The 230,686-nt window shown below is 52.6% G+C and carries 198 protein-coding genes, 4 tRNA genes and 1 other RNA gene (1 of these 203 cut by a window edge); 136 read left to right on the plus strand and 67 right to left on the minus strand.

Translation table 11 applies throughout. The features are described 5' to 3' along the window. Positions 1–288: 288 nt before the first annotated feature. The 3 genes from argO (at position 289) to FHD02_RS01875 (ending at position 2,783) form a co-directional block, all read left to right on the plus strand. On the plus strand, positions 289–924 hold the full coding sequence (argO, locus tag FHD02_RS01865; RefSeq protein WP_137361308.1) for an arginine exporter ArgO: 636 nt from the start codon (positions 289–291) through the stop codon (positions 922–924). Between the two features lie 93 nt (positions 925–1,017). After that, a complete protein-coding gene (locus FHD02_RS01870; protein WP_003027002.1) occupies positions 1,018–1,764 on the plus strand; it encodes an oxidative stress defense protein in 747 nt (248 codons plus the stop codon). A 122-nt stretch (positions 1,765–1,886) separates the two neighbouring features. Further along, complete coding sequence (locus tag FHD02_RS01875) at positions 1,887–2,783, plus strand: LysR family transcriptional regulator (RefSeq protein ID WP_137361307.1); 897 nt, start codon at positions 1,887–1,889, stop codon at positions 2,781–2,783. Here the strand turns inward: FHD02_RS01875 and FHD02_RS01880 are convergent. The 5 genes from FHD02_RS01880 to argP all read right to left on the minus strand — a co-directional run bounded on the left by FHD02_RS01880 (position 2,780) and on the right by argP (position 9,326). Beyond that, positions 2,780–4,246, minus strand: a complete 1,467-nt coding sequence (locus tag FHD02_RS01880; RefSeq protein WP_137361306.1) for an acetyl-CoA hydrolase/transferase family protein — start codon at positions 4,244–4,246, stop codon at positions 2,780–2,782. The genes FHD02_RS01875 and FHD02_RS01880 overlap by 4 nt on opposite strands. A gap of 24 nt (positions 4,247–4,270) precedes the next feature. After that, positions 4,271–5,056, minus strand: coding sequence for a methylmalonyl-CoA decarboxylase (gene scpB, locus FHD02_RS01885; protein WP_061382429.1), 786 nt, complete (start codon positions 5,054–5,056; stop codon positions 4,271–4,273). A gap of 10 nt (positions 5,057–5,066) precedes the next feature. Further along, positions 5,067–6,062, minus strand: a complete 996-nt coding sequence (gene meaB, locus FHD02_RS01890) for a methylmalonyl Co-A mutase-associated GTPase MeaB (RefSeq protein WP_137361305.1) — start codon at positions 6,060–6,062, stop codon at positions 5,067–5,069. Next, positions 6,055–8,199, minus strand: a complete 2,145-nt coding sequence (gene scpA / locus FHD02_RS01895; RefSeq protein ID WP_220393505.1) for a methylmalonyl-CoA mutase — start codon at positions 8,197–8,199, stop codon at positions 6,055–6,057. Before scpA ends, meaB begins: the two co-directional genes overlap by 8 nt. A 233-nt stretch (positions 8,200–8,432) precedes the next feature. Beyond that, entirely contained in the window at positions 8,433–9,326 is an 894-nt protein-coding gene (argP, locus tag FHD02_RS01900; RefSeq protein WP_032940465.1) for a DNA-binding transcriptional regulator ArgP, read from the minus strand. 170 nt (positions 9,327–9,496) lie between these two features. On the opposite strand from argP, the gene rpiA reads away from it, so the two are divergent. Both rpiA and serA read left to right on the plus strand, forming a co-directional pair. Further along, positions 9,497–10,156 (plus strand): ribose-5-phosphate isomerase RpiA, encoded by a 660-nt coding sequence (rpiA, locus tag FHD02_RS01905; protein WP_016154364.1) that lies wholly within the window; start codon positions 9,497–9,499, stop codon positions 10,154–10,156. A 270-nt stretch (positions 10,157–10,426) separates the two neighbouring features. After that, the gene (serA, locus tag FHD02_RS01910; RefSeq protein ID WP_137370427.1) at positions 10,427–11,659 is read left to right on the plus strand and encodes a phosphoglycerate dehydrogenase; all 1,233 of its coding nucleotides are present in this window, start codon (positions 10,427–10,429) and stop codon (positions 11,657–11,659) included. A gap of 380 nt (positions 11,660–12,039) precedes the next feature. Here the strand turns inward: serA and FHD02_RS01915 are convergent, their stop codons facing one another. The 3 genes from FHD02_RS01915 to zapA all read right to left on the minus strand — a co-directional run bounded on the left by FHD02_RS01915 (position 12,040) and on the right by zapA (position 13,210). Next, positions 12,040–12,636: a 5-formyltetrahydrofolate cyclo-ligase gene (locus FHD02_RS01915; RefSeq protein WP_137361303.1), complete on the minus strand. Its 597-nt coding sequence runs from the start codon at positions 12,634–12,636 to the stop codon at positions 12,040–12,042. A 19-nt stretch (positions 12,637–12,655) separates the two neighbouring features. Beyond that, a non-coding RNA gene (gene ssrS, locus FHD02_RS01920) (6S RNA) lies at positions 12,656–12,839 on the minus strand. A gap of 41 nt (positions 12,840–12,880) precedes the next feature. Continuing rightward, positions 12,881–13,210: a cell division protein ZapA gene (gene zapA / locus FHD02_RS01925; RefSeq protein WP_003026980.1), complete on the minus strand. Its 330-nt coding sequence runs from the start codon at positions 13,208–13,210 to the stop codon at positions 12,881–12,883. A 167-nt stretch (positions 13,211–13,377) separates the two neighbouring features. On the opposite strand from zapA, the gene FHD02_RS01930 reads away from it, so the two are divergent. The 8 genes from FHD02_RS01930 to FHD02_RS01965 all read left to right on the plus strand — a co-directional run bounded on the left by FHD02_RS01930 (position 13,378) and on the right by FHD02_RS01965 (position 23,584). After that, the gene (locus FHD02_RS01930) at positions 13,378–13,956 is read left to right on the plus strand and encodes a YecA family protein (protein ID WP_137349424.1); all 579 of its coding nucleotides are present in this window, start codon (positions 13,378–13,380) and stop codon (positions 13,954–13,956) included. Positions 13,957–13,981: 25 nt separating this feature from the next. Then, positions 13,982–15,307 carry a Xaa-Pro aminopeptidase gene (gene pepP / locus FHD02_RS01935; protein ID WP_137361302.1) on the plus strand — a complete coding sequence of 442 codons (1,326 nt, stop codon included), beginning with the start codon at positions 13,982–13,984 and terminating at the stop codon, positions 15,305–15,307. Beyond that, on the plus strand, positions 15,304–16,482 hold the full coding sequence (ubiH, locus tag FHD02_RS01940) for a 2-octaprenyl-6-methoxyphenyl hydroxylase (protein WP_220393506.1): 1,179 nt from the start codon (positions 15,304–15,306) through the stop codon (positions 16,480–16,482). Before pepP ends, ubiH begins: the two co-directional genes overlap by 4 nt. An 81-nt stretch (positions 16,483–16,563) precedes the next feature. Continuing rightward, positions 16,564–17,766, plus strand: coding sequence for an FAD-dependent 2-octaprenylphenol hydroxylase (gene ubiI / locus FHD02_RS01945; protein ID WP_137361300.1), 1,203 nt, complete (start codon positions 16,564–16,566; stop codon positions 17,764–17,766). A 452-nt stretch (positions 17,767–18,218) separates the two neighbouring features. After that, positions 18,219–19,313, plus strand: coding sequence for a glycine cleavage system aminomethyltransferase GcvT (gene gcvT, locus FHD02_RS01950; protein WP_220393507.1), 1,095 nt, complete (start codon positions 18,219–18,221; stop codon positions 19,311–19,313). A gap of 24 nt (positions 19,314–19,337) precedes the next feature. Further along, the gene (gene gcvH, locus FHD02_RS01955) at positions 19,338–19,727 is read left to right on the plus strand and encodes a glycine cleavage system protein GcvH (RefSeq protein ID WP_006686886.1); all 390 of its coding nucleotides are present in this window, start codon (positions 19,338–19,340) and stop codon (positions 19,725–19,727) included. Between the two features lie 161 nt (positions 19,728–19,888). Beyond that, positions 19,889–22,762 carry an aminomethyl-transferring glycine dehydrogenase gene (gene gcvP, locus FHD02_RS01960; RefSeq protein WP_220393508.1) on the plus strand — a complete coding sequence of 958 codons (2,874 nt, stop codon included), beginning with the start codon at positions 19,889–19,891 and terminating at the stop codon, positions 22,760–22,762. A gap of 78 nt (positions 22,763–22,840) precedes the next feature. Then, positions 22,841–23,584, plus strand: a complete 744-nt coding sequence (locus tag FHD02_RS01965) for an SDR family oxidoreductase (RefSeq protein ID WP_137370429.1) — start codon at positions 22,841–22,843, stop codon at positions 23,582–23,584. A 94-nt stretch (positions 23,585–23,678) separates the two neighbouring features. Here FHD02_RS01965 and bglA read toward each other — a convergent pair whose 3' ends face one another. Together bglA and FHD02_RS01975 are read right to left on the minus strand one after the other, a co-directional pair. Then, positions 23,679–25,112 carry a 6-phospho-beta-glucosidase BglA gene (bglA, locus tag FHD02_RS01970; protein WP_038633498.1) on the minus strand — a complete coding sequence of 478 codons (1,434 nt, stop codon included), beginning with the start codon at positions 25,110–25,112 and terminating at the stop codon, positions 23,679–23,681. 120 nt (positions 25,113–25,232) lie between these two features. Next, a complete protein-coding gene (locus FHD02_RS01975; RefSeq protein WP_042310878.1) occupies positions 25,233–25,961 on the minus strand; it encodes a MurR/RpiR family transcriptional regulator in 729 nt (242 codons plus the stop codon). A gap of 52 nt (positions 25,962–26,013) precedes the next feature. On the opposite strand from FHD02_RS01975, the gene yqfB reads away from it, so the two are divergent. Both yqfB and FHD02_RS01985 read left to right on the plus strand, forming a co-directional pair. After that, the gene (yqfB, locus tag FHD02_RS01980; RefSeq protein ID WP_042310876.1) at positions 26,014–26,325 is read left to right on the plus strand and encodes a N(4)-acetylcytidine aminohydrolase; all 312 of its coding nucleotides are present in this window, start codon (positions 26,014–26,016) and stop codon (positions 26,323–26,325) included. A 163-nt stretch (positions 26,326–26,488) separates the two neighbouring features. Continuing rightward, on the plus strand, positions 26,489–27,148 hold the full coding sequence (locus FHD02_RS01985; RefSeq protein ID WP_038633489.1) for a hemolysin III family protein: 660 nt from the start codon (positions 26,489–26,491) through the stop codon (positions 27,146–27,148). Positions 27,149–27,239: 91 nt separating this feature from the next. Here the strand turns inward: FHD02_RS01985 and ygfZ are convergent, their stop codons facing one another. Then, positions 27,240–28,220, minus strand: a complete 981-nt coding sequence (ygfZ, locus tag FHD02_RS01990; protein WP_220393509.1) for a tRNA-modifying protein YgfZ — start codon at positions 28,218–28,220, stop codon at positions 27,240–27,242. Between the two features lie 256 nt (positions 28,221–28,476). On the opposite strand from ygfZ, the gene sdhE reads away from it, so the two are divergent. Together sdhE and FHD02_RS02000 are read left to right on the plus strand one after the other, a co-directional pair. Continuing rightward, positions 28,477–28,743 (plus strand): FAD assembly factor SdhE, encoded by a 267-nt coding sequence (sdhE, locus tag FHD02_RS01995; protein ID WP_016154349.1) that lies wholly within the window; start codon positions 28,477–28,479, stop codon positions 28,741–28,743. Continuing rightward, positions 28,724–29,131, plus strand: a complete 408-nt coding sequence (locus tag FHD02_RS02000; protein ID WP_038633481.1) for a protein YgfX — start codon at positions 28,724–28,726, stop codon at positions 29,129–29,131. Before sdhE ends, FHD02_RS02000 begins: the two co-directional genes overlap by 20 nt. A gap of 99 nt (positions 29,132–29,230) precedes the next feature. On the opposite strand, the gene fldB is transcribed toward FHD02_RS02000, so the two are convergent. Continuing rightward, entirely contained in the window at positions 29,231–29,752 is a 522-nt protein-coding gene (gene fldB, locus FHD02_RS02005; protein ID WP_038633478.1) for a flavodoxin FldB, read from the minus strand. A 112-nt stretch (positions 29,753–29,864) separates the two neighbouring features. Between fldB and xerD the strand changes: the two genes are divergently transcribed. From xerD to lysS, 5 genes are all read left to right on the plus strand, one after another. Then, positions 29,865–30,761 carry a site-specific tyrosine recombinase XerD gene (gene xerD, locus FHD02_RS02010; protein ID WP_038633475.1) on the plus strand — a complete coding sequence of 299 codons (897 nt, stop codon included), beginning with the start codon at positions 29,865–29,867 and terminating at the stop codon, positions 30,759–30,761. Between the two features lie 23 nt (positions 30,762–30,784). Beyond that, on the plus strand, positions 30,785–31,498 hold the full coding sequence (gene dsbC / locus FHD02_RS02015; RefSeq protein ID WP_137370431.1) for a bifunctional protein-disulfide isomerase/oxidoreductase DsbC: 714 nt from the start codon (positions 30,785–30,787) through the stop codon (positions 31,496–31,498). A 5-nt stretch (positions 31,499–31,503) separates the two neighbouring features. Further along, positions 31,504–33,237, plus strand: coding sequence for a single-stranded-DNA-specific exonuclease RecJ (recJ, locus tag FHD02_RS02020; RefSeq protein WP_220393510.1), 1,734 nt, complete (start codon positions 31,504–31,506; stop codon positions 33,235–33,237). 91 nt (positions 33,238–33,328) lie between these two features. Then, positions 33,329–34,427 (plus strand): peptide chain release factor 2 gene (prfB, locus tag FHD02_RS02025; protein WP_100194817.1). Its coding sequence is split into 2 segments (ribosomal slippage): positions 33,329–33,403 and positions 33,405–34,427, totalling 1,098 coding nucleotides; the frame shifts between segments, so codons are not numbered across the junction. 9 nt (positions 34,428–34,436) lie between these two features. Next, entirely contained in the window at positions 34,437–35,954 is a 1,518-nt protein-coding gene (gene lysS, locus FHD02_RS02030; protein WP_006686909.1) for a lysine--tRNA ligase, read from the plus strand. An 85-nt stretch (positions 35,955–36,039) separates the two neighbouring features. Here lysS and idi read toward each other — a convergent pair whose 3' ends face one another. Further along, positions 36,040–36,588 carry an isopentenyl-diphosphate Delta-isomerase gene (gene idi / locus FHD02_RS02035; protein ID WP_220393511.1) on the minus strand — a complete coding sequence of 183 codons (549 nt, stop codon included), beginning with the start codon at positions 36,586–36,588 and terminating at the stop codon, positions 36,040–36,042. A 166-nt stretch (positions 36,589–36,754) separates the two neighbouring features. Between idi and actS the strand changes: the two genes are divergently transcribed. From actS to FHD02_RS02055, 4 genes are all read left to right on the plus strand, one after another. Further along, positions 36,755–37,513, plus strand: a complete 759-nt coding sequence (actS, locus tag FHD02_RS02040; RefSeq protein WP_137361291.1) for an amidase activator ActS — start codon at positions 36,755–36,757, stop codon at positions 37,511–37,513. 79 nt (positions 37,514–37,592) lie between these two features. Beyond that, a tRNA-Gly gene (locus FHD02_RS02045) sits at positions 37,593–37,666 on the plus strand. A gap of 582 nt (positions 37,667–38,248) precedes the next feature. After that, positions 38,249–38,869, plus strand: coding sequence for a DUF4145 domain-containing protein (locus FHD02_RS02050; RefSeq protein WP_220393512.1), 621 nt, complete (start codon positions 38,249–38,251; stop codon positions 38,867–38,869). Then, positions 38,869–39,300, plus strand: coding sequence for a hypothetical protein (locus FHD02_RS02055; RefSeq protein WP_220393513.1), 432 nt, complete (start codon positions 38,869–38,871; stop codon positions 39,298–39,300). The genes FHD02_RS02050 and FHD02_RS02055 overlap by 1 nt, the downstream gene beginning before the upstream one ends. A gap of 107 nt (positions 39,301–39,407) precedes the next feature. On the opposite strand, the gene FHD02_RS02060 is transcribed toward FHD02_RS02055, so the two are convergent. From FHD02_RS02060 to FHD02_RS02070, 3 genes are read right to left on the minus strand one after another with little or no spacing between them, the layout of a single operon-like run. Further along, positions 39,408–39,608, minus strand: a complete 201-nt coding sequence (locus FHD02_RS02060) for a hypothetical protein (RefSeq protein ID WP_053271397.1) — start codon at positions 39,606–39,608, stop codon at positions 39,408–39,410. A 60-nt stretch (positions 39,609–39,668) separates the two neighbouring features. Beyond that, a complete protein-coding gene (locus FHD02_RS02065; protein ID WP_220393514.1) occupies positions 39,669–40,694 on the minus strand; it encodes a major capsid protein in 1,026 nt (341 codons plus the stop codon). 3 nt (positions 40,695–40,697) lie between these two features. Next, positions 40,698–41,057 carry a hypothetical protein gene (locus FHD02_RS02070; protein WP_220393515.1) on the minus strand — a complete coding sequence of 120 codons (360 nt, stop codon included), beginning with the start codon at positions 41,055–41,057 and terminating at the stop codon, positions 40,698–40,700. A gap of 146 nt (positions 41,058–41,203) precedes the next feature. Between FHD02_RS02070 and FHD02_RS02075 the strand changes: the two genes are divergently transcribed. The 8 genes from FHD02_RS02075 (at position 41,204) to FHD02_RS02110 (ending at position 48,135) form a co-directional block, all read left to right on the plus strand. Beyond that, positions 41,204–41,428 carry a hypothetical protein gene (locus tag FHD02_RS02075; protein ID WP_220393516.1) on the plus strand — a complete coding sequence of 75 codons (225 nt, stop codon included), beginning with the start codon at positions 41,204–41,206 and terminating at the stop codon, positions 41,426–41,428. 1,347 nt (positions 41,429–42,775) lie between these two features. Then, positions 42,776–43,210, plus strand: coding sequence for a hypothetical protein (locus FHD02_RS02080; RefSeq protein WP_061075250.1), 435 nt, complete (start codon positions 42,776–42,778; stop codon positions 43,208–43,210). A gap of 22 nt (positions 43,211–43,232) precedes the next feature. Continuing rightward, positions 43,233–43,493 (plus strand): hypothetical protein, encoded by a 261-nt coding sequence (locus tag FHD02_RS02085; protein WP_220393517.1) that lies wholly within the window; start codon positions 43,233–43,235, stop codon positions 43,491–43,493. Next, complete coding sequence (locus FHD02_RS02090; RefSeq protein ID WP_220393518.1) at positions 43,493–43,666, plus strand: hypothetical protein; 174 nt, start codon at positions 43,493–43,495, stop codon at positions 43,664–43,666. The genes FHD02_RS02085 and FHD02_RS02090 overlap by 1 nt, the downstream gene beginning before the upstream one ends. After that, complete coding sequence (locus FHD02_RS02095; RefSeq protein ID WP_220393519.1) at positions 43,641–44,282, plus strand: helix-turn-helix domain-containing protein; 642 nt, start codon at positions 43,641–43,643, stop codon at positions 44,280–44,282. The genes FHD02_RS02090 and FHD02_RS02095 overlap by 26 nt, the downstream gene beginning before the upstream one ends. Before the next feature lie 86 nt (positions 44,283–44,368). Beyond that, complete coding sequence (locus FHD02_RS02100) at positions 44,369–44,941, plus strand: hypothetical protein (RefSeq protein WP_220393520.1); 573 nt, start codon at positions 44,369–44,371, stop codon at positions 44,939–44,941. Positions 44,942–45,167: 226 nt separating this feature from the next. Next, positions 45,168–47,276, plus strand: a complete 2,109-nt coding sequence (locus FHD02_RS02105) for a hypothetical protein (RefSeq protein ID WP_220393521.1) — start codon at positions 45,168–45,170, stop codon at positions 47,274–47,276. Between the two features lie 367 nt (positions 47,277–47,643). After that, positions 47,644–48,135 carry a hypothetical protein gene (locus FHD02_RS02110; protein ID WP_220393522.1) on the plus strand — a complete coding sequence of 164 codons (492 nt, stop codon included), beginning with the start codon at positions 47,644–47,646 and terminating at the stop codon, positions 48,133–48,135. Between the two features lie 1,157 nt (positions 48,136–49,292). On the opposite strand, the gene FHD02_RS02115 is transcribed toward FHD02_RS02110, so the two are convergent. Then, positions 49,293–49,541 (minus strand): hypothetical protein, encoded by a 249-nt coding sequence (locus FHD02_RS02115; RefSeq protein WP_071602994.1) that lies wholly within the window; start codon positions 49,539–49,541, stop codon positions 49,293–49,295. Between the two features lie 234 nt (positions 49,542–49,775). On the opposite strand from FHD02_RS02115, the gene FHD02_RS02120 reads away from it, so the two are divergent. Continuing rightward, positions 49,776–49,955: a DUF3606 domain-containing protein gene (locus FHD02_RS02120; protein ID WP_032968401.1), complete on the plus strand. Its 180-nt coding sequence runs from the start codon at positions 49,776–49,778 to the stop codon at positions 49,953–49,955. Positions 49,956–50,012: 57 nt separating this feature from the next. Further along, a complete protein-coding gene (locus FHD02_RS02125; protein ID WP_048957349.1) occupies positions 50,013–50,291 on the plus strand; it encodes a hypothetical protein in 279 nt (92 codons plus the stop codon). Positions 50,292–50,319: 28 nt separating this feature from the next. On the opposite strand, the gene FHD02_RS02130 is transcribed toward FHD02_RS02125, so the two are convergent. Continuing rightward, positions 50,320–51,516 carry a tyrosine-type recombinase/integrase gene (locus FHD02_RS02130; protein ID WP_220393523.1) on the minus strand — a complete coding sequence of 399 codons (1,197 nt, stop codon included), beginning with the start codon at positions 51,514–51,516 and terminating at the stop codon, positions 50,320–50,322. A 432-nt stretch (positions 51,517–51,948) separates the two neighbouring features. Here FHD02_RS02130 and FHD02_RS02135 point away from each other — a divergent pair, with 432 nt between their 5' ends. Further along, positions 51,949–52,272, plus strand: a complete 324-nt coding sequence (locus FHD02_RS02135; protein WP_137361290.1) for a hypothetical protein — start codon at positions 51,949–51,951, stop codon at positions 52,270–52,272. Positions 52,273–52,480: 208 nt separating this feature from the next. Here FHD02_RS02135 and FHD02_RS02140 read toward each other — a convergent pair whose 3' ends face one another. Beyond that, positions 52,481–53,017: a GNAT family N-acetyltransferase gene (locus tag FHD02_RS02140; protein WP_137361289.1), complete on the minus strand. Its 537-nt coding sequence runs from the start codon at positions 53,015–53,017 to the stop codon at positions 52,481–52,483. A gap of 804 nt (positions 53,018–53,821) precedes the next feature. On the opposite strand from FHD02_RS02140, the gene pgaA reads away from it, so the two are divergent. The 6 genes from pgaA (at position 53,822) to FHD02_RS02170 (ending at position 60,745) form a co-directional block, all read left to right on the plus strand. Next, positions 53,822–56,284: a poly-beta-1,6 N-acetyl-D-glucosamine export porin PgaA gene (gene pgaA, locus FHD02_RS02145; protein ID WP_220393524.1), complete on the plus strand. Its 2,463-nt coding sequence runs from the start codon at positions 53,822–53,824 to the stop codon at positions 56,282–56,284. Positions 56,285–56,293: 9 nt separating this feature from the next. Then, positions 56,294–58,315: a poly-beta-1,6-N-acetyl-D-glucosamine N-deacetylase PgaB gene (pgaB, locus tag FHD02_RS02150; protein ID WP_220393525.1), complete on the plus strand. Its 2,022-nt coding sequence runs from the start codon at positions 56,294–56,296 to the stop codon at positions 58,313–58,315. Further along, positions 58,312–59,646, plus strand: coding sequence for a poly-beta-1,6-N-acetyl-D-glucosamine synthase (pgaC, locus tag FHD02_RS02155; RefSeq protein WP_061382400.1), 1,335 nt, complete (start codon positions 58,312–58,314; stop codon positions 59,644–59,646). The genes pgaB and pgaC overlap by 4 nt, the downstream gene beginning before the upstream one ends. After that, a complete protein-coding gene (gene pgaD / locus FHD02_RS02160; RefSeq protein ID WP_042310833.1) occupies positions 59,643–60,149 on the plus strand; it encodes a poly-beta-1,6-N-acetyl-D-glucosamine biosynthesis protein PgaD in 507 nt (168 codons plus the stop codon). Before pgaC ends, pgaD begins: the two co-directional genes overlap by 4 nt. Positions 60,150–60,230: 81 nt before the next feature. Beyond that, positions 60,231–60,461, plus strand: coding sequence for a 4Fe-4S mono-cluster protein YjdI (gene yjdI / locus FHD02_RS02165; protein WP_032940569.1), 231 nt, complete (start codon positions 60,231–60,233; stop codon positions 60,459–60,461). Positions 60,462–60,472: 11 nt separating this feature from the next. Beyond that, entirely contained in the window at positions 60,473–60,745 is a 273-nt protein-coding gene (locus FHD02_RS02170) for a GNAT family N-acetyltransferase (RefSeq protein WP_220393526.1), read from the plus strand. A 35-nt stretch (positions 60,746–60,780) separates the two neighbouring features. Here FHD02_RS02170 and FHD02_RS02175 read toward each other — a convergent pair whose 3' ends face one another. Continuing rightward, a complete protein-coding gene (locus FHD02_RS02175; RefSeq protein WP_032940477.1) occupies positions 60,781–61,710 on the minus strand; it encodes a LysR substrate-binding domain-containing protein in 930 nt (309 codons plus the stop codon). A gap of 391 nt (positions 61,711–62,101) precedes the next feature. On the opposite strand from FHD02_RS02175, the gene FHD02_RS02180 reads away from it, so the two are divergent. From FHD02_RS02180 to FHD02_RS02210, 7 genes are all read left to right on the plus strand, one after another. Next, positions 62,102–62,707, plus strand: coding sequence for an ankyrin repeat domain-containing protein (locus FHD02_RS02180; protein WP_042310828.1), 606 nt, complete (start codon positions 62,102–62,104; stop codon positions 62,705–62,707). Between the two features lie 126 nt (positions 62,708–62,833). Then, complete coding sequence (locus FHD02_RS02185; RefSeq protein WP_220393576.1) at positions 62,834–63,622, plus strand: DUF2877 domain-containing protein; 789 nt, start codon at positions 62,834–62,836, stop codon at positions 63,620–63,622. Further along, positions 63,600–65,147 carry an acyl-CoA synthetase FdrA gene (fdrA, locus tag FHD02_RS02190; RefSeq protein ID WP_220393527.1) on the plus strand — a complete coding sequence of 516 codons (1,548 nt, stop codon included), beginning with the start codon at positions 63,600–63,602 and terminating at the stop codon, positions 65,145–65,147. Before FHD02_RS02185 ends, fdrA begins: the two co-directional genes overlap by 23 nt. Next, a complete protein-coding gene (locus tag FHD02_RS02195) occupies positions 65,147–66,562 on the plus strand; it encodes a DUF1116 domain-containing protein (protein ID WP_038633386.1) in 1,416 nt (471 codons plus the stop codon). The genes fdrA and FHD02_RS02195 overlap by 1 nt, the downstream gene beginning before the upstream one ends. 98 nt (positions 66,563–66,660) lie before the next feature. Continuing rightward, positions 66,661–68,211 (plus strand): hypothetical protein, encoded by a 1,551-nt coding sequence (locus FHD02_RS02200; protein ID WP_038633383.1) that lies wholly within the window; start codon positions 66,661–66,663, stop codon positions 68,209–68,211. Positions 68,212–68,237: 26 nt separating this feature from the next. Beyond that, positions 68,238–69,188, plus strand: coding sequence for a carbamate kinase family protein (locus FHD02_RS02205; protein ID WP_137361283.1), 951 nt, complete (start codon positions 68,238–68,240; stop codon positions 69,186–69,188). Positions 69,189–69,200: 12 nt separating this feature from the next. Further along, positions 69,201–70,583 carry an amidohydrolase family protein gene (locus tag FHD02_RS02210; RefSeq protein ID WP_137361282.1) on the plus strand — a complete coding sequence of 461 codons (1,383 nt, stop codon included), beginning with the start codon at positions 69,201–69,203 and terminating at the stop codon, positions 70,581–70,583. A gap of 45 nt (positions 70,584–70,628) precedes the next feature. Here FHD02_RS02210 and FHD02_RS02215 read toward each other — a convergent pair whose 3' ends face one another. Further along, positions 70,629–71,510, minus strand: a complete 882-nt coding sequence (locus FHD02_RS02215) for a nickel/cobalt efflux protein RcnA (RefSeq protein WP_137361281.1) — start codon at positions 71,508–71,510, stop codon at positions 70,629–70,631. 120 nt (positions 71,511–71,630) lie between these two features. On the opposite strand from FHD02_RS02215, the gene rcnR reads away from it, so the two are divergent. Continuing rightward, on the plus strand, positions 71,631–71,903 hold the full coding sequence (gene rcnR / locus FHD02_RS02220; protein WP_003825567.1) for a Ni(II)/Co(II)-binding transcriptional repressor RcnR: 273 nt from the start codon (positions 71,631–71,633) through the stop codon (positions 71,901–71,903). Between the two features lie 51 nt (positions 71,904–71,954). Here the strand turns inward: rcnR and FHD02_RS02225 are convergent, their stop codons facing one another. Together FHD02_RS02225 and FHD02_RS02230 are read right to left on the minus strand one after the other, a co-directional pair. Next, positions 71,955–73,184, minus strand: a complete 1,230-nt coding sequence (locus tag FHD02_RS02225) for an amino acid permease (RefSeq protein WP_061382393.1) — start codon at positions 73,182–73,184, stop codon at positions 71,955–71,957. Between the two features lie 142 nt (positions 73,185–73,326). Next, positions 73,327–73,782 (minus strand): multidrug/biocide efflux PACE transporter, encoded by a 456-nt coding sequence (locus FHD02_RS02230; protein ID WP_061382392.1) that lies wholly within the window; start codon positions 73,780–73,782, stop codon positions 73,327–73,329. 101 nt (positions 73,783–73,883) lie between these two features. Here FHD02_RS02230 and FHD02_RS02235 point away from each other — a divergent pair, with 101 nt between their 5' ends. The 5 genes from FHD02_RS02235 (at position 73,884) to araE (ending at position 79,923) form a co-directional block, all read left to right on the plus strand. Then, the gene (locus FHD02_RS02235) at positions 73,884–74,768 is read left to right on the plus strand and encodes a LysR family transcriptional regulator (RefSeq protein ID WP_137361280.1); all 885 of its coding nucleotides are present in this window, start codon (positions 73,884–73,886) and stop codon (positions 74,766–74,768) included. A 102-nt stretch (positions 74,769–74,870) separates the two neighbouring features. Continuing rightward, entirely contained in the window at positions 74,871–76,049 is a 1,179-nt protein-coding gene (locus FHD02_RS02240) for an acetyl-CoA C-acetyltransferase (RefSeq protein ID WP_032944867.1), read from the plus strand. A gap of 483 nt (positions 76,050–76,532) precedes the next feature. Beyond that, positions 76,533–77,369, plus strand: a complete 837-nt coding sequence (gene kduI, locus FHD02_RS02245) for a 5-dehydro-4-deoxy-D-glucuronate isomerase (RefSeq protein WP_042310807.1) — start codon at positions 76,533–76,535, stop codon at positions 77,367–77,369. A 58-nt stretch (positions 77,370–77,427) separates the two neighbouring features. After that, positions 77,428–78,189 (plus strand): 2-dehydro-3-deoxy-D-gluconate 5-dehydrogenase KduD, encoded by a 762-nt coding sequence (kduD, locus tag FHD02_RS02250; protein ID WP_220393528.1) that lies wholly within the window; start codon positions 77,428–77,430, stop codon positions 78,187–78,189. Between the two features lie 315 nt (positions 78,190–78,504). Continuing rightward, positions 78,505–79,923 carry an arabinose-proton symporter AraE gene (araE, locus tag FHD02_RS02255; protein ID WP_220393529.1) on the plus strand — a complete coding sequence of 473 codons (1,419 nt, stop codon included), beginning with the start codon at positions 78,505–78,507 and terminating at the stop codon, positions 79,921–79,923. A gap of 55 nt (positions 79,924–79,978) precedes the next feature. Here araE and FHD02_RS02260 read toward each other — a convergent pair whose 3' ends face one another. Together FHD02_RS02260 and FHD02_RS02265 are read right to left on the minus strand one after the other, a co-directional pair. Then, positions 79,979–80,866, minus strand: coding sequence for an Rpn family recombination-promoting nuclease/putative transposase (locus tag FHD02_RS02260; protein ID WP_220393530.1), 888 nt, complete (start codon positions 80,864–80,866; stop codon positions 79,979–79,981). A gap of 197 nt (positions 80,867–81,063) precedes the next feature. Continuing rightward, positions 81,064–81,390 carry a cupin domain-containing protein gene (locus FHD02_RS02265; protein ID WP_042310801.1) on the minus strand — a complete coding sequence of 109 codons (327 nt, stop codon included), beginning with the start codon at positions 81,388–81,390 and terminating at the stop codon, positions 81,064–81,066. A gap of 141 nt (positions 81,391–81,531) precedes the next feature. On the opposite strand from FHD02_RS02265, the gene FHD02_RS02270 reads away from it, so the two are divergent. Then, entirely contained in the window at positions 81,532–82,239 is a 708-nt protein-coding gene (locus FHD02_RS02270; protein ID WP_220393531.1) for an aspartate/glutamate racemase, read from the plus strand. Here FHD02_RS02270 and FHD02_RS02275 read toward each other — a convergent pair. Next, a complete protein-coding gene (locus FHD02_RS02275) occupies positions 82,211–83,146 on the minus strand; it encodes a LysR family transcriptional regulator (RefSeq protein ID WP_137361276.1) in 936 nt (311 codons plus the stop codon). The genes FHD02_RS02270 and FHD02_RS02275 overlap by 29 nt on opposite strands. A gap of 118 nt (positions 83,147–83,264) precedes the next feature. On the opposite strand from FHD02_RS02275, the gene lysA reads away from it, so the two are divergent. After that, positions 83,265–84,521, plus strand: a complete 1,257-nt coding sequence (gene lysA / locus FHD02_RS02280; protein WP_137361275.1) for a diaminopimelate decarboxylase — start codon at positions 83,265–83,267, stop codon at positions 84,519–84,521. Between the two features lie 44 nt (positions 84,522–84,565). Here the strand turns inward: lysA and FHD02_RS02285 are convergent, their stop codons facing one another. Both FHD02_RS02285 and galR read right to left on the minus strand, forming a co-directional pair. Next, the gene (locus FHD02_RS02285; protein ID WP_042310796.1) at positions 84,566–85,576 is read right to left on the minus strand and encodes a LacI family DNA-binding transcriptional regulator; all 1,011 of its coding nucleotides are present in this window, start codon (positions 85,574–85,576) and stop codon (positions 84,566–84,568) included. A gap of 13 nt (positions 85,577–85,589) precedes the next feature. Next, positions 85,590–86,618 (minus strand): HTH-type transcriptional regulator GalR, encoded by a 1,029-nt coding sequence (gene galR, locus FHD02_RS02290; protein WP_137370437.1) that lies wholly within the window; start codon positions 86,616–86,618, stop codon positions 85,590–85,592. Between the two features lie 596 nt (positions 86,619–87,214). Between galR and aas the strand changes: the two genes are divergently transcribed. Both aas and lplT read left to right on the plus strand, forming a co-directional pair. Further along, positions 87,215–89,374, plus strand: coding sequence for a bifunctional acyl-ACP--phospholipid O-acyltransferase/long-chain-fatty-acid--ACP ligase (gene aas, locus FHD02_RS02295; protein WP_137365309.1), 2,160 nt, complete (start codon positions 87,215–87,217; stop codon positions 89,372–89,374). Further along, positions 89,367–90,560, plus strand: a complete 1,194-nt coding sequence (lplT, locus tag FHD02_RS02300; protein ID WP_220393532.1) for a lysophospholipid transporter LplT — start codon at positions 89,367–89,369, stop codon at positions 90,558–90,560. The genes aas and lplT overlap by 8 nt, the downstream gene beginning before the upstream one ends. An 84-nt stretch (positions 90,561–90,644) precedes the next feature. Here lplT and FHD02_RS02305 read toward each other — a convergent pair whose 3' ends face one another. The 4 genes from FHD02_RS02305 to mutH form a co-directional block, all read right to left on the minus strand. Continuing rightward, positions 90,645–91,685 carry an NADP(H)-dependent aldo-keto reductase gene (locus tag FHD02_RS02305; protein WP_042310789.1) on the minus strand — a complete coding sequence of 347 codons (1,041 nt, stop codon included), beginning with the start codon at positions 91,683–91,685 and terminating at the stop codon, positions 90,645–90,647. Positions 91,686–91,791: 106 nt separating this feature from the next. Further along, positions 91,792–92,010, minus strand: a complete 219-nt coding sequence (ygdR, locus tag FHD02_RS02310; RefSeq protein ID WP_220393533.1) for a lipoprotein YgdR — start codon at positions 92,008–92,010, stop codon at positions 91,792–91,794. A gap of 145 nt (positions 92,011–92,155) precedes the next feature. After that, positions 92,156–92,869, minus strand: a complete 714-nt coding sequence (locus FHD02_RS02315; protein WP_038633330.1) for a TerC family protein — start codon at positions 92,867–92,869, stop codon at positions 92,156–92,158. Between the two features lie 75 nt (positions 92,870–92,944). Beyond that, positions 92,945–93,640, minus strand: coding sequence for a DNA mismatch repair endonuclease MutH (gene mutH, locus FHD02_RS02320; RefSeq protein ID WP_137361270.1), 696 nt, complete (start codon positions 93,638–93,640; stop codon positions 92,945–92,947). Between the two features lie 684 nt (positions 93,641–94,324). On the opposite strand from mutH, the gene rppH reads away from it, so the two are divergent. The 12 genes from rppH to recD all read left to right on the plus strand — a co-directional run bounded on the left by rppH (position 94,325) and on the right by recD (position 112,713). Continuing rightward, positions 94,325–94,855, plus strand: a complete 531-nt coding sequence (gene rppH / locus FHD02_RS02325) for an RNA pyrophosphohydrolase (RefSeq protein WP_042310785.1) — start codon at positions 94,325–94,327, stop codon at positions 94,853–94,855. 12 nt (positions 94,856–94,867) lie between these two features. Continuing rightward, positions 94,868–97,114 carry a phosphoenolpyruvate--protein phosphotransferase gene (ptsP, locus tag FHD02_RS02330; RefSeq protein WP_042310784.1) on the plus strand — a complete coding sequence of 749 codons (2,247 nt, stop codon included), beginning with the start codon at positions 94,868–94,870 and terminating at the stop codon, positions 97,112–97,114. A 189-nt stretch (positions 97,115–97,303) separates the two neighbouring features. After that, complete coding sequence (gene lgt / locus FHD02_RS02335; protein ID WP_137361269.1) at positions 97,304–98,179, plus strand: prolipoprotein diacylglyceryl transferase; 876 nt, start codon at positions 97,304–97,306, stop codon at positions 98,177–98,179. Positions 98,180–98,185: 6 nt separating this feature from the next. Next, complete coding sequence (thyA, locus tag FHD02_RS02340; RefSeq protein WP_003033990.1) at positions 98,186–98,980, plus strand: thymidylate synthase; 795 nt, start codon at positions 98,186–98,188, stop codon at positions 98,978–98,980. Between the two features lie 183 nt (positions 98,981–99,163). Continuing rightward, positions 99,164–99,634, plus strand: coding sequence for a prepilin peptidase-dependent protein (locus FHD02_RS02345; RefSeq protein ID WP_137361268.1), 471 nt, complete (start codon positions 99,164–99,166; stop codon positions 99,632–99,634). Further along, the gene (locus FHD02_RS02350) at positions 99,625–100,188 is read left to right on the plus strand and encodes a prepilin peptidase-dependent protein (protein ID WP_042310778.1); all 564 of its coding nucleotides are present in this window, start codon (positions 99,625–99,627) and stop codon (positions 100,186–100,188) included. Before FHD02_RS02345 ends, FHD02_RS02350 begins: the two co-directional genes overlap by 10 nt. After that, positions 100,185–100,592 (plus strand): DUF2509 family protein, encoded by a 408-nt coding sequence (locus FHD02_RS02355; protein ID WP_137361267.1) that lies wholly within the window; start codon positions 100,185–100,187, stop codon positions 100,590–100,592. Before FHD02_RS02350 ends, FHD02_RS02355 begins: the two co-directional genes overlap by 4 nt. Next, the gene (locus FHD02_RS02360) at positions 100,577–100,900 is read left to right on the plus strand and encodes a prepilin-type N-terminal cleavage/methylation domain-containing protein (RefSeq protein WP_137361266.1); all 324 of its coding nucleotides are present in this window, start codon (positions 100,577–100,579) and stop codon (positions 100,898–100,900) included. The genes FHD02_RS02355 and FHD02_RS02360 overlap by 16 nt, the downstream gene beginning before the upstream one ends. Positions 100,901–100,912: 12 nt before the next feature. Further along, positions 100,913–104,281: an exodeoxyribonuclease V subunit gamma gene (gene recC / locus FHD02_RS02365; protein WP_220393534.1), complete on the plus strand. Its 3,369-nt coding sequence runs from the start codon at positions 100,913–100,915 to the stop codon at positions 104,279–104,281. A 179-nt stretch (positions 104,282–104,460) separates the two neighbouring features. Next, positions 104,461–107,349 (plus strand): pitrilysin, encoded by a 2,889-nt coding sequence (ptrA, locus tag FHD02_RS02370; protein WP_137361264.1) that lies wholly within the window; start codon positions 104,461–104,463, stop codon positions 107,347–107,349. Beyond that, the gene (recB, locus tag FHD02_RS02375; protein WP_137370684.1) at positions 107,342–110,887 is read left to right on the plus strand and encodes an exodeoxyribonuclease V subunit beta; all 3,546 of its coding nucleotides are present in this window, start codon (positions 107,342–107,344) and stop codon (positions 110,885–110,887) included. The genes ptrA and recB overlap by 8 nt, the downstream gene beginning before the upstream one ends. Continuing rightward, the gene (recD, locus tag FHD02_RS02380) at positions 110,884–112,713 is read left to right on the plus strand and encodes an exodeoxyribonuclease V subunit alpha (RefSeq protein WP_137370683.1); all 1,830 of its coding nucleotides are present in this window, start codon (positions 110,884–110,886) and stop codon (positions 112,711–112,713) included. The genes recB and recD overlap by 4 nt, the downstream gene beginning before the upstream one ends. 44 nt (positions 112,714–112,757) lie before the next feature. Here the strand turns inward: recD and argA are convergent, their stop codons facing one another. Next, on the minus strand, positions 112,758–114,089 hold the full coding sequence (gene argA / locus FHD02_RS02385) for an amino-acid N-acetyltransferase (protein ID WP_061382378.1): 1,332 nt from the start codon (positions 114,087–114,089) through the stop codon (positions 112,758–112,760). Positions 114,090–114,323: 234 nt separating this feature from the next. On the opposite strand from argA, the gene amiC reads away from it, so the two are divergent. Beyond that, positions 114,324–115,577 carry an N-acetylmuramoyl-L-alanine amidase AmiC gene (gene amiC / locus FHD02_RS02390; RefSeq protein ID WP_042310761.1) on the plus strand — a complete coding sequence of 418 codons (1,254 nt, stop codon included), beginning with the start codon at positions 114,324–114,326 and terminating at the stop codon, positions 115,575–115,577. A gap of 75 nt (positions 115,578–115,652) precedes the next feature. Here the strand turns inward: amiC and FHD02_RS02395 are convergent. The 3 genes from FHD02_RS02395 to FHD02_RS02405 form a co-directional block, all read right to left on the minus strand. Beyond that, positions 115,653–115,729: transfer RNA gene (locus FHD02_RS02395), tRNA-Met, on the minus strand. A 151-nt stretch (positions 115,730–115,880) separates the two neighbouring features. After that, a tRNA-Met gene (locus tag FHD02_RS02400) sits at positions 115,881–115,957 on the minus strand. 48 nt (positions 115,958–116,005) lie between these two features. Next, positions 116,006–116,082 (minus strand) — tRNA-Met (locus FHD02_RS02405). A 205-nt stretch (positions 116,083–116,287) separates the two neighbouring features. On the opposite strand from FHD02_RS02405, the gene mltA reads away from it, so the two are divergent. Beyond that, positions 116,288–117,385: a murein transglycosylase A gene (gene mltA / locus FHD02_RS02410; protein ID WP_137349455.1), complete on the plus strand. Its 1,098-nt coding sequence runs from the start codon at positions 116,288–116,290 to the stop codon at positions 117,383–117,385. A 134-nt stretch (positions 117,386–117,519) separates the two neighbouring features. Next, on the plus strand, positions 117,520–118,326 hold the full coding sequence (gene tcdA / locus FHD02_RS02415; protein WP_042310757.1) for a tRNA cyclic N6-threonylcarbamoyladenosine(37) synthase TcdA: 807 nt from the start codon (positions 117,520–117,522) through the stop codon (positions 118,324–118,326). A gap of 78 nt (positions 118,327–118,404) precedes the next feature. Here the strand turns inward: tcdA and csdE are convergent, their stop codons facing one another. Further along, a complete protein-coding gene (csdE, locus tag FHD02_RS02420; RefSeq protein ID WP_220393535.1) occupies positions 118,405–118,851 on the minus strand; it encodes a cysteine desulfurase sulfur acceptor subunit CsdE in 447 nt (148 codons plus the stop codon). After that, a complete protein-coding gene (gene csdA / locus FHD02_RS02425; RefSeq protein WP_220393536.1) occupies positions 118,851–120,056 on the minus strand; it encodes a cysteine desulfurase CsdA in 1,206 nt (401 codons plus the stop codon). The genes csdE and csdA overlap by 1 nt, the downstream gene beginning before the upstream one ends. A gap of 192 nt (positions 120,057–120,248) precedes the next feature. Here csdA and FHD02_RS02430 point away from each other — a divergent pair, with 192 nt between their 5' ends. The 4 genes from FHD02_RS02430 (at position 120,249) to rlmM (ending at position 123,263) form a co-directional block, all read left to right on the plus strand. Continuing rightward, a complete protein-coding gene (locus tag FHD02_RS02430) occupies positions 120,249–120,476 on the plus strand; it encodes a YgdI/YgdR family lipoprotein (RefSeq protein ID WP_016154261.1) in 228 nt (75 codons plus the stop codon). A 362-nt stretch (positions 120,477–120,838) separates the two neighbouring features. Then, positions 120,839–121,756, plus strand: a complete 918-nt coding sequence (gene gcvA, locus FHD02_RS02435) for a glycine cleavage system transcriptional regulator GcvA (protein ID WP_038633269.1) — start codon at positions 120,839–120,841, stop codon at positions 121,754–121,756. A gap of 18 nt (positions 121,757–121,774) precedes the next feature. Further along, positions 121,775–122,170: a DUF423 domain-containing protein gene (locus FHD02_RS02440; protein ID WP_003034037.1), complete on the plus strand. Its 396-nt coding sequence runs from the start codon at positions 121,775–121,777 to the stop codon at positions 122,168–122,170. Continuing rightward, on the plus strand, positions 122,163–123,263 hold the full coding sequence (gene rlmM, locus FHD02_RS02445) for a 23S rRNA (cytidine(2498)-2'-O)-methyltransferase RlmM (protein WP_038633266.1): 1,101 nt from the start codon (positions 122,163–122,165) through the stop codon (positions 123,261–123,263). Before FHD02_RS02440 ends, rlmM begins: the two co-directional genes overlap by 8 nt. A gap of 43 nt (positions 123,264–123,306) precedes the next feature. On the opposite strand, the gene fucR is transcribed toward rlmM, so the two are convergent. The 4 genes from fucR to fucI all read right to left on the minus strand — a co-directional run bounded on the left by fucR (position 123,307) and on the right by fucI (position 127,806). After that, positions 123,307–124,026, minus strand: a complete 720-nt coding sequence (gene fucR, locus FHD02_RS02450; protein WP_137361259.1) for an L-fucose operon activator — start codon at positions 124,024–124,026, stop codon at positions 123,307–123,309. 57 nt (positions 124,027–124,083) lie between these two features. Then, a complete protein-coding gene (gene fucU / locus FHD02_RS02455; RefSeq protein ID WP_003840383.1) occupies positions 124,084–124,506 on the minus strand; it encodes an L-fucose mutarotase in 423 nt (140 codons plus the stop codon). Position 124,507: 1 nt separating this feature from the next. Next, complete coding sequence (gene fucK, locus FHD02_RS02460; protein ID WP_220393537.1) at positions 124,508–125,926, minus strand: L-fuculokinase; 1,419 nt, start codon at positions 125,924–125,926, stop codon at positions 124,508–124,510. A 104-nt stretch (positions 125,927–126,030) separates the two neighbouring features. Further along, positions 126,031–127,806, minus strand: coding sequence for an L-fucose isomerase (gene fucI / locus FHD02_RS02465; RefSeq protein WP_061382374.1), 1,776 nt, complete (start codon positions 127,804–127,806; stop codon positions 126,031–126,033). Between the two features lie 465 nt (positions 127,807–128,271). Between fucI and FHD02_RS02470 the strand changes: the two genes are divergently transcribed. The 7 genes from FHD02_RS02470 to fucO all read left to right on the plus strand — a co-directional run bounded on the left by FHD02_RS02470 (position 128,272) and on the right by fucO (position 136,447). Further along, complete coding sequence (locus FHD02_RS02470; RefSeq protein WP_165407044.1) at positions 128,272–129,771, plus strand: sugar ABC transporter ATP-binding protein; 1,500 nt, start codon at positions 128,272–128,274, stop codon at positions 129,769–129,771. Positions 129,772–129,774: 3 nt separating this feature from the next. Then, positions 129,775–130,758: an ABC transporter permease gene (locus tag FHD02_RS02475; RefSeq protein ID WP_042310741.1), complete on the plus strand. Its 984-nt coding sequence runs from the start codon at positions 129,775–129,777 to the stop codon at positions 130,756–130,758. 73 nt (positions 130,759–130,831) lie between these two features. Next, entirely contained in the window at positions 130,832–131,782 is a 951-nt protein-coding gene (locus FHD02_RS02480) for an ABC transporter substrate-binding protein (protein WP_061382372.1), read from the plus strand. 53 nt (positions 131,783–131,835) lie between these two features. After that, on the plus strand, positions 131,836–133,416 hold the full coding sequence (locus FHD02_RS02485; protein ID WP_220393538.1) for an FGGY-family carbohydrate kinase: 1,581 nt from the start codon (positions 131,836–131,838) through the stop codon (positions 133,414–133,416). Positions 133,417–133,482: 66 nt separating this feature from the next. Next, complete coding sequence (locus FHD02_RS02490; RefSeq protein WP_137370680.1) at positions 133,483–134,481, plus strand: LacI family DNA-binding transcriptional regulator; 999 nt, start codon at positions 133,483–133,485, stop codon at positions 134,479–134,481. 142 nt (positions 134,482–134,623) lie between these two features. Next, positions 134,624–135,271 (plus strand): L-fuculose-phosphate aldolase, encoded by a 648-nt coding sequence (gene fucA / locus FHD02_RS02495; protein ID WP_003034062.1) that lies wholly within the window; start codon positions 134,624–134,626, stop codon positions 135,269–135,271. Positions 135,272–135,298: 27 nt separating this feature from the next. Further along, on the plus strand, positions 135,299–136,447 hold the full coding sequence (gene fucO, locus FHD02_RS02500; RefSeq protein ID WP_042310736.1) for a lactaldehyde reductase: 1,149 nt from the start codon (positions 135,299–135,301) through the stop codon (positions 136,445–136,447). 81 nt (positions 136,448–136,528) lie between these two features. Here fucO and xni read toward each other — a convergent pair whose 3' ends face one another. The 5 genes from xni to queF form a co-directional block, all read right to left on the minus strand. Continuing rightward, positions 136,529–137,284, minus strand: coding sequence for a flap endonuclease Xni (xni, locus tag FHD02_RS02505; RefSeq protein ID WP_220393539.1), 756 nt, complete (start codon positions 137,282–137,284; stop codon positions 136,529–136,531). 146 nt (positions 137,285–137,430) lie between these two features. After that, the gene (locus FHD02_RS02510) at positions 137,431–138,798 is read right to left on the minus strand and encodes an L-serine ammonia-lyase (protein ID WP_042310732.1); all 1,368 of its coding nucleotides are present in this window, start codon (positions 138,796–138,798) and stop codon (positions 137,431–137,433) included. A gap of 53 nt (positions 138,799–138,851) precedes the next feature. Continuing rightward, entirely contained in the window at positions 138,852–140,141 is a 1,290-nt protein-coding gene (locus FHD02_RS02515) for an HAAAP family serine/threonine permease (protein ID WP_042310730.1), read from the minus strand. A gap of 562 nt (positions 140,142–140,703) precedes the next feature. Then, entirely contained in the window at positions 140,704–142,068 is a 1,365-nt protein-coding gene (gene ppnN / locus FHD02_RS02520) for a nucleotide 5'-monophosphate nucleosidase PpnN (RefSeq protein WP_042310728.1), read from the minus strand. Positions 142,069–142,181: 113 nt separating this feature from the next. Then, a complete protein-coding gene (queF, locus tag FHD02_RS02525; RefSeq protein WP_220393540.1) occupies positions 142,182–143,030 on the minus strand; it encodes an NADPH-dependent 7-cyano-7-deazaguanine reductase QueF in 849 nt (282 codons plus the stop codon). 68 nt (positions 143,031–143,098) lie between these two features. On the opposite strand from queF, the gene syd reads away from it, so the two are divergent. The 8 genes from syd to FHD02_RS02565 all read left to right on the plus strand — a co-directional run bounded on the left by syd (position 143,099) and on the right by FHD02_RS02565 (position 151,486). Continuing rightward, entirely contained in the window at positions 143,099–143,644 is a 546-nt protein-coding gene (syd, locus tag FHD02_RS02530) for a SecY-interacting protein (RefSeq protein ID WP_042310725.1), read from the plus strand. Positions 143,645–144,276: 632 nt separating this feature from the next. Continuing rightward, positions 144,277–144,606 carry a YqcC family protein gene (locus FHD02_RS02535; protein WP_042310722.1) on the plus strand — a complete coding sequence of 110 codons (330 nt, stop codon included), beginning with the start codon at positions 144,277–144,279 and terminating at the stop codon, positions 144,604–144,606. After that, positions 144,606–145,388, plus strand: coding sequence for a tRNA pseudouridine(65) synthase TruC (gene truC, locus FHD02_RS02540; RefSeq protein WP_137361251.1), 783 nt, complete (start codon positions 144,606–144,608; stop codon positions 145,386–145,388). Before FHD02_RS02535 ends, truC begins: the two co-directional genes overlap by 1 nt. A 19-nt stretch (positions 145,389–145,407) precedes the next feature. Next, the gene (locus FHD02_RS02545) at positions 145,408–145,857 is read left to right on the plus strand and encodes a flavodoxin (protein ID WP_137361250.1); all 450 of its coding nucleotides are present in this window, start codon (positions 145,408–145,410) and stop codon (positions 145,855–145,857) included. Between the two features lie 346 nt (positions 145,858–146,203). After that, positions 146,204–147,556, plus strand: a complete 1,353-nt coding sequence (gudP, locus tag FHD02_RS02550; protein WP_061382367.1) for a galactarate/glucarate/glycerate transporter GudP — start codon at positions 146,204–146,206, stop codon at positions 147,554–147,556. Positions 147,557–147,558: 2 nt separating this feature from the next. Beyond that, on the plus strand, positions 147,559–148,899 hold the full coding sequence (locus tag FHD02_RS02555) for an enolase C-terminal domain-like protein (RefSeq protein ID WP_137361249.1): 1,341 nt from the start codon (positions 147,559–147,561) through the stop codon (positions 148,897–148,899). Positions 148,900–148,919: 20 nt separating this feature from the next. After that, entirely contained in the window at positions 148,920–150,260 is a 1,341-nt protein-coding gene (gudD, locus tag FHD02_RS02560; RefSeq protein WP_042310713.1) for a glucarate dehydratase, read from the plus strand. Positions 150,261–150,343: 83 nt separating this feature from the next. Next, the gene (locus FHD02_RS02565; protein ID WP_079226056.1) at positions 150,344–151,486 is read left to right on the plus strand and encodes a glycerate kinase; all 1,143 of its coding nucleotides are present in this window, start codon (positions 150,344–150,346) and stop codon (positions 151,484–151,486) included. Positions 151,487–151,529: 43 nt separating this feature from the next. Here the strand turns inward: FHD02_RS02565 and barA are convergent, their stop codons facing one another. Continuing rightward, the gene (gene barA / locus FHD02_RS02570; protein WP_137349465.1) at positions 151,530–154,286 is read right to left on the minus strand and encodes a two-component sensor histidine kinase BarA; all 2,757 of its coding nucleotides are present in this window, start codon (positions 154,284–154,286) and stop codon (positions 151,530–151,532) included. A gap of 57 nt (positions 154,287–154,343) precedes the next feature. Here barA and rlmD point away from each other — a divergent pair, with 57 nt between their 5' ends. The 5 genes from rlmD (at position 154,344) to eno (ending at position 162,086) form a co-directional block, all read left to right on the plus strand. Continuing rightward, positions 154,344–155,642, plus strand: a complete 1,299-nt coding sequence (gene rlmD / locus FHD02_RS02575; RefSeq protein ID WP_042310710.1) for a 23S rRNA (uracil(1939)-C(5))-methyltransferase RlmD — start codon at positions 154,344–154,346, stop codon at positions 155,640–155,642. A 100-nt stretch (positions 155,643–155,742) separates the two neighbouring features. Beyond that, the gene (gene relA, locus FHD02_RS02580) at positions 155,743–157,977 is read left to right on the plus strand and encodes a GTP diphosphokinase (protein WP_042310708.1); all 2,235 of its coding nucleotides are present in this window, start codon (positions 155,743–155,745) and stop codon (positions 157,975–157,977) included. Positions 157,978–158,047: 70 nt separating this feature from the next. Next, the gene (gene mazG / locus FHD02_RS02585; RefSeq protein ID WP_220393541.1) at positions 158,048–158,839 is read left to right on the plus strand and encodes a nucleoside triphosphate pyrophosphohydrolase; all 792 of its coding nucleotides are present in this window, start codon (positions 158,048–158,050) and stop codon (positions 158,837–158,839) included. A 224-nt stretch (positions 158,840–159,063) separates the two neighbouring features. Continuing rightward, the gene (pyrG, locus tag FHD02_RS02590; protein WP_005130912.1) at positions 159,064–160,701 is read left to right on the plus strand and encodes a glutamine hydrolyzing CTP synthase; all 1,638 of its coding nucleotides are present in this window, start codon (positions 159,064–159,066) and stop codon (positions 160,699–160,701) included. 86 nt (positions 160,702–160,787) lie between these two features. Beyond that, entirely contained in the window at positions 160,788–162,086 is a 1,299-nt protein-coding gene (gene eno, locus FHD02_RS02595) for a phosphopyruvate hydratase (protein WP_200009316.1), read from the plus strand. A gap of 55 nt (positions 162,087–162,141) precedes the next feature. Here eno and FHD02_RS02600 read toward each other — a convergent pair whose 3' ends face one another. Further along, positions 162,142–162,966, minus strand: coding sequence for a MurR/RpiR family transcriptional regulator (locus FHD02_RS02600; protein ID WP_042310698.1), 825 nt, complete (start codon positions 162,964–162,966; stop codon positions 162,142–162,144). 165 nt (positions 162,967–163,131) lie between these two features. Between FHD02_RS02600 and FHD02_RS02605 the strand changes: the two genes are divergently transcribed. The 3 genes from FHD02_RS02605 (at position 163,132) to queE (ending at position 166,120) form a co-directional block, all read left to right on the plus strand. Continuing rightward, entirely contained in the window at positions 163,132–164,688 is a 1,557-nt protein-coding gene (locus FHD02_RS02605) for a maltose/glucose-specific PTS transporter subunit IIC (RefSeq protein ID WP_042311155.1), read from the plus strand. Next, positions 164,688–165,377 (plus strand): N-acetylmannosamine-6-phosphate 2-epimerase, encoded by a 690-nt coding sequence (locus FHD02_RS02610; RefSeq protein ID WP_061382359.1) that lies wholly within the window; start codon positions 164,688–164,690, stop codon positions 165,375–165,377. Before FHD02_RS02605 ends, FHD02_RS02610 begins: the two co-directional genes overlap by 1 nt. Before the next feature lie 71 nt (positions 165,378–165,448). Next, positions 165,449–166,120, plus strand: a complete 672-nt coding sequence (queE, locus tag FHD02_RS02615; protein ID WP_038633185.1) for a 7-carboxy-7-deazaguanine synthase QueE — start codon at positions 165,449–165,451, stop codon at positions 166,118–166,120. 44 nt (positions 166,121–166,164) lie between these two features. On the opposite strand, the gene queD is transcribed toward queE, so the two are convergent. Beyond that, positions 166,165–166,530, minus strand: coding sequence for a 6-carboxytetrahydropterin synthase QueD (gene queD, locus FHD02_RS02620; protein WP_220393542.1), 366 nt, complete (start codon positions 166,528–166,530; stop codon positions 166,165–166,167). A gap of 305 nt (positions 166,531–166,835) precedes the next feature. Between queD and cysJ the strand changes: the two genes are divergently transcribed. From cysJ to cysH, 3 genes are all read left to right on the plus strand, one after another. Continuing rightward, on the plus strand, positions 166,836–168,635 hold the full coding sequence (gene cysJ, locus FHD02_RS02625) for an NADPH-dependent assimilatory sulfite reductase flavoprotein subunit (protein WP_137361246.1): 1,800 nt from the start codon (positions 166,836–166,838) through the stop codon (positions 168,633–168,635). Then, entirely contained in the window at positions 168,635–170,347 is a 1,713-nt protein-coding gene (gene cysI / locus FHD02_RS02630; RefSeq protein ID WP_042310692.1) for an assimilatory sulfite reductase (NADPH) hemoprotein subunit, read from the plus strand. The genes cysJ and cysI overlap by 1 nt, the downstream gene beginning before the upstream one ends. Before the next feature lie 76 nt (positions 170,348–170,423). Further along, the gene (gene cysH / locus FHD02_RS02635; protein WP_220393543.1) at positions 170,424–171,158 is read left to right on the plus strand and encodes a phosphoadenosine phosphosulfate reductase; all 735 of its coding nucleotides are present in this window, start codon (positions 170,424–170,426) and stop codon (positions 171,156–171,158) included. A 50-nt stretch (positions 171,159–171,208) separates the two neighbouring features. Here cysH and FHD02_RS02640 read toward each other — a convergent pair whose 3' ends face one another. Then, positions 171,209–172,246: an aminopeptidase gene (locus FHD02_RS02640; protein ID WP_137361244.1), complete on the minus strand. Its 1,038-nt coding sequence runs from the start codon at positions 172,244–172,246 to the stop codon at positions 171,209–171,211. Between the two features lie 254 nt (positions 172,247–172,500). On the opposite strand from FHD02_RS02640, the gene cysD reads away from it, so the two are divergent. The 12 genes from cysD (at position 172,501) to rpoS (ending at position 182,267) form a co-directional block, all read left to right on the plus strand. Beyond that, positions 172,501–173,409: a sulfate adenylyltransferase subunit CysD gene (cysD, locus tag FHD02_RS02645; protein ID WP_003034152.1), complete on the plus strand. Its 909-nt coding sequence runs from the start codon at positions 172,501–172,503 to the stop codon at positions 173,407–173,409. 9 nt (positions 173,410–173,418) lie between these two features. Next, positions 173,419–174,846, plus strand: a complete 1,428-nt coding sequence (gene cysN / locus FHD02_RS02650) for a sulfate adenylyltransferase subunit CysN (RefSeq protein ID WP_042310687.1) — start codon at positions 173,419–173,421, stop codon at positions 174,844–174,846. Beyond that, positions 174,846–175,451: an adenylyl-sulfate kinase gene (gene cysC / locus FHD02_RS02655; RefSeq protein ID WP_220393544.1), complete on the plus strand. Its 606-nt coding sequence runs from the start codon at positions 174,846–174,848 to the stop codon at positions 175,449–175,451. Before cysN ends, cysC begins: the two co-directional genes overlap by 1 nt. Before the next feature lie 47 nt (positions 175,452–175,498). Further along, entirely contained in the window at positions 175,499–175,822 is a 324-nt protein-coding gene (locus FHD02_RS02660; RefSeq protein WP_137361243.1) for a DUF3561 family protein, read from the plus strand. A 215-nt stretch (positions 175,823–176,037) separates the two neighbouring features. After that, complete coding sequence (ftsB, locus tag FHD02_RS02665) at positions 176,038–176,349, plus strand: cell division protein FtsB (RefSeq protein ID WP_003034163.1); 312 nt, start codon at positions 176,038–176,040, stop codon at positions 176,347–176,349. An 18-nt stretch (positions 176,350–176,367) separates the two neighbouring features. Beyond that, positions 176,368–177,078, plus strand: coding sequence for a 2-C-methyl-D-erythritol 4-phosphate cytidylyltransferase (gene ispD, locus FHD02_RS02670; RefSeq protein WP_061382355.1), 711 nt, complete (start codon positions 176,368–176,370; stop codon positions 177,076–177,078). Then, complete coding sequence (gene ispF / locus FHD02_RS02675; protein WP_042310680.1) at positions 177,078–177,557, plus strand: 2-C-methyl-D-erythritol 2,4-cyclodiphosphate synthase; 480 nt, start codon at positions 177,078–177,080, stop codon at positions 177,555–177,557. The genes ispD and ispF overlap by 1 nt, the downstream gene beginning before the upstream one ends. Beyond that, a complete protein-coding gene (gene truD, locus FHD02_RS02680; RefSeq protein WP_042310679.1) occupies positions 177,554–178,603 on the plus strand; it encodes a tRNA pseudouridine(13) synthase TruD in 1,050 nt (349 codons plus the stop codon). The genes ispF and truD overlap by 4 nt, the downstream gene beginning before the upstream one ends. Continuing rightward, positions 178,584–179,345 carry a 5'/3'-nucleotidase SurE gene (gene surE, locus FHD02_RS02685; RefSeq protein ID WP_061382353.1) on the plus strand — a complete coding sequence of 254 codons (762 nt, stop codon included), beginning with the start codon at positions 178,584–178,586 and terminating at the stop codon, positions 179,343–179,345. Before truD ends, surE begins: the two co-directional genes overlap by 20 nt. Continuing rightward, positions 179,339–179,965 (plus strand): protein-L-isoaspartate O-methyltransferase, encoded by a 627-nt coding sequence (locus tag FHD02_RS02690; RefSeq protein WP_042310675.1) that lies wholly within the window; start codon positions 179,339–179,341, stop codon positions 179,963–179,965. Before surE ends, FHD02_RS02690 begins: the two co-directional genes overlap by 7 nt. A gap of 164 nt (positions 179,966–180,129) precedes the next feature. After that, entirely contained in the window at positions 180,130–181,212 is a 1,083-nt protein-coding gene (gene nlpD / locus FHD02_RS02695) for a murein hydrolase activator NlpD (protein WP_249935535.1), read from the plus strand. A gap of 62 nt (positions 181,213–181,274) precedes the next feature. Then, entirely contained in the window at positions 181,275–182,267 is a 993-nt protein-coding gene (gene rpoS, locus FHD02_RS02700; protein ID WP_000081498.1) for an RNA polymerase sigma factor RpoS, read from the plus strand. Positions 182,268–182,341: 74 nt separating this feature from the next. On the opposite strand, the gene FHD02_RS02705 is transcribed toward rpoS, so the two are convergent. Beyond that, positions 182,342–182,746, minus strand: a complete 405-nt coding sequence (locus tag FHD02_RS02705) for a MarR family winged helix-turn-helix transcriptional regulator (protein ID WP_137361239.1) — start codon at positions 182,744–182,746, stop codon at positions 182,342–182,344. Between the two features lie 159 nt (positions 182,747–182,905). On the opposite strand from FHD02_RS02705, the gene FHD02_RS02710 reads away from it, so the two are divergent. The 4 genes from FHD02_RS02710 to FHD02_RS02725 all read left to right on the plus strand — a co-directional run bounded on the left by FHD02_RS02710 (position 182,906) and on the right by FHD02_RS02725 (position 185,607). Further along, a complete protein-coding gene (locus FHD02_RS02710; RefSeq protein ID WP_137361238.1) occupies positions 182,906–183,499 on the plus strand; it encodes a non-oxidative hydroxyarylic acid decarboxylases subunit B in 594 nt (197 codons plus the stop codon). Beyond that, complete coding sequence (locus FHD02_RS02715) at positions 183,499–184,926, plus strand: non-oxidative hydroxyarylic acid decarboxylases subunit C (protein WP_038633134.1); 1,428 nt, start codon at positions 183,499–183,501, stop codon at positions 184,924–184,926. The genes FHD02_RS02710 and FHD02_RS02715 overlap by 1 nt, the downstream gene beginning before the upstream one ends. A gap of 10 nt (positions 184,927–184,936) precedes the next feature. Beyond that, on the plus strand, positions 184,937–185,173 hold the full coding sequence (locus FHD02_RS02720) for a non-oxidative hydroxyarylic acid decarboxylases subunit D (RefSeq protein WP_038633131.1): 237 nt from the start codon (positions 184,937–184,939) through the stop codon (positions 185,171–185,173). Between the two features lie 281 nt (positions 185,174–185,454). Further along, positions 185,455–185,607 (plus strand): Hok/Gef family protein, encoded by a 153-nt coding sequence (locus tag FHD02_RS02725; protein WP_137361237.1) that lies wholly within the window; start codon positions 185,455–185,457, stop codon positions 185,605–185,607. Positions 185,608–185,727: 120 nt separating this feature from the next. Here FHD02_RS02725 and mutS read toward each other — a convergent pair whose 3' ends face one another. The 3 genes from mutS to FHD02_RS02740 form a co-directional block, all read right to left on the minus strand. Next, the gene (mutS, locus tag FHD02_RS02730) at positions 185,728–188,289 is read right to left on the minus strand and encodes a DNA mismatch repair protein MutS (protein ID WP_042310663.1); all 2,562 of its coding nucleotides are present in this window, start codon (positions 188,287–188,289) and stop codon (positions 185,728–185,730) included. Between the two features lie 241 nt (positions 188,290–188,530). Then, the gene (locus FHD02_RS02735) at positions 188,531–189,043 is read right to left on the minus strand and encodes a hypothetical protein (RefSeq protein WP_042310661.1); all 513 of its coding nucleotides are present in this window, start codon (positions 189,041–189,043) and stop codon (positions 188,531–188,533) included. Then, the gene (locus FHD02_RS02740; protein WP_137361236.1) at positions 189,043–189,828 is read right to left on the minus strand and encodes a winged helix-turn-helix domain-containing protein; all 786 of its coding nucleotides are present in this window, start codon (positions 189,826–189,828) and stop codon (positions 189,043–189,045) included. The genes FHD02_RS02735 and FHD02_RS02740 overlap by 1 nt, the downstream gene beginning before the upstream one ends. A 444-nt stretch (positions 189,829–190,272) precedes the next feature. On the opposite strand from FHD02_RS02740, the gene FHD02_RS02745 reads away from it, so the two are divergent. After that, positions 190,273–190,878 carry a helix-turn-helix domain-containing protein gene (locus tag FHD02_RS02745; RefSeq protein WP_042310657.1) on the plus strand — a complete coding sequence of 202 codons (606 nt, stop codon included), beginning with the start codon at positions 190,273–190,275 and terminating at the stop codon, positions 190,876–190,878. A gap of 41 nt (positions 190,879–190,919) precedes the next feature. On the opposite strand, the gene FHD02_RS02750 is transcribed toward FHD02_RS02745, so the two are convergent. From FHD02_RS02750 to FHD02_RS02760, 3 genes are all read right to left on the minus strand, one after another. Next, the gene (locus FHD02_RS02750; protein ID WP_137361235.1) at positions 190,920–192,293 is read right to left on the minus strand and encodes an HlyD family type I secretion periplasmic adaptor subunit; all 1,374 of its coding nucleotides are present in this window, start codon (positions 192,291–192,293) and stop codon (positions 190,920–190,922) included. Next, positions 192,280–194,472 carry a type I secretion system permease/ATPase gene (locus FHD02_RS02755; protein WP_249935977.1) on the minus strand — a complete coding sequence of 731 codons (2,193 nt, stop codon included), beginning with the start codon at positions 194,470–194,472 and terminating at the stop codon, positions 192,280–192,282. Before FHD02_RS02755 ends, FHD02_RS02750 begins: the two co-directional genes overlap by 14 nt. 90 nt (positions 194,473–194,562) lie before the next feature. Further along, on the minus strand, positions 194,563–195,906 hold the full coding sequence (locus tag FHD02_RS02760; RefSeq protein WP_137361233.1) for a TolC family outer membrane protein: 1,344 nt from the start codon (positions 195,904–195,906) through the stop codon (positions 194,563–194,565). A 332-nt stretch (positions 195,907–196,238) separates the two neighbouring features. Between FHD02_RS02760 and FHD02_RS02765 the strand changes: the two genes are divergently transcribed. Both FHD02_RS02765 and FHD02_RS02770 read left to right on the plus strand, forming a co-directional pair. Next, complete coding sequence (locus FHD02_RS02765; RefSeq protein WP_220393545.1) at positions 196,239–205,355, plus strand: retention module-containing protein; 9,117 nt, start codon at positions 196,239–196,241, stop codon at positions 205,353–205,355. Positions 205,356–205,421: 66 nt separating this feature from the next. Beyond that, positions 205,422–205,688: a hypothetical protein gene (locus FHD02_RS02770; protein ID WP_042311152.1), complete on the plus strand. Its 267-nt coding sequence runs from the start codon at positions 205,422–205,424 to the stop codon at positions 205,686–205,688. 73 nt (positions 205,689–205,761) lie between these two features. Here FHD02_RS02770 and FHD02_RS02775 read toward each other — a convergent pair whose 3' ends face one another. From FHD02_RS02775 to FHD02_RS02795, 5 genes are read right to left on the minus strand one after another with little or no spacing between them, the layout of a single operon-like run. Next, the gene (locus FHD02_RS02775; protein ID WP_137361230.1) at positions 205,762–207,696 is read right to left on the minus strand and encodes an EAL domain-containing protein; all 1,935 of its coding nucleotides are present in this window, start codon (positions 207,694–207,696) and stop codon (positions 205,762–205,764) included. Between the two features lie 9 nt (positions 207,697–207,705). Next, the gene (gene lapG / locus FHD02_RS02780) at positions 207,706–208,395 is read right to left on the minus strand and encodes a cysteine protease LapG (RefSeq protein ID WP_371415442.1); all 690 of its coding nucleotides are present in this window, start codon (positions 208,393–208,395) and stop codon (positions 207,706–207,708) included. 5 nt (positions 208,396–208,400) lie between these two features. Next, complete coding sequence (locus FHD02_RS02785; RefSeq protein ID WP_220393546.1) at positions 208,401–209,294, minus strand: transporter substrate-binding domain-containing protein; 894 nt, start codon at positions 209,292–209,294, stop codon at positions 208,401–208,403. Continuing rightward, positions 209,278–210,201 (minus strand): amino acid ABC transporter substrate-binding protein, encoded by a 924-nt coding sequence (locus FHD02_RS02790; RefSeq protein ID WP_137361227.1) that lies wholly within the window; start codon positions 210,199–210,201, stop codon positions 209,278–209,280. The genes FHD02_RS02785 and FHD02_RS02790 overlap by 17 nt, the downstream gene beginning before the upstream one ends. Further along, on the minus strand, positions 210,194–212,386 hold the full coding sequence (locus FHD02_RS02795; protein ID WP_042310643.1) for a bifunctional diguanylate cyclase/phosphodiesterase: 2,193 nt from the start codon (positions 212,384–212,386) through the stop codon (positions 210,194–210,196). Before FHD02_RS02795 ends, FHD02_RS02790 begins: the two co-directional genes overlap by 8 nt. Before the next feature lie 609 nt (positions 212,387–212,995). Here FHD02_RS02795 and FHD02_RS02800 point away from each other — a divergent pair. The 12 genes from FHD02_RS02800 to FHD02_RS02855 all read left to right on the plus strand — a co-directional run bounded on the left by FHD02_RS02800 (position 212,996) and on the right by FHD02_RS02855 (position 227,511). Continuing rightward, positions 212,996–215,188 (plus strand): EAL domain-containing protein, encoded by a 2,193-nt coding sequence (locus FHD02_RS02800; RefSeq protein ID WP_220393547.1) that lies wholly within the window; start codon positions 212,996–212,998, stop codon positions 215,186–215,188. Between the two features lie 61 nt (positions 215,189–215,249). Beyond that, positions 215,250–217,340: a Cache 3/Cache 2 fusion domain-containing protein gene (locus FHD02_RS02805; protein WP_042310640.1), complete on the plus strand. Its 2,091-nt coding sequence runs from the start codon at positions 215,250–215,252 to the stop codon at positions 217,338–217,340. Then, complete coding sequence (locus tag FHD02_RS02810) at positions 217,337–218,404, plus strand: chemotaxis protein CheB (protein WP_079226074.1); 1,068 nt, start codon at positions 217,337–217,339, stop codon at positions 218,402–218,404. The genes FHD02_RS02805 and FHD02_RS02810 overlap by 4 nt, the downstream gene beginning before the upstream one ends. Beyond that, positions 218,401–219,813: a protein-glutamate O-methyltransferase CheR gene (locus tag FHD02_RS02815; protein ID WP_137361225.1), complete on the plus strand. Its 1,413-nt coding sequence runs from the start codon at positions 218,401–218,403 to the stop codon at positions 219,811–219,813. The genes FHD02_RS02810 and FHD02_RS02815 overlap by 4 nt, the downstream gene beginning before the upstream one ends. 11 nt (positions 219,814–219,824) lie before the next feature. Further along, positions 219,825–221,957 (plus strand): response regulator, encoded by a 2,133-nt coding sequence (locus FHD02_RS02820; RefSeq protein WP_220393548.1) that lies wholly within the window; start codon positions 219,825–219,827, stop codon positions 221,955–221,957. A gap of 22 nt (positions 221,958–221,979) precedes the next feature. Continuing rightward, entirely contained in the window at positions 221,980–222,342 is a 363-nt protein-coding gene (locus FHD02_RS02825) for a response regulator (RefSeq protein ID WP_137361223.1), read from the plus strand. A 13-nt stretch (positions 222,343–222,355) separates the two neighbouring features. Continuing rightward, positions 222,356–224,032: a diguanylate cyclase gene (locus tag FHD02_RS02830; protein ID WP_220393549.1), complete on the plus strand. Its 1,677-nt coding sequence runs from the start codon at positions 222,356–222,358 to the stop codon at positions 224,030–224,032. A gap of 12 nt (positions 224,033–224,044) precedes the next feature. Then, a complete protein-coding gene (locus FHD02_RS02835) occupies positions 224,045–224,569 on the plus strand; it encodes a chemotaxis protein CheW (protein ID WP_137349488.1) in 525 nt (174 codons plus the stop codon). Further along, positions 224,553–224,912, plus strand: coding sequence for a hypothetical protein (locus tag FHD02_RS02840; RefSeq protein WP_137361221.1), 360 nt, complete (start codon positions 224,553–224,555; stop codon positions 224,910–224,912). The genes FHD02_RS02835 and FHD02_RS02840 overlap by 17 nt, the downstream gene beginning before the upstream one ends. Before the next feature lie 290 nt (positions 224,913–225,202). Further along, positions 225,203–225,922, plus strand: a complete 720-nt coding sequence (locus FHD02_RS02845; RefSeq protein WP_137361220.1) for a nucleoside recognition domain-containing protein — start codon at positions 225,203–225,205, stop codon at positions 225,920–225,922. Further along, on the plus strand, positions 225,919–226,383 hold the full coding sequence (locus tag FHD02_RS02850) for a YjiG family protein (protein ID WP_061382340.1): 465 nt from the start codon (positions 225,919–225,921) through the stop codon (positions 226,381–226,383). The genes FHD02_RS02845 and FHD02_RS02850 overlap by 4 nt, the downstream gene beginning before the upstream one ends. 12 nt (positions 226,384–226,395) lie before the next feature. Continuing rightward, positions 226,396–227,511 (plus strand): M20 family metallopeptidase, encoded by a 1,116-nt coding sequence (locus FHD02_RS02855; protein WP_137361218.1) that lies wholly within the window; start codon positions 226,396–226,398, stop codon positions 227,509–227,511. A gap of 94 nt (positions 227,512–227,605) precedes the next feature. Here the strand turns inward: FHD02_RS02855 and sitD are convergent, their stop codons facing one another. The 4 genes in view from sitD to FHD02_RS02875 are tightly spaced (at most 2 nt apart) and all read right to left on the minus strand, a layout consistent with a single transcriptional unit that may run on beyond the window. Then, positions 227,606–228,457 (minus strand): iron/manganese ABC transporter permease subunit SitD, encoded by an 852-nt coding sequence (gene sitD / locus FHD02_RS02860; protein WP_042310618.1) that lies wholly within the window; start codon positions 228,455–228,457, stop codon positions 227,606–227,608. Beyond that, a complete protein-coding gene (gene sitC, locus FHD02_RS02865) occupies positions 228,454–229,311 on the minus strand; it encodes an iron/manganese ABC transporter permease subunit SitC (protein WP_137361217.1) in 858 nt (285 codons plus the stop codon). Before sitC ends, sitD begins: the two co-directional genes overlap by 4 nt. A 2-nt stretch (positions 229,312–229,313) precedes the next feature. Beyond that, positions 229,314–230,129: an iron/manganese ABC transporter ATP-binding protein SitB gene (gene sitB / locus FHD02_RS02870; RefSeq protein ID WP_137361216.1), complete on the minus strand. Its 816-nt coding sequence runs from the start codon at positions 230,127–230,129 to the stop codon at positions 229,314–229,316. After that, positions 230,126–230,686, minus strand: partial view of a metal ABC transporter substrate-binding protein gene (locus FHD02_RS02875; protein ID WP_042310613.1) — the 3' portion only. It continues 357 nt past the right edge of the window; 561 of the gene's 918 nt are visible here — the last part of the coding sequence; its start codon lies off the right edge, out of view — the gene reads right to left on this strand; it ends in the stop codon at positions 230,126–230,128. The genes sitB and FHD02_RS02875 overlap by 4 nt, the downstream gene beginning before the upstream one ends.

The raw sequence follows: 230,686 nt of genomic DNA on the forward strand, positions 1-230,686 counted from the left end.
ATGGAATAACACTTGCGTACTACGACCGAAAAACCGAGAGTGTGCTCCGGATAGACTGAAAAGTGTTACCTATGTTCCCGGTCTGATCTGTCACCTATGTATCCGGTCATACACTTCGCTTATCCGGCCTGGTCAGATTTCTATACTGTAAGCCGGAAAGGCGTTAGCTGACATCCGGCAAAGAACCTCTCATTAATTCCTCTAATCCGCGATTAATAATATCCATTTCCGCTAATGATTCTCCCGCGCTATAGTCTGCTCCTAAGAGAAACAGTACGGGATAAAAACGTGTTATCGTATTACTTTCAAGGGCTTGCACTTGGTGCGGCCATGATACTTCCGCTTGGTCCGCAAAACGCCTTCGTGATGAATCAGGGCATTCGTCGCCAGTATCACATTATGATTGCATTACTCTGCGCCATCAGCGATCTGGTGCTGATTTGCGCGGGGATCTTCGGCGGTAGCGCCTTGCTGATGCAGTCGCCGTGGCTGATGGCGCTGGTCACCTGGGGCGGGGTCACATTTTTACTCTGGTACGGTTTCGGCGCGTTAAAAACGGCGATGAGCAGTAATCTGGAACTGGCCAGTGCTGAAGTAATGAAGCAAGGACGCTGGAAAATCATCGCCACGATGTTGGCGGTGACCTGGCTCAACCCACACGTTTATCTGGACACCTTTGTGGTGTTGGGGAGTCTGGGTGGTCAACTGGACGTGGAGCCTAAGCGCTGGTTTGCGCTGGGTACCGTCAGCGCCTCGTTCCTGTGGTTCTTTGGCCTGGCATTGCTGGCGGCCTGGCTGGCGCCGCGTCTGCGTACGGCTAAAGCACAGCGCATCATCAATACGTTAGTCGGATTAGTGATGTGGTTTATCGCTTTTCAACTGGCAAAAGAAGGCGTTACGCATGTTCATGCGCTGTTCAACTAAGTGTTGTCTGATGGACAATGCAGCGAGATCGGCTAAGCTTGCCTGCATGTGCCCTGAGTTTCGGGGTAATTAATGAAACATGGAGGAACGACCGTGAAGTTCAAAATAATGGCCCTGGCGGCATTAGTCGGATTCAGCGCACTATCGGTACAGGCAAATGAGTTGCCAAACGGACCGCACATCGTGACTTCCGGAACGGCAAGCGTGGATGCGACGCCTGATATCGCCACCCTGGCGATTGAAGTCAATGTTGCTGCGAAGGATGCGGCTTCAGCGAAGAAGCAAGCCGATGAGCGCGTGGCGCAATATCTGTCCTTCCTTGAGCAGAATCAGATAGCGAAGAAAGACATTAGCGCTGCCAACCTGCGCACGCAGCCGGACTACGATTACCAGAACGGCAAAAGCATCCTCAAAGGCTATCGTGCGGTGCGTACCGTTGAAGTGACGCTGCGTCAGCTGGACAAACTCAACGCTCTGCTTGATGGCGCACTTAAGGCCGGTCTGAATGAGATCCGTTCGGTATCGCTTGGCGTCGCCCAACCGGATGCCTACAAAGATAAGGCGCGTAAAGCGGCAATTGATGATGCAATTCATCAGGCTGAACAGCTGGCGGCGGGCTTTAACAGCAAACTGGGACCCGTTTATAGTGTGCGCTACCACGTGTCCAATTATCAGCCGAGCCCGATGGTACGGATGATGAAAGCAGATGCAGCGCCTGCGGCATCCGCTCAGGAAACCTACGAACAGCCGGTTATTCAGTTTGACGATCAGGTTGATGTGGTCTTCCAGATTGAACCGACGGCGGGGCAGCCGGCAGCAACGCCTGCCAAAACCCAGTAATCTTTCAAACCCGGCTTTCCAGTCGGGTTTTTTCTGTGTGTAACTGTAAAAATGAGATCTTACATCCAGTCTTTTGTTTCGGCGTAATGAGGATAGGCCATAGCGATTTTTAAGGGGACGCTATGGATATTTTTATCTCGAAAAAGATGCGTAATTTCATTCTGCTGGCGCAAACCAATAACATCGCCAGAGCGGCAGAAAAAATCCATATGACCGCATCGCCTTTCGGTAAAAGCATTGCCGCACTGGAAGATCAAATCGGCTATACGCTGTTTACCCGCAAAGATAACAACATCAGTCTGAATAAAGCCGGGCAGGAGTTGTATCAGAAACTGTTCCCTGTTTATCAGCGTCTCTCCGCTATTGATAACGAAATTCATAACGCCTCTCGCCGCTCGCGAGAAATCGTCATCGGCATCGATAATACCTATCCAACGATTATTTTTGACCAGTTAATTAGCCTTGGCGACAAGTACGATGGCGTAACGGCCCAGGCCGTTGAATTCAGCGAGAATGGGGTGATCGATAACCTGTTCGACCGGAAACTGGATTTTATTATCTCACCGCAGCACGTTTCCTCTCGCGTGCAGGAACTGGAAAATCTGGCGATTAGCGAGCTGTCTCCGTTGCGTCTGGGGTTTCTCGTTTCCCGGCGCTACGAGGAAAAACAGCCGCAGGAGCTGCTGCGCGAGCTGCCCTGGCTACAAATGCGCTTCCAGAATCGCGCCAACTTTGAGGCAATGCTCGATGCTTACATGCGGCCATGCGGAATTCATCCGACGATTATCTACCGTCCGTACAGCTTTATGGCCAAGATTAGCGCGGTGGAGCGCGGACAGTTTTTGACGGTGATCCCTCATTTTGCCTGGCGACTGGTTAACCCCTCGACGTTGAAATATTTCGATGCGCCCGGCAGTCCTATGTATATGCAGGAGTTTCTCTATTCGCTGAAAAACCATCGTTATACCGCCACGATGCTTCAGCATATTGCTGAAGATCGTGAGGGTACGGCAAGTTAACCGAGCATCGATCCGGTTTCGATCAGGTTACGATGCAGATCGAACGCATGGCTGAGATCGTGATGGATATGCCCGCCGGGCGCTCGCTCCAGATAGCGGTGCAGGTAGTCCCGATACAGAGGATGCGCACAGTTATCGATAATCGTGTGCGCCCGCTGCATCGGAGATAACCCACGCAGATCGGCAATTCCCTGTTCGGTGACGATCACTTTGACGCTATGTTCGCTGTGATCGACATGGCTACACATCGGTACGATGGTGGAGATTTTCCCGCCTTTGGCAATCGACGGCGCCATAAAGATCGACAGGTAGGCGTTGCGCTCGAAATCGCCGCTGCCGCCAATGCCATTCATCAGGTTCACACCTGCTACGTGTGTGGAATTGGCATGACCGTAGATGTCAAACTCCAGACCGACATTGAGCGCAATGACGCCCAGCCGACGAATGATTTCCGGGTTATTGGAAATCTCCTGCGGGCGCAGCACAATCCGGCTGGCGAAGAAGTCCATGTTGTCGTAAATCTTCTGCAACGACGGGGCTGAAATAGTCAAACTGGAGGCACTGGCGCCGGTTATCTTGCCCGTTTCCAGCAGATGCACCACAGATTCTTGCAACACCTCGGAATACATCATAAAGGGTGGAATATCCGGGTTCTCGCCCAGTCGCGCCATTACCGCGTTGTTGATATTGCCCACGCCGCTTTGTAAGGGCAGGAATTCCGCTGGGATGCGTTTGTGCGCCATTTCCGCCAGCAGAAATGTCACCACGTTATCGGCAATTTGCTGGCTGACCGGGTTGCTTTTATCCGCGGCATTTCCGGCATCGGGTAGTTCGGTATCCACGACCGCGATAATTTTTTTCGGGTCTATCTGCACACACTGGCTGCCCACGCGATCCATGGTGTGAAAAATCGGTACGCTGTTTCGCCGCGGCGGTGCGCCGGGTATCACAATGTCGGCAAACTCCGCCACGCGCGGGTTATGGTAATGATTCAGCTCGATAATCACCTTTTTCGCCCGCAGCAGCCAGGTCGGCGCGTTGCCGATGCCGCTGGAAAGCCAAATCCGACCATCTGGCGCAATGGCGGAGGCTTCAATGACGGCAACATCGATATCGCCAAAAAAGCCATAATTGACCATTTGCGCCACTTCGCTCAAATGGAGATCGACAAACCTCACCTGACCCTGATTAATTTTCTCGCGCAGGCCCGATGATGTTTGATAGGGAGCCCGCCAGGAAACAGCATCCGCCGCGGATAACGCATCATCAGCGGCAGCGCCAATTGATGCCCCGGTCAGCAGGCGGATTTGAAAAGGCTGCCCGACCTGATGCCGCTCGCAAGCGAGTTGAGCAATTGCGTTAGGTAATGCTTTTGGCGAACCCGCAGGGGTAAAGCCGCTGAATGCCACCATATCGTCGTGCTGGATAATTTCTGCCGCTTCTTCGGCACTCATCCGTTTCATGGCCGTCTCCTTCCTCGAGCGTGATTAATGGCCGACAAAATTGGGTTTACGTTTTTCCATAAACGCGTTCATCCCTTCCTGATAATCCTCGCTGTCGTACACCGCGCGGCGCATGCCCTGAATACGCTCAAATTCGTCTGAGTTCATGGTGTGCGCTTCGCCCAGCACGCGCAGTTCTTCTTTAATGACGGCGATGGCCAGCGGCGCTTTCTCCGAGATGTGGTGCGCCATTTGCAGAGTGAAATCCTCCAGTTCGTCGACAGGAACCACATGGTTGAGGATCCCGACGGCCATCGCACGCTGAGCGGTAATCGGCGAGGCGGTAAAGATAAGCTCTTTCACGATGTGGAACCCAGCATCGCGGGTCAGGTTGTGGATGCCGACCAGGTTATACGGTACCCCGAGGTTGACCGGTGTCATCGAGAAGGTAGAGGTTTCAGCGGCGATGATCAGATCGGAACTCATGATCATCTCAAACGCGCCGCCCCAGACGCTGCCTTCGACCATGGAGATCACCGGTTTTGGATATTTTTGGATCATGCGGGTGATCTGGCGCAGCGGATCGTCATAGGAGAGCGGATCGCGACGTCCGGAGGGGAGTTCATGAATATCATGTCCGGCAGAGAACACTTTGGCCCCGCTCGGGGCGCGCAGAATGATACAGCGAATTTCCGGACGATTAAGATCGCTAAGCGCCCGCATCAGATCGTCGATAAACACTTTGCTCAGCGCATTGAGTTTGCGGGTGTAATTGAACTCAATAACCGCGACTTTCTGGATGATGACTACGTTGACGTATTGATAAGACATAATGTTCTCTTTATTCAAAGTAATGATGCTGGATAAATTCACTGATGTGACGCAGACCGGTACGCGGCGAAAGGTCGTTATTTTTGACGGCCTGCAGCGTCTGCTGGAAATAACGGTCGAAATCAGTCCGGGTAAACAGCAGATGCAAAGCTTCTTCTTCAGCCTGCTTGTGTAACCAGTCCACCGCTTGCTGCTGACGGACTTTTTCCAGTCGACCGCTGACGGTAAGGCACGTTTTAAAGTCGGTTATCGCCTGCCAAATCTCCTCAATGCCACGTTTTTCCAGGGCGCTACAGGCCAGAACCTGCGGCTGCCACTCGTCATATTTGCGGCGCAGAATATGCAGAGCGGATTCGTACATATGGCGGGCGATGGCAACCTGGTTACGGTTATCACCGTCGTCCTTGTTGATGACGACCAGATCCGCCATCTCCATCAGGCCCTTTTTGATGCCCTGCAGATCGTCACCGCCGCCGGCAATTTGCAGTGAGATAAAGCAATCCACCATGCTGGCGACTTCGGTTTCTGACTGCCCGACGCCGACGGTTTCTACAATCACCACGTCAAAGCCCGCCGCCTCGCACAACAGCATTAATTCACGGGCGCGCTGGCTGGCGCCGCCTAAATGACCGCTGGAAGGCACCGGGCGGATAAATGCCGATTCTGCACGGGCCAGTTCCGTCATTCGGGTTTTATCGCCAAGAATGCTGCCGCCGCTAACGGGGCTACTGGGATCGACCGCGATCACTGCCACCCGTAATCCCCGGCGGATCAACAGCATACCGAACGTCTCCAGAAAGGTGCTTTTGCCCGCGCCCGGCGTGCCGGTGATGCCCAGACGCAGCGCGTTACCGGTGAACGGCATAATCGCGTCCAGCAATTGCGTACTCAATGGCTGGTGGCGTGGGTGGCTGCTCTCAACCAGCGTCATCGCCTGAGCAAGCGTGGCCCGTTCACCGCGCCGCAAGCGTCGGACGGCATCGTCAAGCGTGGCGGCGTTAATCATGATGCTGACTGATACGGGTCAACACATCGCGGACGCTGTCGAGCATCGGTGTGCCGGGGCCATAAATGGCGGCCACGCCATGCTCGTACAGGAAGGCGTAGTCCTGGGGGGGAATCACACCGCCTGCCACCACGCAGATATCTTCGCGTCCCCAGCCTTTCAGCGCCGTGACCAGTTCAGGGATCAACGTTTTATGCCCGGCAGCCAGTGACGATGCGCCTATGACATGCACATCGTTTTCTACCGCCAGACGGGCGATCTCTTCTGGCGTGGAGAACATCGGACTGAGATCGACATCGAAGCCGAGATCGGAGTAGGCGCTGGCGATCACTTTCGCGCCGCGATCGTGACCATCCTGGCCCATCTTGGCGATCAGGATCCGAGGTCGGCGACCATTTTCCGCGAGGAACTGTTCGGTTTGCGCAACAATGGCGTCGAACTCATCGGCGGATTTGTCGGACTGGTGATAGCTTTGCGCAATCACGCCGGTGACGCACTGGCTGGGAACCAGATAGCGGTCAAAAGCGGCTTCCAGCGCGTCGGAGATCTCACCGAGCGTGGCGCGAACGCGGGCGGCGTTAACGGCGGCGGCCAGCAGATTTTCATTATGCTGCGCGGCGTGGGTCAGCGCCGTTAGCGCGGCGTTGACGGCATCATTGTCGCGAGTTGCGCGGATATGCTGCAACGAAGCGATTTGCTCGTTGCGTACCTTCACGTTGTCGATTTCCAGCACCGACGTTTCGTCTTCTTTTTCCAGCTTATACTTGTTCACGCCAACGATGACGCGTTTACCCTGGTCGATCAGCGACTGCTCGCGCGCCGAAGCCTCTTCAATCATTCGTTTGGGAAGCCCAGCTTCAATCGCCTTTGCCATTCCGCCCGCTTCATCAATCTGTTTAATGATCGTGCGCGCCTGCTTCACGATTTGATCGGTCAATGATTCGACGTAGTACGATCCGGCCAGCGGATCGACGGTGCGGCAGATCTCTGACTCTTCCTGGATGATGATCTGCGTATTACGCGCGATGCGAGCGGAGAAATCGGTGGGTAGCCCGAGCGCTTCATCGAAGGCGTTGGTGTGCAGCGACTGGGTGCCGCCGAGCGTGGCACCGAGCGCTTCAATGGTTGTACGGATCACGTTGTTATAGGGATCCTGCTCGGTCAGACTCCAGCCGGAGGTCTGGCAGTGGGTACGCAGCGCGAGAGATTTCGGGTTGGTTGCGCCAAAACTGCTGACCGCCTCACTCCACAAATAGCGAGCCGCGCGCAGCATGGCGACGTTCATAAACAGATCCATGCCGATACCGAAGAAGAATGACAGTCGCGGGGCGAAGTCATCAATTTCCAGCCCGGCAGACAGTGCGGCTTTGATGTACTCAATGCCGTCAGCCAGCGTAAACGCCACCTGCTGGACGCAGTTCGCCCCAGCTTCCCCCATGTGATAACCGCTGATGCTGATGGTGTTATAGCGCGGCATATTGGCGGAGCACCAGGCGATGATGTCGGCGATGATGCGCATTGAGGGTTTTGGCGGATAAATGTAGGTGTTGCGGCACAGGTACTCTTTCAGAATATCGTTCTGAATGGTCCCGGTGAGCTGTTCCGGCGTTACGCCTTGTTCCTCAGCCGCGACGATATAAAACGCCAGTACCGGCAGCACCGCGCCGTTCATCGTCATCGACACCGACATCTTATCCAGCGGGATCTGATCAAACAGCACCTTCATATCTTCGACGGTATCGATCGCCACGCCCGCTTTGCCGACATCGCCCGCCACGCGCGGGTTGTCAGAGTCATAGCCGCGGTGGGTGGCAAGGTCAAAGGCAACGGAAAGCCCTTTTTGTCCGGCGGCGAGGTTGCGGCGGTAAAAGGCGTTGGATTCTTTGGCGGTAGAGAAACCGGCATACTGGCGGATGGTCCACGGCTGCGCGGTATACATGGTGGCGCGTGGGCCGCGCACGTAAGGCGGCAGGCCGGGCAGGGTGCCCGTGACTTCCAGATTATCGAGGTCAGCCTCGGTGTACAGCGGCTTGATGACAATCCCTTCCGCCGTCTGTCTTTCCAGCGACTCAACGGTTTTTTCCCGTCGACTGAGTTCTTTATTGGCAAGTGTTTGCCACTCTTGCACGTTAGCCATTTTTTGCTCCGTATTACGCAATAAGTTGAATCTTTACGAGATACGGTGAGCTTTTTCATTTGGCTTGTCGCCAGCAAAAAATAGCCAACAGCGCGTCGTTTTTTGCCGCGTGGTATGTTTTATTTTGTGATGTATTTCAAAGACGTGGCGGGAATAACATGAAAAAGCGGTAAGATGGGGTAGGCCGGATAAGGCGTTACGCCGCCATCCGGCACTCAGAGGCTACAAACAGTTTAATCCTGACGCAGTACGTTGTGACCGTAAGCCAGCAGCGCGTCGGTAACGTTGCGCATCATGCGGCTTTCCGGCGCAAAACGGTGCCAGTACAACATCCGACGCTGGAACAGGCCCGGCGTCAAGTCTATAAGCTCACCGCTTTCCAGCTCTTTTTCTATCTGTAAGTGCGGGATCATGCAGCAGGTCGTGCCCTGACGGGCCAACTGGACGAAGGCTTCAGACGAGTTAACGATATGGCACGGTACGCTGCCTGGCGGCAGGTCGAAGTTTTGTTGCAGGAACGCCTGATGCATATCATCAAGATGGTCAAACGCTACCGCCGGGGCTTTCAGTAGGGCAGAGCGGGTGACGCCGTTCGGGAAATAGCGCTCGGCGAACGCTTTTGAACCCACAAACAGGTAATCCAGCGCGCCAAGTTTATCCACCAGACAGCTTGGCAGCGCCTGATGTTGAATACTCACCGCACCGACCACTTCACCACGGCGCAGACGTTCCTGGGTGCGCGTTTCATCCTCAACCTGCAGGTTCAGGCGAATCGGCGAATTAGCCAGTACCGGGGCCAGCGCCGGAAGCAACCAGGTTGCCAGACTGTCGGCGTTCACCGCCAGCGAAAGCAGCAGCGGCGTGGAGCCAGTTTGCTCATCACCCAGCCACTCATCTTCCAGCAGTTCAACCTGGCGTAAAAGCGCCAGCAGTTTCTGCCCTTGTTCAGTAGGGCGAGGCGGTACGGTACGCACCAGCAGCGGCTGTCCGAACATATTCTCAAGCTGTTTTATGCGCTGTGAAACGGCGGATTGCGTGATGCACAGCTTTTGCGCCGCGCGCTCAAATCCTCGTTCACGAATAACCGCATCCAGTGCTTGTAGTGTTCTGTAGTCCGGACGTTTCATTGCTTTGGCGCACTCCTGAAATTTTTGCTTGTTCTGCACTATGACACAAATTTGGGTTGGGTAAAGACGAAATCAGCCACCTGGTAGCGGGTGTGGGGACATTTTTCTGCACAATGTTCTATAATGCGCGTGAATTTTCCCACCATATTCACACCACAGGCGAAACGATCATGACGCAGGATGAACTGAAAAAAGCAGTAGGATGGGCGGCACTTCAGTATGTACAGCCCGGTACCATTGTGGGCGTAGGTACAGGTTCAACAGCCGCACACTTTATTGATGCGCTGGGCACAATGAAAGGTCAGATTGAAGGCGCGGTGTCCAGTTCTGACGCCTCGACCGAAAAACTCAAAAGCCTTGGCATCCACGTGTTCGATCTTAACGAAGTGGACAGCCTCGGCGTTTACGTTGACGGCGCAGATGAAATCAACGGCCATATGCAGATGATTAAAGGCGGCGGCGCAGCGTTGACCCGTGAAAAAATCATTGCTTCCGTGGCGAAAAAATTTATCTGCATCGCTGACGCGTCTAAAGAAGTCGATATTCTCGGTAACTTCCCGTTGCCGGTAGAAGTTATCCCAATGGCGCGTAGCGCAGTGGCTCGCCAGTTGGTGAAGCTGGGCGGTCGTCCTGAATACCGTCAGGGCGTGGTAACTGACAATGGTAACGTGATCCTTGATGTGCACGGTCTGGAAATCCTCGACGCCATCGCGCTGGAAAACGCCATTAATGCGATTCCGGGCGTGGTAACCGTAGGTTTGTTCGCTAACCGTGGTGCGGATGTCGCGCTGATCGGTACCCCAGACGGCGTGAAAACTATCGTAAAATGATCTGATGGGAGCGTCTTCTCCCGTTAAAAAAATTTTGGCAGGGCAAATTTGGTGACTTGTATCACGTTTACAATATTGCCCTGCCGATCTCTCCAAAGAAAAAGTTATCGCCAGTATTTTCCTCTGACATTTCCCGCTGAATGACATTTCCTCAGCATGTCGACGCAAACGTTCATATTGCCGCAATATTATTTTTTGATATGTTGAAGAGGCGGATGAAAATCCCACACACAACACATCAGATTGAACAAAAAAGACAGGGTCGGGGAAATGGCAAAGGTATCACTGGAGAAAGATAAGATTAAATTTCTGCTGGTAGAAGGCGTGCATCAAAAAGCACTCGAAAGCCTTCGTGCAGCAGGTTATACCAACATCGAGTTTCACAAAGGCGCTCTGGACACCGAACAACTGAAAGAGTCCATCCGTGATGCTCACTTCATTGGCCTGCGATCCCGTACCCATCTGACTGAAGATGTAATTGCCGCCGCAGAAAAACTGGTCGCGATTGGTTGCTTCTGCATCGGCACCAACCAGGTTGATCTTAGCGCTGCGGCAAAGCGCGGGATCCCAGTGTTTAACGCGCCATTCTCTAACACACGTTCCGTTGCTGAACTGGTGATTGGCGAACTGCTGCTACTGTTACGCGGCGTACCAGAAGCGAACGCCAAAGCGCACCGCGGCGTGTGGAATAAACTGGCTACCGGCTCTTTTGAAGCGCGTGGCAAAAAACTGGGGATCATCGGCTACGGGCACATTGGTACTCAGTTAGGCATTCTGGCTGAATCACTGGGGATGCATGTTTATTTCTATGATATTGAAAATAAACTTCCGCTGGGTAACGCCACGCAGGTTCAGCATCTTTCCGACCTGCTCAATATGAGCGACGTGGTGAGCCTGCACGTGCCGGAAAATGCCTCCACCAAAAACCTGATGGGCGCGCGTGAGATTTCGCTGATGAAACCAGGCGCGCTGCTGATTAACGCCGCGCGCGGTACGGTGGTTGATATTCCAGCCCTGTGCGACGCGTTAGCGACCAAGCACCTGGCAGGGGCGGCAATTGACGTTTTCCCAACCGAACCGGCAACGAACAGCGATCCGTTCACTTCGCCGCTGTGTGATTTCGACAACGTGATCCTGACGCCGCATATTGGTGGTTCCACGCTGGAAGCGCAGGAAAATATCGGTCTGGAAGTGGCGGGGAAACTGATCAAGTATTCCGACAACGGCTCCACGCTGTCTGCGGTTAACTTCCCGGAAGTTTCGCTGCCGCTGCACGGTGGTCGTCGTCTGATGCACATTCACGAAAACCGTCCTGGCGTTCTGACCGCGCTGAACCAGATTTTTGCCGAGCAGGGCGTCAACATTGCCGCACAGTATCTGCAGACTTCCGCACAGGTAGGTTACGTGGTTATCGATATTGAAGCGGATGAAGATGTGGCAGAGAAAGCGCTACAGGCGATGAAAGCCCTTCCGGGAACCATTCGCGCTCGTCTGCTGTACTAATTTCCTCTATATGGGCAGGCGATGACCTGCCCATCTTTCCTCTGATTTCCCTGCCTCAAAATTTCTTTCTGTAACGCATACATTCTGTTTTCGAGCCTTGCCGCAATTGGCAACTAAAGGCAGTGCTGCGTGTTGTACAGCACTAAAAGAAATTTACGATAGGGGCTCAGCATCGCGCTGAAACGGGAAAGCCCCTACCGAAGCAGGGGCTCTAAAAAGGAAAGGGACGATGATGAGATACGTCATCATGCTGCTGATCCTGTTAATCATCGCTTGCCCAGCATATTAACAGAGAGTACGCAGGAGGGAGGTTCGCCTCCCTCACCCTTCACCGAGGAATTTAGGTCAAAAAAACGGCGCTGTCAATCGGCAAAAAACGGCTACCACTCCCAAATTTTGGATGGTGTCACCACCGCAGGCAGTGGGATATCCCACTCTTCGACAGGCAGCTTTTCCACTCGCTGACAATCGTGCGCGTAGCCTACCGGCTGGACCTTATGCTGCTGCCAGTTTTGCAACGTACGGTCATAAAATCCGCCGCCCATGCCCAGACGCTGCCCGTCTTCATCAAACGCGACTAACGGCGTAACCAGTACATCCAGCTTTGCCAGTGGCAATACGTCGCGGACATCAAGTCGTGGCTCCTGGATCTTTAAGCGGTTGGTCACCAGCGCACTCTGTGGATGATAGTGCAGGAACAGCAGGTTGCCAGGGCTAAAGGGATGAAGAACCGGAAGGTAGACGCGCTTACCCGCTCGCCACAGCTGTTCAATCAGCGGTTGGGTGTCGAGTTCGCCATCGAAAGAGAGAAACACCGCTACGGTATGGGCAAGAACAACAGGGGGAAAACTGAGCATTCTGGTCGCGGCTTGCTGACCAAAGTGTTGTTGCTGATCGCTGGTAAGCGCACGGCGACGCTGACGAATCAGTGTGCGTATTTCTTGTCGGGATAAAGGGAGTTCAGAAAGTAGTGTCATGGCTGTTGCCAGGTAGAAGGGAATCTCCGAGATGCCGCCGCAGGCTGTAACCCTTGAACCCTTGGTTCAAGGTGAATGCGTCGTCACAGTTTTAAGGCTTCTCGGACGGGCCGAGCATGCTCACCAACCGTGGAGCGCCACATTCTTGTGGTATGAAATATCGGCTCAGGGGACTGGCCCGCTTGCAAACATCTCAGAGAAATTTTGTCTTCACGGTCACTCTACCACAGTAAACCGAAAAGTGTTATTCAAAGTTTTGGCCCGTTTTTTCGGTTATGCGACCCTGATCAAGCAACGCTTGTTCGATGGTCTGTTGCAGCATCCGAATACGTTGTTCCATGCTCGCCGCGTACTCACGCGTCTTCGCTTTTTCCTGAGTTAATTCATAGCTGATGTTCAACGCGGCGATGAAAACCAACTGCTCAGTATTTGTGACTCTAGTGCGAACTTTCAGATCTTGCAATCGCTGATTGAGATCGTCCGCAGCCTGATTCAACGCATCCCTTTGTTCAGGCGGGCAATTCACTCGCAGTGAACGGCCAAATATTTGGATATCGACGGGTTGTGCAGACATGCCACCTTCCTGCTGATTGACTGCGCTGCCTTCGTCTCCAGACCTTGGGTCCGCGAAGGGGCGACACTATAGCTACCCTGGTATCAAGATACAAGCCCTTTTCTGGTCCACCAGGGTCCAAAGTGGTAGCATATCATGAATATTCCTCCCTTTGATGACGAATGCTTATGTCTATACAGAACGAAATGCCTGGCTACAGCGAAGTTAGCCAGTTTTTGAACCAACAAGGGGCTGGATTAACCCCGGCCGAAATGCACGGCTTAATCAGCGGGATGATTTGTGGTGGCAACAACGACAGCTCATGGCAGCCGCTGTTGCACGACCTGACGAACGAAGGTCTGGCCTTTGGTCACGAGCTGGCTCAGGCACTGCTGAAAATGCACTCTGCTACCAGCGATGCCCTTGAGGACGACGGTTTCCTTTTTCAGCTTTTTCTGCCTGAAGGTGATGACGTCAGCGTGTTCGATCGCGCCGATGCGCTGGCTGGCTGGGTAAACCACTTTCTGCTGGGTCTCGGCGTTACGCAGCCTAAGCTCGACAAAGTGACCGGCGAAACCGGTGAAGCGATTGACGACCTGCGCAATATCGCTCAGTTGGGATATGACGAAGACGAAGATCAGGAAGAGCTGGAAATGTCGCTCGAAGAGATCATCGAATACGTGCGCGTAGCCGCCTTGCTGTGCCATGACACGTTTACGCGTCAGCAGCCGACGGCGCCGGAAGTCCGCAAACCGACTCTGCACTAAATACAACAACGCCAAGGAGAGTGTTATGAGTGAGATATCTCAGCAAGAATTCCAGCGTCGTCGTCAGGCTTTGCTGGCACAAATGCAGCCCGGCAGCGCCGCGCTGATTTTTGCCGCGCCGGAAGCGACGCGCAGCGCGGACAGTGAATACCCGTACCGCCAGAACAGTGATTTCTGGTATTTCACCGGCTTTAACGAGCCTGAAGCCGTGCTGGTGCTGATTAAAAGTGATGACACTCATAACCACAGTGTTTTGTTCAACCGGGTTCGCGACCTGACGGCGGAGATCTGGTTTGGCCGCCGTCTGGGCCAGGATGCCGCACCGGCAAAACTCGGCGTTGATCGGGCGCTGGCCTTCAGTGAAATCAATCAACAGTTGCATCTGCTGCTCAATGGTCTGGACGCGGTGTATCACGCTCAGGGCGAATATGGCTGGGCCGACGAAATTGTCTGCACGGCGCTGGATAAACTGCGCAAAGGCTCCAGACAAAATCTGCACGCGCCCGCTGCGATCATCGACTGGCGTCCGATGGTGCATGAGATGCGCCTGTTCAAATCACCGGAAGAGATTGCGATCATGCGCCGTGCCGGAGAGATCACCGCCCTGGCGCATACCCGCGCGATGGAAAAATGTCGTCCGGGGATGTTTGAATACCAACTGGAAGGGGAGATTCACCACGAATTTACCCGCCACGGCGCGCGTTATCCGTCCTATAACACCATTGTCGGAAGCGGTGAAAACGGCTGTATTCTGCATTACACCGAAAATGAAAGTGAAATGCGCGATGGCGAGCTGGTGCTGATTGACGCTGGCTGTGAATACAAAGGCTATGCGGGCGACATTACCCGTACCTTCCCGGTTAATGGCAAATTTACCCCCGCGCAGCGTGAAATCTACGATATCGTACTGGAATCCCTGGAGACCAGCCTACGTCTGTATCGCCCCGGAACCTCCATTCAGGACGTCACCGGTGAAGTTGTGCGCATCATGATTACCGGTCTGGTGAAGCTTGGCATTCTGCACGGCGACGTCGACCAGTTAATTACCGAGAATGCGCATCGCCCATACTTTATGCATGGTCTTAGCCACTGGCTGGGGCTGGATGTGCACGACGTTGGCGTTTATGGTCAGGATCGTTCGCGTATCCTTGAGCCAGGAATGGTGCTTACCGTCGAGCCAGGGTTATATATCGCACCGGATGCCGATGTACCGGCTGCTTATCGTGGCATTGGCATTCGTATAGAAGATGACATCCTCATCACCGAAGACGGTAACGAAAACCTGACCTCCAGCGTGGTGAAGAAAGCTGATGATATTGAAGCCTTAATGGCTGCGGCGCGACTGCAATGAGCGTAATTATCGTCGGTGGTGGCATGGTCGGTGCGACGCTGGCGCTGGCCATTTCCCAGCTCAGTCATGGGACGCTGCCAGTTCATCTGATAGAAGCGAGCGAACCTGAAACTGACCGTCATCCTGGGTTTGACGCCCGGGCGATTGCGCTGGCGGCAGGAACCTGTCAGCAGTTGGCGCGAATTGGCGTGTGGCAGGCGATTGCCGATTGCGCAACGGCAATCAAAACGGTCCACGTCAGCGATCGCGGCCATGCCGGATTTGTTACGCTGGATGCGCAGGAATATCGTCTCCCGGCGCTGGGTCAGGTGGTGGAACTCCACGATGTTGGGCTGCGTCTGTTTGCGCTACTGCGTAAAGCGCCGGGCGTCACGCTACATTGTCCCGATCGCGTAGCCAGCGTGGCGCGTACGCAGGAACATGTTGAGGTCACGCTGGAAAATGGCGAGGTTATTACCGGTCGCGTGGTGGTCGCCGCTGACGGTACGCGTTCCGCGCTGGCTACCGCCTGCGGCGTGGACTGGCTGCAGCAGCCTTATGAACAACTGGCGGTAATCGCCAATGTCACGACCTCCGTTCCTCACGATGGGCGAGCGTTTGAACGCTTCACGCAGCATGGCCCTCTGGCAATGCTGCCGATGTCTGATGGTCGCTGCTCGCTGGTATGGTGCCACCCGCTGGAGCTGCGTGATGAGATCATGGCCTGGTCCGACGAACGGTTTTGTCGTGAATTGCAAACTGCGTTTGGCTGGCGGCTGGGGCGTATTACCCAGGCCGGTAAACGCAGCGCTTATCCGTTGTCATTAACTACTGCGCTGAAGGCGATTACCCATCGTACCGTGCTGGTGGGGAATGCTGCCCAGACGCTGCATCCTATTGCCGGACAAGGTTTCAACCTTGGTCTGCGCGACGTAATGAGCCTGGCTGAGACGTTAACTCAGGCGCAAAACTGCGCGGAAGATATTGGTGATTACGCAGTGCTGGCACGCTATCAGCAACGCCGCGAGCGCGATCGCGAAACGACGATTGGTGTGACCAACAATTTAGTGTATTTGTTTGCCAATCGCTGGGCTCCGCTGGTTGTTGGCCGCAATGTCGGGCTGATGGCGATGGAATTATTCACACCCGCGCGCGATGCGCTGGCGGAGCGGACCCTGGGTTGGGTTGCGCGATAAATATGGCCTGTAGGCCGGATGGCGGCGTAAACGCCTTATCCGGTCTACGGTTTTGATTGTTCCGGTTTCCAGGAGTAAACAGTGCAAAGTGTTGATGTAGCAATTGTCGGTGGCGGCATGGTGGGACTGGCGGTTGCCTGCGGCTTGCAGGGCAGCGGGTTACGCGTTGCGGTGTTAGAACAACATGTTCCGCAGCCGTTGGCGGCGGATGCAGCTCCTCAGCTTCGCGTGTCGGCAATCAATGCCGCCAGTGAAAAACTGCTTACTCGTTTGGGCGTCTGGTCAGATATCGTTGCCCGTCGCGCGTGCTGCTATCACGGTATGGAAGTCTGGGACAAAGACAGCTTCGGGCGCATTGAATTTGACGACCAGAGCATGGGCTACAGCCATTTGGGCCACATTGTCGAAAACTCAGAGATCCATTACGCGCTGTGGCAAAAGGCGCAGCGTTCGCCGGATATTACGCTGCTGGCACCCGCTGAAATACAGCAGGTAGCCTGGGGTGAGAACGAGGCATTTCTGACCCTGAAAGAGGGCGCAATGCTGACGGCTCGCCTGGTGATCGGCGCGGATGGCGCTAACTCCTGGCTGCGTAATAAAGCAGACATTCCGCTCACCTTCTGGGATTACCGTCATCATGCGCTGGTGGCGACGATCCGTACGCAGGAAGCCCACGGCGCGGTTGCGCGCCAGGCGTTTCACGGCGAGGGTATCCTGGCATTCCTGCCGCTCAGTGACCCGCATCTGTGCTCTATCGTCTGGTCACTTTCTCCGCAGGAAGCCGAACGCATGCAGCAGGCAAGCGTTGAGGAGTTTAATCAGGCGCTGAATATCGCTTTTGATAACCGTCTGGGACTGTGCAGCGTTGAAAGCGAACGGCAGACGTTTCCGCTGACGGGACGCTATGCGCGTCAGTTCGCCGCCCATCGTCTGGCGCTGGTGGGGGATGCGGCGCATACTATCCATCCGCTGGCAGGTCAGGGGGTTAACCTCGGCTTTATGGATGCGGCAGAGCTTATCGATGAGCTTAAGCGGCTACAACGTCAGGGCAAAGATATTGGCCAGTATCTCTATTTGCGTCGCTATGAGCGCAGCCGTAAGCACAGCGCAGCAATGATGCTGGCCGGTATGCAGGGCTTCCGTGAACTGTTTGCTGGTGAGAATCCGGCGAAGAAACTGCTGCGTGATATTGGTCTGAAACTGGCCGATACCCTTCCGGGCGTAAAACCGCAGCTCATCCGTCAGGCGATGGGACTGAACGATCTTCCCGAGTGGCTACGTTAGCGTCCGTAAGGACAATCTTAAGAGTTTGAGACCCGTCACATTTTCCTCTCCCGGCCCTCGCGCCGGGATGCTTCTCTCATTTGAAATAATCTAATTCCACACCTTTTTTCGCATTAGTTTTTTTAATATCACGTTTTTTTCATAACGCCATTTTTGACATTTTTTCCACATTTAATGTTGTTTACTGCTGATTACTCTGCCTTGTTTATGCTTATTATTCTGATTTTTTCGTGTGGTTATGGGTTTTTATTCTGTCGTCGATCTGGCCATTTTTTGCCATAAGCTAATGTGATGGCTAATTTTGCCTTATGGTTTAGCGTCTGTTTCGGTGGTAAGTTCAGGACAAAGAGAACGTTTGCGTCGTAGCCCCTGGAGCGGCTGCGGTGCTGGGTTTCGTGGCGAAAATTTCACCGCGAAAGAGTTGGTAGCCCCGCTTATTCAACGAGGAAAAGATGGCTCAACAGACTCCTTTGTACGAACAACACACGCTATGTGGCGCGCGCATGGTAGATTTCCATGGCTGGATGATGCCACTGCATTACGGTTCTCAGCTCGATGAACACCATGCTGTTCGCACCGATGCCGGTATGTTTGATGTGTCGCATATGACCATCGTCGACCTGCGCGGCAGCCGCACCCGGGAGTTCTTGCGTTATCTGCTGGCAAACGACGTCGCGAAGCTAACGAAGACGGGTAAAGCCCTCTACTCCGGTATGCTTAACGCATCGGGCGGCGTGATAGATGACCTGATTGTCTATTACTTCACTGAAGATTTCTTCCGCCTCGTTGTAAACTCCGCCACCCGCGAAAAAGACCTCTCCTGGATTACCCAACACGCTGAACCTTACGCCATCGACATCACCGTTCGTGACGACCTGTCGCTGATTGCGGTGCAGGGGCCAAACGCGCAGGAAAAAGCAGCAACGTTGTTTACTGACGAACAGCGCCATGCGGTAGAAGGTATGAAGCCGTTCTTCGGCGTTCAGGCGGGTGATTTGTTTATCGCAACCACCGGTTATACCGGCGAAGCAGGCTATGAAATTGCCATGCCGAATGAAAAAGCGGCTGATTTCTGGCGTGCGCTGGTACAGGCAGGCGTCAAACCTTGCGGTCTGGGTGCGCGTGACACGCTACGCCTGGAAGCGGGCATGAACCTGTACGGTCAGGAGATGGACGAAGGGATTTCTCCACTGGAAGCCAACATGAGCTGGACCATTGCGTGGGAACCTGCCGACCGCGACTTTATTGGTCGTGAAGCGCTGGAAATGCAGCGTGAAAAAGGCCACGAACAGCTGGTCGGACTGGTGATGACCGAGAAGGGCGTGCTGCGTAATGAACTGCCAGTGCGTTTCACTGACGCTTCCGGTAACCAACATGAAGGCATTATCACCAGCGGAACATTCTCCCCAACCCTGGGTTACAGCATCGCGCTGGCGCGTGTCCCTGCGGGTATTGGTGAGACCGCGATCGTGCAGATCCGTAACCGCGAAATGCCAGTAAAAGTCACTAAACCTGTTTTTGTGCGTAACGGCAAAGCCGTCGCGTGATTCATCCTTTTTGGAGATTGATTGATGAGCAACGTACCTGCAGAACTGAAATACAGCAAAGAACACGAATGGCTGCGCAAAGAAGCTGACGGCTCTTACACCGTTGGTATCACCGAACATGCTCAGGAGCTGTTGGGTGACATGGTTTTCGTAGACCTGCCAGAAGTTGGTGCCACCGTCAGCGCGGGCGATGACTGCGCCGTTGCGGAATCCGTAAAAGCGGCTTCTGATATTTATGCGCCGGTAAGCGGTGAGATTGTTGCGGTTAACGACGCGCTGAGCGACTCCCCGGAACTGGTCAACAGCGAACCGTATGCCGGTGGCTGGATCTTCAAAATCAAAGCCAGCGATGAAAGCGAAATCGAATCGCTGCTGGATGCCACTGCGTACGAAGCATTGTTAGAAGACGAATAATGTTGTGCCGGATGGTGCTAATGCTTATCCGGCCTACTCACTGCAACGCGAATTATTTTGCGTATTCGTTTTCGCACGCGTAGGCCCGGTAAGCGCAGCGCCACCGGGCAATTGAGTTAGAGACAATCACGATTCACTGCACGTTTCAGGAACCATCGCCCATGACACAGACGTTAAGCCAGCTTGAAAACAGCGGCGCTTTCATTGAACGCCACATCGGACCGGACGCCGCGCAGCAGCAAGAGATGCTGAATGCGGTTGGCGCCGAGTCGTTAAACGCGCTGATCGGCCAGATTGTGCCGAAAGACATTCAGCTCGCAACCCCGCCACAGGTCGGCGAGGCGGCGACAGAATACGCTGCGCTGGCCGAATTAAAAGCCATCGCCGGGCGTAACAAGCGCTTCACGTCCTACATCGGCATGGGCTACACCGCCGTGCAGTTGCCACCGGTTATCCTGCGTAACATGCTGGAAAATCCGGGTTGGTACACCGCGTATACGCCGTATCAGCCGGAAGTCTCTCAGGGCCGTCTGGAAGCGCTGCTGAACTTCCAACAGGTCACGCTGGACCTGACGGGGCTGGACATGGCCTCCGCCTCTCTGCTGGATGAAGCCACCGCGGCGGCCGAAGCCATGGCGATGGCCAAACGCGTCAGTAAACTGAAAAACGCCAACCGTTTCTTTGTGGCGGCTGATGTTCATCCGCAAACGCTGGACGTCGTGCGTACTCGCGCCGAAACCTTTGGTTTTGACGTCATTGTGGATGACGCAGCGAAAGCACTGGATCACCAGGATGTGTTCGGCGTGCTGTTGCAGCAGGTTGGTACCACTGGTGAAGTGCACGACTACAGCAAACTAATTGCTGAGCTGAAATCCCGTAAAGTTGTGGTCAGCGTTGCTGCCGACTTTATGGCGCTGGTGCTGCTGACGGCTCCTGGCAAACAGGGTGCGGATATCGTTTTCGGCTCTGCGCAACGCTTCGGTGTTCCAATGGGTTACGGTGGCCCGCACGCGGCATTCTTTGCCGCCAAAGACGAATTCAAACGCTCCATGCCAGGCCGTATTATCGGCGTATCAAAAGATGCGGCGGGCAATACCGCACTGCGCATGGCGATGCAGACTCGCGAGCAGCATATCCGCCGTGAGAAAGCGAACTCCAACATTTGTACCTCACAGGTACTGCTGGCTAACATCGCCAGCCTGTATGCCGTTTATCATGGTCCGGTCGGTCTGAAGCGCATCGCTAATCGTATCCACCGCCTGACCGATATTCTGGCGGCAGGTGTGCAACAGAAAGGCTTAAAGCTGCGTCATGCGCACTACTTCGACACGCTGTGTGTTGAAGTGGCTGATAAAGCTGCGGTACTGGCGCGTGCGGAAGCGGCAGAGATCAACCTGCGCAGCGATATTCATAACGCGGTAGGTATTACCCTCGACGAAACCACCACCCGTGAAAACGTGGTGCAGTTGTTCACTGTTCTGCTGGGCGACAGCCACGGCCTGAACATCGACACGCTGGATAAAGACGTTGCGCTCGACAGCCGTTCCATTCAGAGCTGCATGCTGCGTGACGACGCGATCCTCAGCCACCCGGTGTTTAACCGCTACCACAGCGAAACCGAGATGATGCGCTACATGCACTCGCTGGAGCGTAAAGATCTGGCGCTGAACCAGGCGATGATCCCGCTGGGTTCCTGCACCATGAAGCTGAACGCCGCCGCCGAGATGATTCCTATCACCTGGCCGGAATTCGCTGAACTGCATCCGTTCTGCCCGCCAGAGCAGGCGGAAGGGTATCACCAGATGATCGGTCAGCTTTCCGAGTGGCTGGTAAAACTGACCGGCTATGACGCAGTCTGTATGCAGCCGAACTCCGGCGCACAGGGCGAATACGCTGGCCTGCTGGCGATTCGTCATTATCACGAAAGCCGTAACGAAGGCCATCGCGATATCTGCCTGATCCCGGCGTCCGCCCACGGTACTAACCCGGCTTCCGCACAAATGGCGGGGATGCAGGTGGTGGTAGTCGCCTGTGATAAGAACGGCAACATCGATCTGGACGATCTGCGGGCAAAAGCAGAACAACATGCTGCAAACCTTTCTTGCATCATGGTGACCTATCCGTCCACCCACGGCGTATATGAAGAAACGATCCGCGAAGTGTGTGAAGTTGTGCACCAGTTCGGCGGCCAGGTGTACCTCGACGGCGCGAACATGAACGCCCAGGTTGGAATCACCACGCCGGGCTTTATCGGCGCGGACGTTTCGCACCTCAACCTGCATAAAACCTTCTGCATTCCGCACGGCGGCGGTGGCCCAGGTATGGGACCGATTGGCGTTAAATCGCATCTGGCACCGTTCGTACCGGGCCACAGCGTCGTTCAGATTGAAGGGATGCTGACCCGTCAGGGCGCGGTGTCTGCCGCACCGTTCGGTAGCGCATCCATTCTGCCAATCAGCTGGATGTACATCCGTATGATGGGCGCAGAAGGTCTGAAGCAGGCAAGCCAGGTCGCGATTCTTAACGCTAACTACATTGCCAGCCGTCTGAAAGATGCCTATCCGGTGCTGTATACCGGTCGCGATGGCCGTGTAGCGCATGAATGTATTCTCGACATTCGCCCACTGAAAGAAGAGACCGGCATCAGCGAACTGGATATTGCCAAACGTCTGATCGACTATGGTTTCCATGCGCCAACCATGTCGTTCCCGGTAGCGGGTACGCTGATGGTGGAACCGACCGAATCTGAAAGCAAAGTGGAACTGGATCGCTTTATTAACGCGATGCTGGCAATCCGCGCTGAGATCGAGCGCGTGAAAGCCGGTGAGTGGTCACTGGAAGATAACCCGTTGGTAAACTCGCCGCACACCCAGAACGAGCTGGTGAGCGAGTGGAACCACGGTTATAGCCGCGAAATCGCAGTCTTCCCGGCAGGCGTGGCGAACAAATACTGGCCTACCGTGAAGCGTCTTGATGACGTTTACGGCGACCGTAACCTGTTCTGCTCCTGCGTGTCGATGAGCGAATATCAGTAACTTTTCCGCGTAGTTAAACAATTTCCAGGCCGGGTAAGGCGAAGCCGCCTCCCGGCTTTTTCATATCTGGAGGTCTCTATGGGAATCGCACTTGTTACTGGCGGCAGTCGCGGTATCGGGCGAGCAACCGCGCTGCAACTGGCACTGGAGGGTTACACGGTCGCGGTTAATTTTCATCACAATATTCGTGCGGCTACCGAGGTGGTGAATAACATCGTCGCTTCAGGCGGTAAAGCATTTGCTTTGCGAGCGGATATCAGTGATGAAAGTCAGGTGCTGGCGATGTTTGAATCGATCGACCGTGAAGGGGAATCGCTGACTGCGCTGGTGAATAATGCCGGGATTTTATTTGAACAGACCACAGTGGAAAACTTAACTGCAGAGCGAATTAACCGCGTGCTGGCGACCAATGTTACCGGCTATTTTCTGTGCTGTCGGGAAGCGGTTAAGCGCATGTCGTTTAAGCACGGCGGTCAGGGTGGGGCGATTGTGAATGTCTCTTCGGCGGCATCACGGCTCGGTGCGCCATTCGAATATGTCGATTACGCCGCTTCAAAAGGCGCGGTGGACACGCTCACCACCGGTCTGGCGCTGGAGGTGGCGGCGCAGGGGATCCGCGTAAACTGCGTACGTCCTGGCCTGATCTACACTGAAATGCACGCCAGCGGTGGTGAGCCGGGGCGTGTGGATCGCGTGAAGTCGATGCTGCCGATGCAGCGCGGCGGGCAGCCGGAAGAGGTCGCTCAGGCCATTGTCTGGTTGCTGAGCGAGAAGGCGTCGTATGTGACGGGAAGTTTTATTGAGCTGGCGGGTGGAAAATAGCGCTTTGATTGCCGGATGGCGGCGTAAACGCCTTATCCGGCCTACAGGTTAAGTTCCCGTAGGCCGGATAAGCGCAGCGCCATCCGGCGAAAAATCACAGATTCTCGCCGTTGCTGGCGATCACCGCTTTATACCACTCAAAACTCTTCTTGCGTGAACGCGACATATCGCCAGTGCCGTCATCGTGCTTATTCACGTAGATAAAGCCGTAGCGCTTGCTGTACTGACCGGTGGTGAACGAAACGCAGTCGATGCAGCCCCACGGCGTGTAGCCCATCAGATCTACGCCATCATAGGTGACCGCCTTCATCATCTCTTCGATGTGGGCGCGCAGATAATCGATGCGGTAATCATCATTGATACTGCCATCTGTTTCCACTTTATCGTAGGCGCCAAACCCGTTTTCAACGATAAACAGCGGCTTCTGATAGCGCTCGTACAGCTCACATAAAGCATAGCGCAGGCCAACCGGGTCAATCTGCCAGCCCCAGTCGGAGGCTTTGACGTGCGGGTTCGGTACGCTGCCCTCAAAACCGGAAATAGCATCACCGCTACCACCTTCCGCTTTCACTGCGTTGGTCATGTAGTAGCTGAATCCGAGATAGTCGCAGGTGCCTTCACGCAGGATTTGCTCGTCGCCGTCTTCCATCCTGATGTTAAATTCGCGACGTTCCCACTCGTTCAACACATAGCTTGGGTAGTAGCCGCGCAGCTGGACGTCAGTAAAGACGTAGCGTTCACGCATTGACTCCTGGGCGAACATGACATCTTCGGGCTTACAGGAGAACGGATAGAGCGGCACCATTGCCAGCATGCAGCCCACTTTCATTTCAGGATTGATGCGGCGTGCGGCTTTCACTGCGAGCGCACTGGCCACGAACTGGTGATGCAGCACCTGGTACATGGTCTCTTCCGGGTTTTCATGCTCGGTATACACCACGCCGGAGCAGCAATAGCCAAACAGCGGTGCGCGCCAGTTACGTTGGTTATTGATCTCGTTGAAGGTCATCCAGTATTTGACTTTGTGTTTGTAACGCTCAAAGACGACTTCGGCAAATCGAACAAAGAAATCAACAACTTTGCGATTGGTCCAACTCCCATACTGTTGAACCAAATGTAGCGGCATTTCGAAGTGGGAAAGGGTGATGACCGGTTCGATGTTGTATTTCAGTAATTCATCGAACATGTCGTCATAGAACTTCAGGCCTTCTTCGTTCGGCTGGGTTTCGTCCCCATTGGGGAAGATACGGGTCCATGCGATGGAGGTACGGAAACATTTGAAGCCCATTTCGGCAAACAGCTTAATGTCTTCTTTGTAATGACCGTAAAAATCGACGGCTTCGTGGTTGGGGTAGTATTTACCGGGCACGACTTCCTGAGTGATTTCTCGTGGAACGCCGTGTGCTCCGCCGGTCAGTACGTCGCAAATGCTGGGACCTTTGCCACCTTTGTTCCAGCCACCTTCGACCTGGTGCGCCGCAACCGCGCCGCCCCATAAAAAATCTTTTGCTAAGGTAAGTTTTTTCATCTGCGCTCAGTCTCAAATTAATACAATCTGATTTTGAGTCTAACAAAGGAAACCTAAATGTCACGATATAACAAAATAACGTTAATGTGATTTGTTACATCAAAAAAACAGATTGTTTTTTTACGCTATTCTTTTCGCCAGTTTGCGGCCAAGTGATTCCAGAATATAAATAACGGGGATTTGCGTGGTTATATCGTATACCCCGGCAATGCGCGTTTGTGGAACGTGCCAGGAGAGATTAAAGTCGGCGAGTTTCGCCAGACGCGAGTGTTCATGGCTGGTTACAGAGAGCACTTTACAGTTGTGCAGGCTGAACTGGCTGGCAAAGCGTAGGATCTCTTCAGTTTCACCGGAGACGGAAAGCACGATTGCCAGCGCGTTTCTGGCCATGTCATTGGTTACCGGAAAATAAGGGTCGTCAATATGATTACTGAATTTACCGACGTTGGAGAAAAAACGTGCGCCGTATTTCGCAAGCGCTCCTGACGTTCCTGCGCCAACAAATATAATACGTTCGGAAGATAATATAATATCAACAGCCTGATCGAGCAGTTTATCGAATTCGTCGTTATTGACGCTTTTAAAAAAGCTGATAATTTCGCTGGCGCTGAAATTAGCCTGTTGCGGTTCATTCTGCTCTAAATATAATTTGAAGCGTACGCGAAATTCTGAGTAACCTTCACACTTAAGTTTGCGGCAAAAGCGCAGTACGGTGGTAGTGGAAACACCCACGGCATCGGCCAGTTCGCGAATGGTCATGTACATGACTTTGTCACGATTTTTGATGACATAGTTGTAGACCAGCATCTCAAGATTGTTGAGACTGGCGATGGCAGCGTGGGAGAACATACTCACAATAGCAAAACTCACTCATCAGACTTCATCTACAGGGAATAATAACATGCAGCCAAATGACATCACTTTTTTTCAGCGTTTCCAGGATGACATACTGGCCGGACGCAAAACCATCACCATTCGTGATGAGTCCGAATCACACTTCAAAACCGGTGACATTCTACGGGTTGGGCGCTTTGAAGATGAGGGATACTTCTGCACGATTGAAGTTGTTGGCACGTCAACCGTCACGCTGGATACGCTGACCGAAAAACATGCCCAACAGGAAAACATGTCGCTTGAAGAACTGAAACACGTGATCGCCGAGATTTACCCGGATCAAACGCAGTTTTATGTGATTGATTTTAAATGTATTTGATTTAATGTGTACGCTTGTTAGCTGAAAAGGTAAAATTAATCATATGATTTTTATGAACTATTTATTTTAAGATAAATATTACAGCTAACATGTGTTCACTGGAACCATTCTCAGTTACGCTAGAGGGGCAATAACGAAAGTGTTCGTTTCTCGGGAGTAAGCTATGGTTCAGAAACCATTAATCGCGCAGGGATATTCGCTGGCAGAGGAAATAGCCAACAGCATCAGTCACGGTATCGGGTTGGTGTTTGGGATTGTCGGGCTGGTGTTGTTGCTGGTTCAGGCAGTGGATACCAACGCCAGCGCTATGGCGATTACCAGTTATAGCCTGTACGGCGGCAGCATGATCCTGCTGTTCCTCGCCTCAACTTTGTATCACGCGATCCCCCATCAGAGAGCGAAAGTCTGGCTGAAAAAATTCGACCACTGCGCGATTTATCTGTTGATTGCCGGGACCTATACGCCATTTCTGCTGGTGGGGCTTGATTCGCCGCTGGCACGTGGGCTGATGATTGTTATCTGGAGCCTGGCGCTGCTCGGTATTTTATTCAAACTGACCATTGCGCACCGCTTTAAGGTTCTGTCGCTGGTGACCTACCTGACAATGGGCTGGCTATCGCTGATTGTGGTGTATCAATTGGCAGTTAAACTGGCGGCGGGAGGCGTGACGTTGCTGGCCGTTGGTGGTGTGGTCTATTCGCTGGGCGTTATTTTCTACGTATGTAAGCGCATTCCATATAACCACGCGATCTGGCACGGTTTTGTACTGGGCGGCAGCGTTTGCCACTTCCTGGCGATTTATTTGTATGTTGGACAGGCGTAACCATTGATTGCGGATGGTGGCTAACGCCTTATCTGGCCTACAAAATGTGCTTGTAGGCCGGATAAGCGTAGCGCCATCCGGCGTTAATCTTTTACTCTTCCAGTGAATACGGCAGCGGCACAATATGCAGCGTTTTTGCGTCATCGCGAACACGGAACACGCTGTCGGCTTCCATGTCGTTATTCATCACGACCTGCACCAGTATCTGGCCATCAGCGAGCTGTACTGCGGCAAGTACGGTACCGGTACGACGCCAGTTCTCACCCATTTTCAGTTCCAGGTCTTCGCCTGCTTCCGGCACCCGGCTGGCCGTACCTGCCAGAGTCCACATGGCGCGTTTGTTGGCGCCGCGGAATTTGGCGCGCGCCACCATTTCCTGGCCGGTATAGCAGCCTTTTTTGAAGCTGATCCCGCCCAGAGCCTGCATATTGGTCGCCTGGGGAATAAACTGTCCGCTGTTGGCTGTATCAATGACCGGAATACCCGCTTCGATATCCAGCGCCAGCCACTGTTGACTGTTATTTAACTCCGCTTCGCCGCGCAGTTTCTCAACCAGGCTTTCCGCTGTTGCAACATCAACGATCAGCAGGAAACGCTCGGCAGGGTGTTCGAACCACAGTATTGTGGAAGCACCTTCGGTAATAACCTGTTTATCGCTGTTCGGTAATTCGCTAAAGAGATTAGCCAGCGCCGCTCGCGCCTGGAATCCCGCTACGCCCAACAGAACATGCTCGTCGTCCGGCGCAATCACTACCTTCGAGAAGACCGCATATTTCTTCAGTTCTGTAAGCTGCGCATCGCGCAAGCTGCGGCGTTCAAGCCATGCAAAACCGTCACTGTTACGGAACAGGCGCAGATTGCTCCACATTTTACCTTTGGCATCACAATGGGCTGCCAGCACGTGCTGATACTCGGTCATCTGGCTGACATCAGCCGTGACCTGACCCTGAATATACTTCTCACTGTCGACACCGGTAATGGTGGCGAGCGCCCAGTCATCGAGCGTCATTAGCGTCAGAGGTAAACGCGTTGACGCAAAAGGCTGGCGAGGAGGAAAAGATGTAAAAGCCATAATAATGTCCTGATTTGCTTAACGCCGTGATAATGACTAATGGTAAAAGAGCTATGGCCCATTGCAAGCGGTTTAAACAGGCTATTTGTGCCATATAGTAAGCTTTGCGAGGAGACATCCAAAAATGATGAATCCTTTGACTTAATGCGGTTTTATTTAGCGAACGTGCTTCCATTAGCTGATATTCCCGCAAAAGCGTGTGAAAAACACGTTACAATAGCCGGATACTTCGTTTTCGCGAGACAGGAAGAAGAACATGGATATTAATAACAAAGCACGTATTCATTGGGCATGCCGCCGCGGTATGCGTGAGCTGGACATCTCTATCATGCCGTTTTTCGAACATGAATATGACAGCTTAAGTGACGAAGAAAAGCGTATCTTTATCCGTCTGCTAGAATGTGACGATCCAGATTTATTTAACTGGTTGATGAATCATGGGAAACCAGCTGATGCTCAGTTGGAGCAGATGGTGCGACTTATCCAGACACGGAATCGGGAACGTGGTCCAGTGGCAATCTGATTTACGCGTTTCGTGGCGCGCGCAGTGGCTTTCGTTGCTTGTTCATGGGCTGGTCGCGGTATTTATTTTATTGATGCCCTGGCCTTTGAGCTACACCCCATTATGGATGGTTCTGCTCTCTCTGGTGGTGTTCGATAGCGTACGCAGCCAACGTAGAATTAACGCCTGTCAGGGCGAGATTAGGCTGTTGATGGACGGTCGTCTGCGCTGGCAAGGGCAGGAGTGGACTATCGTGAGCGCGCCCTGGATGGTCAAAACAGGCATGATGCTGCGTTTGCGTTCAGATACCGGGAAACGTCAGCATTTGTGGCTGGCGGCAGACAGTATGGATGAGGCTGAGTGGCGAGACTTACGGCGGTTAATGCTGCAACAGGCGAAGCAGGGGTAATGCCACCGTATGTCTGATGGCGTGCAGCTTTAAGGCTTAGATTTGATGCGTGAGGTAAGCCGGATAAGGCGTTCACTGCGCCATCCGGCAACACGGTTATCAGGACCAGTGTTCGGCCATTTCCCCAAGAATTTGCTCGCACCAGTTCTGGATGCGTTCATCGCTGAGATCGTACTGGTTCGTTTCATCCAGCGCCAAACCAACAAACAGCTGTCCATCGGCAATGACGGGTTTATCGCTGGTAAATTCATAGCCTTCGGTTGGCCAGTAACCGACAAACTTGACGCCTTTGGTGACCAGTTTATCGTGCAGCATACCCAGCGCATCCAGGAACCATTCGCCATATCCTAACTGATCGCCCATCCCGTAAAGCGCGACAATTTTGCCTTCCAGGTTGAGGTCGTCCAGTTGCTCCCAGACCGCTTCCCAATCCTCCTGAATTTCACCGAAATCCCAGGTCGGGATGCCCAAAATGAGCACATCATACTGCTCCATTAAGGTCGGGGAATCATCTTTGAGGTTGTGCAGTGTCACCAGTTCGGGACCCAGGATATCGCGGATTTTTTCTGCTGCCATTTCGGTGTAGCAGGTACTGGAACCGTAAAAAAGACCCATGTTCATGACGTAAACATCTCAATTCTGCTGTAGCGTTGCGGGTAGTGTAACAGAATCGCCGCAATCCCGGCACAATGAGGCATAATGCATCAAAAATGAGAGTGAATAAGGGGCGCGAGTGGAACAGGATCTGGCGCGCATCGAGCAGTTTCTTGATGCCCTGTGGCTGGAACGAAATCTGGCGGAAAACACATTAAGTGCGTATCGTCGCGATCTGACCATGCTGGTCGAATGGCTGCATCATCGCGGCGTTTCACTGGCGACGGCGCAGAGCGATGATCTTCAGGCATTGCTGGCCGAGCGGATGGATGGGGGATATAAAGCCACCAGTTCCGCTCGCTTGCTCAGTGCCACGCGGCGCTTTTTTCAGCATCTGTACCGCGAAAAATTTCGCGAAGACGATCCCAGCGCCTCGCTTGCATCACCGAAGCTTCCGCAGCGTCTGCCCAAGGATCTCAGTGAAGCGCAGGTAGAGCGGTTGTTGCAGGCACCGCTTATTGAGCAACCGCTGGAGCTACGCGACAAAGCCATGCTGGAAGTATTGTATGCAACGGGCCTACGCGTGTCTGAGCTGGTGGGACTGACGATGAGTGACGTCAGCCTGCGTCAGGGCGTGGTACGGGTGATCGGTAAAGGTAATAAAGAGCGCCTGGTGCCGTTGGGTGAAGAGGCGGTGTACTGGCTGGAAACGTATCTGGAACATGGCCGCCCATGGTTGCTCAACGGCGTATCGATTGATGTGCTGTTTCCCAGCCAGCGGGCGCAACAGATGACCCGTCAGACCTTCTGGCATCGTATTAAACACTATGCTGTGTTGGCGGGAATCGACAGCGAAAAACTGTCACCGCACGTCCTGCGGCATGCTTTTGCCACGCATTTGCTCAATCATGGCGCTGACCTGCGCGTGGTGCAGATGCTACTGGGGCATAGCGATCTCTCAACAACACAAATTTATACTCATGTCGCAACGGAGCGCTTGCGTCAACTACATCAACAGCATCACCCGCGAGCGTGAGTGCTGACAGGATAGGATAGGTTATGAAAAAACGTTTTATGATGTTCACTCTGCTGGCAACGGCGTTTTCCGGCATGGTACATGCAGACGATACGGCGATTCGCCAGTCATTGGCAAAGCTGGGCGTCCAGAGCACAGAGATTCAGTCTGCTCCGGTGGCGGGCATGAAAACCGTACTGACCAATAGCGGCGTGCTGTACGTAACTGAAGACGGTAAACATATTATTCAGGGACCGATGTATGACGTGAGCGGCGCAAGCCCAGTGAATGTCACTAACCAGCTGCTGATGAAGCATTTGAACGCGCTGGAAAAAGAGATGATCGTCTACAAAGCGCCGCAGGAAAAACACGTCATTACCGTTTTCACCGATATCACCTGTGGCTACTGCCACAAGCTGCATGAAGAGATGAAAGACTATAATGCGTTGGGGATCACCGTTCGTTATCTGGCCTTCCCCCGTCAGGGGCTGGAAAGCCAGGCTGAGCAGGACATGAAGTCGATCTGGTGCGCGCAGGATAAAAACAAAGCCTTTGATGATGCGATGGCAGGCAAGGACGTGAAACCAGCGACCTGTGATGTGGACATCGCTAACCACTATGCGCTTGGCGTGCAGTTTGGCGTTACCGGCACGCCGGCGATTGTGCTGAGCAATGGCTATGTCGTGCCGGGCTATCAGGGCCCGAAAGAGATGAAAGAATTCCTCGACGCACATGCAAAACAAACCAGCGGTAAATAATTCGCGTGAAACAAAAGATACAACTTCGTCGGCGTGAAGCCGACGAGACAACCGAGCTGCCTGCCGACCTGCCGCCATTGCTGCGTCGTTTATACGCCAGCCGCGGCGTGAGAACGGCTAACGATCTGGAGCGAAGCCTGAAAGGGATGCTGCACTGGCAGACGCTGACGGGTGTGGAAAAAGCGGTTGAGATGCTGCATGACGCGTTTGAGAAAAACCTGCGCATTATGGTGGTCGGCGATTTTGATGCAGATGGCGCGACCAGCACCGCATTAAGCGTTCTTTCGCTGCGGGCGATGGGCTGTGATACCGTGGAATACCTGGTTCCCAACCGTTTTGAGGACGGCTACGGCTTAAGTCCTGAAGTGGTCGATCAGGCCCATGCACGCGGCGCACAAATGATCATGACGGTGGATAATGGGATTTCCTCCCACTCCGGGGTCGATCATGCGCATGCGCTGGGTATCCGCGTTCTGGTTACCGATCACCATCTGCCGGGAGAAATACTGCCCAATGCCGACGCCATTGTGAACCCAAACCTTGCGGACTGTCCTTTCCCGTCAAAATCGCTGGCGGGAGTGGGGGTGGCGTTCTACCTGATGCTGGTGCTGTGTAATCATCTAAAGAGTAAGGGCTGGTTTGACGCGCGTGGTATCGCGGTACCGAAGATTGTGGAATATCTCGATCTGGTCGCGCTGGGGACAGTGGCGGACGTTGTTCCGCTGGATGCTAACAACCGTATCCTGACCTGGCAGGGCTTGTCCCGTATTCGTGCGGGCGTCTGCCGTCCGGGTATCAAGGCGCTTCTGGAAATCGCCAATCGCGAACCGGCTAAGCTGGTGGCGAGCGATTTGGGTTTTGCGCTGGGACCACGGCTGAATGCCGCTGGCCGTCTGGATGATATGTCCGTCGGCGTGGCGCTGTTGCTGTGCGACAACATTGGCGAGGCACGCGTGCTGGCCAATGAACTGGACGCGCTCAATCAGACACGCAAAGAAATTGAGCAGGGCATGCAGGCGGAAGCACTGACCCTGTGTGAAAAGCTGGAGCGCAGCAGCGAGACACTACCGGGCGGCCTTGCGATGTACCATCCTGAGTGGCATCAGGGGGTAGTCGGCATTCTGGCATCGCGCATTAAAGAGCGTTTTCATCGTCCGGTGATTGCGTTTGCTCCTGCCGGCGACGGTACGCTCAAAGGCTCCGGGCGTTCGATTCAGGGGCTGCATATGCGTGATGCGCTGGAGCGCCTGGACACCCTTCATCCTGGCATGATCCTCAAGTTTGGCGGTCACGCCATGGCGGCGGGCTTGTCGCTGGAAGAGGCGCAGTTTGAGCGTTTCCAGCAGCGTTTCGGCGAACTGGTAACCGAGTGGCTGGATCCCGCCTTGCTGCAGGGCGAAGTGGTGTCAGATGGCCCGCTAAGCGCCGCGGAGATGACCATGGAGGTCGCGCAAATGCTGCGTGATGCCGGGCCGTGGGGGCAAATGTTCCCGGAACCGCTGTTTGATGGACATTTCCGTCTCCTTCAGCAGCGTTTGGTGGGGGAGCGTCATCTGAAGGTGATGGTGGAGCCAGTTGGCGGCGGACCTCTGCTGGACGGAATTGTGTTCAACGTTGATACCAGTTGCTGGCCGGACAACGGCGTGCGCGATGTTCAGTTGGCCTACAAACTGGATATTAATGAGTTTCGCGGCAACCGCAGTTTGCAGCTAATAATCGATAATATCTGGCCACTTTAGCGTCACTAATCGCTATAAAAAAGGGCGTGGATTAGTTACAATCCCGCTCTTATAACCGCATTTTGACTAGTCCAATAAAAGAAATCAGACAATGTTTGAAATTAATCCGGTAAATAACCGCATTCAGGACCTCACGGAACGCTCTGACGTTCTTAGGGGGTATCTTTGACTATGATGCCAAGAAAGAGCGTCTGGAAGAAGTAAACGCCGAGCTGGAGCAGCCGGACGTGTGGAACGAACCCGAACGCGCGCAGGCGCTGGGTAAAGAGCGTTCCTCCCTCGAGGCTATCGTCGATACACTCGACCAAATGAGCCAGGGCCTGGAGGATGTCTCCGGCCTGTTGGAACTGGCTGTAGAAGCCGACGACGAAGAAACCTTTAACGAAGCCGTAGCAGAACTCGATACCCTGGAAGATAAGCTGGCGCAGCTGGAATTCCGTCGTATGTTCTCCGGCGAATATGACAGCGCAGATTGCTATCTCGATATTCAGGCTGGCTCCGGTGGTACGGAAGCGCAAGACTGGGCAAGCATGCTGATGCGTATGTATCTGCGTTGGGCTGAAGCACGCGGCTTTAAGACTGAAATTATTGAAGAATCTGAAGGTGAAGTGGCGGGTATTAAATCAGTGACCATCAGAATTGCTGGCGAATATGCGTACGGTTGGCTGCGGACTGAAACCGGCGTACACCGTCTGGTACGTAAGAGCCCGTTCGACTCCGGCGGTCGCCGCCATACGTCGTTCAGCTCGGCGTTTGTCTATCCGGAAGTTGACGATGATATCGATATCGATATTAACCCGGCGGATCTGCGCATTGACGTTTATCGCGCCTCTGGTGCGGGCGGTCAGCACGTTAACCGTACAGAATCGGCGGTACGTATCACCCACATCCCGACCGGGATTGTGACGCAGTGTCAGAACGACCGTTCCCAGCACAAGAACAAAGACCAGGCCATGAAGCAGATGAAAGCGAAGCTTTATGAACTGGAAATGCAGAAGAAGAATGCCGAGAAACAGGCGATGGAAGACAATAAGTCAGATATCGGCTGGGGTAGCCAGATTCGTTCTTATGTCCTTGATGACTCCCGCATTAAAGATCTGCGTACCGGGGTTGAAACCCGTAACACGCAGGCGGTGCTGGATGGCAGCCTGGATCAATTTATCGAAGCAAGTTTGAAAGCAGGGTTATGAGGAACCAACATGTCTGAACAACACGTACAGGGCGCTGACGCGGTAGCCGATCTTAACAATGAACTGAAAACGCGCCGTGAGAAGCTGGCGAGCCTGCGTGAGCAGGGGATCCCGTTCCCGAACGATTTCCGTCGCGATCATACCTCAGACCAACTGCATGCTGACTTCGACGCGAAAGAAAACGAAGAGCTGGAAGCGCTGAACATCGAGGTATCCGTTGCTGGCCGTATGATGACCCGCCGTATTATGGGTAAAGCCTCATTCGTTACGCTGCAGGATGTTGGCGGCCGTATTCAGCTGTACGTTGCTCGTGACGATCTGCCGGAAGGCGTTTACAACGAGCAGTTCAAAAAATGGGATCTGGGCGATATCCTTGGCGCGAAAGGTAAGTTGTTCAAGACCAAGACCGGTGAGCTGTCCATTCATTGCACCGAGCTGCGTCTGCTGACGAAAGCGCTGCGGCCGCTACCGGATAAATTCCACGGGCTGCAGGACCAGGAAGCGCGTTATCGTCAGCGCTATCTGGATCTCATCTCTAACGATGAATCCCGCAATACCTTTAAAGTGCGTTCACAAATTATGGCTGGCATCCGTCAGTTCATGGTGGGTCGCGGCTTTATGGAAGTGGAAACCCCGATGATGCAGGTGATTCCTGGCGGTGCCGCTGCGCGTCCGTTCATCACCCATCATAACGCGCTGGATCTGGATATGTACCTGCGTATCGCGCCGGAACTGTACCTCAAGCGTCTGGTGGTTGGCGGCTTCGAACGCGTGTTCGAAATTAACCGTAATTTCCGTAACGAAGGCATCTCAGTTCGTCATAACCCAGAGTTCACCATGATGGAACTCTACATGGCGTATGCAGACTACAAAGATCTGATCGAACTGACCGAATCACTGTTCCGTACGCTGGCGCAGAACGTTCTGGGCACCACCGAAGTGCCTTACGGCGAAGAAGTCTTCGACTTCGGTAAGCCGTTCGAAAAACTGACCATGCGCGAAGCGATTCAGAAATATCGTCCGGAAACCAACATGGCCGATCTGGATAACTTCGACTCTGCTAAAGCGATCGCTGAATCTATCGGCATCAAAGTTGAGAAGAGCTGGGGTCTGGGCCGTATCGTGACCGAGATCTTCGAAGAAGTCGCGGAAGCGCATCTGATTCAACCGACCTTCATTACCGAGTACCCGGCAGAAGTTTCTCCGCTGGCGCGCCGTAATGACGTAAACCCTGAAATCACCGATCGCTTCGAATTCTTCATCGGCGGTCGTGAAATCGGTAACGGTTTCAGCGAGCTGAACGATGCAGAAGATCAGGCGCAGCGTTTCCAGGATCAGGTTAACGCCAAAGATGCAGGTGATGACGAAGCGATGTTCTACGATGAAGACTACGTTACCGCTCTGGAACACGGTCTGCCGCCGACTGCGGGTCTGGGTATTGGTATCGACCGTATGGTTATGCTGTTCACCAACAGCCACACCATCCGCGACGTGATCCTGTTCCCGGCGATGCGCCCGGTTAAGTAAGATGTGAAATGCCGGATGGCGGCTGATGCCTTATCCGGCCTACGATTCGTTATGTAGGCCAGCTAAGCATAGCGCCATCAGGCAATTAATTCCCGTTGGCAAACTTGCGCAGTAATCCTCGCGCCTTACCGTTTGAAACCTGCATTACCATCCACGGGCTAAACGCCCACGGCGTTGCGTCAATCCCGCTCAACACATCCTCAAGATCGCTCCACTGGTAATCCATCACTTCATCTGCGTTTAGCTGGAGCGGACTCACGATATGTGCGGCGTACACCGGACACACCTCGTTTTCCATAATTCCGCTCGGGTCCGTGGCACAATAACGAAAATCAGCATACACGGAGCTGAGCGAGTCAATGTCTGTACCCAGTTCGAACCGAGCGCGACGGACAATAGCGGCTTCGGTGGATTCTCCCGATTGGGGATGACCGCAGACAGAGTTGGTCCAGACGCCTGGCCATGCTTTTTTGTGCAGTGAACGGCGCGTCACCAGCAGTTGTCCCTGGTCGTTAAATATCCAGCAGGAAAACGCAGCGTGCAGAGGCGCTGTAGCGGTATGCGCCGCATACTTTTCCAGCGTCCCGCAGGGCTGACCCTGCTCATTCAATAAAATGACATGTTCCTGTCGCATAGCGTCCACCATCAATCTTAAGCACCCACATTATATGCTTAATTAAGACAGTTTGATTAACAGTGGGTGTGAAATACCAGCGCCGAGGGGTCGTTACGCGATATGATTTGGCATCCGGTTTCTGGCTGCTATGATAAAGCGTCTGAAAATGTTGCGAGGTATTGTTTTGAGTGCAGGACGCCTGAAGAAAAATGGCCTGAGTGTCGCGATGCTGCTGTGTGTCGGTCTGCTGTTATCTGGCTGTTCCGGGAGTAAGTCGTCTGACGCAGGAAGTTATTCCGGCTCCGTGTATACCGTGAAGCGGGGAGATACGCTATATCGTATTTCACGCGCCACCGGAACCAGCGTGAAAGAGCTCGCTCGCCTGAATAACATTTCCCCACCCTATACCATTGAAGTGGGGCAAAAGCTAAAGGTCAGCGGCGGTGCGAAATCCACTTCTTCCTCTGGTAAAACAAGCTCGAAATCCTCTACCAAAACGGCGACAGTCAGACCGTCTTCTTCCGTGCCTCAGTCGTCCTGGCCGCCGGTAGGACAACGCTGCTGGCAATGGCCTGCCAGCGGTAAGGTGATCCTGCCTTACTCCACGGCGGACGGTGGTAACAAGGGTATTGATATCTCAGCTGCGCGCGGTACGCCGATTTACGCGGCTGGAGCGGGGAAGGTGGTCTATGTCGGCAATCAACTGCGGGGTTATGGCAACCTCATCATGATTAAGCACAGTGAGGATTACATCACTGCCTATGCGCATAATGACACCATGCTGGTGAACAACGGTCAAAACGTGAAAGCCGGGCAGAAGATCGCCACGATGGGCAGCACGGATGCGACGACGGTGCGTCTGCATTTCCAGATCCGTTATCGCGCAACGGCTATCGATCCACTGCGCTATTTACCCCCACAGGGTAGTAAGCCCAAATGCTGACGGTGAATTAATCGCCAGTCAGTCGGTTAGTCCCTTGCCAAGAAGAGCGTAAGGTTTATAATCCCTTACGCACTTCAATGCGGGCGTAGTTCAATGGTAGAACGAGAGCTTCCCAAGCTCTATACGAGGGTTCGATTCCCTTCGCCCGCTCCAGTCTCCTGATAAATCAAGAAGTTACGATTTATCAGTTAGTTACGTTGCCCCGCTAAAGCAGGTACAACTTAAACTACCCATTGTTCTACGCCCGCACCTGTCGCGTGATTGGTCTGTGGTACAAGGGAGCATATCATCACGCTGGCGGTGGTTCCACGTTCTTACCGCGACAGCACAACAACGAACAAAAAGCCGCATACCTGGCACAACTCCCAAACAGATTGATCACACGCATTTAAGCCCGATGTGTGGCCCTATAAGCCACGTAAACAGGTGAATAGTGGTAATGCCCCGGTAGCTACAGATCCGGCTCTGCCAGCGCTTCGCTCACGCTCCTAACGGTACACGAGCATCCTGATAAGGTGTGAGCCTTCTGACAATCTGATGCAGTCGCTACGCTCCGCTTGTTGCTAGTACCACTAACGGGGCTTTATGGCTGCTATTGACTTAAATCAGAGAGTTGCACGAATATCTGGTGCTAGATATCCTAAGACTAATCCTGAAATTTAAATCATCTTGGTTGGACTGGTGAGCGCCCAGATTGGCTAACATGGTGACCGATGATTACAAAGGTAGACTAATATGAAAATTCCTTTTAAATCTCCAAATTTTCATGAAGATGCGTTTAATTGCCCGCACTGTTTGGCTTTTGCTAGGCAGGATTGGTCGGGGTTGAGAGATAAGTATAACAATACTAAAGATATTTCACTTTCGAAGTGTAGTAATTGTAGCCTAATTGCTTATTGGTATGAGGAGCGAATGATTGTTCCTCAAGCAAGTGGGATTGAGCCGCCTAATATGGACATGCCTGCGGATTGCATTGCCGATTACTTGGAAGCGAGAAACATTTTTAATCTTTCACCTAAAGGTGCTGCTGCGATTCTGCGTCTTTGTTTACAGAAATTAATGGTACATCTTGGTTTAGATGGTGAAAGGATTAATGACGATATTGCCACTTTAGTTCAAAAAGGTTTGCCAGAAGAGATTCAACAGGCTTTGGATATTTGTCGAGTTGTGGGAAATAATGCGGTACATCCGGGTGAAATAAATATTGATGATTCTCCTGAGATCGCTGCTTCACTATTTGGATTGATAAATCTCATCGTTGAAGAGCGGATAACCCGACCACAGAGAGTTGCAAAAATGTATGCAAACCTCCCTGCGGGAGCTAAAGCAGCAATTGAAAGGAGAGATGCCAAATAATGTCTGGAATGTTAGCAAGTACGGCCGCCGCTGTTGGTATCATTGATAAAGCTGTAGGGATTGCAAAGAAACTAGCTGATGATGGCGGGGAGCTTGATAGGGCAACTCTCAAACTTGAGCTTGCAAACCTCATGACGGAGCTTGCCAGTGTAAAGATGGAAGTTGTCACAACTCAAGTTTTACTTTTCGAAGCCGAACAGAAGAATAAACAGCTCGAAGAACAGTTAAAGGATAAACAATCTTTCTCTTTTGCTGAAGGTGTTTATTGGAAAGAAGGGGATGATGTCGCATTCTGTCCTAAATGCTTTGAAACTGACCACAAACGGATACATACAATATTTCGTGATTATAAATTAGTTGGTTTCTCGCGAGTAGAACAACGAAACTGGTATTGCAGGGTTTGTGACACCACTTATGAGATAGCTAATTAATTTGGAAAATTTTAGTATGGCTAAATGGTGAACTTTGCACACTATGCTAGTTAAGTTTAGGGCAATAAAAAGGCCACCCTGTTAAGGTGGCCTTTATTTAAACAGAATCACTTTTTCATAATCTGCCGGAGTTTCTTTTTCTCCAACATGACTTTTAATGCCCGCTCAAAGCCGTGTTGCTTTTCGTATCGGCTAAACGCTACCTGATCGATCCCCAGCTTACGCGCTAAGGCCGAACGGTTGATCACGTCGGCATTGGTGGAGGTGTACACCTCGCCCATCCCAGGAATGTTGATCGCTAATTTCATTGTTCACCTCAAATAGTAAAAAGCCCCAGCAATGCCAGGGCTAAAAGTTTTCTTGCTGTCTTACTTCAGCGTGATAGTGGTCAGCCACTGAGGACGCAACAGGAGAGGCAACAGAGAAAATTCACTTTGCATCTTAATCATCCCGTCATCGTCAACACTGGTCCAACCGTAGCGATCCTTAACGCCACCCTTTACAGCCAGGCTCTGATTCCTGCTGCATGGGCCAGCGATACGGCGGAGGAAAGAGACATCCGGGTTAGTCATACGTGGGACAACCAAACCGCTGTTTTCTTCAACTGGGTAGGTAGGGTCACCAGCCAGATCGATAAAGGTCACAGGACCCAGCGACATGGTATTAAAACCACTCAATGCGTTAGGAATGACAGCACCGGAGATCTGCGCCTGCTGTACGCTGTGCAGGATAAACGCCTGAATCTCTTTGTTGGTGGCGATAGCGTCATACAGGCCACTGTCACACATCACATAGAGACGGTCGCTATAGTTGCGAGCACCGCCCAGCGCTTGGGCCACCTGGCGACGCAGTTTAGCTAACTGCTGGTACAGAGAGTCGGCGGAAGCATCCAGGACAAAGGAACCAGGCGACACGCCAAAGGCGGCATCAAAGGAGATATCACCGTCATCGGTATGAGGCGCGGTAACCTTGCGTTCAAATAGCGCTTCCGCAAGGGAGGTTTCCACCGTGCGGCGATAATCACGCTCGAATTGGGTAGCGCGTTGAAGGATAACCTCAGTGATCGCCATGCTCTGATTGGTTTGAGGACTGATCAGACCTTGCCAGTCAGCCGGGCGGACCATTCCGGTCTCATGGAACACGGGGATCTCTGCATCACGGAAAACAGCGGAGGAGGCTTTCATGTGATTTGTGTCCGTACCGTACCTGGATACGCTCTCTAGCTTGCTCTCTTCTGCTGCGGTAATGTCAGCCACACGAGCATTAGGGACACTTGATGTACCACGGGAGAACAGACCCAGATCCTGGATCAGATAGTTACCCTCTTTGATATCCTCCAGTTTTCCAACCAGATCCAGACCTTCAAACTCTTTACGAATATCTTTAACGCTCATTGATTAAGCCTCCATGCCGTTGTTGTTGCCGATACGAATAGAACCATCTGCGGTTAAACGCTTGATCGCTTCCTTCAGGGAGTCGGCATCTTTGGCGCGGAGGTTGAACGTGTTTACATAGGCGTTGCGGTCCACCGCAACGACAGTCTTATTGTCGCCTGCGGAGACGTTCACCAGACAAATCAGAGGTTGACCCTCTACAGCCTGATCGAATAACTCGTAAGTCTCAGCATTGAAGACATCACCGACGAACAGATCCGCCGGGAGGCTTACGCCTTTAATTTCCGTGCGAGAAAAGAGATCGCTGGCGCTGGCGATCAGCACGTCGGACATGCGTTTAGGAAACGCTTCAGAAGTACGCATAAAATAATTTTCCTTGAGGAGTGAGAAGCGGACAGGGCCGCGAGTGATACCCGGCATTGCGCCGGAGAATCCGGGAGCTGGGGAGAACTCCAGATCGGATATTGGAGATACAGGAGAGAGGCAGCGAATAGGATCAGAGGTCCATCATGGACCCCATCACCAGCCCCGATCCCACACCTCTGTGGAGAGAAGGAAATTATCCTTTTGTGTGGATACTCAGCCAACAGGCCACGGGAGCGAACCCGCCGGGAAATACCCACAAAAAAGACCCGGGAAGGTTACCGGGCGGACTCAAGAGAGGAGATTTTATTGTTTTGGTTTTCCTGTGGCGACTCATCGACAAGACACCAGAGGAAAACGGCGTGAACTGAAACACGCCGGAAACCATCGACACAAATCAACGGTTTATCACCGCTACCAGGGAACCACCCCCGGAACGGCTGTACCCTTGCGGGTTAGACTTTTTGAGATAAGGAGATCTCGCGTGACTTCTGGAGAGGAACATCACCCTGTGTATCCTGCAATTGGCGGACAAGGCACACAGGGTGAGGAACCAGAGCGGGGGAGAAGCCCGCCCGGCTCACTCGTACAGACCCCGACAGGTTGGCTAAAACCTACGTTCCGTACACAGCGTGACGCGACAAGTTGCAAAACGGTAATTTGGAGACTCACCACATCACGATATGTCTATATTTTACAATAATTTATGCAAAATTGCAACAAATTGATCAATTATTTGTTGACTTCAGCGTAGGGGTGTGTATCAGTTGGATTTGTGGGGTGATTAGGTGGGATTTACAGGTGGTCTGACTCAGGGGGGCTATGTGTCCCAAAAGACACACGAAGTAATAATAGATATATAAGACCTCGCTACGCTCGCCCTCCGGGCTACGGTCTTATTAATCTTATAATTTAATCGTTCAATAATTAATCGCTCAGGCTCTTAATTATTTCTCTCTTAAATTCTAGTCTCTTAAAACCTTTCGCTACGCTCACCCGTCCGGGTCCAGGTTTTAGGCCGGGGGCCTGTTTCCCACAATGTGGAGTCTCGCCTGATGAGGCTCACTCCTGGGGAGGAAGAATTTTCCGGGCGGAAATATTTTCCGGGGTATGTCAATTTGGCGTAGCAGGAGGCATCCGGTATGTCAATTTGGCGTAGCAGGTATGTCAGATTGACGTACAATAATACTATTTATAAAACCAACCCAAAACACGATAAGACTAGAACCCCCAGGGCCAGGTCAAGACCTTTAAGAGAGTGAGGGTTAATTATTGATTGAACAATCAAGAGATCACACTCTTTAGGAAAGAGCCTTACAGGCTCGCCTCCCTTTTGGGGCAATCGCAGAAACAGAAACCGCAACGCGGTTTTCTTTTCTGCTCTTTGGGAACACCGGAACGATGTGAAGGTGACCTCTGGGCGGCGGGTCCCCGGCCCGGTACAAAGTGATACACACAGTACAGAACCATAACCCACAGGAACCCACCTAAACGCGCCGCTGTGGCGCTTTCTCATGCGTAGACAGGGAAACACCCCACTAACGCCCTCCGGCCCTCTGAGAGCTTTACAGGGCCTTCTGTGACGAATTATACAAAAATCAACAAATTTGTTGCGATTTCTTGATTTATGGTGTAAAATAGATTACATGACGACGAGTCATTATAATTGGCACAGTTTCCCAGTCTTAGTATTGCACATTCAAAGGAGCGTTGCAAGCATGGGTTCATACAATTCTTACACTGATGTTAACGACATGGTGAACCGCATTGATCAGCGGGACATTACACGCCGGACACTGGAGCAGTACAGGAGCCGCTTTAAAGCACAGGGCCGCACTGAAGAGGTTGAAGCCATCACGCAGGCACTGAAGCTGACCAGCAACAGCGCCAGTGCTGTCCTGCGTCAGTCCAAACGATTAGCCGCCAACTTTGACGGCATGGACGCAGAGAAAGCTTTAGCGCTCAAAGCTACCGTAGCGGCGTATGCGTCACAGTCTACGGACCTGCAAGCCTCTGTGGTGATCGCGTTCCAATCGTTATTTGAGGCTAAGGGTGTGCCCGTTGAATTTGACGAGGTGATGACATACCTGATGCTTTTCTCTATGGATCACTTTGAAAAAATCACGGGTGAGTTACCGATCATTGTTCACTAATTAACAGTTGGAGGGGATCAGTATGATGTACCAGTTTACGGATCTTTCAGGGAGTCCACACCTGGCCGGGTTTGCCTCTGAGGTGGTCAAGGCGATCCGGGACGATGAATCCATGCCAGGCCTGTATGACGACATCTACGACATGTTGTTACAGGTGGAACCGTCCAGAATGGTGACGTTAGGCCAGCCTTCACTAACAGCCCCGGCTAGATTCTGGGGTGAGTTTATGGGGCTGGGCCTGACTGCCAATGATATTAGCGAATTGAAGGAGATTAATCTCTAATGCAAATTGAATTTCCACAAGAAGTAGCGGACAAGCTTTTCACTTTGGCCCGTACTCGTGAACACGGATCGGCGTATGCAATCGTAAAGAAAGCAGTAGCTGAATTTTTAAAAAATGTTGAAGTTTCTCCTAAAGAAGGAATTGAAGATGACCGCAGCAGCACCCGCAAGTAATACCGGTTTTGTAATGTTAACCAATGACCTCCTGAACATCGAAAAGATCGCCGGAAAGGTATTCACGGGAAACATGAAAATTACCTACAGCCTGATCCAGGGTTTCAAGAGGAACGGTCAAACCGCTTATTTCTCTCAGAGCCTACTGGCTACGCAGTTGGGAACCTCTCTCCGCAGCGTGACCCGCCTTCTGGTGGAAATGGTAGAGATGGGCCTGATCAACAAGACCGGGCAGATCGGCGGCAAGACGTGCCATTACACTGTAAACCCGATCACTCCTGAGATGTTGGGCACAGCAGAACCGGAAGCGACCCCGGCGGCATTGCCGGAAGCGCCACAGGAACAGCCACAACAGCCCGCTAAGGCCCCGGAGCCTGTGGCGGAGTCCAACCCTACGGCGGAGCCTACAGGAGCGCCTAGAGTGCCGGAGATTGTGCCTATAGCGGCAGCGGCAGCGCCAGGACCTGAAGCGCCGATCACATTGATGACGGTTTACAGTGAGAAGATGGAAGCGGTGGAGCAGCAGACCGGGGAGGTGGTGCCTGTGGTGGTGCCATTCCCAAGGGGAGAGATCAAGGAGCCATCCAAGGATTGGGATTTGGACCCAGCTTTTTGATTTTGTTAAATTTCGAATAAAATTACCCATTATTCGCATTCTGTCAAATTCCCCGTGTGAAGTCAACCCCCTGATAGGAGATTCTCTTGAGCATTATCACAACTGAAGTGAAAGCATTAACCCCAGAAGAGGAAGCAGCGATCGCCGCCCTCTCTCTGAAGCTGGCAACCAACAAGCCACGGCCCCCGACGGATGAAAAGCGTTTAACGGTGGATCAGATTGTCCAGATTAAGCGGGCTTGCGTGATGGGTCACAGCGCTAAGGCGATTTGTGCAGCTTTCCGTGTATCGCTTGCCTATGCGCTGAAGATGAAACGTGATTTTAATCCTCTGAAATACCAGAAAGTCCCGCTAACTCTACCCGAGAAAGCCGTGATGATTCAGCAGATGAAAGAGGACAATCTCCCGGATCAGATGATTGGTGAAATGCTGGGGATCAATATCAAGACTGTGGAGACGCTTTCACGAGTCAACCCGGCCCGCTACCTTGTGGATCAGATGCTTCCATACGATCAGGTTTTGGCTAACTTACGCGCCCCGCGTTATGTCCAAAATCCGGTTTACCGTCTGGGCACTAATATGACCCGAGTACGCCGTATTATCAGCGCCGGGCGGAAGGAACTCCGCACTGTGATCACCTCTTCCAAAAGGGCGGCATAAGTCCGCCTAAGCACTGAATAATTTTATTCACGCTCTTTTTGTTACCAAAGTCAAATTGCTCTACAGCCCTCGCCATTGCTGGGTTTTCTCTCTGAATAAATTCATGCAAGACTACTTTTTAATCAGTTGGAAGGTGGCTGTCTGGTCGCTTTTCGTACTCTTACACATCTTTCTGACTCTTTCACACCTCTTTCATTATCTGCCCTTGATGGGCTAAGGATGCCCTATGGCAAGTAATAACGTGATCGTAACTTCTACCGTCAACAGGGTTACATTTGAAGTTTCAAAGGAATCCTACAACCGCGCCAAGAAAAAGATCGAGGATGTGGGCAAGTCATGGGAGAAGGTTGATCAGAAAGTCCAATCAGCCAGCCGTAAACAGCTTGAGAACAACAAGGCAATCATTCAGGCGAATAACCTTGAGGCTAAACGGTTACAGTCTCAGAACCGCCTGAACGCAGCGAAAGAGAAAGAAAGGGCGATCTCCGCTAAGACAGCCACGCAGCGGAAAAAAGAAACGGCGGACCAGCTACGTGCTGAAAGCAAGCTACAACGTGAACTAGGTAAACGCTTCGCCGGGCAACGTGGGCCACGTGTCCGCCAGCCGTTACCAACAGCCGCCGAGATGGTGCCCGCCGTACAGGGTCTGATCAATGCCCACTCTCCAGAGTCTAAGGCATCCGCAGCGAAAGCAGCAGCGCAGGCTATGCGCCAGGCTAAAAAGGAGGAGGCAAGGCTCGCCCGTGAAGCGGGGAAAGCTGAGAAGCGCCGCCTTGATTATGCCCGTAGACGTTATCTGACTATCCGATCTGAAGCATTCAAGATCCAGAATATTGAGGGCCTGACCAACGCAGAACGGACGGAAGCAATTCTGAAGATGCGCCGTGTTGCGGATCAGCAGGCCAAGGAGACCTTAAACGCACAGGAAACACGATTCGAGCTACGCAAGATCACCCAGGAACTCCAGAAGCAAGCGCGGTTGCGTCGCCGTATGGCTAATGTACGGACCCACGGCGGAAACTTTGGGGGCGGTGGTCGCCACCCCGGGCGCGGTTCCAATGGTGTGACGGCGGGTGTGGGTGTTGGCCTCGCAGGTGCAGCGGGAGCGGCGGCGGCGGGCCTCCTGGCGGTAGCGGGCGCGTCAATGGCGGTAGCCTCCACACTCCGGGAATCATTTGAACGCCAGAAGCAATACAGCGGCCTGAAAGAGCAGGGAGTAAGCGCCACAGACGCAGACGCGATCCTGTTAGCAGCAAACCAGAAAGGGGCGGGAATCTCTCTTGATAAGCTACAAGATCAGTTTGTTGATTACCGGGACAAGGTAGGTGATTTGTCACTGGGGCAATGGAAAACTGACAAGAAGGGTAACCGTACATACTCCGGCGGTGGTGAGCTGGCAGATGTCGCAAATCTTGTAGAATCCAAGCAAGCTGGAGCCGGGGCAGGCGTTATCAAGCGTCTACAGTCTACAGACTTCAAGGGCTATTTGGGGTATCTCCGCGAACTCCAGAAGCAGTACAAGCTAACTGATGCGGAGATGACCCTATTCGGTGAATTTATTGATGATGGTTCCAAGACTTTACGGGCCTTTGATCAAAACGGACAGATCGCCAGTGATGCCCTGAAAACTGTTAAGAACTCTTCTCTGTACCTCACAGACGCGCAGCGTGAGCAGGTGGGCAACCTCCAGAGCAGTATGATGGTATTGGGCCAGGCGTCCAGCGGGTTGGCTGATAACTTTACGCTTGGGTTTGCTGAGGCGTTTAATTCTTCGGATGAATTGACCAAAGCAATGGAAAGCCTAGCCCCAGTTATGGAGGGCCTGGGCCGCGCGTCCGCAGACGTCCTAAATTCTTTTGTGCGCCTCTTTGGTTGGCTCTCCCATATCCTCCCGAGTGTAGGCGGTGACGGTACAGCGGCAGGCATTAAGGAGAATTACACGGGGTCACGTGATATGACTCCCAAGTCAGAACAGCCGGAGAAAGGATTCTGGGGAAATCTGTTAGATTTTGACTCCAAGGCTTTCCTTCCGCAGGAGTACGGCGGCAAGGCCCCAAATCTGCCAAAACCTCTACAGGTCCCGGATAACCTCCCGGCGCTAGCCCCATTCAAGGATCTGAAAGTAACCCCGGCCCCCGTGCCAACCTTCAGCCCTTCCAGCCTGACACAATCAGCCGTGAACGCTAAGGCATCACAACAGACCGTTGTTGTGAAGCAGGAGCCTCTACAGGTGAATGTGAACGTGAATGACGGCAAGGTTAAGGATCTGGTGAATGCAACTATGGATGACCGGGAGCGCGATCACCTCAATATGATGACAGCCGGGCAGATGTAACAGCCCGGCATATACAAAGGCCCACGGCTAACCCCGGCGGGCCTTTTTTGTTGTCTGTTACAAAACAAAAAAAATAAAAAAGTTGACAACTGATACATGTTATGAATTGCAATTTGCAAAGAAGCATGAGAAGCTAGATATTCAATGAGTAGTAAATAAGATTATGAAGTTCCCAACCGCTTAGAGTTGGGACCGGGGAAAGAATCCCCGCCCGTGACTACTCCTAATTCGATTAGGAGAGCCACACAATGTTTTCAGCACGTTCCCGCTTTACCAGTAACGCCACAAAGCCCAATAAGCGCCCAGTCAATGCCCGTACAGGTTACAAGCCTGTGTTGTCCTCCAAGTTTTTCCAGGAGGCAAAATAATGATCTTGTCTCGGGCAAAACTCATCGCTGAAGGTTTCACCCTGTCCAAGTCTGCCCGGTTCGGCATCCGCCGGAAGGGTAACGCCGTTGGATCTATCCAACGCAAACGCCCAATTTGTAGCACCTATGCCGGGCAGTGTACGCCGATCGCTGACGTCATCTATACGTTAGCCGTGGGAGACATCCCGGAAGGTCATAAGGTCGTACTCCTTAACCCTGAAGGGCCTTTTACAGTCGATAACGTCGCTCTGTTGACCCCTGAAGAGGCCAAAGCGCGAATTAGCAGGATTCGATCCGAGGGTGCCAAAGGGAAGAGGTCCCCAAAGCCCGCCGGGTTGCCAAAAGGCATCATGGAACGTAAGCCGGGGTATTACGTGGCGTCATTCATGCGTGATGGGAAGCGACACAACAAGGCTGGAAAAGACATCTCAGAATTGACTGTGTGGCTGTTACGCGAGCGTGACGGATTATCTATCGGGGGGATTGCGTAATGATCAGTTTAGTCTCCGCGTATATTCAGGAACAGAAGCGACAAGCGCGAAAGGGCAGACGAAAGCGAAAGTAAAAGAGGAGGGGAGACCGGGACGGTCTCCCTTTTCTTTGTGTTGTAAACACCCCCATTTAAATGGCGTTAAATAGGGATTAAATACGCCGTAAATGGAACTGTGGCCCCAATAAAGGCCCGTAAAGATGGGGATAAGCGGTTGTAAAGTGTACAGATATCACTCCCTTAGTGGGTGTATGTCATTGATTTTATGGTAACAATTATCTATTCATTATGCCTGTGTGTAGCATTTCACATGCTTAACCCCAAAATAATTTTTCTCAGAAAGTCAAAACCCCGAAAACCTGCAATTGAGAGCAACTCTAATCTATCGATGATAGTGATAATCAATCTCAACAACACCGGGCGGTAGCCACCGCCCTAAACCCTTTTTGTGTTTTTGCCACAAGAAAAGGCCTGAAGAGGCGGACGCCTCGAAAGGGGAGATTAGGGGTTTAGTGCGTGGGAGTTATCCACAGGGGAACGGCGTTACTCACAGGAGGATCGGAAATACAGGAATGTAAGATTGAAACGAGGATCAGGGATTAGGTGTTGTGTCTGTAGAGGACGCTACAGGAGGTTAAGAGGTTGGAACCTTCAGAAGTGCACAGGTCTAACCTGTTGCACTATTGTTAAAAAGGTGCGTGTAACGGTCATTATGTTAAATGTCTGTGCAAATATCAATCAATCTGTAAGTTGAGGCCCATCCAGAATAACAATAATCCTCTGTAAGCGAATATGCGGGCCTGTGGGCTACGCAAGGCTAAAAGCAGTGTGATTGTATAGGTGAAGGGGAGATGACGCCACAGAGAAGCGTACAGAGAGCCACCCGGGCGGGGTGCCCTGATATTTCTAAAAAATCACATAGGCCCCAGGGGGCGGGGTGTTTGGGTGCCTGGCAGATCTGCCCAAACTTCAAGATATTTTCCACCTCAACAGGGCAGGGCCACACCTGGATTTAGTCACCCATAAAAATATATAGCGGTGATACTCAATAACCTGCATACAAGCGATCAGCACCATTTGATGCGCAGGTATAGGATTGGCTGGGGGAGGCTTAATTGAGGGAATAAAAAGCCGGGCGATCCCCGGCCTTTCTCTCAACTAACGTTTTTTATTCGATTGCGAAACTACTGAACCCGCTAAGGTCTTAGTAACATCGCTTGAGCGTGGGTTTTTCAATGCTGCTGATGCTTTGGCTTCCATACCTGCACCAGTCTGGTTTTTTGTTCCGGCCTGGGACAGTACCGAACCCGCTAAACTTTTCTGAATCGCCGAGGCGTTCGGATTGTTAAGGGTCTCTGCTGCCAAATGAGACACGCTTTGTGAAGATTGCTTACTATTCGCTGCCATTCAGACACCTATTCACAATATGGATGATTGGATATATTGTATTTTCTATATCAATAAACACAATATGTAGTGTTTATGATAGTAACGAAGCGGCAAAGTTAGCAAGCTCGGAAAAAAGTTTTCACTGGTTTTATGACCAGTGTCAATTGTTTGATAACTGACCGTTTACGAAGCGGCAGAGGAGTCATATAAGTAGTGTGCAGGCATAAGCCTGTATCACGAGGGATCAGTAAAATGGCTGATGACAAGACCAAAATCGGTACACCTGACAACGATTTAATAAGTATCAAACAGGATTACGAAAGACGTGATTGGGCTAAAAAGTTTGGCGTTAGTGAGGCTAAACTTATTCAAGCTGTTCAAGCCGTAGGTCATTCGGCTAAGAAAGTACAGGCATGGCTTAAAGACCATTGATATATGGGCGCCTTACGGGGCGCTTTATTTTTTTTATTGTTCTTTGGGAGAAAGTTAATGGCTAATAATTTATTTATTACTTATGACCTTATAAAAACTAAAGATTACGCGGCTGTTCATGCAGCCATTAAAACGCTGGGTAACTGGGCAAAGGCGACAGAATCTAATTGGTATGTCAATAGTGTCTATTCTGTTGAAAATGCAGCGAAGATTGTCAAAGCCGCAATGGATAATGATGATAGATTAATTGTTGTGGATGCAACAAATAATAATGCTTATTGGTATAACCTTCCTGATGAAGTTGCTGCTCGTATTCGAGCTGAATGGCCACGATAATATAGGGGGGGCACCCCCCCCCTTCAATTTATAGAGCATGGTAATAGACACACTCCACATATTCGGCTAACTCTCCCATCCCAGCGCCTTTGCTATACGTCCTGAATGCTTCGGTTTTGGCTTTCTGCTCTGTGTGTCCGGTTATGGCCCCGATACGTTGTTCTGGCACCCCTGCACGGTCTAAGCAGGTGATGAACATTCCCCGTAAGCTGTGGAAACATTGCCGATCTGTAGCGGTTGGCAAAACGCTGTCACGCAGCCGGGTGAACTTTTGACTGTACCACGGACCTCGCTTGCCATCCTTCCGAATGATGTTATTAGACTGAGCCAGAAGATATTCACCGCTATTATTTGCCAGATGCTTATCAATAATCCCCATAAGTAGCGAGTGGATCGGAACGTACCGCACCCCGGCTACAGTCTTGGACTTGCTGACAAAGAAACATCTGACACCCTCCAATATTACAATTTCATCCCGTTTGATGCTGGCGATCTCATCAAGTCGCATTCCTGAATACAGCCCAATCAATATGACATCGCGTAGAACGTCATCCGCTTCTCTGATAAGGGTAACCAGTTGATCGGCTTCAAACGGTTGATAACTTTCAATTGTGCGCCGTGCTTCGAGGTTGTGACCGTGAAACGGGTTACTGTCTGGGATCGCGTCATATCGACGTTTGGCGAACTCGTATAGACTTCCCAAAGAGGTTAACCAGTTCTGGACGGTCTGGGGCGCTACCTTCGATTGTTGGCCCTCAATGAAGTCTGTAACCGTTCTGCGTCCGATCTTGTTCAAACCAATATCAACTTTCCCAATACTCTGGAGAAACACTTCTACGGCCCTCGCTGATTTGCTTAGGGTAGAGAATGCACGGCGTTCACTATAAACAGTCATGTATTCATCACGGACAGTTGCCAGCGTTGGGACGGGGCCAATTGCCGTTGGTACACTCTTTGCCTGTTTTACAGTGGAGTGGAGGACGGAGAGCGCATTCTGGATGCGGATATCTTCCCGATCAGGGTTCAACATCGCTTTCAGGTTGTTGAACTCAATCAGCATGTGATTTCTGAAGTGTCGCGCCTTGTCGATATCCTTCGTCCCGGTGGACTTTCTCCAGGCTCGTTTGTTGTCGAATATGTGGCGCATGTACTTTGGTACGAAGATTTGGAAAACCCAGATCCCGCAATGACTTTGAAAAAGATACTGATTGTTCTTGATAGCCATGATTACGATCCTATAGGATCACGCTATCAGGTACGAAAATATGTACAATGTTGAGATGGACTAACGAGAGCTTCCCAAGCTCTATACGAGGGTTCGATTCCCTTCGCCCGCTCCATAACCCTGCTTTCATTACCTGGTTCATTGAATCCCTTGAAGTCGTGGCGTAACGCCTCCTGACAGTAGCTGACTGTAACCTACTGTGTAACCCTTATGGGCTTACAAGCATGATTCAAAGCAATACTATTCACTCGACAAATGTTTATCTTTACCAGCGAAACGGTATCTATTGAGGGCCTTGATCCCAAGGCATCGCCACGTAAAGCGGCAGTTGCTCGTAAAGCCAGCTATCAACGGTGCTAAGGATGTAGAGGTGTAAATTTTGCTCCAGATATTAAAACAAGCTTTAATAAATTAAATGTTAATGGTGATGAAATGAATATTAAAATTGCTTTTATTGTAACATCTTTGTTTGCATTATCAGGATGTAACATGAACCCTTCGATGTATACGGCTAACGCTAATAAATCAGAGGGGACTGTTACTATGGCCTACCATTACACTTCATCCACTCCAATGTGGTGGAGCCCAGCATTTGGTGAGGAGGCCCAGAATCGCGCCACCGTAATATGCCAAGGGTGGGAATTTGACTCGGCAAGACCTTTAGATGATAGCTCATATATGAATAGTGGTGGGGCAATTGAAGGGATAGATTCTGTAACATATCAGTGTATTAAGAACAAAAAGGGTACCGAATAGTCTCTGAATTAATTGTCATCCCTAAAGCGGTTACATTTCCCCAAAAAAACACTGAGTTTTATCCAACTACCCCCTTGAGATTAAAGGACGAGGGGGCCAGAACGTTAAAGCCTATTGTTCTGTGGTCACCCTGAAGAATACTTCCTGCCCTCCGTCCGCGTATGACCAAGAGGTGGTCCTAATGACAGCCTTTCTTTGAGCCTTATTATCAAAGGGTTATTGGTCGGTCATCTTCAATACTTCTATTCACTTCACTCAGGGTTCGTTGCAGTAAAACCGTATCCAGCCAGCGACCATGCTTGAAGCCAACGTCTTTCAGCGTGCCTATTTCTGTAAATCCGACCTGCTGATGGACTTTAAGCGATCCCTGATTATTGCTGTCGCCGACCATGGCAATTAACTGTCGATAGCCGTGCGTTTCGGCCCAGTCAATTACATGGCGCAGTAGCGCTTTTCCCGCTCCCTGACGCTGCGCCGCCGGGTCAATGTAAATTGAATCTTCGAGGGTATAGCGGTAGGCATAACGTTCGCGGTAGCGAGTGAGATAACAATATCCTATGACCCTGTCTTCCTGCAGAGCGACAATCCACGGCAACCCCAGACTATGAATTTTTTCCAGCCGAGCCAGCATTTCGTGGGTATCCGGTGGGTCAGTTTCAAAGCTGCCTGTACCGTGAATAACGTGGTGTGCATAGATATCGCGTATGGCGGGGATGTGTTTTTCTTCTGCATTAACGATTTTCATCGACCAACTCCTGGTGGCATCTTTTTTCAGATTACCTGAAAGTCTGAAAGGAAGGTAAGCGCAAAAAGTTATGCTTCAATCAGGAGCTCACAATGAAATTAAGCTTGTTAATAGTAAGGGTAAAAATAATTGTGGTTAATGCTGTCAATAGCAAGTCAGGGTGATAAATAGAGAAGCTGATAAATTTTCAGGCCAATATGACCGGATGAAAAAATACTATCATTCAATTGTGAATTAATAAACCACTTTGATTTCATGGTATTATCACTGTGCCTAATGTTTATCGTGGCTGTACCTTTAATTTGACTTCATCAATGCTGCCTGTAAATTAAAATTACGTTGTCGAGTTTGTCTCATTATTTTTATAGTGATAAGAGTGGTTGCTATCAGAACTTTCTCTATTCATACCAAATAGTTACTGTGCAAACAGTTACGGAGTGTAGCTATGTTACCCAACAATAGTTTGCATCGTCACATGGCTTCGTCACGGAAAATTAATCTAAATCCAGAATGCAATCCCAAGAGTATTAGGATAATTTAGTTTAAAATACTTTTTTTGCCTAAGCATTATCTTATTACATAGCCATGAACTACGTTGAGTGATAAAATTCTCGAGTTTATGCCTCCTTTCCAAGGATTAGAGGGCGAGGCAAAGGTAGTCAATAAGACGAAAGAATTAATTGCTTCATAACCCTATTACGAAATAAGCGGCAGTGCGTCTTACATGGTCGGCAACCGTCAGGGATTGACTGTAACTTATTGAAAACGCTTATTTTTACTCTGATGTAAGATATAAGGGCAGATATGTTAAGTATGCGTCGACATGCCAACTTCATTAAACGTTTTAAGTCTGTAAGCTGTTTATTTACGGCAAGCATTCTTTTCCCGATGCCAATCTCTGCGGCGGTATCAGATTATGATGCTTTAGTTATTGAAGCACGGGGAGGTAATAGTGCACCGCTATTACGTTTCCTTGAGGATCAGGGAAAGAAAAGCGCACTAACGCCCAATCAGGTTGCCGACTGGCTGCAAGTTTCCAGTTGGGTCGATAACAACGATAAAACCACAATTGAAATCTGGCAGCAGTATCGTGGACAGATGAATATACCTGCCCGGGGCAAAGTCGCCGCTGCACGAGCGTATCGCAATCAGAAGAACTGGAATGATTCTTTAGCCGTCTGGGAAAGTGTTTTACAGGAAGAGCCTGATAACGTTGATGTTCGTACCGGCTGGATAATGACGTTGGCGGATGCTCGCTACAATCAGCAAGCCCTTACTGAAGCGAATAAATGGGCGCAGGCACATTCCGGGGCTGATTCTGATGCGCTACTTGCCTATGTCTACCATTCGCAGGGAAAAAACTGGGATGCATTGTTAGTCGCCAGCCAGGCGGATGACGTCGATCCGGGCAACAAAAATGCAAAATCCACATTGCTGTCTGCGCTGTCAGCAAACCGCGTTTCCGGGCCCGCCTTAAATATGGCAGAGGTGGTACCAACGGCAGACCCGGTGAAGCGTCGCCTTGAGCTTGATGCCGCAGCAGAAATGGTACGTTCCTCCTATACGTCCGCACGTAATGAAGAAGAACGGTTTATCGTGGCCGATAAAGCGCTGGCCCGTTATGACCAGTTGCTGGCTGCCTGGAAGGATGAACCGTCCGCGCAGAATGATGTCCGTCGGGCCAGAATTGACCGCATGGGCGCCTTGTTGGTGCGTAAGCGTACTGCCGAAGTTATTCAGGAATATGATTCGCTGTCCGCAAGCGGTGAAGTGCCAAACTATGCTAAACGCTGGGTGGCATCAGCATGGTTGAGCGAACGCCAGCCGGAAAAAACCGAAGCGATGCTAACGAGCATCTATTATCCGAACGGACCGATTCCGGTTACGCCGCTCGGTCCTGAGGATCAACAGGATCTGTTCTACGCGCATATCGATAATGAAAACTTTAATGCGGCGAAAAAGCAGGTCGATGCGTTAATCAAAGACAGCCCGTACCTGCGACGCATCTATGGTTCGCCAACGCCGCAGCCTAACGATAACTGGCTGCTCGGACAGTCGCTGCTGACGCAATATCATATCGCAGCCAATGAACTGCCGGAGGCAGAAAAACTCGCTGAGCATCTGGCACGCACAGGCTCAGGTAACCAAGGGCTGCGCATATCCTATGCTTCTGTTCTTGAAGCCCGTGGACTGCCGCATGCGGCGGAGAAAGAGCTGAAGCTGGCGGAAGTGATTGAGCCAAGCAACCTGGAACTGGAGCGTCAGCAGGCTTATGTGGCGCTGGATCTCCAGGAGTGGAAGCAGGCCGATGAACTGACGGATGACGTTATTGCTCGCAGCCCGGATGATGAAGCGACGCTGCGCCTCGCGCGTATTCGTGATGTGCATAAAATGTCGGAAGTACGTATTAGCGGCACGCAGGGGATCTCGTCCGATAGTCCGGTCAGCGGTAAGAATGATTTCAACATCAACACGGCGATTTACAGCCCGCCAATTGACGACAACTGGCGACTGTTTACCGGATTCAACTTCGCTACCGGTGAATTTGAGGAAGGGAAGGGCATCAGCCGCGATCTGGCGGCGGGTGCAGAATGGACTTCCCGTGATTACTGGGCCGAAATGGAAGTGTCTGGCCGAAATTATGGTGATGGTCAGAAGATTGGTGGGCGTCTATCTGGCTGGCATGACTTCAATGACAACTGGCGCGTTGGCGGTTCGGCCGAGCGTCTTTCGCGCAACACGCCACTGCGCGCGCTGCGTAGCGGCGTGTATGCCAACGGCGGCGATATGTTTGTCCGCTGGTATCAAAACGAACGACGTGAATATCAACTGTCGTTTGCCGCATCACATTTCTCGGACGGTAACGATCGCATCGAATACGGGCTGAGCGGAAAAGAGCGCATGTGGACTACACCGCGCTTCACGCTGGACTTTACGCCGGGCATTGGCGGGAGCACCAACACCAAAGAAAATGTGCCGTATTACAACCCGAAGAGTGATTTTTCGGTTGTCCCTGGCCTGAGCGCGGAGCAGGTTCTTTACCGCCACTATGACACCGTGTGGACCCAGCAAGGCATAGCCGGAGTCGGCGGTTACTGGCAGCAAGGTGAAGACGCAGGCGCTATCGTCCAGGTGGGATACGGACAACGGCTGAAATGGAACAACGTCGTAGATGGCGGGGTGATGCTGGTTTGGGATAAACGCCCCTACGACGGTAAACGTGAGCGGAATATCTCCCTCGCTTTCGATTTAAATGTCAGGTTTTAAGGATTGTTCATGCTGAAAAGATGCCTGTGGCTTAGCGCATTAATCGCTGGCTGGTTGATGATTACCGCGTGCAGCAGCGCGCATAATACAACGCCTCGCTATGTTCCTCCCGCAGAGAGAGCGCCGCTGACGGCGGATCATCCGTGGCCGAAGAATAGCTTTCTGGTGCTCGGCTACCATGATGTTGAGGATGGCGCCGCCGACCAGCGCTACCTCTCCGTGCGCACCAGCGCGTTGAGCGACCAGATGGCCTGGCTGCGTGATAATGGCTATAACCCGATCAGCGTGCAGCAAATTCTGGACGCCCATGACGGTAAAATTGTGTTGCCGGAAAAAGCGGTCTTACTCACCTTTGACGACGGATACAGCAGTTTTTATACCCGTGTCTGGCCGCTGCTGAAAGCCTACAACTGGCCTGCGCTCTGGGCGCCAGTGGGCAGTTGGGTTGATTCTCCAGCCAATAAAAAAGTCGATTTTGGCGGCTTGATGACGGCGCGAGATAAATTTGCCACCTGGAAGATGGTCGAGGAAATGGGCAAATCGCCGTTGGTGGAAGTGGGCGCGCACACCTGGAACTCGCATTTCGGTGCTGAGGCGAACCCGCAGGGAAGTAAAGAACCTGCGGTGGCGAACCGCCTTTTCGATAAGAAAACCGGGACTTACGAAACCGACGAACAGTACAATCGTCGCATTAATACTGATATCTCGCTGATTACCAATAAGATTAAATCGGTAACCGGGAAATCGCCGCGCGCGTGGGTATGGCCTTACGGTGCGGCTAACGGCACGACGTTAAACCTGGCCAAAGAGCATGGCTATAAGATGGCCTTTACGCTCAACGAAGGGCTGGCGAACGCCGCGTTTCTGGATGATATCCCGCGCGTACTGATCTCTGATAATCCGTCCCTCAAGCGCTTTGCCAGCCAGGTCGCTCAGGTACGTGAACCGCAAACGATGCGCGTCATGCACGTCGATCTGGATTACGTGTATGACAAAGATCCTGCCCAGCAGAAGCGAAACATCGACAAGCTGATCCAGCGCGTTTATGACATGCGCATTTCTCATGTCTTCCTGCAGGCGTACGCCGATCCTAAAGGCGACGGGAATATTCGCGAACTCTATTTCCCTAACCGTTGGCTGCCGATGCGTGCCGATCTGTTTAACTATATCTCCTGGCAGTTACAAACGCGGGCCGGGGTGACGGTGTATGCCTGGATGCCGGTACTGGCTTTCGACCTCGACGCGTCCATTCCACGCGTGACGGCATGGGATCCGAAAACAGGACGCACTGCGATCAACCGCGAGAATTATGTGCGTCTGTCTCCCTGGGACAGCGAAGCGCGTAAACGCATTACTGATATCTATGAAGATCTGGCAAAGCACGCCAGTTTCAAAGGGATTTTGTTCCACGACGATGCTTTCCTGACGGACTTTGAAGATGCGTCACCGGAGGCGTTAGCCGCCTACCGCGCCGCAGGTCTTCCGGGAAGTATTGAGCAAATCCGTAGCAACCCTCAGACCTTCGAGCGCTGGACGCGCTTGAAAAGTAAGATGTTGATCGACTTTACTAAGCAGCTGACGCAATCGGTACGCAATATTCGCGGTCCACAGGTAAAAACCGCGCGTAATATTTACGCCTTACCAGTGCTGGAGCCTGAAAGTGAAGCCTGGTTTGCACAAAACCTGAATGATTTCCTCAATACCTATGACTGGACGGCGCCGATGGCGATGCCATTCATGGAACAGATCCCGGCTAATGATGCCAACGCCTGGCTCGACAGATTAGTGAATGCCGTTGCACAAACGCCCGGCGCGCTGGACAAAACCGTGTTTGAACTGCAGGCACGAGACTGGCGCAAATCCGGGGACGAAGCAGAAATCAGTGGAAAACAAATAGCTGAATGGATGCGCCAGCTGAAACTTAGTGGTGCAGGTAACTACGGCTATTATCCGGATGATTTCATCAGCGACAAACCTGAGATGTCAGAGATTCGCTCGACGTTCTCCTCATACTGGTACCCGCAAAAATGACCGATCGCATTATTGCTTTCCTGATACTTTGCCTGATGTTCAGCCTACCTTTTGGCGTGGCTGTCATCTTTACAGGTGAAGTCATGTTGAACTTCGTCTTCTTCTGGCCTTTATTCATGTCTGCATTATGGATAAGCGGCGGGGTCTATTTCTGGTTTTATCGTGAGCGTCACTGGAAATGGGGAGACGATACACCGCCACCGACGCTGGAGGGAAATCCGCTGGTTTCCATTCTGATCCCCTGTTTTAACGAAGGGATTAACGCGCGTGAAACCATTGAGGCTGCACTGGCACAGCGATATAAGAATATCGAAGTGATTGCCATCAACGATGGTTCGACGGATGACACGCACGACGTACTGGAACAACTGGCAGTGGAATACCCCAGCCTGCGCGTCATTCATCTGGCTGAAAACCAGGGTAAAGCACTGGCGCTCAAGACCGGTGCGGCCGCAGCGCGCAGTGATTACCTGGTGTGCATTGATGGCGATGCGTTACTGGATCGCGATGCCGTGGCGTATCTGGTGGCGCCGCTGATCCAGTTCCCGCGCGTTGGTGCGGTGACGGGGAACCCGCGTATTCGAACCCGCTCTACGTTAATCGGTCGTGTGCAGGTCGGTGAGTTCTCTTCCATTATCGGCTTGATTAAGCGCACTCAGCGAGTCTATGGGCAGATCTTTACCGTTTCCGGCGTCGTTGCGGCGTTTCGTCGTCGCGCACTGGCCGAGGTCGGTTACTGGAGCCCGGACATGATCACCGAAGATATCGATATCAGTTGGAAGCTGCAGTTGCGCCACTGGTCGGTATTCTTTGAGCCGCGCGCGCTGTGCTGGATCCTGATGCCTGAAACGTTAAAAGGGCTGTGGAAGCAGCGCCTGCGCTGGGCGCAAGGTGGGGCGGAGGTATTTATCGTTAACATGCGTCGTCTGTGGTCGTGGGAGTTCCGCCGCATGTGGCCGCTGTTTTTCGAATTCTGTTTTTCTACCGCCTGGTCGTTTGCCTATGCGATCAGTATCGTACTGTTCCTGCTGGGACTGATGATTCCGATGCCGGACTCGTTGTATGTACAACATCTGTTCCCGCCAGCCTTTACCGGACTTATTCTCGGTGTGGTCTGCTTAATACAGTTTGCAGTGAGCCTGATGATTGAACGACGCTATGAAAAAGGCATTGGCGCCTCGTTGTTCTGGATTATCTGGTTCCCGGTGGTGTACTGGATGCTAAGCCTGTTCACTACGCTGGTGGCTTTCCCGAAAGTGATGCTTAAACGCAAACGCGGCAGGGCGCGCTGGGTGAGTCCTGATCGTGGAATTGGGAGGATCGAATCATGAGCCAGCCACTGATCTTTACGGAACGGCGTTTACTGCCGCGCATCATCGACGTGCTGTTGACGGTCATCGCCTGGGTTGGTTTTTTATACCTGATCTATAAAGGGCTAATCACGGCCCTGGCGCATTCACCGTATATGGGCGTGCGTCCCTTTTTCACCACGCTGGATACGGTCACGTTTTATATCCTTGTCGCGCTGGTCAACGGACTGGTGCTGATCGGCTGGGCGAAATACAACCAGTTTCGCTTTCGGGTGGAGCGTCGCAGCCGTAGACCAGGACTGGAACACCATGAGCTGGCAGAAAGTTTACGCATTACCCGTGAACTGGTTACGGAGTTGAACAAAGCGAGGGTGCTGACGGTCCATCATCATGAGAATGGCGAAATCAGTCATATCGATGTGGACAAGCACATCGCCGATAACCGCCTGCCGCCGCCGACGCCTGCAATGCTGGAATATTTGCCGCCGGAGCGGGAGCCATCGTTACAGAAAGGGACTGAGTGATATTTCTGCTACCCGCCACTTCCTTCAGACTCGCATCGGTCTATGATTAGACTCAGACAATAAAAAATGCGAGGCAATGTCGTGGAAAAGGAACTACTTGATGCAGGCTACCGGGCCTATACCGGCGAGAAGATTGACGTCTACTTCAATACGGCGATATGTCAGCATTCAGGGAATTGCGTGCGGGGAAGCGCGAAGCTTTTCAATCTGAAACGCAAACCCTGGATAATCCCCGATGAAGTGGATGTCGCGACGGTGATTAAGGTCATCGATACCTGTCCAAGCGGTGCGCTGAAATATCGCCAGAAATAAGTGAGGGAATCATGGAAATTCTTGCAGGCCACAACAAATTTTATGTCAACGATGCCGAAGGCAATCAGGTTGCCGAGATTGTCTTTGTGCCGACGGGCGAGCATCTGAGCATCATTGAACATACCGATGTTGACCCCAGTCTGAAAGGTCAGGGTGTCGGCAAACAACTAGTGGCGAAGGTAGTGGAGAAAATGCGCGCTGAAAACCGCAAAGTTATTCCGCTGTGCCCGTTTGCCAAACATGAATTTGATAAAACCCGCGAGTACGACGATATTCACGCCTGACGTCTGATTTTCGCCGGATAGACTTATCCGGCATATCACTCCCGATGCAGCAAATCCTGATAAATGCCCGTCAGTACCCCTTGCGGGCCAAACTCTTTTTTAATCCACTGGGTTACTCGACCGGTTGCCGAATGCTGGGTCGCCAGCAGCATCCGTGAATCCTGACGTGGGTTGTGGATCTGTCGCGTGACCAGCAGCGACTTTTCCATCGCTTCGCGCACCATATAGTCCGGTAAAAAACCGATGCCTTCGCCCAGAATTTGGCACTGACATTTGGTATTAAAATCGGGAACCAGAATCGACTCCTGACCGTGTAACAGCCACCCGACCTTTTTGTTAATGGTGTGGGCGGTGTCTTCCACCATAATGTTCGGATACAAACGCAGCTGGCTCTCAGAAATCGGTTCAGGCATGAAAGCCAAGGGATGATCCGGGGCAATGGCAAACGACCAGCGAATAGCGCCGATCTCGGTATAATCAATCCCGCCGCCGTCCAGTAACGTATCGGGTGCGCCAATGGCAATATTGGCAAGGTTGTTGATGATCGAATCCCAGACGCCGTTATACACCTCGGTGGTGACGGTTATCTGGCAGGTAGGGAACTGTTTCTTGAGTACCTGCAGCAGTCGTGCCGTATGCTGTGGGGTGTACAACAACTGGTTAATACAGATGCGCACCCGGGCTTCAATGCCCTGAGCGATGGTATCAATGCTGCGCTTAATCGCGTGGAAATCGTTGAGCAGGTCGGTGGCCTTGCGAAACAGATAGCGGCCAGATTCAGTCAACTCAATGCTACGGGTGCTACGCGTAAACAGCACCACATCAAGCCCCATCTCCATGCGTTTAATGGTATAGCTAATTGCTGATGTGGTTAAGCCTAGCTCCTCCGCAGCTTTGCTGAAGCTGCTGTAGCGGGCAGCCATAGTAAATGCCAGCAGATTTTCCTCGGTAAAAATGGAATTCATCTTTTCTCCCTTCAGGCAACCAACACGCCCCGCCACATAATGATTGTTGAATGTATTTGTAATCCTTATACAGAGCAATCAGTTTTGAACAGAATTTAACACTAGTTTTACATTTGATTTGAAGGTAATCACACTTCTGCATATTAATTGCAGGCCGCTATCCGTGCAGCATACCGCCTGATTTGCCTGACTATTAATTAGTGGCAAAAAACGCCCCAGCCATAAGGGAAAGATTGCACTACAGCACGGTTTCCTCTCATTGTTAAATTTTATTCAATAATTGCCACGCTTACGATGAATGAAATTTAAGCGGATGTTATTCTCTACACTCTGTTGCTATTCTCAGCTTATCGGATATTTAAAAAGTCTAAAAAACTGCAGGAGAGCAATTATGTCAGAGAAAGAACTCATTACTGAATTTCTGCTGGCGGCAGAGCAAGGTAATGCCGATGGATTAAAATCCTGTCTGGCAAAAAATGTGGATATTAATGCCACGAACCGCCAGGGACGTACCGCCATTATTATTGCCAGCCTGAATAAGCATTATGACTGTGTTTCTTTACTGATTGCCGCCGGTGCCGATATTAATAAACAGGACCAAACCTGTTTTAATCCTTTCCTGATTAGCTGCCTGACTGACGATTTAACGCTGCTGCGTACCGTATTGCCTGCTAACCCCGACCTTAACTGCCTGAGTCGTTTTGGCGGCGTAGGCATTACGCCAGCCAGTGAAAAAGGTCACGTGGAGATTGTGCGCGAACTACTGCTGCGTACTGATATCAATGTCAACCATACCAACTTTGTTGGCTGGACGCCGCTTCTGGAAGCCATTGTGCTTAATGACGGCGGCGCGAAACAGCAGGAGATCGTCAAGCTACTACTTGATCATGGCGCGAATCCGCATATGACGGATAAATATGGTAAAACCCCGCTGGAACTGGCGCGGGAGAAAGGTTATCACGAAATTGCCGAGCTGCTGATTGCTGCCGGAGCCTGACAGAGGAGCGCCGCTATCGCTACGCCATCACGGCGATGCGTACAGGCGCTAACCGCAGATAGCGCGTTTCTCGCTTTCCGGGGGACGGGGCAAGTTGAACAGGTTTTTTCCCGCGCGGTGAACCTGTTGATACCTGGCCAGCAGCGACTGTTGACGTTGCTGAGTGAAGGTTGTGATAACGCGCCTAATAGCTGTCGGCTGGCGCTGACGCATTGCGCGGACCTGTTTCTCCCCGGTGAGCAGGTCAGATTTACCGAGTCGGGGATAGCCGTTGGCAAAGATAAATGGATAGAGACCTCTGGTTGCCTGCCGTGGCGCATACCACAGTGGACGCCAGATGCAGTAACCCTCGCCGCAGTCCGCTGGCAGCGCTGGGAAGAGGTAATCCGCCAACAGTTAAGCAGCGACGACACATTATTTTTGTATCAGGGGGACAACCCGTTTTATCAGGAAATCACCCGTCAATTACTCAACCGCCGACAAACACTAATAGCGGCGCTATATACGGGAGTAAATATTTCTACAGCGGCCAGCCATTTAATTGGTCTGGGAATTGGCCTGACGCCATCATCCGATGATTATTTAGTGGGCTTAAGTGCCATTTTATTAATCCCAGGACATCCGCTGGAGAAATATCGTGGAGATTTTTTAGCGGCATTACAATGCGCCGGAAATAATACGACGCTACTTAGCAAAATAACGCTCGAAGAAGCTTTGCATCAACGTTATCGGGAAAGCGTCGTGCGGCTGCTGCAGCATATTATTACTGAGCAACAACCCGTTTCTACGCAATATATTACTGACATTAAAAATATCGGCTCAAGTTCTGGCTGCGACATGCTGTATGGCATGGCGGACGCCTGCGCCCTGAGCCACAGGTCCGGAGGGAATTATGTCGATCAGGATAGTTGTTAAAAAGAACACGTATTTTGATTCCGTTTCACTGATGTCTATCTCCACACGTGCAAATAAGCTCGATGGCGTTGAGCAGGCATTCGTGGCGATGGCCACGGAAATGAACAAGGGTGTGCTGAAGAATCTCGGCCTGCTGACGCCTGAACTGGAAGAGGCGAAAAGTGGCGACCTGATGATTGTCATTAAAGGCGCAAGCGAGGCGGCGAACGACCAGACGCTGGTGGCAATTGAAGATCTGTTTACGCATAAAGAGCAGGGCGGCCAGCATGAAGCGCACTATGCCACGCTTGCTAGTGCCAAGAAGCATGTGCCTGACAGTAACCTGGCGGTGATCTCGGTCAATGGTCTGTTTGCGGCGCGTGAAGCGCGTCAGGCGCTGCAAAATAACCTCAACGTGATGCTGTTCTCTGACAACGTTTCTCTTGAGGATGAACTGGCGCTAAAACAACTGGCGCACGAAAAAGGGCTGTTGATGATGGGGCCAGACTGCGGAACCGCCATTATTAACGGCGCGGCGCTGTGCTTTGGCAACGCGGTACGTCGCGGCAACATTGGGATTGTTGGTGCGTCCGGTACCGGTAGCCAGGAACTGAGCGTACGTATTCACGAGTTTGGCGGCGGAATTTCCCAACTGATTGGCACCGGTGGTCGCGATCTAAGTGAGAAGATTGGCGGCCTGATGATGCTTGATGCGATTGGCATGCTGGAAGCCGATCCGCAAACCGAAATCATTGCGCTTATCTCTAAACCTCCTGCCCCAGCGGTGGCGCGCAAGGTGCTGGAGCGTGCGCGCGCCTGCCAAAAGCCAGTCGTGGTGTGCTTCCTCGGACGCGAAGCCGCGCCTGCGGATGAAAAAGGTCTGCAGTTTGCACGCGGTACCAAAGAAGCAGCGCTGAAAGCGGTGCTGCTGACCGGCGTGAAAAAAGAGAGCCTGGACCTGCATCCGCTCAACTGGCCGCTGATTGAAGAGGTCCGCGCCCGCCTGACCCCGCAGCAAAAGTACATCCGTGGCTTATTCTGCGGCGGCACGTTGTGTGATGAGGCGATGTTTGCCGCCATGGAAAAACACGCGCAGGTTTACAGCAACATTCATCCGGATCCGGCGTTTCGCCTGAAAGATCTCAACCGCAGCGTGGCGCATACCTTCCTTGATTTCGGTGATGACGATTTTACCAACGGTAAACCACACCCGATGATCGATCCCACCAACCGTATTAGTCGTCTGTTGCAGGAGGCGCGCGATCCTGAAGTGGGCGTGATCGTGATGGACTTCGTGCTTGGATTTGGATCGCATGAAGATCCTGTCGGGGTGATGCTGGACGCGATCGTTGAAGCCAAAGCGATCGCCGCCGCAGAGGGGCGTCCGATGGAAATCCTCGGCTATGTGCTGGGAACCGATCTCGATACACCGTCGCTGGAAAAACAGTGCCAGATGCTGACCGACGCCGGGGTTATCTGGGCGAGCAGTAGCACCAACACCGGATTGCTGGCGCGTGAATTTATCTGTAAAGGGGAGGAAGCCTGATGAGCCAGACACTGTTTAACCAGCCGCTGAACGTGATTAATGTCGGCATCGCGATGTTCAGCGATGACCTGAAAAAACAGAATGTGCCCGTGACTCAACTCGACTGGACGCCGCCGGGCCAGGGCAATATGCAGGTCGTGGCCGCGCTGGATGACATTGCTGATTCGCCGCTGGCGGACAAAATCGCGGCCGCTAACCAGCAGGCGTTGGAGCGCATCATCCAGTCGCATCCGGTGCTGATTGGTTACGACCAGGCCATCAACGTAGTGCCAGGGATGACCCGCAACACCATTTTGCACGCCGGGCCACCGATCCGCTGGGAAAAAATGTGCGGCGCGATGAAGGGCGCGGTAACCGGGGCGCTGGTGTTTGAAGGGCTGGCGAAAGATCTGGATGAAGCTGCCGAACTGGCCGCCTCGGGTGAAATCATCTTCTCACCGTGCCACGAGCATGACTGTGTTGGCTCGATGGCGGGGGTGACGTCGGCGTCGATGTTTATGCACATCGTGGAGAACAAAACCTACGGCAACCGCGCATATACCAATATGAGCGAGCAGATGGCGAAGATCCTGCGCATGGGGGCGAACGATCAGAGCGTTATCGATCGACTGAACTGGATGCGCGATGTGATGGGACCGATGCTGCGTGATGCCATGAAGTTGGCGGGTGAAATCGATCTGCGTCTGATGCTGGCGCAGGCGTTGCACATGGGCGATGAGTGCCATAACCGTAACAACGCCGGGACAGCGCTACTGATTCAGGCGCTGACGCCGTGGATTATCCAGACCGGTTATCCGGTTGAGCAGCAGCGCGAGGTATTCGAGTTCGTCCTCAGTAGCGATTACTTCTCCGGGCCGACCTGGATGGCGATGTGTAAAGCCGCGATGGACGCCGCACACGGCATTGAATACAGCACCGTGGTCACGACGATGGCGCGTAACGGCGTCGAGTTCGGTCTGCGCGTCAGCGGGTTGCCGGGGCAATGGTTTACCGGTCCTGCGCAGCAGGTGATTGGTCCAATGTTCGCGGGCTATAAGCCGGAAGATTCCGGGCGTGATATCGGCGATAGCGCGATTACCGAAACCTATGGCATTGGCGGTTTTGCCATGGCGACGGCGCCTGCCATTGTGGCGCTGGTCGGCGGTACGGTCGAGGAGGCGGTCGATTTCTCTCGCCAGATGCGCGAAATCACCCTCGGTGAAAACCCCAACGTTACCATTCCGCTGCTCGGTTTTATGGGGGTACCGACCGCTATCGACATTACGCGCGTGGGCAGCACCGGCATTTTGCCAGTGATCAACACCGCCATTGCGCACAAAGATGCGGGGATCGGCATGATCGGTGCCGGAATCGTTCACCCGCCGTTCGCCTGTTTTGAAAAGGCGATCCTCAACTGGCGTGACCGCTACTGCTAATAACAACAACCGGGGCTAACGGCGTTAAACGTTGCTTACCTGCAGGGCTGGGCGATCTCCGCGATCGCAAACGATGCTTAACCTGTTAAGGATATTCCATGAACAGCATAAAACTAGAATGGAAACGTGGTGACTGGGCGGCTTACTTCGGGCTGATGACCAACAACCTGACGAACCTGCTGACAATGATGGGGCTGCTCATTTTTGTCGTCGGGATCCCTACCGAAATTGTCTATGGTCGCATTGCGCCTGCCTTTGGTCTGGCGGTGCTGGTGGCCAGCGTCTGCTACGCCTGGTTTGGCCTGCAAATGGCAAAACACACCGGACGTAATGACGTAACGGCGCTGCCGTCCGGTCCCAGCGCACCGTCGATCTTTACCGTGACCTTCCTGGTGCTGATGCCGGTTTATCAGCAAACAAAAGATGCCAACTTCGCCATCCAGATAGCGCTGGTGTGGTGCTTTGTGGAAGCATTAATCCTGGTGGGCGGCTCCTTCCTTGGCGAGACCATCCGCAAGATGATCCCACGAACGGTACTGCTCTCTTGTTTATCCGGCCTGGGCCTGCTGTTGTTGGCGATGAACCCAATGCTGCAGGCATTTGAAGCGCCAACCGTTTCTTTCATCGTCCTGCTGCTGATCTTTATTAACTGGTTCGGTAAGAAGCCAATTTTTGCCCGCATTCCTACTGGTTTGCTGTTACTGATTGCCGGTACGGCACTGGCGTGGATCTCGGGTTTGCAAAGCCCGGAAGCGATTAAAGCGTCGATGTCTTCTTTTGGCTTTAACCCGCCGGAAATTCATGTCGACAGCTTCTTGCAAGGGCTGCCGCACGCGCTGCCGTATCTGGCGTCTGCGGTTCCGCTGGGTCTGGCGAACTACATTTTTGACCTCGAAAACATAGAAAGTGCGCATGCCGCGGGCGATGAGTACAACACCCGTAAAGTCATGATGGCGAACGGTTTTGCTTCCATGCTCGGCTGCATGCTGGGCAACCCGTTCCCGGTGACTGTGTATGTCGGCCATGCGGGCTGGAAAGCGATGGGCGCCAGCATCGGCTATACCCTCGCTTCGGGGATCACTATGTTCCTGGTGCCGCTGTTTGGTCTGGGCGCGTTTATGCTCGCCATTATTCCGATGACCGCAATCGTGCCGATTTTGGTGTTTATCGGCGTGGTGACCGCCAACCAGGTGGTGCGAGAAACGCCCAAGGTCGAGGTTCCCGTTATCTTCATCTGCCTGTTCCCGTGGATCGCTAACTGGGCGCTAACCATCGTTAATAGCGTGATGGGCGCGGCCGGTACGTCAGCCGGTAAGCTCGGTAGCGACCTGCTGCACAGCAAAGGCGTCTATTACGACGGGCTGGTGCATCTGGGAAGCGGCGCGCCGCTGGCCAGCATGCTGTGGGGCTGTGTCGCCATCTTCGCCATTATGAATAAGCCGTTGCGTGGGGCGATTGCCGCTGCCTTTGGCGCCCTGCTGTCGCTGTTTGGTGTGATCCACTCCCCGGCGGTCGGCTTTGCAGAGGGCAGTTCGATGATGTTTGTGCTGGCCTACCTGATGATGAGCGGCATGTTTGTCCTTAAGCACGTGCTCGACAGTCGTGAAGCGGTGACTGCACCTGAGCAACAACCGACGAAATCCACCTGAATCGTCTGCAAGCGGAAGATAACACTATGAAAGAACTTGTGGTCGTTGCCATTGGCGGCAACAGCATTATCAAAGATAACGCCAGCCAGTCGATTGAGCACCAGGCTGAAGCGGTGAAAGCGGTTGCGGACACGGTGCTGGAAATGTTGGCCTCGGACTACAACATTGTGCTGACTCACGGGAACGGACCGCAGGTGGGACTGGATCTGCGGCGGGCGGAAATCGCACACGAGCGTGAAGGGTTGCCACTCACCCCGCTGGCAAACTGCGTTGCCGATACGCAGGGCGGTATTGGTTATCTGATCCAACAGGCGCTGAATAACCGTCTGGCGCGGCGCGGTGAGCAGAAGGCAGTTACGGTGGTCACGCAGGTGGAGGTCGACAAAAACGATCCGGGCTTCGCGAATCCAACCAAACCTATCGGCGCGTTCTTTAGCGCAGCCCAGCGCGATGAACTACAGCGGGTCAATCCGGGCTGGCGATTTGTGGAGGATTCCGGGCGCGGCTACCGTCGGGTGGTCGCTTCGCCAGAGCCGAAGCGCATCGTCGAAGCCGAGGCGATTAAGGCACTGACCCAGCAAGGCTTTGTGGTGATTGGCGCGGGCGGCGGCGGGATCCCGGTGGTGCGTGGTGAGCAAGGTGATTACCAGAGCGTGGACGCGGTGATTGATAAAGATCTTTCCACCGCGCTGCTGGCCCAGGAGATCCGCGCCGACATTCTGGTGATCACCACCGGTGTTGAGAAAGTGTGTATTCACTTTGGCAAACCTGAGCAGCAGGCGCTGGATACGGTGGATGTCGCCACGATGACCCGCTACATGCAGGAAGGACATTTCCCGCCGGGCAGCATGCTGCCGAAGATCGTTGCCAGTCTGGCGTTCCTGGCGCGCGGAGGTAAGCGGGTAATCATCACCACGCCGGAATGTCTGCCCGCCGCAATCCGCGGTGAAACGGGTACCCACATTGTCCATTCCTGAGAGGAGATGCGAATGAAAGAAAGTAACAGCCGCCGCGAATTTTTAAGCCAGAGCGGAAAAATGGTGACCGCTGCCGCGCTGTTTGGCGCAGTGGCTCCGGTCGCGTATGCTGCTAATCCTGTCGGGAACACCTGCGGGTCGAAGAGCACGATGACGATTAACGATAAACACTATTACCTGGACAACGTTCTGCTGGAAACGGGGTTTGATTACGAAAACGCGGTGGTGGTACATACCCGTACCGCACTGCAAACTGTTGAAATCCAGGACGGGAAAATTGTTGCGCTGCGTGAGAATAAGCAGCATCCGGATGCGACGCTGCCGCACTACGATGCGGGTGGCAAGCTGATGCTGCCCGCCATGCGCGATATGCACATCCACCTGGATAAAACCTTTTATGGTGGTCCGTGGCGCTCACTGAACCGTCCGGCTGGTACCACTATTCAGGATATGATCCGCCTGGAACAAAAGCTGCTGCCTGAACTCCAGCCATACACCCAGGAGCGCGCGGAAAAGCTTATCGATTTGCTGCAATCTAAAGGTACCTCGATTGCCCGTAGCCACTGCAACATAGAACCGGTTTCCGGGCTGAAAAACCTGGAAAACCTGCAGGCGGTGTTGGCGCGTCGCCAGCCGGGTTTTGCCTGTGAAATTGTGGCGTTTCCACAGCATGGCTTGCTGTTATCAAAATCTGAACCGCTGATGCGTGAAGCTATGCAGGCGGGGGCGCATTACGTCGGTGGTCTGGACCCAACCAGCGTCGACGGGGCGATGGAAAAATCCCTCGACACCATGTTCCAGATTGCGCTGGATTACGATAAAGGCGTGGATATTCATCTGCACGAAACCAGCCCGGCGGGCGTGGCGGCGGTGAATTACATGGTGGAAACGGTAGAGAAAACGCCGCAGTTGAAGGGCAAACTGACCATCAGCCACGCTTTCGCGCTGGCAACGCTGAACGAGCAGCAGGTTGACGCGCTGGCGACCCGTATGGCGGCGCAGCAGATTACCATTGCCTCGACGGTGCCGATTGGCACATTGCATATGCCGCTCAAACAGCTGCGTGACAAAGGCGTGGAGGTGATTACCGGGACCGACAGCGTGATTGACCACTGGTCGCCGTACGGGCTGGGAGACATGCTGGAGAAGGCGAATCTGTACGCGCAGCTCTATATTCGCCCCAACGAGCTTAACCTGTCGCGCGCGCTGTTTCTTGCCACCGGCGATGTGCTGCCGCTAAACGATAAAGGTGAACGCGTGTGGCCGAAAGCGAAGGATGAAGCCAGCTTTGTGCTGGTGGATGCCTCCTGTTCGGCGGAAGCGGTTGCCCGCATCTCCCCTCGCACCGCGACCTTCCATAAAGGGCAACTGGTGTGGGGGAATGTCGCCAGCTAATCTGGATTTACGCGCAGCGGCAATCGCTGCTGCGCGCTCCGCTCGTTAACCGACGATCCCCATATAGCCGTGAATCCCCATATATAAGCCGACCATGGCGATGAGCGCGCTGGAAAAATAGGGCGCTTTGCGTGCCAGCGTATTAAATCCACTCCAGCGTTTGGCCGCCTGCTGTACGCTGATTGCTGCACCCACTCCCACCGTCACCAACGTCAACGCCAGTCCGAGGCTGAAGCACAGCACCATAGTCGCGCCCAGCGTGAAGGCTTTGAGCTGGATGCAAATCAGCAGCACCGTAATGGCGGCAGGGCAGGGGATTAACCCGCCGGTCAGACCAAACAGTAATATTTGGCCGTTAGTGACCTCTTTACCGGCAAAGCGGCGCTGAATGTCGGTGGCATGCGCCCGTTCGTGGGCATCCTGATACTCTTTTGAACCCTCGCTCAGCCCTGCCAGCGCGGCATGGTCATGATCGTGGTGATGGTGGTGGTGCTCGCCGTCGTGATCGTGATGATGATCGTGGTGGTGATGATCATGATGTTGGTGTTCGTGGCCATGATCGTGATGCGTCTGGGCCAGCCAGCTCTGCTCTCCCTGCCGGGTTCGCCAGAACATCCAGAATGCGGTGCCGAGAATGATAATCGCCGAGACAAACTGCAGCCATGGCTCAACGGCCTGGGCGGTAAACGCTTTGCTGATATACATCCCGCCGAGCGCGATCAACCACACCACTGCGGTATGCGACAGCGTTGCCGCCAACCCCAGCATCACTGCCTGTTTGATGGTGCCTTTAATGGCAATAATAAAAGCCGCCATCATCGTTTTCGAATGCCCCGGTTCCAGACCGTGTAACACACCCAATAAAATCGCGCTGGGAATGAAAAACCAGGCGTTGCCTTGCTGAAGAAGCGTAGAAAACTCACCCATGAGAATGATTCTTAGTTGTTTAATTTCGCCCGATTCTACTCCCCCCCAGTATTAAATACTACCCCCCAGTAGAATGTCGATGGTATTGTCGCTACAGCCAGACGTTAAATAGGTAAAGTTATGTCACATACGATCCGCGACAAACAAAAGCTGAAAGCCCGAACCAGCAAGATTCAGGGGCAGGTAGCGGCGTTGAAAACCATGCTGGATGAACCGCATGAATGCGCGGCGGTATTGCAGCAAATAGCGGCGATCCGCGGTGCGGTAAACGGGTTAATGCGTGAGGTGATTAAAGGTCATCTGACCGAGCACATCGTGCATCAGGGCGATGAAATAAAGCGCGAAGAAGATTTGGACGTGGTGTTGAAGGTACTGGATTCGTACATCAAATAAGTCAGTTTAACGGCTCATCCACATACAGGAATGAGCCGTTAACTACACGTTCTAGCCAAAAAACATCACAGATACACACAGCAGACCGACAATCAGGGTGATTAAATTACCCACTGAACGGTACGGCTTCAGCGCCGGTATCAGATAAGTGGAGAGAGTCGGCATGATAAACAAAATCATGGCAATCAATGGCCCGCTAATGGCGTAAATCATTGAAATCGCATTAGGATTAATGCAGCAGATGATAAACGTAATGGCCGACACTAACATGATGGACAGGGCGCGGTTAAAGGCCCGGCTTTTCTTCACGCCCACCTGATGCAGCGACGTTTTTACCACTTCCGTTGCCCCTTCAATCACGCCAAAGTAGGTGCCGAGGAACGATTTTGACATCGCCACGACGGCGACGATAATCCCGGAAATTGACAGCCATGCCGGTGCGTTTGGCATCATCGATAACGCTGACAGAATGGTCACGCCTTCATTTTTCGCGTCTTCGATATAGTTTGTCGGAATCGAAAGCAAACAGCTGAAGACGAAAAACAGTACGCTCAGGCAGATGATGATGTAGGCGACCTTCATGATTTTTTTGCATTTACCCATGGCCTGCTCGCCATATTTCTCACGTCGGTCAATAGCGAACGTAGAGATAATTGGCGTATGGCTAAAAGCGAAAACCATCACGGGAATAGAGATCCAAACCTGATGAAGCGTGTGCTGATCGAAAGACATCTGGCCGGTGAGTAGCGTTGGCTGCCAGCTTCCGGTCAGGTAAAGCGAAAGGAACAAAAAGTAAGCAATCAGTGGGAATACCAGAAAGCCCATAACCCGAATGGTGGCTTGTCGGCCCATCAGAAAAATCAGGTTCAGCACCAGCACCACACCGAGACTGACCAGCATACGAACACGCAAATCGATAGTGATATGTTTTGCCAACTGTTCAGTGAGTGAATTGGTTATCGCCACGGCGTAGATCAGCACGACCACAAAGAAGGCAATAAAATAGAGGGTGGTGATCAGGTTGCCAATCTTCTTGCCGTAGTAATGGGTGACTGCACCGGTGATGCCTTCGCCAGCAGACGTTTTTGACGACAGGATAAACTGGCACAGCGCCTTGTGTGGCCAGTAGGTTAAAGGCCAGGCCACGAGGGCGGTGATAAACAGCACTACCGCGCCTGCTGAACCCAGCTGTATGGGGAGGAAGAGGGTTCCTGCACCGACGGCAGTCCCATATAGTGCGAAGCTCCAGAGAGTCTCTTCTTTTGACCAAATTTTCGACATTATTTGAACGTATCAACTATAAAATAAACAAAAAGAAGCGCAATTTACCACAAATGAGAGGGGCTGGGGGAAGTGTGAACAAGTGGGCTGGTGAATGGATAAATAGTCGGAATCAAGATAATTCCGACTATTTATTGAATTATCAGGCAGTAACACGCTGCTGGCGGCGCTTCATAACGCGCTCGCGTAATGTGTCATACGCCCAGTTATAGAGCATGGTGTACGGCAGGAAGAACAGGAAGAAACCTATTTCCAACGTGAATGCCTGAAGCAGGCTGACGTTCAGCACATAGGCCACGATGCTCACCCCGATCACAATAAACCCGCTCTCGAAGCCTAAGGCGTGAAAGGCGCGAACTTTCGCCGTACGTTTTACCCGATGCGACGGCCATAAGCGGTCAAACAGGGCGTTATAAATGATATTCCAGATCATCGCCGTGGTAGCCAGAATAATTGTCAGCCCGCCCATTTCCAGCACCGAGCGCTGCATCAGCCACGCGGTGGTTGGCGCAAGGATTGCGGTGGCAATGCCTTCAAAACAAACGGCGTGAAAAATACGCTCCACTAGTGAGCGGCGCTGGACTGTATCGTGTTGCATAACCTAAAACCTTCTTTGATGCCCGGATAACGGAATGGTGGCAATTTTATCGTTTTATGTGATATCTAAAAGATAGTATCCATCGATAAAGTAGATAGTTCATGCGTTACTCTCCTGAAGCATTAACGGCATTTGTAGAGACCGTTTCCTGCGGCTCATTTTCTGCCGCGGCCCGACGACTGCGTAAAAGCCAGTCCACCATCAGTACGGCTATTGCGCATCTGGAAGCCGATCTTGGTTTTGCGCTGTTTGACCGATCGTCCCGTCAGCCAACGCTGACCGAAGAAGGTAAGCGGGTGCTGGGATATGTGCAGGCAATTTTGACGGCCAGCGAACGTCTCGATGAGGCGGCTATCTCGCTGTCGGGTGAAACGGAAGCGCGCCTGACCTTCGTACTTTCGGACACGCTGCACCCGGATGTGCTGGAAGAATTAATGGTGCAGTTTGACCGCAAGTTTCCGCATACCGAGTTTGAATGTCTGATTGGTGAAGATGAAGACGTGATCGATCTGCTGCAAAAAGGGCGCGCGCAGGTCGGGTTGATTGAGGCAAGAGAGGATTATCCGACCGACATGGGCGTGACGCGGCTGCCGATGCAAACCTGGATGGGGTTATACGTTGCGGCCTCACATCCGCTGGCGAGTCAGGAAAAACTACAATGGGAACAACTCCACACCTGGCGTGAACTGCGTTTGAATACCTATCTGGAAAGCGGCAGTAACGTGGCACGTGGCCCCGTCTGGTCGGCGCCTAACTATTTGCTGTTATTGAGTATGGCGGTTCAGGGATTCGGTTGGTGCGCGCTCCCTTGTGCGCTGGTGGAGGAGTTTGCAGCGGAAAAACCGCTGGTTCAACTACAGGTGCCCGGTTGGCCAAAGGCTATCTCTATCGATCTGTTGTGGAATAAGAAATCACCGCCTGGCGTGGCGGGAAGTTGGCTGCGCGACCATTTACAGCAGAGTGGCGTTCAGATGACCAATAAATGATACGAATTTCCTTTGTGATAAAAATCACCATTTTTAAACAACTTTGATAACTACTTTTAACAATCATCTACTATTGCGGTGTTATTTTGCGCTGAGGTAGTGATGAAAGAGGTTGTGATAGTCGGGGCGTTAAGAACACCGATCGGCTGCTTCCAGGGGACGCTGGCGCGCCACTCTGCCGTTGAGTTAGGCAGTATGGTGGTCAAGGCGTTGCTGGAACGCACGGGTGTAGATGTTCACGCCGTGGATGAAGTGATCCTCGGGCAGGTGCTTACCGCAGGTGCCGGGCAGAACCCAGCCCGTCAGTCCGCCATCAATGGTGGACTGCCTAATACCGTTTCCGCCATCACCATTAACGATGTTTGCGGTTCGGGGCTGAAAGCACTGCATCTGGCGACCCAGGCTATCCAGTGCGGTGAAGCCGACATTGTGATTGCCGGTGGGCAGGAGAATATGAGCCGTGCACCGCATGTTCTGACCGATAGTCGCACCGGCGCGCAGTTAGGCAATAGTCAACTGGTCGACAGCCTGGTGCATGACGGTCTGTGGGATGCTTTCAACGATTATCATATGGGCGTCACTGCGGAAAACCTGGCGCGGGAATATGGCATTAGCCGTGAATTACAGGATGCCTACGCGCTGCATTCGCAGCACAAGGCGCGGATGGCCATCGACGCCGGACGCTTTAAAGATGAAATCGTGCCGGTGGTGACCCAGCGTAACGGGCAATCATTCGTGGTGGATACCGACGAACAACCGCGCACCGATGCCAGCGCAGAAGGGCTGGCGCGTCTGGATCCTACCTTCGACCGGCTCGGGTCGGTCACTGCGGGGAACGCCTCATCCATCAACGATGGCGCCGCCGCGGTGATGATGATGAGCGAAGCCAAGGCGCAGGAGCTGAATTTACCGGTGCTGGCCCGCATTCGCGCGTTCGCCAGCGTTGGGGTCGATCCCGCGCTCATGGGGATTGCGCCGGTGTATGCTACACGTCGCTGCCTTGAGCGTGTGGGCTGGCAACTGGCTGATGTTGATCTGATCGAAGCCAACGAAGCGTTCGCTGCGCAGGCATTGTCCGTTGGGAAAATGCTGGAGTGGGATGAACGACGGGTAAATGTGAACGGCGGCGCTATCGCGCTCGGCCATCCGATTGGCGCATCGGGGTGTCGTATTCTGGTATCGCTGGTGCATGAAATGGTGAAACGTCGGGCGCACAAGGGGCTGGCAACGTTGTGTATCGGCGGTGGTCAAGGGGTGGCGCTCGCTATCGAACGAGATTAACGCTCTTAGATTTCCCTTCTTAAACGCTTTTTTGTGTGTTACCCCTGTATCTCTAAAAAAGCCCTCCAACAGGAGGGCAAGGCCAGTTACAGAAACATACACTCTAAACTCTGCCAACATATCAAAACGATGTTTTATTTCATGTGATTGACTGCGCACTTTGTTAGCAAAGGTGTGCGAACATCGTCTGTGCCCGGCTGTATTTTCAATGTTTTATCCCTGCCACGAATGAGTTACTTCTTTGTGTTTTTATCCATCCTATTGTTTTAAATGATTTTATTCTAAATTTCCCCCCTCGATTATTATGCCCGAGCGTGATCGCAATTACACTTTTGATAATAAGATGCGGAAAAAGTGAAACAACGTTTCAGTTGTAATTGAAAACCCTATCCGGGAGGGATATCATGAGCGCATTAGATAAAACGGAACAGCGTTTTGCTATTCGTTAAAGCATTCACGGTCAATTTATCACTGGAGGTAAATGTGGACGTAAGACAAAGCATCCATAGTGCGCATGCGAAAACCCTCGACACTCAGGGGCTGCGTAATGAGTTTTTGGTCGAAGAAGTATTTGTCGCAGATGAATACACCATGGTTTACAGCCACATCGACCGTATTATTGTTGGCGGCATTATGCCTGTGGCCAAAACCGTCTCTGTGGGTGGCGAAGTTGGTAAACAACTGGGCGTAACCTATTTTCTCGAACGCCGTGAGCTGGGTGTGATTAATATCGGCGGTCCGGGCACGATTACCGTTGACGGTCAGTGCTATGAAATTGGTCACCGTGATGCGCTGTACGTCGGCAAAGGGGCAAAAGAAGTGGTGTTTGCCAGCGTTGATACGGCGAAACCGGCGAAGTTTTACTATAACTGCGCGCCAGCCCACACGACTTATCCAACCAAAAAAGTTACGCCAGCAGACGTTGCGCCAGTGACGCTGGGCGACAACCTCACCAGTAACCGTCGTACCATCAACAAATATTTTGTGCCGGATGTGCTGGAAACCTGCCAGTTGAGTATGGGTCTGACTGAACTGGCGCCGGGCAACCTGTGGAACACCATGCCGTGCCATACCCATGAACGTCGTATGGAAGTCTACTTCTACTTCAACATGGAAGAAGATACCTGCGTCTTCCACATGATGGGACAGCCTCAGGAAACGCGTCATATTGTGATGCACAACGAGCAGGCGGTGATTTCCCCGAGCTGGTCTATTCACTCGGGCGTTGGCACAAAAGCTTATACGTTCATTTGGGGCATGGTTGGTGAAAACCAGGTCTTTGATGATATGGACCATGTCGCCGTCAAAGATCTGCGCTAGTTGCGGGCGACAGCCGTGCCTGCCTGCGGCAGGCATTATAAAAAATTAAGGATTTACAATGATTTTGAATGCATTCTCTCTTGAAGGTAAAGTCGCCGTTGTGACCGGTTGCGACACTGGCCTGGGTCAGGGTATGGCGCTGGGTCTGGCGGAAGCGGGTTGCGATATTGTCGGTATCAACATTGTTGAACCGACGGAAACCATCGAACGCGTGACCGCACTGGGTCGCCGTTTTTTAAGTCTGACCGCCGACCTGCGCCAAATTGATGGTATTCCAGCGCTGCTGGAGCGCGCAGTGGCAGAATTCGGCCATATCGATATTCTGGTCAACAATGCGGGCCTTATCCGTCGTGACGATGCGATCGACTTCAGCGAAAAAGACTGGGATGACGTGATGAACCTGAACATTAAGAGCGTATTCTTTATGTCTCAGGCTGCGGCGAAGCACTTTATCGCTCAGGGTAACGGCGGCAAAATTATCAATATCGCCTCTATGCTCTCTTTCCAGGGCGGTATCCGCGTTCCGTCTTACACCGCGTCTAAAAGCGGCGTAATGGGCATCACCCGTCTGATGGCGAACGAGTGGGCAAAACATAACATCAACGTCAACGCGATTGCGCCGGGTTATATGGCGACCAACAACACTCAGCAGCTGCGTGCTGATGAGCAGCGTAGCGCAGAAATCCTCGATCGTATTCCGGCAGGACGTTGGGGACTGCCAAGCGACCTGATGGGGCCTGTCGTGTTCCTGGCGTCCAGCGCGTCTGACTATATTAACGGCTATACCGTTGCGGTAGACGGCGGCTGGCTGGCACGTTAATACATTTTTTGAATAACAAACCCTGTCATCTGGCAGGGTTTTTTTTGGTTTTAAGTTATTTTAATCCATATTCTGTCCATAAATTAATCCATACATAATTATATATGTATGAATTTGTAATGTTTAATCCTCTTTAATATCAATAAATTAAATTTAATTGAGTGGTTACTGATAAATTTTAAAATTGGAATATCCATCACATAACGAGGTGGTGTAGCTATTTAATCCATGTTTTTGCCGTTTCCCGCCTGACGCTTCATGTAAGGGATCCCTTACTTTCAGGGACATGGTTTACTCTGTATCTGGCAGGAAAAAATGGTCTCAATAAATAATGATGCTGCTTTAGCGCCGCGCCCTGTGCGCGATACGCGACGTATGAATATGTTTGTCTCTATCTCTGCGGCTGTCGCAGGATTGTTATTCGGCCTGGATATTGGCGTGATAGCGGGCGCGTTGCCTTTCATTACCGATCACTTTGTCCTGACCAGCCGCCTGCAGGAGTGGGTGGTGAGCAGCATGATGCTGGGTGCGGCAATTGGCGCACTGTTTAATGGTTGGCTGTCATTCCGCCTGGGACGTAAATACAGTCTGATGGCGGGCGCGATCCTTTTTGTCGTCGGCTCTCTGGGATCGGCGTTGGCATCCAGCGTTGAAATGCTCATTTTTGCCCGCGTGGTGCTGGGCGTTGCGGTGGGTATCGCGTCTTACACCGCGCCGCTGTATCTCTCAGAAATGGCCAGTGAGAATGTGCGCGGTAAGATGATCAGTATGTACCAGCTGATGGTTACGCTGGGCATTGTGCTGGCCTTCTTATCCGATACGGCATTCAGCTACAGCGGTAACTGGCGCGCGATGCTGGGGGGGCTGGCGCTCCCGGCGGTGTTACTGATTATCCTGGTGGTTTTCCTGCCGAACAGTCCGCGCTGGCTGGCGGAAAAAGGTCGCCATATCGAAGCTGAAGAAGTATTGCGTATGCTGCGCGATACGTCAGAAAAAGCCCGCGATGAGCTGAACGAAATCCGTGAAAGCCTGAAGCTGAAGCAGGGCGGCTGGGCGCTATTTAAAATTAACCGTAACGTGCGTCGCGCGGTTTTCCTCGGAATGTTGTTGCAGGCGATGCAGCAGTTCACCGGGATGAATATCATCATGTACTACGCGCCGCGCATTTTTAAAATGGCGGGCTTTACCACCACCGAACAGCAGATGATTGCCACGCTGGTGGTTGGCTTAACGTTCATGTTCGCCACCTTTATTGCCGTTTTCACGGTTGATAAAGCGGGGCGTAAACCGGCGTTGAAAATTGGTTTCAGCGTGATGGCCATTGGGACGCTGGTACTCGGCTATTGCCTGATGCAGTTTGATAACGGCACGGCTTCCAGTGGCCTTTCCTGGCTGTCAGTCGGTATGACCATGATGTGCATTGCAGGTTACGCGATGAGCGCCGCGCCAGTGGTGTGGATCCTGTGTTCGGAAATTCAGCCGCTGAAATGCCGTGATTTTGGTATTACCTGCTCGACCACCACCAACTGGGTGTCGAACATGATCATTGGCGCCACGTTCCTGACGCTGCTCGACAGCATTGGCGCGGCGGGTACGTTCTGGCTGTATACCGCGTTGAACGTCGCTTTTATCGGTATTACATTCTGGCTTATCCCAGAAACCAAAAACGTCACGCTGGAACACATCGAGCGCAAGCTGATGTCGGGTGAGAAGCTAAGAAATATTGGGGTGTAAGTGAGCAGGGAGCCCGATAGATCAACTCATTATCGGGCTCCCATTGCTACCTGTTTCAATGCGGAGACGCCTGTCTGGCGAGGAGGTCCTTAGCAGACAGCCCGGTTATCTTTAGTATAATTTCATGACTAATACCATTCGCTAACATCATCTGGGCAATGCGTAACGCCTCTTGTTGTTTAGCTTCTTGTCGCAACACTTCCGCAATAGTCATCAGACGTTCCTCTTGCTGTGGTACCCGATAGGCAACCTCACGGATAAATTTATCAACGTGAGGCGTATTTCCAAACTGCATCATGTAATTAAATAGCGTTTTGAGCTGGCTGTCATTAGCGTATCCCGTAGCCAGCAACGAGACCAGTTGTTCCACTAATCCCATTAAATCACGCTTGCGGATATGTTTTTGCATCAATTCCAGCAGTGCTATACGGCGATGTTGCATAATTTCGTCATCGGGTATTACGGTGATATCTACCAGCGGAAATGTTGCTGAGTACAGCTGTCGTGCCAATGCGGGATCGTCAAACTCATCCAGCCAGCAGAGTGAAAAGGGGTAGGGGCTGAGAGCGCCATGATAAAACAGCATCGGTATCACCAAAGGTAATGTTTTATGGCCAGCATCCAGATGGCGTTGCATTGCAGCCATGGCGTAGCGCATTAGCCGAAATGCCATGTGAGCGTCGGGTGAACTCTGATGCTCGATAACGACATAGATATACCCATCGCCTTCGTTTGTTTTTAATGACCACAGCACGTCGGAGTAGCTGGCTTGCAGGCTATCCTCAATAAAACTGCCTGATTCCAGTTTTAATGTTTGCAGATCACATAGCTCCCGCAAGGTTGATGGAAGATAGATATCCAGAAAATCTCTTGCAGTATCGGGATGGTACAAGAACTGTTTGAAGACTGCGTCATGTGGAGTGGCCGTTGTCATTTTTGTCATGGCGATCCGTCACCGTTAATTAAGTTAACGTGACAGTAATCGCCCACATGGCGAGGCGCATCGGGTGATTAATGCTTATGCGAGCTGGTATCGAAGGAAAATACCCCCACCTTGTAACGTATTCATTTTTAGGGAACTGAGTACGCATTTTAGCGTGTCCTCAAACCGTTCAGTAGCACGGCTTGAAAACAGCGAAATTACCCGTGCAGAAAATCTTCGCGCACCGGGGTGAACGTATCGAGTAATGTTCCCGGTTTTAAGCAGACGCAGCCATGCATAATGTTGGGCTGTTTATACAGGGTGTCGCCTGCGGAAACGACATGCTTTTCTTCCCCAATTGTAAATTCAAACTCGCCGGATAAAACGTAAGTCAGCTGCTCATGCGGGTGGTTGTGCAGCGGACCAATCGCGCCCTGCTCGAAGTTCACCTCAACCGCCATCATTTTACCGTCGTGAGCCAGAATGCGACGGGTAACGCCATTGCCCAGATCTTCAAGCGTGGTCTCTTTATGAAAAATAAACATCCGGCATTCCTGTAAGTTAATGAAACATTGTTTCATTAAATTTATACCAGCAAAGTATAAAAAGAAATGCACACCAACAAATGTGGAAAGTTGATCACATCTTTGGTTCACTGGAGAGATAACAACGAATGAGGGGAAGCGATGAAGACGATCGGTCTGTTAGGCGGTATGAGCTGGGAATCCACCATTCCTTATTATCGACTCATTAATGAAGGGGTGAAGCAGCGTCTGGGTGGCCTGCATTCAGCACAGATTCTGTTGCACAGCGTAGATTTTCATGAGATTGAAGCCTGTCAGTCCAGCGGCGACTGGCTGCGAGCCGGGCAGATCCTCGCGCAGGCCGCCAGAGGGCTACAGGAGGCGGGTGCTGAGGGAATCATGTTGTGTACCAACACGATGCACAAGGTTGCTGAGGCGATTGCAACCGCCTGTGATGTACCGTTCCTGCATATTGCTGATGCCACTGGCCGCGCGATACAAAAGCAGCAGATGAGCAACGTGGCGCTGCTGGGTACGCGCTACACCATGGAGCAGGATTTTTACCGTGGGCGCTTACAGGCTGAATTTGGCATTAGTACACTTATTCCTGACGTTAACGACCGGCAAAAAATAAACCAGATTATTTTCGATGAGCTGTGCCTCGGCGAATTCAATGAAACTTCCCGTGATTATTCTCTCAGTGTGATTGCTCAACTGGCTAAGCAGGGCGCGCAAGGGGTAATTTTTGGCTGTACTGAGATTGGTCTGTTGGTGCCAGCCGAGCTAAGCCCACTACCGGTTTTCGACACTGCGGCTATCCATGCGCAAGATGCGGTGGAGTTTATGCTTTCGTCTGTGGATGCAAAATAGCGTTCAGCGGATCGATAAGCCTCGGGAGATGGGTTTGCAGATGCGCAGTAAAAGCATCGACCAACGCCGAGGCGGGGCGATGAAGCGGGTGAATCAGGCTGACCGTAAACGGTACCGAAATACTGAAGCGGCGGATAACGATCCCGCTACTGGCGTAATCCAGCGCCGTTAAGGGATTGACCACCGAGATCCCTACGCCTGCCCGCACCATTGCACAAATTGAAGCGGCGCTATGGGTTTCTATTACCATGCGACGTTTCACCTGATGCTCATTAAACAGGGTATCCAGAAGCTGACGGTAACTGTCGGTCCGCGACAGGCTGATGTAGTTTTCGCCCTGAAAATCCTGGGGGGTGAGCACGGATTTCTCGGCCAGCGGATGTCCCTGTGGCAGCACGCATACTTCATCCAGCGCCAGCAATTCTGTACGTTTAGTGCCGGCGGGAGTATGCAGGGTTTCTGTGATCCCCAGATCGTGGCGCTGCGCCGACAGCCACTCTTCCAGCAACGGTGACTCTTGCGGCACTATCTGAATATTGACCTGCGGGTAGCGTGTGAGGAATGGCTGCAGCAACGGTGGTAAAAAAGACTGCGAGAATACCGGCAGGCAGACAATCGATAATTCGCCCTGACGAAATTCGCGCAGACTTTCGGCGGCGCTCACAATCCTGTCCAGACCATACCAGGAACGTTGTACCTCTTCAAACAGACGTAACCCTTGCACGGTCGGATGCAGCCTGCCTCGTGAGCGTTCGAACAACGTTAATCCCAGCACTTTCTCGAATCGGGCCAGTTCCCGACTGACGGTCGGCTGCGAGGTATGTAGCATCCGCGCGGCTTCCGTCAGATTACCTGCGGTCATGATGGCATGAAAAATTTCAATATGGCGCAGGTTAACGGCGGGCATGAGTAATCCTCGAATGATGTAAGCCATATCATTTTTGCATAGACTCACGATAAAACGATATTTTTTATTCTTTCTGGCCTGTGGCGTAATCATAAAAAAGCCAATACCGGAGCACATCATGCCACGCCCACTCAACAGCACTGATACCGATCTCACCGCCGCCAACCTGCTACGCCTGCCCGCTGAATTTGGCTGTCCGGTGTGGGTGTATGATGCACAGATTATCCGCGCGCAGATTGCCAAACTGAGCCAGTTTGACGTGGTGCGTTTTGCCCAGAAGGCATGCTCAAATATTCATATTCTGCGCCTGATGCGCGAGCAGGGCGTGAAGGTCGATTCCGTCTCGCTGGGCGAAATTGAACGCGCGCTGGCGGCGGGCTTTGAGCCGGGAAAAGATGAGATAGTCTTTACCGCCGATATGATCGATGACGCGACGCTCGCCCGGGTGCATGAATTGAGCATTCCGGTAAATGCTGGATCGGTGGATATGCTGGAACAACTGGGTCAGCTTTCGCCGGGCCATCGCGTGTGGCTGCGCGTGAATCCTGGTTTTGGTCATGGACACAGTCAAAAAACCAACACCGGCGGCGAGAACAGCAAGCACGGTATCTGGTACAGCGATCTTCCGGCGGCGCTGGAAGTGATCCAGCGCTATCAGTTGAAGCTGGTGGGTATTCATATGCATATTGGATCCGGCGTGGACTACGGCCATCTGGAACAGGTATGCGGCGCGATGGTGCGTCAGGTTGTCGAGTTTGGTCAGGATCTGGAGGCGATCTCCGCGGGCGGCGGGCTGTCGATCCCGTATCGTGAGGGCGAAGAGGCGATCGATACCGATCATTACTTTGGGTTATGGAACGCCGCGCGCGATCAAATTGCGCGTCATCTGGGTCACGCTGTCAAACTGGAGATCGAACCGGGCCGTTTTCTGGTCGCGGAAGCTGGCGTGCTGGTGGCGCAGGTGCGCAGCGTAAAAGCGATGGGCAGCCGTCACTTTGTGCTGATTGACGCAGGCTTCAACGATTTGATGCGCCCGGCGATGTACGGTAGCTATCACCATATCTCTGCACTGGCGGGAGATGGCCGTTCTCTGGAGCAAGCCGCGCAAATAGAAACCGTAGTGGCCGGGCCGCTGTGTGAGTCCGGCGACGTCTTTACCCAGCAGGAAGGCGGAAATGTGGAAACCCGTCTGTTGCCAGCGGTAGTGCCGGGGGATTATCTGGTGCTGCACGATACCGGGGCGTACGGCGCGTCAATGTCGTCAAATTACAATAGCCGTCCGCTGCTGCCGGAGGTGTTGTTTGATAATGGTGTGGCGCGACTGATCCGTCGTCGCCAGACGATTGATGAGCTACTGGCGCTGGAGTTAATCTGAATATAGCGTTGTGAAACGCAGGATGGCGCTTGCGCCATCCTGCACTATTCGTAATACGGCCCCGTTGTCACCGATTCCCGCAACACCAGTTTGCCGGTAAACGGTGGGATCGGCTCTACGCTCTCACCGTTGGCCAGACGGATAGCCTGGTCAATTGCCGTTGTTATCATGGCGTCAATCGGCAGATAAACTGTAGAAAGCCCCGGTTCCAGCCATTTGGCGCTGGGCGCATCATCAAAACCAAACAGCGAGACGTCCGTTGGGATTTTCAGGCCAGCCTGATGCAACGCTTTTGATGCACCTAATGCCATGTCATCGTTACAGGCGAACAGGGCGCTGAATGTCACCCCTTCCTCCAGCAGTTCACGGCAGGCTTCATAGCCTCGCGTCATTGTGGAGTCGCCGTATTTGACCTTGTCGGGATCCCAGGGAATACCGTTTTTTTCCAGCGCCTTACGATATCCCATCAAACGTGATTTACCGGTAGGGGTATGGCCCGGCACGGTGATGCAGGCAATATCGTTATGCCCCTGGGAGATCAGATAATTGACCGCCTGGAACGCGGCTTCTTCCTGTTCAAAGAAAATCGCGCGATCGCGGGCCTGACTGACATCACGGTTAATGACCAGCAACGGCATAGCAATGCTGTTCATTAGCGACATAATCGCCTGTTCACTCATATAACGGGTATAGAGAATAATGGCATCACACTGCCTGTCGGCCAGCATTTGCACGGCTTCCTGTTCACGCTCCGGCGTGTCGTGGCCGTCGGTGACGATCAACTGCTTACCGTGAGATTCCGTCTGGCGCGAAGCCTGTTGCAGCAGGCGTCCAAAGTAGAATCCATCAAACGTGGAAACCACCAGGCCAATGCTGTTGCTGGTACGGTTCGCCAAAGAGCGCGCTAAAAAATTGGGTCGATAATCAAGTGCCTGCATGGCCTTAAACACTTTCTGGCGCGTACTCTCTTTTACCTGACCCGTACCATTCAGCACGCGCGAAACGGTCGCTTTTGAGACGCCAGCGTGTCGTGAAACGTCCAACATCGTAGTCATGACGCTATCCTGGTTAATCGTTTGACGAAGAATTGCCCGGCTCTGTCAGCGTCGAAACGGAATGGCGGCGCACCAGAGTTGGGTTAAATACGTGGGTGATTTCAGGCGTGGGTCGCTTTTCCGCCAGCGCCAGCGCCAGTTCAGCGGCCTGGGTTGCCATCGTCACTATCGGATAGCGTACCGTGGTCAAACGTGGACGCACATAGCGGGAAACCAGCACATCATCGAAGCCGATCAGGGAAATTTCGCCCGGTACATCAATGCCGTTATCATTTAACACGCCCATCGCGCCAGCCGCCATGGAGTCGTTATAGCAGGCTACTGCCGTGAAGTTTTTGCCACGTCCAAGCAACTCGGTCATGGCCTGCTCACCGCCGCTCTCATCCGGCTCGCCAAAGGTCACCAGCCGATCGTTAATCGGTATATTGCTCTCCGTCAGCGCATCGTAATAGCCTTGCAGGCGATCCTCCGCATCTGAAATGGTGTGATTGGAGCACAGATAACCGATACGCGTATGGCCCTGCTGAATAAGGTGTCGGGTAGCCAACCACGCGCCGAAGCGGTCATCGAGGGCAACACAGCGTTGTTCGAATCCCGGCAGAATTCGGTTGATCAATACCATGCCGGGGATTTGCTTCATTAATGAAGCCAGGTCTGCATCCGGGATGATTTTGGCGTGGACAACAAGCGCAGCGCAGCGGTGGCGAATGAGCTGTTCAATCGCCTGACGTTCCTTCTGTTCATTATGGTAGCCGTTGCCGATCAGTAAAAAATTACCGGTGTTATAGGCCACCTGCTCGACAGCTTTAACCATTGCCCCAAAAAATGGATCTGACACATCACCAACCACCAGTCCGATGGTTTCGGTAGATTGTTGCGCCAGCGCACGCGCGTTGGCGTTGGGGTGGTAGCTGAGTGATTCCATTGCACTCGTTACGGCCAGACGCGATGCTACGCTGGCTTTGGGGGAGTCATTAATCACTCGAGAAACGGTGGCGACTGATACACCAGCTAGTCGGGCTACATCCTTTATGGTCGCCATGATAGTACCTGTTGTGGGTAAACGCTTACATTGTGTCAGTGTTACGGAAAATGGCTGGCTGTTCAAGCAGATTGCCTGTCAGGACGTCGCAAATGTGAGCGCGCACGAGCGAAGTAAGACAAAAAATAGAAAACGCTAATTTTTACTTACACTTTGCGATGTGCTGTTGCGATTGTTCGCTGGTGAGGGCACTGAGCAGATTGCTAGAGTTGGGATCCCAGAGGTATTGATAGGTGAAATCAACTTTCGGGTTGATCACTAGAATTACACCAGCCTGCGCAGATGCGCAGGTTTTTTTTTGTCTTCGGCCTATCTGTAACAGTAACCGATAATTTACACAACTCGTTGCATTTGGGTTCATTCCTTTGCGTTTTCGCACTGGCGTATCTGGCTGCTGACGACCACAATCAAGATCCCAGAGGTATTGATTGGTGAGATTATTCGGTACGCACTTCGTACCTGTCTCTTGCACCGACCTGCGCGGATGCGCAGGTTTTTTTTCGGCTTGTATTCACCAGTACCTGTCGCGCCCACTCTCCAACTCGTATACTCTCCCACCATTAATGTTTATGTAATTAATGGCACAGGGAGTTGAGATGCTATTCGGCTTTTTTCGTAATCTGTTTCGCGTGCTTTTCCGCGTTCGCGTCACGGGCGATATCAGCGCGCTACAGGGAGAACGCGTTCTAATTACTCCCAACCATGTCTCATTTATCGACGGCATCCTGCTGGCGCTTTTTTTACCGATCCGCCCCGTTTTTGCTGTTTACACCTCTATTAGTCAGCAATGGTACATGCGCTGGCTGACTCCGCTGATTGATTTCGTGCCGTTAGACCCGACCAAACCGATGTCGATTAAACATCTGGTTCGCCTGGTCGAGCAGGGGCGTCCGGTGGTTATTTTCCCGGAAGGGCGTATTTCGACCACCGGTTCATTGATGAAAATCTATGACGGCGCCGGGTTTGTCGCGGCAAAGTCAGGGGCCACGGTGGTTCCTGTGCGCATCGAAGGCGCGGAGTTGTCACGCTTTAGTCGCCTGAAAGGTCTGGTTAAACAGCGATTCTTCCCGCGTATTCGCTTGCACATCCTGCCGCCGACCCACATGCCGATGCCGGAAGCGCCGCGTGCTCGCGATCGCCGCAAAATCGCGGGTGAAATGCTGCATCAAATTATGATGGAAGCGCGCATGGCGGTACGTCCGCGTGAAACGCTTTACGAATCTCTGCTGGCGGCGAAATATCGCTTTGGCGCAGGCAAAAACTGCATTGAAGATGTTAACTTTACGCCGGACAGCTACCGTAAACTGCTGACTAAGACGCTGTTTGTGGCCCGTATCCTGGAAAAATATACCGCCGAGGGTGAAAAAATTGGCCTGATGCTGCCAAACGCGGGGATCAGCGCGGCGGTCATTTTTGGCGCTATTGCGCGTCGACGTATTCCGGCGATGATGAACTATACAGCAGGTGTAAAAGGGCTAACCAGCGCCATTACTGCTTCAGAAGTCAAAACTATCTTCACTTCCCGACAGTTTCTCGATAAAGGCAAACTTTGGCATTTACCGGAACAGCTCACCCAGGTGCGCTGGGTTTACCTGGAAGATCTGAAAGCCGATGTGACGTTTAGCGATAAGCTGTGGATTTTCTCGCATCTGCTGGCGCCGCATCTGGCGCAGGTGAAACAGCAGCCGGAAGAGGCTGCGGTGATCCTCTTTACCTCTGGCTCGGAAGGTCATCCTAAAGGTGTGGTACACAGCCACAAGAGCATTCTGGCGAACGTCGAGCAGATTAAAACCATCGCTGATTTCACCGCCGACGACCGCTTTATGTCTGCGTTGCCGCTATTCCACTCCTTTGGTCTGACGGTGGGATTATTCACGCCGCTGCTGACCGGCGCAGAAGTGTTTCTTTATCCCAGCCCGCTGCATTACCGCATTGTGCCGGAACTGGTCTACGACCGGAACTGCACCGTACTGTTTGGTACGTCAACGTTCCTTGGCAACTATGCTCGTTTCGCGCATCCCTATGATTTTCACCGTCTGCGCTATGTGGTGGCGGGAGCGGAAAAACTGCAAGACACCACAAAACAGCTGTGGCAGGAGAAATTTGGTCTGCGCGTCCTTGAAGGCTATGGCGTGACGGAATGTGCGCCGGTGGTGTCGATCAACGTACCGATGGCTGCGAAATCAGGAACGGTAGGGCGCATCTTACCCGGTATGGATGCCCGACTGTTAGCAGTTCCTGGCATTGAGGACGGAGGGCGTTTACAGCTGAAGGGCCCTAATATTATGAGCGGCTATTTGCGTGTCGAAAAACCCGGCGTGCTGGAAGTGCCGACGGCAGAAAATGCACAGGGTGAGATTGAGCACGGCTGGTATGACACCGGAGACATCGTGCGTTTTGATGAAAACGGCTTTGTGCAGATCCAGGGACGCGCCAAGCGTTTTGCTAAAATTGCCGGAGAGATGGTCTCGCTGGAAATGGTTGAGCAACTGGCGCTGGCGGTATCTGCAGACAAAATGCACGCCACGGCGATCAAAAGCGATGCCAGCAAAGGCGAGGCGCTGGTGCTGTTCACCACCGACAGTGAACTGACGCGCGAAAAACTGCAGCAGTATGCGCGAACGCACGGCGTGCCTGAACTTGCCGTGCCGCGTGATATTCGCCATCTGAAACAACTCCCACTACTCGGCAGCGGTAAGCCGGATTTTGTTACGCTGAAAAGCTGGGTCGATGAGCCGGAAAAACAACATGAGTGAGTCAGTGCACACTAACACTTCTATCTGGTCCAAAGGGATGATGTCCGTTATCGCCGCGCAGTTCCTGTCGGCGTTTGGCGATAACGCCTTACTGTTCGCGACGCTGGCTTTGCTTAAGGAACAATTTTATCCGGACTGGAGTCAGCCGATCCTGCAAATGGTGTTTGTGGGCGCTTACATCCTGTTTGCGCCCTTTGTCGGGCAGGTGGCAGACAGCTTTGCCAAAGGCCGGGTGATGATGTTGGCTAATGGCATGAAGCTGCTGGGCGCGGCGAGTATTTGTTTCGGCGTGAATCCATTTCTCGGCTATACGCTGGTGGGGATCGGCGCGGCGGCGTATTCACCAGCCAAGTATGGCATTCTCGGTGAACTGACCACTGGCGACAAACTGGTGAAAGCTAACGGCCTGATGGAAGCCTCCACCATTGCCGCGATTTTGCTCGGTTCTGTGGCAGGCGGCGTGCTGGCCGACTGGCACGTGATTGCTGCGCTTTCTGCCTGTGCGCTGGCCTATGCGGGCGCCGTGGTGGCTAACCTGTTTATCCCCAGGCTGGCCGCGGCTCGCCCTGGCCAGTCCTGGCATTTGGGGAAAATGACCCGCAGTTTTTTCTGTGCGGCCACTTCGCTGTGGCGTAACGGTGAAACGCGTTTCTCATTGGTAGGAACCAGCCTCTTTTGGGGCGCTGGCGTCACGCTGCGTTTTCTGTTGGTGCTGTGGGTGCCGGTGGCGCTGGGCATCACTGATAACGCCACGCCGACTTACCTGAATGCCATGGTGGCAATCGGGATTGTGGTCGGCGCGGGTGCGGCGGCGAAGCTGGTGACACTGGAAACCGTGTCGCGCTGTATGCCTGCGGGGATCCTGATTGGCGTCGTGGTGCTGATCTTCTCGCTGCAACATGCGCTGCTTCCGGCCTACGCGTTGCTGATGCTTATCGGTGTGTCAGGCGGGTTCTTTGTGGTGCCGCTGAATGCGTTGTTGCAGGAGCGGGGCAAGAAAAGCGTCGGTGCGGGTAATGCGATTGCGGTGCAAAACCTGGGTGAAAACAGCGCGATGCTGCTGATGCTGGGTATATACTCGCTGGCAGTGCTGGTAGGGATCCCGGCGGTAGCAATTGGTATAGGGTTTGGCGCGCTGTTTGCGCTGGCGATTGCGGCGCTATGGATTTGGCAGCGCCGCCATTAGTCTGTTACGTGTAGTTGCCTTATCCGGCCTACAGGTAACGCTGTCTGTAGGCCTGATAAGCGTAGCGCCATCAGGCACTAACCGCTATGGCGCAGGATAGGTATACACCTGATGCACCGCTTCAATCTCGGCCAGAACCTCTTCGCTCAACTCCAGATGCAGGCTTTCCACGTTGGTTTTTAACTGCTCCATCGTCGTTGCTCCCAGCAGGGTACTGGCGACAAACGGCTGACGACGCACGAATGCCAGCGCCATCTGCGCAGGATCCAGATTATGGCGTTTCGCGATATCCACATAGGCTGCAACGGCCTTTTGCGTTTGCTCACCGCTGTAGCGCGTGAAACGGCTAAACAACGTATTGCGCGCGCCGGCAGGTTTTGCTCCATTCAGATACTTACCGGTGAGCGTACCGAAGCCCAGGCAAGAATAGGCCAGCAGTTCAACCCCTTCGTACTGGCTGACTTCTGCCAGCCCAACCTCATAGCTACGGTTCAGCAGGCTGTAGGGATTCTGGATAGTGGCGATGCGCGGCAGATCGTGTTTGTCCGCCAGATGCAGATAACGCATCACGCCAAATGCGGTTTCATTGGAAACGCCGATATAGCGAATTTTCCCCGCGCGCTGAAATTCAGCCAGCGCGTCCAGCGTGTCCAGCAGGGAGACGACCGGCGCGGAGTCCGTCCAGCTGTAGCCTAACTTACCAAAGCAGTTGGTGGGACGCTGCGGCCAGTGAACCTGATACAGATCCAGGTAATCGGTTTGCAGTCTTTTCAGGCTGTCGTGCAGCGCTTCACGGATATTTTTACGGTCCAGCGCCTGATTCGGTCGAATGCCGCTGTCGTTGTTACGTGATGGTCCACTGACCTTCGACGCCACGATTAGCTTTTCGCGGCTACCATGTTTGGCGAGCCAGTTGCCCACATAAGTTTCGGTGAGCCCCTGGGTTTCAGGACGCGGTGGTACCGGATACATCTCGGCAACGTCGATCAAATTTATGCCTTGCGCCACGGCATAATCGAGCTGTGCATGGGCGTCGGCTTCGCTGTTTTGTTCACCAAACGTCATTGTGCCCAGCCCCAGTGTACTGACTTCCAGCGAGCTGTGGGGTATACGGTGATATTGCATAGCCGTTTCCTTTTTATAATCACAACATAAGGATTATAAAAATGGCTGAGGGAAGGGAAAAAGGGAAGTAAAATTGTTAAGGCCAGCCTGTTGCTGACCTCAACCATCAGCGTTCAATGATTTGAGACACATCGTCACGGTTGATCTGCATCGCGTTGCCTTGCTGATCTTGGTAGCTCACCAGACCGGTATCGTCATCAATTTCTGGTTTTCCGTCGGTCAGGATCATTCGACCATCTTTTGTCGCCATTACATAATCGCTGCTGCATCCAGAAACTACAAAAGCCAGTCCTACGGCGGAAATTAAAACTGCCCATTTTTTCATCTGCTTATCCTCTCATGGCCTGCGTCTGACAATAGTTTAGTAATAACGTGAAGTTATGCATGACGAAAGCAGTAAAATCTTAAACTGTGAGAAGAGGTAGGTACGGCGCGGTATTCGCTCCCCTTGCGGGGAGCGACAGATTTCATCAGAGCGGATTTTTTTTATTGCGCCACAGATTCAGAGTCTCTACCGCGATAGAGAAGAACATGGCGAAATAGATGTATCCTTTCGGAACGTGGACGTCGAAACTTTCCAGAATCAGCGTAAAACCGACCAGAATCAGGAAAGAGAGCGCCAGCATTTTCACTGAAGGGTGACGATCGACAAACTCACCAATTGGGCGAGCAGCAAACATCATCACGCCTACGGCAATCACCACCGCCGCCATCATGATAAACAGATGGTCAGACAAGCCTACCGCTGTAATCACGGAATCCAGACTGAAGATAATGTCTAACAACATGATCTGCACAATCGCGCCCAGGAACGAAGAGACGCGGGTTTTCAGTCCCTCTTCCTCACCTTCAATGGATTCGTGGATCTCTTTGCTGGCTTTCCAGATCAGGAACAACCCGCCGAGCAGAAGGATTAGATCACGCGCGGATATCGCCTCGCCAAACACCTCGAACAACGGGTTTGTCAGTCGCGTGACCCAGGCGATAGAGGCCAGCAACGCCAGACGCATAATCATTGCTGCCGCCAGCCCAATACGTCGGGCATGATTGCGTTGTGCTGTCGGAAGTTTGGCTACAACCAGAGAGAGGAAAATAATATTGTCGATCCCAAGAACGATCTCCAGCAGCGTCAGCGTACCGAGCGCAAGCCAGGCGTTAGGATCGGTTATCCATGCAAATAACATCGAGCAAAGTCCTGCCAAAAAAAAGAAGCGGTAATTATAGGCCCGTAACGCGGCAGGTGAAAGGCCGGGCAGTGCCTATTGAGGCTGGAATAAGAAATGCCGCTCAAGCAATGCGCGCGTGAAGTTCTTTTTCAGATAAAATCCGCGTGGCAGGGTCAGGATGGGTTCGCCATTGGCGCCAATCGCTTCGGTCAGCGCCCGGGCATTGGCGGCTTTGGGACGCAGCTGTAACACTTCCCCATGGCGAGCGGTGATGCGTTCGACGTGGCCTAGTACAATCATGTCCATTAGTTCTTCCCAGTCCAGCCGTAATTGCTGCTCTTCTTCGTCGTTCGGGCTCCAGAGCAAGGGCGAGCCGACGCGACGTTCAGCCAGTGGAATGCTGCGTTCACCCTCTACCGGGATCCACAGTACGCGTTTAAGTTTGTGCCGCACATGGCTGGTTTCCCAGGTGACGCCAGTATTGCCAGTTAACGGCGCCACGCACACGAAGGTGGTTTCCAGCGGTCTGCCAAGACTATCCACAGGGATCGTTTTCAGCTCTACGCCCAGCGCCGCAAAATCCTGCTCCGGCTTGCTGCCTGCGCTGGCGCCCAGCCAAATCTCCAGCAGGACACCAATCCAGCCTTTATCACGCTTGAGATCCTTGGGTGTGACGAGTCCCGCCATAGTCGCCAATTCTCCCAACGTGTAGCCCGCAAGCTGCCGCGCCTGAGCCAGCAATTGGGCTTCAGAGTTAGGTGGAGAAAGTAACGGATGGAGTTCTGGCATCGGGTTAACCCTTAGGTGAAAAAATGAGCAATGATTTTATACCGTGTGGACAGAGTTTATCTTTTTCCACATGCTTTATTCAATTATTTGATTTATATTGGTTTTTATATTCACGCGCGCGTTGTTGCGCAACAGCAATGTAGGTTTTCCAATTCTGGTCACTGACAATGAACAGGATCTTACACCATGTTATCCACAGAAAGATGGGATAACTGTGAAAAACCCCCACTACTGTTTCAATTTACAGCCTTGACGTGCGACGAAAATCGAATTTTTACACAAATTGTGCCTAACTTATTGGCATAATCTGTGGATAAAATCAACGCTGGTCGATCTTTCATCAGCCTGAAGATCGTGCGCGTGATACACATCACATTTATGTGTATCCGTTGGTGGAGATCGTTTTTAACTTAATGAATAAAGAAGACTATTTTTTATATGTGACGAATGTCTTATTCGGACTGTTCTGGGTTTTCCCATAGTAATTCCGTACTTCTTCACAACTATATCCACAGAAAAGGTGAATAAAATCGCCCTGAATGCTCTTCTTCTGTTTATAACTCGGGCCTTCGCTGTGAGTTATTCAATTGTTATTAGAATATCGCACCCTTAACAGAGTGGTTTACCGCCTCTCAGTAGTGTGAAACAATCATTTGTATATAAGGTTTATATTGAGGTAGTCCGGTGATTGATGACGATGGCTACCGCCCGAATGTAGGGATAGTAATTTGTAACCGCCAGGGGCAGGTCATGTGGGCCCGGCGATTTGGTCAGCACTCTTGGCAATTCCCTCAAGGTGGGATAAACGCAGGAGAGACAGCAGAGCAGGCGATGTACCGGGAACTCTTTGAAGAAGTGGGTCTCAGCCGTAAAGATGTACGGATACTTGCTTCTACTCGTAACTGGTTGCGTTACAAGTTACCGAAACGTTTGGTGCGTTGGGACACAAAGCCGGTTTGTATCGGCCAGAAACAAAAATGGTTTCTTCTGCAATTGGTCAGCAGCGATGCTGAAATCAATATGCAAACCAGCAGTACACCTGAGTTCGACGGCTGGCGCTGGGTGAGTTACTGGTATCCGGTTCGACAGGTGGTGTCATTTAAACGCGATGTCTATCGCAGGGTGATGAAAGAATTCGCAAGTGTTGTTATGGCGCTTCAGGAGGCCACTCCTAAACCGCAAAGCGCACCTGCGTACAGACGTAAAAGAGGTTAAGCTACGCAAATTATGCTCACCCGCCTGCGCGAAATAGTCGAAAAGGTGGCCAGTGCTCCGCGTCTTAATGAGGCGCTTAATATACTGGTTACCGACATCTGTCTTGCGATGGATACAGAGGTCTGCTCGGTCTATCTGGCCGATCACGACCGACGTTGTTATTACCTCATGGCGACACGGGGTCTGAAAAAACCCCGTGGTCGCACTGTCGCACTCGCGTTTGATGAAGGTATCGTTGGCCTGGTTGGTAGGCTGGCGGAACCTATCAACCTCGCCGATGCGCAAAAACATCCCAGCTTTAAATACATCCCTTCGGTAAAAGAAGAGCGCTTTCGTGCGTTCTTAGGCGTACCGATTATTCAGCGTCGTCAGCTCTTGGGTGTGCTGGTGGTGCAGCAGCGTGAATTACGTCAGTACGACGAAAGCGAAGAGTCTTTCCTGGTGACGCTCGCCACGCAAATGGCGGCCATACTTTCCCAGTCGCAACTGAATGCGTTGTTCGGCCAATATCGGCAAACGCGTATCCGTGCATTGCCTGCTGCTCCCGGTGTAGCCATTGCCGAAGGCTGGCAGGATGCGACGCTACCGCTGATGGAGCAGGTTTATCAGGCTTCAACGCTGGATCCCGTGCTCGAACGTGAGCGGCTGACCGGCGCGCTGGAAGAAGCGGCGAACGAATTCCGCCGTTACAGCAAGCGTTTTACCGCCGGGGCGCAGAAAGAAACGGCGGCGATCTTTGATCTCTACTCGCACCTGCTTTCCGATACCCGTCTGCGCCGCGAACTGTTTGCGGAAGTGGATAACGGCTCGGTGGCTGAGTGGGCCGTTAAAACGATCATCGAAAAATTTGCCGAACAGTTTGCCGCGCTGAGCGATAACTACCTCAAAGAGCGGGCCGGAGATTTACGCGCGCTGGGCCAGCGTCTGCTATTTCATCTTGACGACTCGATCCAGGGACCGAATGCCTGGCCGGAACGTTTTGTGCTGGTGGCGGATGAGCTTTCCGCGACCACGCTGGCGGAACTTCCCCAGGACCGGTTAGTCGGCGTGGTTGTCCGGGACGGTGCAGCCAACTCTCATGCGGCAATTATGGTGCGTGCGCTGGGTATTCCTACCGTCATGGGGGCAGATATCCAGCCGTCAGTGCTACACCGGCGAACGCTGGTGGTGGATGGTTATCGAGGCGAAGTTCTGGTCGATCCGGAACCGGTATTGGTCCAGGAATACCAGCGTCTTATCAGCGAAGAGATTGAGCTGAGCCGCCTGGCGGAAGATGACGTCAATCAGCCTGCGCAGTTAAAAAGCGGCGAGCGCGTGAAGGTGATGCTCAATGCGGGTCTCAGCCCGGAACATGAAGAGAAGCTGGGCAGTCGGATCGATGGCATTGGTCTGTATCGCACAGAAATTCCTTTCATGCTGCAAAGCGGTTTTCCTTCGGAAGAAGAACAGGTTGCGCAGTATCAAGGGATGCTGCAAATGTTTAACGACAAGCCAGTGACTCTGCGGACGCTGGATGTCGGGGCCGATAAACAGCTGCCCTATATGCCGATCAGTGAAGAAAACCCATGCCTTGGCTGGCGAGGGATCCGCATAACGCTCGATCAGCCGGAGATCTTTTTGATCCAGGTCCGCGCCATGCTGCGTGCGAACGCGGCAACCGGTAACCTGAGCATTTTGCTGCCGATGGTGACCAGTATTGATGAAGTGGACGAAGCGCGACGCCTGATTGAACGCGCCGGACGCGAAGTGGAAGAGATGATCGGTTACGCAATCCCGAAACCGCGCATCGGCATCATGCTGGAAGTTCCGTCGATGGTGTTTATGCTGCCGCATCTGGCTAACCGGATAGACTTTATCTCGGTCGGAACCAACGATCTTACCCAATACATTCTGGCCGTCGATCGTAACAATACGCGGGTGGCCAGCATTTATGACAGCCTGCATCCGGGGATGCTACGTGCGCTGGCGATGATTGCGCAGGAAGCTGAAAGAAGCGGTATCGACTTGCGCTTATGCGGTGAAATGGCGGGTGACCCGATGTGCGTGGCCATTCTGGTCGGCCTGGGTTTCCGTCATTTGTCAATGAACGGTCGATCCGTGGCCCGCGTGAAATATCTGCTGCGCCATATTGATTTTGGCGAGGCGCAAACGCTGGCCCAGCGCAGCCTGGAAGCGCAGATGGCGGCAGAAGTACGCCATCAGGTGGCGGCCTTTATGGAGCGCCGTGGCATGGGGGGATTGATTCGCGGGGGATTGTAGGCCTGATAAGCGTAACGCTATCAGGCATTATGGGGGTAAAGATTACCTATACAGATCTTTTACATCTTCCCGGCATCCGCTGCGATCCCCTTGTGCTATCATTCGCACCTTTGGAGCGCCTGCATTATGCAGGCGCGCTTATCAATTGCTGTCTGACTTCAGCGAAATAACAAGAACTTGTGGTGACAGATGACCAGTAGCTATCTGCATTTTCCGGATTTCGATCCGGTCATTTTCTCAATCGGACCCGTCGCGCTTCACTGGTACGGCTTGATGTATTTGGTGGGTTTTATTTTCGCGATGTGGCTGGCGACGCGCCGTGCTAATCGGCCGGGTAGTGGCTGGACTAAAAATGAAGTAGAAAACTTACTGTATGCAGGCTTCCTCGGGGTTTTCCTCGGTGGGCGTATTGGTTACGTACTGTTCTATAACTTCCCATTGTTCCTCGATAATCCGCTGTATCTGTTCCGCGTTTGGGATGGCGGCATGTCCTTCCACGGCGGGCTTATCGGTGTGATTCTGGTGATGATTATCTTCGCCAGACGCACCAAGCGTTCGTTCTTCCAGGTTTCTGATTTCATCGCTCCGCTGATCCCGTTTGGTCTGGGAGCAGGGCGTCTGGGCAACTTTATCAACGGTGAACTGTGGGGACGCGTCGACCCGAATTTCAAGTATGCCATGCTATTCCCGGGTTCCCGTACCGAAGATATTTTACTGCTGCAAAGCAACCCGCAGTGGCAGTCTATTTTTGATACCTACGGCTCGCTGCCGCGTCACGCATCTCAGCTTTATGAGATGGCGCTGGAAGGGGTTGTACTGTTTATCATTCTTAATCTGTACATCCGTAAACCGCGCCCGATGGGCTCGGTGTCCGGTCTGTTCCTGATTGGTTATGGCGCGTTTCGTATTATCGTTGAATTCTTCCGCCAGCCGGATGCACAGTTTACCGGCACCTGGGTGCAGTACATCAGCATGGGACAGATCCTCTCTATCCCGATGATTGTCGCAGGCATTATTATGATGGTTTGGGCGTACCGCCGTAGCCCACAGCAACACGTTTCCTGAGGAACCATGAAACAGTATTTAGAACTGATGCAAAAAGTGCTGGATGAAGGCACACAGAAAAACGACCGTACCGGAACCGGAACGCTTTCCATTTTTGGCCATCAGATGCGTTTTAATCTGCAGGAAGGGTTCCCGCTGGTTACGACTAAACGCTGCCATTTACGCTCGATCATTCATGAGCTGCTGTGGTTTTTGCAGGGTGACACTAACGTTGCCTACCTGCATGAAAACAATGTCTCAATCTGGGATGAATGGGCGGATGAAAACGGTAATTTAGGCCCGGTTTATGGCAAACAGTGGCGCGCGTGGCCAACGCCGGACGGTCGCCATATTGACCAGATCACCACGGTGCTAAACCAGCTGAAAAATGACCCGGATTCTCGCCGCATCATCGTTTCGGCATGGAACGTTGGTGAGCTGGATAAGATGGCGCTGGCGCCGTGCCATGCTTTCTTCCAGTTCTATGTGGCGGATGGCAAGCTCTCTTGCCAGCTGTATCAACGTTCATGTGATGTGTTCCTCGGTCTGCCGTTCAACATTGCCAGCTACGCCTTACTGGTACACATGATGGCGCAGCAGTGCGACCTTGAAGTGGGCGATTTTGTCTGGACCGGCGGCGACACGCACCTGTACAGCAATCATATGGATCAAACGCATCTGCAGCTTAGCCGCGAACCGCGCGCGTTGCCGAAGCTGGTCATCAAACGTAAGCCTGAATCTATCTTTGATTATCGTTTCGAAGATTTCGAAATTGAAGGCTACGATCCACATCCAGGTATTAAAGCGCCAGTAGCTATCTAACCGGGCTTGATGCTGTCACAACCGACGCCTTCGCGCGTCGGTTTTTTTGTCTGTCATTTCATTCTTCGGCGCGGGTTCCTGAAATATTGCAACGCGCTGCAACGCGTCAAATATTCCTCGTAGCTCGCCGTAGAAACCGAATTTCCCGCTCGTTATTCATTTTCCTCGCGCCATACTGGCGGCATGAAAAAACAACAAGGCTACACGCTTCTCGAAACCCTGATTGCGATGCTGATTGTCGCGGCGCTAGGCGCGTCCGGGTTGTATGGTTGGCAGTACTGGCAACAGCAACAGCGCCTGTGGCAGACCGCCTGTCAGGTGCGGGATTACCTGCTGCAACTGCGTGAAGATGCTAACTGGCGTAACCGCGATCACGTCATCAGCGTGATGCGGGATGGCACATCCTGGTGTCTGGTCAGTTCTGCGGCTTCACAAGGCGGGTGTAAACCGACTTCACCGCTGGTGTTTGCACCGCTATGGGACGATGTCGAAATGGCAGAGATAACGCCTTCACTGGCATTTTTTGGACTGCGTAATACGGCATGGGCTGGGCATATTCGCCTGAAAAATGCGACAGGGGAATGGCGCGTGGTGGTGTCAGGCTGGGGGCGAATCAGACTTTGCGAACGCGATGAGGCCAGGCCATGTCAGTAAACGAGCGGGGTTTTTCACTGCTGGAGGTGCTCATTGCTATGGCGATCACCAGCATTTTACTGCTTAGCGCTGCGCGATTTTTACCCGCTCTGCAGCGAGAGATCCTGCGCAATACGCGCCAGTTAGCGCTGGAAGATGAAATATGGCAGCGGGTTTATACCGTGGCAAAACATCTTCAGCGGGCAGGGTATTGCCGGGGAACCTGTGTCGGAGAGGGACTGGTGATGTCGGCTAAGGGCGACTGTGTCATTGCCCGTTGGGATGCCAACGGTAACGGCGTTTGGGAGAATAGTCCCGCGAAAGAGGCTGATGTCATCGGATTTCGTTTACAGGACAAAGTACTGGAGACCCTGCGGGGAGCAACTGGTTGTAATGGAAAAGGGTGGGAGAAAATGACCGATCCGGCCACCATTCAGATTGAGGCATTTCAGGTTGAGCGCGTGAATATTCGCGGATTTCAACCACTCCTTACGTTGCGTTTGCGTGGAGTGAGCAACGTCGAACCACAAAAAGTCATTGAAGCCTTTTACAGTGTGACAGGTTTCAACCTGTGAATAGTGAGCGAGGTGTTTCATCACTGGCGATGGTTCTGCTATTGCTGGTGCTCGGCAGCCTGTTACTGCAGGGTGTTAGCCGACAAGAAGCGAGCTTCGCATCGCGTGTTACATCGGAAAGTCGGTCTTTGCAGCGGCAGGCGGTAGTGCAATCGGCTATCGAATGGGGACGCATGCAGCCCTGGGGCTTACAACCGACGGTACAGTGTCGGCGTTATACCGGGCAGGATGTCGCGGTTTGCCTGCGACGACTTACTGAAAACTCCGTGCTGCTTATCGCTCATTATGAAGAGGTATCGCTATGGCGTCAGGGAGAGGTTATCGATGGCAATATCAAATTTTCGCCGCATGGCTGGAGCGATTTTTGTCCGTTAAAGGCGGTAGCGTTATGCCAGATCCCCTGAACAGACAACGTGGTTTTAGCCTGCCGGAAGTGATGTTGGCAATGGTGCTGATGATCATGGTTGTGACCGCACTATCGGGATACCAGCGGGCGTCGATGAACAGTTTTATCGTCAGAAACCAGTATCAGCAACTCTGGCATCACGCCTGGCAACAAACCCAGCTGTATCCGTTTTCACCTCCTGTGAACTGGCAGGTTAACCGAATGCAGACAACGGGAGCAGGATGTGTCAGCATCAGCGTTAAAATTTCTTCACCCCTGGGCAGGCAAGGTCAAATGACACGTCTGCATTGCCCGAACCGTCAGTAGTCAGGAGCCGCTATGTTAAGGGTCTATCACTCCAATCGTCTGGATGTGCTGGAAGCGTTAATGGAGTTTATTGTTGAGCGCGAGCGGTTGGACGACCCCTTTGAACCGGAAATGATCCTGGTGCAAAGTACCGGTATGGCGCAATGGCTACAGATGACCCTTGCACAGAAATTTGGTATCGCCGCCAACATCGATTTCCCGCTGCCCGCGAGTTTTATCTGGGATATGTTTGTGCGCGTGTTGCCGGATATCCCGAAAGAGAGCGCGTTCAGCAAACAGAGCATGAGTTGGAAGTTAATGACTCTGCTGCCGCAGTTGCTGGATAACGATGACTTCGCACTGCTGCGACACTATCTGACGGACGACACCGATAAACGTAAGCTGTTTCAAGTCTCCTCACGCGCGGCGGACCTTTTCGATCAGTATTTAGTTTATCGCCCTGACTGGTTAACTCAGTGGGAAGCGGGGCGCCAGATTGAAGGACTCGGCGAGGCTCAGGCATGGCAGGCGCCGTTGTGGAAAGCACTGGTGGAATACACCGCTGAACTGGGCCAACCGCGCTGGCATCGCGCCAATTTATATCAGCGATTTATTAACACCCTGGAAAATGCGTCTGAATGTCCGCAGGGGCTGCCTTCTCGCGTCTTTATTTGCGGAATTTCGGCGCTACCGCCGGTTTACCTGCAGGCATTGCAGGCGTTGGGTAAGCATATTGATATTCATCTGCTATTTACCAACCCTTGTCGCTACTATTGGGGTGACATTAAAGATCCCGCCTGGCTGGCAAAGCTGCTGGCGCGTCAGCGTCGGCACAGTTTTGAAGAACGTCACCTGCCGCTGTTTCGTGATACTCAGAATGCGGCAGGATTGTTTAACAGTGATGGTGAGCAGGACGTAGGCAACCCGATGTTAGCCTCGTGGGGCAAGTTGGGACGTGATTATATTTATCTGCTTTCAGAACTGGAAAACAGCCAGGAGCTGGATGCGTTTGTCGATATAACCCCAGACAATCTTTTGCATAACATTCAGTCGGATATTCTCGAGTTACAAAGCCGGGCCGTGGCGGGCGTTACGCTGGACGAGTATTCCCGGAGCGACAACAAACGGCTGCTTGATGCGAACGACACCAGCGTGACTTTCCATGTCTGCCATAGCCCTCAGCGTGAAGTGGAAATTCTTCATGACCGACTGCTGGCAATGCTGGAAGCAGATCCCACGCTGACGCCGCGCGACATTATCGTGATGGTGGCGGATATCGACAGCTATAGCCCGTTCATTCAGGCGGTTTTTGGCAGCGCGCCAGCCGACCGTTACTTACCCTATGCGATTTCCGACCGTCGGGCACGCCAGTCCCATCCCGTCTTACAGGCCTTTATCAGTCTGCTTTCGCTGCCGGATAGCCGTTTTGTCTCTGAGGATGTGCTGGCATTACTGGATGTACCCGTGCTGGCGGCACGTTTCAATATTGATGAAGAAGGTCTGCGCTATCTTCGTTTGTGGGTCAATGAATCAGGTATTCGCTGGGGAATTGACGACGATAACGTGCGCGAGCTGGAACTGCCGCCAACGGGTCAGCATACCTGGCAATTTGGTTTAACGCGCATGCTGCTCGGCTATGCGATGGAAAGCGCCCAGGGCGAGTGGCAATCGGTATTGCCCTACGATGAGTCGAGCGGTTTGATTGCCGAGCTGGTAGGGCATCTGGCCTCGTTGCTGATGCAGCTTAATCTCTGGCGTCGTGGACTGGCGCAGGAGCGCCCGCTGGAAGAGTGGCTACCCGTTTGTCGGGACATGCTTAATGATTTCTTCCTGCCGGATGCGGATACCGAAGCGGCGATGACGCTGATTGAACAGCAGTGGCAGGCAATTATTAGTGAAGGGCTGGGGGCTGAGTATGGTGATGCCGTACCGCTTTCCTTGCTACGTGATGAGCTGGCGCAGCGTCTCGACCAGGAACGCATTAGCCAGCGCTTCCTGGCGGGGCCTGTTAACATTTGTACGCTGATGCCGATGCGCTCCATTCCTTTTAAGGTTGTGTGTCTGCTGGGTATGAACGATGGCGTTTATCCGCGTCAGCTTGCGCCGCTGGGCTTTGATCTGATGAGCCAAAAACCGATGCGGGGCGATCGCAGCCGTCGCGATGATGACCGTTATCTGTTCCTCGAAGCGTTAATTTCGGCGCAGCAAACGCTCTACATCAGCTACATTGGCCGCTCAATTCAGGACAACAGCGAACGCTTCCCGTCGGTATTAGTGCAGGAACTGATGGATTACATCGGGCAAAGCCATTATCTGCCGGGCGATGAATCGTTGACCTGCGATCAAAGCGAGGCCAGGGTAAAAGCGCACATTACCCGTCTGCATACCCGCATGCCTTTTGACGCACAAAACTATCAGCCCGGCGAACAGCAAAGCTACGCCCGGGAGTGGCTGCCTGCGGCGAGCTTGTCAGGAAAAGCGCACACGGATTTTGTGCAGCCTCTCCCCTTTGAAATGCCAGCCACGTTAACGCTGGAAACGCTACAGCGTTTTTGGGCTCATCCGGTACGGGCCTTTTTCCAGATGCGTTTGCAGGTCAACTTTCGCGCTGAAGAAAGTGAGATCCCAGAAACAGAACCTTTTGTTCTGGAAGGATTAACTCGCTATCAGCTTAATCAGCAATTGCTTAACACGCTGGTTGAAGAGAACGATGCTGAACAACTATTTCGCCGTTTTCGTGCGGCAGGCGTGCTGCCCTATGGGTCATTTGGTGAAATTCTGTGGGATACGCAGCGTCAGGAGATGCAGTCGCTGGCTGAACGCATTATCGCCTGTCGTCAGCCCTGTCAGAGTATGGAGATCGATCTTAACTGTAACGGCGTGCAAATCACCGGTTGGCTACCGCAGGTGCAAGAGGACGGTTTGTTGCGCTGGCGTCCATCTTTGATAAGCATTGCGCAGGGAGTGCAACTTTGGCTGGAACATCTTGTCTATTGTGCCAGTGGCGGTACGGGAGAGAGTCGGCTGTTCCTGCGTAAAGACGGAGAATGGCGTTTTCCGCCACTGCCGGAAGAACAGGCGCAGCTGTATTTGTCGCAACTCATTGAGGGATATCGGGAAGGCATGTCATCGCCATTGTTGGTATTACCGGAAAGCGGCGGCGCATGGATAAAAACCTGTTATGACGCTGCAAATGATGCCATGTTAGATGACGACGATACGCTGCAAAAAGCGCGCAGTAAGTTTTTGCAGGCTTATGAAGGCAACATGATGGTTCGTGGCGAAGGCGATGATATCTGGTATCAGCGCCTGTGGCGTCAACTGGATGCCGAGACGCTGGAACGCATTGTTTTACAGTCACAGCGCTATCTGTTACCGATTTTTCGCTTTAACCAGTCCTGATAGCTGTATAAAAATTGCGCAATTCGATAGCTTCCACTATGATGCGCATTCTGTCACGGACTGATTCTTACAAAGAGAAGATGCTGACTTGTTCAGCACAAAGTCTTGCCCTGTTCAGGCCACGTATTGATACGTGGTTTGCAGTGAACAGGTGAATACGTTAATGATGAGGTTTGTGAATGCCCCGCAGCACCTGGTTCAGCGCATTATTGTTGTTCGTCGCCCTTTGGGTTCCCGTAAGTCAGGCAGATACCGGTTGGCAGCCTTTAGCTGAAACCATCCGTAAAAGCGATAAAGATACCCGCCAGTATCAGGCCGTGCGCCTTGATAACGGCATGGTCGTGTTACTGGTATCCGATCTGCAGGCCGTGAAATCCCTTTCTGCACTGGTGGTACCTGTTGGCTCGCTGGAAGATCCGGACGATCATCAGGGGCTGGCGCATTATCTCGAACACATGTGTCTGATGGGCTCGAAAAAATACCCGCAGCCCGACAGCCTGGCTGAATTCCTGAAAATGCATGGCGGCAGCCACAACGCCAGCACAGCGCCTTACCGTACGGCTTTTTATCTTGAAGTCGAAAACGACGCGCTGGTGGGGGCAGTGGATCGACTGGCGGACGCGATCGCCGATCCGTTGCTGGATAAAAAATATGCCGATCGCGAGCGTAACGCGGTGAACTCCGAGCTGACGCTGGCGCGTACCCGGGATGGGATGCGTATGGCGCAGGTCAGCGCTGAGACGATCAACCCGGCGCACCCTGGCTCGCGTTTCTCCGGCGGAAATCTGGAGACATTAAGCGATAAACCGGGTAACCCGGTGGTGCTGGCCTTACAAAAATTTCATGAAAAATACTACTCCGCGAACCTGATGAAGGCGGTGATTTATAGCAATAAACCATTGCCAGAGCTGGCGCGGATAGCCGCTGATACTTTCGGCCGCGTACCGAACAGAAATATCGAAAAACCGGAAATTACCGTACCGGTTGTCACCGACGCGCAGAAAGGCATCATCATCCACTATGTGCCGGCAATGCCGCGTAAAGTCTTGCGCGTCGAGTTTCGTATCGATAACAACAGCGCAAAGTTTCGCAGTAAAACGGATGAACTGATAACCTACCTGATTGGCAATCGTAGCCCTGGTACGCTGTCCGACTGGCTGCAAAAACAGGGGCTGGTGGAGGGCATTCGTGCCGATTCCGACCCGGTTGTTAATGGTAACAGCGGGGTGTTAGCCATTTCTGCGACGTTAACCGACAAAGGGTTGGCGAACCGCGATGAAGTTGTCGCGGCCATCTTTAGCTATCTCAATCTGTTACGTGAGAAAGGCGTCGATAAACGCTACTTTAACGAACTGGCGCACGTGCTGGATCTCGATTTCCGTTATCCTTCAATCACTCGTGATATGGACTACGTGGAATGGTTGGCTGATACCATGATCCGCGTTCCCGTCGAGCATACGTTGGATGCGGTGAATATTGCCGACCAATATGATGCGCAAGCCATTGCGCAACGTCTGGCAATGATGACGCCGCAGAATGCGCGTATCTGGTATATCAGCGCGAAAGAACCGCATAATAAAACCGCTTATTTTGTCGATGCGCCTTATCAGGTGGACAAAATCAGCGACAAAACCTTTGCTGACTGGCAGCAAAAAGCACAGGGCATTGCGCTGTCTTTGCCAGAGCTGAACCCCTACATTCCGGATGATTTCACGCTGATCAAAGCGGATAAAAAATACGCTCACCCGGAACTGATCGTCGATGAGCCGGATTTGCGCGTGGTGTATGCGCCGAGCCAGTATTTTGCCAGCGAGCCGAAGGCTGATGTCAGCGTGATCCTGCGTAACCCGAAAGCGATGGACAGCGCGCGCAACCAGGTATTATTCGCCCTGAACGATTACCTGGCGGGAATCGCGCTCGATCAGTTAAGCAACCAGGCATCGGTGGGTGGAATAGGTTTTTCGACCAACGCTAACAATGGTCTGATGCTTAACGCTAATGGCTACACTCAACGTCTGCCGCAGCTTTTTCAGGCTTTATTGAGCGGTTATTTCAGCTACACCTCAACGGATGAACAACTGGCACAGGCGAAATCCTGGTACGCTCAGATGATGGACTCTGCGGAAAAAGGTAAAGCCTACGATCAGGCGATTATGCCGGTGCAAATGCTGTCTCAGGTGCCCTATTTCCCACGCGATGAACGTCGCGCGTTATTGCCATCCATTACGTTGAAAGAGGTGATGTCCTACCGCGATGCTTTAAAAGCGGGGGCGCGGCCTGAATTCCTGGTGGTAGGTAATATGAGCAAAGCTCAGGCTACAACCATGGCGCAGGATATTCAGAAACAGCTTGGCGCGAATGGTTCGCAGTGGTGCCGGAACAAAGAAGTGGTCGTGGACAAGAAGCAGTCCGTCATCTTTGAGAAAGCGGGCAGCAGCACGGATTCTGCGCTGGCGGCGGTATTTGTGCCAACTGGCTATGACGAATACAGCAGTTCAGCCTACAGCGCCATGTTAGGGCAAATTGTTCAGCCGTGGTTTTACAATCAATTGCGTACTGAAGAGCAGTTAGGTTACGCCGTATTTGCTTTCCCGATGAGCGTTGGTCGTCAGTGGGGTATGGGGTTCCTGTTACAAAGCAGTGATAAGCAACCGTCTTACCTCTGGGAGCGTTATAAAGCATTTTTCCCGACGGCGGAAGCGAAGCTGCGGGCAATGAAACCGGAAGAGTTTGCGCAAATTCAGCAGGCGATCATTGCGCAAATGCTACAGGCGCCGCAAACGCTGGGGGAAGAAGCCTCACAGTTAAGCAAAGATTTTGATCGCGGCAATATGCGCTTCGATTCACGTGATAAAATAGTGGCTCAGATTAAACTGCTGACGCCGCAAAAACTTGCCGACTTCTTCCATCAGGCGGTGGTTGAGCCGCAAGGCATGGCGATACTGTCACAGGTTTCCGGCAGTCAGAACGGGAAAGCAGAATACGTGCGCCCGGAAGGCTGGAAAGTGTGGCAGACCGTCAGCGCGTTGCAGCAAACCTTACCCCTGATGAGTGACAAGAATGAATGATGCCGCTGAGTCCCTTGATCCACTGCGCTTGCCCCTGACGGGCGAGCGCCTGATTGAAGCCTCTGCGGGCACCGGTAAAACCTTTACCATCGCCGCCCTGTATTTACGTTTACTGCTTGGACTGGGCGGCTCTGCCGCCTTTCCACGTCCTCTGACCGTCGAAGAACTGCTCGTGGTCACCTTCACCGAGGCGGCCACCGAAGAGCTGCGTGGCCGAATTCGTAGCAACATTCATGAGCTGCGCATTGCCTGTCTGCGCGAAACCACCGACAACCCGCTATATGCTCGTTTGTTAGACGAAATAGCCGATAAAAAACAGGCCGCCCAGTGGCTGCTATTAGCTGAGAGACAGATGGATGAAGCGGCGGTGTTTACCATTCACGGTTTTTGTCAGCGCATGCTCAGCCTCAACGCCTTTGAGTCAGGCATGCTGTTTGAACAGCAACTGATTGAAGACGAATCACTGCTGCGTTATCAGGCGTGCGCGGACTTCTGGCGGCGGCATTGCTATCCGTTGTCCCGCGACATTGCGCAGGTTATTTTTGAAACGTGGAAAGGTCCTCAGGCGCTATTGAGTGATATCAATCGCTATCTGCAGGGGGAAGCGCCGGTAATCAAGGCTCCGCCGCCAGATGACGAAACGCTGGCCTCCCGGCACGAACAAATTCTCGTCCGCATTAACCTGATTAAGCAGCAATGGCGTGATTCCGTTGATGAGCTTGACGGTCTGCTGGAAGCCTCAGGGATCGACCGGCGTAAATTTAATCGCGGTAACCAGGGTAAGTGGATCGAAAAGATCAGCGCATGGGCGCAGGAAGAAACCCAGAGTTACCAGCTTCCTGACGCACTGGAGAAATTTTCACAGCGTTTTCTGCAAGAGCGCACCAAAACGGGTGGCGTAACGCCTCAGCACTCGCTTTTCGTCGCCATTGATGAACTGCTTAGCGAACCGTTAACTCTCCGCGATCTGGTGATTACCCGGGCGCTGGCGGAAATCCGCACCGCGGTTGCCGAAGAGAAGCGCCGACGCGGCGAGCTTGGCTTTGACGATATGCTCAGCCGTCTGGATGCGGCGTTGCGCAGTGAAAGCGGCGATGCGCTGGCGGCGGCTATCCGTACCCGTTTCCCGGTCGCGATGATCGATGAATTTCAGGATACCGATCCGCAGCAGTACCGCATATTCCGCCGGATCTGGCAGCATCAGCCAGAGACCGCGCTGCTGCTGATTGGCGATCCCAAACAGGCTATTTATGCGTTTCGCGGCGCGGATATCTTCACCTATATGAAGGCGCGCAGCGAAGTCAGCGCGCATTATACGCTCGACACCAACTGGCGTTCTGCCCCCGGCATGGTCAATAGCGTGAATACGCTTTTCAGCCAGATGGACGACGCCTTTATGTTCCGCGAAATCCCCTTTAGCCCGGTAAAATTTGCAGAGAAAAACCAGTCGCTACGGTTTGTTTTACACGGTGAAACACAGCCCGCAATGAGTATGTGGCTGATGGAAGGGGAAAGTTGTGGCGTTGGTGACTACCAGAACTACATGGCGCAAGTGTGCGCAACGCAAATTCGCGACTGGCTTAAGGCCGGACACTCTGGTGATGCGCAACTGGTGAGCGGTAAAGCATCCAGGCCGGTACGCGCCTCAGACATCAGCGTACTGGTTCGTAGCCGCCAGGAGGCGGCGCTGGTCCGCGATGCCCTGACGCAACTGGCGATTCCCTCCGTCTACCTTTCCAACCGTGACAGCGTATTTGAAACGCTGGAAGCGCAGGAATTGCTGTGGATGCTGCAAGGTGTGATGACGCCGGAACGGGAAAACACGCTGCGTAGCGCGCTGGCGACCTCAATGATGGGGCTGAATGCGCAGGATATTGAAGCATTAAATAACGACGAGAATGCCTGGGATGCGGTAGTTGAAGAATTCGATGGCTATCGTCAAATCTGGCATAAACGCGGCGTCATGCCGATGCTGCGTGCGCTGATGACAAACCGCCAGATTGCGGAAAATCTGCTGGCGACGGCAGGGGGCGAACGCCGCCTGACTGATATTTTACATATCAGCGAACTGCTCCAGGAAGCGGGATCGCAACTGGAAAGCGAGCATGCGCTGGTGCGCTGGTTGTCCCAGCATATTCTTGAACCGGACAGCAATGCGTCCAGCCAGCAGCTCAGACTGGAAAGCGACAAGCATCTGGTACAAATCGTGACTATTCATAAATCGAAAGGGCTGGAATATCCGCTGGTCTGGCTGCCGTTTATCACGAATTTCCGCGTCCAGGATCAGGCGTTCTACCACGATCGCAGCTCCTTTGAAGCGGTACTGGATCTCAGTGACGCCAGGGAGAGCGTTGAGCTGGCAGAGGCTGAACGCCTGGCGGAAGACCTGCGCTTGCTCTACGTTGCGCTAACCCGTTCGGTATGGCACTGCAGCCTTGGCGTTGCGCCGTTGGTACGTCGTCGGGGCGATAAAAAAGGGGATACCGATGTGCATCAGAGCGCCCTTGGCCGTCTGTTGCAAAAAGGTGAGTCAATGGATGCCGTGGGGCTGCGTGGCGCGATTGAAGCGCTGGGTTGTGACGATATTGTCTGCCTGACGCCAGGTCAACCTGACGGTGAGCGCTGGCAGGTTGCACAGCCGGTCAGCGCCACATTGAGTGTGAGAACACTGCAACGTACCCCCGGCGACGGCTGGCGCGTGACCAGTTATTCCGGCCTGCAACAGCGCGGACATGGAATCGCGCAGGATCTGATCCCGCGCCTGGATGTTGATGCCGCAGGCGTTGGCGAGGTCATTGCGGAGTCAGGACTCACCCCGCATCAATTTCCGCGCGGCGCCTCGCCGGGCACGTTTTTGCATAGCCTGTTTGAGGACCTTGATTTTACCCAACCGGTAGATCCGCATTGGGTCGAGGAAAAACTGGCCCTGGGCGGTTATGACGCGCATTGGACGCCGGTTTTGACCGCATGGCTGGACGCCATTTTGCAGGCGCCTCTCAACGAGACGGGCGTCAGTTTGAGCCAACTTTCCGCCCGTGAAAAACAGGTGGAGATGGAGTTTTATCTGCCGATTTCGCAGCCGCTGATGGCCAGCCGACTTGATGCGTTGATCCGTAAATACGATCCGCTTTCAGCGGGCTGCCCCGCGTTGGATTTTATGCAGGTACGCGGCATGCTTAAAGGGTTTATTGACCTGGTGTTTCGCCACCAGGGACGTTATTACCTGCTTGATTACAAATCTAACTGGCTGGGTGAAGACAGCGCAGCCTACACGCAGCAGGCGATGGCCTCAGCTATGCAGGCGCATCGCTACGACCTGCAATATCAACTTTATACCCTGGCGCTGCATCGCTACTTACGCCATCGCATTGCTGATTATGATTATGAACGCCATTTTGGCGGCGTTATCTATCTTTTCCTGCGGGGCGTTGATGGTCAGGATCCGCAGCAGGGAATTTACGCCACCCGACCAGACGGCGAATTGATCGCTTTGATGGATGAGATGTTTGCCGGTGCGGAGCTGGAGGAGATGTCATGACAATCCAGAAACGATTACTGCAAGCCGTTGAGCAAAAACAGCTCCGGCCTCTGGATGCCCAGTTTGCGCTGGCAGTTGCCGGAAATGACAATCCTGCGGTTGCGCTGGCTGCGGCATTGCTCAGCCGCGAAGCCGGAGAAGGGCACGTCTGCTTACCGCTTTCGCGATTATCCTTACGCGAAGATGCTCATCCTCTGTTAAGCGCCTGGCTTGCTGAGATGGGCGAGCCTGAAGACTGGGCTGAATGTTTGCTGGCCTCCGGGGCAGTAAGCCGTGGCGAGCAACCGACCCCGCTGGTGCTGTACGGCGATCGTTTATATCTGAACCGCATGTGGCATAACGAACGCGCGGTGGCACGTTTTTTCAGTGAAGTTAACCACGCTATTGAGGTGGATGAACAACGGCTGACCGACACGCTGGAGGCACTGTTTCCATCATCGGAAGGCGTTAACTGGCAAAAGGTGGCCGCTGCTGTGGCGCTGACCCGCCGTATATCAGTGATCTCCGGCGGACCGGGTACTGGAAAAACGACAACGGTCGCGAGGCTTCTGGCGGCGTTGATCCAGATGGCGGACGGTGAACGCTGCCGTATTCGTCTGGCGGCGCCAACGGGAAAAGCGGCTGCGCGTCTGACCGCCTCGCTGGGGGCGGCGCTGCGAGAACTGCCGCTTACCGATGAGCAAAAGAAACGCATTCCCGATGATGCCAGTACGCTGCATCGGTTATTAGGCGCTCAGCCTGGCAGCCAGCGCCTGCGTCATCACGCGGGGAATCCGCTGCATGTAGATGTGCTGGTGGTGGATGAAGCCTCAATGATTGATTTGCCGATGATGTCGCGCCTTATCGATGCCCTGCCGTCGCACGGGCGGGTGATTTTTCTCGGCGATCGTGACCAGCTTGCCTCCGTCGAGGCGGGGGCGGTGCTCGGGGATATTTGTGCTTTTGTCAGCGAAGGATTTACCCCGGAACGTGCCCGGCAGCTTAGTCGCCTGACCGGTAGCGCTATTCCGGCGGGAGTGGGTACTCAGGCGGCGGCGTTGCGTGACAGCTTGTGTCTGCTGCAAAAAAGCTACCGTTTCGGCAGTGACTCTGGGATCGGTCAATTGGCTGCTGCGATTAATCGCGGTGACAAAGCTGCGGTAAAAACGGTTTTCCAGCAGGGATTCAGCGATATCGAAAAACGCACGTTACACAGCAGTGAAGATTACGCCGCGATGCTGGATGAGGCGCTGGCCGGTTATGGGCACTACCTGGATTTACTGCACGAGGGCGCCGCGCCGGATGCCATCATTCAGGCCTTCAATGAGTATCAGCTGTTATGCGCTTTGCGGGAAGGCCCGTTTGGCGTTGGCGGTTTGAATGAACGCATTGAGCAGGTGATGACGCAAAAACGTAAAATTCGCCGTTCGACGCACAGTCGTTGGTATGAGGGAAGGCCGGTGATGATTTCGCGCAATGACAGTTCGCTGGGGTTATTTAACGGTGATATTGGTATTGCCCTCGAGCGTGGACAAGGGTTGAGGGTGTGGTTTGCGCTGCCGGACGGTTCGATTAAGTCGGTGCAACCCAGCCGCTTGCCTGAGCATGAAACCACCTGGGCGATGACGGTACATAAATCGCAGGGATCTGAGTTTGACCATGCGGCGTTGATTTTACCCAGCCAGCATTCCCCCGTGGTTACCCGCGAGCTGGTCTATACCGCCGTAACCCGCGCGCGCCGCCGTCTGTCGCTGTATGCCGATGAACGAATATTGGGCGGGGCAATTGTCATGCGTACGGAACGCCGCAGCGGACTGTCGGCGTTATTTAATGACGGCATGATGTAGCTGTAGGCCGGATGCGGCTGTTATGCCGCATCCGGCAACCACTCTTACCCCAAATCCGCCATCAGCACTTTTGAGCGCCGCTGATAGTTGTACATCTCTTTCTTGCTTTCCGGCAGCAGGTCGATATCCACTGGCGTGAAGCCGCGCTCCTGGAACCAGTGGATGCTGCGGGTGGTCAGTACGAACAGCTTACTCAGTCCCATTTGCCGGGCCTGCGCGGCGATCCGCTCCAGCAATACTTCCCCGCGTGACGAACTACGGTAGTCCGGATGTACCGCCACACACGCCATTTCGCCAATCCTCTCTTCAGGGAAAGGATACAGAGCGGCACAGGCGATAGTCAGGTTATCGCGCTGAATAATGGTGAATTTGTCGATCTCCATTTCCAGTTGCTCGCGGGAGCGGCGGACCAGAATGCCTTGTTGTTCCAGCGGACGGATCAGCTCCAGAATGCCACCGATATCGTTAATGGTGGCGCGGCGAATTTGCTCGGCGCTTTCCATCACGATTTGCGTACCGATGCCATCGCGGGAGAACAGTTCCTGCAGCAATGCGCCATCTTCCTGATAGCTGATCAGGTGGCAGCGGCGTACGCCACTGCGACAAGCTTTCACCGCACCGCGCAGGAAGCGCACCGTGCCTGAGCTGTAGTCACCTTTCTCTTCCTGTGACTCGACGCGCGCCTGGGCTTCGTTAGGGAACAATTCGGAAATAATATCGCCATCATCGTTGGTGACCCCCTGGGAGGAGCAAAAACCAATCATTTTCTCCGCTTTCAGTTTGATAGCCAACTGCGTGGCGACCTCTTCTGACGTCAGATTGAAGCTCTCACCGGTAACGGAAACGGCGACTGGTCCCATCAGGACTATCGCGCCACTGTCCAGTTGACGGTGAATGGCCTCTTCATCAATACGACGAATACGCCCGCTATGGCAGTAGTCCACGCCGTCATCAACGCCCAGCGGCTGGGAGATAATAAAATTCCCGCTGACCACATTGATATGCGCACCCTGCAATGGCGTATTATTCAGGCTCATCGACAGGCGGGCGGTAATATCAAGCTGAAGTAATCCCGCAGCCTGTTTGACCAGCTCCAGCGTTTTAGCGTCGGTGACGCGCGTATTTTTGTGGTACACCGGTTCATGATGATGCGCCGCAAGATTGGCATCAATCTGCGGTCGTGCGCCATAGACCACGACAAGGCGGATGCCGAGGCTATGAAGAAGCCCAATGTCATTGACGATACTGGAAAAGTTTTCATGCTCGATGGCTTCGCCGCCCAGCATAATGACAAACGTTTTTCCCCGATGGGTATTGATATAGGGAACAGAATGGCGGAATCCCTGTACCAGTTCGGTTCTACGCTCCTTCACCACGGCACACCCTCATTGCATTATTATTCGTAATTTGTGTATTTTTATTCTGTTTTGGCGCCGTGCGCAAGCGTAATTTTTACCCATGCCGCAGATTTTTTTCAGTAATGCCGTGAATATAAAAAGAATGTTTACCCTTTTATAGATGACAGATTATGCGTCATTCGCTAAAGTTTCCGGTCAATTCGGACGTTTTACGTATTACTTCAATAAAGATTTCTTTTGCTCGGGAGAAGCATGTCGGGATCCAATTCAGCAATTAGTCGCCGTCGTTTACTGCAAGGTGCGGGTGCTATGTGGCTTTTAAGCGTCAGTCAGGTCGGTCTGGCTGCCGTGAGTCAGGTCGTTGCCGTACGTATCTGGCCGGCGTCCAGTTATACCCGCGTCACGGTGGAATCCAACCGTTTGCTGAAATACAAACAGTTTGCCCTGAGTAATCCTGAGCGTGTGGTTGTCGATATTGAAGGCGTTAATTTGAACTCGGTGCTTAAGGGCATCGGCGCGCAGATTCGTCCTGACGATCCCTATATTAAGTCGGCGAGAGTCGGGCAATTTGACCCGCAGACCGTGCGGATGGTGTTCGAGCTGAAACAGAATGTGAAGCCGCAACTCTTTGCCCTGGCTCCCGTCGCCGGTTTTAAAGAGCGTCTGGTCATGGATCTTTATCCTGCCAATGCGCAGGATGTTCAGGACCCGCTGCTGGCGTTGCTGGAAGATTACAACAAGGGCGATCTGGATAAACAGGTGCCGCCTGCGCAAAGTGGTCCGCAGCCGGGTAAAGCGGGGCGCGATCGTCCGATTGTCATTATGCTGGATCCCGGGCACGGTGGAGAAGACTCCGGTGCGGTGGGGAAATACAAGACGCGTGAAAAAGATGTGGTACTGCAAATTGCCCGTCGCCTGCGAGCCCTTATTGAGAAAGAGGGCAACATGAAGGTCTTTATGACGCGTAATGAAGATATATTCATTCCGCTAAAAGTGCGTGTGGCGAAAGCGCAGAAACAGCGTGCGGACCTGTTTGTCTCTATTCACGCCGATGCCTTTACCAGCCGGCAACCCAGCGGCTCATCGGTGTTTGCGCTCTCCACGAAAGGGGCGACCAGTACCGCGGCAAAATATCTGGCCCAAACCCAGAACGCCTCGGATCTCATCGGTGGCGTTAGCAAAAGCGGTGACCGTTATGTCGACCACACCATGTTCGATATGGTGCAATCGCTGACCATCGCCGACAGCCTGAAGTTTGGCAAAGCGGTGCTGAATAAGCTCGGTAAAATTAACAATCTGCATAAGAATCAGGTTGAGCAAGCCGGGTTCGCGGTGCTGAAAGCGCCGGATATTCCCTCTATCCTCGTGGAAACGGCATTTATCAGTAACGTCGAAGAAGAGCGTAAGCTGAAGACGGCAACCTTCCAGCAGGAAGTGGCGGAGTCGATTCTGGCAGGGATTAAAGCCTACTTTGCCGATGGTGCGACGCTGGCTAGAAGGGGATAACAAAAAAGCGCTGAAAAGCGCTTTTTTTAACGAACTACAGATACAAAAAAACACCCGTTAAGGTGTTTAATGTGTTGGTTGCGGGGGCCGGATTTGAACCGACGACCTTCGGGTTATGAGCCCGACGAGCTACCAGGCTGCTCCACCCCGCGTCCGTCTTTTTGCTTCGTATTTCAAACCACATCTGCGTTGGCTTTCCTCGTTCACCTCAGTCACTTACTGGAGTAAGCTCCTAAGGATTCACTGCGTCGCCGCCTTGCTGTGATTCGAACTACTTTGCAAAAATATTGCAGCAAATATGATTGGTTGCGGGGGCCGGATTTGAACCGACGACCTTCGGGTTATGAGCCCGACGAGCTACCAGGCTGCTCCACCCCGCGTCCGTCATTACTCTTCCATCGAGTAACGTTACTGCTTCTGATTTTAATTGGTTGCGGGGGCCAGATTTGAACTGACGACCTTCGGGTTATGAGCCCGACGAGCTACCAGGCTGCTCCACCCCGCGTCCGTGGATGCGCACTATACTCTGCTCGCATTTTCATGCAACCCTTTTTTCACCTTGATCACGTTTTAAGGGTGAAAATGAACAAAAACAACGCATTCTGGATTGTTTTTTGCGCAAAATTTGCGTTCGGGTATGCATACGCATTTCATTAGGTACGGGGGTTTGTTATCTTCGTCTCGCATTCAGGCAACATAAGACGAGAACAATGAAAGGACGTTGGGCAAAATATCTTCTGGCGGGAGCAGTCGTTGCGATGCTCGCCGCGTGTTCCTCAAAACCCACCGATCGTGGGCAGCAGTATAAAGACGGGAAATTTACCCAGCCTTTCTCACTGGTGAACCAGCCTGATGCGGTTGGCGCGCCAATCAATGCCGGTGATTTCGCCGAGCAGGTTAATCAGATCCGTAGCGCATCGCCGCGTTTGTACGGTAACCAGAGCAACGTCTACAACGCTATCCAGCAGTGGTTACGTGCGGGCGGTGATACGCGCAGCATGCGTCAGTTTGGTATTGACGCGTGGCAAATGGAAGGGGCGGACAATTACGGTAACGTTCAGTTTACGGGTTATTACACGCCGGTTATTCAGGCGCGCCACACGCGTCAGGGTGAGTTCCAGTATCCTATCTACCGCATGCCGCCAAAACGCGGGCGTTTACCGTCTCGTGCCGAGATCTACGCAGGCGCGCTAAGCGATAATTATATTCTGGCGTACAGCAACTCCCTGATGGACAACTTCATTATGGATGTTCAGGGCAGTGGCTATATCGATTTTGGCGACGGTAGCCCGCTTAACTTCTTTAGCTACGCCGGGAAAAACGGCCATGCCTACCGCAGTATCGGGAAGGTGTTGATCGACCGTGGCGAAGTGAAAAAAGAAGATATGTCGATGCAGGCCATTCGCCACTGGGGAGAAACGCACAGCGAGGCCGAAGTGCGTGAGCTACTGGAGCAGAACCCATCGTTTGTCTTCTTTAAGCCGCAATCTTTTGCGCCGGTGAAAGGGGCCAGCGCGGTACCGCTGATTGGCCGTGCATCCGTGGCTTCTGATCGCAGTATCATTCCTGCGGGTACCACGTTACTGGCGGAAGTTCCTTTGCTGGATAATAACGGTAAGTTCACCGGTCAGTACGAACTGCGCCTGATGGTGGCGCTGGACGTGGGCGGTGCGATTAAAGGCCAGCACTTTGATATCTATCAGGGCATTGGCGCTGACGCCGGACATCGTGCCGGGTGGTATAATCACTACGGCCGCGTATGGGTGCTGAAGTCATCCGGCAACGCGGGTAACGTATTTAGCGGTTAATTGCCGGATGGCGCTTCGCTTATCCGGCCTACATTACTGTGTAGGCCTGATAAGGCGTAGCCGCCATCAGGCAGTGATGCAGTCATCAAGGGCGGTATTTGTCCGCTCTTTTTGTTTTCTATATTTGAGGTTCTATGTCTGTGGTTATCAGTGACGCCTGGCGTCAGCGTTTTGGCGGCACGGCGCGGCTATATGGCGAAAATGCGCTGCAGTTATTTGCCGGAGCGCATGTTTGCGTGGTCGGGATTGGCGGTGTGGGATCGTGGGCGGCGGAAGCGCTGGCGCGTACCGGCATTGGCGCGATTACGCTGATCGATATGGATGATGTTTGCGTCACCAATACTAACCGTCAGATCCATGCGCTGCGCGATAACGTTGGTTTAGCGAAAGCTGAGGTGATGGCGGAACGTATCCGCCAGATTAACCCGGAGTGCCGGGTGAACGTGGTCGATGATTTTGTTACGCCAGATAACGTTGCTGAATATATGAATGCGGGATTTTCGTATGTCATCGATGCGATTGACAGCGTGCGCCCGAAAGCGGCGCTCATTGCGTACTGTCGGCGCAATAAGATTCCGCTGGTAACCACCGGCGGTGCGGGCGGGCAGATCGATCCGACGCAGATTCAGGTGGTTGATCTGGCAAAAACCATTCAGGATCCGCTGGCGGCCAAGCTGCGTGAGCGACTGAAGAGTGATTTTGGCGTGGTGAAAAACAGTAAAGGCAAGCTGGGCGTGGACTGCGTGTTCTCGACCGAGGCGCTGGTTTACCCGCAGGCAGATGGCTCGGTGTGTGCCATGAAGGCGACGGCGGAAGGGCCGAAACGTATGGATTGCGCCTCAGGGTTTGGCGCCGCCACCATGGTGACGGCTACCTTTGGCTTTGTTGCTGTTTCCCATGCGCTGAAGAAGATGATGGCGAAAGCGGCGCGCCAGAGTTGATTGTGTCGGATGGCACTATGCTTATCCGACCTACGGTTCGTGCGGTGTTGTAGGCCGGATAAGACGCATCAGCCGTCGTTATCCGGCTTGCCGGGCAGCATCAAGAATCGCCTCGTTCAACGCATGCAGGCCCTGGCTCCGCGAGGCGCTGAGCTGCCCGCTTAACCCTAACTCGTCAAATAACGCCATCGGTGAATGCGCCAGTAACTCCGCTGCGGTTTTACCTTCAACGGCGGTGAGTAATACCGCCAACAGCCCGCGAACAATACGGCCTTCGCTGTCGCCGAAGAAATGCAGAGTGCCGTTCTGGTGCAGGGTGTATCCCAGCCAGACGCGGTTTTCACATCCCGCAATCTCTTTTGCCTGCGCCCTTAGCGCATCTGGCAGCGCCGGAAGCTGTTTACCCAGCAGAATGAGCTGACGATATTTATCCTCCCACTGGGTGAGTGGGGCAAACGTAGTACGCAACGTCTCTTCAGTTACGGTTGTGCCAAACGGGTGTCCGGCGAATAAAGGGCTTGTCATTAATCCACCAATATTTCCAGCGCGCGGTCAACGGCTGCAACCAACGCATCCACATCACTTTGCGTATTATAGGGCGCAAAAGAGGCGCGTAGGGTCCCGGATACGCCCAGCTCCGCCAGCAGTGGTTGCGCACAGTGTTGCCCTGCGCGCAGCGCAATGCCATTTTCGGCCAGCAGCGTCACCATATCGCTATGATGAACGCCAGCGAAATCAAAGGATAACAGACTAGAGTCCTGACAACGGAAGGAACGAAAACCGGGACGTTTCGCCAGGGCGTCTTCTGCCAGCGTCGCCAGACCCCGGCTCCAGTTTTCGGCCTGCGCAACATCAATGTCCGCCAGCCATTCGAGCGCCGCGCTTAACCCGATGACGCCAGCTACGTTAGGCGTACCGGCCTCCAGCTTCCAGGGGGCCACCTGGGTGGTGAAACCGTCAAAGCTGACTTCGCTAATCATCTTGCCGCCGCCGAGCCATGGTGACATGGCCTCCAGTAATTCTGGCTTACCATACAGTACGCCAATACCGGTAGGGCCATACAACTTGTGGCCCGAGAAGGCATAGAAATCAATATCTAACTGCTGCACGTCGGCGGGGAAATGCACAATTCCCTGCGCGCCATCAACCATTACCACCATGCCAGCCGCATGGGCGAGCGTAATGGCGCGGGCTAAATCCGGGCAACCGCCGGTGACGTTCGACATCTGCCCCAGCGCCAGAATGCGACTGCGCGGAGTGATGAGTTCACCCAGACGCTCAACGTCCGGTAGCAAATGGGCGTTTAGCGGGAGTTTGACTACCTTGGCTCCCGTTTGCTGAGCCACCATCAGCCACGGAACGAGATTGGCATGATGTTCCGCCACGCTGACGATAATCTCATCGCCCGGCCGTAAGCGCGGACGCGCATAGCTTTGGGCAACCATATTGATAGCTTCCGTCGTGCCACGGGTCCAGACTATCGTTTTCTCATCCGGGGCGTTGATCAGGCGTGCGGCTTTTTCCCGCGCGGCCTCATAGCGCGCGGTCAGGCGTTGCGCTTCGGCAAACTGACTGCGATGCACGTTCCCGGCGCTCAGGCTATAGAATTGCTGGGTCGCCTCAATCACGGCTTGCGGCTTCAGTGCAGTAGCAGCGCTGTCGAGATAGACGCCGGCATCGTTGAGTGCGGGAAATTGCGCACGAAACTGCGCGGGATTAAATGCGTTCATGATCATCCTCAGTTCAATAAACCGATCGTCGCGCAAAACAGGCGCTGACACAAGAGTTGTGCTAACCATCGGAATATTCTGGATATCCTGGCAAAGTCCTCACAGTGTCTTATGCTAAATAGCGTTAGGCGAGCAATTTTGCCTGTTACGGAGTGTGTTTTTAATAGCATAAATCGCTTTAAGGAGAAGAAGATGAAAAAGACTGCCGCAATTATCTCTGCCTGTATGCTGACTTTTGCCCTGAGCGCCTGTTCTGGATCGAATTACGTGATGCACACCAACGATGGTCGATCAATCGTATCTGATGGCAAGCCACAGACTGACAATGAAACGGGAATGATTTCGTATAAAGACGCTAACGGCAACAAACAGCAGATCAACCGTACCGATGTGAAAGAGATGGTAGAACTGGATAACTAACCGGTCGCCATCGACATAAAGTCGGACAAAAAAAAGCACCGCAATTTGGCGGTGCTACATTAATCACTATGGACAGACAGGGTAAATGTACAGGAAGTGAAAAAGGGTAGCTTTGCTACCATGGTCTGAATCGCAGACCAATTGCAAACACAACAACACAACATCACAACCGTAAGCCAAAAGCCCACCAGAACACGCATTCCGATAAAACTTTTCGTTCCGGCTTCAGGAAGTGCCGCCACTATAGGTATTTGCTGGTAGAACCTCAACGGACAATTTATAATGGCTCAGATAAAAAAAACTAATAGGTTACATCCTGTTAGATAATTGTTAAATTCATTTAACATCAAAGCCTAAAAGTCATGTCAAAACGATTACCACCCCTAAATGCATTGCGTGTTTTTGATGCCGCAGCGCGCCATTTGAGCTTTACCCGCGCAGCGGAAGAGCTTTTTGTGACGCAGGCCGCAGTAAGTCACCAAATCAAGTCACTCGAGGATTTCCTGGGGCTGAAGCTGTTTCGTCGACGCAATCGATCTCTGTTGTTAACAGAAGAAGGTCAAAGCTATTTCCTCGACATCAAAGAGATTTTTTCGCAATTAACTGACGCGACGCGTAAACTTCAGGCACGCAGTGCAAAAGGTGCGCTTACCGTTAGTTTATTGCCCAGTTTCGCGATCCAATGGCTGGTGCCCAGACTCTCTAGCTTTAACTCAGCTTATCCGGGAATCGATGTCAGGATCCAGGCGGTGGACCGTCAGGAAGACAAACTGGCTGATGATGTTGATGTGGCAATTTTCTACGGACGCGGCAACTGGCCGGGTCTGCGCGTTGAAAAATTGTACGCAGAATATTTATTGCCGGTCTGCTCGCCGCTGTTACTCACCGGTGATAAACCACTGAAGACGCCGGATGACCTGGCAAAACACACATTATTGCACGATGCATCGCGGCGTGACTGGCAAGCCTATACGCGCCAGCTTGGCCTGAATCATATTAACGTACAGCAGGGACCTATCTTCAGCCATAGCGCCATGGTGCTACAGGCTGCTATCCATGGACAGGGGATTGCGCTGGCGAATAACGTCATGGCGCAGTCCGAAATTGAAGCCGGACGTCTGGTCTGTCCGTTTAACGATGTTCTGGTCAGCAAAAACGCGTTTTATCTGGTTTGTCATGACAGTCAGGCAGAACTGGGTAAAATAGCCGCCTTCCGTCAGTGGATACTGGCGAAAGCGGCCTCGGAACAAGAAAAATTCCGCTTTCGTTATGAACAATAAATTACGTAGGGTATTAACATGACCAGCCGTTTTATGCTGATTTTTGCCGCCGTAAGTGGTTTTATCTTTGTGGCGTTGGGCGCCTTTGGGGCACATGTTCTGAGTAAAACTCTTGGTGTTGTAGAAATGGGTTGGATCCAGACTGGCCTTGAGTATCAGGCGTTTCATACGCTGGCTATCTTCGGGCTGGCCGTCGCCATGCAGCGACGCATTAGCATTTGGTTTTACTGGAGTAGCGTGTTCCTGGCATTAGGGACGGTGCTGTTTAGCGGCAGCCTGTATTGCCTCGCGCTCTCTCATTTACGCCTGTGGGCGTTTGTTACCCCCGTCGGCGGTTTCAGCTTCCTTGTAGGCTGGGCGCTGATGCTAGTGGGCGCTATTCGATTGAAACGTAAGGGCGTTAGCCATGAATAAGGTTGTATTGTTGTGTCGCCCGGGTTTTGAAAAAGAGTGCGCCGCAGAAATTACGGATAAAGCAGGACGTCGGGAAATCTTCGGTTTCGCCCGCGTAAAAGACAATGCGGGCTATGTGATCTTCGAATGCTATCAGCAGGACGATGCCGAAAAGTTAGTGAAAGAACTGCCGTTTAGCTCGCTGATTTTTGCCCGTCAGATGTTTGTTGTGGGCGAACTGCTGCAATATTTACCGCCGGAAGATCGTATTACGCCAATTGTCGGCATGTTGCAGGGCGTGGTGGAAAAAGGCGGCGATCTGCGGGTCGAAGTCGCCGACACCAATGAAAGCAAAGAGCTGGTTAAGTTCTGCCGTAAATTTACCGTACCGCTGCGCGCGGCGCTGCGTGAAGCGGGCGTACTGGCAAAATATGAAACACCGAAACGTCCGGTGGTTCACGTTTTCTTTATCGCTCCTGGCTGTTGTTATACCGGTTATTCCTGGCCTGACAATAACTCCCCGTTCTACATGGGGATTCCGCGCCTGAAGTTCCCGGCCGATGCGCCGAGCCGCTCAACGCTGAAGCTGGAAGAGGCGCTGCATGTGTTCATACCAGAAGATGAGTGGGACGAGCGTCTGGCCAACGGCATGTATGCCGTGGATTTAGGCGCATGTCCGGGCGGTTGGACCTATCAACTGGTTAAACGCAACATGTGGGTTTATTCCGTGGATAACGGTCCGATGGCGCAAAGCCTGATGGATACAGGGCAAGTCACCTGGCTGCGCGAAGACGGATTTAAGTATCGCCCGAATCGTAACAACATCTCATGGATGGTGTGCGACATGGTGGAGAAGCCAGCGAAGGTTGCCGCGCTGATGGCGCAGTGGCTGGTCAACGGCTGGTGTCGCGAGACGATCTTCAACCTCAAGCTGCCGATGAAAAAACGTTATGAAGAGGTATCGCAGAATCTGGCCTATATCCAGGCACAGCTTGATGAGCATGGCGTCAATGCCCAGATGCAGGCACGTCAGCTGTATCATGATCGGGAAGAAGTGACCGTACACGTGCGTCGTCTGTGGGCGGCCGTCGGCGGTCGTCGGGACGAGCGATAACGCTAAACATAGATCGGATGGCGGCGTAAACGTCTTATCCGGTCTATGTTGTTTCAATCAGCTGTGTATCTGACACGATATGCGTCACATCATCCAGATGCCCAATCCGGGCCTCCCCGGAACGATTAAACTTACTTTTATCGATCAGCAATAAAGATTGCGATGCGCGCTTAAGCAGAATGGATTTGAATTCTGCGTTGGTGGCATTGGAGTCCCAGAGCGCGCCATCGCTGTCGATCCCTTCGCAGGAAAAAATAAACAGATCGATATCGAGGGATTTTAGCTGCGAGATGAGCGCGGAATTAACATAACAGCCGTATTTACGTTCAAGGCGGCCGCCAGAGCTGATGAGCTGAATGTGTTCGCGTTTAGCTAATTCCTGGCAAATGGGTTGGCTGTTGGTGAAAACGAGAATGTCGATGTCCGGTAGCTGACGCGCCAGATACCAGCAGGTTGAGCTGGCGTCTAAGGCGATCACCATTCCTTCTTCAATCCATGCCAGCGCTTCCCGCGCAATATCCGCTTTGTGCGCATAGTGACTTTTGAGTCGAATATGAAACGGGTCGCCACTGTCCTGATTTTTCCGATGAATGGCCTTGGCCCGCCCGTGATTGCGTAGCACTTTGCCCTGGGTTTGTAATTCACTGAGATCGCGGCGGATGGTCTCTTTGCTGACGTTTAGCTGCAAAGACAGGGCTTCGGTTGTCAGGCTTTTGTGGTGGGTAAGCAGATCTACAATTGCCTGCTGGCGCGCCGCTTTCATGTTCTGATCCTCATCTTATGCAGAATGCCCGTATCAGACGGGCATTCTGACCAGAGATTATGGCGTTACCCCTTTTTTTAAAAGAATATTCCCGTACTTTGCCCGCTCTCCTGTGATAACGATCGCAAACGCCTTTTGCGCGCGTTCGTAAAAGGCATAGCGGTCAATACGCGTGATGTCTGGGCAGGGGGCCTGCAAGGAAAGCGCCTGACGATAGCGAGCCTCGACGTCAGGATCGAGAGCGTCGCCTTCTACTGCGGCCATCATCACCAGCGGCGGGGCGTAGCTGTCCAGTTCAAAAAGCGGAATAATCGCCTGCAGCAGATCGCTGACCAGCAGACCGTCGGCGCGAATCACCTGCGGTCCCATGCTGTGAGCCGGAAAATGGGCATCGGAAAAGATAATCTCATCGCCGTGACCCATCTCAGCCAGCACCTTCAGCAGGTCGGGAGAAATTAAGGGTGATATCGTTTTGAGCATGTTACTCGACTCCTGTCAGTTCGGATTCGGTTTGCGGATAGAAGTAACGGTACTGGTAGCGCACCTGGGCACGAGCCTGTTCCGGGGAGGTAAATTCACCCATACCTGACCAGGCAAACATCGCGGCGCCTGCCACAGTGGTTTCGGCGTCATCCAGCACTTTGACAGGGATCCCGAGAACGTTCGCTTTAATCTGGTTCCACAATGCGTTACGGCTGCCCCCGCCAACCAATAACAATTCAGAGGCCTGGAAATGACCGATTTTTTCCAGCGTGTGCAAATTCCGCTGCAACTGTTCTGTCAGTCCTTCCAGCGCGGCACGATAAAAATGCCCGCGGGTGGTATTGAGCGTAACCCCTTGCCAGCCCGCATTCTGAGAGGTCAGCAGGTTGCAGTGCATCTTGACGCCTTCTGCGCCAGCAGGAATGGACCGGGCTTCGTCAATCAGCGTCTGCCAGGGCGTTTCGGCAGTCCAAAACAGCTTACGCACCCATTCGAGTACACCGGAGGCCAGCCACTGCATGCCGGGATTGTACAGTCCGGCCTGGCTATCTAATTCACAAGTGGAACCCGCATAACGGCTGAGCAGAGAGGTGTCCACCTGCGCACTGCGCACCATCAGAATTTCCCATGTACCGGAAGAGAGCACCGGTTCGTCTGGCTGAGCCCCCGCGCCAAACAGCGCAAACTGCGTGTCGTGCCCAGCAGATATCACCGGAATACCCACTGGCAGCCCGAGCAGGCTGGCGGCCTCGTGTTGCAGTGCCCCAATCTGTTCGCCCGCTTCCACCAGACGTGGAAACAGTCGGCGCGGTATGCCGGTTGCCTGCAAAATGTCATCACTGAAATCGCGTTGCTGGATGTTCAGCATCTGGCTGGTGCCCGCCATAGTGATATCTGTGGTGAACTCGCCGGTTAAACGGTGGTTGATAAGCGACGAAATAAACAGCCAGGCGTGTGCCTGTTCGAGCAGTTGTGGATGGTTTTCTTTCAGCCACACCAGTTTATACAGCGTGTTGAAGCTGAACGCGCCGACGCCGGAGATTTCCTGCAGTTGCTGGGGCGACATGTAGCGATGGATGTTTTCCATCACAGCTGCGGTGCGCGGGCACTTCCAACTGATTACCGGATATAACTGCCTGCCGTGTTGATCGACCAGCGCACCGTCTACGCCGAAGGTGGTGACGGCGATCCCGCAGATACGGCAATTGGCCAGTTGCGTGGAGAGCCGCTGACAGCAGTCGGCGAAGCGTTGCAAAATGGCTTCCAGCGACCACTGATGCCAGGCGCCGTTCTCCGCGGCAATATCACTGGCGTTGGGCGTTGAGGCGCGGGCGATAATTTTTCCCTGTTGGTCAACGGCAATGGCCCGCACGTTGGTTGCGCCACAATCGAGGACCAGAATAACGTCTTGTTTCATAATCGCTCCCGAGACGTTGCCGGATGGCGGCGTAAACGACTTATCCGGCCTACACGTTGTGCTCCTGTAGGCCCGGTAAGCTTGCGCCACCGGGCGGAGTCGCATTAACGCTTATACAGCGGGCCGTAGTTTTGGCAGGCACGATAATCCTGGCCTTCGCTATCCATACCGTGGGCCGCCCAGGCTGAAGGACGATAGATTTTTTCGTCTTCCACGTTGTGCATGCAAACCGGAATACGCAGCATGGCGGCAAGCGTAATAAAGTCTGCGCCGACGTGACCAATCGTCAGCACACCGTGGTTTGCACCCCAGTTAGCCATGACGGAATAGACATCGCTGAATGGACCTTTACCGGTTAAGCGCGGGGCAAACCAGGTGGTCGGCCAGGTCGAGTTGGTACGCGCATCAAGCTGAGCATGCACCTCTTTTGGTAACTCCACGCTCCAGCCTTCGGCGATTTGCAGTACCGGTCCTAACCCTTTGATAATATTGATGCGAGTCATGGTGAATGGCACACCGCCCTCGGTCAGGAAGCGAGAGGAATAACCGCCGCCGCGGAAGTATTCGTGAATAGCCGGACACCATTCGGTCGCCGCCAGACAATCATCAGCCTCTTTCTGTGAGATTTCCCAGTGCGGCTTCATGGTTGGTTTCCCTTCGCCATCGCGCTGCTTGCAGGAACCATCCAGTGCAGCCGAGCCGGAGTTAATCAGGTGAATAATGCCGTGCTCAGCCAGCCCGGTCAGCGGTTTACCCGTGACACGCTCCACCGCCTCTGGCGACCAGAAGGTGCGCACATCAGCAAAAACCTGTGCTGTACCGGTGAGCTGGTGACCAAACAGCATCGCTACGCCGTTGAGACTGTCGTTTTCAGTCGCGACAACGAACGGCTCACGCACGCCATTCCAGTCGAAGGAGCTATTCAGCAGTGCTTCGGCAGTGTCGCCGTTTGGATATTGATCCGTCCAGTGACGCTGGCCCTGGAAGCCTGCGGCAATTGCGTTGTAACCCAGCGATTCTTCAACACGACCTTTGTCTGCTAGTTTCTGATTGCCTTGCATCATGTCGCGGATGCACATCGCCATCAGCAGGCTTTCTTTCAGTACCGCGCGGCTCTGTTCTTCGTTACGCTTATACTGTTGGGCGTTCTGATCTTCGCCGTAGCGGAAATGCTTGTCTGCCCACGCCAGTGCGATATCCAGTTCAGCTTCGTCATAAATTTTCTGGTCAATTCGACGGCGAAGTTCAGTCATATCAACAGGTTGAACCTTCATTCCCAGCCAGGATTCAAAGAAGTTATGATCGACAATAGAACCGGCGATGCCCATAGAAACGCCGCCTACGGATAAATAGCTTTTACCTTTCATACTGGCAACGGCTAAGCCCGCCCGGGTGAAACGCAGCAGTTTTTCTTCGACGTCGGCGGGGATGGTGGTGTCGCCGGCATCCTGTACGTCGTGACCGTAAATGGAGAACGCGGGCAGACCTTTTTGATTATGCGCAGCCAGCGCGGCAGCAAGATAAACGGCGCCAGGGCGTTCTGTGCCGTTAAAGCCCCAGATAGCTTTCGGACGCATTGGATCCATGTCGATGGTTTCGCTGCCGTAGCACCAGCAAGGGGTAACGGTAATCGTTACGCCAACATTTTGGCTGCTGAACTTTTCTTCACAGGCTGCGGATTCCGCCAGACCGGCAATACAGGTGTCGGCAATTACACATTCAATTTGTGCGCCACAGGCATGGCGAAGTTTTTCCGTAATAAGCGCGGCGGTGGCTTTCGCCATATTCATGGTTTGCTCTTCAAGCGACTCACGTACCCCCATACGACGACCATCAATAACCGGGCGGATACCAATCTTCGGTAAGCTATTTTTTCTCATTCGAGGTTCCTCATCTCACTTTGTGCCGTGCTGCAAAAGCGGATGTTGGACACCACTGTCGCAGTTGGCTGAATTACCCATTTTTGCTAACTCGAGTTAGCTTAGGTATTGGAGAGTTTTTTACACAACTTTTTTGTTATGGAACTGTGAGAGGCTTCACGAGAAGTGGTTAAAATTCGATCTGCGTCAAATAAAAAAACATGCAGATTTTTAATAAAAACCTTTTAAATCATGAATATATAATAAATTGTCTGTTCAGCATCACAGTTTTAAACCAAATGATTTGGCTAATTTGAGTAGCTAAAATAGCTTTAAAAGGCACTTCGCTAACTCGAGTTAGCATGATTGATAAAACGCATATGAACTTGTAAGTAGTATTCGCATTAACGGTGACGATGGCTCTCTGGCAATCTTGTTTTCGCCTGATTCACTGACTGCAGTTTCTGTATATTGAGGAAAGCAGCAATGTCTGAAACATTTTTACAGATGAGTCATATTACGAAACGTTTTCCCGGCGTATTAGCGTTGAGTAATGTGGATTTTGCTTTACGCAAAGGTGAGGTTCATGCGCTGCTGGGTGAGAATGGCGCAGGAAAGTCTACGTTGATGAAGATCTTATCCGGTGTTTATCAGCCTGATGAAGGGGATATTATTTTTGAGGGGCAGCCGGTTACTTTCGCTAACCCGTTAAGTGCACAAAGTGCAGGTATCACGATTATTCATCAGGAATTTAACCTCTTCCCTGAACTCACCGTTGAAGAAAATATATTTATTGGCAGGGAGTTTTGCAAAAATAATCGCTGGCGTCTGGATGAAAAACAACAGCGACAGGCTGCTATCGATATTTTGCAAAAGTTAAACCTGAATATCGCGCCAGATATGCTGGTTGCCGATTTGACCGTTGCTCAACAACAAATGGTTGAGATAGCTAAAGCGATATCGGTCAATGCCAAGATTCTTATTATGGATGAACCTACGGCAGCACTTACGGAAACGGAAATCGACAGCTTATTTCAGGTAACCCGTTTATTGAAAGAACAGGGGACTGGCATTGTTTACATCTCGCACCGACTGGAGGAGCTGGCGCTGATAGCCGATCGCGCTACGGTAATGCGCGATGGGCAGTTTATTGCCACCGTGGATTATGATGCGGTCAAAATTAGCGACCTGATTGCCATGATGGTCGGGCGCGACCTCGGTAATATTTATCCTCGCCGTAAACCTTTGGCTCAACGTAAGCCCGTGTTGGAAGTGAGTGGGCTAACGCGCAATGGTGTATTGAACAATATCGATTTCACGCTTTACCAAGGAGAAATCCTGGGCTTCGCCGGCCTGATGGGCGCAGGGCGTACTGAGCTGGCGCGGGCGATTTTTGGCGCGGATCCCATTGATGGTGGAACCCTCAAGCTGAACGGTAAAGTTACGGTGATTAAAGATATTCCTGATGCTATCCAACAGGGTATCAGCTATTTAACCGAGGACAGGAAAAAAGAGGGGCTGGCATTAGGACTGTCCGTTGAGCGCAATATTATGTTGGGCAATTACCCTGAGTATTCCGATCGTTTTGGCAATGTGGACAGCACACGTTGCCAGAAAACCAGCGAGGAACAGGTTAAAGCCCTACGCATTAAAACACCACATTTAGAGCAAGCTGCCTTGAATTTAAGCGGTGGTAATCAGCAGAAAATTATTATTGCCCGATGGGTGTGTAAAGACACCGATATTCTCATCTTTGATGAACCCACTCGCGGGATTGATGTGGGGGCCAAACTTGAAATTTATGAATTAATGAATCGGCTGGTGGCAAAAGGGAAATCAATTATCATGATCTCCTCTGAATTACCGGAAGTGCTGGGTATGTGCGATCGCATTTTAGTGATGCGTAATGGGCGTATTACCGGAGAGCTAGCTTCTGATGACGCCACACAAGAAAAAATCATGCAATATGCGACGTTAGAGGACTAACTTATGACTATCTCTGTAACCTCTTCAGACAGCAATAATAAGAAAATAAAAATTAACAAAGAACTTTTAATGCGCCTTGCGCCACTTTTAAGTCTGATTATTTTGGTGATATTTTTTAGTTTTGGTTCGCCATTTTTCTTTAACACTGAAAACATTATGACAATTGCCCTGCAAACCTCGGTGATTGGCATTATGGCGATTGGCGTTACCTTCGTCATTATCACTTCAGGGATCGACCTTTCTCTCGGTTCAGTCGTGGCATTTTCTGGTGTCGCGGTAGGTATCTGCGCCACGCTAGGTCTGCCTCTGCCCGTCTGTATTTTTGCGGGTGTACTGGCTGGAGGATTATGCGGCTATATCAATGGTCTACTGGTCACCAAAATGACTATCCCGCCTTTTATCGCCACGCTGGGTCTGATGATGTCCGTCAGAGGTATCAATATGGTGATGACCGATGGCCGCGCGATTTACTTCGCTGATTACCCCACCTTCAAAATGCTGGCCCAGGGACGGTTGTTTGATGTGCTGCCCTATCCCGTTTTTTACCTGGTGGTGGTGGCGCTCATCGCCGCCTACATCCTGAAGAAAACGGTGATAGGCCGCTATGTTTACGCAGTGGGCAGTAATGAGGTGGCGGCACATCTTTCCGGGATTAAAGTGCAACGCGTGAAAATTTTCGTCTACGCCTTTTGTGGTCTGCTGACCGGGATTGCCGGGGTGATTCTGGCTTCTCGTTTGAACTCTGGTCAGCCGACGGTCGGCGTGGGTTATGAGCTGGAAGCCATCGCGGCGGTCGTTATTGGCGGTACCAGCCTGATGGGCGGGATTGGCACCATCGGCGGCACTATCATTGGCGCATTCATTATGAGCGTGTTGAAAAATGGTCTGAACCTGATGGGAGTTTCCCAGTTCTGGCAAATGGTGGCCATGGGTGTAGTGGTCATTGCAGCGGTTTATCTCGACACATTACGCAAAAAAATTCGTTGATTTACGCTCCCGGAAGTCACGGGACATCATAACCCTGACGTTTAGGGTGACTCACTCAGAACGGAGTAAAACAATGAGAACCAGGAATTTTGTCTATGCGTTATCCCTGCTGGCCTGTATGACATCCAGCGTTTTGGCTAAAGATATGAATCTTCCCGTGGTCAGTAAAGGTTTCCAGCATGAATTCTGGCAAACCGTAAAAATGGGGACGGAAGCGGCAGCAAAAGAGTTGGGTGACAAAACCAGCTATGTGGGCCCGGCGGATGAAACTCAGATTGCCGAGCAGATTCAGTTAGTTGAAAACGCGATGGCGCAAAAACCCAATGGACTATTGCTGGCCGCGTTAGATGCCAATGCGCTGGCGCCATTAGTTGAGACCGCAAATTCACGCGGCATTAAAGTTGTGACCTTTGACTCCGGTGTGAATTCTGATATTCCGGTCAGTTTTGTCGCCACGAATAACCGTAAAGCCGGGGCTGAAGCGGCAGACGCGCTGGCAGCAGAAGTGGGCAACAAAGGAAAAGTGGGCATTATTGCGCACGTAGCAGGGACCTCCTCAGCGATTGAGCGTTCAGAAGGGTTTATTGCCCGCATGAAGGAAAAATATCCGGATATCCAGGTGCTACCGGTCCAGTACAGCGATGGCGATCCGCAAAAAGCGATGGATAAAACCATCGATATGATCCAGGCCAACCCGGATATTGCAGGGATTTATGGCACGAATGAAGGCTCAACACTCGGCGTAGCAAACGCAATTGATAGTCAAAACCTGAAAGGCAAAGTGAAGGTGATTGGTTTTGATAGCACCGAGGCCATTATTGCCTTCCTGAAGTCCGGGGTGATTCAGGGCTTTGTTGTGCAGGACGCCTACCAGATTGGCTATCAGGGTATCAAGACGCTGAATGCGGCGGTATCCGGTCAGTCTGTACCAAAAGAGATTGATATTCCGGTTAAATTCGTTAGTGCGAAGAACATTGATACCCCAGAAATTGACAAGCTGTTACACCCATTCGGTAAAAAATAAGAGCGTTGGGGCGAGGTACTCGCCCCACTATTAGCTAACGTCAGGGAGTTACTATGAGCAGTGGATATTTCCTCGGTGTGGATGTCGGCTCTGCCAGTGTCAGGGCGGGTGTTTTCGATGCCAGCGGCAAACGTCTGGCCTTTGCGACACGCCCTATCTCGCAGTTTCGACCCGGCCCCGCTCGGGTTGAGCAGTCATCTGCAGAAATCTGGCAGCAGGTTTGCGATGCGGTTAAGGGGGCGGTATCGTCATCCGGGATCTGCATTGAGGATATCCGTTCACTGGGATTCGATGCCACTTGTTCATTGGTGGCTCTCGACGAGCAAGGGCAGGGCCTGGCGGTTTCACCAGGCGAACCATCAGACCATAACATCATCATGTGGATGGACCATCGCGCGGTGCAGGAAGCCCAGCATATTAATGCTACGCAGGATCCGGCTCTGCGTTACGTTGGCGGTGAAGTCAGCGTCGAAATGGAGCTTCCCAAGGTGCTGTGGCTAAAAAAACACTTTCCTGCAACCTGGCACAGTGCGCATCGTTTTTACGATTTGGCTGACTACCTTGTCTGTAAAGCCACCGGGAGTGACGTGGCCGGTCTGTGTACGCTGACCTGTAAATGGAACTATCTGGCCCATGAACAACGCTTTAGCCACTCTCTGCTCGACGCCGTAGAGTTAACGGATTTAACGGGCAAAATTCCGTCGCATATTCTTCCGCCTGGTGCCGCCGTGGGAACGCTTAGCGCCGACGCGGCCAAGGCGTTGGGGCTGACGACTGCAGTTGTCGTCGCCAGTGGGATGATTGATGCCCATGCAGGCGGTTTGTCGCTTGCTGGCGTTGAGCCTGCGGGAACGTTAGCGTTGATTAGCGGAACGTCAAACTGCCATATGCTGTGCAGCGAACAGGAAATTTATACGCCGGGCGTATGGGGACCGTATTGGTCTGCCATGCTGCCTGGTTACTGGTTGACGGAGGGAGGGCAAAGCGCCGCTGGGGCATTGGTCGACTGGACGCTCCAGGAATCAGGCGCGAGTGCCGAGCTATTTCGTAAGGCCGAGGCGCGGGGTTGCCATCCGATCGTTTTAGTCAACGAATGGGTTGCGGAACTTGAGAGGAAGGAGTCTGAACCTGGTCGTTATTTGCATGTGCTGGCCGATCACCATGGCAATCGCTCCCCCCGTGCGCGACCCGATGCCCGGGGCAGCGTCTGCGGCTTGACTCTTGAGCGAGGCGAGATGCAGGTGGCTCGCCTGTACCTGGCGACATTACAGGCGATTGCCTGCGGTACGCGGCATATTATGGAAGTGATGCGTGAAAACGGCCATACCATTTCCCGACTGGCGCTGTGCGGCGGCGCAACGCATAACCCGCTGTGGATGCGGGAGTATGCCGATGCTACCGGATGCGATATTCATCTTATGCAGGAGGAAGATGCAGTGACGCTAGGGGCAGCTATCACCGGCGCGGTAGCAAGCGGCGCGTGGGCGAATATTCCATCTGCATGCCAGGCGATGGTTCGCTCCGGCGAGGTTATCAAGGCTAATCCGGCACGGCGGGACTTCTATGACCGCAAATACCAGGTCTATCTGATGATGTGGGATCAGCAGCAGGCGATTAACCAACTTATGCAGTAAGACAAAAGTTTAAAATACTTTTATGATTGGAGATTGACGTTTTTGGATGTGGACTGGGGCATATAAATGGCTAAAACAGTAGAACAGATAGCCAGCGATCTGAATTTATCGGTTACGACCGTACGACTGGTGCTGAACGGGAAAGCAGAGCAATATCGAATCAGTGTCAAAACCCAAACGCGTATTAATGAATATGTTGAGCGCTATGGTTACGTCATAAACCATTCGGCCCGCAGCCTGAAATTGAATAAAACGGATACATTGGGACTGATTGTTCCCAATATTTCCAACGTCTTCTTTGCCACTCTCGCCGAGAAACTTGAGCAACGCTGTCGTCGCTCCGGTTATCAGTTAATGATTAGCTGTACCTATGATGATGTTGATTACGAAAATAAATTGACCAAAGCATTAATCGCTCGCAATGTAGATGGCCTTTTTATTGTTCCCTCAACATTGGAGAATCAGCAACACCATTTACGCCAGGTCAGAAAGCCGATGGTGTTACTGGACCGTGATTTTAAGTATACCGATAACGCACTGGTTGAAAGTCATAATATTCTAGGCGGCGAAAAGTTGACGCAAAGTTTGTTTGATGCCGGAAAGGCTCCGATCTGGTTTTTAGTCGGAGATACCGGATTACCCAGTATTGGCGATCGTTTGCAAGGTTACCTTAATTCTTTGAAGAATAATGGTATTCATCACCGTGATTGGGTGCGTGAAGGTCCTGACAACACCCCTGAAGGTGGTTTTCAACTGATGGATAGATTGATTGGTGAACAGGGGCAGCCGCAGGCGTTTATTGCCTCATCATTACCCGTGCTGGAAGGTGCTATTAACGCTGTTCGCCATCGTTTCGGCACAATTCCACCTGATATTAATATTGGCACATTCGATGAACATCCGATGCTGGGATTTCTCGCCAATAATGTCTGGTCAATGCAGCAGGATGAAAATGTTTGGGCGGAAAAAGCATTCGATATGATGATGAGTGCCATTGACGACCAACCTATTAAAGAAACTGTAAAAGTACCGATGAAACTTATTAAGCGCGTAAGACAACAATAATACGTTGCTATAAATAAATCGGCCAACTGGATCTGAATAAACACATTCAGTGGCTGCCCATATCTGAAACCTGACCCGTCTTATTCTGCGGCTACATTTTTCGCAATTAAAGACGAGGAGAAACTGTACCCGGAGAATCATTATGGAAAGAATGCGTTTGTCACGAGAAATCATTGAAACCTGTCTTGAAATGACCAGCCTTGGATTAAATCAGGGGACGGCGGGAAATGTGAGTGCGCGATATGAGAATGGGATGTTGATCACGCCCAGCGGTATTCCTTATGAAAGACTTACTGAAAACATGATCGTGTATGTAGATAACGACGGAAAATATGATAAAGGTCAGTTACCCTCCAGCGAATGGCGTTTTCACCTGGCGGCTTACCAGACGCGTCCGGACGCCAATGCGGTTGTCCATAACCATGCTGTGCACTGTACGGCCGTTTCTATTCTCAACCGTCCAATTCCGGCAATCCATTACATGATTGCGGCGGCGGGGGGAAACTCTATTCCGTGTGCGCCTTATGCGACGTTTGGTACACGAGAGCTGTCAGAGCATGTGAGCGTCGCCCTGAAAAACCGTAAGGCAACGCTTTTACAGCACCATGGGCTGATTGCTTGTGAAGCGAATCTGGAAAAAGCACTGTGGTTGGCGCATGAAGTAGAAGTTCTGGCGCGCCTTTATCTGAGCACCCTGGCCATTGTTGATCCGGTTCCGGTGTTAGACGATGAGGAGATCGCGATTGTGCTGGAGAAATTCAAATCTTACGGATTACGAATTGAAGAGTAATTTCGCATAGCGAAAAGGAGAAATACGATGGCGAACAGAATGATTCTGAACGAAACGGCATGGTTTGGCCGGGGAGCTGTTGGTGCATTAACCGATGAAGTCATCCGTCGTGGTTATCGCAAGGCGCTGATTGTGACCGATGAGAATCTGGTGCGGTGCGGTGTTGTCGAGAAGGTGACGTCCCGGATGGACGCAGCAGGTCTGGCGTGGGAAATCTATTCAGGCGTTATTCCTAACCCAACCATTGCGGTGGTACAGGAAGGATTGGAGGTCTTTCAGCAAAGTGGCGCAGACTATCTGATAGCTATTGGCGGAGGCTCCCCGCAGGATACCTGTAAAGCGATTGGTATTATCAACAATAACCCTGAGTTTGCGGATGTACGCAGCCTCGAAGGGTTATCCCCGACGCGCTGCCCGAGCGTGCCGGTTATGGCTATCCCAACCACAGCAGGGACGGCGGCGGAAGTGACCATTAACTACGTGATCACGGATGAAGAAAACCGGCGTAAGTTTGTTTGTGTCGATCCACACGATATTCCGCAGGTGGCGTTTATCGATGCTGACATGATGGACGGCATGCCTGCGGCCTTAAAAGCGGCCACGGGTGTTGACGCCCTGACCCATGCCATTGAAGGATACATCACGCGAGCAGCGTGGGCGCTTACCGATGCGCTGCACATTAAAGCGATTGAAATTATTGCCGGGGCTTTACGCGGATCGGTCGCGGGCGACAGCCAGGCGGGCGAAGCGATGGCGCTGGGCCAGTACGTTGCCGGAATGGGTTTTTCCAACGTTGGCCTGGGATTAGTGCATGGCATGGCGCACCCGCTGGGCGCGTTTTATAACACCCCGCACGGCGTCGCGAATGCCATTTTGCTACCGCATGTGATGCACTATAACGCCGAATATACCGGGGAGAAATTTCGCGATATCGCTCGGGTGATGGGCGTGAAGGTTGAAGGACTGACGCTGGCAGAAGCACGGAAAGCGGCAGTGGATGCGGTATTTGCCCTTAACCGTGATGTTGGGATCCCGCTGCACCTGCGCGATGTAGGCGTACGCAAAGAGGATATTCCTGCACTGGCGCAGGCTGCATTTGATGATGTCTGTACCGGCGGAAATCCGCGTGAAGCGAGCCTGGGCGATATCGTTGAGCTGTACCATACCGCCTGGTAATCACCCGGGGTTTATCCGGCCTACAGGGTTGTACGGTAAGTAGGCCGGATAAGGGGTTTGCCCCACCATCCAGTAATAAGACTACCGCGCCAGCCGTAGCTGCTGTAAATTCCCGTCGATATGTAAGTCCGTTTGCAGTCGCGCGATATCCCGACACAGAAACGCCATTTCCCGATGTTCTTCGAGTTTCTTGCGCCACTTTTCCGGCACCTCATCAAGATGCGCGTAAATGCCTTCCAGCGTTAGAAACTGCGTCAGCAATTGTGTGGCGCTTTTGGGGCCAATACCTGCGACCCCCGGTACTTTAGAACTGCTGATCCCAGCCAGCCCCCAGTAATCGGGCAGTTGTTGTGGCAGCACGCCGAACTCTTTCTCAATGAACGGCACGTCCAGCCAGCGCTTCTGAAAATAGTCGCGAATACGCAGCGTCGGGGAGAGCAACTGACAGTAGCCTTTATCGGTGGAGACGATGGTGGCTTGATGTCCTGCCTGGCAGACTTTAATCGCCAGAGTAGCGGCTAAATCGTCGGCTTCATTACCGCTGGAGACCCAGCAGCAGACGCCGCGCTGTTCAAAAGCGGCGCGTAAGGCGGGCATTTCCTGATACAAGTCTTGTGGCATTGGCGGCCGACCGGCTTTGTAGTCAGGCAGTCTTTGGTGACGCCAGCCGCTGTTGCGCGCTTCGTCATCAAAGACCGCCACGGCGTGCGTGGGCTGACTGTGCACAATTAATTGATCGAGCGCGTGCTGGCACGTCTCCACGCAGGGGGAGCCCTGTACGGCGTGAATACGGCGGATAAGATTCAGTGCATCGACAATGAGCAGGTGGGCGGCCACGGTGTTCTCCCTAACAGATCAGTCCGTAGGGTAACATTCACGGCGGGGGGAGGCGAATATCTGAAATCAACATTTTGCCGGATGGCTGCTGACGCCTTATCCGGCCTACAAATGACAATGGAACTGTAGGCCGGATAAGTAGGGCTTTAATCGCAGGTGACAATCTTCATCGCCAGACCGCCGCGAGAGGTTTCGCGGTATTTGGCATTCATGTCTTTCCCGGTTTCGTACATGGTCTCGATGACTTTATCGAGGCACACGCGCGGTTCACTGGTACGGCGCAGCGCCATACGCGCGGCGTTTACCGCTTTAACCGAAGCAATGGCATTACGCTCAATGCACGGTACCTGAACCTGGCCGGCAACCGGATCGCAGGTCAGACCCAGGTTGTGTTCCATACCGATTTCCGCCGCGATGCATACCTGCGTTGGGCTACCGCCCAGCAGCTCGGCCAGACCGGCAGCTGCCATGGAGCAGGCTACGCCGACTTCACCCTGACAGCCGACTTCGGCGCCAGAGATAGAGGCATTCATCTTATACAGCGAGCCGATGGCGCTCGCGACCAGCATGTAGCGTGCCAGCGAGTTAGCGTTCACTTCACGGATAAACTTGTCGTAGTACGCCAGCACGGCAGGAACAATCCCGCATGCGCCGTTGGTTGGCGCAGTCACCACGCGTCCACCGGCGGCGTTTTCTTCGTTGACGGCCAGCGCGAACATGTTGATCCAGTCAACAACCGCCATCGGGTCAGTGGTGGTTTTGTCACTGCTGACCAACATACGACGTAGCGCCGCCGCACGACGCGGAACGCGCAGTTTACCAGGCAATACACCTTCGGTGGTGATACCGCGCTCAATCCCGCTACGCATCACTTCCCAGACGTTGGCAAAGTGCTGTTCCAGCTCTTCTTTGCTGTGCAGCGCCAGTTCGTTTTGCATCATCAGACCGGAAAGCGACAGGCCGGTTTCCTGGCAATGACGTTGCAAATCCGCCGCAGATTTATACGGATACGGTACGTTTACCGGAGAGTTGTTCGGTAAACCAAAGTGTTCTTCATCAACGATGAACCCACCGCCAATGGAATAGTAAGTCTGGCTGTAAATGGCTTTTTCACCCGCCAGTGCGGTAATACGCATCCCGTTTTCGTGCAGGGACAGATTGTCCGTATGGAAATTCATGCACTTGTCGACCGGGAATTCGACCTCATGTTGACCGTCCGCCAGCAGCAAACGCCCATGAGTGTTCACATCCTGGATAAAGGCCGGGATGGCATCAATGTCTACGGTATCCGGCAGATTACCCGCCAGACCCATAATAATCGCGATGTCGGTATGGTGACCTTTGCCCGTCAGGGACAAAGAGCCATAAACATCAACCACTACGCGGGTTACGTCAGTGAGAATTCCGCGTGCAATCAGGTCATCCGTGAATTGTTTGCCTGCTTTCATCGGGCCAACAGTATGGGAGCTGGAAGGGCCAATGCCGATTTTGAAAATATCGAATACGCTAATCATGAGGCGTCCATTGTGTATCGAGGTGCGCCGCCCCGAGGAGCGGCGCAGGGGAATTAACTGAACAGAGAGTAGAAAATAGCGGAGATAGCGATCAGGCCCATAATCACAACGAAGACGTTGCTGATATGGCCGCTGTATTTACGCATTGCCGGTACCTTCTGAATGGCATACATCGGCATCAGGAACAGAATCATCGCGATGATTGGGCCACCCAGGGTCTCAATCATACCGAGGATGCTCGGGTTCAGCGTTGCCACAATCCAGGTGGTTACCAGCATGAACAGCGCAGTGATTTTGTTCAGTTTGTTGATTTCGATGGTTTTGCCTTTGCCGCGCAGAGACTTAATCACCATCCCGTTGAAGCCTTCACGTGCGCCCAGGTAGTGGCCGAGGAAGGATTTGGTGATAGCGATCATCGCGATGATCGGTGCCATCCAGGCAATAATCGGCGCGTTAAAGTGGTTCGCCAGGTAAGACAGGATAGAGATGTTCTGCTCTTTCGCTGCGGCCAGATCTGCCGGAGTCAGGCTGAATACACAGCTGAAGACGAAGAACATAACGGTCAGTACCATCATGATGTGAGCGAATGCCAGAATCTTGGAGCATTTCTTCTCAGCTTCATCACCGTACTCTTCACGCTTCGCCACGGCGAAGGAGGAGATGATCGGGGAGTGGTTAAAGGAGAACACCATTACCGGAATCGCCAGCCACAGGGTCAACAGCAGGCCGTTGCCGGTGGTTGCCGCAGAGTCAAAAGACATGGTTTCCAGAATCGCACCGCTCCACTGAGGGATCAGATACAGCGCCAGCAGCATCAGGGCGGCAACAAACGGGAATACCAGGATGCTCATCGCCTTAACGATCATCTGCTCACCGAAGCGCACGATGGTCATCATACCGACAATCAGGATCAGAGACAGAATGGCACGCGGCGGCGGAGTAATCGCCAGCTGGTGAGCCAGGAAGCTTTCAACGGTGTTGGTGATTGCTACGCTGTAAACCAACAGAATCGGGTAGATAGCGAAGAAGTAGAGCAGGGTAATCAGTTTACCCGCGCCAACGCCAAAGTGTTCTTCTACAACTTCAGTAATGTCTTCACCCGGATTTTTACCGGACAACACGAAGCGGGTCAGGCCACGGTGTGCAAAGAAGGTCATCGGGAAGGCAAGGATCGCCATGATGATCAGCGGAATCATACCGCCTACACCTGCGTTAATCGGCAGGAACAATACACCCGCCCCAATCGCCGTGCCGTAAAGGCCCAGCATCCACATGGTATCTGTCTTGCGCCATGCGCTGCGGGTCTGACCCGTAACGATAGTGCTGGTTTGAGTGTTTTCCATCTATTTCTCCTGGAGGAAGCTTAAAAAGTCGGGTTTGGGGTCAATCCAATGAGAAAGAACCCGACTGTAAATCGAAATTCGTTGAGCGATTTTTTATATAATTTTTCGCCGTAATAATTTGCGGGCGGAAAGATACATTTTAGTAATGAATGTATCAGTGATCGCGATCCCAAATGCAATAATCCACCTTTTATGTGGATAAATTTGGACCATTAATCTGCTAAAAAATAGTCAAAGCGAATTTACGGGCGCAGAGGCTAACATTAACGACATATCTCATGAAAGCGAAGGCGCGAAGATACGAGCGTTGCGCTGTAAAAACTGTTGTTTTTAGAGGATTTTGGCGACTAATAATAATTTCCTAAGATAAATGACGGTTGGTTTTTAAAGGTAATCGTTTGCGTGGCGCGTTATATTTAACGACATATCATTGGTATTTATATAATCGTCTGAGCTATGTGACTGGTATCACTAAAAAAAGCCGGGAGGCGCATGCGCCAAACCCGGCTTTGATATGGACAAAATTGTCACCGCGGTAGCGTCTGCTATCGGGTGTTGAAGGTCAGGCGCAGATCTCGTAGCAAGGGATGTACGCGGAGCCTGGCAACTTCATGCGATGCTGCGCAACGAAGCCCTGCAGGAGATCGTCCATGCGGCGCATCATTTCGCGGTCACCGTGGATTTTGTACGGGCCAAACTCTTCGATGGCGCGAATGCCGACCTCCTTCACGTTACCGGCCACAATACCCGAGAATGCACGACGCAGGTCGGCCGCCAGAACTTCAACGGGTTGATCCGGATACAGTTTCAGGTTAGCCATGTTTTCATGGGACGGCTCGAACGGCATCTGCAAATCAGGTGCGATACGAATCGACCAGTTAAAACTGTAGGCATCTCCGGTGTCGCGACGGTTCTCTTTTACCAGCGGCATCGCTTTTTTCATTAAACGCGCAACTTCCGCCGCATCGTCAATGATAATGCGATAGTGTCGGCGGGCTTCTTCCCCCAGCGTGTGCACGATAAATTCGTCCAGCACGCGGAAGTAATCGGCACTCTCTTTTGGTCCGGTCAAAATCAGCGGTAGCACCTGATCTTTGTTAGCCGGGTTCATCAGGATCCCCAGCAGATACAACAGCTCTTCCGCAGTCCCGACACCACCCGGGAAGATGATAATGCCGTGGGCGATACGCACGAACGCTTCCAGACGTTTTTCAATGTCCGGCATGATGATCAGTTCGTTAACCAGCGGGTTAGGCGGCTCAGCGGCGATGATTGACGGTTCGGTCATACCAATAAAGCGGCTGTCTTTGTAACGCTGCTGGGCGTGACCGACCGCAGCGCCTTTCATTGGCGCTTCCATCGCTCCCGGACCGCAGCCGGTACAGATGTTCAACTCACGCAGGCCCAACTGGGTGCCGACGCGACGCGCATACAGGTATTCATTTTCGTTGATTGAGTGACCGCCCCAGCAGACAACCATGTTCGGCGCTTCACCGACGTGTAGCGCCCGGGCGTTACGCAGGATCGAGAACACCAGGTTGGTAATATGCACCGAACTTTCGAGATCCAGATGCTGAAAACGACCCGCGTTATGGATCTGACCATTGACGAACAGAATGTCGCGCAGCACGGCAAAAAGGTTGGCCTGCAGTGCACGAATGATGCGCCCATCAACAAAAGCATCTTCAGGCGGATTAATCAGTTCCAGCTTCACGCCTCGTTCGCGGCGCAGCACGTTAATGTCGAAACTTTCAAAGCGGGACAGCAGTTCTTTGCTGTTGTCGGTCAGACTGCCGGAGTTCAGAACGGCAAGTGAACAGTTACGAAACAGTTGATACAGGTCGCTGCTGGCCGTGCGTTTAAGTAATTCGACTTCCAGCTGCGACAACATGTCCATTGAGCCAAGTGGGCTAATATGTGTAATCAAGTAGACTCCTTATGGGACGCAAAACGTCATTCCCTGGTGGTTACAATAGCCCTGGCTGATGGCCTTTCACAACCTTGCGCGCGGAATCCGACACGCAAAATTGAGAAAAAAGATTACTGACGTACCAGTCGGCCCGTAGCTGGCGTGAAATCGGTATTGGTGCGCCATGGGTTAATGTCCAGACCACCACGCCGCGTGTAGCGCGCGTAGACGCTCAGTTTCTCCGGCTGGCAGAAGCGCAGAATGTCATTGAAAATGCGCTCCACGCACTGCTCGTGAAATTCATTATGGTGGCGGAAGGAGACCAGATAACGCAGCAGCTTCTCCCTGTTGATTTTGCGTCCACGATACTGAATTTGTATGGAGCCCCAGTCGGGCTGGTGGGTGATTAGACAGTTGGATTTCAGCAGGTGGCTGACCAGCGTCTCTTCTACCGCTTTTTCGCCGCTCAAGGCATTTTCCAGATAGTCGGTGCTGAACTGGTAGTTATCAATGACGATATCCTGATTATCGATACAGGTGCCGTTAAAGTGGGCAATCGGTTGTCCTTCCAGCTCGTCAAGACGGTATAGCGCCACGCTGACATCGCCCTGAGCGCAGGCGCGCAGATCGTTTTCCAGCGTCTGGCGTACCGCCTCCCAGGAGTCAAAACGCGTCTGGTTAAAACTGTTCAGGTACAGCTTAAAGCTTTTCGATTCAATCAGATTTACGCTGGTGTAATCCAGTTCCACATGACCGACCGCAACCTGCGGTAAGCCGTTGGCATTCAGCCACGACAGTTCATACAGCGTCCAGATATCGGCACCGTGAAAAGGCAGATTATCGGCCTTTAGATCCAGCGGGTCGCGGTTGAGGCTGCGCGGAACGCCCTGCAACAGACTGGCATCGTAATTGTCCCGATAATCCGTTGATTTACCGAGAGTCAGGCCGTCAAGCGCCCGATGATTTTCATAAGAAGACATGTTTCACCGTCATAAACCAGATACACTATGCGACAAGTGTATCCTGGCTTTTGTGAAGAGAGAAATCAGTGGACGAATTGACAGTGCAGGCGTTGACAGCCTTTACGACGCGTTATTGCGACGCGTGGCATGACAAAAACAACAGCTGGCCGCTCAGCGAAGAGCTGTATGGTGTACCGTCACCGTGCATCATTTCTTCCACTAACGATGCGGTTTACTGGCAACCTCAGCCTTTTGTCGGTGAAAAAAACGTCAATGCGGTTGAACGTGCCTTTGACATTGTGATACAACCTGCCGTTCACGCTTTTTACACCACCCAGTTTGCTGGGGATATGCACGCGCAGTTTGCGAATGAAAAGCTGACGTTGCTGCAAACCTGGAGTGAGGATGACTTCAGGCGCGTTCAGGAAAACCTGATTGGTCACCTGGTTACGCAAAAGCGACTCAAGCTCTCGCCTACGCTTTTCATTGCCACTCAGGACAACGAACTTGATGTCATCTCGGTGTGCAACCTGTCCGGTGAAGTTTGCAAAGAAACGCTGGGAACCCGTCAACGAACGGTGCTGGCAGCCTCGCTTGCGGAATTCCTCACTCAACTTAAGCCAGTTCTGTAATCCTGTTTGCCCTCAATCGTGTGAGAGATCTCTTACAAACCCTGTAGGACATTGCCAGGTAATAAGTGAAGACTTAATGAATTGAAAAACTATTAATTACTTACAATTCAACTTGTTAGTATTTTATTGTCAACTTTCATATGAAAATTACCTTAAGTGTTTGTCTGTAAGTATCTTGTAAGACAAAGCGAAACAGGCGATTCTATATCTGTCGACAAGGAGTCGCACAACGAAGTGAACATCAGGATGATGGCTCTTCGGCAGGACACACCAGGATGGTGTTACAAGGACAGGCTTCAGGATGAAGCAAAGCGGAAAGCGCGGGATGCGTTAAAGGACACCTCCAGGATGGAGAATGAGAGCCGGTCAGGATGTTCGGCGGGTCAGGATGGCCAGGACACTTCAGGATGAAGTTTTCACATCGGGGTGATGTGAGCAGGATGCAAAAGTTCAGGATGAACAAGGTCGCAAGACCACAGGAAAAGTTGTCACGGATGAGCAGGGAGCACCAAAAGTAGCTGGAATGCTGCGAAACGAACCGGGAGCACTGTTTTTACAGTGCTCCCTTTTTTTATTTCCTCTTCACTAGTGCTATTCTTCGCGCCAGATTTTTCATCATTGAGGTTAATTTCATGACGACTCATGACCGTGTGCGCCAGCAGTTACACGCGCTTGAAGCGCTACTGCGTGAACATCATCACTGGCGGATGGACGAGCCAGCGGAGCATCTGTTTACCAGCACGCAGCCTTTTTGTATGGATACCATGGAGCCGGTCGAATGGCTGCAGTGGGTGTTGATTCCCCGTATGCATACCCTGCTTGATAATGCGCAGCCGCTGCCGCAGGCTTTTGCCATCGCACCGTATTACGAAATGGCGCTGACGGCCGATCACCCGCAACGTGACATTCTCCTGACGGCATTGCAGGAACTGGATGCGCTATTTACAAGTGATAACGCCTGATGCTGGAGATCCTCTATCAGGACGAATGGCTGGTTGCGGTCAATAAACCTTCTGGTTGGCTGGTTCACCGCAGTTGGCTCGACCGCGATGAGAAAGTGGTGGTGATGCAAACGGTGCGCGACCAGATTGGTCAGCACGTGTTTACCGTCCACCGGCTCGACAGGCCGACCTCCGGCGTGCTGCTGATGGGGCTGTCCAGCGAAGCCGGGCGTTTGCTGTCTCAGCAGTTTGAACATCATCAAATGCAGAAACGCTATCATGCGATTGTGCGTGGCTGGCTGATGGACGACGCCGTGCTGGATTACCCGCTGGTGGAAGAGCTGGATAAGATAGCCGATAAATTTGCCCGCGAGGATAAAGAGCCGCAGCCTGCGGTCACCCATTATCGCGGTCTGGCGACGGTTGAAATGCCGGTGGCGACCGGGCGCTATCCCACCACCCGTTACGGGCTGGTGGAGCTGGAGCCTCAGACCGGTCGTAAGCACCAGCTCAGACGCCATTTGGCTCACTTGCGCCATCCGATAATTGGCGACAGCAAGCATGGTGATTTACGGCAAAACCGCAGCGCCGCAGAGCATTTCGGCTGTCAGCGCTTGATGCTGCATGCCAGCCAGCTTGAGCTGACTCATCCCTTTACTGGCGAACCGCTGGTTATTCGCGCCGGGCTGGATGAGGTCTGGATGCAGGCGCTATCACAGTTTGGCTGGCGCGGACTTCTCCCTGAGAATGAAAGGGTTGAGTTCAGCGGGCTGTCAGGTCAGGATGAACAGATAGATTCTTAAGTCCCTGGAGATAAAGGTTATGGCGGAAATTGGAATTTTTGTCGGCACGATGTATGGAAACGCGCTGCTGGTTGCCGAAGAGGCCGAGGCGATTTTAACTGCGCAGGGCCATAAAGCTACGGTATTTGAAGACCCGGAGCTTACCGACTGGCAGGCTTATCAGGATAAATATGCATTGGTGGTGACCTCAACGACCGGGCAGGGCGATCTGCCGGATAGCATCGTGCCGCTGTTTCAGGGAATCAAAGATAATCTCGGTTTCCAGCCTAATCTGCGTTATGGCGTCATTGCGCTTGGCGACAGCAGCTACGTTAATTTTTGCAATGGCGGCAAGCAGTTCGATGCGCTGTTACAGGAACAAAGCGCGCAGCGCGTAGGTGAAATGCTGCTGATTGATGCCAGCGAGCATCCTGAACCGGAAAGCGAATCTAATCCCTGGGTAGAAAAATGGGGAACCTTGCTTAAATAATCCCTCGCCCGCACGGGCATGCACCCCCCTCATTAGAAAACCGTAGGCCGGGTCAGGCGAAGCCGCCACCCGGCAATAAAACCCCAATTACGTGAACTAACTTCCACTGCTTTGGGCTTATGCCCCAAACAACTTCTCACTGCCTCCCTAATGTTGTGTTCATGCACGGTGAGGGAAAGTGGCACTCCTTCATATACTTTTCCCGTCAGTTCCCGGAATGGCAGCGAGTCAGAATAAAACGGCCCTGAGCTGTACCAAAACTGCCACACACTAACCTCTCATTCTGATCACCCTACAGGTGCTGTACAGAATGAACTGGCGCAAGCCAGGATTCAGGAGTGCAACAATGAGTTCATTAAGTCAGGCGGCGAGCAGCGCGGAAAAACGCACTAACGCTCGCTACTGGATAGTGGTGATGCTGTTTATCGTCACATCCTTCAACTACGGCGATCGCGCCACCTTATCCATTGCCGGTTCGGAGATGGCCAAAGACATTGGCCTGGATGCGGTAGGCATGGGGTATGTATTCTCCGCTTTCTCATGGGCGTATGTCATCGGCCAGATTCCCGGCGGCTGGTTGCTCGATCGCTTCGGCTCCAAACGTGTTTATTTTTGGTCCATTTTTATCTGGTCCATGTTTACCCTGCTGCAGGGCTTCGTCGATATCTTTAGCGGCTTTGGAATTATCGTCGCGCTGTTTACCCTGCGTTTCCTCGTGGGGTTAGCCGAAGCCCCCTCCTTCCCCGGCAACAGTCGTATTGTGGCGGCGTGGTTCCCGGCGCAGGAAAGGGGCACGGCGGTCGCTATCTTTAACTCGGCGCAATACTTTGCCACCGTTATCTTCGCACCAATCATGGGTTGGCTGACCCATGAAGTGGGTTGGTCACATGTGTTCTTCTTTATGGGCGGTCTCGGGATTGTTATCAGCTTTATCTGGTTAAAGGTGATTCATGAACCAAACCAGCATCCGGGCGTAAACCAAAAAGAGCTGGAGTACATTGCCGAAGGCGGGGCGCTGATCAATATGGATCAGGCGGCCGCCAAAGCTAAAGTACCGTTCAGCGTGAAGTGGGGGCAGATCAAACAGCTGCTGGGTTCACGGATGATGATTGGTATTTATATCGGCCAATACTGCATTAACGCGCTGACCTACTTCTTTATCACCTGGTTCCCGGTTTATCTGGTGCAGGCGCGCGGTATGTCTATTCTGAAAGCCGGCTTTGTTGCCTCGGTCCCGGCCATTTGCGGATTTGCGGGCGGTGTGCTCGGCGGCATTATTTCCGACTGGTTGATGCGCCGTACCGGTTCACTGAATATCGCGCGTAAAACGCCAATCGTCATGGGGATGCTGCTATCGATGGTGATGGTGTTCTGTAACTACGTCAACGTCGAGTGGATGATCATTGGCTTTATGGCGCTGGCCTTCTTCGGCAAAGGCATCGGCGCGTTGGGATGGGCGGTGATGGCCGACACCGCGCCAAAAGAGATCAGCGGTCTGAGCGGCGGCCTGTTCAATATGTTTGGCAACATTTCCGGCATCGTCACGCCAATTGCCATTGGCTACATTGTGGGCACTACCGGCTCGTTTAACGGCGCGTTGATTTACGTAGGGGTACATGCGCTGATTGCGGTCGTCAGCTATCTGGTGCTGGTGGGTGATATTAAACGTATCGAACTGAAACCTGTCGCAGGACAATGACGATGACAACACAATCGAGTCCCATTATTACCGATATGAAGGTCATCCCAGTGGCCGGGCATGACAGCATGCTGCTCAATATTGGCGGTGCGCATAACGCATACTTTACCCGCAATATCGTGGTACTCACCGATAACGCTGGCAATACCGGGGTTGGTGAAGCGCCGGGCGGTGAAGTGATTTATCAGACGCTGGTGGATGCAATCCCACAGGTGTTGGGACAGGAAGTCGCGCGTCTGAATAAAGTGGTTCAGCAGGTGCATAAAGGCAACCAGGCCGCTGATTTTGACACGTTTGGTAAAGGCGCCTGGACCTTTGAACTGCGGGTTAATGCGGTGGCCGCGCTGGAGGCCGCATTGCTCGATCTGCTGGGCAAGGCGCTCAACGTGCCGGTCTGTGAACTGTTAGGACCCGGCAAACAGCGCGATGCGGTCACTGTGCTCGGCTATCTGTTCTACGTAGGCGATCGCACGAAGACCGATCTGCCGTATCTGGAAAGCACGCCGGGCAACCATGAATGGTACCGCCTGCGTCACCAGCAAGCGATGACCCCGGATGCGGTGGTGCGTCTGGCGGAAGCCTCGCAGGATCGCTACGGTTTTAAAGATTTCAAACTCAAAGGCGGCGTACTGCCAGGCGAGCAGGAAATCGACACCGTACGCGCGCTGAAAAAAAGCTTCCCGGATGCGCGTATTACGGTTGATCCCAACGGGGCCTGGCTGCTGGATGAAGCCATCTCTCTGTGTAAAGGGCTGAACGATGTTCTGACTTATGCCGAAGATCCGTGCGGTGCCGAACAGGGTTTTTCCGGTCGCGAAGTGATGGCCGAGTTCCGCCGTGCGACCGGCCTGCCGGTGGCGACCAATATGATCGCCACCAACTGGCGTGAGATGGGCCATGCGGTAATGCTGAACGCTGTGGATATTCCGCTGGCCGATCCGCACTTCTGGACCCTTTCCGGCGCGGTGCGCGTGGCACAGTTATGCGATGACTGGGGCCTGACCTGGGGCTGCCATTCCAACAACCATTTTGATATTTCGTTGGCGATGTTTACCCACGTCGGTGCAGCGGCACCGGGCAACCCGACGGCTATCGACACCCACTGGATCTGGCAGGAGGGCGATTGCCGTCTGACCAAAAATCCGCTGGAGATTAAAAACGGAAAAATTGCGGTACCTGATGCGCCCGGTTTGGGCGTGGAGCTGGATTGGGATCAGATACAGATAGCCCATGAGGCCTATAAGGCGCTGCCTGGCGGCGCACGTAATGATGCAGGCCCAATGCAGTATCTGATTCCCGGATGGACTTTTGACCGTAAACGTCCCGTTTTCGGCCGCCACTAATTTTGAATAAGGATTTAATTATGAGCGCACAATTTACTACCCCCGTCGTGACCTCTATGCAGGTGATCCCGGTTGCAGGTCATGACAGCATGCTGATGAACCTGAGCGGTGCCCATGCCCCGTTCTTCACACGTAATATTGTGATTATTAAAGATAACTCTGGTCATACCGGGGTAGGGGAAATTCCTGGCGGCGAAAAAATTCGTCAGACTCTGGAAGATGCTATTCCGCTGGTGGTGGGGAAAACGCTGGGTGAGTACAAAAACGTGCTGAACGCGGTACGCAATACGTTTGCCGATCGTGATGCCGGTGGCCGTGGTTTGCAGACCTTCGATTTACGTACCACTATTCATGTGGTTACCGGGATCGAAGCGGCGATGTTGGATCTGTTAGGTCAGCATCTGGGCGTCAACGTCGCATCTCTGCTGGGCGATGGTCAGCAGCGTAGCGAAGTCGAAATGCTGGGCTATCTGTTCTTCGTTGGTAACCGTAAAGCGACGCCGCTGCCGTATCAAAGCCAGCCGGATGAGAAATGCGATTGGTATCGCCTGCGTCATGAAGAGGCGATGACCCCGGATGCGGTAGTACGTCTGGCGGAAGCCGCGTATGAGAAATATGGTTTCAACGACTTCAAACTGAAAGGCGGCGTACTGGCCGGGGAAGAAGAAGCGGAGTCTATTGTCGCGCTGGCGAAACGCTTTCCACAGGCGCGCGTCACGCTCGATCCCAACGGCGCATGGTCGCTGAATGAAGCGATTAAAATTGGTAAGTACCTGAAAGGATCGTTGGCCTATGCGGAAGATCCGTGCGGCGCCGAGCAGGGCTTCTCCGGTCGTGAAGTGATGGCGGAGTTCCGTCGAGCTACTGGCTTGCCGACCGCCACCAATATGATCGCCACCGACTGGCGACAAATGGGGCATACGCTGTCGTTGCAGTCCGTGGATATCCCGCTGGCGGACCCGCATTTCTGGACCATGCAGGGTTCTGTTCGCGTGGCGCAGATGTGTCATGAGTTCGGGCTGACCTGGGGCTCTCACTCTAACAACCACTTTGATATTTCGCTGGCGATGTTTACTCATGTCGCGGCGGCGGCTCCGGGCAAAATTACTGCTATCGACACCCACTGGATCTGGCAGGAAGGTAACCAGCGCCTGACCAAAGAACCATTTGCAATCAAGGGCGGTATGGTGCAGGTTCCGGCGAAACCGGGCCTGGGCGTGGAGCTGGATATGGATCAGGTGATGAAAGCGCATGAGCTGTATCAGCAACATGGACTGGGTGCACGTGATGATGCGATGGGAATGCAGTATCTGATCCCGAACTGGACGTTTGATAATAAGCGCCCGTGCATGGTACGCTAAGCGAACTGGGACCGCTCCCATAAAGTGGAGCGGTTTTCCTCCTGGTGTATGCTTAACACAGTCAACATGCGTAAGGATGCTTTATGAAAATAGTGATCGCACCGGATTCCTATAAGGAAAGTTTGAGTGCGCTTGAAGTGGCAACGGCTATTGAACTGGGATTCCGTGAGATTTGGCCTGAGGCGGAATACGTGAAGATCCCGGTTGCGGATGGCGGTGAGGGAACGGTCGAAGCGATGGTTGCCGCAATGCAAGGTCACCTTGTGCATGTTGATGTTACCGGCCCTTTGGGCAATACAATTCAGGCTTTTTATGGTTTATCCGGCGATGAGCGCTCGGCGTTTATTGAAATGGCAGCCGCCAGCGGGCTGGAGCAGGTTCCTGCGAATTTACGCGATCCGCTGAAAACCACCTCCTGGGGAACCGGGGAGCTAATTCGTCATGCGCTGGATGCGGGCGTGGAACATATCATCATCGGGATTGGCGGTAGCGCCACCAATGATGGCGGTGCTGGTATGGTGCAGGCGCTGGGCGCAAGGTTGCTGGATGCGCAAGATGAAGATATTGCCCATGGCGCGATGGGCCTGGAATCGCTCGCCCGAATTGATATCTCGCAGTTAGATCCGCGTCTTGCCGGATGCCGTATCGAAGTGGCCTGCGACGTCACTAACCCGTTGACCGGTAAAGAAGGAGCCTCAGTGGTCTTTGGTCCACAAAAGGGGGCGACGGCGGAGATGATTCCGCGTCTTGATCGGGCGCTTACGCACTATGCGCAACTGATCGCACGCGATCTGGACGTCAATGTGCTGGAGCTGGTCGGCGGTGGCGCTGCTGGCGGTATGGGGGCGGCGCTGTATGCGTTTTGCGGCGCACAGCTACGCCGCGGTATTGAGATCGTGACGGATGCGTTACGCCTGGATGCCTGCGTTGCGGATGCGGACTTAGTGGTGACGGGGGAAGGGCGTATCGATAGCCAGACTATTCACGGTAAGGTTCCGGTTGGCGTGGCGAAGATCGCAAAGCGTTACAACAAACCGGTGATCGGCATTGCCGGTAGCCTGACGGCGGATGTCGGTGTCGTACATGAGCATGGGCTGGATGCGGTTTTTAGCGTCATCTATACCATTTGTTCGCTGGATGAGGCGCTGAAGAATGCGAGTGAGAACGTACGAATGACGGCGCGCAACGTGGCTGCGACGCTGAAAGCGGGCCAACTGTTACGCTGAGTTGTAGGCCGGATAGGGCGGTCACGCCGCCATCCGGCGAATATCAGCCCAACAACTTCTTCGCTTCGCGCGCAACGTTGTCCATTTCATCCAGCAGCTCTAAAAATTCTGGCTCCAGCTCTTCTTCTTTAGTCCCGCTACGTAATTGTTGCTCAATGAGCTGGCACAGGTTTTTCATGCGGGGGACGCCGCTATAGCCGCAACTACCGTGCAGCTTATGAATCATATCCACCAGACCTTCAGGGTTTTCGCCTACCAGCTGTTCTTCAATTTTGTTGCGCACTTCGGGTAGGAAATCGAGCAGCATTTGCAGCATATCCCGCGCCAGATCGTTTTTCCCCGCGGCTTGTCTTAATGCCAGTTGCCAGTCGAGCGTGGTATTCAGATTGACGACCGGCTCCAGAGGTTCAACCGCGAGCGCCCGAAGCGATGTGGTCGCGCCAGGTTTGTAGCGTAACAGGAGATTGTGCAGCTTATCTTCTTCGATAGGCTTCGCCAGGTAATCGTTCATCCCGGCGCTGAGCAGCTTCTCTTTTTGCCCCGCCATGGCATGCGCGGTAACCGCAATAACCGGCGTTTGTTGTTGATGAGGCAACTGGTGGATCAGCTCGCAGGCGCGAATACCGTCCATGTCGGGCATCTGAATATCCATCAGGATCAGATCAAACTGCATCTGTTTGGCACGATCCACCGCCTGGTGTCCACTGTCGCAGAGCACGACGTGCTGTACCTTATCTTCCAGCAGTGCGCCAATCAGCTTGAGGTTTGCCGGGTTGTCGTCCACCGCCATAACGGTCATGGCAATTTTGCTCTCATCTGGCAACGGCTGATCCGCGCTGTAGTTCAACTGGCAATACTCTGTCAGCGCAGGCAGCAGACGGGTTGAGGTGAGAGGCTTCAACAGACACGCCGCTGCGCCGCCTTGTTTCAATTTCTCGGCGTTAATCTGTGCGTGACAGGGCAGGGCTAATAACAGGAAATCGGTCATCGCCGCTGCGCTTGCCAACCGCTCATGTTGCATGGTGAGCGGTTCGCGTAAAGTGACCGGAATGCCAATCAGCAGAATATCGTAGTGATCCTTCGGCAGCCCGGAGAATGAAGGGCTGTAAATCACCTCCAGCGGCGTTTCACTTAATATATCTAACGTGCATTGCGCGGCAGTGGCGTTAGGTTCGACATAGGCCAGTCGTTTACCCGCAAGGCACCGGGTTGTCGAGCGATCGATGAGAACGTTAGGGTTGAGATCGAGACTGATATGGAACCAGAAGGTGGAGCCCCGGTTTGGCTGGCTGTGGAAGGAAATATCCCCGCCCATTTCGTTGACCAGTTTTTGCGTAATGACCAGACCCAGTCCGGTACCGCCATGGCGGCGGGAAATACTGGCGTCCGCCTGACGGAAGGCCTGGAACAGGCGTGACTGATCGCGCTCAGGGATACCGATGCCGGTATCGCGGATTTGCACTTCAATTTGTACTTTCGTGTTACTGAGGGCGCGTTTCTCGACCAGAATGTCGATATTACCGCCCTCGGTAAATTTGATGGCATTGCCGACCAGATTGGTAATGACCTGCTGTAAGCGCAGCGGGTCGCCGATGACGTTGTCCGGCACATCATTCTTAATATTCAGCGTCAGCTCAAGCCCTTTATCATGGGATGAGTGCGCTAACAGCGTGACGACGTCATCCAGCGTGCTGCGAAGCGGGAATGGGATGCTTTCCAGAATGAGCTTGCCCGCTTCCAGTTTGGAGAAGTCGAGCACATCATTGATGATAGCCAGCAGATTGTTGGCCGATCGCTCAATCGTATTCAGGTGATCGCGCTGCGTGGTGTTAAGCTCGGTTTTCAGCGTCAGGCGCGTAAAGCCAATCACGCCATTCAGCGGGGTGCGTAGCTCGTGCGACATGTTAGCCAGAAACTCAGACTTAATTCGGGCCGCCTCCTGGGCGCGTTTTTTCGCCAGATCCAGTTCGACGTTCTGGATTTCCATCTGCTCCAGCGTTTCACGCAGGTCGGAAGTCGCCTGATCGATATTGTGCTGCATTTCTTCATGGTAGGCTGCAAGAGACATCGCCATCGAGTTGATACCGTTTTTGAGCATATCCAGCTCGCCCAGCATGAAACCCTCCACACGGCTGTCGAGCTGCCCTCTACGTATACGGTCAACGGTATTCACCATGTTGCGAATCGGGCCGGTTACGTCGCGCATCAGACGCCAGCCGAAAATTAACGCAATACCAATACAAAACAGCATCATTACGCTGGAGATAAAGATCTCTTTATATTGCTGCAGTCGAACCGACTTGAGGTCCAGCTCAAGCGCTACATACCCCAGCATGTTTTGCGTATTTTTGGCGTCGCTTATGGCAGATTCATCCGGCGAATAGCTTTCCGATATAATTGGCGTTCGCAGGATCATGATATCCCCGAGCCGGGTGACGCTCAGCTTACGGGGAAACGGTGAACCGGTCGCCAACTGCATTTCAGATGGATCGAGATGAAAATTGGAGGTGACAAACAGCCGGTTATTCTCGTCATAGACAGAAATTGCCCGCACGATATCGGAATGGCGGCGATGCAGTACGCTGATAAGCTGGCCAATGGATTCCCTGTTTTGCAGGTTCATGCCATATTCGCTGGAGACCGCCAGTGGCTCTATGATGCTGGCGCCCGCATCTTCCAGTTGACGCTGCAAGTCGTTATAGCGATGCACAACAAAAAAGATACTGAGCAGCAAACCAATCAGGACGGTCGGGGCCAGGATCAGAATCATCATGCGTGCGCGCAGGCTGTAGTTGGTCATGGAGTTCCGTTATGGGACAATTAGGGTCACACTGTTAAATAGAGAAATATCTCGTCGATGGCGCAATTCTACTCTGCAAAACGACGCGTGACGACGCGTCAGATCATAACCGTTACCGTCAATGACCTCGATCCTTTTGGTCAGGGTGTCGCTCGCCATAACGGAAAGGCGTTGTTTATACCGGAATTGCTACCCCAGGAAAGCGCAGAGGTGGTGATTACCGAAGATAAAAAACAGTTCGCCCGCGCGCAAGTAAAACGACGTTTAAACGACAGCCCGCAGCGTGAAGTGCCACGTTGCCCGCATTTTGGCGTCTGTGGCGGTTGCCAGCAGCAGCACGCCAGCATCCCGTTGCAGCAGCGTAGCAAAAGCGCGGCGTTAGCGCGTTTAATGAAATGTGAAGTGTCGGATATTATCGCTGATACTCCATGGGGCTATCGTCGTCGCGCACGTTTGAGCCTTAACTATCGGCCAAAAGAACAAAAATTGCAGATGGGGTTTCGCAAATCCGCATCCAGCGACATTATTGATGTCAAACAATGCCCTATTTTGGTGCCCCAACTTGAAGCGCTATTGCCCCATATCAGGGCGTGTCTGGAGAGTTTGCAAGGGTTACGTCATCTGGGGCATGTTGAACTGGTGCAGGCAGGGAGCGGCGCGTTGATGATTTTGCGCCACACGGCACCATTAAGTGCTGCGGATAAAGAAAAACTGGAATGCTTTTCGCATTCTCAGGGGCTGTCTTTGTTTCTGGCCCCGCAAAGCGAGATACTTGAATCAGTATCAGAAGAATCGCCCTGGTATGACTCAAATGGACTACGGTTAAGCTTCAGCCCGCGTGATTTTATTCAGGTCAATGCAGGGGTAAACCAAAAAATGGTCGCCTGTGCGCTGGAATGGCTGGATGTGCGACCTGAAGATCGTGTGCTCGATCTGTTCTGCGGTATGGGGAATTTCACCCTGCCGCTGGCAGTAAGGGCAGCAAGCGTGGTGGGTGTGGAAGGGGTACCGGCGCTGGTCGAAAAAGCCCGGGAAAACGCGCTGAATAACGGATTACACAACGTGACATTCTTTCATGAAAACCTTGAGGAGGATGTTACCCGGCAGCCGTGGGCGAAAAACGGATTCGACAAAGTGTTGCTCGATCCTGCGCGTGCGGGGGCTGCCGGTGTAATGCAACATATTATAAAATTAGAACCTATACGCGTTGTTTATGTATCCTGTAACCCTGCAACGCTGGCTCGTGACAGCGACGCTTTGCTCAACGCGGGATATGCCATACGGCGACTGGCGATGCTCGATATGTTCCCGCACACTGGACACCTGGAATCAATGGTCCTGTTTGAGCGTTTGTAATGAAATTTGTACCCATTGGATTTCGGGTTGTAATGCAGCATGAAAGACAATGGGTAAGGCTTGTCGACTTCGACAGGCCTGGCCCCTAAAGGAGAGGACAATGGTTGCGGTAAGAAGTGCACATATAAATAAAGCTGGTGAGTTTGATCCCAAGAAATGGATCGCGAGTCTGGGAATCTCCAGCCAGCAGTCGTGTGAACGCTTAGCCGAAACCTGGGCGTACTGCCAGCAGCAAACACAGGGACATCCTGATGCGGATCTGCTGTTATGGCGTGGCGTGGAGATGGTAGAAATACTCTCTATGTTGAGTATGGACATCGACACACTGCGTGCAGCAATGCTGTTTCCTCTGGCGGATGCCAACGTGGTCAGTGAGGATATCCTGCGTGAAAGCGTGGGTAAATCGATTGTGCATCTTATTCATGGTGTGCGCGATATGGCGGCGATACGCCAGCTGAAAGCCACGCATACCGATTCAGTCTCTTCCGAGCAGGTCGATAACGTCCGCCGTATGCTGCTGGCAATGGTGGATGATTTCCGCTGCGTGGTCATCAAGCTGGCAGAGCGGATCGCGCATCTGCGTGAAGTGAAAGACGCGCCGGAAGATGAACGCGTTCTGGCGGCAAAAGAGTGCACCAATATCTATGCGCCGCTGGCCAACCGTTTGGGCATCGGGCAATTAAAATGGGAGCTGGAAGATTACTGCTTCCGCTACCTGCACCCGGCCGAATACAAACGCATTGCCAAGCTGCTGCACGAGCGTCGTATCGATCGCGAACACTATATTGAAGAGTTCGTTGGACATCTGCGTTCAGAGATGAAAACGGAAGGCGTCAAAGCCGAAGTGTACGGGCGTCCGAAGCATATCTACAGCATCTGGCGAAAAATGCAGAAAAAGCAGTTAGCCTTCGATGAGCTGTTTGATGTGCGCGCGGTGCGTATCGTGGCGGAGCGCTTACAGGACTGCTATGCCGCGCTCGGGATAGTACATACTCACTATCGCCATCTGCCGGATGAGTTCGATGATTACGTCGCTAATCCGAAACCCAACGGCTATCAGTCAATCCATACGGTTGTACTGGGACCGGGTGGAAAAACCATTGAAATCCAGATCCGCACCAAACAGATGCACGAAGATGCCGAACTGGGCGTGGCGGCACACTGGAAGTACAAAGAAGGGACTGCATCAGGCGCGGCGCGTTCTGGGCATGAAGACCGCATTGCGTGGCTGCGTAAGCTGATCGCCTGGCAGGAAGAGATGGCGGATTCCGGCGAAATGCTGGATGAAGTCCGCAGCCAGGTCTTCGATGACCGGGTTTACGTCTTTACGCCAAAAGGTGACGTTGTGGACTTACCTGCAGGCTCCACGCCGCTGGACTTTGCGTACCACATCCACAGTGATGTAGGGCATCGTTGCATTGGCGCGAAAATTGGTGGGCGCATCGTGCCGTTTACCTACCAGTTACAGATGGGCGATCAAATTGAAATTATCACCCAGAAACAGCCAAACCCAAGCCGTGACTGGTTGAACCCTAACCTTGGCTATGTAACCACCAGCCGTGGTCGTTCTAAGATCCACGCCTGGTTCCGTAAACAGGATCGTGACAAAAACATCCTTGCGGGCCGCCAGATCCTCGACGATGAGCTTGCGCACCTGGGCATTAGCCTGAAAGAGGCGGAAAAACATCTGCTGCCGCGCTACAGCTTCAATGAACTGGATGAACTGCTGGCGGCGATTGGCGGAGGAGACATCCGTCTCAACCAGATGGTGAACTTCCTGCAGGCGCAGTTTAATAAGCCGAGCGCTGCTGAGCAGGATGCTGCCGCGCTGAAACAGCTTCAGCAGAAAACCCAGGCGCCGCAGAGTCGCCGTAAAGACGATGGTCGCGTCGTGGTGGAAGGGGTTGGTAACCTGATGCACCACATTGCCCGCTGCTGCCAGCCGATTCCTGGCGATGAAATCGTTGGGTTTATCACTCAGGGGCGCGGTATTTCCGTGCACCGGGCCGATTGCGAACAGCTGGCAGAGCTGCGTTCACACGCGCCGGAGCGGATTGTTGATGCGGTATGGGGCGAAAGCTACTCGGCGGGATATTCGCTGGTGGTTCGCGTCCAGGCCAACGATCGCAGCGGTTTATTGCGTGATATCACCACCATTCTTGCCAACGAGAAAGTGAACGTGCTGGGGGTTGCCAGCCGGAGCGATACCAAACAACAGTTGGCCACCATCGATATGACCATCGAAATCTATAACCTGCAGGTGCTCGGGCGCGTGCTTGGTAAGCTGAACCAGGTGCCGGATGTGATCGACGCGCGGCGGTTGCACGGTAATTAATACGAACGTAGGCCGGATAAGGCGAAGCCGCCATCCGGCCTACAGTTATTCGAATCTCCAGGATTTTCACATGAACCAAATCGATCGACTGCTCGGTATTATGCAGCGCCTGCGCGACCCGGAAAACGGCTGTCCGTGGGATAAAGAGCAGACATTCGCCACTATTGCCCCTTACACCCTCGAAGAAACCTATGAAGTACTGGATGCGATTGCGCGTGAAGACTTCGACGACCTGCGTGGAGAGCTCGGCGACCTGCTGTTCCAGGTGGTGTTTTACGCTCAGATGGCGCAGGAAGAAGGCCGTTTTGATTTCAATGATATCTGCGCCGCCATCAGCGATAAGCTTGAACGCCGGCATCCGCATGTATTCGCTGATGTTTCTGCCAGCAACAGTACTGAAGTGCTCACCCGTTGGGAGCAAATTAAAAGCGAAGAACGCGCCGAGAAAGCACAGCATTCCGCGCTCGATGATATTCCCCGCAGTTTACCGGCGCTAATGCGCGCCCAGAAAATCCAGAAACGTTGCTCTAATGTTGGCTTCGATTGGAAAACAATAGGACCGGTTGTCGATAAAGTTTATGAAGAGATCGACGAAGTCATGTTTGAGGCAAAGCAGGCTGTTGTCGACCAGGCTAAACTGGAGGAAGAAATGGGCGATCTGCTGTTTGCCACAGTCAACATGGCTCGTCATCTGGGGACTAAAGCAGAGACCGCATTGCAAAAAGCGAACGAAAAATTTGAGCGACGTTTTCGTGAAGTTGAACGAATTGTGGCTGCACGCGGTCTGGAAATGACGGGTGTGGATCTGGAAACAATGGAAGAAGTCTGGCAACAGGTAAAACGGCAGGAAATTGATCTCTAAGGGATTTCGTCGGTCAAGGGCGTTTTGTGTGATTTTTTAAATAACAAGCGCTTGATTTACGTCAAAAACATTTACCCCAAAGGGGCTATTTTCTCACTCCCTATGTTAATGTGAGCCTGGTGAAGAGGAGGGATAATGAAAGTTTGTGGCGCTCGTCATGTTCGGGTATACTACTTTCCCGTCTTGGTAATTCCATCGTTTCACCCTAACTTCTCAGGTCCAGCATGACAACGAACTATATTTTTGTGACCGGCGGGGTCGTATCCTCTCTGGGAAAAGGCATTGCCGCAGCCTCCCTCGCAGCCATTCTTGAAGCCCGTGGCCTCAACGTGACCATGATGAAACTGGATCCGTACATCAACGTCGATCCGGGTACTATGAGCCCAATCCAACACGGGGAAGTGTTCGTTACCGAAGACGGCGCTGAAACCGACCTGGACCTGGGTCACTATGAGCGTTTCATCCGTACGAAAATGAGCCGCCGCAACAACTTCACCACGGGTCGTATCTACTCTGACGTTCTGCGTAAAGAACGCCGTGGCGACTATCTGGGCGCTACTGTTCAGGTTATCCCGCATATCACCAACGCAATTAAAGAGCGCGTTCTGGAAGGCGGTGAAGGTCATGATGTTGTTCTGGTCGAAATCGGCGGAACCGTTGGGGATATCGAATCTCTGCCGTTCCTTGAAGCGATTCGCCAGATGGCCGTAGAAATTGGCCGTGAGCACACGCTGTTTATGCATCTGACGCTGGTTCCGTACATGGCGGCGGCAGGTGAAGTCAAAACGAAACCGACTCAGCACTCTGTAAAAGAGCTGCTTTCTATCGGTATTCAGCCAGATATCCTGATCTGCCGCTCCGATCGCGCAGTTCCGGCTAATGAACGTGCGAAAATTGCATTGTTCTGTAACGTTCCGGAAAAAGCGGTGATTTCTCTGAAAGATGTCGATTCCATCTATAAAATTCCGGGCCTGTTGAAATCCCAGGGCCTTGACGATTATATTTGTAAACGATTCAGCTTGAACTGTCCGGAAGCTAATCTGTCAGAATGGGAACAGGTTATCTACGAAGAAGCGAATCCGGCAGGTGAAGTGACTATCGGTATGGTCGGCAAGTACATTGAACTGCCGGATGCCTATAAGTCAGTGATTGAAGCGCTGAAGCACGGTGGTCTGAAGAATCGTGTCACCGTCAACATCAAGCTGATCGATTCGCAGGATGTCGAAACGCGCGGCGTTGAGATCCTGAAAGGTCTGGATGCTATCCTGATCCCTGGCGGCTTCGGCTACCGTGGTGTTGAGGGTAAAATCGCGACGGCGCGCTTTGCGCGTGAGAACAATATTCCTTATCTGGGCATTTGCCTGGGTATGCAGGTTGCGTTGATTGAGTTTGCGCGTAACGTGGTGGGTATGGACAACGCCAACTCCACGGAATTTGTGCCAGACTGTAAGTACCCGGTGGTGGCCCTGATTACCGAATGGCGTGACGAAGACGGCAACGTCGAAGTCCGTACCGAGAAGAGCGATCTGGGTGGCACCATGCGTCTTGGCGCGCAGCAGTGTCAACTGAGCGATGAAAGTCTGGTCCGTCAACTGTACGGCACGCCGACAATCGTTGAACGCCATCGCCACCGCTACGAAGTCAACAATATGCTGTTGAAACAGATTGAAGCTGCTGGTCTGCGTGTTGCAGGCCGTTCCGGTGATGATCAGTTGGTCGAGATCATCGAGGTACCGAATCATCCGTGGTTCGTGGCCTGTCAGTTCCACCCGGAATTTACTTCCACGCCACGTGATGGGCACCCGCTGTTTGCCGGCTTTGTGAAAGCCGCCAGTGAACATCAGAAGCGTCAGGCGAAGTAAGAAGTAAAAAGTTAGAACGGCAATGCACCCATTCGGGTGCATTGTTTGTCTGGAGTTTTAGTTTAACTTGTACTGAGGAAAACCTAATGTCCAAAATCGTTAAAATCATCGGTCGTGAAATCATCGACTCCCGTGGTAACCCGACTGTTGAAGCCGAAGTACACCTGGAAGGTGGTTTCGTTGGTATGGCAGCAGCTCCGTCAGGTGCTTCTACTGGTTCCCGCGAAGCACTGGAACTGCGCGATGGCGACAAATCCCGTTTCATGGGTAAAGGCGTACTGAAAGCTGTTGCAGCTGTTAACGGCCCAATTGCTCAGGCTCTGCTGGGTAAAGATGCTAAAGATCAGGCTGGCATCGACAAGATCATGATCGATCTGGACGGTACTGAAAACAAATCCAACTTCGGTGCAAACGCCATCCTGGCTGTGTCCCTGGCGAACGCCAAAGCAGCAGCTGCTGCTAAAGGCCTGCCGCTGTATGCGCACATCGCTGAACTGAACGGTACTCCGGGCAAATACTCCATGCCGGTTCCGATGATGAACATCATCAACGGTGGTGAGCACGCTGACAACAACGTCGACATCCAGGAGTTCATGATTCAGCCGGTTGGCGCTAAGACTCTGAAAGAAGCCGTACGTATGGGTTCTGAAGTGTTCCACAACCTGGCCAAAGTTCTGAAAGCTAAAGGTATGAACACTGCAGTTGGTGACGAAGGCGGCTACGCGCCGAACCTGGGTTCCAACGCTGAAGCTCTGGCTGTAATCGCTGAAGCGGTTAAAGCAGCTGGCTACGAGCTGGGCACCGACATCACTCTGGCGATGGACTGTGCAGCTTCTGAATTCTACAAAGACGGTAAATACGTTCTGGCTGGCGAAGGCAACAAAGCATTCACCTCCGAAGAATTCACTCACTTCCTGGAAGAACTGACCAAACAGTACCCGATCGTGTCCATCGAAGATGGTCTGGACGAGTCTGACTGGGACGGTTTCGCATACCAGACTAAAGTTCTGGGCGACAAAATCCAGCTGGTTGGTGACGATCTGTTCGTAACCAACACCAAGATCCTGAAAGAAGGCATCGAAAAAGGCATCGTTAACTCCATCCTGATCAAATTCAACCAGATCGGTTCTCTGACCGAAACTCTGGCTGCGATCAAAATGGCGAAAGACGCTGGCTACACCGCTGTTATCTCTCACCGTTCTGGCGAAACTGAAGACGCTACCATCGCTGACCTGGCTGTTGGTACCGCTGCAGGCCAGATCAAAACTGGTTCTATGAGCCGTTCTGACCGCGTTGCTAAGTACAACCAGCTGATTCGTATCGAAGAAGCGCTGGGTGCACAGGCTCCGTACAACGGTCGTAAAGAGATCAAAGGTCAGGCGTAATCCTGTTCTTTAACTCTTAACGTAAAAACCCGCTGCGGCGGGTTTTTTTACGTCTTTAAAGCAGTAGCGGTAGGGTCGCACTCGCCGTTTGCTGGCTCACATCGCTGTACTTTTCATCCAGCGCAATCAGCGACGTGGTGAGCAGTTCCACTAACAGCATGACACCCACCTTGGCGTTTAGCGCACCAGCACTCAATGGACCTTCCGGTTTGGCTGCGACCAGTTGAATATCACTCAGCGAAGCCAGCGGACTACGCGGTGTATTACTCAGCGCCAGTACGCGTACGCCTTGCTTACGCGCCAGTTTAACCACATGCAGCAGATCGCGCGTGGAGCCCGAACTGGATATCGCCACTACCAGCGTATCTTTGCTTAGCGTTGTAGCGTTCATAGCAGCACGGTGCATGTCGCTGAACAATTGCGCGGGTTTGCCGAGGCGCAGGAGTTTGTAATGTAAATATTCCCCCAGAATAGCGCTGGCCGCTACGCCATAAATTTGTACCGACTGAGCCTGATGCAGCGCCAGAGCGGCTGCTTCCAGTAATGTTCTGTCGAGTAATTTTGCCGTGTCTTGCAGCGCTTGCACGGATTCATTGACGACATTGTCAATCTCATCACCGCTGTGCTCTACCGGCTCTCCTTGCCGGAGGTCGAGTGCCAGCGCCATCTTAAATTCGTTATAGCCCTTACACCCCAGCGTACGGCACAGACGCGTGACGCTCGCCTCGCTGGTGTCGCTTTCACGCGCCAGTTCGGTAATCGTCAGATAGACCACTCTTGCCGGATCGCTAAGCACAAACTCTCCCAGCTTTTGTTGAGTTCGACTATATCCATCAACGCCCTGGCGCAATCTCAGCAGCAGGTTTTCATTTTCTGACATGCAAAATCCTTAATGCGTTTCTCTGCCGATAGTGTGGCGGAAAGCAGGGGAGAGATGCCAGTCATTTTAAAAAAGTATGATCGGCGTCCTGGTTTTTGATGGTAATTTTCATTTTTAAAATTAATTATGGTAAAAATTTTCATCAATGATCGGGGAGATGAAAAAATGATGCAAATATTTAGCGGCGCTTCGTCAGGCGCATGGTTTGAAAAAGCGCAGCGGTTCGGCAAATCGTTCATGCTGCCGATTGCGGTATTGCCCGCAGCGGGGTTGTTGCTGGGGATTGGTGGGGCTTTGTCGAATCCCAATACGCTGACGGCCTACCCATTCTTGAATGTCGACTGGCTGCAGGCAATCTTCACGATCATGACCAGCGCGGGTTCTATCGTGTTTGCCAACCTGTCGGTGCTTTTTGCGGTTGGTGTCGCCGTGGGGCTGGCGAAAACGGATAAAGGCACGGCGGGCCTTGCGGCCTTGCTGGCATTTCTGGTGATGAATGCCACCATCAACGCTTTGTTAACGCTCAACGGAACGCTGGCGCACGAGAATCCAGGTGCTGTGGGCCAGGGGATGACGCTGGGCATTCAGACGCTGGAAACGGGCGTGTTTGGTGGGGTAGTGATTGGTCTGGTCACTTGCGCGCTGCATAGTCGTTTCAATAAAGTCTCACTCCCTCAGTTTCTTGGTTTTTTCAGTGGTTCGCGTTTTGTACCGATTATCAGCTCGCTTGCCGCGATTGTGGTGGGGGCGATCATGACGGTGGTGTGGCCGCATTTCCAGAAGCTCATTTTTGGACTGGGCGGTCTGGTGGATGCGACGGGCTATCTGGGGACGCTGCTGTACGGCTTCATCCTGCGTATGCTTGGTCCACTGGGTTTACACCATATTTTTTATTTGCCGTTCTGGACGACGGCGCTGGGCGGGAGCGAAATCGTCAACGGTCAACTGGTCGAAGGCACCCAGCGTATTTTCTTTGCCCAACTTGCCGATCCGAATACGCAGCAGTTTTATGCCGGTACCTCGCGCTTTATGTCCGGGCGCTTTATCACCATGATGTTTGGCCTGCTTGGCGCATGCCTGGCGATGTACCACACGGCAAAACCGGAGAACAGAAAGCTTGTCGCCGGACTGTTGCTGTCGGCTGCTCTGACCTCTTTCCTGACGGGCATCACTGAGCCTATTGAGTTCTCCTTCCTGTTTGTGGCTCCGGTGTTATATGTCATTCACGCCTTCTTCGATGGGCTGGCGTTTATGATGGCGCATATTTTACATATCACTATTGGGCAAACCTTTTCGGGTGGACTGATCGATTTCCTCCTCTTCGGCGTGCTACAGGGAGAAGCGAAAACTAACTGGATGTACGTCCCCTTGGTTGGGGTTCCGTGGTTCTTTCTTTACTACTTCACCTTCCGTTATTTGATTAACCGCTTTAACTGGCTGACGCCGGGGCGTGAGAACGCTGCCCAGGTGGAGTCCGGTCTGCCTCAGAGCGAACGCGCAGCGGCAATCATCGCCGGGCTGGGAGGCAAAGAGAATCTGGAAGAGGTGGACTGTTGCGCCACACGCTTACGCGTGACGGTGAAAGAGAGCAGCAAGGTAGATGAAGCGGGGCTGAAAGCGACCGGAGCGCGCGGCGTAATTATTCGCGGCAACGGTGTTCAGGTGATTTATGGCCCGCATGTCACCATTATTAAAAATGAAGTCGAAGAGATCTTATCGTGATGAAAACTGTACTGGATTCCCTGAAAGGTAAGTTAATTGTCTCCTGCCAGGCGCTGGAAAATGAGCCGCTGCACAGCCCGTTTATTATGTCTCGTATGGCGCTGGCGGCAGCGCAGGGCGGGGCGATAGGTATTCGTGCGAACAGCGTGGTAGATATTCGCGCGATCAAAGAGAGCGTCTCCCTGCCGGTAATAGGGATTATCAAGCGCGATTATCCGGGCAGCGAGGTGTTTATTACGGCCACCCTGCAGGAAGTGGATGAGCTGATGACCGTTGAGCCGGAAATTATTGCTCTGGATGCGACAGCGCGACCGCGCCCCGGTGGGCAAACGCTGGAAGAACTGGTCACGCAAATCCGCGCCCGCTACCCGTCCGTACTGCTGATGGCGGATATCGCCACCGTTGATGAGGCGGTAACAGCTGAGCGGCTGGGGTTTGACTGCGTGGGCACCACGCTCTATGGCTATACCGCGGACACTGCCGGGCATGTGCTGGCGGAAAACGACTGCGGTTTTTTACGTGAGGTGTTGGCGGCGGTCACCATACCAGTCGTGGCGGAAGGTAACGTCGATACCCCGGAACGCGCCGCACGTTGTCTGGCATTAGGCGCGCATACCGTGGTGGTTGGAGGCGCTATCACGCGTCCGCAGCAGATAACGGCACGCTTTGTCGCGGCGATCGCCTCGTAAAGCATCGATGGGGCATGATACTTTGGCGGGGATCTGCGATAATTAGCGTTTATCCCCATATTGAGAACGCTATGCAGTACCCGATTAACGAGATGTTCCAGACCCTGCAAGGTGAGGGTTACTTTACCGGCGTCCCCGCCATTTTTATTCGTTTACAGGGATGCCCGGTTGGCTGTGCCTGGTGCGATACCAAACACACCTGGGATAAGCTTGAGGATCGGGAAGTCTCCCTGTACAGCATCCTGGCCAAGACTAAAGAGAGCGATAAGTGGGGCGCGGCGAGCAGTGAAGATCTGCTGGCTGTTATTCAGCGTCAGAGCTATACCGCCCGTCATGTGGTGATCACCGGCGGTGAGCCCTGCATTCATGACCTGATGCCGCTGACTGACCTGCTGGAAAAGAACGGCTTTAGCTGCCAGATTGAAACCAGCGGTACCCACGAGGTACGCTGTACGCCGAATACCTGGGTGACCGTATCGCCAAAGGTAAATATGCGCGGCGGTTATGATGTGCTGTCACAGGCGCTGGAACGCGCGAATGAAATCAAACATCCGGTCGGCCGCGTTCGCGATATTGAAGCGCTGGATGAACTGCTGGCAACGTTGAGCGATGACAAGCCACGGATCATTGCCTTACAGCCAATCAGCCAGAAAGAAGATGCGACGCGTCTGTGCATTGATACCTGTATCGCGCGTAACTGGCGTCTGTCGATGCAGACCCATAAATACCTGAATATTGCCTGATAAATTCTGCCGGGTGGGCTACGCATCGCCATCCGGCAAAGTCACTACCACTCGCCGCGATACACGCAACCCGCCGTGCAGGTCTCTTTCACCATTACCGCGCTCAGCAGAGGGACAACAGGTTTAACCTGATCCCAAATCCATTTTGCCAGCACTTCGCTGGTTGGGTTTTCTAAGCCTGAAATATCGTTCAGATAGTAGTGATCGAGTCTGTCGTAAGTCGGCTTAAACGCCGCCTTTAACTCTGCGAAATCCATAATCCAACCGGTATGCGGATCGACTTCACCGGTAATTTCAAGACGCACCATAAATGAGTGACCATGCAGGCGACCACACTTATGCCCTTCCGGTACATGCGGCAGGCGGTGAGCGGCTTCGAAGGTGAAATCTTTAAACAAGGTGGTGGACATTTTTTACTCTCAAGAATGCGAAAAACCGCCGTAGGGTACCGTAAAGAGCAAATTTTATCATTAGTTAAAAGGGCGCAGAGTATCAGAACAATCCATTCATAAAGATAATGCTTAATAAATTTTTATATATCATAGGCTTATTAAATCGATTTTGCTGTTAATAACTATAACTAAAACAGGTTAGTTCATTTGGTTATTTGTTATTTCTATCCCTTCTTTAATTGTTACTATGCCCGCCGTTAACCTTATCTTCAGTTTGGGTTTTATTGCTGAAATCCGCTTTGCTTACTGGAACATGACAACGCATGACGACACAGGCCCCACCTTCCGCTCTGCTACCGCTAAACCCGGAGCAACTGGCGCGCCTTCAGGCGGCCACTACCGATTTCACTCCCGCACAGTTGGCGTGGGTTTCTGGTTACTTTTGGGGCGTGCTGAATCAGCAGCCAGCCAGCAATGCGACAGCCCCTGCGCCTGCCGCAGAAATGCCAGGGATTACGCTTATCTCTGCCTCGCAAACCGGTAATGCGCGCCGTGTGGCGGAAGCCCTGCGCGATGATCTGATTGCCGCGAAGCTCAATGCCACTCTGATCAATGCCGGCGACTACAAATTCAAACAAATCGCCAATGAAAAGTTGCTGGTTGTGGTGGCATCGACTCAGGGAGAAGGCGAACCAGCGGAAGAAGCCGTCGCGCTGCATAAGTTCCTGTTCTCGAAAAAAGCGCCGAAGCTTACCGATACCGCCTTTGCGGTGCTGGGTCTTGGCGATACCTCTTACGAATTTTTCTGCCAGGCCGGGAAAGACTTCGACAGCAAGCTGGCCGAGCTGGGCGGTGAGCGCCTGCTCGACCGCGTCGACGCCGACGTGGAATACCAGGCTGCCGCCTCTGAATGGCGCGCGCGTCTGGTCGATGTGCTGAAAGCGCGTGCGCCTGCTGCCCCGTCTGTACAAGTTGCAGCGAGCGGTGCGGTAAATGAAGTACATACCAGCCCCTACACCAAAGAAGCGCCTCTGACTGCGTCCTTGTCGGTGAACCAGAAAATTACCGGTCGTAACTCGGAAAAAGACGTCCGCCATATCGAAATCGACCTTGGCGATTCCGGTCTGCGTTATCAGCCGGGCGACGCGCTGGGCGTGTGGTATCAGAACGATCCGGCTCTGGTGAAAGAGCTGGTTGAACTGCTGTGGCTGAAAGGGGATGAACCGGTCACGGTCGAAGGAAAAATCCTGCCGCTGGCCGAAGCGCTGGAGTGGCATTTCGAGCTGACGGTCAACACCGCGAATATCGTGGAAAACTACGCCACGCTGACGCGCAGTGAATCGCTACTGTCGCTGGTGGGCGATAAAGCCCAGCTGCAGCAGTATGCGGCTACCACGCCAATCGTCGATATGGTGCGTTTCTCCCCGGCACAGCTTGATGCCGACGCGTTAATCGGCCTGCTGCGTCCACTGACGCCGCGTCTCTATTCTATCGCCTCCGCGCAGGCGGAAGTTGAAAGCGAAGTCCACGTGACCGTCGGCGTTGTGCGTTACGAGATTGAAGGCCGCGCCCGCGCTGGCGGAGCTTCCAGCTTCCTCGCCGACCGCGTGGAAGAGGAAGGGGAAGTGCGTGTGTTCATCGAGCACAACGACAACTTCCGCCTGCCGGCTAACCCGCAGACCCCGGTGATTATGATTGGTCCGGGTACCGGTATCGCGCCGTTCCGCGCCTTTATGCAGCAGCGCGCCGCCGACGGTGCGGAAGGCAAGAACTGGCTGTTCTTCGGTAACCCGCATTTCACCGAAGACTTCCTGTACCAGGTCGAGTGGCAGCGCTACGTAAAAGAAGGCGTGCTGAGCCGGATAGATCTGGCCTGGTCCCGCGATCAAAAAGAAAAAATCTACGTACAAGACAAACTGCGCGAACAGGGCGCAGAGCTGTGGCGCTGGATCAATGACGGTGCCCACATTTATGTCTGCGGCGACGCTAATCGCATGGCGAAAGACGTTGAGCAGGCGTTGCTGGAAGTGATTGCTGAATTCGGTGCAATGGACATCGAAGCGGCGGATGAATTTTTAAGTGAGCTGCGCGTCGAGCGCCGTTATCAGCGAGATGTCTACTAATGAGCGAAAAACACCCAGGGCCTTTAGTGGTCGAAGGCAAACTGACTGACGCCGAGCGCATGAAGCGTGAAAGTAATTTCCTGCGCGGCACCATCGCGGAAGACCTGAATGACGGCCTGACCGGCGGCTTCCACGGCGATAACTTCCTGCTGATCCGTTTCCACGGCATGTACCAGCAGGATGACCGTGACATTCGTGCTGAGCGCGCCGAGCAGAAGCTGGAGCCGCGTCACGCGATGCTGCTGCGCTGCCGTCTGCCGGGCGGAGTGATTACCACTACCCAGTGGAAGGCGATCGATAAATTCGCCGCTGACAACACAATTTACGGCAGCATCCGTCTGACTAACCGTCAGACCTTCCAGTTCCACGGTATTCTGAAGAAGAACGTCAAACCGGTGCATCAGATGCTGCATTCGGTGGGGCTGGATGCGCTGGCGACTGCCAACGACATGAACCGTAACGTGCTGTGTACCTCAAACCCGTATGAGTCGCAGCTGCACGCGGAAGCCTATGAGTGGGCGAAAAAGATCTCTGAACATCTGCTGCCGCGCACCCGCGCCTATGCGGAGATTTGGCTCGATCAGGAGAAGGTCGCGACCACCGACGAAGAACCGATCCTTGGCGCAACCTATCTGCCGCGTAAATTTAAAACCACGGTGGTGATCCCGCCGCAGAACGATATCGATCTGCACGCCAACGACATGAACTTCGTGGCGATTGCCGAAAACGGCAAGCTGGTGGGCTTTAACCTGCTGGTTGGCGGCGGTCTGTCTATTGAGCACGGTAATAAGAAAACCTACGCTCGTACGGCCAGCGAGTTTGGCTTCCTGCCGCTGGAGCATACCCTGGCGGTAGCTGAGGCGGTGGTGACGACCCAGCGTGACTGGGGTAACCGTACCGATCGTAAAAACGCGAAAACCAAATATACGCTTGAGCGCGTCGGTGTCGACACGTTCAAAGAAGAAGTTGAGCGTCGCGCGGGGATCAAATTTGAGCCGATCCGCCCGTATGAGTTTACCGGTCGCGGCGATCGCATTGGTTGGGTGAAAGGGATCGACAACAACTGGCACCTGACGCTGTTTATCGAAAACGGTCGTATCCTGGATTACCCGGGACGTCCGCTGAAAACGGGTTTACTGGAGATCGCGAAGATCCACAAAGGCGATTTCCGCATCACCGCCAACCAGAATCTGATCATCGCTAGCGTGCCGGAAAGTCAGAAAGCGAAGATCGAGAAGCTGGCGCGCGACCACGGGTTGATGAATGCGGTGAAACCGCAACGTGAAAACTCGATGGCCTGCGTCTCGTTCCCGACCTGCCCGCTGGCGATGGCCGAAGCCGAGCGTTTCCTGCCGTCGTTCACGGACAAAGTCGAAGCGATTCTGGAAAAACACGGTATCCCGGACGAGCATATTGTGATGCGCGTGACCGGCTGCCCGAACGGCTGTGGCCGCGCGATGCTCGCGGAGTTGGGGCTGGTGGGCAAAGCGCCGGGTCGCTACAACGTGCATCTGGGCGGCAACCGCATGGGGACGCGTATTCCGCGTATGTATCGCGAAAACATTACGGAATCAGAAATTCTCGATTCCGTTGACGAACTGGTTGGGCGCTGGGCGAAAGAGCGCGAAGCGGGTGAAGGCTTCGGCGACTTTACGGTGCGTGCGGGCATCATTCGCCCGGTGCTCGATCCAGCGCGTGATTTCTGGGAATAAGTTCCCTTTGCCTGGTGACGCGACGGTTTTGTAGGCCTGATAAGCGTAGCGCCATCAGGCATAAGATGAGGTAATTATGTCCGTACTCGATCTACACGCATTGAACGATCTGCCGAAAGTTGAACGCGTTATGGCTCTGGCTGAAACTAACAGCCAACTGGAAAAGCTGGACGCCGAAGGCCGCGTGGCGTGGGCACTGGAGAATTTGCCGGGAGAATATGTGCTTTCTTCCAGCTTTGGTATTCAGGCCGCAGTAAGTCTGCATCTGGTCAATCAGATCCGCCCGGATATCCCGGTAATTCTGACCGATACTGGCTATCTGTTCCCGGAAACCTACCAGTTTATCGATGAGTTAACGGACAAGCTCAAGCTGAATCTCAAGGTTTACCGCGCCAAAGAGAGCGCAGCCTGGCAGGAAGCACGCTATGGCAAACTGTGGGAGCAGGGCGTTGAAGGCATTGAGAAATACAATGACATCAACAAGGTCGAGCCGATGAACCGGGCGTTAAAAGAGCTTAACGCGCAGACCTGGTTTGCGGGCCTGCGTCGCGAGCAGTCAGGCAGTCGCGCGCATTTGCCGGTGCTGGCTATCCAGCGCGGCGTGTTTAAAGTGCTGCCGATCATCGACTGGGATAACCGTACTGTTTACCAGTATCTGCAAAAACACGGTCTGAAATACCATCCGCTGTGGGATCAGGGCTATCTGTCGGTTGGCGATACGCACACCACCCGCAAATGGGAGCCGGGTATGGCGGAAGAGGAGACACGCTTCTTTGGCCTGAAGCGTGAGTGTGGGTTGCACGAAGGGTAATATCAGCCTCGGTAAGCTTTATGCATTACCGAGGCTCTTTTTCTTCAGGATTACCCCGCTTTTGCCAGTTCTTTTACCAGCGGCAGCATAATGCGTACCACGTCGCGGCTGCGGTGCTCAATCCGGCCCGGTAACGCTTTATCGATATGCTGTTGGTTGTCCAGCCGTACATCGTGCCAACTGTTGCCGTCGGGGAACGAGGGGCTTTTGGCGCGTTGTTGATAGCCATCTTTCTTGCCCAGGCTCCAGTTGGTCGCTTCAACGGACAGGACGGCAATTCCCGCGTTATCGAACACCTCTGCGTCGTTACAGCAGCCTGTACCTTTCGGATAGTCTTTGTTCAGTCCGGGGTTGGTGCTGGCGACAATACCGCGGCTGCGCGCGATGGCCAGCGCCCGGTCGCGCGTCAGTTTTCGTACGGCTTCCGGGGTTCTTTTCCCGCTGTTGAAATAGAGCTTATCGCCAACGATCAGATTATCGAGGTTGATAACCAGCAGCGTGTTTTTCTTCTCGGCGGCGCTCATTCGTTTCAGGATGTTCTCTGCGCCCAGTTTGCCTTCTTCTTCGCCGCTGGTGGCGATAAAGCGAATGCCGTACTGCGTCGGCACATTTTTGAGCCGTTCAGCCAGCTCCAGCATCACGCCTACCCCTGCGGCGTTGTCGTCGATACCCTGCAGGGTTAATCCACCCAGATTGGCATCGGAATCGGCGTCACTTTGCGCAGCGTAGGTGTCGAGGTGCGCCATGATAATAATCTGCTGTGGCACCTTGCCTTCATGGGCTGCAATGACGGTGCTGCCCGTTACGTTATGCCAGTTTTTACGATTATCTTTGGCGGTATAAATATAGCGGCTGTTAAACGTCCGAATATCGCTGCTATAGCCCATCTGCTGAAATTGCTGACGTATATAATCAGCAGATAACATTTCTGCCGGAGATCCCGTCACGCGGCCAGGGAAAAACGTTGCGATATATCGCGCCTGGGTATTTGCGATATCTCCGGGCTTCGAAGATGTTGCCTGTGCGGGAAGGATGAAGCACGCGCCGAGCGCCAGGGCGGTAGTCAGGTGGCGCAATGCGGAAAACATAGTGAGTCCTTAAATACCAAGCAGAAATTTTTAGCCGCTAGTATGAAACCGTGATCGCGGTAAAACAATTTCATTTGCTCCTAAATGCCCGAAATCCGGTGGCTTAAGCACTTTTTGATATTTGCTTTTCCAGATCGTTATTCCTTTGAGGAACTACTCATTCCAATTCGTAATTTCATTCGCCTCCTTGCCCTCCCTATAGTCAGGTTATCTGAGCATCGTTAGCAAAATAACGGCATTACATAGGAACGGTTATGGATCAAAAACGACTTACCCACCTGCGGCAACTGGAAGCGGAAAGCATCCATATCATTCGTGAGGTGGCCGCCGAGTTTTCTAATCCGGTGATGATGTACTCCATCGGTAAAGATTCCAGCGTAATGCTGCATCTGGCGCGCAAAGCGTTTTATCCTGGTACGCTGCCGTTCCCCTTGCTGCACGTTGATACCGGTTGGAAATTTAGCGAGATGTATGAGTTTCGTGACCGCACGGCGAAAGCCTACGGCTGCGAACTGCTGGTACATAAAAACCCGGAAGGGGTGGCGATGGGCATCAATCCGTTTGTTCACGGCAGCGCCAAGCATACCGATATTATGAAAACCGAAGGGCTGAAGCAGGCGCTGAACAAATACGGTTTTGACGCCGCGTTCGGCGGCGCACGCCGTGATGAGGAGAAATCGCGCGCCAAAGAGCGAATTTACTCCTTCCGCGATCGCTTCCATCGCTGGGACCCGAAAAATCAGCGTCCGGAACTGTGGCACAACTACAACGGACAAATTAACAAAGGCGAAAGCATTCGCGTATTCCCGCTCTCTAACTGGACCGAACAGGATATCTGGCAGTACATCTGGTTGGAAAATATCGACATCGTACCGCTGTACCTGGCGGCTGAGCGTCCGGTGCTGGAGCGCGATGGTATGCTGATGATGATTGATGACGACAGAATCGATCTGCAACCCGGCGAAGTGATTAAAAAGCGCATGGTGCGTTTCCGCACGCTTGGCTGCTGGCCGCTGACCGGCGCGGTGGAGTCTAACGCGCAGACGCTGCCGGAAATTATTGAAGAGATGCTGGTCTCAACCACCAGTGAACGTCAGGGCCGCGTGATTGACCGCGACCAGGCGGGCTCCATGGAGCTGAAGAAACGTCAGGGGTATTTCTAAGGAGCCGCCATGAATACGACACTTGCACAACAAATTGCTAATGAAGGCGGCGTTGAAGCCTGGATGGTTGCCCAGCAACACAAAAGCCTGCTGCGTTTTTTAACCTGCGGTAGCGTGGATGACGGGAAAAGTACCCTGATTGGTCGCCTGCTGCACGATACCCGGCAGATCTATGAAGATCAGCTCTCATCGCTGCATAACGACAGTAAACGCCACGGCACCCAGGGCGAAAAGCTCGATCTGGCGCTATTGGTTGACGGCTTGCAGGCCGAGCGTGAGCAGGGCATCACCATCGACGTGGCTTATCGTTATTTCTCCACCGAGAAGCGCAAATTTATTATTGCGGATACCCCTGGACACGAACAGTACACCCGCAATATGGCGACCGGTGCGTCGACCTGCGACCTGGCGATCCTGTTGATCGATGCGCGTAAAGGCGTGCTGGATCAGACCCGTCGTCACAGCTTTATCTCCACGCTGCTTGGGATCAAGCACCTGGTGGTAGCAATCAACAAAATGGATCTGGTGAGCTTTAGCGAAGAGACATTTAACCGCATCCGCGAAGACTATCTCACGTTTGCTGAACAACTGCCGGGCAACCTGGATATCCGCTTTGTGCCGCTCTCCGCGCTGGAAGGCGATAACGTGGCTTCACAAAGCGTCAGCATGCCATGGTACAGCGGTCCGACGCTGCTCGAAGTGCTGGAAACCGTTGAGATCCAGCGCATTGTCGATACCCAGCCGATGCGTTTCCCGGTGCAGTATGTGAACCGACCAAATCTGGATTTTCGTGGTTATGCCGGAACGCTGGCCTCCGGTAGCGTGCAGGTAGGGCAACGCGTCAAGGTGTTACCGTCCGGCGTTGAGTCGAGCGTGGCGCGGATCGTTACCTTTGATGGTGATTTACAGCAAGCGCATGCAGGTGAAGCGATCACCCTGGTGCTGAAAGATGAGATTGATATCAGCCGGGGCGATTTGCTGCTGGATGCTGGTGAAGCGTTGCCAGCGGTACAAAGCGCTGCCGTTGATGTGGTGTGGATGGCGGAACAGCCGCTGTCGCCGGGGCAGAGCTACGACATCAAAGTTGCCGGCAAGAAGACCCGTGCACGCGTGGATACCGTGCAGTATCAGGTCGATATTAATAACCTGACCCAGCGTGAGGTCGACGCGTTACCGCTGAACGGCATTGGTCTGGTTAATCTGACGTTTGATGAACCGCTGGTGTTGGATACCTATCAGCAGAACCCGGTTACGGGTGGGTTGATTATCATTGACCGCCTGACTAACGTCACCGTTGGCGCGGGGCTGGTGCGCGAGCCTATCATTCAGGAACAGGCCGCCGCTTCTCAGTTCAGCGCGTTTGAACTGGAGCTGAATGCGTTGGTGCGTCGCCACTTCCCACACTGGGGTGCGCGCGATCTGCTGGGAGGCAAATAATGGCGCTGCATGACGAAAACGTCGTCTGGCATGCCCATCCTGTTACACCGCAACAGCGGGAGCAACGCCACGGTCACCGTGGTGTTGTGCTGTGGTTTACCGGGCTGTCTGGCTCCGGTAAATCTACCGTAGCGGGAGCGCTGGAAGAAGCGCTGCACAAGCTGGGCGTCAGCACTTATCTGCTGGATGGCGATAACGTGCGTCACGGCCTGTGTAGCGATTTGGGGTTTAGCGATGCTGACCGTAAGGAGAATATCCGGCGCGTTGGCGAAGTGGCGAACCTGATGGTGGATGCCGGTCTGGTGGTGTTGACCGCGTTTATCTCTCCCCATCGCGCCGAGCGAAAAATGGTCCGCGAACGCCTTGGCGCAGGGCGTTTTATTGAGGTTTTTGTCGATACGCCATTAGCAACGTGCGAAGCGCGCGATCCAAAAGGGCTGTATAAAAAAGCCTGGTCGGGGGAGTTGCGCAATTTCACCGGAATTGATTCGGTATACGAAGCGCCTGAATCGCCAGAGATTCATCTGGATGGTGAACAATTGGTAACAAATTTGGTTCCCCAATTATTAGACCTGCTGAGGCAGGAAGATATTATCAGATCCTGAGACACCCGAGCTTGCATGCCCGGTCAGTCACGGTCACAGGATTAGATATGCGTAACAGCCATAACATTACTATCACAGAGTCAGAGACCTTCGCCGCCGACGACGAAACCACCTGGTCACTCCCGGGGGCCGTGGTCGGTTTTGCCGCGTGGCTGTTGGCGCTGGGGTTCCCATGTCTGATGTATGGCCCTAACACACTGTTTTTCTTCCTTTATACCTGGCCTTTCTTCCTCGCGTTGCTGCCCGTGGCGATTGTGGCGGGTATTGCCCTGCACTCGCTATTAAAGGGAAAGCTGCTGCTGAGCATTACCAGCACCCTGCTGGTGGTGGGGGGAATGTTTAGCGCGCTATTCTTTTGGCTTTTGGGCTAGGCTAACGTCCTTTTTAAACGCTCGCCGATGTCGTTCACTGTCTGGTCATAATTCAAACCGTAACCAACAATGAGATTATGTTCTCCTTACACAGGGTATACGTAACAACGGGCAAATGTGGTACATTTGCCCGCGTTGTCGCGGCATTCCCGTCCGTTGATGTAAAGTCGTCTACGGAAGTTATGGGATGTTAATGCCGTTTTTCAGGGGGCAGGATGGGTAAACTTACGCTGCTGTTGCTGGCTTTATTAGTCTGGCTACAGTATTCGCTGTGGTTCGGTAAGAACGGCATACATGACTATAGTCGCGTCAACGATGATGTTGCTGCGCAGCAGGCTACAAACGCGAAACTTAAAGCGCGTAACGATCAGCTCTTTGCAGAAATTGACGATCTCAATGGCGGACAAGAGGCTATTGAGGAGCGCGCGCGCAACGAACTCAGCATGACTAAGCCGGGCGAAACTTTTTATCGTCTGGTGCCTGACGCGTCTAAACGCGCCCAGACTGCAGGGCAAAATAATCGATAAACCGTCCAGGGATCTAACATGGCAGCCACTTTATTGGACGTTTGCGCCGTGGTGCCGGCTGCCGGATTTGGCCGCCGAATGCAAACAGAGTGTCCTAAGCAGTACCTCTCAATTGGCAATAAAACCATTCTTGAACACTCGGTTGATGCGCTACTGGCCCATCCCCGGGTGACGCGAGTCGTCATCGCTATCAGCCCAGGCGACAGCCGCTTTGCCCAACTTCCACTTGCCGCGCATCCGCAAATTACCGTAGTGGATGGTGGCAATGAACGTGCCGATTCTGTCCTTGCCGGTTTGCAAGCCGCAGGAGATGCCCGTTGGGTACTGGTGCATGACGCCGCGCGGCCGTGTCTGCATCAGGATGATTTAGCGCGTTTGCTGGCAATCAGTGAAACCAGCCGCACTGGCGGGATCCTGGCCGCACCCGTACGCGATACGATGAAACGCGCTGAGCCGGGCCGCACAGACATTGCCCATACGGTCGATCGTACCGACTTATGGCATGCGTTAACGCCGCAGTTTTTCCCTCGCGAACTGTTGCATGACTGCCTGACCCGTGCGCTTAACGAAGGCGCAACCATTACGGACGAAGCCTCGGCGCTGGAATATTGCGGCTTTCATCCGCAACTGGTCGAAGGACGCGCTGACAACATCAAAGTCACCCGCCCGGAAGACCTGGCGCTGGCGGAATTTTATCTGTCCCGAACAATTCATCAGGAGAATGCATAATGCGAATCGGACACGGTTTTGACGTACACGCTTTTGGCGGCGTTGGCCCAATTATCATTGGTGGCGTGCGCATCCCGTATGAAAAAGGACTGCTGGCGCATTCTGATGGTGATGTGGCGTTACATGCGCTAACCGATGCTTTGCTGGGCGCGGCGGCGCTGGGTGACATCGGTAAACTCTTCCCGGATACCGACCCGTCCTTTAAAGGTGCAGATAGCCGCGAATTATTGCGTGAAGCCTGGCGGCGTATTCAGGCTAAAGGCTATACGCTTGGTAATGTGGATGTGACGATTATTGCTCAGGCACCGAAGATGCTGCCGCACATTCCGCAAATGCGTGTATTTATTGCCGAAGATCTCGGCTGCCATATGGATGATGTTAACGTGAAAGCGACCACCACGGAAAAACTCGGTTTCACCGGGCGTGGGGAAGGGATTGCCTGTGAAGCGGTGGCGTTACTCATTAAGGCAACGAAATGACTGCGTTTGAAAATCTGACATATCTTCATGGTAAACCACTGGGCCATGGTGTCCTGAAAGCGAATCCGGAAGACTTTGTCGTCGTCGAAGATTTAGGTTTCGAACCGGATGGCGAAGGCGAGCACATTTTGGTGCGTATCCTGAAAAACGGCTGTAATACCCGTTTTGTCGCCGACGCGCTGGCGAAGTTCCTGAAAATTCACGCCCGTGAAGTGAGCTTTGCCGGGCAAAAAGATAAGCATGCGGTCACGGAACAGTGGCTATGCGCGCGCGTGCCGGGCAATGTAATGCCTGATTTAAGCAAATTTGAGCTCGAAGGCTGTAAAGTGCTGGAGTACGCGCGCCACAAGCGTAAGCTGCGTTTAGGGGCGCTGAAAGGCAACGAATTTACGCTGGTGCTGCGTGAAGTGAGCGAGCGAAATGACGTTGAAGCGCGTTTACAGGCGATTAGCGAGCGCGGCGTACCGAACTATTTTGGCGCTCAACGTTTTGGGATCGGCGGTAGCAATCTGCAAGGGGCACTGCGCTGGGCGCAAAGCGATGCGCCGGTGCGCGATCGCAATAAACGCAGTTTTTGGTTGTCGGCGGCCCGTAGCGCGTTGTTTAATCAGATCGTCAGTGAACGCTTGAAAAAAACAGACTTTAATCAAGTTGTTGACGGCGATGCGCTACAATTGTCGGGACGCGGAAGCTGGTTTGTCGCCACGCAGGAAGAACAGACTGAATTACAGCGTCGCGTCGATGATAAAGAATTGATGATTACAGCGGCATTACCGGGTAGCGGTGAGTGGGGAACTCAGCGCGACGCGCTGGCGTTTGAAGAAGGCGCTGTTGCGGATGAAACCGTGCTGCAGTCCCTGTTATTGCGCGAGAAAGTCGAGGCATCGCGACGCGCTATGTTGCTGTATCCACAACAATTAAGCTGGAACTGGTGGGATGACGTAACCGTTGAGTTACGCTTCTGGCTACCGGCAGGTAGCTTCGCCACCAGTGTAGTAAGGGAACTTATTAACACAATGGGTGATTATGCGTATATTGCTGAGTAACGATGATGGGGTCCATGCACCCGGTATACAAACGCTGGCGAAAGCGCTGCGTGAGTTTGCTGATGTACAGGTGGTTGCCCCGGATCGTAACCGCAGTGGCGCGTCTAACTCGCTGACGCTGGAATCTTCACTTCGCACGTTTACCTATGATAACGGCGATATCGCCGTACAAATGGGTACGCCCACCGACTGCGTCTATCTGGGCGTGAACGCATTAATGCGTCCGCGTCCGGACATTGTCGTTTCTGGTATTAACGCAGGTCCTAATCTCGGGGATGATGTCATCTATTCCGGTACCGTTGCGGCGGCAATGGAAGGTCGTCACCTTGGGTTCCCTGCGCTGGCTGTCTCGCTTGATGGCCATAAGCACTACGATACTGCCGCGGCAGTAACCTGTCGTATATTACGGGCGCTGAGTCGTGAACCGCTGCGCACCGGGCGTATTTTGAATATCAACGTTCCGGATATACCGCTGGATCAGATTAAAGGTATTCGCGTCACCCGCTGCGGCAGTCGCCATCCGGCGGATCAGGTTATCCCACAGCAGGATCCACGCGGGAATACGTTGTACTGGATTGGGCCGCCGGGGGAAAAATGCGACGCCGGGCCAGATACAGATTTTGCCGCCGTCGATGAAGGCTATGTTTCCATCACGCCGCTGCATGTCGATTTAACCGCCTACGGTGCGCATGAGGTGGTTTCGAGTTGGTTGGACAGCGTGGGAGTCGACACGCAATGGTAAGCAGACGCGTACATACTCTTCTTGAACAATTACGTGCCCAGGGCATCAGAGATGAGCAAGTCCTCGATGCTCTCGCTGCCGTGCCGCGTGAGAAATTCATTGATGAGGCGTTTGAACATAAGGCCTGGGACAATATTGCCTTGCCGATTGGTCAGGGGCAGACGATTTCGCAGCCTTATATGGTTGCACGTATGACTGAGCTGCTTGAGTTAACGCCGCAATCGCGGGTGCTGGAAATTGGCACGGGCTCAGGCTACCAGACGGCGATTCTGGCGCATCTGGTGCATCATGTATGCTCCGTTGAGCGCATTAAAGGCCTGCAATGGCAGGCGCGTCGTCGCCTGAAACAGCTTGATTTACATAATGTTTCTACCCGTCACGGTGATGGATGGCTGGGCTGGCAAGCGCGGGCCCCGTTTGACGCTATCATTGTAACGGCAGCGCCGCCTGAGATCCCAACTGCGCTGATGATGCAGTTGGATGAAGGCGGCATTCTCGTCTTACCCGTGGGCGATGAGCACCAGTTCCTGAAGCGGGTGCGTCGTCGGGGAGGCGAATTTATTATTGATACCGTGGAGGCCGTACGTTTTGTTCCCTTAGTTAAAGGGGAGCTTGCGTAGAAACTGGCTCTGAATACCTGGAGTTTTCCTGGATATTCTGGAATTAGTCAGCGTATCGTGTCGATGCTTTTACACGGTGATTACGTTACGGGTTTTAACCAAATTTTCCTGGGGGATAAATGAGCGCGGGAAGCCACAAATTTACCATTCGCCGTATTGCGGCATTGTCACTGGTTTCATTATGGCTGGCAGGTTGTTCAAACACCTCGAATCCACCAGCGCCGGTCAGCTCGGTTGACGGCGGTGCATCCACGAACACCAGTTCCGGCATGCTGATTACGCCTCCGCCAAAAATGGGCTCGACGTCGACAGTACAACAGACGCCACAGATCCAACCGGTGCAGACTCCGACTATGCAACCAACGCAAATTCAACCTGTTGCAGAACAGCCTGTACAGATGGAAAACGGTCGTATCGTGTACAATCGTAAGTATGGGAATATTCCGAAAGGTAGCTACACGGGCGGCAGCACCTATACTGTCAAGAAAGGCGACACGCTTTTCTATATTGCCTGGATTACCGGGAACGATTTCCGTGACCTCGCACAGCGCAATAACGTTCCGGCCCCGTATAGCCTGAATGTCGGCCAAACTCTGCAAGTGGGCAACGCCTCGGGTACACCGATTACCGGTGGGAATGCCATCACCCAGGCGGATGCAGCACAGCAAGGAGTTGTGACCAACCCTGCACAAAATTCCACCGTTGCTGTTGCTTCGAAACCAACAATTACGTATTCTGAGGATTCAGGTGAACAAAGTGCTAACAAAATGTTGCCGAACAACAAGCCTGCTGGGACCGTGGTCACAGCGCCAGTAACGGCTCCAGCAGTTAGCACAACCGAATCAACTGCAAGCTCAACGTCGACCAGCGCGCCAATCTCTACCTGGCGCTGGCCAACTGACGGCAAAGTGATCGAAAACTTTGCGGCTACCGAAGGTGGCAATAAAGGGATCGACATTGCAGGCAGCAAAGGACAGGCTATTGTCGCGACCGCAGATGGACGCGTCGTCTATGCCGGTAACGCGCTGCGTGGTTACGGTAACCTTATTATCATCAAACATAACGATGATTACCTGAGCGCCTACGCCCATAACGATACAATGCTGGTCCGGGAACAACAAGAAATCAAGGCGGGGCAGAAAATAGCTACCATGGGTAGTACCGGAACCAGTTCAACACGCTTGCATTTTGAAATTCGTTACAAGGGGAAATCCGTAAACCCGCTGCGTTACTTGCCGCAGCGATAATTCGGCGGAACCAGGCTTTCACTTGCTAGTTCCGTTAGGGATCACGGGTAGGAGCCACCTTTATGAGTCAGAATACGCTGAAAGTTCATGATTTAAATGAAGATGCGGAATTTGATGAGAACGGAGTAGAGGCTTTTGATGAGAAAGCCTTGAGTGAAGAGGAACCCAGTGATAACGACCTGGCTGAAGAAGAGCTGTTATCGCAGGGGGCCACACAGCGTGTGTTGGACGCGACTCAGCTTTACCTTGGTGAGATTGGTTATTCACCACTGTTAACAGCCGAAGAAGAAGTTTATTTTGCGCGTCGCGCACTGCGTGGAGATGTCGCCTCTCGCCGCCGCATGATTGAAAGTAACCTGCGTCTGGTGGTGAAAATTGCCCGCCGTTATGGCAATCGTGGTCTGGCATTGCTGGATCTGATTGAAGAGGGCAATCTGGGACTTATCCGTGCAGTCGAGAAGTTTGACCCGGAACGCGGGTTCCGCTTTTCAACATACGCAACGTGGTGGATACGTCAGACGATCGAACGGGCGATTATGAACCAAACCCGTACGATCCGACTGCCGATTCACATTGTAAAAGAGCTGAACGTCTATCTGCGTACCGCGCGTGAGTTGTCGCATAAACTGGACCACGAACCGAGCGCAGAAGAGATTGCTGAACAACTGGATAAACCGGTTGATGACGTCAGCCGTATGCTCCGACTCAATGAGCGCATTACCTCGGTAGACACCCCGCTGGGTGGCGATTCCGAAAAAGCGTTGCTGGACATCCTGGCCGATGAAAAAGAAAACGGTCCGGAAGACACCACGCAAGACGATGATATGAAACAGAGTATCGTCAAATGGTTGTTCGAACTGAACGCCAAACAGCGTGAAGTGCTGGCACGTCGTTTCGGTCTGCTGGGGTATGAAGCTGCAACACTGGAAGATGTGGGTCGCGAAATTGGTCTCACGCGTGAACGTGTTCGTCAGATTCAGGTTGAAGGCCTGCGTCGTCTGCGTGAAATTCTGCAGACTCAGGGGCTGAATATCGAAGCGCTGTTCCGCGAGTAAGCACAAGTTCTATCAAGAAAGGCCGGTCTCATCGAGACTGGCCTTTTTCTTTGTGTAGAATATTGCCCGGCGGGTCATTCCATCATTTTGCGCACCAGACGAGTGAACTGTTCGCGTTCTTCCTCGCTAAGTCTGCCCAGAAACTCATCATCCACGCGATCTCCCAGCGGGGTTGCGCTGACCAATAATGCTTCTCCTTGCGCAGTCAAATAAACAAACCGTCGACGCTTATCCGCCGGGTCGTGTTCTCGTCTGACCAGTCCACGCTTTTCCATCCGGCTCAGCATTTCTGCAAGCGTTGCTTTGGTACAGACCGCTGCCTCGGTCAGGGCGACCTGTTCAATACCGGGCTGTTCGGCAATAGCACGCATTACCGCATACTGAGGCTTGGTCAGATCCGGTAACTCATGTTGCCAGCGAGCCGTATGCTGCTGAAAAAGCTGACGTAAAAGGTGAAACGCTTTATTTCGTAACGGCATGAGAGCTCCGGGATTGCTGTCAGTCTCTATCATAACGGGTTACGCCTCCTTTTTTAACCAGTGCTGTTTTAGCGATCCGTGCGCGGTGGCCTTGCCCGGAATACGTTGTGGGAGTATTTTAATCAAAATGTTCGTACACGAACAAAATTGAGAGATTCAATGAGACTGATTGTAGGAATGACGGGGGCCACCGGCGCCCCGCTCGGGGTGGCGCTGCTGCAGGTGCTGCGGGAAATGCCGGAGGTGGAAACCCATCTGGTGCTGTCGAAATGGGCCAAAATGACCATTGAGCTGGAAACGCCGTACAGCGTTCGCGATGTATCCGCACTGGCAGACTATTGCCACAACCCGGCGGACCAGGCCGCGACCATCTCCTCCGGATCGTTTCGTACTGACGGTATGATCATTATCCCCTGCAGTATGAAAACGCTGGCTGGTATTCGTGCAGGCTACGCGGAAGGGCTGGTGGGGCGTGCCGCTGATGTAGTGCTGAAAGAAGGGCGCAAACTGGTGCTGGTTCCGCGTGAAATGCCGCTCAGCACTATTCATCTGGAAAACATGCTCGCGCTTTCTCGCATGGGCGTGACGATGGTCCCGCCCATGCCCGCGTTTTACAACCATCCGCAAACCGTTGATGACATCACGCAGCACATTGTCGCACGCGTGCTCGATCAGTTTGGGCTTGAACATCCTAACGCCCGTCGCTGGCAGGGATTAAGACAGGCGCAGAATTTTGCACAGGAGAATGAATAATGGCATTTGATGATTTGCGTAGCTTTTTGCAAGCGCTGGACGACCAGGGACAATTGCTGAAAATCAGTGAAGAAGTTAACGCTGAGCCGGATCTGGCCGCGGCGGCCAACGCAACCGGACGTATTGGCGACGGCGCGCCTGCGCTGTGGTTTGACAACATTCGAGGTTTTACCGATGCCCGCGTAGCGATGAACACCATCGGTTCATGGCAGAATCACGCCATCTCTTTAGGTCTGCCGCCAAATACCCCGGTGAAAAAACAGATTGATGAGTTTATCCGTCGCTGGGATAAATTTCCGGTTGCCCCGGAACGCCGTGCGAACCCTGCATGGGCTGAAAATACCGTCGACGGCGAAGACATTAATCTTTTCGACATTCTGCCGCTGTTTCGCCTGAACGATGGCGACGGCGGTTTCTACCTGGATAAAGCCTGCGTGGTGTCGCGCGATCCGCTGGATCGGGACAACTTCGGCAAGCAGAACGTCGGCATCTACCGCATGGAAGTGAAGGGCAAACGTAAGCTCGGTCTGCAACCGGTGCCAATGCATGATATCGCGCTGCACCTGCATAAAGCGGAAGAGCGCGGTGAAGATTTGCCGATTGCCATCACGCTGGGTAATGATCCTATCATCACTTTGATGGGCGCCACGCCGCTGAAATACGATCAGTCTGAATACGAGATGGCGGGAGCGCTGCGTGAAAGCCCGTACCCGATCGCTACCGCGCCGCTCACCGGTTTTGACGTACCGTGGGGCTCTGAAGTGATCCTCGAAGGGGTCATTGAAAGCCGTAAACGCGAAATCGAAGGTCCGTTTGGCGAGTTTACCGGCCACTATTCCGGTGGACGCAATATGACCGTGGTGCGTATCGATAAAGTCTCTTATCGCAGCAAACCGATTTTTGAATCACTCTATCTCGGTATGCCGTGGACCGAAATCGACTACCTGATGGGCCCGGCGACCTGCGTACCGCTTTATCAACAATTGAAAGCCGAATTCCCGGAAGTGCAGGCGGTGAACGCCATGTACACCCACGGACTGCTGGCGATTATTTCCACCAAAAAACGCTACGGCGGCTTTGCCCGCGCGGTCGGGCTGCGTGCTATGACCACGCCGCACGGCCTGGGTTACGTGAAGATGGTGATTATGGTTGATGAAGACGTTGACCCGTTCAACCTGCCGCAGGTGATGTGGGCGCTCTCCTCGAAGGTCAATCCGGCGGGCGATCTGGTGCAACTGCCGAATATGTCGGTGCTGGAACTTGATCCCGGTTCCAGTCCGGCGGGGATTACCGATAAGCTCATCATCGATGCCACGACACCGGTTGCACCGGATAACCGAGGTCATTACAGCCAACCGGTATGTGATTTACCGGAAACAAAAGCCTGGGCTGAAAAGCTGACCGCCATGCTGGCCAACCGTAAATAAGGAGTAGCAGATGATTTGTCCACGTTGTGCCGATGAACATATTGAAGTGATGGCGAACTCGCCGGTAAAAGGTGTCTGGACCGTATATCAGTGCCAGCATTGTCTGTACACCTGGCGTAATACCGAGCCGCTACGCCGTACCAGCCGCGAGCATTATCCGCAAGCGTTTCGCATGACGCAGAAAGATATCGACGATGCGCCAATGGTGCCGAGTATTCCGCCGCTATTGGCGGAAGATAAGCGTTAATCAACATAGCTGGGTTACCCGGCCGACAACGCACCAATATTAAGCCTCGGCATATCCGGGGCTTGTTATTTTGCGAGCAGGCTCGTAGCAAATGGCTTAATTTGTTCGAGGAGATGACACCTGGAATAGAATAGCGGCGGGTGCTTGAGGCTTTCTGAGCTTTGAGCATTTGCAAGGTCCCGGAAAGACAAAAGCCCCAGGAGATAGTTCTATCAACCTGAGGCTAGCGTACAAACCTGAACAATTTGGATGTTAGTCTCTTCTTTGCAGGGAGGCAAGACATGCTGACAAAATATGCCCTTTTGGCAATTGTAGTACTGTGTTTCACGGTGCTGGGATTTACGTTAATGGTACGAGATTCGCTGTGCGAGTTAAGTATCAAAGAGCGTAATATGGAGTTTAAAGCTGTTCTCGCTTACGAACCGAAGAAGTAGCAACAACGCGGGGGAAACCCCGCGTCTTGATGGTCTGGTTTCGGCCTCTCGCACCCATTTCCGCAGTATTCGCTTGTTACCGTAGGCCCGGTAAGCGGTAGCACCACCGGGCGCTTTTTACTACACCAGACTCTTCAACCGGTAGATCCATTCCAGAGCCTGGCGAGGCGTGAGTGAATCCGGGTCGAGGTTTTCCAGCGCTTCAACGGCGGGTGACGTTTCTTCCGCAACTGACAGCAGCGACATCTGCGTGCCGTCGACCTGGGTTGCGGCAACATTCGGCGCGATGCTTTCAAGCTCACGCAGTTTTTGCCGCGCGCGTTTGATCACCTCTTTCGGCACACCAGCCAGGGCTGCTACCGCCAGGCCATAGCTTTTGCTCGCTGCACCATCCTGTACGCTGTGCATAAAGGCGATGGTATCGCCATGCTCTAACGCGTCCAGATGTACATTCGCGACGCCTTCCATCTTCTCCGGTAACTGAGTCAGTTCGAAGTAGTGGGTCGCGAACAATGTTAATGCTTTGATTTTATTAGCCAGATTTTCTGCACACGCCCATGCCAGCGACAGGCCGTCGTAGGTTGAAGTGCCGCGTCCAATCTCATCCATCAGCACCAGGCTGTTCTCGGTAGCATTATGCAGAATATTGGCGGTTTCGGTCATCTCAACCATGAAGGTGGAACGACCGGATGCCAGATCATCCGCCGCACCTACGCGAGTAAAGATACGGTCGATAGGCCCTATCTCGACTTTTTGTGCCGGAACATAGCTGCCGATATAAGCCAGTAGCGCAATCAACGCGGTTTGGCGCATATAGGTACTTTTACCCCCCATGTTCGGCCCGGTAATGATCAGCATCCGGCGTTGTGGGGATAGGTTGAGCGGGTTGGCGATAAACGGCTCTGTCAGTACTTGCTCCACCACCGGATGACGCCCCTCGGTAATACGAATACCAGGTTTATCGGTAAAGGTCGGACAGGTGTAATTCAACGTATAAGCACGTTCTGCCAGGTTGACCAGGACGTCCAACTCCGCCAGTGCGCTGGCGCTCTGTTGTAAATCAGCCAGATGCGGCAGCAGCATATCGAACAGCTCGTCGTATAGCTGTTTTTCCAGTGCCAGCGCCTTACCTTTGGAAGTCAGAACTTTATCTTCATACTCTTTCAGCTCTGGAATAATGTAACGTTCTGCGTTTTTCAACGTCTGGCGACGCACGTAATTAATTGGCGCCAGATGGCTCTGTCCACGACTGATCTGAATGTAGTATCCGTGAACGGCGTTGAATCCGACTTTCAGCGTATCGAGACCCGTGCGTTCGCGCTCGCGGATCTCCAGTCTGTCGAGGTAGTCGGTTGCGCCATCAGCCAGCGCTCGCCACTCGTCCAGCTCTTCGTTATAGCCAGGCGCGATGACGCCGCCGTCGCGTACCAGCACCGGTGGAGCTTCCACCACGGCGCGTTCCAGCAGTTCACGCAGTTCCGCAAATTCACCCATTTTCTCACGCAGCATCTGCACCGGGGCGCTGTCTACGTTTTCCAGTTGCGCACGTAGTTCAGGGAGTTGCTGGAAAGCGTGACGCATGCGGGCCAGATCGCGCGGGCGCGCGGTACGCAGCGCGAGACGAGCCAGAATGCGTTCCAGATCGCCCACCTGACGCAGCACAGGTTGCAATTCGCTGGTGGTGTCCTGTAGCGCGCCGATGGTCTGTTGGCGCTCGGTGAGGATTTTGGTATCGCGGACCGGCATATGCAGCCAGCGCTTGAGCATACGGCTGCCCATAGGTGTTACGGTGCAGTCGAGTACCGAAGCTAATGTGTTTTCAACGCCGCCCGCCAGGTTCTGGGTGATCTCCAGATTGCGGCGTGTGGCGGCATCCATAATGATGCTGTCCTGTTGACGCTCCATAGTGATGGAGCGAATATGCGGCAACGAGGTGCGCTGGGTATCCTTCACATATTGCAGCAGACAGCCGGCAGCGCATAACCCGCGTGGGGCGTTCTCAACACCAAAGCCAATCAGGTCTCGTGTGCCAAACTGCAGGTTCAATTGCTGACGGGCGGTATCAATTTCAAATTCCCACAGCGGACGACGGCGCAGGCCGCGACGTCCTTCAATCAGTGAGGTTTCTGCGAAATCTTCGGCATACAGCAGTTCAGCTGGGTTAGTACGCTGCAGTTCGGCGGCCATGGTCTCGCGGTCGGCAGGCTCGCTAACGCGAAAACGCCCGGAGCTGATGTCCAGCGTGGCATAACCGTAGCCTTTACTGTCTTGCCAGACGGCAGCCAGCAGGTTGTCCTGGCGCTCCTGTAACAGCGCTTCATCACTGATGGTGCCAGGCGTGACAATACGTACCACTTTACGCTCAACTGGACCTTTGCTGGTGGCTGGATCGCCAATCTGTTCGCAAATAGCGACGGATTCCCCCTGATTGACCAGCTTGGCGAGGTAGTTTTCTACCGCATGGTGGGGAATACCCGCCATTGGGATGGGCTCGCCTGCGGATGCGCCGCGCTTAGTCAGGGAGATATCAAGCAGCTGAGACGCGCGTTTCGCATCGTCATAAAACAGTTCGTAAAAGTCGCCCATGCGGTAAAACAGCAGTATTTCCGGGTGCTGAGCCTTCAGCTTGAGATACTGCTGCATCATTGGGGTGTGGGCGTCGAGATTATCGATTGTACTCATGGAGTTGTGTCCAGTTCCCTGATTTTCAATGGATTGCGATATTCTTGTTTTCGTTGTTATCACATAAGAGACACATGATAACGGAGATATGCTTTTCAGGGAAAGCGGGGAAGGATGACTTCTCGATCCAGGTTCCGCTCCGGGGCGAATCAGACGATGACAATGTATTCTGGGGAGGGGGGAGCGATAAATTCATCCACGGACATTCCCCCGTAGGTTTGGCCGCCAGAACGCTTACTTATTATTCATTTTGCGGCAACGCATAATTCTGGCAGTACAGGTAAGGGATCCCTTCTTTGGTAATCAGATACGTCTTGCTATTTAGCGCAAAATAATCGACGTTGGATACGCTGGTATTGGTCAGGAAAAAGTCGGGGAGCAGTTCCTGAATAAGGCTGGCGGGGGCTGTTTCGCGATTGGATATTTGTATTTTCTGTGAAATCCAGACCGGACTTGAGCCGTAGCTGGATTGTGTAAACAGGACCATGCGTTGCACGGTTTGCTCATTATTTCTGGCATCTTTGATGATGCCATCAACATTCACAATGCCTTTACTCCCGCCGATTTTAATATCAATAATCCCACGAAATGAGCTTGTATTACGTACTATTTCGATGGCTGAACGACAGGTCAGATTATGAAGTTCACCTGTGTTTTTATTGAACCGATAGACGGCAGTAACCATGAGCGCAGCAAAACAGATCAGCAGGATAACACCTGTCTGGATACGGGATGTTCGGGGATATAAATTCATTAGCTATCATACCGGGGGTAATAAACCGACTGACAGGCGTTTTCTTGCCTGGTTTTCATCGGTGAGCGACATAAAAGCACTGACAATTTCTTTGACTCAGGGTAGGTCGTAATATAGATGAATTTATTGCTCTGACACAGCCCTGGATTTTTGTCGACAAACGCCGTATGCCGGGAGAAATTACTGGCATCGTTATTGAAATAATACTGACAGTCAGTTGGCGTTTTGCTGTCCTTGATATAGTCGGAAAAATAATCATCGCTGGCCTGCCATGGGTATAATATCAGCGCGCAAATTATAAGCGTCAGCGTCGCCATGATTATTTCTGCGGTGGTGAACAAAGATTGACGCGGCGTCCCAGGCAGCAGTTCCTCTATAACGGTATCCGGGGCTACGGACTCTTCACCTGAAGAAGAGATACTCTCTGGCGTCTCAATCGCCTGAATGTCAAACGACTCCTGAATAATCAGCCCTTTACGAGGGATTGTTGTGATCAGTGGTTGTTCCAGATCCAGCTGCTGCAAACTTTTACGTAGGGAGAGAATGCTTTGATAAAAGGCATTGAAACTAACCTGACGATGATTTTTACCCCAGCCGAACTCCAGTAGTTCATTTTGTGAAACCACCTGACCGCGATGCTGAATAAGTAATAAAAGACATAATGAGGCTGAGTGTTTGAGTTTTATCTGCTGATTGGGTTGCGCTACTCGCGCCAGAGATTGTGTGTCTGGCGTAAATATGATTCTATTTTCAATCAGATAACTGACATTGCCAGTCTCAGACATAGTGTCTCTACTCTTAATGGTGCGCCAGGCGGTTGGTAAGTCATGATACCACTTAGCCCATAATAGCTACCAGCATGGACCCGATCCTACAACGAAGATCGCGAAGTGTTTCAAATTAGTATCATAATATACTAACAATGATAACTTTTTAATTGAAATAAAGTGAATATAAATCAATTGGTTGTGTCTTTTTGGCTATGCTGCAAAGAAGAGAAAGATGAAAGAGTGACCGCAAAGATGATTGCCATTAATTCTTTATGAACAGCGCAATATACTGCCTGACGCCACCACGCGAAAACAGCATGTGCCTGAACGCGTCCACGGCACCAGGGAATGCCGGTGGCAGATGTAGAAGAGGGATAAATGTCAGCCTGCTTGAAGGCTGACATTTATTTTGATGCTAAGTGAATTTTGATAAAGCCATAATTTGCGGTAGAGAGTCCCATGTTCCAGAAAGAAATTGAAAATGCTGTAGTACTTGTGGGTGATGAAATGAAGAAGTCAGAGAATGCCTGGCTGTCGTTACGCAAAAAACGCCAGCGTATTGATCTGAAGGTTGATGGAAATATCTTGTTTCTGGAGAAAGGGACCGTCTCTGTTTATCGTGTGGAAAATGACTTAGTCACCGTGAGTATTTCTGCTCCGGCCATACTCGGTTTGCCGCAAATGCGTACTGAAGTTGCCGGGCACTATTTACGTTGCGATACCGATTGCGAAATGTGGGCGATGAGCGTGCAGAATGCAGATCATATGTTTACCGCTAAAAACTTATGGAAGCAGGCGTTTGATATCTTAACGCATCACCTGCAACGCTATTTTCAGCGTGAAGCGTTGCAGTCACATCGCACCATTCGTGAGCAGATTATTGAACACGTAAAATATATTTGGTCGATGGAACCTGAGGTGCGTGAGAAAACGTCCGTATATACCTTTATTTTGACCCGTAATCATATCTCCCGCAGCGCCATCCACAAGGTTTTACAGGAACTGGTTAATGACGGGAAAATCACATTAAACCGGGGAAAACTTTCCTTCTGTACTCCGTTATAAATTTATGCGCTCCCTGACATGATGAAAGGGAGCGCAGGCGATTAACGTTCTCTGAGTGCCTCCGCGCGAGCGCGAATAATCGGTTTTAACAGATAGCTGAGAATCGTTTTCTTGCCAGTGAGAATATCGACGCTCGCTACCATGCCGGGGATTACCAGCATCGGATGTTCTTTCGTTCCCAGGTAGTTTTTGTCCGTTTGCAGGCGAACAATATAAAAGCTTCGCCCCTGTTTATCGGTGACGGTGTCCGGACTTATCTGCACCACTTCGCCTTGCAGACCGCCATAGATGGTGTAATCGTAGGCCGTAAATTTCACCATCGCGTGCTGGCCCGGATGAAGAAAGGCAATATCGCGCGGCTGTATTTTGGCTTCGATTAACAGCTTGTCATCCAGCGGAACGATTTCTACCAGATCGCTGCCAGGCTGTATGACGCCGCCGATAGTATTCACCATCACCTGCTGAACGATACCCCTCACCGGTGAGGTGACCATCGTCCGGTTCACCCGGTCTTCCAGCGCTTTAACGCTGGCCTGTGCCTTGCTCAGGTTCGTGCGCGCCTCGTTGAGTTGCGCCAGCGCATCGCTCTGGAAACGGCCACGGCTTTCACCGATTTTATTCTCAATTTCGTTAATTTCTGATGCGGCCTTGGGCAGCGACAGGCTAATAGAATTGAGCTGCCCGGCGGTTTCCACTTCGGTACGGCGCAGACGCAGTAGTTCAACTTTTGAAATGGCGCCCGAGGCGAGCAGCGGCTCGGACATTTTGATTTCCTGGCGTATTAGCCCAAGGCTGTGCTTGAACTGATCTTGCTTAGATTCAAAATCGCGCAGCTCCTGTTTTTTCTGCACCAGTTGTTCTTCCAGCCCGGATATTTCGTTATGAAACTGCTCCCGGCGGCTGTTGTACAGTTCGGTTTCTCCCCGCGCGACATCCGGCGCTTTGCTGGCAATCTCTGGCGAAATAACAAAGTCATGGTTTTCAACCTCCGCCGTCAGACGTTCAACTTTTGCCCGCAGGCTGAGTTTATCCGCTTCTGTTTCGCCGACGTTAGAGGCAAAGCGCGTGTCATCCAGGTGCAGTAATGGTGTTCCGGCGTTAACGATTTGCCCTTCATGAACATACAGCTCGGTGACGATCCCACCTTCCAGGTTCTGGATTTTTTGCAGTTTGGATGAAGGGATCGCTTTACCTTCCCCGCGGGTGACTTCATCGATTTTCGCAAAGCCAGCCCACACGAAAGACAACACCACCAGCGCGAGGATCGTCCACAGCGTCAGTCGAATCACTCTCGGGGAGTCATCAATAATGGCCTGACTGACTTCATTGATACTGTCAGTTTGATTTTCATCACGGCCATGAAAGTAGTGCTGCATAGCGCGGCGGGCACGAGCCAGGAAATCAGCGAGATGCATTAATCTGCCCCTTTTTCAACGCATCCATCACCACTGCTTTCGGGCCGTCCGCGATGATGCGTCCTTTATCGACAATAATCAGGCGGTCAACCAGCGACAGCATGGACGCACGGTGTGTAACCAGTAATAACGTTTTGCCCGCGATGCAGGGAGCCAGAGCGTGTTTGATCTTCTCCTCGCTGGTGTTGTCCATCGAACTGGTGGGTTCATCCAGTAACAGAAGAGGCGGATCCAGCAATAGCGCGCGTGCAAGCGCTACCGCCTGCCGCTGCCCGCCGGAAAGTCGGGAGCCGCGCTCGCCAACCTGCAGGTTGTAGCCGTCTGGATGCAAGCGCGCAAAATCGTTGACGCCCGCCAGTTCTGCTGCCCGCAGCATGGTTTCGTCATCGATATAACGCGCCCCGCACAGCAAATTGTCGCGTAGCGTGCCATTGAACAACTGGATATCCTGCGGCACGTAGCCGATGCTGTGGCGCAGATCGTTCACATCTAACTGACGAGAATCGATCCCGTCGATCAGAATATTTCCGGCGCTGGGCTGGTACAGATTGACCAGCAATTTGCTGAGCGAACTTTTACCGGAACCACTGCGTCCGATGATGCCGATTCGTTCCCCAGGCTGAATGGTCAGATTAATTTTTTGCAGCGACAGGTTCTGTTGTTCAGGGTAGCTGAAATCGACATCGCGAAATTCTATGCTGCCCTGTAGCTGCTCACGTTTGAGCGGATTTTCATCCGCGCGACGCTCCTGCGCCAGCGACATCATTTTCTCGGTATTTTTGATGGTGAGCTTCGCCTGTTGATAGCGGGCGATAAGGCCGGTTAACTGACCCAGCGGCATTAATGCCCGGCCGTTGAGCATGTAGCAGGCGATAAGTCCCCCCATACTCAGTTTGCCGCCGATAATCATGTACACCCCGACGATAATCATCACCACCCCGGAGATTTGCTGGAACCAGCCGGTCAGGTTGCTCGCCAGGCTGGACAACGTTTTCACCCGTAACTCCAGGCGACTCAGGCTGCCCAGCGTTTGTTCCCACTGATACTGGCGCTCGCTCTGGGCATTATTCACTTTGATGGCATCCAGACTGCTCAGGGTTTCAATCAGCAATGCCTGGCGTTCGCTGGCGAGACTCATGGTTTTAGTGACTGCCGCGTTGACCGGTTTTTGTAACGCCCAACTGCACAACAACGCAATCGGCAGCGTCATGACCGGGATCCAGGCCAGCGCACCGCCAATAATCCCGATGACGATCAGCAGCAGCAGGGTGAAGGGCAGATCGATAATCGTCGTCAGCGTAAGTGATGAGAGGAAATCGCGCAGTGACTGAAACTCGTGAATATTCTGCGCAAAGCTGCCCACCCGCGCCGGACGTTCTTTCATCTCCATGCCGATAATGCGCTCAAACAGGGTCGAGGAGATGATGAGATCGCTTTTTTTACCCGCAATATCAAGGCAGATACCGCGCAGCATTTTCAATATCAGATCAAAAACAAAAGCCAGGCAGATACCGACTGCCAACACCCACAGCGTGACCGTTGCCTGGTTAGGCACAACCCGGTCATAGACGTTCATGGTGAAGAGCGGCGTGCCGAGCGCAATCAGGTTGATCAGCAGGCTAGCCAGCACCGCATCCATATACAGGAAACGTGACAGCTTCAGCGTGTCTTTAAACCAGGATTTGGTACGTGGCAGAAAAGCTTCCGCCTGCAAATCGAATTCGTGACGAGGGTGGGCGAAAATGACCTTCCCGGCATAATTCTGCTCAAGCGTGACGCTGTCGATCCGAATTTCCCCACCTTCGCTTTCGCTGGGCATAAACCGGGCGCTGCCGTCATCGTTCCATGCCAGTAATACTCCGGTTCCGCCAGAACGCAGTAACAGGACCGCAGGCAGAGACATGACCGGAATTTTATCGAGTGCGCGCGTGACAACCCGCGCCTTTAAACCGGCCCTTGCCGCCGCGCGTGGAAATATATTCAGCGTGAGCCGATTGTTTTCTAATGGCAACCCACTGCTTAATGTTGAACGACTCGCCGGTTTACCGTGTAATGCACACAGAATGAGTAAGCTATCTAATAGCGGATCGTCATTATAACTGCGGGGATCGTGATGTTGAGAATTAGGGCAGGCATAATTCCCGGATACTTCATTTAATAATTCAGCTTGTGCACTCATTTTCGCAACCATTTCTGACCGTGCACGTTGAAATAATAGCAAGCTAATTATCAGCGTGCAGGTCAGAGATTTATTTGGGATTAATAATTATTAATGCAGATCCGGTAAGCTATTTTCTTCTTGTGAATCCACCGGTTGCCCTGATGGCGGCGGTGTGATTTTTAGAATATTCATTAATTCACCCGTGCGTTCGCTAATACGGTAGCCGCTGGTCATCGCCAGATAACGCAGTTCAACAAGACGACGTTTAGAAGAAAAAACTTCATTTTCACTGTCGAGCAAATCCAGCAGCGTACGTTCGCCAAGACTGAATTGATCCTGATAAGCGGTGCGCACTTTGACGCTACGGTCGGCATATTCTTCCGCTGAAGGAAGCTGAGCGCGTGCGTTTTGTAACGCCGTCCAGGCCAGGCTCAGCTCCTGATTCAGCTGGCGTAGCGTGTTATTGCGTACGTCCTGCGCCTGTTTATGCAGATACGCGCGGGAGTTCATATTGGCTTTGTCGCTGCCGCCCTGGTACAGGTTGTAATGCAGTTTTACCATCGCTTCCCACTCTTCAGTATGGGCGCGGGTGGTGTCGGTGTTATTACTAATCCCGCGGGAAAGCTCAACGTCCACGCGCGGATAGAAGGTAGATTTCGAAGCCTCATACTGCTGATGCGCGGCTTCGATATCCGCATTGGCGGATTTCAGTAATGGGCTGTTTTTTTCCATCCGACTTTTGGCGTCTTCCAGCGAGGTGGGTAACTGAGAGTCAATACTCTCGGGCAGGCTTAAACCTTGCGGATCCATGCCTGTCACGCTGACAAAAGTGGTTTTCGCGTCTTCAAGATTCGTCTGTTCGGTCAGCAAATTATTACGCGCCTGCGCCAGACGCGCTTCGGCTTGCATAAAGTCCCCGGAGCGCCCAACACCCTGATCGGTACGCAGTTTTATCTGGTCGTAAATGCGTTCGTGGTTCGCCAGATCGTCCTCAGCAAGGCGAACAAACTCTTCGCGTTGTAGCACGTCGAAATAGGCCTGAATGACCGCATAAGCGGTGCTTTCGCTGGTGTTCATCACGCTCCAGGCGTGCGAGTCAACGGTCGCTTTTTGCCGTGCAACTTCGCTGGAGGTGGCAAAGCCATTAAACACATTTTGCTCAAGGCTCAACGTCGCTTCGTTAGGTGACTGGGTCAGACCGTTATTACGTCCTGCCGCACGGGTGGTAGCATCATCAACATTTTTTCGCCCGGCTTCTGCGTTTAAATTGAGTGAGGGTAAATAGCCACCTTGAGCGGCCCGCAGTTCTTGCTCTGAAGAATAACGGCTATTTATTGCGGCATTAACTTCAGGATGATTAGCTAAAGCGTTTTTAACGGTATTTTGTAAGTCTTCTGCATTTACTGAGGATATTGAAAAGCATGAAAGCAGAAAAACTAAAAACTTCTTCATGACATGAATGCCTTATATGACACGGTTATGACATCCTGCTGTCGTCGCTATCATCCATTTTTACAAACACGTTATATTAATTAACAAAGGTAAATTGTCTTAATTGAAGCTTGTGGTCAGCTATTCTCAGACATGTTTTGTCACATCGTGTTTTATTTTTGGTTATTTTTTATTATATTCATTTGCCAGTCAAGTCTCATGTAATTGCATTCTTTAAAATGTGTTTTTTTCTACATTGAGATATTAATGTTTACATTAAATGAATGTGATGTTTGTTCGTTAATATATTAACGATTTTATAAAAATAATGATGGTAATTAAGTGAGGTTACGGTGAGCAAATTACTCGGTGTGATCAAAGCAATCATTGGGCAGGTATACGTTGTCGATGCTAGTGGCACACAACGACTTGTTCATGAGGGCGACAGAGTATATAGCGGTGAGGAAATTGTGACCGGCGCCAGCGGCGCGGTGAGTCTCTCTTTACCAGACGGGAAGACGCTGGATATTGGCCGTAACAGCCATTGGGGCGAACACGGGCTACAGGTCAACCATAATCCGGAGCATGATGCCCAGGATATTGCCGCCGTACAAAAAGCCATTGCCGACGGCGCTGACCCGACGCAGGTGTTGGAAGCTACCGCGGCGGGTAATGACGCGCCGGTACAGCTTGAGGGCGGTGGCGGTGGTCACACCCTGGTTCAGCTTGAATTAACCGGACAGGTGGTTGATCCTACGGCGGGTTTTAATACCAAAGGTCTCGGCAGCCCGAACTGGGATATCAACTTGCCAGTTGGGGGAGCAGGCTCGGCGAGCGTTTTCCCGCCTGAAGTACAAATTACCGAGTTTGCCGGTAATGACGGTTTTATTAACAAAAGTGAATTCCACCAGACACATTTAAGCGGCACCAGCAATCAAAATCACGTCACGCTTACCTTCACCGATAGCCAAAAAAACACATTCACCGTTGAGGTTCCGGTGAATAACGGTCACTGGAATATTAATACCGATCTGGGCGGATTAGTGCCAGGAAATGTCACCGTAGTGGCAATAGCGACCGATGTCACAGGACGAACGGCAGAAAGTGTCGATCATGCGCTGATTGATATTACCGGACCAGACATCAACATTAGCGTTGAAAGCGTCACGCCGGATAACCTCATTAACTACGCCGAGTCCCGCCAGCCGCAGACGATGATCCACGGGAGTGTCGGCGGAGATGCCAAACCAGGTGATCTCGTTACCTTATTGGTTGATGGTAAAGAATATACCGGCGTTGTGAGCGACCCGGGCAATGGCGCTCTGATTTATACCATTCCGGTAAAGACTCAGGGATTGCTGAACGACCCAAATATTCACGCCACGCTGACCTCTTTCGACGATGCCGGTAATCGCACAACGGTTTCTACCGATCATCATGTCGATAACGACCTATCCGCGCAAAACGCCGTGACTATTGAAGCAGTAGCGACTGATGATGTCGTCAATGCCAATGAGTTTCGTATGCCGACCGTCATTTCTGGCGTCGCCAGCGGCGATGCGCAAGCGGGCGACCCGGTCACGCTGACCCTTCAGGGCAAAGAATTTCATGGCACGGTTTTCGACGACCATGGACAGCTACGCTATGAGATCGTGGTGCCTTCAGCCACCCTGAAAGAGGGCGCGAATGAGGTGCAGGTGACGCTGGTCAGCCACGACGCACCAGGCAATGAAGCCATCTCCGTGACGCACCGTACCGTGGTACTGGACACCCAGGCGCACAACGCCCTGACGATTGATGACGTCACCGACGATAACACCCTGAACCGCGCTGAACTGTTTGCGCTCAACCAGCTTATCTCCGGAACCGTCAGTGGCGAAGACGCGAAGGCGGGTGACCCGGTACAACTGGAGCTTAACGGTCACCAGTACAGCGGTCAGGTGATCGCTCTTGGCAATCATACGCTGGGCTACCGTATTGCGGTTAACGCTTCCGACTTTGCCAATAACAGCACATCGGTTGATGGGAACGTGGAAGTGAAGGTCACGGTTACCTCTCACGATGCGGCGGGAAACCTGGCGATCGCCACCGATACCCACAGCGTGCACATTGATAATCTTGCGACCAATCAGGTCAACATTGACGCGGTGGCGACGGATGATGTGGTCAACGCCATTGAAAATCGCATGACCACGCTGATTAGCGGTGTGGCAGGCGGTGATGCCAAAGCGGGCGATGCGGTCACCGTCAGCGTACAGGGGCATAACTATGCCGGAACGGTGGTCAATGATAACGGTCAGTTGCGCTATGAAGTGGCATTACCGAAAGGAACGCTGCTGGAAGGTAAAAATGATGTGGTGGTCACGCTGGTCAGCCACGATGCGGCGGGTAACGAAGTCACCGCGCTCGCGCACCGTACCGTCACGCTCGATACTCAGGCGCATAACTCGCTGTCAATCAATGATGTAGATAGTGATAACACCCTGAATCGTAGCGAGCTTTACGCACGTAACCAGGTGATCTCCGGCACCATTGGCAGCAATGAAGATGCTAAACCTGGCGATCCGGTACAACTGGAGATCAACGGTCACCAGTACCGGGGGGAGGTAATCGATTTAGGCAATAACACGCTGGGCTACCGTATCACGGTAAACACCGCAGACTTTGCCAACAACAGCGTGCCGGTCGACGGTAACGTGGACGTGAAGGTCACGGTTACCTCTCATGATGCGGCGGGTAACCTGGCGATCGCCACCGACACCCACAGCGTGCACATTGATAACGTTGCCACCAATCAGGTCAGCATCGATGCTGTGGCGACGGACGATGTGGTCAACGCCATTGAAAACCGTATGGTAACGCTAATTAGCGGGGAAGCCGGTGGTGATGCTAAAGCGGGCGATGCGGTCACCGTCAGCGTCCATGGGCAAAACTATGCCGGAACAATCGTTGATGATGACGGGCAGTTGCGCTACGAAGTCGCGTTGCCGAAGACGGCCTTGCAGGAAGGTAAAAACGACGTAGTGGTGACGTTGGTCAGTCATGACTCGGTGGGAAATGAAGTTACCGCGCTGGCACACCGCACCATCACGTTAGACACGCAGGCGCATAATACTATCCGCATACATGACCTCACTGCAGACAATGCGCTGAATTACCAGGAACTGCTTGCGGCTAAACAGACGATTACCGGTTTTGTTGGCGGTGAGGATGCGAAGGTCAACGATCCGGTCTTACTGGAGATAAATGGTCATCAGTACAGCGGTAAGGTGGTTGATTTTGGCCGCGGTAAGCTGGGTTATCGCATCGATGTGGACTCTTCTGCATTTGCCGATAACAACGACCATGTTCTGACGAATGTGAATATTACCGCGATGGTCACCTCTCATGATGCGGCGGGAAACCTGGCCATCGCCACCGATACGCATAAAGTTCATATCGATAACTATGCGGAAAACACGCTCAAAATTGATGCGGTAGCGACGGACAATGTGGTGAATGCCAACGAAAATCGCATGCCCACCATTGTGAGTATCGTGGCGGGGGGCGATGCCAGAGTTGGCGATGCGGTGACTATCAGCGTACGAGGACAGGATTTTAGCGGCACGGTGATCAACGACAATGGTCAGTTACGCTACGCAGTGGTTTTGCCGCATGGAACTCTGCATGAAGGTAAGAATGCGGTGGTCGCAACACTGCTCAGCCATGACGCGCTGGGCAACGCAGTGGCCAGTGAATCGCACCGTATTATCACCCTCGATACGCATGCGCATAACGCTATCTCATTGGATAACATTGCCACGGACAATGTCATCAATTACCAGGAACTATCTGCGGCGAAACAGCGCATTACGGGCATCGTCGGGGGGGAAGATGCGAAGGTCGGCGACCCGATCCAACTGGTGGTTAATGGTCATCAGTACGAGAGTCAGGTTATTGACCTTGGTCAGGGGAAGCTGGGTTACCGCATTGATGTGGACTCATCAGCGTGTGCAAACAACAGCGTTCATGTGCTGACGGATGTCGACGTACAGGTCACGGTTACCTCGCATGATGCGGCGGGTAACCTTGCCATCGCGACTGACAGCCATAAAGTGCATATCGATAACTTTGCTAAAAACGTGGTGACGACCGCATTGGTGGCGTCCGATGACGTGGTAAACGCCATTGAAAACCGCATGCCGACGCTGATTAGCGGTATCGCGAAAGGTCTGGATGCCAAAGCGGGTGACGTGGTGACTGTTCACGTGCAGGGGCAAAATCAGGACTTTAGCGGCACGGTGGTTAACGATCACGGCGTTCTGCGCTACGAAGTGTTTGTTCCAACGGGCGTGCTGCAGGAAGGCAGCAACGACGCAATGGTCACGCTGTTAAGCCACGACGCTGCGGGCAATCAGGCGGTTGCGGTGGAGCATAGAACCGTCACGCTGGATACCCAGGCGCACAGCACCGTGGCTATTGATAAGGTTACTGACGACAACAACCTTAACCACCAGGAGCTGGATACGCCGATGCAGCTCATCAGCGGCAAGGTGGGAGGAGACGCGCAACCTGGCGATGCGGTGATCGTTGAGATCAATCACCAGACGTTTAACGGCAAGGTCATCGACCTTGGCGGCGGACATCTGGGCTATCAAGTCCCCGTTGATTCAACGGCGTTCAGTGATAATAAGGGGCTACAGGATAAGAATGTGTCCGTTAAGGTCACGGTTACCTCTCACGATGCGGTGGAAAATGAGGTTATAACCACCGCAACACATGTGGTGCATATTGATAACCATGCTGGGGCGGGAATCACCGTTGATACGGTAGCGGGCGATGACAAGCTCAACGGCGCGGAAGCAGCAAAACATCTCACTGAGGTGATGGGCACGGTGTCCGGCGATGTACACGCGGGCGCTAAAGTTCAGGTCATCGTCAACGGTCATACCTACGAAACAATCGCGCAAAACCTTGCGGAACACAACGGCGCGTTGGGTTATAAACTTGATGTCCTGAGCCGCGATCTGGTCAAAGACCCGCATATCGTTGCTCGTGTAGTCGGTGAAGATAATGTGCATAATTTCCAGCAAGCGGAGATAACGCACGACCTGCTGGTTGATTTACATGCCAAAGCCATGCTGACGATTGATCCCGTCACTGGCGACAATATGATTAATGGTGATGAATCAAAACAACCATTCACGTATGTAACCGGGAAAGTGGCTGGGGATGTTCATGTAAATGACGTCGTTTATCTCACCGTGAATGGCCACGTCCTGACGGGAAAAGTGAGCGATACCGGAGGCGGCGTTCTCGGCTATAGCATTAAGGTCAGTACCGCCGATCTGATCTCCGATCCGCATCTGACCGCGACGGTCAGCACCACCGATGGCGCGGGCAACCCGGCGACGGCCAATGCAGAAACCACAGTGATTATCGATACCCGTGTCGATGCGCAGATAACCATTGATGCCGTGACGCCGGATAATACTCTGAACCTCGCTGAGCAGATGCATGGCTATACGATGGTGAGCGGGACGGTGAGCGGGGAAGTTCACCCCGGCGATCCGTTCTCCATGACCATCAATGGCCATACCTATTCCGGTGTGGTAGAGGATCGCGGTAATCAACAAATGGGATTCCACGTTCCCGTTGCGACGGCCGATCTGGTTGCCGATCCGCATATCAGCGTCACCATGGATATCACGGATGATGCCCTGAACCATGCGCAAATTACAGCGCATCATACGGTTACGCTGGACGCGCAAGCGCTGGCCTCAATCACCATCGATCCGGTAACGGGCGACGATGTATTGAATAAGATCGAATTGGGGCAAACCACGACGATCGTCAGCGGTACGGTGGGCGGTGATGCCAGGGTTAATGATGTGGTGCACCTGAATATCGGCGGCCATATGGTTGATGCGACGGTGACGAACCTGCCAAATCTGGGAACCTTGGGGTATTCCATTGGCGTTGATACGCAATGGCTACAAAACGATCCGCATATCACCGCAACCATCACCACCACTGATGCGGCAGGAAATAACGTCACGGCAGATGCGCACAGCACCGTGATTATCGACGACCAGATTGACGCGATTGTTCATATCGATCCGATCGTCACTGGCAGTGGTGATGCGGTGATTAACCACGACGAAGCCCTTAAGCCGCAAACGACGGTTAGGGGTACGGTGGGAGGCGATGTCAAAATCGGTGATACGGTTGAACTCACCATCAACCATCAGATTTACTATGCGCAGGTGGAAGATCACAACGGCCAGCGGGCTTTCAGCACGAAGGTGTCGACTCTGGATCTACTAATGGATCCGCATATTCATGCCGAAGTGACGGCCAAAGATGACGCCGGCAATATTGCACACGGGCACGATGACATGCCGGTGCTGGTTGATACCGTTGCCGATGCCGGGATCACGATTGATAAGGCTTCCACTGGTTTACCGCCAGGTCAGACGGTCGCGAATAATCTGCTTCCTGGCTCCAGACCTGACTTTATCTCTGTATCCGGACATGTAGACCCCGATGCTATTTCGGGGGACACGATAACCATTACTGTCGGTCACGGAGTTGTCTATACCACCCATGTTGTGACTCTGGCTGATGGCACACTCGGTTACCAGGCAAACATTGGTACTGGTGATCTTGACGATAATGGCAATATTTTGGTTGCCATCACTACTCATGATAATCATGGCAATACAGCCACGGCGACGGAGCATAAATTTATCGATCTGCCCTGGTTACACCATACGGCAGTAATCGGCAATACCCCTTACGGATTCACTACGCCACCTGCGATCACTGTCCCCACCACGGGGACGGGAACCACGCAACCTCACCAACCGACCGTGCATCTTACCGTTGATAAGGTGGCGGGCGATGACGTTCTCAACCACGATGAAGCGCAGAAAGCAACGACGGCAATCCGTGGCCTGGTCAGCGGCGACGTTCAGGCCGGGGACGAAGTGATTGTTACCATCAATCATGTGCAGTACACCGGGCATGTTATGAGCATTCCGACGATGCCGGGACAGCTGGCATACGAAGTGGATGTGCCAACGAATGAACTGCAGGCGCACCCGATGTTTGATGTCTCTATCACGGCTGGGGCAGCGACAGATACGATGCAGAAAACCATCACCGTCGATACGGATAACCTGCTGCAGATAACGATGGATAAGATCGCCGGTGATGATGTTATCAATGCGGCGGAAGCGCAAAGCGGTAAAACCACCATCAGCGGCACGGTCAGCGGCGAAGGGATCCACGATGGCAGCGTGGTGAGTCTGCAGGTCAATGGCAATACGCTAACTGCAGTCGTGCATGATGATAAACATGGTCACCTGGTCTGGTCGAAGAAGGTCAGTATCAACGATCTGCACAATAACCCGGATATTATCGCGACGGTCATGGCGACGGATGATAACGGCAACCTGGGTAGCGCCTCTGTCAGCAGCCATGTCGTGGTCGATCTGAGCGCTAATGCTGGCGTGACGATAGATAACATTGCCGGTGACAATGTGCTGAACGCGCGGGAATCGTTGCAACCTAAGATGACAGTAACGGGGTCGGTATCCGGAGATGTGCATCCCGGCGATAAGGTGACGCTGACGGTTAACGGAAACCCTTATGCGGCGACTGTCGATAATAACCATCACTACTGCGTCGATATTTACACCAAAGACCTGCTGGCCGATCGCGCGATTGTCGCGACAGTCTCAGGATATGACGATCACGGCAACGTGCAGCCTGCCAGCTTCACGCAGGGCTATGCGATTGATAAGTCGGCAAGCGGCAGCGTGACCATCAACACCGTCGGCGGCGACGATATTATCAATGCTGATGAAGTGAAAGCCGGAAGCGTAGAGGTGAGTGGTACGGTGGATGGCGACGTGCATCTCGGTGATAAAGTCGCCATTCTCGTCGATGGCGTCACAGTACATACGCGTGTCATTGAGCTGCCGCATATGAACGGGCAACTGGGCTATAAAGCGATGGTGAGTACGGTCGGGCTGCAAAATGACCCGAATATTCACGTCAGCGTAGAAGGGCAGGATTCGGCGTTGAACCCAATGCATGCCGTAAACGACAAAACGGTCACTATCGATACGCAGGTTGATGCCAGCATCGTGCTGGATAAGGTGTCAGTCGATGATGTGCTGAATAACGAGGAAACTCAGCATGCGAAAACCACCATCAGCGGTTATGTGACCGGGGATGTGGATGTTGGCGATCGGGTGACCATCACGGTTAACGGTAAAGATCTGGTGGCTGATGTGAAAAACAGCGGCGGACAGAAGGTATTTAGCGTAGATGCCAGTACGGTTGACCTGATTCACGATCAAAAGATAACCGCTCACGTCACCGCCCATGATGATGCAGGTAACCGTGATGAGATCCAGACCGATAAGACCATCACTATCGACAGGACCGCTGCAGGAACGATGGATATTGATAGCGTCACCCAGGATAACGTCCTGAATCATCAGGAACTCCAGGGAACGATGGTGAGGGTAACCGGGCATCTTGGCGGCGATGTGGATGTATGGGATTCGATCAAATTAAAGATTGGTGGTCATGAATATACAGGTTCGGTAGATACGTTGGGGAATGGTGAGCGGGTTTATCATGTCGATGTAGACAGCGGTGTGATGAAAGCGAACACCGCATTCTCGGTTGAGGTCAACGGTCATGATGCGCCAGGTAACCCGTACTCAAAGACAACGTCCCACACCTATGCAGTGGATCAACAGGCAGACGCCACGCTTATCGTGGATAAACTCACCGGTGATAACCACATCTCACGTGCGGAAGCACAGGGGACTATCACCCATATCACCGGCAGCGTTAGCGGTGATGTGCATGATGGGGAGCATATTAAAGCGCTGGTTAATGGGCATCAGTACGATGCGATTCTTCATCAGGGCAATAATGGGCTGACCTATGACATTGAGACCGAGACTTCAGCGTTCCGGGCAGGTCATAACCGAGTGAGCGTATTGGTCGAGGCGCATGATGACCACGGCAATATTACACCGTATACGCAAACGCTGAATGTGACGATGGACGATCCGGCACCACACAAAGGGCATACGGCGGATAAAGGAAATCATGCCGCGATGCAACATGCGCTGCACAACCTGTTCGACGATAGCGCGTTATCACTCTCTTACGCCCCTGTAGCGACCGGACACGGGCAGGCAACTGCCGTGTTGAGCGCTGACGATAAGGCGAAGGCCATGCTCGATAAAGTCGATCTCAGCGATCTGGCGCGTGAGTTACACGAAGGCGTGGATATTGCGAAGTACATTCAAAGCGGCGGCGATCATCATCAGATCGCCAGTCCGGCGAAGGTCGCGCATGGCATTGATACTGCACTGTCTACTCATGCAAGCGGCGATCCGCATTCTGCGACCTACTCGTTGGATCACCTGATAGCCAAACCCGATCACAACCCGACTCACTAACCGTTGCTTGCTGCCCTGTGTGAACAGGGCAGCGGCATCAGGGTATACGAAATGAAAGACACTGATATGAATTCTGGACCACACGCGCAGGCAGCAGGCGCTGGTAAAAATGCTGAAAATGACACCCAACAGACGTTAGAGATGCTGCAAAAAAGCGACCTGGAGATGGTCCGCGTGCTCGACGATCTGATTTACCTGCTGATCCGTAAAGGCGTGATTGCCATTACCGATCTTCCGCCGATGGCGCAGGTTAAATTAATGAATCGTGCGAACGCGCGTCAGGAACTCGGTGGACTGGAACAGCTGCTTGGTAGTGATGACCGTATTTTTTAGCTGATGCAGGCAGCCGGCTTGTAGGCCGGATAAGCGAAGCGCCATCCGGCGATATACAGGCTGCCTGCTGTTATCACAATGGCGCGGGTTCACCTAATAATTGACCCATTGCGCCATCAATCCCTAACTCCTGCAGTGCCTTAAGCTCGCCTTGTGTTTCAACACGTTCGGCAATGAGCGGCAAATCAATACTGCGCGTGGCGCTGCACAACACTTCAATAAACAAACGTTTATCGTTTTCTTCATCAATATTACGGATATAGCTGCTGTCGATTTTCAGATAAGCAAGCCCCCACTGCGACAGATGACCGATCATGTTGAAGCGACTGCCGAAGTGTTGCAGACCAAGCGCGCAGCGATGCTGGCCTACAGCTTTGACAAATGCTGCCATCTGATGTGGCCCAGGAAGCTGATTTTCATCCAGCTCCAGAATCAACTGATGGGCTAATTTCGGTGAATAGCGCAGCGGATTGAGCAGGTCAGCAATGGCGTTCGCGCTGGCGACAGAACTGCCTGAAATACTCAGCGCTAATTTCCCCGGTGCAGTTTTTAGTTGGTTCAGCGTCAGTTTCAGCATCACTTTATCGAGGCGATGGCTCCAGCCAAAGCGGTGGATCCACGGCAGGAAACGACCGGCGGTAATGGTGTTTCCCTGTTCGTCAATAATGCGCGACAGCACTTTGTAATGCAGGATTTTGTCGGGCGAGCGGCAATCCACAACGGGTTGAAAAACCAACTGGAATTGCTGATTTTCCAGCGCATGCTCGAGGCGAACAAACCACAAATGCTGATCTTCGGTAGCCGCTGGCACCTCGGTGGTGGGTACCACCTGATGGTCGGTATGTGTTTCTGCTTCCACCAGCAGGCGATCGGCCTGGATCAGCAATGACTGCGCGTTATCTCCGGCGCTGAATGGCACCATGCTGGTATAGGCGACCGGCTGTTGGTCTGACATACCGGTGGCATAAAAGGCCGTCAGTTTCTGACACAGCGAATTGCCCATGTCCAGCATTTCACCGTGCGTAACCCCCGGACAGAGCAGGGCGAACTCGCCGCCGCGAATGCGGGCGAGGGTGCTGTCGAGAGAGGCATATTTTTCTTTATGCGCGTCCAGCAGGTTAGCGATGTTGAGCAACAGCTTATCGGTATGCGGTCCGCCAAAACGCTGATTCAGACCGCCTAAATCCTGAACGCGAACCAGCATCAGATACCCTGGCGCCGTATCGGCATCACTTAGCCGCGCCTGAAACTGCATATCGAACGCGCGGCGGTTAGCAATTCCGGTCTGGCTGTCGAGATAAGCTTCATTGTGCAAACGTTCGCTATAGACAGCTTGTTCTTCAAATAACGACTTGAGCTTCGCTGCCATCAAATTCATGGCGTTAACGACACGGCGTAATTCCGGCGTTTTTGGCAGTTCCTGTAGCGTCAGAAACTCGCGGCGGGCAATGGCTTCTGATTGTTTTGCCAGATAATTGAGCGGGCGCAGCAGTTTGCGCAGCAGCAGAATGCCAGCGATTAAACAGGCGAGACTACAGGACAGCATCCACAACAGATTGCCTAAGGTATTGTCCCACAGACGCTGTACGGCAAAGATCGGATCGCTGGTCACTTCTACACGAGCGGCCTGCTGCCAGCCGCGCATAATTGTTGCCTCGCCGGTTTGCGGAGTTACATCCACCAGATTAACAAACCAGCCGGGAACATCGGGAATCGACGCCGCCGCGCGGCGCTCAAGCATCGTTTTACCGTTTTGCAGATCGACAATACGGATTTTTTTGTAGTAACCGCTGTCGAAAATGGAGCTCACCATTAGCTCGATCATCGCCGGATCGTTGACGTTGGGCGTCAGCGAAACGCCCAGCGCAGTTGCTGCATCCTGGGCATGTGAAAGGAGTTGGTTATTGGACTGATCGCGAGAGCTTTCTAACGTCACGATAAAATTGCCGCTAAACACAACCATCATAAAGAGAGAGATTGTCAGGAGTAACTGTTTAAAAAGAGACACAGGTGATTCCTATTTATCCATCGGGAAGCCCTCTTCCCGCATTTTGATGAAAACTTGCTGCCAGCGAGAAAGTCTCTTGCTGTCCCCAACGCGCTTATTGTTCTGATTGCCCGGAAGCCAAAGGCCAGTGTTGTTAAAGGAGTACACGGGTAATAAATCCATACGCTGCGTAGCTGGTGAAATGGTATTGGTCAGGCTGTCGAGTACCAGAGGAATTGCTTCAGGCGTGAGGTACCAGGTCAGCACCATATGCGCCCGGTTATAACGCAGGGCCTTAACATAAGTGATGCGTAGTTTGTCTTCGGAGATGCCCAACTGGCGGAGAGTGAAATATTTAGCGATCGCGTAGTCTTCGCAATCCGCTTCGCCTTTGCGCAGTGATTCAATGGGGGTTGCCCAGTAATCGACCTCATGCCAGGCGTCAATATCTTCGGTATAACGGAGCTTATCGTTAAAAAATTGGTTTACGGCGCGTAATTGTGTTTGTTCGTCTGCATTACGCAACTGGAGCAACAACTGCTGCCAGGCCTTGATCCGCCGTTGCGCTTGCGGACTCGCGGGACCGTAAAGCGCATCGGATTTCTGCTGGATGCTGGCAAAATCCCAGGCGGCGCGCAGCGAATGGACTGTCAATAGCAACAGCAGCACCCCAGGGATTTTCCACAGGCGCAGCAAGCGGTGGTGTAAAGAGCGGCTGATAGTGTTCAATTACTATGCTGACAGCTGCCTGGCGATGGGATTTTCATCTTTTCGCAGGACCAGGGAGACAGCCACTTTTTGCGTAACTGCGCGTTGATCGGTGAGGCGAAGAAATCTTTCAGCGTGCTGTTAACAAAAGTCACGAACTGCGGATCGTTTTTCCTCATCATAATGGCATAGTGCATATCATTGCCGATGCTCTGTGCCGACACGCTGAACAGTTCCGGTTGCTCGCTATCCTTAATTAACGGCCAGGCCAGCACATCATCAAGGAATAAGGCGGCGGCTTCATTATGCGCCATCTTGTCAAACGCACCGTTTATCGTGGTGGTAGTAATTGTCGAAATATTAAGATGCTGCTCTCTGTTGGTTTTATTAAACTCCAGCAAATCTTTTGAGCTTCCTGGCAGGCTCACCGTGCGGCCTTTAAGGTCGTCAATCGAGTGGATATTATTTTTACGTAACGCAATGATGCGCATTTTTGCGATGTAATAGTTGAGAGAAAATGAGACGCTGGACATCCGCTCCGGCGCATTGGTATTTACGCTACAGTCCATATCAATTTTGCGCGTGTTTAATGCGGTAAAGCGTTCCCCAAAGCTCACGGGAATATAATGAATAGTTAAGCTGTTGAGCTTAAGATACTGGCGCAACTTATCGGCAATTATGTTACATACCGCAATGGTATAACCCGTGACCTTGCCATTGTGGTCGGTAAATGAAAACGGCGGCAACTGGCGATAGCCCACGTTTAGCACGCTGCTGTTTTGAATATGGTCGAGCGTCGCGGCGTTTTGCTGCGCCATCAGCGCAGGAGAGATGACGATACCTGCCAGTAGGAGCAGCCATTGCACCTTACGTTTCACCCTTGCCATCTCACGATTAATTATATTTTTCATAATCAAAACTGATCTTCTTTTTAGCAGCTGTTAGTGCTTTCAGGTTATCTGACATGGGAATGTTTAAATTAATGGCTTTTGGCGGAATCGGTGACTGAAACCATTTATTGTACAGCGCAGCAAATTCGTTGCTGGTCATCAGAGAGGAGAGTGCATCATCAACAAACTCTTTAAATTCTTTATCATGTAACGGGAGCAACAGTCCTGCCGGAAGGGGGGCGCTGAGCGCGATATCGGAAAGCGCATAATCTTCAGGGTTTGGCGTTTGTGCAATCATCCCTTTAAGTAATACCGTGCTGGAGATCAGTGCTGAATACTCACCGTTCTTCAGTTCGTTGAAGGCCGTAATATTATTGGTGTCGAGTTGAATATTAATATCCAGATCATTCGCAGCATTCACTTTTTGCAGTTGCTCAACGTAAATCGTACCGCTTTTTACCAGTACGCTATGTCCGGAAAGTTCAGCCAGGTTGTCGTTGCTTTCGGTTTTTCGCATCACAAAGCGGGTGCTCGAAAAGTAAAACGGCAGGGAGAACTCGCTCATGCTGTGCCGGCTTTGTGAATAAAAGGCAGGTATACACATGATGTCTGCCATGTGGTTTTTAATCAGCACAAACTGCGATGCTGAATTGGCTTTTACCCACTCTATTTTTAGGTTTTTTAGCTGAAGCTTTGTCTTGAGCGCGCTGACGATACTGTTGCAGATATCAATGGAGTAGCCCGCAGGGGTATTTCCATTTTGCCAGGAGAAGGGAAACGCATCATCCTGATAGCCAAGGGTAATGGTTTTCTTGCTGGCGATCTGTTCAAGCGTATGCAGTTGCTTATCTGCCATGCATGGTGTGGCCACAGCCAGCAGCACAACCATCATGAGCAGGCGTTTTGCCAGGTGAAAGATGTCAGGCATTGCTCAGACCTTCTTCAATAGCCTCTTCGGCAAACGCGGAAAGCACCTCACGTTCGCGAAGCGGGTAGCTAAAGAAATAGCCCTGAACATTCTGACACTCTATGTCGCGCAGGATGTCGCGCTGTTGCGCGGTCTCTACCCCTTCCGCGGTGACCGACATATTGTACTTATGGGCAAACTGAATCAGCATCACAATCAAATACTGGCTGGCATTATCCTGCTGCAGTTTATCGACCAACGTGCGGGCGATCTTGATGCGGGTGAAAGGGTAGATCAGCAGGTAATCCAGCGCCGCATACCCAGTACCCAGATCGTCCATGGCAATTTCGATACCCATAGCGCGGATCTCTTGCAGTACAGGTAAGGCGATTGATCTATCCAGTTTCTCGGATTCGGTAATTTCTATTTCAAGGCGTTCTGCCGCGAGTTGGCTGATGCGTAAGGCGTCTTTGATCACATCAACCAGCCCCGGACTGTGCAACTGGTAGGCCGATATATTGATGGCAATTCTGGTGCGCTCCGGCCATTTAGCCGCCGCTTCACAGGACTGACGAATAATCCATTCACCTAAACGCACAATCAGGCCGGAACTTTCGGCTATGTTGATAAAATAATCTGGATAAATCAGTCCCTTGGTGGGGTGATTCCAGCGGATCAGCGATTCATAGCCATACACGCTTTCATCTGCCAGGTTTATAATTGGCTGGTAGTGAAGTTCGAACTCCTTGTTATCAATACCATCAATGATTTCCTGATTAATAAACAGGCTGTGGGTCTGCTTCATCACCATGCCGTCTTCAAAGAAATGGAAACAGCCGCGGCCATGATGCTTAGAGGCATACATAGCAAGATCGGCATTGATCATCAGCGTCGAGGTATTGTTGCCCTGATATGGCGCGGTGGTGATACCGATGCTACAACTGATGGAAAAAGTATGAGTGCTCCAGGTGAATGGGGTACTCAGCGCACGAATAATGCGTTTTGCCAGACGATTCGCCTCCCTGATGGCGTTGTCGCTGACATGTTGCAGGATGGCGAATTCATCACCGCCCAGACGCGCCGCGATGTCGTTGGGTCCCAGCAATAACTGCAGACGCTGGGCAACGCTGATTAACAACTCATCTCCGGCTTTATGGCCGAAGGTATCGTTGACTGGCTTGAAATTGTCGAGGTCAATCAACAGCAGGTTGAACGGTTTTTCATCCAGATGAATTTCACTGACGCGCTTATCTAACGCCTGACCAAACGAAACGCGGTTGGGTAGGCCGGTCAGCGAATCATGATGGGCCATATGCTCCATCTTTTGCGACATTTCATGCATGCGTTGTAGATAACCGCGCTCTTTCATCGCGACGCGCAATTTTTCAATCGCTCCTGCAAGATGCCCAATCTCATCGTCCTGATCAAGATAGGGGGTAATGCAGTCGGTCTCCTCATGGGCAATGCGGGTGAGGGAGTTGATCAGCAGTGGAACCGGACGGAATAAACGACGCATAAACATCGTAACTAATGCCAACGTCACCAGCATAATCAGGATGAAAATGATGCAGCTCTTTTTCAGCATCGCATCGTAGGTGGCGTATAAATCGCTTTTTTTACCGATGCTACTTATCAGGCTCCCGAGGATCTCACCGGAAGGCGTCAAAATTGGCACGGCGCTGATAAAACACTCTTCGCCATTAATCTGGGCGAAGCCAACATAGTAATTGACCAGCACATCGCGCGGCAGCCGACCAGAGAAGGAAATAATTCCTTCGCCATTTTCAGACTTGTTGTTAATCCCTACATACCCTTTTTCCGGCGTATAGAGAAACAGCCAGGTGGGGCTGTGCGTCTGCACGGATGCCAACGCCAGGACGTCTACCGGGTTATAACCGGTTTGCAGAATAGAGTCGGTGTCGCCAAGTTGTCTGTCGGAGACGATGCGGGAGATCTGCCCGGCATCGCTGGTTTCAACCGAAACGGTGGTGTACACGCTGCGGATGATGTAGGTCATAATCTGTGCATTCGCCTCAGCGCGCTGCACCCACTGCTGATAAGAAAAGTTGTCTATCAGGCTCCAGTTGGTAAAGGCGCCTGCGCTAAAAGCAATAACGATACCCACCAGCAAAAATTGCGTTATTTTGCCAGTGATGGAATGTTGCCACCCTTTTATTGCTTTAAGGGAAAACAGAGACTTTGCCACGGATTATGTTAATTCCTGAATTGATTAGGCGATGCTAAATTTATTTCTGCTATTTCTTAATGGAATGTTATTGTTGCAAATAAGTAGATGAATGATGTGAAACGCAATGACGTAACAAATAACTAACATTGAACCAGCGTGAGTAATGGCAACAATAACGGTATGCGAATATAGATAACGCTGTGCTTATCGTCAACAGGCAAAAGTGTTCATAAAAATACATTTTTCATTATGCCTCTTCCAGGATATTAATGTTGACATTAAAACGACAAGGAGTGTTTTTTGTTTGAACTGGTTGGAGGTGTGGTGAAGTCATCAGTAAGGTGTGGTTTTTATATTTGGTATCAATGAATTAGCTATGCTGTTAAGTGTGTGTGTTGTAGTTTCATCCCGCCGGGATGTCCATTTTTGTCTATTAATGAGTATTTATTTCCTGATCTGATATGAATAAGATGCTCGCTTCAATATAGAGCCTAACTTTATTTTCTCAGTGCGCGGTCAATGTTGACAATTTTGCTATGGTTCAGCGACTGACCCAAAAGGATTTGTTTGTGACATTCGAGTCTGGATTAAAGTCCTATTGGTATAGTGCATAGCGGATAAATTGATTTGGACGCGATAATAAATACTAACACAGCAAAAAGCATTCAAAAATGGTGCCTGCCACTTGCTTTGCCTGGCCTGTTATATCCACTGGCACAATATCTTAACGGTTATTGTCTTCTCAATAATAATATTTTAACAGTTTACGATCTCAAACTCGCCGTATTTTCCGCCGCATTGGTTCTGTTTGGTTTTCGGGTATTGCCGGGATTTATTCTGTTTCTCGCGTTGATGTTCGTAGTGGGGCCACAAAGCGAGCGGGTGGATGCGCTGTGCCTGGTTATGGCCTCAACCTTTAGCTATGCCGCTTATCGCAACGTTACGGGCAGACGCAGCTGCGCCAGTTTTGGCCGTATAAAAATCAGCCTGAGCCGCCTGATTTGGCTATGCGGCTTCAACATCCTGCTCTATCTGTTATTCAGCAGGATTTTTGCCGTGTTCGTCACCCATGGCCATCGCCCGGATGTGGACAATATCCCAGTTATGAGCCTGGAGATGCTGGTACGTATTCAGGGGATCATCAACGGTTGCCTGACGGGCATCCCCTTTTTCTACAAAATTTATCGCATCATTCGTCGACCGTCTTACCTGTTGACCTTTATCAGAGCAATTGTCTTTCAGTGTAAAGGGAATATCACCGCCTTTGGCGTCAGTATCTGGTGTATTTTGCTGATTTCACTGATGTTCTGTTTGACGTCACCACACAGTCCGAACATCTTTTTTTCTTTCTATAGCCTGATCCTGTTATTTCCATTGATGCTGTGGGGGGCGATTAAGATTGGTCACTCGTTCACCATGCTGGTGTGGACAGTCGTACTGATTATTTTAGGCAAACATAACGACAGCTATATCGCCAGCGACATCAATTTCATGCTGCATCAGGCGCTGGTTTCCACCCTTATTTTTGTCTTTTCACTCACCATTGTGATCATGGGAGCGCTGGCAAAATTTACCCGCCAGCGGTTTAACCAGGTCCTGCTATTGGGTCTGACTGACCCGATGACGGGTATGGCGAACCTGCGTGCTCTGAAGACGGAGTTATTTACCACTGAGGGGGCGACGGTATGCCTGATACAGATCCCCGAGCTGGAGCTCTTTTCGCGCCGCTATGGTTTTCATTTTCGCGCCCGCTACCAAAAGATCCTTGCTGAGCATCTCAGAAGTCATCTGATCAAAAGCGAGAAGGTCTATTATCACGCGGGTTATGATCTGCTTATCCGCCTGGAGAATGGGTCCTGGGAGCGGTTATGCGACCTGTACCAGGCAGCTAATAGTTTTCGCCTCTTCTACAACAACCGCCGGCTGGGTTTTCGCAGTGGTTTGGGCTATTGCCTGATTAACGAGCATAGCGATGACATCTACCAGCTGGTGGGTAAGCTCGGCATGGTAGCTGGTTTATCTCTGACCAACGGCAGGCCGGAAAATCTCGAAGCGCAGCATAGTCGGGTCCTTGGCAACCACATCGTTGATAAAACAGAAATCCGCACCGCATTGCAAAATGCGCTGGATAATAATGCCTTCGTTCTGATGGCCCAGCCGATAGTCAGTACCCGTGGCGAAGCGCCATATCATGAAATATTGATCCGTATGCTCAACGAACGGGGGGAATTTATTCCACCAAACAGCTTTCTGCCGGTTGCCCATGATGCGGGACTGGCGCCGGATATCGATCTGTGGGTTATCGAAAACACCCTAAAGTTCATGCGCACCCATCCGCAGCGCTGTTTTGCCATTAACCTGGCACCAGTAACGGTGTGTCGTTCAAATATTGTCACCAGAATTACTCAGCTTCTGCACGATTACGCTGTGGAGCCGCAGCGGATTATTTTTGAGATAACCGAAGCGGATACGTTATCAGATAAAGGACAAACCGTGGAAACCCTGAGCTTAATACGTCAGCTGGGATGCCGCGTGGCGATTGATGATTTTGGTACCGGATTTGCCAGTCATGCGCGCTTGATGAATATCGAAGCAGACATCCTGAAAATAGATGGATCTTTTATTCGCCGGATCACCGAAAGCGAGATCAGCTACTACATCGTCGAGTCATTCTGCCGTGTCGCTGAAATGAAAAATATGCAGGTGGTCGCTGAATTTGTCGAAAACGCCAATATTCAGGCATGTCTGGAAAAAATGAATGTTGGGTGGTTACAGGGATATCACATTGGCAAACCTACACCATTGCTCACGTTGGAATAGCAGGGCGCTAACGCCTTATGGCCAAAAAAAGTAATTTCTTCTCAGGTAGAGAATAAAAATCATGAGTGACATTAGTAAAGTGAAGAATCGAACGGCGGGCGCTGCCGGTATGGGACCGCGCGCCCGATTGCTCTCATGGCTGCACAATATCCATCCCGGTGTGGCCATGAAGCTCGGTATGATTCTGGTTTTTTGTATTGCAACGCTGCTGATTGGTGCCTCTTTTATATTATCTTCTTACCTTTCCCGGGAATTGCAGGCTAATGCCCTGGAGATGATTAAAACCAACACGCGTATTTTCCACAATAGTATTTCTAATGAATTCCAGCGCGTCACCCGCGATGCAGAGCATTACAGTAATGTTTATATTAATAATTACCAAAACGTTGCCGATAAACCGCTGCGTTATATGGACGCAACTGAATTAAAAGCGGTATTGAGCAATCCTAATACGAACGCGCATTTCACCGAATTAACCAGCGTATTTGCCAGCACATTTATTCTGCAAGGTGAGCAGTTTGTGCGCGTTAGCAGCACGTTATTGGCAAGCTCTGGCAATACGGCTACCGCAACGGCATTGGGGCACGATAACCCAGCATTGCCGCTACTGCTGAAAAACAAACCGTTTTCGGGTGTGGTCACGCTGTTTGGAAAGCAGTTTATTAGCCACTATGAGCCGATAGCCGATAAATATGGTCAGGTCGTTGGCGCGGTTGCGGTGGGATTCGATGTTAAACAAAGTCTGCAACCGATCATTCAGCGTTTGCTGAATGTGCATATTGGTAAAGAGGGTTACGCCTACGTGCTGGATGCCGGATTCGAACCGGGTCGTATGTTGGTCCATCCATCGTTGAGCAATCAACAGGCGATTAATATCACCGATGCCAATGGCTATAAGCTGTTTGCCGATATCCTCGAACATAAAAATGGCATTACTTACTACAACTGGGTAAGTCGCTACGGTACGCCGCCGAGAACCAAGGTTGCCGTCTATGAATATATCGACGGGATCGACTGGATTATTGCCACCACCAGCTACGTTGATGATGTATCCAGAAGCAGTAACCTGGTACGCAATGGACTGTTGCTGTTCACGGCTTTTCTGTTACCGGTCATTTTAGTATTGATTGCCGTTGCCAGTCGTTTTCTGATTTCACGCCGTTTAAACCGCGTACTCGGGATTGCGCAGACCATCGCAAAAGGAGATTTAACGGTTGATGTTGAGATCGATCATCACGATGAAATAGGTGAACTGCTGAGCGCGGTAGAGATGATGCGTCAGCGTCTGCACTCGCTGGTCGGCGATATGGTTTCTCACGCGGATTCGGTACACCAGGCTTCACTGCATATTACCGAAGCGGTAGATGGTCAGGCGTCAACCAGCGTGGAAACGTCATCCTCGGTGGCCGAGATTACCTCCACGATGGAAGAGTTGTCGGCTTCATCGACACAGATTGCTGAGCACTCGCGGGCGGTAGTGGATATTGCCAACCAGACGCTTGAGGATTGCAATAAAGGTTCAGAGTCGATGTCACAATTGCTGATGCGGATGACGGATATTGATACCGATAATCAGCAAAACATGCGTGAAATTATGATGCTCGGCAATAAGTCGACGGAAATCAGTCGCGTGATGGTGATCATCAATAGCGTTGCCGATCAAACGAAACTTATCGCCTTTAACGCCGCGCTGGAGGCCGCCAGCGCAGGAGAAGCCGGTAAGCGTTTCTCGGTGGTAGCGGCTGAAATTCGTCGTCTGGCCGACTCCGTGACGGAATCGACGGTTGAGATCGAGAACAAGATCAGCGAGATCCAAAATGCGATCAATCGTCTGGTGCTGAACGCGGAGAAAGGTGGCGAGAGCATTAAAGCGGGAGCCAGAGCTTGTAAAGTCAGCGCTGAACATCTGAACGACATCGTCGTTACCGCCGAGCAAACTTCTACGGCGGCGCTACAAATTTCACTATCGACCCAGCAGCAGAAAACGGCGAGCAATCAGGTGGTCATGGCGCTGCGTGAGATTGTCGTGGCCAGTAACTATACCTCGCAATCGATCAAAGACATTTTGGTTGTCAGTCAGGATATGACGCAACTGTCGAAAGCACTGAAAGAAGCGTCGACGTCATTCACCTTGACGGAAACGGATGCATGAACAGCGGCAATATACGGGTGCTGATCCTTGACCTGGACAGCGCATCGCGTAATGAACTGGTCAGGCAACTGGAAGATCATCCGCACATTAAAGTGGTGGGGCAAGCCGCCCATCGCAGACAAGCGATGAGATTATTACAACAGCTGATGCCCGATCTGCTGATTCTGACGCTGGATACCTCAAGCCCCGATAACGTCGAGGTTGTGGAAACGATCATGGCGACCAGCGCTATTCCCATCCTTGTGATGCGGTTTTGCCCAGAGAAACAATGGGATGATGATTATATCTCCCGTGGGGCGCTGGCGGTGCTGCACCATAGCAGCGATTTCCCGCTCTCGACCGATGCGCTGCATCGCAAAGTGGAATTGTTGGTCGGTGTGAAAGTGATTCGTCATATCAAGGGATTACGCCACCCAACCGAACCGGTCATGCCCGCCGCGCGCCCGACGATGGACACAGTAAAGACACCGCAGGACTGGCCTTTTGTGCTGGCGATTGCCTGTTCGACGGGGGGGCCGCAGGCACTGAGCAAGCTATTACAGGATCTCCCCGGTACGTTTCCATGTCCGGTACTCATTGCCCAACATATTGCCGATGGCTTCGCAAAAAATATGGTGCACTGGCTGGACAGCGTGACCGAACTGAAGGTGCGGCTGGCGCAGGAAGACGATCGGGTCGAAGCAGGGTACGTCTATATTTTACCGCCGGAGCAGCATCTGATCGTCAAAAGCAATCAACGCCTGGCGGCAATTCCCAGACAGGAAAGCGATGTCTATCATCCCAGTTGCAATCTGTTGCTGGAGTCGGTGGCTGAGGTATTTCGCGAAAAGGCCGTCGGGCTGATTATGACGGGTATGGGTAGCGATGGTTGTCGCGGCATTGAGCTTATTTTCCGCCGGGGAGGAAGAACGCTGGCGCAGGATGAAGAAAGCTCGGTGGTGTTCGGTATGAATAAGAACGCGATCGACAGGCAACTGATACACCGCACGATCCCTCTGGACGGTCTCGCGAAGGTGCTGCTATCGATGGCCTTTCACGGGCATTTTGAGAGTAAATTGCCATGATCCCCAATCTTCCTGATTACGCCCGCCTGATCAAAGACCGGGTGGGTTTGCACTTTGATAACGCAATGGAAGCGTTGCTGAAATCGGCGCTGAAACGGCGTATGAGCGAACGAAACATCAGTAATTACTATGAATATTATGAACAACTACGTATTTCGCAGGACGAGTTTGATCGCTTCATTACGCTGATAACCATTAACGAAACCTATTTCTTCCGCGAAAACGAGACGCTGGATTTGATCTGTGATAAGTGGGTCCCGCGTCTGCTGCAACAGCGCAGCGGCCCGGTGCGTATTCTCAGCGCCGGATGCTCTTCCGGAGAAGAAGCCTATTCGCTGGCGATTAAACTGCATGAGAAATACCAGGGCGAAATGGCTCAGCGGATTGAAATTTACGGTTGTGATATTGACCCGGTAATCCTGGCAAAAGCCAGAAACGCCAGCTATTCAAGCTACTCGTTTCGCGGCGTCGACCCAGGCATTCAGCAGCGCTATTTTACCCGCTCAGGAAACCTCTACCGACTGCATGATGCGATCCGTGAGAAAGTCTCGTTTCACCGCACCAACATTATAAAAGAGCAGCTGTTGCCGGAAGTGGACATCATTTTGCTGCGTAACGTGTCTATCTATTTCGACACGCCAACGCGTCGTGAACTGCACGGTAATTTGTCGAAAATGCTCCAGCCTCAGGGGGCCTTATTTTTTGGCAACGCGGAAACGTTGGCCAACAATTTCGACATTCTGAAGCTGGAGCAGGAAGAGGGCATTTTTTATTTTTGCCACCATCGTGAACCGCCAACAATCGTACCGGTACCCAGGGTAGCGGTACGCGCTCCGCAGCCGAGAGCGGTAGTGGAATATGAACCTTCCATGCCCATGGCTCAGCAAAATGATGACTGGCTAAAAAAGGCTCGTGCCTGTCTCGATGAAAAATGTTTTTCAGACGCTGAAACGTGCATCGCCCACGTACTACGCGACGATCCCCGTAACCCGGATGCGTTGCTGATTCAGGGCGTCATTGCCCTTGAGCAGCGTGAATTTTCTCAGACAGCCGGAAATGCGCAGAAGATCCTCGCTCAGGATGAGTGGTCGGCAGAGGCCAAAATGCTACTCGGCCTGGCGATGATGTGGCAGCGTCAGACGCAGCAGGCTATCGCCTGGTTTAAACAGGTGGTTTATCAGGAGCCTGGTTACTGGCCGGCGCACTATTATCTGGCCGAAATGTACCGTCAAAGCGAGTTAAGTCAGCCTGCGCAGCGTACGTATCGCGTGGTGATGCAACTGCTGAACGACGAAATGAACAACCCATCTGCGGTTTGTCGTCTGCGATTGCCGATGGTGTTTCCCGGCAATACGTTTCGTTTTCTTTGTGAACATCAACTGGCGCAATTTGCCCACCGAAGTGGCTAATAAGAGCGATTATGGCTATCGATCTGAAAAAATTCGTTCTGCGCTTTATTGATGAAGGGAGAGGTCATTTGCAGACGATCAGCGAAGGGGCGTTCCTCCTCTCCGCTGATGAACATACTGAAGCCTGGATAGGTGAGATGTTTCGCGCCGCGCATACCCTGAAAGGGGGCGCGCGGATGCTGAAACTGCAAAGTATCGCTGATGTCACTCATCATCTTGAAGATGTATTAAGTGAGCTACGCGATAACAAACTGACGCCGGACAGGGCGCTGGGTAATCTGATTCATGAGTCCGTGGAATATCTTTCGGGCCAGTTGACCCAGCTTTTTGTCAGCGAGGGCGATAATCAGTTGCCACCGGCGGATGCCGGGCTGTGCGAACGCCTGGCATCCGCCAGCCGGGGAGAAACCGTTACTCCGCTGCTGGAGTCGCCAACGGCTACGGACAAACCTGGTGTTTCGGCTTCTGCGGCAGCCCCCTCCCTGGACTCCGGTATCAAGCAGGCCGATTTCGTACGAGTTAAGCTGAACAAGCTGGACGGCCTGATCGACATCCTCGGGGAAGTGCTCGCCGGACATGATCGCCTTGAACAGCAGATCCAAAACCTGAGTCAGTTGGTCCCCCGATTGCCGGGCCTGAGCGCCGAGCAGCTTCGCCAGCAGATCCATGATTTCAGCGCTCAGCTAAAAGAAAGCGTTCAGCTCCAGCATTTGCAGATGTTTGAACTGTACGACGTGGCGGCGCGGATCCGCATGCTTCCGCTATCGACGCTGTTTGAGCCGATCTCCTTACAGGTCAGTGAACTGGCGTCCACGCTGAACAAACAGGTGGTGTGCCGCTTCGTCGGCGGTGAAGTGGAAATCGACCGCCAGCTCATTGACCGGCTATCGGAATCGCTGACGCATTTGCTGCGTAACGCGGTCGATCACGGCATTGGCGAGATCGACGAACGCCTGGCGCTGGGTAAATCGACCCGTGGCACCATTACCATCACCACTCAACAGGACGGCAGCGGAATATTACTGCGCATTGAAGATGACGGTCGCGGTCTGAACTATGAGGCCATCAGCGCGAAGGCGGTCAGCAAAGGCCTGGTTCCCGCATCGATGGCCGGACAACTCTCCGAGCAGGAGTGTAATGAGCTGATTTTTCATCCCGGCTTTTCCACCAGCAAGATAGTTTCTGAGCTGTCGGGGCGCGGTGTGGGTCTTGATGTGGTGCGCAAAACGGTGGTGACCGACCTGCAAGGTGATTTGCAGGTATACAGTCGCCCGGGCGTCGGAACCAGCTTTAGCCTGCGCCTGCCTGTCTCGCTGACGATGATGCGAATTATGCAATTTGAAGAGCAGGGACACCTGTTCGGACTGGCGGCACAGTATGTGGTTGAGGTGGTGGAGTGTACTGCGCAGGGGATTAGCGAAATCGCCGGGCGACCGGCCATTATTTTGCATAACGAGTTTATTCCCGTGGTTTGCGCAGGCGCTCTGCTGGGCATTCACGATCGCCAGGGCAATCTCTCATCGGCAGGACAACGTTTAATCGTTGTGCAGAACCAGTACAGCAAAATGGCGCTGCGGGTAGATAAGCTGCTCGATGAACGCAAGATGATGATCAAACCGTTACCAAAGCATATGCAGCAGCAGTCGCTGGTCTCCGGGATGGTACAGACGCCGGATAACCAACTGGTCAGCATTCTGCAAGTGCCTGCGCTGATGGCGATGGCGCAACAGTCACGGCAAACCAGCGCCCCGGCGCCCGCGTCGAGCGTGGCGCAAGATGCCTGGCACGTGCTGGTGGTTGATGATTCCCTCAATACCCGCGAGATAGAAAAAAATGTGCTGGAGGCGCATGGCTATCAGGTCACGTTGGCTGAAGATGGGCTGTCAGGGCTGCAAAAAGCGAAACTGACCCAATTCGATGCCGTACTGACGGATGTCGAAATGCCGTTTATGGATGGTTTTACCTTCACAAAATCGTTGCGCGCAGAGAAAAATTACCAGCACACGCCAATCATCATCGTGACCTCCCGCGCGAAGGAAGAAGACCGACGACGGGGCATTCAGGTAGGGGCGGACGCCTACATCGCCAAAGGCGATTTCGAGCAGGACAGTTTAATAAAAACATTAAAAATGCTTTTGTGCTGATGGCGCAAAATCGAGAGAGAAGATGCGAATTTTATTAGTGGATGATGATCTTTTTGCGGCTGAGCTGGCCTCTATTTTTTTACAGATGGATGGCTACGACGTGGTGATTGTGGAAAGCGCTATTTCTGCCCTGGCGTGCCTGGATTCGGATAAAAACATCGACCTGGTGATTAGCGATCTGCATATGCCTGAGATCAGTGGTCTGGATTTGTTGGCGCTGTTACGCGCTCAGGCCTGGTCTAAGCCCTTTATATTACTCAGTGCAAACGAAGTGACGGCCAGCGATCTCCTGTATGACCGGTGGGTAAAAAAAGATGAAAACCTGGCGGAAAATCTGGGGGCGGCAGTGAATGCGCTCCTGCTACCGTCCGTGGTCACTGAATAAGCCTGGGCGTTTGATGAAACCAGAAAATAAGCACATAGCCATGGCGGCGGCGCAGGAAAAAATAGCGCGTCTGCGTCAGGGATTTTTACGTCGCATCCCCGATATGCTGGCACAGGCAGAAAGACTGCTCGTTCAATTGGTCGCTGAACCCAGCGAAGCTTGTCGTAAGCAATTGCATATTCTGCTGCACAGTATTCACGGTTCGGCGGGGTCCTTTGGTTTTAGCCCGCTGGCGAATGCCTCAGCAGAAGGTGAGCGTTTACTAACAGAATCGGAGTCAGAGCAAAGCATACTGCATTATGATGAGCTGCGGCGAATTATCCGCTGGTTGTATACCCTCACCCAGGAGCAGCTCAATCTTGAGCATCGTATTAGCGATACGGAGTTCACCTTGCCTGTCTCCTCCCAGCGCCCGGCAGAGGGATATGTCCGGCGGGCCAGCAAGCCTATCTACCTGTGTGATGATGATGTCGACCAGGTGGAGTTGCTTGCCACCCAGTTGCGCTGTTTCGGCTTTACCTGTCATGTATTCGCCAATACTGAGGATTTTACGCAAGCCGTACTGGCACAACCGCCAGCCGTGGTGATTATGGATGTCAGCTTCCCGGACAACGCCTACGGTGGGCCGTTGACGATGGCGGAGCTAAAGCTGAAAGTGGGTAAACCTTTCCCGGTTCTATTTCTCTCCTGCCACAGCGATTTTAACGCCCGTATCAATGCCATTAAATCCGGCTGTGATGGCTACTACGTGAAACCGGCTTCTATCACTGATTTGGTACAGGAACTACACCGCCTGACGCAGCCTTCGCTGAAAAAACCGTATCAGGTGCTGTTGATCGATGATGAGCCCGCGGTGGCGGAATACAACGCTGAAAGGCTGCGCATGGCGGGAATGGAGGTACATGTGCTGGAGAAACCTCACTATTTACTACATGTGCTGAACGCGCAACCTATCGATCTGGTGCTGATGGACTACCATATGCCGGAATTTAGCGGTGAGGAATTAACAAAACTTATTCGTCAGATACCACAGCATATTGGTTTGCCGATCGCCTATCTCTCCAGCGAGACCAACAAGCATGCACAGCTTGGGGCAATGAGCATCGGTGCGGAGGATTTTATTCTCAAACAAGCCGATCCCGAGGAGCTCATCCGTGCCGTGTCTATCCGTGCCGAAAGAATGCGCGCTCTGCGTGCGCGTATGTCGCAGGACAGTCTGAGTGGGTTATATAATCACTCAACGACAACCCATTTTCTGAAAAGCGCGATTGCCGAGTCGAATTACAGCGGTAATCCGTTCTGCATGGTGATGGTGGATCTGGATCATTTCAAAAGTATTAACGACACCTACGGCCATGCGGTTGGCGACCAGGTGATTGTTGGCATTTCGCAGCTGTTTTCCCATCGCTTACGCAGCACCGATATCGTGGGGCGTTACGGGGGCGAAGAGTTTGTCATCATTATGCCCAACACCAGTAGTGAAAAGGCGGCACGGGTGGTCGAACGATTGCGCAGGGACTATGAACAGGTCACCTTCGCCGTCAATGACGCCAGTTTTCACAGTACCTTTAGCGCAGGCATCGCACAGTGGCAGTTTGGCGATCGTGTTGAAACGCTGCGCGAACGCGCCGACCAGGCGCTGTATGCCGCGAAGCAAAATGGCCGTAACACCTTCTGCATTGCTGAGTAAAAAGGAGAAATCATGAGCCAACAGCTGGAGCAAATTCTCGCCCTAAATCACGGTGAAAAGCCGGAGTGTGAAAATGTGGATGAGCCGCAGCGAACGCTGGTGCTATTTCAACTGGCGGGTAAGAATTTTGCTTTCTATGGGGCGCAGATAAAAGAGATCCTCGCGGAGCGTCCTATATCCTGGGTTCCCTGCTGTGCGCCGATGCTGGAAGGCGTCATCAACTACCGTGGACGTGTAGAGTCGGTGATGAGGCTGGACAGCCTCATCGATAAACCAGCCGTTAACCCGGCAGGTAAACGCACTATCCTGATTGGCTGCGCCGAGAAAATGCAAAGCGGGATCCTGATCGACAAACTGATTGATGTGTTGGAAGTCGCCGAAAGCCAAATCCACTTGCCGGGAGACTCGCTGCCTCCGGCACTGCAAACTATCGCAGTGGGGGTGGTTAATGTGGCGGAAACCTGGTTCACGCTGCTCGATCTGAATCTGGTTTTTGCGCGTTATCAGGAGACCAGTGGTTATGACGGCTCCCATTAATCTGGCTGCGGTGCGTATTACCCTCGGAACGCTCAATTTTTATATTCCGGCAAACCAGGTCGGGCGCTGTTCGCTGGTGACAAGGGTTGCGCCGGAAATCCCGCGTTTAAGCCAGTGGCTGGGCATTGCCGATGAGCCGCAACAGGGCAGACATTTACATCTGTTTGTCCCGGATAGCGGCGTTGAAACCGGCTGGTATCTGTGGGGACAACTGGAGAATGTCATCTTACCTGGCGATACCATTTTTGCCGTACCACCGCTTCTGGCGCGCAACTGTCATCTGCCTGCGCTACGCGCGTTGGTGGGCTGCGAAGCCTTCAGCCCGTTGTTAAGCTGGCGATAGGCTAATGGTGTTATAAATCTATTTTACCGCGGCATGAAATAGTTTAGCTGTAAATATTTTTGTTTATCTTTTTTAATGCCGCTCACCTTCCTGTTGTGATATTTACGCTTCATTACATAAGTAATGATTAATTTAAATGTCAGCATGATGGCTTTAATTAAATAGCAAGCGCAGGCCCGTCACATTTTTAAATATTTCTATTTGGTTCGCGTCGTGGAAATGATTTAAATCACTTTATTTATTCTTTGTTTATTCAAAATGTCCGGGTGATTCTCCACGATAACAAGGAAATGGATATGAGTTTACCCTCCCAGGATAATAAGGTAGGACCCGGGGCTTATTTTGCTCTGGCATTCGCCGCAGTATTTTTCTCTGGATTACTCGGCGGAAAAGAATGGTACGGTGTATTTGATTTCACCACTCTGAATGGCGCATTTGGCAGGGTTGTCAGTAAAGTGAGTCTTGAAGGCGATACCCTGACGACCGCAACCAGCGCATTTCGTGGTACCGGTGGTCATGGTGCTATGGATGGCTTTCTTTTCGCGCTGGGATTAATCCCCGCAGTAATGTTTGCCTTGGGCATGATTAATGTGCTGGAACACTACGGCGCGCTGCGTGCGGCGCGGCACCTGTTGACCCCATTATTGCGTCCGCTGATGGGGATCCCTGGAAATACCGGTCTGGCGTTGATTGGCAGCTTGCAGAGTACGGACGTTGGCGCATCGCTTACCCGTAACCTGGCCGATGAAGGTGAAATTACAGAAAACGAAAAGGACATTTTTGCTATGTTCCAGTTTTCGGCCGGGGCCATGATCACTAACTTTTTCTCTTCCGGCGCAATCCTGTTCACCCTGATGGCAGTGGATGGTACCCCGGCGGTACCCGCGTCCATTGGCGCGTGTGTGGCCGTGATGTTCATCATGAAAATTGTTGGCGCCAACATGATGCGCCTGATCCTGACTTTCACCAATAAAAAAGCCCAATCAACTGTGCCGGGAGAAGCATCATGAGTGCGCCAACCTCTAATCCTGTTATTACCGATGTATTTGTCGAAGGTGCGCGTAAAGGCTGGAACATCGCTACCACCAGCACGCTGCCAAACGTGGTGATGGCCTTTGTCATCATCAAAGCGCTGGAGATTACCGGGGCGCTGAAAGGGCTTGGCATGGTATTCGCTCCGCTGATGGGACTTTTTGGCCTGCCAGGTGAAGCTGCAGCGGTACTGATTGGCGGCTGGATGTCGATGGGCGGAGGTATTGGCGTTGCGATTGGTCTGTTTGATAAAGGCATTCTGACCGGTGAACACCTGGCTATCCTGGCGCCGGCAATTTATTTGATGGGCTCCCAGGTGCAATACCTGGGACGCATTCTGGGGGTTATTGGCACCAGCGCTAAACGTATTCCCCTGATGATTGTTATCTCCGTTTTGAACGCTTTTTTAGCGATGCTGCTGATGCGCATTATTCTCTGATAAGGAAATACCATGGATTTGGAAAAATACATTGATGAACTGCAAACACTGGTCAACGTAGACTGTGGAACACAAACGGTCGCGGGGGTAGCCCAGGTTGCCGCGGTGGTGCGTGAACTCTGGCAGCAGGAAGAAGACTGGCAAACGGAGCTGGTAGATTTAGGCAATGCGGTGGGCCCGGCCTTGCTGGTGACCAATAAGCCCCGGGCGACGCAGTATGATGTACTGCTGGTAGGTCATCTGGATACCGTTTTCCCGGTGGGAACCGTAGCTGAACGTCCAATGAGCCGCGATGAAAGCCGTCTTTACGGGCCGGGCGTTTCCGATATGAAAAGCGGTTTACTGAATATCCTCTGGGCGATGCGCACACTGCCGGCGGAGCATCTGCAACGTTTATCTATCGCGGTGGCGATGAATCCGGATGAAGAGACCGGCAGCGTTCACTCCAGTATGTGGATTAGCGAACTGGCGAAGCGGTCGCGTTGCGTGCTGGTCTGTGAAGCTGCCCGGGCTGACGGTTCGCTGGTGAAAGCGCGAAAAGGGGTCGGCGGCTATCAATTGACGTTTGACGGCGTGGCGGCGCATGCCGGGAATGAGCCAGAAAAAGGGCGTTCTGCCATTACCGCTTTTGCCAACAGTGTGCTGGCCATTAACGCATTGACCGATATGACCCGCGGAACCACGCTAAACGTCGGTGTGGTGCAGGGGGGAAGCGCGGCGAACGTCGTGGCGGCAAAGCTACACGCGGAACTGGATGTGCGTTTTTGGGAAAATGAAGAGTATGAGCGCGTGCACAAGTCGCTACAGTCGCTGTGTCAGCAAGGTTTCCTTGATGGCGTGACCACCACGCTGACCCGTGTAAGTCATAAACCCGCGATGGCGGCGAGTGAAGAGACACAGCGCCTGATGGCGCTGGTTGAACGGGCCGGGAAAGAAGAGGGAATTTCGGTTACCTGGCAGGCAGTGGGGGGTGGTAGCGATGCCAACCTGACGGCGGCGTTAGGTATTCCAACACTGGACGGGCTGGGGCCTGTCGGTGCAGGTTTTCACAGTGCCGATGAGTGGCTTGATATTGCCTCAATTGAACCGCGGATCCGTTTATTAAATCGTATTCTCACGATGTTGTAGTTTACGGAGAATATAGCCTCCTGTGGGAGGCTATATTCATAGCTGGGGTGCCTGTCGATGTCATAATATTAGCGAACATACTATTAAGCGTTATTTATATATCATGCCGCAGCAGCTGTTTCTCTAAACGGCGATCGCGCAGCGTTGAATAAATAAAGGTAATCACAAACAGCAGCGAAAATAATACGACGATGGTGGGAGCTGGCGCGCTGTCGATGAAAAATGACAGATACACGCCCAGAAATGAGGTTATGACCGACATGACCACCGCCAACAATAAGGCATGGGAAAATTTCCGTGTCATTAATATCGCAATGGCGCCTGGTGCAATTAGCAAGGAAATCGACAAAATAATGCCTACCGATTTCAGCGTGGCGACGATCGTCAGGGCAATCATACACAACAGACCATAATGCAGCAGCGTCGTGTTAAGACCGCTGGCCTTTGCCTGATGCGGATCGAAGGCGTGCAGTAGAAGATCTTTCCACTTCAGCCCGATGATAAGCGCAATCCCCAGCGTAATAACCGAGGTTTGCACAATATCGCTAAACGATACGCCCAGCATATCGCCGAACAGAATATGATCGAGATGGACCTCCGACTGGATCGAAACGTATAGCACCAGGCCCGCGCCAAACATACCGGAAAAGACGATCCCCATCAGGGTGTCACGCTTAATTCGGCTATTGTCGTCGAGATAGCCCGTTGCCACCGCACAAAACAGCCCGGCGATAAACGCGCCAATCGCCAGTGGGATACCCGCTATCCACGCCAGCACAATGCCGGGAAAAACCGCGTGGCTCATGGCATCGCCCATCAGCGCCCAGCCTTTAAGCACCAAAAACACCGACAACAGCGCACAGGGGATGGCGACAATGGTGGAGATGACCAGCGCATTGACCATAAAGCTAAACTGAAAGGGTTCCAGCAGCGTTGTGAAGATCATACGGACTCCTTGTTCACCCGGCTGGCGCGGCGGCGATTCGCCAGCAGACCGTGTTTTGGCGCAAAGACAAACGCCAGCAGGAACAGCAGCGTTTGTAGAACCACAATAATTCCGCCGGTTGCGCCGTCCAGCCAGTAGCTCAGCCAGGCGCCAAAAAAGCTGGTCAGGCTGCCGATAGCCACGGCGATAGTGAGTAGACGCGGAAAACGATCGGTCAGAAGCCAGGCGGTGGCACCGGGTGTGACCACCAGACAAATCACCAGAAATGCGCCGACGGTTTGCAGAGCGGCAACCGTGGAAACGGAGAGCAGCGTAAAAAATAACAGCTTTAACCGGCCAGGATTCAGACCGATGGAGCGCGCATGGTTTTCATCAAAAAAAACCACCATCAGATCTTTCCACTTCAGCAACAGAATAGTCAGCGAGATGACGCCGATGATGGCCAGTTGCAGAATATCTTCCGGTGCAATCGCCAGCACGTTTCCCAGAATAATGGTCTGGATGTTGACCGACATCGGATTGAGCGACACCATAAACAGCCCGATACCGAAAAAAGAGGAAAAAATCAGTCCGATAATCGCATCTTCCTTCAGGCGCGAACGCTGATTGAGAAACAGCATGCTGCCCGCTGCCAGTCCACCGGAAAGAAATGCGCCAAGGGCGAAGGGAAGCCCTAACATATAAGCGCCGGCAACGCCCGGAACGATAGAGTGCGACAGCGCATCGCCAATCAGCGACCAACCTTTGAGCATCAGATAGCAGGAGAGAAACGCACAAAGGCCGCCGACCATTGCCGAGACCCACATCGCGTTGAGCATGTACTGGTAACCAAACGGTTCTGTCAGCCAGTTCATGATTATTCCCCCTCGTTGGCCGCGCGTCGCGAAATAAACGGGCGTTCATCATCGGTAATCACATGTTGCTCACCGCCGCTCAGCGCCACATGGCGCAGAACGCCGCTGAATGCCTGCTCAAGATTCTCAGTCGTAAAGGTGGTTTCGGTCGGGCCACTTGCCAGCACCGTACCTTTAATCATTACCGTGTAATCACAAAATTCGGTAACGGATCCCAGATTATGGGTAGAGACCAGCATGGTTCGCCCCTCATCGCGCAGTTCGCGTAGCAGGTCGATGATGCGCGCCTCGGTTTTCACATCCACGCCGGTGAAGGGTTCATCCAGCAAAATCACCTGTCCATCCTGAGCGATGGCTCTTGCCAGAAAAACGCGTTTTTTCTGCCCGCCAGACAGTTCACCTATCTGGCGATGGCGATAGTCCAGCATATCGACCCGTGCCAGCGCTGCATCAACACTGGCGTGGTCGATCTGTTTTGGCCGACGCAGCCAGCCCATATGGCCAAAACGACCCATCATCACCACATCTTCCACCAGTACCGGAAACGACCAGTCCACCTCTTCCGACTGAGGGACATAGGCAATCAGATTCTGTTTCAGTGCCTGATTAACCGGCTGTTGCAGAATAGATATTTCCCCCTGCGCCAGGCGAACAAACCCCATCAGCGCTTTAAAAAGCGTTGATTTTCCTGAACCGTTTACGCCGACCAGGGCGGCAATCGAACCGCCCGGAACCTGAAAAGTGGCGTCCCGCAATGCGGTGTGACCGTTGCGATACGTCACCGTAACCTGATTTACGGTAATCGCAGAGTGACTCATGGTTGGCTCTCCAGACCTTCGTTGATGCCGTTAACAATGGTTTGTGTGGTGACGCGCAGTAAATCCAGATAGGTCGGTACCGGGCCATCGGCCGCGCTGAGCGAATCGACATACAGTACGCCGCCGTAATGTGCGCCAGACTCACGGGCCACCTGACGCGCAGGTTTATCGGACACGGTGCTTTCGCTAAATACCGTTGGGATATGATGCGCTCTGATCGCATCGATCACTTTGCGTACCTGTTTGGGGGTACCCTGCTGATCGGCATTGATCGGCCACAGATACAACTCTTTCAGGCCGTTATCACGTGCCAGATAAGAAAACGCGCCTTCACTGGTGACCAGCCAGCGTTTATCGGCAGGGAGCTTTGCCAGTTCTGCATGTAGTGGCGCCAGCGTCTGCTGGATTTTGGCTTTATAATTCTGCGCATTTTTCTGATAGGTTGCGGCATTCTGCGGATCGTATTTCATCAGCGCATCGCGAATATTATCCACGTAGATCAGCGCGTTTTCTGCCGACATCCAGGCGTGCGGATTGGGTTTGCCATTATACGGCCC

Origin of the sequence: Citrobacter sp. EC_71 (assembly GCF_019584005.1) — a bacterium.
GTDB lineage: Bacteria > Pseudomonadota > Gammaproteobacteria > Enterobacterales > Enterobacteriaceae > Citrobacter > Citrobacter werkmanii.

Bases quoted from the DNA above. Each gene is read 5' to 3' on its own strand.
- relA (WP_042310708.1), top strand. From the start codon at position 155,743: ATGGTTGCGGTAAGAAGTGCACATATAAATAAAGCTGGTGAGTTTGAT.
- FHD02_RS01965 (WP_137370429.1), top strand. From the start codon at position 22,841: ATGGGAATCGCACTTGTTACTGGCGGCAGTCGCGGTATCGGGCGAGCA.
- lgt (WP_137361269.1), top strand. From the start codon at position 97,304: ATGACCAGTAGCTATCTGCATTTTCCGGATTTCGATCCGGTCATTTTC.
- gcvA (WP_038633269.1), top strand. From the start codon at position 120,839: ATGTCAAAACGATTACCACCCCTAAATGCATTGCGTGTTTTTGATGCC.
- csdE (WP_220393535.1), bottom strand. From the start codon at position 118,851: ATGACAAGCCCTTTATTCGCCGGACACCCGTTTGGCACAACCGTAACT.
- sitC (WP_137361217.1), bottom strand. From the start codon at position 229,311: ATGAACTGGCTGACAGAACCGTTTGGTTACCAGTACATGCTCAACGCG.
- FHD02_RS02275 (WP_137361276.1), bottom strand. From the start codon at position 83,146: ATGCCCGCCGTTAACCTGCGCCATATTGAAATTTTTCATGCCATCATG.
- recC (WP_220393534.1), top strand. From the start codon at position 100,913: ATGTTAAGGGTCTATCACTCCAATCGTCTGGATGTGCTGGAAGCGTTA.
- FHD02_RS02660 (WP_137361243.1), top strand. From the start codon at position 175,499: ATGCGTAACAGCCATAACATTACTATCACAGAGTCAGAGACCTTCGCC.
- FHD02_RS02555 (WP_137361249.1), top strand. From the start codon at position 147,559: ATGACAACACAATCGAGTCCCATTATTACCGATATGAAGGTCATCCCA.
- FHD02_RS02070 (WP_220393515.1), bottom strand. From the start codon at position 41,057: ATGCGTACTTCTGAAGCGTTTCCTAAACGCATGTCCGACGTGCTGATC.
- FHD02_RS02690 (WP_042310675.1), top strand. From the start codon at position 179,339: ATGGTAAGCAGACGCGTACATACTCTTCTTGAACAATTACGTGCCCAG.
- FHD02_RS02180 (WP_042310828.1), top strand. From the start codon at position 62,102: ATGTCAGAGAAAGAACTCATTACTGAATTTCTGCTGGCGGCAGAGCAA.
- FHD02_RS02710 (WP_137361238.1), top strand. From the start codon at position 182,906: ATGAGACTGATTGTAGGAATGACGGGGGCCACCGGCGCCCCGCTCGGG.
- amiC (WP_042310761.1), top strand. From the start codon at position 114,324: ATGTCGGGATCCAATTCAGCAATTAGTCGCCGTCGTTTACTGCAAGGT.
- FHD02_RS02535 (WP_042310722.1), top strand. From the start codon at position 144,277: ATGACGACTCATGACCGTGTGCGCCAGCAGTTACACGCGCTTGAAGCG.
- FHD02_RS01930 (WP_137349424.1), top strand. From the start codon at position 13,378: ATGTCTATACAGAACGAAATGCCTGGCTACAGCGAAGTTAGCCAGTTT.
- surE (WP_061382353.1), top strand. From the start codon at position 178,584: ATGCGTATATTGCTGAGTAACGATGATGGGGTCCATGCACCCGGTATA.
- FHD02_RS02140 (WP_137361289.1), bottom strand. From the start codon at position 53,017: ATGAAAATCGTTAATGCAGAAGAAAAACACATCCCCGCCATACGCGAT.
- FHD02_RS02345 (WP_137361268.1), top strand. From the start codon at position 99,164: ATGAAAAAACAACAAGGCTACACGCTTCTCGAAACCCTGATTGCGATG.
- bglA (WP_038633498.1), bottom strand. From the start codon at position 25,112: ATGAAAAAACTTACCTTAGCAAAAGATTTTTTATGGGGCGGCGCGGTT.
- argP (WP_032940465.1), bottom strand. From the start codon at position 9,326: ATGAAACGTCCGGACTACAGAACACTACAAGCACTGGATGCGGTTATT.
- meaB (WP_137361305.1), bottom strand. From the start codon at position 6,062: ATGATTAACGCCGCCACGCTTGACGATGCCGTCCGACGCTTGCGGCGC.
- rpoS (WP_000081498.1), top strand. From the start codon at position 181,275: ATGAGTCAGAATACGCTGAAAGTTCATGATTTAAATGAAGATGCGGAA.
- FHD02_RS02060 (WP_053271397.1), bottom strand. From the start codon at position 39,608: ATGAAATTAGCGATCAACATTCCTGGGATGGGCGAGGTGTACACCTCC.
- FHD02_RS02195 (WP_038633386.1), top strand. From the start codon at position 65,147: ATGAGCCAGACACTGTTTAACCAGCCGCTGAACGTGATTAATGTCGGC.
- FHD02_RS02855 (WP_137361218.1), top strand. From the start codon at position 226,396: ATGGATTTGGAAAAATACATTGATGAACTGCAAACACTGGTCAACGTA.
- sdhE (WP_016154349.1), top strand. From the start codon at position 28,477: ATGGATATTAATAACAAAGCACGTATTCATTGGGCATGCCGCCGCGGT.
- ygfZ (WP_220393509.1), bottom strand. From the start codon at position 28,220: ATGGCTTTTACATCTTTTCCTCCTCGCCAGCCTTTTGCGTCAACGCGT.
- FHD02_RS02215 (WP_137361281.1), bottom strand. From the start codon at position 71,510: ATGGGTGAGTTTTCTACGCTTCTTCAGCAAGGCAACGCCTGGTTTTTC.
- FHD02_RS02785 (WP_220393546.1), bottom strand. From the start codon at position 209,294: ATGAAAAATATAATTAATCGTGAGATGGCAAGGGTGAAACGTAAGGTG.
- scpB (WP_061382429.1), bottom strand. From the start codon at position 5,056: ATGTCTTATCAATACGTCAACGTAGTCATCATCCAGAAAGTCGCGGTT.
- ptrA (WP_137361264.1), top strand. From the start codon at position 104,461: ATGCCCCGCAGCACCTGGTTCAGCGCATTATTGTTGTTCGTCGCCCTT.
- ispF (WP_042310680.1), top strand. From the start codon at position 177,078: ATGCGAATCGGACACGGTTTTGACGTACACGCTTTTGGCGGCGTTGGC.
- FHD02_RS02845 (WP_137361220.1), top strand. From the start codon at position 225,203: ATGGATATGAGTTTACCCTCCCAGGATAATAAGGTAGGACCCGGGGCT.
- queD (WP_220393542.1), bottom strand. From the start codon at position 166,530: ATGTCCACCACCTTGTTTAAAGATTTCACCTTCGAAGCCGCTCACCGC.
- FHD02_RS02705 (WP_137361239.1), bottom strand. From the start codon at position 182,746: ATGCCGTTACGAAATAAAGCGTTTCACCTTTTACGTCAGCTTTTTCAG.
- cysC (WP_220393544.1), top strand. From the start codon at position 174,846: ATGGCGCTGCATGACGAAAACGTCGTCTGGCATGCCCATCCTGTTACA.
- ispD (WP_061382355.1), top strand. From the start codon at position 176,368: ATGGCAGCCACTTTATTGGACGTTTGCGCCGTGGTGCCGGCTGCCGGA.
- rlmD (WP_042310710.1), top strand. From the start codon at position 154,344: ATGGCGCAATTCTACTCTGCAAAACGACGCGTGACGACGCGTCAGATC.
- FHD02_RS02230 (WP_061382392.1), bottom strand. From the start codon at position 73,782: ATGCAACACGATACAGTCCAGCGCCGCTCACTAGTGGAGCGTATTTTT.
- fucU (WP_003840383.1), bottom strand. From the start codon at position 124,506: ATGCTCAAAACGATATCACCCTTAATTTCTCCCGACCTGCTGAAGGTG.
- thyA (WP_003033990.1), top strand. From the start codon at position 98,186: ATGAAACAGTATTTAGAACTGATGCAAAAAGTGCTGGATGAAGGCACA.
- ygdR (WP_220393533.1), bottom strand. From the start codon at position 92,010: ATGAAAAAATGGGCAGTTTTAATTTCCGCCGTAGGACTGGCTTTTGTA.
- FHD02_RS02805 (WP_042310640.1), top strand. From the start codon at position 215,250: ATGAGTGACATTAGTAAAGTGAAGAATCGAACGGCGGGCGCTGCCGGT.
- FHD02_RS02600 (WP_042310698.1), bottom strand. From the start codon at position 162,966: ATGTCAGAAAATGAAAACCTGCTGCTGAGATTGCGCCAGGGCGTTGAT.
- FHD02_RS02110 (WP_220393522.1), top strand. From the start codon at position 47,644: ATGATCTTGTCTCGGGCAAAACTCATCGCTGAAGGTTTCACCCTGTCC.
- FHD02_RS02605 (WP_042311155.1), top strand. From the start codon at position 163,132: ATGATGCAAATATTTAGCGGCGCTTCGTCAGGCGCATGGTTTGAAAAA.
- FHD02_RS02745 (WP_042310657.1), top strand. From the start codon at position 190,273: ATGTTCCAGAAAGAAATTGAAAATGCTGTAGTACTTGTGGGTGATGAA.
- lysS (WP_006686909.1), top strand. From the start codon at position 34,437: ATGTCTGAACAACACGTACAGGGCGCTGACGCGGTAGCCGATCTTAAC.
- pgaA (WP_220393524.1), top strand. From the start codon at position 53,822: ATGTTAAGTATGCGTCGACATGCCAACTTCATTAAACGTTTTAAGTCT.
- FHD02_RS02315 (WP_038633330.1), bottom strand. From the start codon at position 92,869: ATGTTATTTGCATGGATAACCGATCCTAACGCCTGGCTTGCGCTCGGT.
- yqfB (WP_042310876.1), top strand. From the start codon at position 26,014: ATGCAGCCAAATGACATCACTTTTTTTCAGCGTTTCCAGGATGACATA.
- FHD02_RS02830 (WP_220393549.1), top strand. From the start codon at position 222,356: ATGAAACCAGAAAATAAGCACATAGCCATGGCGGCGGCGCAGGAAAAA.
- pyrG (WP_005130912.1), top strand. From the start codon at position 159,064: ATGACAACGAACTATATTTTTGTGACCGGCGGGGTCGTATCCTCTCTG.
- pepP (WP_137361302.1), top strand. From the start codon at position 13,982: ATGAGTGAGATATCTCAGCAAGAATTCCAGCGTCGTCGTCAGGCTTTG.
- ptsP (WP_042310784.1), top strand. From the start codon at position 94,868: ATGCTCACCCGCCTGCGCGAAATAGTCGAAAAGGTGGCCAGTGCTCCG.
- dsbC (WP_137370431.1), top strand. From the start codon at position 30,785: ATGAAAAAACGTTTTATGATGTTCACTCTGCTGGCAACGGCGTTTTCC.
- barA (WP_137349465.1), bottom strand. From the start codon at position 154,286: ATGACCAACTACAGCCTGCGCGCACGCATGATGATTCTGATCCTGGCC.
- FHD02_RS02170 (WP_220393526.1), top strand. From the start codon at position 60,473: ATGGAAATTCTTGCAGGCCACAACAAATTTTATGTCAACGATGCCGAA.
- FHD02_RS01875 (WP_137361307.1), top strand. From the start codon at position 1,887: ATGGATATTTTTATCTCGAAAAAGATGCGTAATTTCATTCTGCTGGCG.
- FHD02_RS01880 (WP_137361306.1), bottom strand. From the start codon at position 4,246: ATGAAACGGATGAGTGCCGAAGAAGCGGCAGAAATTATCCAGCACGAC.
- FHD02_RS02735 (WP_042310661.1), bottom strand. From the start codon at position 189,043: ATGAATTTATATCCCCGAACATCCCGTATCCAGACAGGTGTTATCCTG.
- rpiA (WP_016154364.1), top strand. From the start codon at position 9,497: ATGACGCAGGATGAACTGAAAAAAGCAGTAGGATGGGCGGCACTTCAG.
- FHD02_RS02715 (WP_038633134.1), top strand. From the start codon at position 183,499: ATGGCATTTGATGATTTGCGTAGCTTTTTGCAAGCGCTGGACGACCAG.
- sitB (WP_137361216.1), bottom strand. From the start codon at position 230,129: ATGAGTCACTCTGCGATTACCGTAAATCAGGTTACGGTGACGTATCGC.
- fucK (WP_220393537.1), bottom strand. From the start codon at position 125,926: ATGAAACAAGACGTTATTCTGGTCCTCGATTGTGGCGCAACCAACGTG.
- fldB (WP_038633478.1), bottom strand. From the start codon at position 29,752: ATGAACATGGGTCTTTTTTACGGTTCCAGTACCTGCTACACCGAAATG.
- FHD02_RS02075 (WP_220393516.1), top strand. From the start codon at position 41,204: ATGGACCCCATCACCAGCCCCGATCCCACACCTCTGTGGAGAGAAGGA.
- zapA (WP_003026980.1), bottom strand. From the start codon at position 13,210: ATGTCTGCACAACCCGTCGATATCCAAATATTTGGCCGTTCACTGCGA.
- FHD02_RS02810 (WP_079226074.1), top strand. From the start codon at position 217,337: ATGAACAGCGGCAATATACGGGTGCTGATCCTTGACCTGGACAGCGCA.
- gudD (WP_042310713.1), top strand. From the start codon at position 148,920: ATGAGCGCACAATTTACTACCCCCGTCGTGACCTCTATGCAGGTGATC.
- FHD02_RS02475 (WP_042310741.1), top strand. From the start codon at position 129,775: ATGACTATCTCTGTAACCTCTTCAGACAGCAATAATAAGAAAATAAAA.
- ftsB (WP_003034163.1), top strand. From the start codon at position 176,038: ATGGGTAAACTTACGCTGCTGTTGCTGGCTTTATTAGTCTGGCTACAG.
- FHD02_RS02840 (WP_137361221.1), top strand. From the start codon at position 224,553: ATGACGGCTCCCATTAATCTGGCTGCGGTGCGTATTACCCTCGGAACG.
- mazG (WP_220393541.1), top strand. From the start codon at position 158,048: ATGAACCAAATCGATCGACTGCTCGGTATTATGCAGCGCCTGCGCGAC.
- FHD02_RS02200 (WP_038633383.1), top strand. From the start codon at position 66,661: ATGAACAGCATAAAACTAGAATGGAAACGTGGTGACTGGGCGGCTTAC.
- FHD02_RS01915 (WP_137361303.1), bottom strand. From the start codon at position 12,636: ATGACACTACTTTCTGAACTCCCTTTATCCCGACAAGAAATACGCACA.
- FHD02_RS02430 (WP_016154261.1), top strand. From the start codon at position 120,249: ATGAAAAAGACTGCCGCAATTATCTCTGCCTGTATGCTGACTTTTGCC.
- FHD02_RS02115 (WP_071602994.1), bottom strand. From the start codon at position 49,541: ATGGCAGCGAATAGTAAGCAATCTTCACAAAGCGTGTCTCATTTGGCA.
- FHD02_RS02135 (WP_137361290.1), top strand. From the start codon at position 51,949: ATGAATATTAAAATTGCTTTTATTGTAACATCTTTGTTTGCATTATCA.
- pgaD (WP_042310833.1), top strand. From the start codon at position 59,643: ATGAGCCAGCCACTGATCTTTACGGAACGGCGTTTACTGCCGCGCATC.
- FHD02_RS02440 (WP_003034037.1), top strand. From the start codon at position 121,775: ATGACCAGCCGTTTTATGCTGATTTTTGCCGCCGTAAGTGGTTTTATC.
- FHD02_RS02235 (WP_137361280.1), top strand. From the start codon at position 73,884: ATGCGTTACTCTCCTGAAGCATTAACGGCATTTGTAGAGACCGTTTCC.
- eno (WP_200009316.1), top strand. From the start codon at position 160,788: ATGTCCAAAATCGTTAAAATCATCGGTCGTGAAATCATCGACTCCCGT.
- cysJ (WP_137361246.1), top strand. From the start codon at position 166,836: ATGACGACACAGGCCCCACCTTCCGCTCTGCTACCGCTAAACCCGGAG.
- FHD02_RS02350 (WP_042310778.1), top strand. From the start codon at position 99,625: ATGTCAGTAAACGAGCGGGGTTTTTCACTGCTGGAGGTGCTCATTGCT.
- FHD02_RS02125 (WP_048957349.1), top strand. From the start codon at position 50,013: ATGGCTAATAATTTATTTATTACTTATGACCTTATAAAAACTAAAGAT.
- fucI (WP_061382374.1), bottom strand. From the start codon at position 127,806: ATGAGAAAAAATAGCTTACCGAAGATTGGTATCCGCCCGGTTATTGAT.
- FHD02_RS02090 (WP_220393518.1), top strand. From the start codon at position 43,493: ATGCAAATTGAATTTCCACAAGAAGTAGCGGACAAGCTTTTCACTTTG.
- FHD02_RS02565 (WP_079226056.1), top strand. From the start codon at position 150,344: ATGAAAATAGTGATCGCACCGGATTCCTATAAGGAAAGTTTGAGTGCG.
- FHD02_RS02720 (WP_038633131.1), top strand. From the start codon at position 184,937: ATGATTTGTCCACGTTGTGCCGATGAACATATTGAAGTGATGGCGAAC.
- FHD02_RS02850 (WP_061382340.1), top strand. From the start codon at position 225,919: ATGAGTGCGCCAACCTCTAATCCTGTTATTACCGATGTATTTGTCGAA.
- lplT (WP_220393532.1), top strand. From the start codon at position 89,367: ATGAGTGAGTCAGTGCACACTAACACTTCTATCTGGTCCAAAGGGATG.
- FHD02_RS02085 (WP_220393517.1), top strand. From the start codon at position 43,233: ATGATGTACCAGTTTACGGATCTTTCAGGGAGTCCACACCTGGCCGGG.
- truD (WP_042310679.1), top strand. From the start codon at position 177,554: ATGACTGCGTTTGAAAATCTGACATATCTTCATGGTAAACCACTGGGC.
- cysN (WP_042310687.1), top strand. From the start codon at position 173,419: ATGAATACGACACTTGCACAACAAATTGCTAATGAAGGCGGCGTTGAA.
- FHD02_RS02825 (WP_137361223.1), top strand. From the start codon at position 221,980: ATGCGAATTTTATTAGTGGATGATGATCTTTTTGCGGCTGAGCTGGCC.
- araE (WP_220393529.1), top strand. From the start codon at position 78,505: ATGGTCTCAATAAATAATGATGCTGCTTTAGCGCCGCGCCCTGTGCGC.
- FHD02_RS02835 (WP_137349488.1), top strand. From the start codon at position 224,045: ATGAGCCAACAGCTGGAGCAAATTCTCGCCCTAAATCACGGTGAAAAG.
- FHD02_RS02770 (WP_042311152.1), top strand. From the start codon at position 205,422: ATGAATTCTGGACCACACGCGCAGGCAGCAGGCGCTGGTAAAAATGCT.
- csdA (WP_220393536.1), bottom strand. From the start codon at position 120,056: ATGAACGCATTTAATCCCGCGCAGTTTCGTGCGCAATTTCCCGCACTC.
- gcvT (WP_220393507.1), top strand. From the start codon at position 18,219: ATGGCTCAACAGACTCCTTTGTACGAACAACACACGCTATGTGGCGCG.
- FHD02_RS02095 (WP_220393519.1), top strand. From the start codon at position 43,641: ATGACCGCAGCAGCACCCGCAAGTAATACCGGTTTTGTAATGTTAACC.
- FHD02_RS02175 (WP_032940477.1), bottom strand. From the start codon at position 61,710: ATGAATTCCATTTTTACCGAGGAAAATCTGCTGGCATTTACTATGGCT.
- fdrA (WP_220393527.1), top strand. From the start codon at position 63,600: ATGTCGATCAGGATAGTTGTTAAAAAGAACACGTATTTTGATTCCGTT.
- FHD02_RS02055 (WP_220393513.1), top strand. From the start codon at position 38,869: ATGTCTGGAATGTTAGCAAGTACGGCCGCCGCTGTTGGTATCATTGAT.
- FHD02_RS02360 (WP_137361266.1), top strand. From the start codon at position 100,577: ATGCCAGATCCCCTGAACAGACAACGTGGTTTTAGCCTGCCGGAAGTG.
- recD (WP_137370683.1), top strand. From the start codon at position 110,884: ATGACAATCCAGAAACGATTACTGCAAGCCGTTGAGCAAAAACAGCTC.
- FHD02_RS02130 (WP_220393523.1), bottom strand. From the start codon at position 51,516: ATGGCTATCAAGAACAATCAGTATCTTTTTCAAAGTCATTGCGGGATC.
- FHD02_RS02760 (WP_137361233.1), bottom strand. From the start codon at position 195,906: ATGAAGAAGTTTTTAGTTTTTCTGCTTTCATGCTTTTCAATATCCTCA.
- FHD02_RS02510 (WP_042310732.1), bottom strand. From the start codon at position 138,798: ATGATTAGCGTATTCGATATTTTCAAAATCGGCATTGGCCCTTCCAGC.
- queF (WP_220393540.1), bottom strand. From the start codon at position 143,030: ATGTCTTCTTATGAAAATCATCGGGCGCTTGACGGCCTGACTCTCGGT.
- pgaB (WP_220393525.1), top strand. From the start codon at position 56,294: ATGCTGAAAAGATGCCTGTGGCTTAGCGCATTAATCGCTGGCTGGTTG.
- kduD (WP_220393528.1), top strand. From the start codon at position 77,428: ATGATTTTGAATGCATTCTCTCTTGAAGGTAAAGTCGCCGTTGTGACC.
- FHD02_RS02480 (WP_061382372.1), top strand. From the start codon at position 130,832: ATGAGAACCAGGAATTTTGTCTATGCGTTATCCCTGCTGGCCTGTATG.
- cysD (WP_003034152.1), top strand. From the start codon at position 172,501: ATGGATCAAAAACGACTTACCCACCTGCGGCAACTGGAAGCGGAAAGC.
- FHD02_RS02820 (WP_220393548.1), top strand. From the start codon at position 219,825: ATGGCTATCGATCTGAAAAAATTCGTTCTGCGCTTTATTGATGAAGGG.
- FHD02_RS02080 (WP_061075250.1), top strand. From the start codon at position 42,776: ATGGGTTCATACAATTCTTACACTGATGTTAACGACATGGTGAACCGC.
- FHD02_RS02285 (WP_042310796.1), bottom strand. From the start codon at position 85,576: ATGACTACGATGTTGGACGTTTCACGACACGCTGGCGTCTCAAAAGCG.
- FHD02_RS02120 (WP_032968401.1), top strand. From the start codon at position 49,776: ATGGCTGATGACAAGACCAAAATCGGTACACCTGACAACGATTTAATA.
- fucO (WP_042310736.1), top strand. From the start codon at position 135,299: ATGGCGAACAGAATGATTCTGAACGAAACGGCATGGTTTGGCCGGGGA.
- FHD02_RS02240 (WP_032944867.1), top strand. From the start codon at position 74,871: ATGAAAGAGGTTGTGATAGTCGGGGCGTTAAGAACACCGATCGGCTGC.
- rcnR (WP_003825567.1), top strand. From the start codon at position 71,631: ATGTCACATACGATCCGCGACAAACAAAAGCTGAAAGCCCGAACCAGC.
- tcdA (WP_042310757.1), top strand. From the start codon at position 117,520: ATGTCTGTGGTTATCAGTGACGCCTGGCGTCAGCGTTTTGGCGGCACG.
- recB (WP_137370684.1), top strand. From the start codon at position 107,342: ATGAATGATGCCGCTGAGTCCCTTGATCCACTGCGCTTGCCCCTGACG.
- FHD02_RS02610 (WP_061382359.1), top strand. From the start codon at position 164,688: ATGAAAACTGTACTGGATTCCCTGAAAGGTAAGTTAATTGTCTCCTGC.
- cysH (WP_220393543.1), top strand. From the start codon at position 170,424: ATGTCCGTACTCGATCTACACGCATTGAACGATCTGCCGAAAGTTGAA.
- galR (WP_137370437.1), bottom strand. From the start codon at position 86,618: ATGGCGACCATAAAGGATGTAGCCCGACTAGCTGGTGTATCAGTCGCC.
- FHD02_RS02105 (WP_220393521.1), top strand. From the start codon at position 45,168: ATGGCAAGTAATAACGTGATCGTAACTTCTACCGTCAACAGGGTTACA.
- truC (WP_137361251.1), top strand. From the start codon at position 144,606: ATGCTGGAGATCCTCTATCAGGACGAATGGCTGGTTGCGGTCAATAAA.
- FHD02_RS01985 (WP_038633489.1), top strand. From the start codon at position 26,489: ATGGTTCAGAAACCATTAATCGCGCAGGGATATTCGCTGGCAGAGGAA.
- FHD02_RS02740 (WP_137361236.1), bottom strand. From the start codon at position 189,828: ATGTCTGAGACTGGCAATGTCAGTTATCTGATTGAAAATAGAATCATA.
- fucA (WP_003034062.1), top strand. From the start codon at position 134,624: ATGGAAAGAATGCGTTTGTCACGAGAAATCATTGAAACCTGTCTTGAA.
- ubiH (WP_220393506.1), top strand. From the start codon at position 15,304: ATGAGCGTAATTATCGTCGGTGGTGGCATGGTCGGTGCGACGCTGGCG.
- FHD02_RS02265 (WP_042310801.1), bottom strand. From the start codon at position 81,390: ATGTTTATTTTTCATAAAGAGACCACGCTTGAAGATCTGGGCAATGGC.
- fucR (WP_137361259.1), bottom strand. From the start codon at position 124,026: ATGAAAGCGGCGCGCCAGCAGGCAATTGTAGATCTGCTTACCCACCAC.
- mltA (WP_137349455.1), top strand. From the start codon at position 116,288: ATGAAAGGACGTTGGGCAAAATATCTTCTGGCGGGAGCAGTCGTTGCG.
- gcvP (WP_220393508.1), top strand. From the start codon at position 19,889: ATGACACAGACGTTAAGCCAGCTTGAAAACAGCGGCGCTTTCATTGAA.
- gcvH (WP_006686886.1), top strand. From the start codon at position 19,338: ATGAGCAACGTACCTGCAGAACTGAAATACAGCAAAGAACACGAATGG.
- FHD02_RS02815 (WP_137361225.1), top strand. From the start codon at position 218,401: ATGATCCCCAATCTTCCTGATTACGCCCGCCTGATCAAAGACCGGGTG.
- idi (WP_220393511.1), bottom strand. From the start codon at position 36,588: ATGCGACAGGAACATGTCATTTTATTGAATGAGCAGGGTCAGCCCTGC.
- lysA (WP_137361275.1), top strand. From the start codon at position 83,265: ATGCCACGCCCACTCAACAGCACTGATACCGATCTCACCGCCGCCAAC.
- rlmM (WP_038633266.1), top strand. From the start codon at position 122,163: ATGAATAAGGTTGTATTGTTGTGTCGCCCGGGTTTTGAAAAAGAGTGC.
- gudP (WP_061382367.1), top strand. From the start codon at position 146,204: ATGAGTTCATTAAGTCAGGCGGCGAGCAGCGCGGAAAAACGCACTAAC.
- FHD02_RS02750 (WP_137361235.1), bottom strand. From the start codon at position 192,293: ATGCATCTCGCTGATTTCCTGGCTCGTGCCCGCCGCGCTATGCAGCAC.
- cysI (WP_042310692.1), top strand. From the start codon at position 168,635: ATGAGCGAAAAACACCCAGGGCCTTTAGTGGTCGAAGGCAAACTGACT.
- pgaC (WP_061382400.1), top strand. From the start codon at position 58,312: ATGACCGATCGCATTATTGCTTTCCTGATACTTTGCCTGATGTTCAGC.
- mutH (WP_137361270.1), bottom strand. From the start codon at position 93,640: ATGCCAGAACTCCATCCGTTACTTTCTCCACCTAACTCTGAAGCCCAA.
- FHD02_RS02225 (WP_061382393.1), bottom strand. From the start codon at position 73,184: ATGTCGAAAATTTGGTCAAAAGAAGAGACTCTCTGGAGCTTCGCACTA.
- sitD (WP_042310618.1), bottom strand. From the start codon at position 228,457: ATGATCTTCACAACGCTGCTGGAACCCTTTCAGTTTAGCTTTATGGTC.
- aas (WP_137365309.1), top strand. From the start codon at position 87,215: ATGCTATTCGGCTTTTTTCGTAATCTGTTTCGCGTGCTTTTCCGCGTT.
- FHD02_RS02210 (WP_137361282.1), top strand. From the start codon at position 69,201: ATGAAAGAAAGTAACAGCCGCCGCGAATTTTTAAGCCAGAGCGGAAAA.
- FHD02_RS02260 (WP_220393530.1), bottom strand. From the start codon at position 80,866: ATGACAAAAATGACAACGGCCACTCCACATGACGCAGTCTTCAAACAG.
- FHD02_RS02640 (WP_137361244.1), bottom strand. From the start codon at position 172,246: ATGTTTTCCGCATTGCGCCACCTGACTACCGCCCTGGCGCTCGGCGCG.
- queE (WP_038633185.1), top strand. From the start codon at position 165,449: ATGCAGTACCCGATTAACGAGATGTTCCAGACCCTGCAAGGTGAGGGT.
- FHD02_RS02515 (WP_042310730.1), bottom strand. From the start codon at position 140,141: ATGGAAAACACTCAAACCAGCACTATCGTTACGGGTCAGACCCGCAGC.
- FHD02_RS02790 (WP_137361227.1), bottom strand. From the start codon at position 210,201: ATGCCTGACATCTTTCACCTGGCAAAACGCCTGCTCATGATGGTTGTG.
- FHD02_RS02050 (WP_220393512.1), top strand. From the start codon at position 38,249: ATGAAAATTCCTTTTAAATCTCCAAATTTTCATGAAGATGCGTTTAAT.
- FHD02_RS02470 (WP_165407044.1), top strand. From the start codon at position 128,272: ATGTCTGAAACATTTTTACAGATGAGTCATATTACGAAACGTTTTCCC.
- FHD02_RS02755 (WP_249935977.1), bottom strand. From the start codon at position 194,472: ATGAGTGCACAAGCTGAATTATTAAATGAAGTATCCGGGAATTATGCC.
- FHD02_RS02205 (WP_137361283.1), top strand. From the start codon at position 68,238: ATGAAAGAACTTGTGGTCGTTGCCATTGGCGGCAACAGCATTATCAAA.
- mutS (WP_042310663.1), bottom strand. From the start codon at position 188,289: ATGAGTACAATCGATAATCTCGACGCCCACACCCCAATGATGCAGCAG.
- serA (WP_137370427.1), top strand. From the start codon at position 10,427: ATGGCAAAGGTATCACTGGAGAAAGATAAGATTAAATTTCTGCTGGTA.
- FHD02_RS02545 (WP_137361250.1), top strand. From the start codon at position 145,408: ATGGCGGAAATTGGAATTTTTGTCGGCACGATGTATGGAAACGCGCTG.
- FHD02_RS02270 (WP_220393531.1), top strand. From the start codon at position 81,532: ATGAAGACGATCGGTCTGTTAGGCGGTATGAGCTGGGAATCCACCATT.
- FHD02_RS02305 (WP_042310789.1), bottom strand. From the start codon at position 91,685: ATGCAATATCACCGTATACCCCACAGCTCGCTGGAAGTCAGTACACTG.
- FHD02_RS02065 (WP_220393514.1), bottom strand. From the start codon at position 40,694: ATGAGCGTTAAAGATATTCGTAAAGAGTTTGAAGGTCTGGATCTGGTT.
- FHD02_RS01975 (WP_042310878.1), bottom strand. From the start codon at position 25,961: ATGTTCTCCCACGCTGCCATCGCCAGTCTCAACAATCTTGAGATGCTG.
- FHD02_RS02490 (WP_137370680.1), top strand. From the start codon at position 133,483: ATGGCTAAAACAGTAGAACAGATAGCCAGCGATCTGAATTTATCGGTT.
- FHD02_RS02485 (WP_220393538.1), top strand. From the start codon at position 131,836: ATGAGCAGTGGATATTTCCTCGGTGTGGATGTCGGCTCTGCCAGTGTC.
- FHD02_RS02725 (WP_137361237.1), top strand. From the start codon at position 185,455: ATGCTGACAAAATATGCCCTTTTGGCAATTGTAGTACTGTGTTTCACG.
- scpA (WP_220393505.1), bottom strand. From the start codon at position 8,199: ATGGCTAACGTGCAAGAGTGGCAAACACTTGCCAATAAAGAACTCAGT.